General features: G+C 71.9%; 172 protein-coding genes, 1 tRNA gene and 1 other RNA gene. 63 read left to right on the forward strand and 111 right to left on the reverse strand.

Annotation, left to right across the window (positions count from 1 at the left end; translation table 11 throughout):
* The first annotated feature begins 84 nt into the window (after nucleotides 1-84).
* Nucleotides 85-714: a LysE family translocator gene (locus tag TR42_RS08535; RefSeq protein WP_042214931.1), complete on the forward strand. Its 630-nt coding sequence runs from the start codon at nucleotides 85-87 to the stop codon at nucleotides 712-714.
* Nucleotides 715-792: 78 nt separating this feature from the next.
* On the opposite strand, the gene trxA is transcribed toward TR42_RS08535, so the two are convergent.
* Nucleotides 793-1,164 carry a thioredoxin gene (gene trxA / locus TR42_RS08540; protein WP_042214933.1) on the reverse strand — a complete coding sequence of 124 codons (372 nt, stop codon included), beginning with the start codon at nucleotides 1,162-1,164 and terminating at the stop codon, nucleotides 793-795.
* A 133-nt stretch (nucleotides 1,165-1,297) separates the two neighbouring features.
* On the opposite strand from trxA, the gene TR42_RS08545 reads away from it, so the two are divergent.
* A complete protein-coding gene (locus TR42_RS08545) occupies nucleotides 1,298-1,840 on the forward strand; it encodes a DUF4916 domain-containing protein (RefSeq protein ID WP_143058924.1) in 543 nt (180 codons plus the stop codon).
* Here TR42_RS08545 and TR42_RS08550 read toward each other — a convergent pair.
* From TR42_RS08550 to TR42_RS08595, 10 genes are all read right to left on the reverse strand, one after another.
* Nucleotides 1,833-2,408, reverse strand: a complete 576-nt coding sequence (locus TR42_RS08550; protein ID WP_042214935.1) for a mismatch-specific DNA-glycosylase — start codon at nucleotides 2,406-2,408, stop codon at nucleotides 1,833-1,835. The two genes, TR42_RS08545 and TR42_RS08550, sit on opposite strands and share 8 nt — an antisense overlap.
* 34 nt (nucleotides 2,409-2,442) lie before the next feature.
* A complete protein-coding gene (rdgB, locus tag TR42_RS08555; RefSeq protein WP_042214936.1) occupies nucleotides 2,443-3,054 on the reverse strand; it encodes an RdgB/HAM1 family non-canonical purine NTP pyrophosphatase in 612 nt (203 codons plus the stop codon).
* 2 nt (nucleotides 3,055-3,056) lie between these two features.
* A complete protein-coding gene (gene rph, locus TR42_RS08560; protein ID WP_074789286.1) occupies nucleotides 3,057-3,788 on the reverse strand; it encodes a ribonuclease PH in 732 nt (243 codons plus the stop codon).
* Between the two features lie 20 nt (nucleotides 3,789-3,808).
* A complete protein-coding gene (locus tag TR42_RS08565) occupies nucleotides 3,809-4,594 on the reverse strand; it encodes an MBL fold metallo-hydrolase (RefSeq protein WP_042214938.1) in 786 nt (261 codons plus the stop codon).
* Nucleotides 4,591-5,412: a glutamate racemase gene (gene murI, locus TR42_RS08570; RefSeq protein ID WP_042214940.1), complete on the reverse strand. Its 822-nt coding sequence runs from the start codon at nucleotides 5,410-5,412 to the stop codon at nucleotides 4,591-4,593. The genes TR42_RS08565 and murI overlap by 4 nt, the downstream gene beginning before the upstream one ends.
* Nucleotides 5,409-6,008 carry a DUF2017 family protein gene (locus tag TR42_RS08575; RefSeq protein ID WP_236623411.1) on the reverse strand — a complete coding sequence of 200 codons (600 nt, stop codon included), beginning with the start codon at nucleotides 6,006-6,008 and terminating at the stop codon, nucleotides 5,409-5,411. Before TR42_RS08575 ends, murI begins: the two co-directional genes overlap by 4 nt.
* Before the next feature lie 29 nt (nucleotides 6,009-6,037).
* On the reverse strand, nucleotides 6,038-6,325 hold the full coding sequence (clpS, locus tag TR42_RS08580; RefSeq protein WP_042214944.1) for an ATP-dependent Clp protease adapter ClpS: 288 nt from the start codon (nucleotides 6,323-6,325) through the stop codon (nucleotides 6,038-6,040).
* A gap of 36 nt (nucleotides 6,326-6,361) precedes the next feature.
* Nucleotides 6,362-6,616, reverse strand: coding sequence for a DUF3039 domain-containing protein (locus tag TR42_RS08585; RefSeq protein WP_425305729.1), 255 nt, complete (start codon nucleotides 6,614-6,616; stop codon nucleotides 6,362-6,364).
* Between the two features lie 76 nt (nucleotides 6,617-6,692).
* The gene (locus TR42_RS08590) at nucleotides 6,693-8,282 is read right to left on the reverse strand and encodes a hypothetical protein (RefSeq protein ID WP_042214947.1); all 1,590 of its coding nucleotides are present in this window, start codon (nucleotides 8,280-8,282) and stop codon (nucleotides 6,693-6,695) included.
* Nucleotides 8,264-9,034: an ABC transporter ATP-binding protein gene (locus tag TR42_RS08595; RefSeq protein WP_042214949.1), complete on the reverse strand. Its 771-nt coding sequence runs from the start codon at nucleotides 9,032-9,034 to the stop codon at nucleotides 8,264-8,266. The genes TR42_RS08590 and TR42_RS08595 overlap by 19 nt, the downstream gene beginning before the upstream one ends.
* A 126-nt stretch (nucleotides 9,035-9,160) precedes the next feature.
* On the opposite strand from TR42_RS08595, the gene TR42_RS08600 reads away from it, so the two are divergent.
* Both TR42_RS08600 and TR42_RS08605 read left to right on the forward strand, forming a co-directional pair.
* A complete protein-coding gene (locus TR42_RS08600) occupies nucleotides 9,161-10,024 on the forward strand; it encodes a VOC family protein (RefSeq protein WP_042214950.1) in 864 nt (287 codons plus the stop codon).
* Between the two features lie 138 nt (nucleotides 10,025-10,162).
* Entirely contained in the window at nucleotides 10,163-11,233 is a 1,071-nt protein-coding gene (locus tag TR42_RS08605) for a fatty acid desaturase family protein (protein ID WP_042214952.1), read from the forward strand.
* On the opposite strand, the gene TR42_RS08610 is transcribed toward TR42_RS08605, so the two are convergent.
* The 4 genes from TR42_RS08610 to TR42_RS08620 all read right to left on the reverse strand — a co-directional run bounded on the left by TR42_RS08610 (nucleotide 11,230) and on the right by TR42_RS08620 (nucleotide 14,376).
* A complete protein-coding gene (locus TR42_RS08610) occupies nucleotides 11,230-12,093 on the reverse strand; it encodes a formate/nitrite transporter family protein (RefSeq protein WP_074789289.1) in 864 nt (287 codons plus the stop codon). The genes TR42_RS08605 and TR42_RS08610 overlap by 4 nt on opposite strands.
* 90 nt (nucleotides 12,094-12,183) lie before the next feature.
* Nucleotides 12,184-13,167 (reverse strand): calcium/sodium antiporter, encoded by a 984-nt coding sequence (locus TR42_RS08615; RefSeq protein WP_042214953.1) that lies wholly within the window; start codon nucleotides 13,165-13,167, stop codon nucleotides 12,184-12,186.
* Between the two features lie 213 nt (nucleotides 13,168-13,380).
* Nucleotides 13,381-13,748, reverse strand: a transfer-messenger RNA (tmRNA) gene (gene ssrA / locus TR42_RS14620).
* A gap of 61 nt (nucleotides 13,749-13,809) precedes the next feature.
* Nucleotides 13,810-14,376 carry a TetR/AcrR family transcriptional regulator gene (locus TR42_RS08620; RefSeq protein WP_042214954.1) on the reverse strand — a complete coding sequence of 189 codons (567 nt, stop codon included), beginning with the start codon at nucleotides 14,374-14,376 and terminating at the stop codon, nucleotides 13,810-13,812.
* A 180-nt stretch (nucleotides 14,377-14,556) separates the two neighbouring features.
* Between TR42_RS08620 and TR42_RS08625 the strand changes: the two genes are divergently transcribed.
* On the forward strand, nucleotides 14,557-17,166 hold the full coding sequence (locus TR42_RS08625) for an MMPL family transporter (protein WP_042214957.1): 2,610 nt from the start codon (nucleotides 14,557-14,559) through the stop codon (nucleotides 17,164-17,166).
* Between the two features lie 93 nt (nucleotides 17,167-17,259).
* Here the strand turns inward: TR42_RS08625 and TR42_RS08630 are convergent, their stop codons facing one another.
* The 5 genes from TR42_RS08630 to ftsE all read right to left on the reverse strand — a co-directional run bounded on the left by TR42_RS08630 (nucleotide 17,260) and on the right by ftsE (nucleotide 22,758).
* On the reverse strand, nucleotides 17,260-19,074 hold the full coding sequence (locus TR42_RS08630) for a DUF2207 domain-containing protein (protein WP_042214958.1): 1,815 nt from the start codon (nucleotides 19,072-19,074) through the stop codon (nucleotides 17,260-17,262).
* Nucleotides 19,075-19,134: 60 nt separating this feature from the next.
* Nucleotides 19,135-19,605, reverse strand: a complete 471-nt coding sequence (smpB, locus tag TR42_RS08635) for an SsrA-binding protein SmpB (protein WP_042214960.1) — start codon at nucleotides 19,603-19,605, stop codon at nucleotides 19,135-19,137.
* A gap of 74 nt (nucleotides 19,606-19,679) precedes the next feature.
* Nucleotides 19,680-21,161 (reverse strand): M23 family metallopeptidase, encoded by a 1,482-nt coding sequence (locus tag TR42_RS08640; protein ID WP_052405869.1) that lies wholly within the window; start codon nucleotides 21,159-21,161, stop codon nucleotides 19,680-19,682.
* Entirely contained in the window at nucleotides 21,158-22,069 is a 912-nt protein-coding gene (ftsX, locus tag TR42_RS08645) for a permease-like cell division protein FtsX (protein WP_042214962.1), read from the reverse strand. The genes TR42_RS08640 and ftsX overlap by 4 nt, the downstream gene beginning before the upstream one ends.
* A complete protein-coding gene (gene ftsE / locus TR42_RS08650; RefSeq protein ID WP_042214963.1) occupies nucleotides 22,066-22,758 on the reverse strand; it encodes a cell division ATP-binding protein FtsE in 693 nt (230 codons plus the stop codon). Before ftsE ends, ftsX begins: the two co-directional genes overlap by 4 nt.
* A 187-nt stretch (nucleotides 22,759-22,945) precedes the next feature.
* On the opposite strand from ftsE, the gene TR42_RS08655 reads away from it, so the two are divergent.
* On the forward strand, nucleotides 22,946-23,371 hold the full coding sequence (locus tag TR42_RS08655) for a DUF1801 domain-containing protein (RefSeq protein WP_042214965.1): 426 nt from the start codon (nucleotides 22,946-22,948) through the stop codon (nucleotides 23,369-23,371).
* Here the strand turns inward: TR42_RS08655 and prfB are convergent.
* The 3 genes from prfB to adhE all read right to left on the reverse strand — a co-directional run bounded on the left by prfB (nucleotide 23,368) and on the right by adhE (nucleotide 27,747).
* Nucleotides 23,368-24,486: a peptide chain release factor 2 gene (gene prfB / locus TR42_RS08660; RefSeq protein WP_042214967.1), complete on the reverse strand. Its 1,119-nt coding sequence runs from the start codon at nucleotides 24,484-24,486 to the stop codon at nucleotides 23,368-23,370. The genes TR42_RS08655 and prfB overlap by 4 nt on opposite strands.
* 56 nt (nucleotides 24,487-24,542) lie before the next feature.
* On the reverse strand, nucleotides 24,543-24,800 hold the full coding sequence (locus tag TR42_RS15325) for a hypothetical protein (protein WP_042214968.1): 258 nt from the start codon (nucleotides 24,798-24,800) through the stop codon (nucleotides 24,543-24,545).
* A gap of 229 nt (nucleotides 24,801-25,029) precedes the next feature.
* Complete coding sequence (adhE, locus tag TR42_RS08670) at nucleotides 25,030-27,747, reverse strand: bifunctional acetaldehyde-CoA/alcohol dehydrogenase (protein ID WP_042214970.1); 2,718 nt, start codon at nucleotides 27,745-27,747, stop codon at nucleotides 25,030-25,032.
* A gap of 319 nt (nucleotides 27,748-28,066) precedes the next feature.
* Between adhE and TR42_RS08675 the strand changes: the two genes are divergently transcribed.
* The gene (locus tag TR42_RS08675) at nucleotides 28,067-29,062 is read left to right on the forward strand and encodes an SLAC1 anion channel family protein (RefSeq protein WP_042214972.1); all 996 of its coding nucleotides are present in this window, start codon (nucleotides 28,067-28,069) and stop codon (nucleotides 29,060-29,062) included.
* A 288-nt stretch (nucleotides 29,063-29,350) separates the two neighbouring features.
* On the opposite strand, the gene TR42_RS08680 is transcribed toward TR42_RS08675, so the two are convergent.
* The 4 genes from TR42_RS08680 to gabT all read right to left on the reverse strand — a co-directional run bounded on the left by TR42_RS08680 (nucleotide 29,351) and on the right by gabT (nucleotide 34,174).
* On the reverse strand, nucleotides 29,351-29,770 hold the full coding sequence (locus TR42_RS08680; protein WP_042214974.1) for a rhodanese-like domain-containing protein: 420 nt from the start codon (nucleotides 29,768-29,770) through the stop codon (nucleotides 29,351-29,353).
* Between the two features lie 168 nt (nucleotides 29,771-29,938).
* Nucleotides 29,939-31,303, reverse strand: a complete 1,365-nt coding sequence (locus TR42_RS08685; protein ID WP_042214976.1) for an NAD-dependent succinate-semialdehyde dehydrogenase — start codon at nucleotides 31,301-31,303, stop codon at nucleotides 29,939-29,941.
* A gap of 43 nt (nucleotides 31,304-31,346) precedes the next feature.
* The gene (locus TR42_RS08690; RefSeq protein WP_042214978.1) at nucleotides 31,347-32,813 is read right to left on the reverse strand and encodes an NAD-dependent succinate-semialdehyde dehydrogenase; all 1,467 of its coding nucleotides are present in this window, start codon (nucleotides 32,811-32,813) and stop codon (nucleotides 31,347-31,349) included.
* Nucleotides 32,810-34,174, reverse strand: coding sequence for a 4-aminobutyrate--2-oxoglutarate transaminase (gene gabT / locus TR42_RS08695; protein ID WP_042214981.1), 1,365 nt, complete (start codon nucleotides 34,172-34,174; stop codon nucleotides 32,810-32,812). The genes TR42_RS08690 and gabT overlap by 4 nt, the downstream gene beginning before the upstream one ends.
* A 91-nt stretch (nucleotides 34,175-34,265) precedes the next feature.
* On the opposite strand from gabT, the gene TR42_RS08700 reads away from it, so the two are divergent.
* Entirely contained in the window at nucleotides 34,266-35,789 is a 1,524-nt protein-coding gene (locus TR42_RS08700; protein WP_042214983.1) for a PucR family transcriptional regulator, read from the forward strand.
* Between the two features lie 164 nt (nucleotides 35,790-35,953).
* Here TR42_RS08700 and TR42_RS08705 read toward each other — a convergent pair whose 3' ends face one another.
* Both TR42_RS08705 and TR42_RS08710 read right to left on the reverse strand, forming a co-directional pair.
* Nucleotides 35,954-37,315 carry an aspartate aminotransferase family protein gene (locus TR42_RS08705; RefSeq protein WP_042214985.1) on the reverse strand — a complete coding sequence of 454 codons (1,362 nt, stop codon included), beginning with the start codon at nucleotides 37,313-37,315 and terminating at the stop codon, nucleotides 35,954-35,956.
* Between the two features lie 41 nt (nucleotides 37,316-37,356).
* Complete coding sequence (locus TR42_RS08710; protein ID WP_042214986.1) at nucleotides 37,357-38,844, reverse strand: CoA-acylating methylmalonate-semialdehyde dehydrogenase; 1,488 nt, start codon at nucleotides 38,842-38,844, stop codon at nucleotides 37,357-37,359.
* 85 nt (nucleotides 38,845-38,929) lie between these two features.
* Between TR42_RS08710 and TR42_RS08715 the strand changes: the two genes are divergently transcribed.
* Nucleotides 38,930-40,525 carry a PucR family transcriptional regulator gene (locus TR42_RS08715; RefSeq protein ID WP_074789292.1) on the forward strand — a complete coding sequence of 532 codons (1,596 nt, stop codon included), beginning with the start codon at nucleotides 38,930-38,932 and terminating at the stop codon, nucleotides 40,523-40,525.
* A gap of 23 nt (nucleotides 40,526-40,548) precedes the next feature.
* Here the strand turns inward: TR42_RS08715 and TR42_RS08720 are convergent, their stop codons facing one another.
* Nucleotides 40,549-40,899, reverse strand: a complete 351-nt coding sequence (locus tag TR42_RS08720; RefSeq protein WP_042214988.1) for a cupin domain-containing protein — start codon at nucleotides 40,897-40,899, stop codon at nucleotides 40,549-40,551.
* Nucleotides 40,896-42,281 carry an NAD(P)/FAD-dependent oxidoreductase gene (locus tag TR42_RS08725; RefSeq protein WP_042214990.1) on the reverse strand — a complete coding sequence of 462 codons (1,386 nt, stop codon included), beginning with the start codon at nucleotides 42,279-42,281 and terminating at the stop codon, nucleotides 40,896-40,898. Before TR42_RS08725 ends, TR42_RS08720 begins: the two co-directional genes overlap by 4 nt.
* 280 nt (nucleotides 42,282-42,561) lie before the next feature.
* Between TR42_RS08725 and TR42_RS08730 the strand changes: the two genes are divergently transcribed.
* Entirely contained in the window at nucleotides 42,562-43,935 is a 1,374-nt protein-coding gene (locus TR42_RS08730; protein WP_042214992.1) for an aspartate aminotransferase family protein, read from the forward strand.
* Nucleotides 43,936-43,983: 48 nt separating this feature from the next.
* Here TR42_RS08730 and TR42_RS08735 read toward each other — a convergent pair whose 3' ends face one another.
* The 10 genes from TR42_RS08735 to TR42_RS08775 all read right to left on the reverse strand — a co-directional run bounded on the left by TR42_RS08735 (nucleotide 43,984) and on the right by TR42_RS08775 (nucleotide 53,225).
* A complete protein-coding gene (locus tag TR42_RS08735; protein ID WP_342341831.1) occupies nucleotides 43,984-45,348 on the reverse strand; it encodes an aldehyde dehydrogenase family protein in 1,365 nt (454 codons plus the stop codon).
* 119 nt (nucleotides 45,349-45,467) lie between these two features.
* Nucleotides 45,468-46,289: a pyruvate formate-lyase-activating protein gene (gene pflA, locus TR42_RS08740; protein WP_052405871.1), complete on the reverse strand. Its 822-nt coding sequence runs from the start codon at nucleotides 46,287-46,289 to the stop codon at nucleotides 45,468-45,470.
* Nucleotides 46,290-46,390: 101 nt separating this feature from the next.
* Entirely contained in the window at nucleotides 46,391-48,673 is a 2,283-nt protein-coding gene (gene pflB / locus TR42_RS08745) for a formate C-acetyltransferase (protein ID WP_042214994.1), read from the reverse strand.
* 155 nt (nucleotides 48,674-48,828) lie between these two features.
* The gene (locus tag TR42_RS14310; RefSeq protein ID WP_052405873.1) at nucleotides 48,829-49,251 is read right to left on the reverse strand and encodes a pilus assembly protein TadG-related protein; all 423 of its coding nucleotides are present in this window, start codon (nucleotides 49,249-49,251) and stop codon (nucleotides 48,829-48,831) included.
* The gene (locus TR42_RS08755; protein ID WP_042214996.1) at nucleotides 49,248-49,712 is read right to left on the reverse strand and encodes a hypothetical protein; all 465 of its coding nucleotides are present in this window, start codon (nucleotides 49,710-49,712) and stop codon (nucleotides 49,248-49,250) included. The genes TR42_RS14310 and TR42_RS08755 overlap by 4 nt, the downstream gene beginning before the upstream one ends.
* Nucleotides 49,702-50,088 (reverse strand): TadE/TadG family type IV pilus assembly protein, encoded by a 387-nt coding sequence (locus TR42_RS08760; RefSeq protein ID WP_042214997.1) that lies wholly within the window; start codon nucleotides 50,086-50,088, stop codon nucleotides 49,702-49,704. Before TR42_RS08760 ends, TR42_RS08755 begins: the two co-directional genes overlap by 11 nt.
* Nucleotides 50,066-50,230, reverse strand: a complete 165-nt coding sequence (locus tag TR42_RS15130; RefSeq protein WP_169742209.1) for a hypothetical protein — start codon at nucleotides 50,228-50,230, stop codon at nucleotides 50,066-50,068. The genes TR42_RS08760 and TR42_RS15130 overlap by 23 nt, the downstream gene beginning before the upstream one ends.
* Before the next feature lie 22 nt (nucleotides 50,231-50,252).
* Complete coding sequence (locus TR42_RS08765; RefSeq protein ID WP_042214999.1) at nucleotides 50,253-51,143, reverse strand: type II secretion system F family protein; 891 nt, start codon at nucleotides 51,141-51,143, stop codon at nucleotides 50,253-50,255.
* Nucleotides 51,140-51,997: a type II secretion system F family protein gene (locus tag TR42_RS08770; RefSeq protein WP_042215000.1), complete on the reverse strand. Its 858-nt coding sequence runs from the start codon at nucleotides 51,995-51,997 to the stop codon at nucleotides 51,140-51,142. Before TR42_RS08770 ends, TR42_RS08765 begins: the two co-directional genes overlap by 4 nt.
* A 1-nt stretch (nucleotide 51,998) precedes the next feature.
* On the reverse strand, nucleotides 51,999-53,225 hold the full coding sequence (locus TR42_RS08775; protein WP_042215002.1) for a TadA family conjugal transfer-associated ATPase: 1,227 nt from the start codon (nucleotides 53,223-53,225) through the stop codon (nucleotides 51,999-52,001).
* 113 nt (nucleotides 53,226-53,338) lie between these two features.
* Here TR42_RS08775 and TR42_RS08780 point away from each other — a divergent pair, with 113 nt between their 5' ends.
* On the forward strand, nucleotides 53,339-54,019 hold the full coding sequence (locus TR42_RS08780) for an SOS response-associated peptidase (RefSeq protein WP_042215004.1): 681 nt from the start codon (nucleotides 53,339-53,341) through the stop codon (nucleotides 54,017-54,019).
* Nucleotides 54,020-54,164: 145 nt separating this feature from the next.
* Here the strand turns inward: TR42_RS08780 and TR42_RS08785 are convergent, their stop codons facing one another.
* A complete protein-coding gene (locus tag TR42_RS08785; RefSeq protein ID WP_042215005.1) occupies nucleotides 54,165-55,010 on the reverse strand; it encodes a biotin--[acetyl-CoA-carboxylase] ligase in 846 nt (281 codons plus the stop codon).
* Nucleotides 55,011-55,059: 49 nt separating this feature from the next.
* On the opposite strand from TR42_RS08785, the gene TR42_RS08790 reads away from it, so the two are divergent.
* Genes TR42_RS08790 through TR42_RS08825 form a run of 8 tightly spaced genes read left to right on the forward strand, consistent with a single transcriptional unit; the run spans nucleotide 55,060 to nucleotide 60,867 of the window.
* The gene (locus tag TR42_RS08790; protein WP_042215007.1) at nucleotides 55,060-56,640 is read left to right on the forward strand and encodes an acyl-CoA carboxylase subunit beta; all 1,581 of its coding nucleotides are present in this window, start codon (nucleotides 55,060-55,062) and stop codon (nucleotides 56,638-56,640) included.
* Nucleotides 56,637-56,879, forward strand: coding sequence for an acyl-CoA carboxylase epsilon subunit (locus TR42_RS08795; protein WP_042215009.1), 243 nt, complete (start codon nucleotides 56,637-56,639; stop codon nucleotides 56,877-56,879). The genes TR42_RS08790 and TR42_RS08795 overlap by 4 nt, the downstream gene beginning before the upstream one ends.
* Nucleotides 56,876-57,508 (forward strand): SanA/YdcF family protein, encoded by a 633-nt coding sequence (locus TR42_RS08800; RefSeq protein WP_052405877.1) that lies wholly within the window; start codon nucleotides 56,876-56,878, stop codon nucleotides 57,506-57,508. Before TR42_RS08795 ends, TR42_RS08800 begins: the two co-directional genes overlap by 4 nt.
* A 7-nt stretch (nucleotides 57,509-57,515) precedes the next feature.
* Nucleotides 57,516-58,127, forward strand: a complete 612-nt coding sequence (locus tag TR42_RS08805; RefSeq protein WP_042215010.1) for a SanA/YdcF family protein — start codon at nucleotides 57,516-57,518, stop codon at nucleotides 58,125-58,127.
* A 45-nt stretch (nucleotides 58,128-58,172) separates the two neighbouring features.
* The gene (locus TR42_RS14625) at nucleotides 58,173-58,523 is read left to right on the forward strand and encodes a hypothetical protein (protein ID WP_042215012.1); all 351 of its coding nucleotides are present in this window, start codon (nucleotides 58,173-58,175) and stop codon (nucleotides 58,521-58,523) included.
* 33 nt (nucleotides 58,524-58,556) lie between these two features.
* Nucleotides 58,557-58,778 carry a FeoA family protein gene (locus TR42_RS08815; RefSeq protein WP_042215014.1) on the forward strand — a complete coding sequence of 74 codons (222 nt, stop codon included), beginning with the start codon at nucleotides 58,557-58,559 and terminating at the stop codon, nucleotides 58,776-58,778.
* A complete protein-coding gene (feoB, locus tag TR42_RS08820) occupies nucleotides 58,775-60,658 on the forward strand; it encodes a ferrous iron transporter B (protein WP_042215016.1) in 1,884 nt (627 codons plus the stop codon). Before TR42_RS08815 ends, feoB begins: the two co-directional genes overlap by 4 nt.
* Nucleotides 60,655-60,867 (forward strand): hypothetical protein, encoded by a 213-nt coding sequence (locus tag TR42_RS08825; protein WP_042215018.1) that lies wholly within the window; start codon nucleotides 60,655-60,657, stop codon nucleotides 60,865-60,867. The genes feoB and TR42_RS08825 overlap by 4 nt, the downstream gene beginning before the upstream one ends.
* A 4-nt stretch (nucleotides 60,868-60,871) precedes the next feature.
* On the opposite strand, the gene TR42_RS08830 is transcribed toward TR42_RS08825, so the two are convergent.
* A complete protein-coding gene (locus TR42_RS08830; protein WP_081953271.1) occupies nucleotides 60,872-61,321 on the reverse strand; it encodes a MarR family winged helix-turn-helix transcriptional regulator in 450 nt (149 codons plus the stop codon).
* Nucleotides 61,322-61,621: 300 nt separating this feature from the next.
* Between TR42_RS08830 and TR42_RS08835 the strand changes: the two genes are divergently transcribed.
* From TR42_RS08835 to efeB, 7 genes are all read left to right on the forward strand, one after another.
* Nucleotides 61,622-62,260 carry a Maf family protein gene (locus tag TR42_RS08835; RefSeq protein ID WP_042215020.1) on the forward strand — a complete coding sequence of 213 codons (639 nt, stop codon included), beginning with the start codon at nucleotides 61,622-61,624 and terminating at the stop codon, nucleotides 62,258-62,260.
* A 117-nt stretch (nucleotides 62,261-62,377) separates the two neighbouring features.
* On the forward strand, nucleotides 62,378-64,243 hold the full coding sequence (locus tag TR42_RS08840; RefSeq protein WP_143058926.1) for an ABC transporter ATP-binding protein: 1,866 nt from the start codon (nucleotides 62,378-62,380) through the stop codon (nucleotides 64,241-64,243).
* Complete coding sequence (locus TR42_RS08845) at nucleotides 64,240-66,027, forward strand: ABC transporter ATP-binding protein (protein WP_042215023.1); 1,788 nt, start codon at nucleotides 64,240-64,242, stop codon at nucleotides 66,025-66,027. The genes TR42_RS08840 and TR42_RS08845 overlap by 4 nt, the downstream gene beginning before the upstream one ends.
* A 188-nt stretch (nucleotides 66,028-66,215) precedes the next feature.
* On the forward strand, nucleotides 66,216-68,003 hold the full coding sequence (locus TR42_RS08850) for an acetyl/propionyl/methylcrotonyl-CoA carboxylase subunit alpha (RefSeq protein ID WP_042215024.1): 1,788 nt from the start codon (nucleotides 66,216-66,218) through the stop codon (nucleotides 68,001-68,003).
* Nucleotides 68,004-68,180: 177 nt separating this feature from the next.
* Nucleotides 68,181-69,044: an iron uptake transporter permease EfeU gene (gene efeU, locus TR42_RS08855; protein WP_042215026.1), complete on the forward strand. Its 864-nt coding sequence runs from the start codon at nucleotides 68,181-68,183 to the stop codon at nucleotides 69,042-69,044.
* Nucleotides 69,045-69,089: 45 nt separating this feature from the next.
* Nucleotides 69,090-70,253 (forward strand): iron uptake system protein EfeO, encoded by a 1,164-nt coding sequence (gene efeO / locus TR42_RS08860; protein ID WP_042215027.1) that lies wholly within the window; start codon nucleotides 69,090-69,092, stop codon nucleotides 70,251-70,253.
* 10 nt (nucleotides 70,254-70,263) lie between these two features.
* Nucleotides 70,264-71,607, forward strand: coding sequence for an iron uptake transporter deferrochelatase/peroxidase subunit (gene efeB / locus TR42_RS08865; protein WP_042215029.1), 1,344 nt, complete (start codon nucleotides 70,264-70,266; stop codon nucleotides 71,605-71,607).
* Nucleotides 71,608-71,726: 119 nt separating this feature from the next.
* Here the strand turns inward: efeB and TR42_RS08870 are convergent, their stop codons facing one another.
* Nucleotides 71,727-73,112 carry an NAD(P)H-quinone dehydrogenase gene (locus TR42_RS08870; protein WP_042215031.1) on the reverse strand — a complete coding sequence of 462 codons (1,386 nt, stop codon included), beginning with the start codon at nucleotides 73,110-73,112 and terminating at the stop codon, nucleotides 71,727-71,729.
* A gap of 71 nt (nucleotides 73,113-73,183) precedes the next feature.
* Here TR42_RS08870 and TR42_RS08875 point away from each other — a divergent pair, with 71 nt between their 5' ends.
* Nucleotides 73,184-73,981 (forward strand): purine-nucleoside phosphorylase, encoded by a 798-nt coding sequence (locus tag TR42_RS08875; RefSeq protein WP_042215032.1) that lies wholly within the window; start codon nucleotides 73,184-73,186, stop codon nucleotides 73,979-73,981.
* Nucleotides 73,981-75,687 carry a phospho-sugar mutase gene (locus TR42_RS08880; protein WP_042215034.1) on the forward strand — a complete coding sequence of 569 codons (1,707 nt, stop codon included), beginning with the start codon at nucleotides 73,981-73,983 and terminating at the stop codon, nucleotides 75,685-75,687. The genes TR42_RS08875 and TR42_RS08880 overlap by 1 nt, the downstream gene beginning before the upstream one ends.
* A 222-nt stretch (nucleotides 75,688-75,909) precedes the next feature.
* Here the strand turns inward: TR42_RS08880 and deoC are convergent, their stop codons facing one another.
* The 10 genes from deoC to TR42_RS08930 all read right to left on the reverse strand — a co-directional run bounded on the left by deoC (nucleotide 75,910) and on the right by TR42_RS08930 (nucleotide 86,795).
* Nucleotides 75,910-76,581: a deoxyribose-phosphate aldolase gene (gene deoC / locus TR42_RS08885; RefSeq protein ID WP_042215035.1), complete on the reverse strand. Its 672-nt coding sequence runs from the start codon at nucleotides 76,579-76,581 to the stop codon at nucleotides 75,910-75,912.
* 17 nt (nucleotides 76,582-76,598) lie between these two features.
* Nucleotides 76,599-77,669, reverse strand: a complete 1,071-nt coding sequence (locus TR42_RS08890) for an adenosine deaminase (RefSeq protein ID WP_042215037.1) — start codon at nucleotides 77,667-77,669, stop codon at nucleotides 76,599-76,601.
* A gap of 34 nt (nucleotides 77,670-77,703) precedes the next feature.
* Nucleotides 77,704-78,678 carry a hypothetical protein gene (locus TR42_RS08895; RefSeq protein WP_042215038.1) on the reverse strand — a complete coding sequence of 325 codons (975 nt, stop codon included), beginning with the start codon at nucleotides 78,676-78,678 and terminating at the stop codon, nucleotides 77,704-77,706.
* Nucleotides 78,678-79,991 (reverse strand): thymidine phosphorylase, encoded by a 1,314-nt coding sequence (locus TR42_RS08900; RefSeq protein WP_042215040.1) that lies wholly within the window; start codon nucleotides 79,989-79,991, stop codon nucleotides 78,678-78,680. The genes TR42_RS08895 and TR42_RS08900 overlap by 1 nt, the downstream gene beginning before the upstream one ends.
* Nucleotides 79,992-80,387 (reverse strand): cytidine deaminase, encoded by a 396-nt coding sequence (locus TR42_RS08905; RefSeq protein ID WP_042215042.1) that lies wholly within the window; start codon nucleotides 80,385-80,387, stop codon nucleotides 79,992-79,994. It lies immediately after the preceding gene.
* Between the two features lie 4 nt (nucleotides 80,388-80,391).
* On the reverse strand, nucleotides 80,392-81,705 hold the full coding sequence (locus TR42_RS08910) for an ABC transporter permease (protein ID WP_042215044.1): 1,314 nt from the start codon (nucleotides 81,703-81,705) through the stop codon (nucleotides 80,392-80,394).
* Complete coding sequence (locus TR42_RS08915; RefSeq protein ID WP_042215046.1) at nucleotides 81,702-82,907, reverse strand: ABC transporter permease; 1,206 nt, start codon at nucleotides 82,905-82,907, stop codon at nucleotides 81,702-81,704. Before TR42_RS08915 ends, TR42_RS08910 begins: the two co-directional genes overlap by 4 nt.
* Nucleotides 82,904-84,421, reverse strand: coding sequence for an ABC transporter ATP-binding protein (locus tag TR42_RS08920; protein ID WP_042215049.1), 1,518 nt, complete (start codon nucleotides 84,419-84,421; stop codon nucleotides 82,904-82,906). Before TR42_RS08920 ends, TR42_RS08915 begins: the two co-directional genes overlap by 4 nt.
* Before the next feature lie 112 nt (nucleotides 84,422-84,533).
* Complete coding sequence (locus TR42_RS08925; RefSeq protein ID WP_042215051.1) at nucleotides 84,534-85,598, reverse strand: BMP family lipoprotein; 1,065 nt, start codon at nucleotides 85,596-85,598, stop codon at nucleotides 84,534-84,536.
* 126 nt (nucleotides 85,599-85,724) lie between these two features.
* On the reverse strand, nucleotides 85,725-86,795 hold the full coding sequence (locus tag TR42_RS08930; RefSeq protein ID WP_042215052.1) for a mannose-1-phosphate guanylyltransferase: 1,071 nt from the start codon (nucleotides 86,793-86,795) through the stop codon (nucleotides 85,725-85,727).
* 80 nt (nucleotides 86,796-86,875) lie between these two features.
* Here TR42_RS08930 and sdhC point away from each other — a divergent pair, with 80 nt between their 5' ends.
* The 4 genes from sdhC to TR42_RS08950 are packed head-to-tail and all read left to right on the forward strand — an operon-like array spanning nucleotide 86,876 to nucleotide 90,247.
* Nucleotides 86,876-87,247 carry a succinate dehydrogenase, cytochrome b556 subunit gene (gene sdhC, locus TR42_RS08935; protein ID WP_268871165.1) on the forward strand — a complete coding sequence of 124 codons (372 nt, stop codon included), beginning with the start codon at nucleotides 86,876-86,878 and terminating at the stop codon, nucleotides 87,245-87,247.
* The gene (locus tag TR42_RS08940; RefSeq protein ID WP_042215055.1) at nucleotides 87,247-87,717 is read left to right on the forward strand and encodes a succinate dehydrogenase hydrophobic membrane anchor subunit; all 471 of its coding nucleotides are present in this window, start codon (nucleotides 87,247-87,249) and stop codon (nucleotides 87,715-87,717) included. Before sdhC ends, TR42_RS08940 begins: the two co-directional genes overlap by 1 nt.
* Complete coding sequence (sdhA, locus tag TR42_RS08945; RefSeq protein WP_042215059.1) at nucleotides 87,714-89,483, forward strand: succinate dehydrogenase flavoprotein subunit; 1,770 nt, start codon at nucleotides 87,714-87,716, stop codon at nucleotides 89,481-89,483. Before TR42_RS08940 ends, sdhA begins: the two co-directional genes overlap by 4 nt.
* Nucleotides 89,483-90,247, forward strand: coding sequence for a succinate dehydrogenase iron-sulfur subunit (locus TR42_RS08950; protein ID WP_042215060.1), 765 nt, complete (start codon nucleotides 89,483-89,485; stop codon nucleotides 90,245-90,247). Before sdhA ends, TR42_RS08950 begins: the two co-directional genes overlap by 1 nt.
* A gap of 282 nt (nucleotides 90,248-90,529) precedes the next feature.
* Here TR42_RS08950 and TR42_RS08955 read toward each other — a convergent pair whose 3' ends face one another.
* From TR42_RS08955 to sigE, 6 genes are all read right to left on the reverse strand, one after another.
* Nucleotides 90,530-91,552 (reverse strand): YihY/virulence factor BrkB family protein, encoded by a 1,023-nt coding sequence (locus tag TR42_RS08955; protein ID WP_042215062.1) that lies wholly within the window; start codon nucleotides 91,550-91,552, stop codon nucleotides 90,530-90,532.
* Nucleotides 91,553-91,568: 16 nt separating this feature from the next.
* On the reverse strand, nucleotides 91,569-92,576 hold the full coding sequence (trpS, locus tag TR42_RS08960) for a tryptophan--tRNA ligase (RefSeq protein WP_042215063.1): 1,008 nt from the start codon (nucleotides 92,574-92,576) through the stop codon (nucleotides 91,569-91,571).
* Between the two features lie 66 nt (nucleotides 92,577-92,642).
* The gene (locus TR42_RS08965) at nucleotides 92,643-92,969 is read right to left on the reverse strand and encodes a twin-arginine translocase TatA/TatE family subunit (RefSeq protein ID WP_042215065.1); all 327 of its coding nucleotides are present in this window, start codon (nucleotides 92,967-92,969) and stop codon (nucleotides 92,643-92,645) included.
* Between the two features lie 4 nt (nucleotides 92,970-92,973).
* Nucleotides 92,974-94,509, reverse strand: coding sequence for a S1C family serine protease (locus tag TR42_RS15330; RefSeq protein ID WP_052405880.1), 1,536 nt, complete (start codon nucleotides 94,507-94,509; stop codon nucleotides 92,974-92,976).
* Between the two features lie 20 nt (nucleotides 94,510-94,529).
* Nucleotides 94,530-95,372 (reverse strand): anti-sigma factor family protein, encoded by an 843-nt coding sequence (locus tag TR42_RS14830; RefSeq protein WP_042215067.1) that lies wholly within the window; start codon nucleotides 95,370-95,372, stop codon nucleotides 94,530-94,532.
* Complete coding sequence (gene sigE, locus TR42_RS08980; RefSeq protein WP_042215226.1) at nucleotides 95,369-95,956, reverse strand: RNA polymerase sigma factor SigE; 588 nt, start codon at nucleotides 95,954-95,956, stop codon at nucleotides 95,369-95,371. Before sigE ends, TR42_RS14830 begins: the two co-directional genes overlap by 4 nt.
* 116 nt (nucleotides 95,957-96,072) lie before the next feature.
* Here sigE and TR42_RS08985 point away from each other — a divergent pair, with 116 nt between their 5' ends.
* Nucleotides 96,073-96,702, forward strand: a complete 630-nt coding sequence (locus TR42_RS08985; protein WP_042215070.1) for an O-methyltransferase — start codon at nucleotides 96,073-96,075, stop codon at nucleotides 96,700-96,702.
* A gap of 66 nt (nucleotides 96,703-96,768) precedes the next feature.
* Here the strand turns inward: TR42_RS08985 and TR42_RS08990 are convergent, their stop codons facing one another.
* The 4 genes from TR42_RS08990 to dapE form a co-directional block, all read right to left on the reverse strand.
* Nucleotides 96,769-96,936: a DUF3117 domain-containing protein gene (locus TR42_RS08990; RefSeq protein WP_074789343.1), complete on the reverse strand. Its 168-nt coding sequence runs from the start codon at nucleotides 96,934-96,936 to the stop codon at nucleotides 96,769-96,771.
* A 118-nt stretch (nucleotides 96,937-97,054) separates the two neighbouring features.
* Entirely contained in the window at nucleotides 97,055-97,333 is a 279-nt protein-coding gene (locus TR42_RS08995) for a DUF4242 domain-containing protein (protein ID WP_042215072.1), read from the reverse strand.
* 157 nt (nucleotides 97,334-97,490) lie between these two features.
* Nucleotides 97,491-98,216, reverse strand: a complete 726-nt coding sequence (locus tag TR42_RS09000) for an LOG family protein (protein WP_042215073.1) — start codon at nucleotides 98,214-98,216, stop codon at nucleotides 97,491-97,493.
* A gap of 9 nt (nucleotides 98,217-98,225) precedes the next feature.
* Nucleotides 98,226-99,317: a succinyl-diaminopimelate desuccinylase gene (gene dapE, locus TR42_RS09005; RefSeq protein ID WP_042215074.1), complete on the reverse strand. Its 1,092-nt coding sequence runs from the start codon at nucleotides 99,315-99,317 to the stop codon at nucleotides 98,226-98,228.
* A 144-nt stretch (nucleotides 99,318-99,461) separates the two neighbouring features.
* Here dapE and dapD point away from each other — a divergent pair, with 144 nt between their 5' ends.
* The gene (gene dapD / locus TR42_RS09010) at nucleotides 99,462-100,409 is read left to right on the forward strand and encodes a 2,3,4,5-tetrahydropyridine-2,6-dicarboxylate N-succinyltransferase (RefSeq protein ID WP_042215076.1); all 948 of its coding nucleotides are present in this window, start codon (nucleotides 99,462-99,464) and stop codon (nucleotides 100,407-100,409) included.
* 1 nt (nucleotide 100,410) lies between these two features.
* Nucleotides 100,411-101,280, forward strand: a complete 870-nt coding sequence (locus TR42_RS09015) for a hypothetical protein (protein WP_052405882.1) — start codon at nucleotides 100,411-100,413, stop codon at nucleotides 101,278-101,280.
* On the opposite strand, the gene TR42_RS09020 is transcribed toward TR42_RS09015, so the two are convergent.
* From TR42_RS09020 to TR42_RS09055, 8 genes are all read right to left on the reverse strand, one after another.
* On the reverse strand, nucleotides 101,277-101,573 hold the full coding sequence (locus TR42_RS09020; protein ID WP_042215080.1) for a 2TM domain-containing protein: 297 nt from the start codon (nucleotides 101,571-101,573) through the stop codon (nucleotides 101,277-101,279). The genes TR42_RS09015 and TR42_RS09020 overlap by 4 nt on opposite strands.
* Nucleotides 101,574-101,659: 86 nt before the next feature.
* On the reverse strand, nucleotides 101,660-102,958 hold the full coding sequence (locus TR42_RS09025; protein WP_042215082.1) for a citrate synthase: 1,299 nt from the start codon (nucleotides 102,956-102,958) through the stop codon (nucleotides 101,660-101,662).
* Nucleotides 102,959-103,007: 49 nt separating this feature from the next.
* On the reverse strand, nucleotides 103,008-104,117 hold the full coding sequence (gene dapC, locus TR42_RS09030; RefSeq protein ID WP_042215083.1) for a succinyldiaminopimelate transaminase: 1,110 nt from the start codon (nucleotides 104,115-104,117) through the stop codon (nucleotides 103,008-103,010).
* 9 nt (nucleotides 104,118-104,126) lie between these two features.
* Nucleotides 104,127-104,447, reverse strand: coding sequence for a ferredoxin (gene fdxA, locus TR42_RS09035; RefSeq protein ID WP_042215085.1), 321 nt, complete (start codon nucleotides 104,445-104,447; stop codon nucleotides 104,127-104,129).
* 106 nt (nucleotides 104,448-104,553) lie between these two features.
* Nucleotides 104,554-106,716 (reverse strand): VanW family protein, encoded by a 2,163-nt coding sequence (locus TR42_RS09040; RefSeq protein WP_042215087.1) that lies wholly within the window; start codon nucleotides 106,714-106,716, stop codon nucleotides 104,554-104,556.
* Nucleotides 106,713-107,072 (reverse strand): hypothetical protein, encoded by a 360-nt coding sequence (locus tag TR42_RS09045; RefSeq protein ID WP_042215089.1) that lies wholly within the window; start codon nucleotides 107,070-107,072, stop codon nucleotides 106,713-106,715. The genes TR42_RS09040 and TR42_RS09045 overlap by 4 nt, the downstream gene beginning before the upstream one ends.
* A gap of 101 nt (nucleotides 107,073-107,173) precedes the next feature.
* Nucleotides 107,174-109,075 (reverse strand): translational GTPase TypA, encoded by a 1,902-nt coding sequence (gene typA, locus TR42_RS09050; protein WP_042215091.1) that lies wholly within the window; start codon nucleotides 109,073-109,075, stop codon nucleotides 107,174-107,176.
* 139 nt (nucleotides 109,076-109,214) lie between these two features.
* A complete protein-coding gene (locus tag TR42_RS09055) occupies nucleotides 109,215-110,285 on the reverse strand; it encodes an EamA family transporter (protein WP_042215093.1) in 1,071 nt (356 codons plus the stop codon).
* 39 nt (nucleotides 110,286-110,324) lie between these two features.
* Between TR42_RS09055 and TR42_RS09060 the strand changes: the two genes are divergently transcribed.
* Both TR42_RS09060 and TR42_RS09065 read left to right on the forward strand, forming a co-directional pair.
* Complete coding sequence (locus tag TR42_RS09060) at nucleotides 110,325-110,858, forward strand: CGNR zinc finger domain-containing protein (RefSeq protein ID WP_042215094.1); 534 nt, start codon at nucleotides 110,325-110,327, stop codon at nucleotides 110,856-110,858.
* A gap of 40 nt (nucleotides 110,859-110,898) precedes the next feature.
* A complete protein-coding gene (locus TR42_RS09065; RefSeq protein ID WP_042215096.1) occupies nucleotides 110,899-111,492 on the forward strand; it encodes a hypothetical protein in 594 nt (197 codons plus the stop codon).
* A 3-nt stretch (nucleotides 111,493-111,495) separates the two neighbouring features.
* On the opposite strand, the gene TR42_RS09070 is transcribed toward TR42_RS09065, so the two are convergent.
* Entirely contained in the window at nucleotides 111,496-112,932 is a 1,437-nt protein-coding gene (locus TR42_RS09070; protein ID WP_042215098.1) for a helix-turn-helix transcriptional regulator, read from the reverse strand.
* A gap of 136 nt (nucleotides 112,933-113,068) precedes the next feature.
* On the opposite strand from TR42_RS09070, the gene TR42_RS09075 reads away from it, so the two are divergent.
* On the forward strand, nucleotides 113,069-114,922 hold the full coding sequence (locus TR42_RS09075; protein WP_052405884.1) for a phosphoenolpyruvate carboxykinase (GTP): 1,854 nt from the start codon (nucleotides 113,069-113,071) through the stop codon (nucleotides 114,920-114,922).
* 69 nt (nucleotides 114,923-114,991) lie between these two features.
* Here the strand turns inward: TR42_RS09075 and TR42_RS09080 are convergent, their stop codons facing one another.
* The 9 genes from TR42_RS09080 to TR42_RS09120 form a co-directional block, all read right to left on the reverse strand.
* On the reverse strand, nucleotides 114,992-116,698 hold the full coding sequence (locus tag TR42_RS09080; protein WP_042215100.1) for an amidase: 1,707 nt from the start codon (nucleotides 116,696-116,698) through the stop codon (nucleotides 114,992-114,994).
* Nucleotides 116,699-116,748: 50 nt separating this feature from the next.
* A complete protein-coding gene (locus TR42_RS09085) occupies nucleotides 116,749-117,114 on the reverse strand; it encodes a RidA family protein (RefSeq protein ID WP_042215102.1) in 366 nt (121 codons plus the stop codon).
* Complete coding sequence (locus TR42_RS09090; protein ID WP_042215104.1) at nucleotides 117,111-117,851, reverse strand: class I SAM-dependent methyltransferase; 741 nt, start codon at nucleotides 117,849-117,851, stop codon at nucleotides 117,111-117,113. The genes TR42_RS09085 and TR42_RS09090 overlap by 4 nt, the downstream gene beginning before the upstream one ends.
* 60 nt (nucleotides 117,852-117,911) lie before the next feature.
* Nucleotides 117,912-118,265: a zinc ribbon domain-containing protein YjdM gene (locus TR42_RS09095; protein WP_042215106.1), complete on the reverse strand. Its 354-nt coding sequence runs from the start codon at nucleotides 118,263-118,265 to the stop codon at nucleotides 117,912-117,914.
* Between the two features lie 74 nt (nucleotides 118,266-118,339).
* Entirely contained in the window at nucleotides 118,340-122,476 is a 4,137-nt protein-coding gene (locus tag TR42_RS09100; RefSeq protein WP_042215107.1) for a CshA/CshB family fibrillar adhesin-related protein, read from the reverse strand.
* Between the two features lie 449 nt (nucleotides 122,477-122,925).
* The gene (locus TR42_RS14325) at nucleotides 122,926-123,540 is read right to left on the reverse strand and encodes a hypothetical protein (protein ID WP_052405886.1); all 615 of its coding nucleotides are present in this window, start codon (nucleotides 123,538-123,540) and stop codon (nucleotides 122,926-122,928) included.
* A gap of 138 nt (nucleotides 123,541-123,678) precedes the next feature.
* Nucleotides 123,679-124,032, reverse strand: coding sequence for a HepT-like ribonuclease domain-containing protein (locus TR42_RS09110; RefSeq protein WP_042215109.1), 354 nt, complete (start codon nucleotides 124,030-124,032; stop codon nucleotides 123,679-123,681).
* Nucleotides 124,029-124,358 (reverse strand): nucleotidyltransferase family protein, encoded by a 330-nt coding sequence (locus TR42_RS09115; RefSeq protein ID WP_042215111.1) that lies wholly within the window; start codon nucleotides 124,356-124,358, stop codon nucleotides 124,029-124,031. The genes TR42_RS09110 and TR42_RS09115 overlap by 4 nt, the downstream gene beginning before the upstream one ends.
* Before the next feature lie 199 nt (nucleotides 124,359-124,557).
* Nucleotides 124,558-125,493 carry an aldo/keto reductase gene (locus tag TR42_RS09120; protein WP_042215114.1) on the reverse strand — a complete coding sequence of 312 codons (936 nt, stop codon included), beginning with the start codon at nucleotides 125,491-125,493 and terminating at the stop codon, nucleotides 124,558-124,560.
* Nucleotides 125,494-125,577: 84 nt separating this feature from the next.
* On the opposite strand from TR42_RS09120, the gene TR42_RS09125 reads away from it, so the two are divergent.
* A complete protein-coding gene (locus TR42_RS09125) occupies nucleotides 125,578-126,174 on the forward strand; it encodes a TetR family transcriptional regulator (RefSeq protein ID WP_042215116.1) in 597 nt (198 codons plus the stop codon).
* Nucleotides 126,175-126,406: 232 nt separating this feature from the next.
* Here TR42_RS09125 and TR42_RS09130 read toward each other — a convergent pair whose 3' ends face one another.
* A complete protein-coding gene (locus tag TR42_RS09130; RefSeq protein WP_042215118.1) occupies nucleotides 126,407-126,802 on the reverse strand; it encodes a VOC family protein in 396 nt (131 codons plus the stop codon).
* Between the two features lie 126 nt (nucleotides 126,803-126,928).
* Complete coding sequence (gene ychF, locus TR42_RS09135) at nucleotides 126,929-128,014, reverse strand: redox-regulated ATPase YchF (RefSeq protein WP_042215119.1); 1,086 nt, start codon at nucleotides 128,012-128,014, stop codon at nucleotides 126,929-126,931.
* 92 nt (nucleotides 128,015-128,106) lie between these two features.
* Here ychF and TR42_RS09140 point away from each other — a divergent pair, with 92 nt between their 5' ends.
* Nucleotides 128,107-128,301, forward strand: coding sequence for a hypothetical protein (locus TR42_RS09140; protein WP_042215120.1), 195 nt, complete (start codon nucleotides 128,107-128,109; stop codon nucleotides 128,299-128,301).
* A gap of 207 nt (nucleotides 128,302-128,508) precedes the next feature.
* Here the strand turns inward: TR42_RS09140 and TR42_RS09145 are convergent, their stop codons facing one another.
* The 4 genes from TR42_RS09145 to TR42_RS09160 form a co-directional block, all read right to left on the reverse strand.
* Nucleotides 128,509-130,263 (reverse strand): dipeptide ABC transporter ATP-binding protein, encoded by a 1,755-nt coding sequence (locus TR42_RS09145; protein ID WP_042215122.1) that lies wholly within the window; start codon nucleotides 130,261-130,263, stop codon nucleotides 128,509-128,511.
* Nucleotides 130,260-131,195, reverse strand: coding sequence for an ABC transporter permease (locus TR42_RS09150; RefSeq protein ID WP_042215124.1), 936 nt, complete (start codon nucleotides 131,193-131,195; stop codon nucleotides 130,260-130,262). Before TR42_RS09150 ends, TR42_RS09145 begins: the two co-directional genes overlap by 4 nt.
* Nucleotides 131,188-132,114: an ABC transporter permease gene (locus TR42_RS09155; RefSeq protein ID WP_042215126.1), complete on the reverse strand. Its 927-nt coding sequence runs from the start codon at nucleotides 132,112-132,114 to the stop codon at nucleotides 131,188-131,190. The genes TR42_RS09150 and TR42_RS09155 overlap by 8 nt, the downstream gene beginning before the upstream one ends.
* A gap of 193 nt (nucleotides 132,115-132,307) precedes the next feature.
* Nucleotides 132,308-133,957 carry a peptide ABC transporter substrate-binding protein gene (locus tag TR42_RS09160; protein ID WP_042215128.1) on the reverse strand — a complete coding sequence of 550 codons (1,650 nt, stop codon included), beginning with the start codon at nucleotides 133,955-133,957 and terminating at the stop codon, nucleotides 132,308-132,310.
* 299 nt (nucleotides 133,958-134,256) lie between these two features.
* Here TR42_RS09160 and TR42_RS09165 point away from each other — a divergent pair, with 299 nt between their 5' ends.
* Complete coding sequence (locus tag TR42_RS09165) at nucleotides 134,257-135,540, forward strand: DNA recombination protein RmuC (protein WP_042215130.1); 1,284 nt, start codon at nucleotides 134,257-134,259, stop codon at nucleotides 135,538-135,540.
* Between the two features lie 22 nt (nucleotides 135,541-135,562).
* On the opposite strand, the gene TR42_RS09170 is transcribed toward TR42_RS09165, so the two are convergent.
* Nucleotides 135,563-136,546 (reverse strand): 4-hydroxy-3-methylbut-2-enyl diphosphate reductase, encoded by a 984-nt coding sequence (locus TR42_RS09170; RefSeq protein ID WP_236623412.1) that lies wholly within the window; start codon nucleotides 136,544-136,546, stop codon nucleotides 135,563-135,565.
* Between the two features lie 31 nt (nucleotides 136,547-136,577).
* On the opposite strand from TR42_RS09170, the gene xseA reads away from it, so the two are divergent.
* Nucleotides 136,578-137,840, forward strand: coding sequence for an exodeoxyribonuclease VII large subunit (gene xseA, locus TR42_RS09175; protein ID WP_042215134.1), 1,263 nt, complete (start codon nucleotides 136,578-136,580; stop codon nucleotides 137,838-137,840).
* 15 nt (nucleotides 137,841-137,855) lie between these two features.
* On the opposite strand, the gene TR42_RS15170 is transcribed toward xseA, so the two are convergent.
* Complete coding sequence (locus TR42_RS15170; protein WP_042215136.1) at nucleotides 137,856-138,434, reverse strand: hypothetical protein; 579 nt, start codon at nucleotides 138,432-138,434, stop codon at nucleotides 137,856-137,858.
* 121 nt (nucleotides 138,435-138,555) lie between these two features.
* On the opposite strand from TR42_RS15170, the gene TR42_RS09185 reads away from it, so the two are divergent.
* The 4 genes from TR42_RS09185 (at nucleotide 138,556) to TR42_RS09200 (ending at nucleotide 142,686) form a co-directional block, all read left to right on the forward strand.
* Nucleotides 138,556-138,834, forward strand: coding sequence for an exodeoxyribonuclease VII small subunit (locus TR42_RS09185; RefSeq protein ID WP_042215137.1), 279 nt, complete (start codon nucleotides 138,556-138,558; stop codon nucleotides 138,832-138,834).
* Entirely contained in the window at nucleotides 138,831-139,748 is a 918-nt protein-coding gene (locus TR42_RS09190; protein WP_042215139.1) for a carbohydrate kinase family protein, read from the forward strand. Before TR42_RS09185 ends, TR42_RS09190 begins: the two co-directional genes overlap by 4 nt.
* A gap of 66 nt (nucleotides 139,749-139,814) precedes the next feature.
* Nucleotides 139,815-141,203, forward strand: coding sequence for a class II fumarate hydratase (locus TR42_RS09195; RefSeq protein WP_042215141.1), 1,389 nt, complete (start codon nucleotides 139,815-139,817; stop codon nucleotides 141,201-141,203).
* A 169-nt stretch (nucleotides 141,204-141,372) separates the two neighbouring features.
* A complete protein-coding gene (locus tag TR42_RS09200; RefSeq protein WP_042215143.1) occupies nucleotides 141,373-142,686 on the forward strand; it encodes an NAD(P)/FAD-dependent oxidoreductase in 1,314 nt (437 codons plus the stop codon).
* A 96-nt stretch (nucleotides 142,687-142,782) separates the two neighbouring features.
* Here the strand turns inward: TR42_RS09200 and TR42_RS09205 are convergent, their stop codons facing one another.
* The 5 genes from TR42_RS09205 to hemE all read right to left on the reverse strand — a co-directional run bounded on the left by TR42_RS09205 (nucleotide 142,783) and on the right by hemE (nucleotide 147,698).
* A complete protein-coding gene (locus TR42_RS09205; RefSeq protein WP_042215145.1) occupies nucleotides 142,783-143,262 on the reverse strand; it encodes a hypothetical protein in 480 nt (159 codons plus the stop codon).
* 167 nt (nucleotides 143,263-143,429) lie between these two features.
* Entirely contained in the window at nucleotides 143,430-144,605 is a 1,176-nt protein-coding gene (locus tag TR42_RS09210; protein WP_042215146.1) for a ferrochelatase, read from the reverse strand.
* Complete coding sequence (gene hemQ, locus TR42_RS09215) at nucleotides 144,602-145,276, reverse strand: hydrogen peroxide-dependent heme synthase (RefSeq protein WP_081953288.1); 675 nt, start codon at nucleotides 145,274-145,276, stop codon at nucleotides 144,602-144,604. Before hemQ ends, TR42_RS09210 begins: the two co-directional genes overlap by 4 nt.
* Before the next feature lie 48 nt (nucleotides 145,277-145,324).
* The gene (locus TR42_RS09220) at nucleotides 145,325-146,605 is read right to left on the reverse strand and encodes a protoporphyrinogen/coproporphyrinogen oxidase (RefSeq protein ID WP_042215149.1); all 1,281 of its coding nucleotides are present in this window, start codon (nucleotides 146,603-146,605) and stop codon (nucleotides 145,325-145,327) included.
* Nucleotides 146,598-147,698: a uroporphyrinogen decarboxylase gene (gene hemE / locus TR42_RS09225; protein ID WP_236623413.1), complete on the reverse strand. Its 1,101-nt coding sequence runs from the start codon at nucleotides 147,696-147,698 to the stop codon at nucleotides 146,598-146,600. The genes TR42_RS09220 and hemE overlap by 8 nt, the downstream gene beginning before the upstream one ends.
* 54 nt (nucleotides 147,699-147,752) lie before the next feature.
* Here hemE and TR42_RS09230 point away from each other — a divergent pair, with 54 nt between their 5' ends.
* From TR42_RS09230 to TR42_RS09255, 6 genes are all read left to right on the forward strand, one after another.
* Nucleotides 147,753-149,042, forward strand: a complete 1,290-nt coding sequence (locus TR42_RS09230; RefSeq protein WP_042215150.1) for a glutamyl-tRNA reductase — start codon at nucleotides 147,753-147,755, stop codon at nucleotides 149,040-149,042.
* Nucleotides 149,043-149,267: 225 nt separating this feature from the next.
* On the forward strand, nucleotides 149,268-150,263 hold the full coding sequence (locus TR42_RS09235) for a FecCD family ABC transporter permease (RefSeq protein WP_042215152.1): 996 nt from the start codon (nucleotides 149,268-149,270) through the stop codon (nucleotides 150,261-150,263).
* Nucleotides 150,260-151,291 (forward strand): FecCD family ABC transporter permease, encoded by a 1,032-nt coding sequence (locus tag TR42_RS09240; RefSeq protein ID WP_042215154.1) that lies wholly within the window; start codon nucleotides 150,260-150,262, stop codon nucleotides 151,289-151,291. Before TR42_RS09235 ends, TR42_RS09240 begins: the two co-directional genes overlap by 4 nt.
* Nucleotides 151,288-152,082 carry an ABC transporter ATP-binding protein gene (locus tag TR42_RS09245; protein WP_042215156.1) on the forward strand — a complete coding sequence of 265 codons (795 nt, stop codon included), beginning with the start codon at nucleotides 151,288-151,290 and terminating at the stop codon, nucleotides 152,080-152,082. Before TR42_RS09240 ends, TR42_RS09245 begins: the two co-directional genes overlap by 4 nt.
* An 86-nt stretch (nucleotides 152,083-152,168) precedes the next feature.
* Nucleotides 152,169-153,281 (forward strand): ABC transporter substrate-binding protein, encoded by a 1,113-nt coding sequence (locus TR42_RS09250; RefSeq protein WP_042215158.1) that lies wholly within the window; start codon nucleotides 152,169-152,171, stop codon nucleotides 153,279-153,281.
* Between the two features lie 109 nt (nucleotides 153,282-153,390).
* Nucleotides 153,391-153,795, forward strand: a complete 405-nt coding sequence (locus TR42_RS09255; RefSeq protein WP_042215160.1) for a nitroreductase family deazaflavin-dependent oxidoreductase — start codon at nucleotides 153,391-153,393, stop codon at nucleotides 153,793-153,795.
* A 207-nt stretch (nucleotides 153,796-154,002) separates the two neighbouring features.
* On the opposite strand, the gene phoH2 is transcribed toward TR42_RS09255, so the two are convergent.
* Both phoH2 and TR42_RS09265 read right to left on the reverse strand, forming a co-directional pair.
* Complete coding sequence (gene phoH2, locus TR42_RS09260) at nucleotides 154,003-155,259, reverse strand: RNA 5'-3' helicase PhoH2 (RefSeq protein WP_236623416.1); 1,257 nt, start codon at nucleotides 155,257-155,259, stop codon at nucleotides 154,003-154,005.
* Between the two features lie 484 nt (nucleotides 155,260-155,743).
* Nucleotides 155,744-156,508 carry an isoprenyl transferase gene (locus TR42_RS09265; RefSeq protein ID WP_042215234.1) on the reverse strand — a complete coding sequence of 255 codons (765 nt, stop codon included), beginning with the start codon at nucleotides 156,506-156,508 and terminating at the stop codon, nucleotides 155,744-155,746.
* A gap of 76 nt (nucleotides 156,509-156,584) precedes the next feature.
* Here TR42_RS09265 and trhA point away from each other — a divergent pair, with 76 nt between their 5' ends.
* Nucleotides 156,585-157,241 carry a PAQR family membrane homeostasis protein TrhA gene (gene trhA, locus TR42_RS09270; RefSeq protein ID WP_042215163.1) on the forward strand — a complete coding sequence of 219 codons (657 nt, stop codon included), beginning with the start codon at nucleotides 156,585-156,587 and terminating at the stop codon, nucleotides 157,239-157,241.
* Here trhA and TR42_RS09275 read toward each other — a convergent pair.
* Nucleotides 157,173-157,430, reverse strand: a complete 258-nt coding sequence (locus TR42_RS09275; RefSeq protein ID WP_052405888.1) for a hypothetical protein — start codon at nucleotides 157,428-157,430, stop codon at nucleotides 157,173-157,175. The genes trhA and TR42_RS09275 overlap by 69 nt on opposite strands.
* Nucleotides 157,431-157,464: 34 nt before the next feature.
* Here TR42_RS09275 and TR42_RS09280 point away from each other — a divergent pair, with 34 nt between their 5' ends.
* Entirely contained in the window at nucleotides 157,465-157,854 is a 390-nt protein-coding gene (locus TR42_RS09280; protein WP_052405889.1) for a DUF4307 domain-containing protein, read from the forward strand.
* A gap of 109 nt (nucleotides 157,855-157,963) precedes the next feature.
* A complete protein-coding gene (greA, locus tag TR42_RS09285; protein WP_042215168.1) occupies nucleotides 157,964-158,446 on the forward strand; it encodes a transcription elongation factor GreA in 483 nt (160 codons plus the stop codon).
* A 61-nt stretch (nucleotides 158,447-158,507) separates the two neighbouring features.
* On the opposite strand, the gene rlmC is transcribed toward greA, so the two are convergent.
* Entirely contained in the window at nucleotides 158,508-159,665 is a 1,158-nt protein-coding gene (rlmC, locus tag TR42_RS09290) for a 23S rRNA (uracil(747)-C(5))-methyltransferase RlmC (RefSeq protein WP_042215171.1), read from the reverse strand.
* A 43-nt stretch (nucleotides 159,666-159,708) separates the two neighbouring features.
* Nucleotides 159,709-160,965, reverse strand: a complete 1,257-nt coding sequence (locus TR42_RS09295; protein ID WP_042215174.1) for an AI-2E family transporter — start codon at nucleotides 160,963-160,965, stop codon at nucleotides 159,709-159,711.
* Between the two features lie 94 nt (nucleotides 160,966-161,059).
* Here TR42_RS09295 and msrA point away from each other — a divergent pair, with 94 nt between their 5' ends.
* Nucleotides 161,060-161,704, forward strand: coding sequence for a peptide-methionine (S)-S-oxide reductase MsrA (msrA, locus tag TR42_RS09300; protein ID WP_042215177.1), 645 nt, complete (start codon nucleotides 161,060-161,062; stop codon nucleotides 161,702-161,704).
* A gap of 16 nt (nucleotides 161,705-161,720) precedes the next feature.
* On the opposite strand, the gene TR42_RS09305 is transcribed toward msrA, so the two are convergent.
* A complete protein-coding gene (locus tag TR42_RS09305) occupies nucleotides 161,721-162,032 on the reverse strand; it encodes a winged helix-turn-helix transcriptional regulator (protein ID WP_042215178.1) in 312 nt (103 codons plus the stop codon).
* 124 nt (nucleotides 162,033-162,156) lie between these two features.
* Between TR42_RS09305 and TR42_RS09310 the strand changes: the two genes are divergently transcribed.
* Entirely contained in the window at nucleotides 162,157-162,582 is a 426-nt protein-coding gene (locus tag TR42_RS09310) for a hypothetical protein (protein ID WP_042215180.1), read from the forward strand.
* 72 nt (nucleotides 162,583-162,654) lie between these two features.
* Here the strand turns inward: TR42_RS09310 and TR42_RS09315 are convergent, their stop codons facing one another.
* Nucleotides 162,655-163,494, reverse strand: coding sequence for a Bax inhibitor-1/YccA family protein (locus TR42_RS09315; RefSeq protein ID WP_143058927.1), 840 nt, complete (start codon nucleotides 163,492-163,494; stop codon nucleotides 162,655-162,657).
* Between the two features lie 225 nt (nucleotides 163,495-163,719).
* Between TR42_RS09315 and TR42_RS09320 the strand changes: the two genes are divergently transcribed.
* From TR42_RS09320 to TR42_RS09345, 6 genes are all read left to right on the forward strand, one after another.
* A complete protein-coding gene (locus TR42_RS09320) occupies nucleotides 163,720-164,481 on the forward strand; it encodes a DeoR/GlpR family DNA-binding transcription regulator (RefSeq protein ID WP_042215184.1) in 762 nt (253 codons plus the stop codon).
* Nucleotides 164,478-165,428, forward strand: coding sequence for a 1-phosphofructokinase (pfkB, locus tag TR42_RS09325; RefSeq protein ID WP_042215186.1), 951 nt, complete (start codon nucleotides 164,478-164,480; stop codon nucleotides 165,426-165,428). Before TR42_RS09320 ends, pfkB begins: the two co-directional genes overlap by 4 nt.
* A gap of 19 nt (nucleotides 165,429-165,447) precedes the next feature.
* Nucleotides 165,448-167,520: a PTS fructose transporter subunit IIABC gene (locus TR42_RS09330; RefSeq protein WP_042215188.1), complete on the forward strand. Its 2,073-nt coding sequence runs from the start codon at nucleotides 165,448-165,450 to the stop codon at nucleotides 167,518-167,520.
* 26 nt (nucleotides 167,521-167,546) lie between these two features.
* Entirely contained in the window at nucleotides 167,547-167,822 is a 276-nt protein-coding gene (locus TR42_RS09335) for an HPr family phosphocarrier protein (protein WP_042215190.1), read from the forward strand.
* Nucleotide 167,823: 1 nt separating this feature from the next.
* Nucleotides 167,824-169,500: a phosphoenolpyruvate--protein phosphotransferase gene (gene ptsP, locus TR42_RS09340; protein ID WP_042215192.1), complete on the forward strand. Its 1,677-nt coding sequence runs from the start codon at nucleotides 167,824-167,826 to the stop codon at nucleotides 169,498-169,500.
* 153 nt (nucleotides 169,501-169,653) lie between these two features.
* Nucleotides 169,654-170,511 carry a methylenetetrahydrofolate reductase gene (locus tag TR42_RS09345; protein ID WP_042215194.1) on the forward strand — a complete coding sequence of 286 codons (858 nt, stop codon included), beginning with the start codon at nucleotides 169,654-169,656 and terminating at the stop codon, nucleotides 170,509-170,511.
* Here TR42_RS09345 and TR42_RS09350 read toward each other — a convergent pair.
* From TR42_RS09350 to TR42_RS09390, 9 genes are all read right to left on the reverse strand, one after another.
* Nucleotides 170,508-171,263 (reverse strand): ABC transporter permease, encoded by a 756-nt coding sequence (locus tag TR42_RS09350; RefSeq protein ID WP_042215196.1) that lies wholly within the window; start codon nucleotides 171,261-171,263, stop codon nucleotides 170,508-170,510. The genes TR42_RS09345 and TR42_RS09350 overlap by 4 nt on opposite strands.
* The gene (locus TR42_RS09355) at nucleotides 171,260-172,018 is read right to left on the reverse strand and encodes an ABC transporter ATP-binding protein (RefSeq protein ID WP_042215198.1); all 759 of its coding nucleotides are present in this window, start codon (nucleotides 172,016-172,018) and stop codon (nucleotides 171,260-171,262) included. The genes TR42_RS09350 and TR42_RS09355 overlap by 4 nt, the downstream gene beginning before the upstream one ends.
* On the reverse strand, nucleotides 172,015-172,374 hold the full coding sequence (locus TR42_RS09360; protein WP_042215200.1) for a DUF1048 domain-containing protein: 360 nt from the start codon (nucleotides 172,372-172,374) through the stop codon (nucleotides 172,015-172,017). Before TR42_RS09360 ends, TR42_RS09355 begins: the two co-directional genes overlap by 4 nt.
* Nucleotides 172,371-172,703, reverse strand: a complete 333-nt coding sequence (locus tag TR42_RS09365) for a PadR family transcriptional regulator (protein WP_042215202.1) — start codon at nucleotides 172,701-172,703, stop codon at nucleotides 172,371-172,373. The genes TR42_RS09360 and TR42_RS09365 overlap by 4 nt, the downstream gene beginning before the upstream one ends.
* A gap of 179 nt (nucleotides 172,704-172,882) precedes the next feature.
* Nucleotides 172,883-173,422 (reverse strand): YaeQ family protein, encoded by a 540-nt coding sequence (locus TR42_RS09370; protein WP_042215204.1) that lies wholly within the window; start codon nucleotides 173,420-173,422, stop codon nucleotides 172,883-172,885.
* A 127-nt stretch (nucleotides 173,423-173,549) separates the two neighbouring features.
* Nucleotides 173,550-173,623 (reverse strand) — tRNA-Leu (locus TR42_RS09375).
* 53 nt (nucleotides 173,624-173,676) lie between these two features.
* The gene (locus TR42_RS09380) at nucleotides 173,677-174,630 is read right to left on the reverse strand and encodes a Ppx/GppA phosphatase family protein (protein WP_042215206.1); all 954 of its coding nucleotides are present in this window, start codon (nucleotides 174,628-174,630) and stop codon (nucleotides 173,677-173,679) included.
* 9 nt (nucleotides 174,631-174,639) lie between these two features.
* Nucleotides 174,640-175,158, reverse strand: coding sequence for a DUF501 domain-containing protein (locus TR42_RS09385; protein WP_042215208.1), 519 nt, complete (start codon nucleotides 175,156-175,158; stop codon nucleotides 174,640-174,642).
* A gap of 9 nt (nucleotides 175,159-175,167) precedes the next feature.
* Nucleotides 175,168-175,847 (reverse strand): FtsB family cell division protein (locus tag TR42_RS09390; protein WP_236623414.1); only part of this gene is annotated, 680 nt, incomplete at its 5' end.

Below are 175,847 nucleotides of genomic sequence, written 5' to 3' on the forward strand. Positions count from 1 at the left end.
CCCCTCGCGCACGCATCGACCCCGCACCGGCCCGCCCGGCGCGGGGTCTTCCGCGTCCGGGCAGGTGCGCCCCACAATGGCGCCGTGACCCACGACCTCCTCACGCTCGCCGCGGCGGGCTACGTCGCGGGCCTCGCGGTCGCGATGCCGCTCGGCGCGATCGGCGTGCTCATCCTGCGCGAGTCGATGGTGGGAGGGCTGCGCACCGGGCTCGGCGCTGCCGGCGGGGTCGCCACCGTGGACCTGGTCTACTGCGCGGTCGCGGTGGCCTTCGGCGCCGCCGCGGCGGAGGCGCTCGCGCCGTGGAGCAAGATGATCGCGTTCGTGTCGGGCCTCGTCATCATCGGCATCGGGCTCATGCTGCTTCGCGGCGCGCGCCGGCCGCCCCCCGCCGCCGGCGAGGTGGTCCCGGGCCGCCCGTTCCGGGTCTACGCGCGCTTCGTGGCGCTGACGGCCCTCAACCCCGCCACCGTGGTGTACTTCCTCGCCCTCGCGGGGGTGGTCACCACCGTGACGACGGCCTCGGCGGGTCCCGCCGTCTTCGTGGTCGCGGCAGGCCTCGGCTCGCTGCTGTGGCAGGCCGGCCTCGCGATCGCGGGCACCGTCATCGGCGCGCGCGTGTCGCCGCGCACGGTCCGGACCCTGGGCATCGTCGCCGCTGCCGCGGTGATCACGCTCGGCATCGTCGCCCTCGTCGCGTCGCGAACCGTCTGACGCGCCCGCCCTGCCGGCGCCGGGCACGCGAAAGGCCCGGCCCTCCCCGGAGGGAAGGACCGGGCCCTGCGAAGACGACTAGCCCTGCGCGGACTCGTGCTCGGCGATCTTGGCGCGGACCTCGTCCATGTCGAGGCCCTCGACGGCGCCGATCAGCTGCTCGAGCGCCGGGCCGGGCAGCGCGCCCGCCTGGTTGAAGACCATGATGCCGTCACGGAAGGCCATGAGCGTCGGGATGGCGGTGATGCCGTACTTGACGCTGAGCTCCTGGTGCTCCTCGGTGTCGACCTTGGCGTGCACGATCTCGGGCTTCACGGTCGAGGACTGCTCGAAGATGGGCGCGAAGCGCTTGCACGGGCCGCACCACTCCGCCCAGAAGTCCACGAGGACGATGCCGTCCTTGCTCACGGTCTCGTCGAAGGTGTCGGTGGTCAGCTCGATCGTTGCCATTGCTTCCTCTCTTGGGTGCGTATACCCCGGGGGGTATCCTAGCATGCCCGCCTGAACGGGGCTTCCGGTATCCAGGTTGTCATGGGTCGGCGCGGATGACGGCTCACGCGCGGCCACACGGTAGAAAAGACTCATGACCGACATGGCCGAGCTCCCCGACGAACCCACCGGATGGCTGTCCGACCGAGAGCTCGAGCACGTGCGCTCCGAGCTTCCGCTGGTCTACGTCAACGTGGTGCCCGTCCGGATTAATCCCATGGGCGAGGTCACCGAGGTGGGCCTGCTCCTGCGCGCCTTCGACGGCGGCATATCGCGGGCCATCGTCGCTGGTCGCGTGCTGTATCACGAGCGGATCCGCGACGCGATCGTGCGCAACATGGAGAAGGACCTCGGCCTCGCGGCGATGCCTCAGGTCCCCATGTCCCCCACGCCGCTCGCCGTGGCCGAGTACTTCCCGACCAAGGGCGTGACCCCGTTCCACGACTCGCGCCAGCACGCGGTCGCGCTCGTCTACGTCGTGGCCGTCGAGGGCCACTGCGAGCCCCAGCAGGGGGCGCTGGACCTCACCTGGCTCACGCCGGAGGAGGCCGCGAGCGACGAGATCGCCTCGGAGATGGCCGGCGGCCAGCATGTGCTGCTGCGCCAGGCGCTCGCGCACTGCGGCGCGCTCACCTGATCTCGCGCCCGGCGTCGCGCCTGACCTCGCGCAGCAGCGCGCCCACCTCCGCCCACCACTCGAGCCTGGTCGGACGCCCGTCATACGAGGCGCGCCCCTGGTTGCGCCCGCTCGGGCTCGGCAGCACGAACACCCGCGCGCCCTCGAACGTCCACCCCTGCGCGCCCAGGCCCGGCCGAGGCCGCCCGAGCCAGCGCGCCGCCTGGGTGCCGGCCTCCTTGGACGTGAAGGCCACCCACGCCGGACGATGCTCGGCCACCTTCGCGGCGAGCGCAGGGACGTCGTAGGGCAGCCCGCGGTCATGGCTCTGCGCCATGGTCTTCACCAGGTCGGTGAGGCCGATGCCGTGCTCGAGCACGCGCGCATCGTCCTCGGGGCCCAGCGGGACGGGCACGATGCCCGCCTCGCCCAGGTAGTCCCAGAACCGGTTCCCGGGTCCCGCGTAGTAGTGCCCGCGCGCGGCCGAGGCCAGCCCGGGCGCGGTGCCGCAGAAGACGGCACGCAGGCCCGGAGCCAGGTGGTCCGGGAGGACATCGGACCTGGGCGTCCCGGGAGGGCCGTCAGGCACCTCCCGACCGATGCTCACTGTCCCGACCGGGGGGTCAGGCCTCGAGCACCTCGGCGACCCGAGGAGCGAGCGCGCGGAACGCCGCGCCTCGGTGGCTGATGGCGTTCTTGCGCTCGGCGGTGAGCTCGGCGTTCGACACCGTCTCGCCGTGCGCGCGGAAGATGGGGTCGTAACCGAAGCCGCCCTCCCCCGCGGGCTCGCGCAGGAGCTCGCCCTCGACCACGCCCTCGCAGACCACCTCGCGGCCGTCCGGGGTCACGAGCACCGCGGCGCACACGAAGGCGGCCCCGCGGTGGGCGTCGGGGATGTCGGCCATCTGGGCGAGCAGCAGGTCGAGGTTCTCGCGGTCGGCGCCGTGGCGGCCGCTCCAGAGCGCGGAGAAGATGCCGGGCGCGCCGCCCATGACGGCGACCGCGATGCCCGAGTCGTCGGCGATCGCGGGCAGCCCGGTCGCGGTCGCGAGCGCGCGCGCCTTGATGAGCGCGTTCTCGGAGAAGGTGGTCCCGTCCTCGACCGGGCTCGGGGCGCCGAGCTCCTTGGCGGACGCGACATCGTCCCTGGTGAGGCCCGGCAGCGCCGGGGCGAGGATCGCCCAGATCTCGTCGACCTTGTGGGCGTTGTGGGTCGCGATGGCGAGGCGCGCCATGGTCAGCCCTCGAGCGCCGCGGCCTGAAGCGTCGCGATCTCGGCGTTGCCGGCCGTCGCGAGCGCGAGCAGCGCGTCGAGCTCGTCCTTGGAGAACGGGGCGCCCTCGGCGGTGCCCTGGACCTCCACGAAGCCGCCGGTGCCGGTCATCACCACGTTCATGTCGGTCTCGGCGCGCACGTCCTCGACGTAGGGCAGGTCGAGCATGGGCACGCCGTCGATGATGCCGACCGAGATCGCCGAGACGGATCCGGTGAGCGGCTTCGCGCCGGGCTTGATCGCGCCGTTGGCCTTGCCCCACGCGATCGCGTCCGCGAGCGCCACGTAGGCGCCCGTGATCGCGGCGGTGCGGGTGCCGCCGTCGGCGTCGAGCACGTCGCAGTCGAGCACGATGGTGTTCTCACCGAGCGCCTTGACGTCGATGATCGCGCGCAGCGAGCGGCCGATGAGGCGGCTGATCTCCATGGTGCGGCCGCCGATCTTGCCGCGCACCGACTCGCGGTCGTTGCGGGTGTTGGTGGCGCGCGGGAGCATCGCGTACTCCGCGGTGACCCAGCCCTCGCCGGAGCCCTTCTTCCAGCGCGGCACGCCCTCGGTGAAGGAGGCCGAGCACAGCACGCGGGTCCCGCCGAACGTCACGAGGCACGAGCCCTCGGCGCTGCGCTGGAAGCCTCGCTCGAAGGTGATGGGGCGGAGCTGGTCGGGGGTGCGGCCGTCGGCACGAGTCACAGTCATGGTGACGAGCCTATCCGCGCTCAGAGGACGTGGGTCTCGCCCGGGACCGCGTGCGTGACAGGGGCGCCGTACGCGACCGAGGCGAGCTCGAGCGTGCCGCCCGGGTCCACCCACGAGGCGATGTGGGTGACGATGAGCTCCGCGGCGCCCGCATCGCGTGCGAGCGTGCCCGCCTGCGTGCCGTTCATGTGGATGCCCTCCGCGTTGACGCGCGAATGGCCCCAGCCGGCCTCGGCGAGGAGCACGTCGCAGCCCCGCGCGAGGCCGAGCACCTCGTCGCACCGGTCGGTGTCACCGGTGAACACCAGCGTCGCGGCGCCCTCGGCGATCGCGGAGGGGCCGGAGATGCGCATCGCGACCGCGGGGACGGGGTGCCAGGCGCGGCCGAACGTGAGCGAGAACGGCCCGATCGCGGCGGTGTCGCCGTCCCCGACCGCCGTGAAGTCGTACGTCGCGACCGCGGTGAGGTCCTCGGAGCCGGCGATCTGGACGATGCGCTGGTCGAGCCCCTCGGGCCCGTACAGGGGCAGCGGCGGGAGGTCGTCGTCGGCCGCCGGGCCGTAGCGCCGGAGCACCGACAGCGCGGCGAGGTCGGCGCAGTGGTCGGGATGCCCGTGCGACACCACGACCGCATCGACGCGCGCCGGGTCGCAGTAGCGCTGCAGCGGGCCGATCGCCCCGGAGCCGAGATCGAGGACGATGCGCCACGTGCGCCCGTCAGCATCGTCCGCCTCGACCAGGTAGCAGGACGCGGGGGTGTCGGGGCCGGCGGTCGAGCCGGCGCAGCCCACGATCGTCAGCCTCACTGCGCCGCCTCCACCGTGGGAAGCGGCTCGACCTGCGTGACCACGGGGCCGAGGAAGCGCTGCGCGAGCGCCTCGAAGCGATCCCGCGGACCGGTCGCGTAGAACTTGTGGACCGGCGGCGCATGCGTGCCCCGCTCGAGCCCGTTGGCCGCGAGCACGCGGTAGACGTCGCGCGCGGTCTCGGACGCGGAGTCGACGAGCGTGACCTCCGGGCCCATCACGTAGGACAGCGCGCCTGCGAGCAGCGGATAGTGCGTGCAGCCGAGGATCAGCGTGTCGACACCGGCCTCCTGCAGCGGCGCGAGGTACTCGCGCGCCACGCGGACCACCTCCTGCCCCGATGTCTCGCCCGCCTCGACCAGCTCGACGAAGCGCGGGCACGCCTGGCTGGTGATGGTGAGGTCGGGAGCGCCCGCGAGGGCGTCCTCGTACGCTCCCGAGGTCACCGTCGCGACCGTGCCGATCACGCCCACGTGTCGCGAGCGCGAGAGCGCGGCGGCGCGCCGTGCGGCCGGCAGGATCACCTCGACCACCGGGATGCCCCGCTCGCGTGAGAAGCGCTCGCGCGCGTCGCGCAGCACCGCCGCAGAGGCCGTGTTGCACGCGATCACCAGGGTCTTCACCCCGTCCGCGACCAGCGCGTCCATGATGTCGAGCGCGTGCCTGCGGACCTCGGCGATCCCGAGCGGGCCGTACGGCCCGTGCGCGGTGTCGCCGACGTAGTGCACCGACTCGTGCGGCATCGTGTCCATGATGGCGCGGGCGACGGTGAGCCCGCCCACCCCGGAGTCGAACACGCCGATGGGCGCGTCGTTCATGCGTGTCCTCCTAGCGTCACGGAGACCAGGGACTCCTGGAGCCACGTGAGGGCGTCGTAGAGCATCCCGAGCCACATGCGCTCGGGATCGATGTCGGCGTCGACGGGCACGCCGCGGTCGGCGGCCTCCGCCGCGCGGGAGAGCTCGGCGTGAAGCGCCTCGGCGTCCTGGTCGCTCTCGAGCCCCAGCCTCGAGGCGACGACCAGCCGGACGTCGGTGAGCGCGGCCGCGGTCGCCATGACGTGCTCCGCGGGGATCACCCACTCCGTGCCGTCCGCGCTGAGCTCGTCCCACATGCGGCGCAGGCGCGCGATCTTGGTGCTCCGGAGCTCCTCCTCGGTGAGCCGGCGGAACTCGTCGGAGACGTCGCGGTCCCGCGGCGAGGCGTTGGGGAGCAGGCGCAGGAGCGCGGGGTCGTCCGGCTCGACCGGAGCATCGTCGAGGTCCTCGAGGAAGCGCAGGCTCTCGGCGAGGTCCTCGCGATGCGGAAGCGTCGAGTGGTGCTCCGCGCCGAAGGACTCGGCCCCCAGGAGCAGCCCGACGTCGGCGACGATGCGCGCGATCACCAGGCGCTCCTCCTCGTCGAGCGTGGCCACGGCGGCACCGTCGCGCGCGACGAACGCCCTCACCCGTCGCCCCGCTCGAGCGTCGCCCACAGCCCGTAGGAGTGCATCGCCTGCACGTGCACCTCCATCTGCTCGCGGCTCCCGCTGGACAGGACCGACCGGCCGTTCTCGTGCACCTCGCGCATGCGCGCCTCCGCATCGGCGCGAGCGAGGCCGAAGTACTCCTGGAACACGCGGGTGACGTAGCTCATGAGGTTGACCGGATCGTTCCACACGACGGTCACCCAGGGCTCGCGCACGCGCGCGGCGGTCCCGGTGCGGGGATCGAGACGCTCCTGGGTGCTCACCGCTCCAGCGTACGGCGCGGGGACGCGTATGGGCCGCTACTCGTCGTCGTCGGAGCCGAAGGCCGCGTCGAGGATCTCCTTGCACGCGGGGCACACCGGGAAGCGGTTCGGGTCGCGGCCGGGCACCCACACCTTGCCGCACAGCGCGATGACGGGCTCGCCGGACATCGCGGACTCGAGGATCTTCTCCTTCTTGACGTAGTGCGCGAAGCGCTCCGCATCACCGGGCTCGACCAGCTCCTGCGTGTCGGTCCGCTCGATGGTCGAGGTGCCGCCCTGGGGCTGCGTCATCGGCTCAAGGGTCTCGCTCATGCCGCCCATCGTACGCGCGCCCGCGGCGCGCAGCGGCGAGGTTCGGCGCGCGGCATCAGGCGACCGCGGCGAGCAGGGCGCCGGCGCGACGGTCGTAGATCGCCCCCGCTCCCCTCACCCCTCCCGCGTATCCCGCGACGCCGGCGACCGCTCCCACGACGCACGCGACCCAGCCCCACGCCGGGGCCACGGTGAGCGACAGCACGAACGGCAGCAGCACCAGCGGGACGAGCACGGCGAGCACCGCGGAGGACGCGAGCTGCGCGACCAGCCCGGCGCCCACGGCGCCGACCTCCGAGCCGAACGGGCTCGCCCCGGGCGCCGGGGCCCGGTACGGGATGACCACGCCGCTCACGGCGGCGACCCCGAGGCTCACGCCCAGCACGCCGATGCATGCGCCGAGCAGCCCCGGCGCGTGGTCCCAGCGCCCGGCCCAGGCGATCACCGCGAGCGCGGTGACGAGGATGAGCGGCAGGGCCCACGACGCCGAGGCCGCGAGCCGGCCGCGCATCACCGCCTGCCCGAGGCGACCGGACACCAGGTCGAGCCACAGCGCGGTCGAGTCGAAGGCGACGTCGTTGTGACGCCCCCAGCCGATGGTGGCCGCGAGCACCACCGGCACCACGTAGGCCCAGCGGCGGTCGAGATCGAAGACGGGGACCACGAGCGCGAAGAAGGTCACGGGAAGCAGCAGCACGCCCGCGAGCGACGCGAGGTAGCGGGGGTCGCTCACCCACGCGCGGATCAGGCGTGCGTGGACCGCGGCGGTCGCGGGGTCGCGCGGGTGGATCAGCGTGCGGACGGGCTCGAGGATCCGGTCGTGGCGGCGCTGCGCGCCGCCCCCGCGCCCCAGCGGCGACACGAGCTGATGGGCGACGGTGTCGCGCCAGGCCGCGTGGAGGAGCACGAGCCATCCGGCCTGGAGCCCGAGCCTCCATGCGGCGCCCCACCAGTCGCCGGCCGCCGCGCGCTCGGGCGCCGCGACCCCGGCGCCGAGCGGCGTGCCGCCGAGCCGCGCGAGGAGCGGATCGAGGTCCGCCTCGATGACCGCGGTCAGGCCGTCGCGGAACAGCACGTAGGCGACCGGCGCGGCCGCGGCGAGCGCGCAGGCGAGCGCCGTGAACGTCGCGAGCTTGGCCCGCCGCGACGACAGCACGCGCGCGCCCCAGGCGGCGCTCACCCGCGCGGCGAGCACGAGGCAGCCGTGAGCGAGCGCGAGCCCCGCGATGGCGACGGCGAGCACCGCTCCTCCGCTCGCGCGCCACGACAGGCCGAGGATGCCGAGCGCTCCCCCGACGAACAGCGCGGGCAGCGTGAGGAACGCCGCGACCGTGATCCCCGGCATGATGGTCCGCGCGGACACGCCGAGCGCGCGGAAGCGCGACGGGTCGAGCGTGTCGTCCAGCCCCGACAGGACCAGCGGGACCACCACCCAGCCGAGCGTGAGGATCGCGACCGCCGCGACCAGCAGGTCGCCGCGCACCGATGCGCCCTGGTCGGCGAGCACCGCCTGGCCCCAGATGAGCCAGGGCAGCATCACGAGCATCCACAGCAGGCCCAGCCCCGCCACGACGCCGCGCCACCACTCGCGCCGCACGAGGTGCCACGCGGTGCGCAGCCGGACGCCTACGACAGCCGCAACCACGTGAGGTCCCGCTGCTCGCGGCCGTCGCCGACCAGCTCGACGAACCTGCCCTCGAGGTCGTCCGCGCCGCCGCGGACCTCGTCGAGCGTCCCTGCGGCGAGCACGCGCCCGCCGCCGACCACCGCGACGTGATCGCACAGCCGCTCGACCAGCGCCATCACATGCGACGACAGCACGACCGTCCCGCCGGTACCCACGAAGGACTCGAGGATGCCGCGGATCGCGCCGGCCGAGACGGGGTCGACCGCCTCGAAAGGCTCGTCGAGCACCAGCACGCGCGGAGCGTGCACGAGCGCGCACGCGAGCCCGATCTTCTTGGTCATGCCCGCCGAGTAGTCCATGACGAGCGTGCGCCCCGCGTCCTCGAGGTCGAGGGCCGCGAGGAGGTCGTCGCGGCGCCTCCGGACGGTCTCCTTGTCGAGGCCCCGCAAGCGGCCCGCGTAGGAGATCAGCTCTCCGCCGGTGAGCCGGTCGAACGTGTGGAGCCCGTCGGGCAGCACGCCGAGCAGCGGCTTGGCGACCTCCGGGGAGGACCACAGGTCGACGCCGAGCACCGCGACGCCGCCCGCATCAGGCTGCAGCAGGCCGGTCGCCATCGACAGCGTGGTGGTCTTGCCCGCGCCGTTCGGCCCCACGACGCCGTAGAAGGACCCGGCGGGGATGTCGAGGTCGATCCGATCAACCGCGAGCGTGCGGCCGAAGCGCTTGGTGAGTCCGCGCAACGACAGCGCCGGGGCCTGGACGTTGGTCACGCCTCAGCGTATCGCCACGCTTCCAGGCATGTCGCTCGTACGCGGGGCGGAGGGGTGGCATGCACCGCCCTCCCTCCCATATAGTTAACGCTACAACCATTTGCGATTCGAAGGAACGGAGTCACGATGTCGGAGCAGAACCGCATCGCCGCCGGGACCACCATGGGGCCCGTCGAGCTGCACGTCGAGGACCTCGACCGGATGCTCGCGTACTACCGCGACGTGCTCGCGCTCGAGCAGATCCGCGTCGACGGCGCGCGTCACGTGCTCGGCCGCGGCGACGTCGAGACGGTGGTGCTCACCCCGACCCGAGGCCTCCCCCGCTTCGACCGCCGCGGCGCCGGCCTGTTCCACACCGCCGTGCTCTTCGACTCCCGCGAGGGCCTCGCCGCGGCGGTGCTGCGCGTGGCGCAGGCCGCCCCCGGCTCGTACACCGGAGCCGCCGACCACCTGGTGAGCGAGGCCTTCTACTTCGACGACCCGGAGGGCAACGGCGTCGAGCTCTACTTCGACCGCCCCCGCGAGGCCTGGCGACGCGACGCCGCCGGGCGCCCCCTCATGGGCACCGAGCACATCGACGTCGACGGCTTCCTCACCACCCACCTCGTCGAGTCCGAGGTCGCCGTGCCCGCGGCCGCCGCGAGCGTGGGCCACGTGCACCTCCAGGTGGGCGACATCCCGACGGCGAAGGACTTCTACGTCGGCACCCTGGGCTTCGACGAGGTGCTCGACATGGGCAGCGCGCTGTTCGTGTCCGCCGGCGGCTACCACCACCACATCGGCCTCAACACCTGGAACTCGCGCGGCGCGGGACCGCGCGCCGCCTCGCTGGGGCTGGGCACCATGGACATCGTGCTGCCGACCGCGGAGGACCTCGGCGCGCTGCGCGAGCGGCTCGCCCACCGCCGCGCCGCCGTCGCGGACGACGGCCGCACCGTCACGGTGGACGACCCGTGGGGTTCGAAGATCCGCATCACGGTCGGCGGCTGACCCGCGCACGCTCACGGAGCGACATTCGTCACGAACCCCTCGCGCCCTAACCTACGGTCGCGTAGGGTGGCGTCATCCGCATCACGGGCGCACGCCCTCGACTCGGCTGGGAAGTCGTCCCCCACCCCTCGGAGAGGCATGTCCGCACCGCAGCAGCCCGCATCGTTCCCCCTCAACAACATGACGTCGACCTTCGCGGAGCTGTCCGCGACGGTGCGCGAGACGGGCCTCATGCGGCGCGCGTACGTGTTCTACGGCGTCTACGCCGGTGTCCTCGCGCTCGCGCTGGGCGGAGTCGTCACCGGCTTCGTGCTGCTCGGCGACTCGTGGTTCCAGCTGCTCATCGCGGCGGCGCTCGGCGTGGTCCTCACGCAGGTGGCGTTCCTCGGACACGAGGCCTCGCACCGCACCGTGCTCGCCTCGGGCCCCGCCAACGACCGCCTGGGGAGGATCCTCAGCACCGTGATCGTGGGCATCAGCCACCAGTGGTGGATGAGCAAGCACACGCGGCACCACGGCAACCCCAACAAGGTCGGCAAGGACCCCGACATCGAGAAGGACACGATCTCGTTCCTCGAGGAGGACGCCGCTCAGGCCCGAGGCCCGCTGCGCTGGATCACCCGGCACCAGGGGTGGCTGTTCTTCCCGCTCCTCACGCTCGAGGGGCTCAACCTCCACTACCGCTCGGTGGCGGACCTGGTGCGCTCCGGGACGCGCCGCCAGCGCTGGATCGAGCTGCCGGCGATCGCGCTGCACTTCGGGCTCGTGCTGGTGCCGGTGTTCTGGATGCTGCCGCTCGGCATGGCCTTCGCCTTCATGGGCGTCCAGATGGCCGTCTTCGGCGTGTACATGGGAGCGTCGTTCGCACCCAACCACAAGGGCATGATGATCGTGCCCGCGGACGCCAGGATGGACTTCCTGTCCAAGCAGGTCCTCACCAGCCGCAACATCCGCGGCGGCTGGGCGATGTCGATCCTCATGGGCGGGCTCAACTTCCAGATCGAGCACCACCTGTTCCCGTCGATGGCGCGGCCGCATCTGGCGCGTGCCAGGGAGATCGTGCGCGAGCACTGCGCGACGCTGGGCGTGCCGTACACGGAGACGTCGCTGGTCGAGTCCTACGCGATCGTGGTGCGCTACCTCAACCGCGTGGGCCTCGCGGCGCGCGACCCGTTCGACTGCCCCGAGCGCGTCGCTATGGGACGCTAGCGGGCGGAGGACGCCGCGAAGTCCGCCTCGGCGTTCGCGATCACAGGCTCGGGCTCCTCGTCGGGCTCGGACGCGAGCGTCGCATCGTCCGCGCGGGCCTTGCCCGCCACGAAGGCGTACGCGAGCCCGATGACGATCGCGCCGCCCACCAGGTTGCCCAGTCCGACGAAGGCCATGTTGGTGCCGAAGTCCGCCCAGGTGACGTCGCCTCCGCTCAGCAGGCCGAGCCCGAAGGTGGTCATGTTGGCGACCACGTGCTCGAAGCCCGAGGCGATGAAGGCGAGCACGCCCCAGAAGATGATGACGGCCTTCGCGACCTCGTTCTTGAGCCGGGCGGCGGCCCAGATCGCGACGCACACGAGCACGTTGCACATGACGCCCCGCCAGAAGAGCTCGGACGGGGTGTGCGAGATCTTGCCCGCGAGGGTGTCCGCGGCGAACTCCCCGGCCGCGCCGTGGCCGAGCACCCCGGTCTGGATGATCACCCACGAGAACGCGAACGCGCCCAGCATGTTCGAGAAGAAGATCCCGAGGAGCACGCCCGCCGCCTTGAACCAGGAGATGGTCCGGCGGACCGCGCCGAGCGGGAGGATCATCATCGCGCTGGTCGCGAGCTCGGAGCCGGCGAAGACAACGATGGTGAGCGCGGCCGCGAACACGCTTCCCGCGACGAGCTTCTCCATGGGGTCGCCGGCGACGTGCAGCGGCCCCGCGGCCGACCACATGAGGACGTCTCCCACGCCGATCCACATGCCCGCGAGCATCGCGGAGACGATGAGCCGCAGCGGGGTGCGCGCGAGCTGCGCCTTGGCGTGCGCGGCCTTCGCATGGACGTCGACGGTTTCGGGGAGAGTCAGCACGTCTCGAAGGTACGGGGCGATCCGGCCTCCGAGCAGGTACGGAGGTCCCGGCGGGGACCTTGCTCGGGCCGTCCGGGGGATGCAGGGCGCTCAGCCGCCCGCGGTCGCGAGCAGCAGGGCGGTGTACGCGATCCACGCGGCGAGCAGCGCACCCCCCTCGTAGCGGTTGATGCGTCCGTGTCCGCCCGGCCGGAATCCCATGACGAGCATCGCGAGCGTCATGGCGAGCAGCACGGGCAGATCGCGGGACAGCGCCTGGGGCTCGACCGCGGACGGGGCGATGAGGCCCGCGAGGCCCACGACGGCGAGCGTGTTGAACAGGTTGGAGCCGATGACGTTGCCCAGCACCAGCTCGGTCGCGCGCCGCCGTGCGGCGGCGATCGCGGCAGCGAGCTCGGGTGCCGACGTGCCGATCGCGACGACCGTGAGGCCGATCACCAGGTCGGACCAGCCCAGCCGGTCCGCGATCTGGACCGCGCCCCAGACCAGCACGCGCGACGCCGCCACCAGGAGCACGATGCCGCCGACGGTCCATGCCCACGCCGCGCGGCGGGACATGCCGGCCGCGCGCTCGCGCTCCTCGACCTCGATCGCGAGCTCGTCCTCGGGCTCCCCCGGCGCACGGCGCCGGGTCCCCGCGCGGATCGACCAGAGGAGCTGCGCGCCGAGCGCCGCGACGAGCACGGCGGCGTCGATCCGGGAGATGCGCCCGTCGAGCATGACCGCCGCGAGCAGCACGGTGGCGCCCACGAGGATCGGCAGCTCGCGGCTCAGCACGCCGCGATGGACCACCACCGGCACGAGGATCGCGGTGGTGCCGAGGATGAGCCCGATGTTCGCGATGTTGGAGCCGAGCGCGTTGCCGAGCGCGATCTCGGGGTTGCCGTCGGCCGAGGCGAAGGCCGAGACCACGAGCTCGGGCGCGGACGTGCCGAAGCCCACCACGACCATGCCGACCAGCAGGGGCGCCATCCCGAGGTGGGTGGCGACGGCGGAGGCGCCGGAGACGAACCGGTCCGCGCTCCATCCCAGCGCGACGAGCCCGAGCAGGGTCGCGAGGATCGCCGCCGTCATGCTCCGAGCCTAGTGAGACGGGGCAAGAGCCAGCCCTTGCGTACCGCGGGACGAGTCTCGTCCGCGCTCGATGCTCGCTGCGAGGTGCTCAGTGCCCGGAATCACGGTTTTCGGGCACTGAGCACCTCCGAGGGCGGCCAGCGGCAGAGACGCCGACGCGGAGCGGGCGCGCGAAAGCCCCCGGCGCCGCACGGGCGTCGAGGGCTTTCGCAGAAGTGGAGATGCCGGGAATCGAACCCGGGTCCGCATGTCCAAACCGAAGTCTTCTCCGGGCGCAGCCTGAAGAAGGTTTTCTCGGCCCCTCACCCACCATCAGGCAGGTGGTGAGCGGGCCCAGTCATCTAAGAGTCCCGCAGCCCCCGATGACGAAGGGCTGAAGCAAGTTCCCTAGTCGACGCCAGGATCCAGGTCGGGAACGCCCCTGGGCTGACGGACTTCATGGCGCTCGCTTAGGCAGCGAGGGCGAAGTCGGTGCGCTTGGAATCGGCACCTATAGGTTGCAGAGGTCGTTTACGAGATAACTCTGCGTTCTCGGCCCGCTTCCCTCCGGAAGTAAACACACGTCGAAACCGATCATCCCCTGTGCAGTTGTACGTCCATTCTACCGGGAGGTCCGACACCGCCCAAGCCGCCGTTCCGGCCTCAAGCCTCGGCGCGCTCACCCAGCCCCGGGAGACCGAGCACGATGCTCCAGATCCAGGCCGCGGCGACCGCCGCGGGCGGGCGGTCCTCCATCGCGAGCCACTCGCCCATGACGCCGAGCACCAGGCCGGTCATCCCGGCCGCGACCACGTCGACGGGGAGCTCCTTGCGCACGAGCTCGTCGACCTCGGGCGCGAGCCCGCGGATGGCCTGCCGGCTGCGCGCCCTGAGGCGCGTGAGCACCGCGCCGTAGCCGGGTTCGGTGAAGACGCGGTGGTAGAGGTCCGCGTGGACCTCGACGTGCTCGAGGAAGGTGACGAGCGGCGCGGGCGGCGCGTCGCCGAGCACCAGCCCGTCGAGGCCCGCCTCCGCGTCCCCGGCGACCACGTCGAGCGCGTCCGCGAGCAGCGTCTCCTTGTCGGAGTAGTGCTGGTAGAACGTGCTGCGGTTGACGCCGGCCCGTGCGGCGATGTCGCTCACCGACACCTCGTCGACGCCGCGCTCGCGCGCGAGCTCGACCAGCGCCTCCTGGAGGCGCCGACGGGTCCTGGCGATGCGTGCGTCCACGCCGCGATTGTGGCACCTCGACACGCCGTTCACCAACAGATAACCAACAGTTGTCGAAAAACAGTCCGATGTGTCCTACACTGACCGCAGGCGCGACACCGGCCCGGGACCCCTCCCGCGCGGCCGCAGCGCCGGGCATCGTCGCCCTTCCCCGGTAACCCGATGAGAAAGGCTCCCCCTGTGGCGCACCTCCTCTACCGCATCGGCCGCGCGTCGGCGATGCGGCCGATCGTGGCGATCCTGGCGTGGATCGTCACGCTCGCCGTCGCCGCCGGCGGCTTCCTCGCCTTCGGCGGCACCCTGACCGACAGCTTCTCCATCCCTGGGCTCGAGACCGAGAAGGTCACCGACCAGCTCACAGAGGAGATCCCTGAGCTCGCCGGCGGGTCCTCGCGCGCGGTCTTCCAGACCGAGAGCGGCGAGCCCTTCACCGACGAGCAGAAGCAGCAGGTGAGCGACGCGCTCGCCGCCGCCGCCGAGCAGACCGGCTCCGTCACCGGCGTGATCGACCCGTTCGCCACGCAGCAGCAGCTCGAGGAGCAGACCGCTCAGCTCGAGGCCGCGCCGCAGCAGATCGCCGACGGTCGTGCGCAGCTCGAGGAGGCCCAGGCCCAGCTCGACGCCGGCCAGGCGCAGATCGACGCCGCCCTCCCCGAGCTCGAGGCCGCGCAGGAGCAGCTCGACGCCGGGCAGGCCCAGCTCGACGCCGAGATCCAGCAGGCGAAGGACGCGGGAGCCTACGAGCTCGCCGCGGCGCAGTTCGAGGCCGCCCAGGCGGAGATCGACGCGAACCAGCAGATGCTCGACGAGAGCCTCGCCGAGCTCGAGTCGAGCCAGGCGGAGATCGAGGCCGGCCAGGAGCAGATCACCGCCGGCCTCGCGGAGCTCGAGGCGCAGGAGGCGCAGCTCGCGACCGGCGCCGAGGTCGCGGAGGCCGCGGCGAACATCCGGTCGGTCTCGGAGGACGGCACGACCGCGCTCGGCCTCATCCAGTTCGACACGAACGTCTACGAGGTGGTCCAGGAGGACAAGGACGCGGTCATCGCGGACGTCCGTGCCGCGACCCCCGAGGGTCTCACGGTGAACTTCTCCGCCGACATCGCGACCTCGGTCGAGGGCGTCATGGGTGCGGGCGAGGTCATCGGCGTGCTGCTCGCGTTCGTGGTCCTCATGGTGATGATGCGCGCGATCTGGCCCGCCCTCATGCCGATCGTCACGTCGGTGCTCGGCGTCGGCGTCGGCGTCGCCACCGCGCTCGCCTTCTCCGGTGTGGTCGAGATGTCCTCGGTCACCCCCGTGCTGGGCGTGATGCTCGCCCTCGCGGTCGGCATCGACTACTCGCTGTTCATCGTCAACCGCCACCGCCAGCAGTACACGCGCGGGATGGACCTCCACGAGTCCATCGGCCTCGCGAACGGCACGTCCGGCAACGCGGTGGTCTTCGCGGGCTCGACCGTCATCGTGGCGCTGCTCGCGCTCAACATCACGGGCATCCCGTTCCTCGGGATCATGGGCACCGTCGGCGCGTTCGGCGTCGGCATCGCGGTGCTGGTCGCCGTGACCCTGACCCCCGCGGTGCTGGGCCTCATCGGCCACCGCGTCCTCGGCAGGAAGGCCCGCGAGACCCGCGGCGCCGCCGAGCACGCCGAGGCGCCCATCGAGCCGATGCGCACCGGCTTCGCGCTGCTGCGCTTCTTCGGCGCCGTGGTCGCGCTGCTCATCATCGCGATCCCCGCGCTGTCGATGCGCCTGGGCCTTCCCGACGGCACCCAGGAGCCCACCGACTCCACGCAGTACATCGCGTACAAGACCGTGGACGAGAAGTTCGGCGAAGGCGTCAACGGCACGCTGCTCGTCACGGCGGAGCTGCCCGAGGCCGTCGCCGACGAGGAGCTGCTCGCGGCCCAGGCCGACGTCGTCACCGTCCTCATGGAGAACGACGACGTCTCGGCCGTGGCCCCTGCGGGAGCCTCCGAGGACAACGGCTTCCTCGCGTTCCAGGTCATCCCCAAGGAGGGCCCGGGCAGCGAGTCGACCGTGCAGCTGGTCGAGGACCTCCGCGAGCTCTCCCCGCTCGAGGACGGCACCGTCATCGGCGTCGCCGGCGAGGCATCCGGCAACATCGACGTCTCGCAGAAGCTGGACGAGGCGCTGCCGCTCTACCTCGCGATCGTGGTCGGCCTGTCGATCATCATCCTGGTGGTGGTGTTCCGCTCGCTGATCGTGCCGCTCATCGCGACGCTCGGCTTCGTGCTGTCGCTGTTCGCGGCCTTCGGCGTGGTGACCGCGGTGTTCCAGTGGGGCTGGCTCGGCTCGCTCTTCGGCGTGCACGACCCGGGTCCGATCCTCAGCTTCCTGCCGATCATCCTCACGGGCGTCCTGTTCGGCCTCGCGATGGACTACCAGCTGTTCCTCACCACCGGCATGCGCGAGGCCTACGTCCACGGCATGGACGCGCGCCGCTCCGTGGTCGCAGGCCTGCGCCACGGCCGCGCGGTCGTCACGGCCGCCGCGATCATCATGGTCTCGGTGTTCGGCGGCTTCGTGTTCTCGCACATCGCGCTGATCCGCCCGATGGGCTTCGGCCTCGCGATGGGCGTGCTGTTCGACGCCTTCGTGGTCCGCATGGTCATCGTGCCGTCGCTCATGCACCTCGTGGGCGAGAAGGCCTGGTGGCTGCCCGGCTGGCTCGACAAGATCCTGCCCAACGTGGACGTCGAGGGCTCCGCGCTCGAGCGCGAGCACCCCGTGCCGCACGCGGAGGACGAGGCGGAGGCCGCCAAGGCCTGACGCCCTCGGACGCGCAGAAGGCCCGCATCCCCTCGGGGGTGCGGGCCTTCTCGTCTTCCCGGGGAGCCGGGCGCCCCGGGAACGATGCGCGGGTCACCAGCCCCCGCCGCCGCCTCCCCCGCCGCCACCGCCGGAGAAGCCCCCGCCGCTCGAGAAGCCGGACCCGCCCGAGCTGCCGGGAGTGGGCGCGCTGATCGCCGCATCGGCCATCGCCGTGAACTCGCTCATGCGGTGCCCGAAGCCTGCCGCATGCGCCCAGAACAGCCCGTAGCCGAAGCCGTAGCCGCGATACCAGGTGGGCTCCGCGAGCCTCACGCCCTGGGCCGCGAGCTGCTCGAACTTCTTGGACCACTGCTCCGCGTCCCCGAAGGCGATCGCGTAGGGCAGGTAACGGCTGAAGAGGTCGTGGCCCTCCTCGAAGCGCAGCTGCTCCGCCTCCGCGGTGCGCAGGTAGAGCTCGAAGCCGCGCGTCTGCGCGAGCACGCGGCTGCCCTCGGGCGTGCGCGCCGGTGCGACGGCGGTGGTCGCGAGCACCACCAGGCCCACCAGCACCAGGGCGACGGGGATGAGCGCGATCGAGGTGCCGAGCACCGCCGCCGCGATCGTCGCGAACACCCCGGCGACCACCAGCGCGATCCCCGCGCCGGCCCACGCGCCGCGCGCGTGAGTCGGGTTCGAGCGGAACCAACCGGCGTTGGTGACGTTCCGGTAGAGCTGCGCCTGGACCTTCGCGAGGTCCGCGTGGAACGTGGTCTTGAGGTCGCCGAGCGTGACGCGGTCGCGCCCCTCGAACATCGCGTCGAAGAGCATCTGCTCGTAGGGGTACAGCGCATCGTCCGCGTCGCGCTGCTTCACCAGCGCGTAGTCGTCACCCTCGAGCGCCTCGATCACCAGGTAGCCGCGCACCGCGAGGTCGACCATCGTCGCCGTGACGTCGCGGACGTCGGCCTTCTCGTCGACGAGCGTGCCCAGCTGCCCGGGTCGCAACCCGTCCGGCGGGGCGAAGGCCACCGCGACGGGTGCGCGCTTGTCGCGCTTGCGCACCGCGGCGGCCTCTCCCCCGGCCGGGCCCACGCCCGGCGTGAAGTCGGCGTACTCGAGGTCGGCGCCCGCGTTGCGGATCCGGCGCACCACCAGCGCAAGGCCGCTCAGGAGGATGAGGAGGAAGCCGCCGACCGTCCAGCCGTTGATGCTGAACGCGTGCGCGAGCTCGTTGCTCTCCCGCAGCACCGGCTCCGTCGCATGCGTCCCCGCGGGGTAGGCGACCGCGACGGACATGGGCTCTCCCGGCTCCAGCGCGGACTGCGTGAACTCCGCCTGGCCGCCGGAGGACGTCGCCGAGTCGCAGGCCGCCGTGCCGCCCACGGGCCCCGCGAAGCACCTCGTGTCGGTGACATCCGCATCGTCCGTCACCGTCACAGAGATGTCGGAGATGGGCGTCCCCCACGAGTCGCCGATCGCGTTCCAGTAGAACTCGTCGCCGGCGTCGGTCGAGTTCATGACGTCGTGGACGGTGTACGTCAGCACGTAGGTCTGGACGCCGGCGACGTCGTCGATGCCCTCGTCGCCCACGCGGACCACCAGCCAGTCGTCGCCCTCCTCGAGGTAGACGTTCGCCGGGGCGCCGCTCGGCGACGAGGCGTCGACGTCGGTGACGTCGTAGACACGGTCGTAGGTGTCGTCGTAGCCCTGGCGGACGGGCAGCGTCCAGTACGGCCCGTGGCCCGGGTCGTTCCCGAAGTCGAAGTCGATCTCGACGGTCACGTCGGCGGAGCCGTCCGGCTGCACCGCGTAGATCGCGTCCCACCGCTGGACGCTGCGGCCGCCGTCGGGCGCGGCCGCGTGCGCCGTCGCGGGCACCAGGGCGGCTAGCAGGGCGGACAGCAGGATGCGGACGATGCGGGCCATGGGCCCATCATGCCGAAGCCGCAGGCGCCCCGGAGACCGGACGCGCGCATCGTCCCCGCGTCAGCGGTTGATGCCGCGCTGGGTGCCGAAGGTCCGCTCGGCCTCCCGCTTGTCCTGCTTCTCGCGCAGGGCCTGGCGCTTGTCGTGCTGCTTCTTGCCTCGCGCGACGCCGATCTCGAGCTTGGCGCGGCCGTCCAGGAAGTACAGGCGCAGCGGGATGATCGTGTGACCCTTCTCGCGGGTGCGCTGCTGGAGATCCTCGATCTCGTGCGTGTGCAGGAGGAGCTTGCGCTTGCGCTTGGGCGCGTGGTTGGTCCACGTGCCCTGCGAGTACTCGGGGATGTGGATGTTCTCCGCCCAGGCCTCGCCGCCGTCGATGTAGATGTAACCGTCGCCGATCACGGCGCGGCCCTGACGGAGCGACTTCACCTCGGTGCCGGTGAGCACGATGCCCGCCTCGAGGACGTCGTCGATGAAGAAGTCGTGGCGCGCGGCGCGGTTGGTCGCGATCACCTTGATGGCGTCAGCCATCGCTCACCTCCTCATCGGCTCGGACAGCCCGGGACCGGGCACGGCCCACCAGTCTACCGGCCCGCTCGGACGGCTCAGCCGATGTACTTCATCGGGTCGGTGGTGTCGCCGTTGATGTACACCTCGAAGTGGAGGTGGCACGCGGCCGAGGTGCCCGTGTTGCCCGAGTAGCCGAGCAGCTGGCCCTTGGTGACGTACTGGCCGTAGCTCACGGCGTAGCTCGACAGGTGGTTGTAGCTGCTCATGAGCGACTTGCCGTTGTAGTAGCCGTGGTCGACGAGCACCGAGTTGCCGAGCCCGCCCTGCCAGGTGGCCCACTGGACCTGCCCGGCGCGCGCGGCGTAGATCGGGGTGCCGCAGTAGGCGCGGATGTCGGTGCCGGCGTGAAGGCGCCAGTAGTGAAGGATCGGGTGGAAGCGCATCCCGTAGCTCGACGTCACGACGTGGTACGGCGAGGGCCAGCCGAGGACGCCCTTGGTCGAGGTCGAGGTCGACCCGCCGGAGCTCGACCCGCCTGAGCTCGACGAGCCTCCCGAGCTGGAGGAGCCGCCCGAGCTGGACGAGCCGCCTCCCGACGCGGCCTCCTCGGCGGCCTTCCGAGCCGCCTCCTCCTCGGCCGCCTTCCTCGCCGCCTCCTCTGCCGCCTTGCGCGCGGCCTCCTCGGCGGCCTTGCGCGCGGCCTCCTCCTCGGCGAGCTTCTTCTTGACGAGGTTCTTGATCTGGTCGCGGACGGCCTCCTGCTTGGCCTCGAGCTTGCGCTGCTTCTCGAGCTCCTCGGCCTTCTTCTCCTCGAGCTCCGCCTTGATGGCCTCCTGCTCAGCGATGAGCTCCTCGAGCGCGGCCTTCTTCTCCTCGGCCTTCTTCTGCAGGCGCTCCGTCTCGACGACGAGGGCGTCGGCCTCCGCCTTGAGCTCGACGATGTACTCGCGGACGGCCTCCTGCCGCGCACCGCGGTTGCGGTTGACCGCCGCGATCTCCTCGACGTCGGCGAGCGCGTTGGTCTGGACCCGCGACGCGTTGTGCTCGGCCGCGAACTTGTCGATGAACTCCTGCGATGTGCTGGCGCCGAAGACCAGGCCGAGCGCCTCGTCGTCGCCCACACCCTGGTACTGCGCCCGTGCGAGGGCGGCGACGATCTCCTCGAGCTCGAGGATGCGCTCCTCGTCCGCCTCGATCTGGTCGCTGATGGCCTGGTCCTGCGCCTCCGCCGCCGCGAGCTTGTCGGCGGTGAGCTTCTGCTGCAGCAGCGCCTCGTCGACCTTCTCGTTGGCCTCGTCGAGAGCCTCCTGGGCCGCGGGGAGCTTGGCCTGGGACGCCTTGAGCCGCTTCGCAGCCTCGACGATCTCGGCGCTCGTGTCCTCGAGCGCGGCCTCGAGGTCCTCGAGCTCCTGGTCGTAGTCCGCCTGCTGGTCCTTGGCCCGCTCGATGTCGTCGTCGTAGCTCGACGCGTAGCGGACGCCGGACTCGGCGCCCGCGCCGGACACGACGGTGCCCGTGACGAGCGCGACCAGCATCGTGGCCGTCGCGGCGATGAGCGGTGCGCGAAGACGTCTCATGCGCGGGTGTACCTCCCGAGCGTCACGAGCGAGGCCACGGCGGCCAGCCCGACGGCGATGACCAGCAGCCACGGCGCGACGTTCCACACGTCCGAGGTGCCGATGTACTGGACCCAGGTGACCGAGCTCTTCAGCCAGTCGTCGATCATGTAGCGCACGCCGAAGAACAGCCCGCCGATCGCGAGCAGCGCGCCGGCGGTCGCGGCGACGGCCCCCTCGAGCATGAACGGCATCTGGATGAGCGAACGCGACGAGCCGACCATCCTCATGATCTGGGTCTCGCGGCGCCTGCTGAGCGCGCTGAGCCGGATGGTCGTGGTGATGAGCAGCATGGCCGCGACGAGCATGACGGCCGCGAGCGCCGCCGCGATGATGGTCGCGGCGTTGAGGAAGCGGAACAGCTCGGAGAAGATCTCACGCTGGTCGCGGACCACGTCGACGCCGGGGAGTCCCTCCGTGGCATCGGCCACCACCTGGTACTTCTCGGGGTCGGCGAGCTTGACGCGGAAGCTGGGCTGCATCTGCTCGGGCGTGAGCGAGGACCAGATCCCCTGGTCGTCGTTCGCGACGAACTTCTCGTACGCCTCGTCGCGCGACTCGTAGTAGACCTTCTGGACGAGGTCCTGGAGCGCGCCGTCCTCGAGCACCGCGCGGATGTCCTCCTCCTGGGCGACCGTGACGGACCCCTCGGCGCACTGCTCGTTCCGGGAGCTCTCGGGGCACAGGAAGATCGAGATCTCGACCTTGCCGTACCAGTCGTCCTTGAGCTGGTCGATCTGCATCTGCGTGAGCGCGGCCGCGCCGACGAACATGAGCGACACGAAGGTCACGAGCACCACGGACAGCGCCATGGTCGTGTTGCGGCGGAGGCCGTTGAAGACCTCGCCGAAGATGAACCGGAGCCTCACACGCGCTCCAGCCCGTAGACGCCGCGGTCCTGGTCACGGACCAGCTCGCCGCCGCGCAGCTCGATCACGCGCTTGCGCATCTGGTCGACGATCTCGTCGTCGTGCGTCGCCATGAGCACCGTGGTGCCCGTGCGGTTGATGCGGTCCAGGAGCCGCATGATTCCGACGGACGTGCCCGGGTCGAGGTTTCCGGTGGGCTCGTCGCACAGCAGGATCGGCGGGTGGTTGACGAAGGCGCGCGCGATCGCGACGCGCTGCTGCTCGCCGCCCGAGAGCTCGTGCGGCATGCGCCGCTCCTTGCCCGACAGGCCCACCAGCTCGAGCATCTCGGGCACGGTCGACTGGATGTGATGGCGGTTCTTGCCGATCACCTGAAGCGCGAAGGCCACGTTCTGGTAGACGGTCTTGTTCGGCAGCAGGCGGAAGTCCTGGAAGACGGCGCCGATCTCGCGGCGCAGGTGCGGCACGCGCCAGGCGGAGAGCTTGTTGAGGTGACGGCCGGCGACGTAGATGTCGCCGCCGGTGGGGCGCTCCTCGCGCAGGATCAGCTTGAGGAACGTCGACTTGCCGGAGCCCGAGGAGCCGACGAGGAACACGAAGTCGCCGCGCTCGATCTCCACGGAGACGGAGTCGAGCGCGGGACGGGCGCCCCGCTTGTAGACCTTGGTGGCGTTGTCGAGTCGAATCATGAGTGCTGCGCGCGCGAGGGGTAGGACCCGCGCCACCTCAGCATGGTAGGAACGGCCGGAGGGGGTCCTGGGGAGGCGCGCCGCGTCCGGCGTGTCCGGTTAGTCACCCGGTGACAGTTGACGATGCGCCAAGGTCCTCGCGCGCGCCGGGCGTAGCCTGGTCGGGCCGTCTCCGGGGAGGTGCGCCATGACGGACGATGACGAGGTCCCGGCGGTCACCGCGGCCGCGCTGCTCGACCATCCCGCGCCCGTCCGCGAGCGCCTGCTCGCGCTCCGCAGGCTGGTGCTCGACGTCGCCGCCTCCACCGGCGAGGCTGGTCCCGCGGTCGAGACCCTCAAGTGGGGACAGGCGAGCTTCCTGCCCTCGGGTCCGCGCGTCGGCACCCCCGTGCGCCTCGACCGAGTGCGCGGCACCGACGACGTCGCGGTGCTCGTCCACTGTCGGACCACGCTGGTCGACGAGTTCCGCCACCGGCACGGAGCCAGGTTCCGCTACGACGGCACCCGCGCCATCGTGCTCTCCGCCTCCGAGCCGATCCCTGAGGACGAGCTGCGCGGCTTCGTGCGCGAGGCGTTCTCATACCGCCGCCGTGAGCGGCGGGCGTCGACCTAGGCCTGCTCGGCGGCCTTCTGCTCGGCGCGGCGCCAGCGGATGCCCGCGTCGATGAAGCCGTCGAGGTCGCCGTCGAAGACGATCTGCGGGTTGCCCACCTCGTAGCCGGTCCGCAGGTCCTTGACCAGCTGCTGGCCGTAGAGGAAGTACGAGCGCATCTGGTCGCCCCAGCTCGCCTTGATGTCGCCGGCGAGCTCCTTCTTCTGCGCGGCCTCCTCCTCCTTCTTGAGGAGCAGCAGGCGCGACTGGAGCACGCGCATCGCGGCCGCGCGGTTCTGGATCTGCGACTTCTCGTCCTGCATCGAGACGACGATGCCGGTCGGGAGGTGGGTGAGGCGCACCGCGGAGTCGGTGGTGTTGACCGACTGTCCGCCGGGGCCCGACGAACGGAACACGTCGACCTTGATCTCCGACTCGGGGACCTCGATGTGGTCGGTCGACTCGATCTGAGGGATCACCTCGACCGCGGCGAAGGACGTCTGGCGCTTGTCCGCCGAGCCGAACGGGCTGATGCGCGCGAGGCGGTGCGTGCCCGCCTCGACCGACAGCGTGCCGAAGGCGTAGGGCGCGTTGAGCTCGAAGGTCGCGGACTTGATGCCCGCGCCCTCGGCGTACGAGGTGTCGAGCACCTTGGTGCCGTAGCCGTGACGCTCGGCCCAGCGCAGGTACATGCGCAGCAGCATCTCGGCGAAGTCGGTGGCGTCGTCGCCTCCGGCGCCCGAGCGGATGGTGACGACGGCGTTGCGCTCGTCCCACTCCCCCGTCATCAGGGTGCGGACCTCCATCGCGGCGAGGTCGGTCTTGAGCTTCGCGAGCTCCGCATCGGCCTCGGCGAGGGTGTCCTCGTCCTCGCCCTCGGTGCCCAGCTCGACCAGCACCTCGAGGTCGTCGATGCGCGAGCCCATGCGGCTCACGCGCTCGAGCTCGGAGTTCGCCTGGCTCAGCTGGCTGGTGACCGCCTGCGCGTTCTCCTGGTCGTCCCAGAGGTCGGGCGCCGCGGCCTGCTCCTCCAGCTCGGCGATGCGCGCCTTGAGCCTGGTCGGGTCCGTCACCGCCTCGATCTGGGAGAAGGTCGAGCGGAGCTCCTGGATCTCGGTCGCGAAGTCGGTGGCCACGAGGGTCAAGTCTAGTGGCGCGCGGCCGGGACCTCGCGCGGGGCCGGCGTCGCGGGTCAGCCGCCGGTGACGGCGTCCTTGACGTCCTCGGCCTTCTGCTTGAGCTCGTCGGCCTTCTCCTGGGCGTCCTCGACCTTCTGCTGGACCTCGTCGGCCTTCTGCTCGAGGTCGTCCCTGAGGTCCTCCGCCTTCTCGATCGCGTCGCGCGCGCCGGCGGTGGCGTCCGTGATCGCGCCCTTCGCGTCGTCGCAGCCCGAGAGCAGGGCCGCGAGCACGGCGGCGGAGACGGCGGTGGCGGCGAGGCGTGCGTTCATGGCGCCCATCATGGCAAAGCCCTCGACCGATTCCCAATGACACATGTGACGCGAGTGCTCTCACGTGATCGCTGTGGCTGGCGCCGCCTTCACACCGGACTCGACCTGTCACATCGGTCATCGGGATTCCCCCGCACCGGGGACGACACAGGGCCCCGACACCGGGTGGGTGTCGGGGCCCTGAGGGAGGGACCCTGAGGCGGATCGCCTCGGGAGCCAGCTTTTCGGGTCAGGCCTTCTTCGCAGCGGCCTTCTTGGCGGGAGCCTTCTTCGCCTCGGCGACGATGGCCTCGGCCTTGCGGTTGGCCTTCACCTCGTCCCAGGTGATGCCGTAGTACGCGGCCTCCATCATCACCTTCATGTCCTCGAGGATCGGAAGGCGCGGGTTGGCCGGCGCGCACTGGTCGGCGTAGGCGTTCATCGCGAGGGTGTCGAGCGAGGCCATGAACTCCGCCTCGTCGACGCCGAGCTCCTTGAACGACTTCTCGACGCCGCACGCGGTGCGCAGGTCCTCGACGGCCTTCGCGTAGGACTCGACGCCCTCCTCGGGGGTCGAGGCCGGGAGACCGAGGTGCTTCGCGATCTCCTGGTAGCGCTCCGGCGCGACGTAGGACTCGGCCTTGGGCCACGACGCGGGCTTGGTCGGAACCTTGCCGTTGTAGCGGATCACGTGGGGCAGGTACACCGAGTTGGTGCGGCCGTGCGCGATGTGGAAGGTCGAGCCGGTCACGTGCGACATGGCGTGGACCAGGCCCAGGAAGGCGTTGGCGAAGGCCATGCCGGCGATGGTCGCGGCGTTGTGCATCTTCTCGCGGGCCTTGACCGCCTGGCCGCCCTCCTGCACCGACTGGGGCAGGTACTCGAAGACCATCTTGATGGCCTGGAGGCACAGGCCGTCGGTGTAGTCGTTCGCGTAGACCGAGACGAAGGCCTCGGTGGCGTGGGTCAGGGCGTCGAGACCGGAGTCCGCGGCGACGCGCGCCGGGAGGTTCGCGGTGAGGACCGGGTCCACGATCGCGACGGTCGGCGTGAGCGCGTAGTCGGCGAGCGGGTACTTGCGGCCGGTCTCCGGGTCGGAGATCACGGCGAAGGGCGTCACCTCGGAGCCGGTGCCCGACGTGGTCGGGATGCAGACCAGCTTGGCGAGCTCGCCCAGCTTCGGGAACTGGAAGGCGCGCTTGCGGACGTCGAAGAACTTCTCCTTGAGGTCCGCGAAGTCGATCTGCGGGTGCTCGTAGAGCAGCCACATGACCTTCGCGGCGTCCATCGGCGAGCCGCCGCCGACCGCGATGATGGTGTCCGGCTTGAAGGCGCGGAGGGTCTCGGCGCCCTTGCGGACGGTCGCGACGCTCGGCTCGGGCTCGACGTTGTCGATGATCTGCACGGAGACCGGGTTCTCGCGACGGTTGAGGACGTCGAGGACCTTGTCGACGATGCCGATGCGGGTCATGGTCGCGTCGGTGACGATGGTGACGCGGTTGACGCCGTTCATGTCGTGCAGGTACTGGATCGCGTTCGGCTCGAAGTACGTCTTCGCCGGAACCTTGAACCACTGCATGTTGTTGTTCCTCCGGCCGATGCGCTTGACGTTGATCAGGTTCACCGCGGTGACGTTGTTCGACACCGAGTTGTGGCCGTAGGAGCCGCAGCCGAGGGTGAGCGAGGGCATGAAGGCGTTGTAGATGTCGCCGATGCCGCCGTGTGACGAGGGCGAGTTCACGATGATGCGGATCGCCTTGCAGCGCTTGCCGAAGTCCTTGATCAGGGCGTCGTCGGTCGCGTGGATCGCGGCCGAGTGGCCGAGGCCGTGGAACTCGACCATGCGCTCGGCGTAGTCCAGGCCCTGCTCGGTCGACTCGGCGCGGAGGACCGCGAGCACCGGGCACAGCTTCTCGCGGGTGAGGGGCTCGCTCTCGCCGACGGTCGAGACCTCGGCGAGGATGATCGAGGTCTCGTCCGGCACGGAGAAGCCGGCCTGCTCGGCGATCCACTGCGGCGACTTGCCCACCACGTTCGGGTTGAGCTTCGCACCGGCGCAGTTCTGGCCGTCCGCGGTGACGCCGAAGATGAACTCCTCGAGCATCTTCTTCTCGGCCGGGGTGACCTTGTAGGCGTGGAGGCGGTCGAACAGCGACATCGCCTTGTCGTAGATCTCGGCGTCGAGGATGACGGCCTGCTCCGAGGCGCACACCATGCCGTTGTCGAAGGCCTTCGAGATCACGAGGTCGTTGATCGAGCGCTCGAGCACCGCCGACTTGTGCACGTAGGCGGGGACGTTGCCCGCGCCGACGCCGAGGGCCGGCTTGCCGCACGAGTACGCGGCCTTGACCATCGCGTTGCCGCCGGTCGCGAGGATCAGCGCGACGCCGTCGTGGTTCATGAGCAGGTTGGTCGCCTCGAGCGAGGGGGTCTCGACCCACTGGATGCAGTTCTCGGGCGCGCCGGCCTTGATGGCGGCGTCGCGCACGATCTTGGCGGCGGCGACCGACGACTGCTGCGCGCTCGGGTGGAACGCGAAGATGATCGGGTTGCGGGTCTTCAGCGCGATGAGCGACTTGAAGATCGCGGTCGAGGTGGGGTTGGTGACCGGGGTCACGCCGGCGACGACGCCGACGGGCTCCGCGATCTCGGTGATGCCCTTGATCGGGTCCTCGTTGATGATGCCCACGGTCTTCATCGGGCCCATCGAGTGGGTCACGTGCTCGCACGCGAAGATGTTCTTGACGGCCTTGTCCTCGAACACGCCGCGGCCGGTCTCCTGGACCGCGAGGACGGCGAGCTCGCCGTGCTGGTTGAGGGCGGCCACGGAGGCCTTCTTGACGAGGAGGTTGACGTCGTCCTGCGTGAACACGCTGTACGCGTCGAGCGCCTCCTGAGCGTTGGCGACGAGCTTGTCGATGGCGGTCGCGACGTCGGTGGTCGCGCTCTCCGAGACGGTGGTAGTCATCTTTGTCTGGCTCCTAGTGACGGGTGCCGGCCCCCTCCGGGCCTCGATCCCCATGACCATCACGCTAGGTGCCGCCTCGGCGCGTTGCTCGGGGCAGAGGTCCCGGGGACCATAGGCCCACTACCAGGCATTTTATACCCTGCGGGGTATCCCGAACAGGTATTTCAGGCGCGCCGAGAACGGCCGATGCAGCGTCGCACCGGCCCGCGAAACGGTGCGGATCGGTGCTGACACGGCGGCGTGGGATGGACCTGCATGCGTCGAGTGCCAGACTGGGCGCATGCACCCCGGGGCATCCCGACGCGCACGAGGAGGATCCATGACCGCCGGCACCCCCGCATCGTCCGCCACCACCGACGCGGACCGCAGCCTCGCCCATCTCCCCGTGGGCGTCTTCGCGATCGCGATGGGCGCGGGCGGCACGTCGGCCGCGTGGTACCGGTTCGAGGAGGCCTTCGGCCTCTCGCTGCCGGTCAACGACATCCTCGCGGGGCTCGGTCTCGTCATCGTGGCCGCAGCGACGATCGCCTACGGGCTCAAGGCGGTGCGCCATCCGCGCGCGACGGTCGCGGAGTGGTCGCACCCGGTCAAGGCGGCGTTCGTGGCGACCCTCCCGGTCGCTCTCATGGTGCTGTCGACGGCCTTCCTGCCGATCTCCGAGGGCGTCTCGGCGGTGCTGTGGTGGCCGGGCGCCGTCATCCAGTTCCTGGTGACCGTGCTCATCATGCGGACCTGGATCGCGGACGCACGGATCCAGCCGGTCCACGTGCATCCGGCATGGTTCATCCCGATCGTGGGCAACCTGGTCGCGCCGCTCGCGGGCGTCGCGCACGCGCCGGCGGAGATCTGCTGGTACTTCTTCGGCGTCGGCGCCGTCTTCTGGCTCGGGCTGCTGCCCGTGGTGCTCGGACGCCTGTTCCTCGAGGGCATCATGCCGTGGCGCCTCGCGCCGACGCTCGCGATCCTCGCCGCCCCGCCCGCGGTCGCCTCGCTGTCCTGGGTGCGCCTGGGCGGCGCGTGGACGGACCCCATCGCGATGATGCTGCTCGGCGTCGTGGTCTTCCAGCTCGCGCTGCTGGCCTCGCAGGCGAACTTCCTGCTCAAGGTGCCCTTCGCGGTGAGCGCGTGGGCCTACACGTTCCCGCTCGCCGCCTCGGCCTCAGCGCTGCTCGGCGCGTACGAGGCGGGCGCGACGGCCTTCGCGGCCTGGATCGGCGTCGCCACGCTCGCTGTGGTCTCCGCCATCGCGATCGGTCTCGGCTGGCGCACCGTGGTCGCGATCGCACGCGGCGAGCTGCTCACCGCCGAGGGCTGACCGGGCGGGACAGTCACCACGCTTCTTCGCGCGCGGCTGCATCGTGCGGGACCGTCATCTGCGCTGCGCCCGGCGCGGGTCAGATGAGCGTCCCGCCCGACGCACGGGCGGCGACAGAAGCATGGTGAGCGTCCCGGTCACGACGGTCACGACGGTCACGACGGTCACGACGGTCACGACGGTCACGACGGTCACGACGGTCACGACGGTCACGGCGAGGCCGCCGGCCGCGGTGACCGCAGGGGCTGCCGGCCACCCCGAGTCGCCAAGGCGGCCGGCAGGAACGGGTCAGCCGGTGACGACCTCGCCGCCCCAGGCGCCGATGCCGCCCTCGAGGCCCACGGTGCCCTCGACGCCGTCGGCCGCCATCTGGTCGATCGCGGCGCGCGAGCGGTTGCCCGAGCGGCAGTAGACCGCGTAGTCGCCCTCGGGGTCGAGGGTCGCGACCTCCGAGTCGAAGGCCGAGCCGGAGACGTCGATGTTGACGGCGTCGGGCAGGTGGCCCTGCGCGAACTCCTCGGGCGTGCGGACGTCGATCACCACGACGCCGTCGGTCGCGACGGCCTCGGCGAAGCGGTCGGCGGAGACGTGCGAGCCGTCGAAGGCGACGGGGCCGGACTCCTCGGCGGCGCCGGTCGAGCAGGCGGCGAGGGTCGAGGCGAGGACGATGGCGGTGGCGGCGATCGCGCCGCGTCGGATGCTGATCATGCGCGACAGCATACCCCAGGGGGTATATGTCTCGACAGCCCCGCGCCCCGCCGCTGCATGAGTGCCGGGAACACCACGATCCTGGCATCCATGCAGCACCGGGAGTCCGTACATGACGAAGCCCGGCGGCCGCCCTGGAGAGAGTGGGGGCAGCCGCCGGGCCACGGGTCAGGCGATGCGGATGAGCTTCTTGTTGACGAACTCGTCCGCGGCGAGCAGGCCCATCTCGCGCGAGGTGCCGGAGCGCTTCACGCCGCCGAAGGGCAGCTCGGGGCTGTCCGCGAGCACGCAGTTGACGTAGACCATGCCGGCCTCGATCGCATTCGCGATGCGCTCAGCCTGCTCGGGGTCGGTCGTGTAGACGTACGAGCCCAGGCCGAAGGCGGTGTCGTTCGCGAGCGCGATCGCCTCCTCCTCGGAGGTCACCTTGTACACGGCGGCCGCGGGCCCGAAGAGCTCCTCGCGGTACACGTCCATGTCCTTGGTGACACCCGTGAGGACGGTCGGCTCGTAGAACGCGCCGTCGCGCGTGCCGCCGGCCACGAGCGTCGCGCCCTGCTCGACCGCCTTGGACACCTGCGCGTCGAGGCGCTCCGCCGCCGCGAGCGACGAGAGCGGGCCGATGACGCTCTCCTCCGCGAACGGATCGCCCGCGGTGCAGGCCACCATCGCGGCGGTGAACTTCTCGAGGAACTCGTCGTAGAGCGAGTCGATGATGATGAAGCGCTTGGGCGCGTTGCAGGACTGACCCGAGTTGTCCATGCGGGCCTCGACCGCGCCCTCGACCACGGCGTCCAGGTCATCGGTCGACAGCACGATGAACGGGTCCGAGCCTCCCAGCTCGAGCGCGACCTTCTTGAGGTGCTGACCCGCGAGCGACGCGACGGCGGAGCCGGCGCGCTCCGAACCCGTGACCGAGACGCCCGCGATGCGCGGGTCGGCGATCATCGTCGCCGCTTGCTCGTTCGAGGCGTAGACGTTGACGTAGACGCCCTCGGGGAAGCCCGCGTCGCGGTAGATCGCCTCGATCGCCGCGGCCGACTCGGGGCACTGCGGCGCGTGCTTGAGCACGATCGCGTTGCCCACCACGATGTTCGGCGCCGCGAAGCGTGCGACCTGGTAGTAGGGGAAGTTCCACGGCATGATGCCGAGCAGCGCGCCGAGCGGGCTGCGGCGGATCACCGCGGTGCCCTCGCCCAGGATGTCGATCGGGGTGTCGCCCGTGACCTTCTCGGCGTTGTCCGCGTAGTACTCGGTGATGTCGGCGGCGAAGTCAACCTCGCCCAGCGCGTGCGAGAGCGGCTTGCCCATCTCGCGCACGATGATCGCGGCGAGCTCCTCGCGGCGCTCACGGTGCAGCTCGGCGACGCGGCGCACCAGCGCGGCACGCTCCTCAACCGTGGACGAGCGCAACCACCCCCGGTACGCGCCGTCGGCCGCGGCGAGCGCGGTCTCGACGTCCGCCTCGGACATCGTCGGGTAGTCGGCCAGGCGCTCGCCGGTGGCCGGGTTCACTACTGCGTAGCCGGACATGAATCTCCTTGCGTTGCGGGTGGTGGATGGACGATGCGGCGGGTCAGCCCGCCGGGATCAGGGTGTACTTGGTCGACAGGTACTCGTGGATGCCCTCGAGTCCGCCCTCGCGGCCGAGCCCGGACTGCTTGACCCCGCCGAAGGGCGCGGCCGCGTTCGAGACCACACCCGCGTTGAGCCCCATCATGCCGGTGTCGAGGCGGTCGATGAGGCGGTGGCCGCGGGCGAGGTCCTGCGTGAAGGCGTACGAGACCAGGCCGTACTCCGTCGCGTTCGCGAGCGCGATCGCCTCCTCCTCGGTCTCGAAGGTCGCGATCGCGAGGACCGGCCCGAAGATCTCGGTGGAGAGGATGTCCGAGCCCGGCTGGACCCCCGTGAGGACGGTCGGCTGCACGAAGGAGCCGGCGCCGTCGAGCGCCGCGCCGCCGGTGGCGACGGACGCACCCTTCGCCACCGCATCGTCCACGAGCGCGAGCGACGTCGCGACCGCGCGGTCGTCGATGAGCGGGCCGATCTGCACGCCGTCCTCGGTGCCGCGGCCCACCGTCATGGCGGCGACGCGCTCGGTCACGCGCCGCGCGAACTCGTCCGCGACGGAGGCGTGGACGATGAACCGGTTGGCGGCCGTGCACGCCTGGCCGATGTTGCGGAACTTCGCGAGCAGCGCGCCCTCGACGGCCTTGTCGAGGTCCGCGTCCTCGAAGACCAGGAACGGCGCGTTGCCGCCGAGCTCCATCGACACGCGCAGCACGCCGTCGGCGGCCTGCTTGAGCAGCGCGCGCCCCACCTCGGTCGAGCCGGTGAAGGACAGCTTGCGCAGGCGCGGGTCGGTGAGGATCGGCTCGGAGACGGCCCCCGACCGCGACGTGGTGATGACGTTGACCACGCCCGCGGGCACGCCGGCCTCCTCGAGCACCGACGCGAGCAGCAGCGTGGTGAGCGGGGTCAGCGCCGCAGGCTTGACCACCACGGTGCAGCCGGCCGCGAGAGCCGGCGCGATCTTGCGGGTCGCCATCGCGAGCGGGAAGTTCCAGGGGGTGATGAGGTAGCAGGGACCCACGGGCCGCTGCGAGACCACCATCGTGCCGGTGCCCTCGGGGTTGGGGCCGAAGCGCCCCGTGACGCGCACGGCCTCCTCGGAGAACCAGCGCAGGAACTCGTTGCCGTACGCGACCTCGCCGCGCGCCTCGGCGAGCGGCTTGCCCATCTCGAGCGTCATGAGCAGCGCGAAGTCCTCGGCGCGCTCGCGCACCAGCTCGAAGGCCTTGCGGAGGATCTCCCCGCGCACGCGCGGAGCGGTCGCCGCCCACGCGTCCTGCGCGGCGACGGCGGCGTCGAGGGCGCGCCGCGCATCGTCCGGCGTCGCGTCGGCGATGCTCGCGAGCACCTCGCCGGTCGAGGGGTCGGTGACGTCGAGCGTCCCGCCGGACGATGCGGCGGTCCACTCCCCCGCGAGGAACAGCCCGGTAGGGACGGAGTCGAGCAGCGCCCTCTCGGCCGCGGCCGTCATGCCGCGACCTCCGCCGCGAGCGCGGCCGCGACCACGTCGAGCCCCTCGGACAGCAGCGCGTCGCCGATGGTGAGCGGCGGCAGGAAGCGCAGCACGTTGCCGTACGTGCCGCACGTGAGCACGATGACCCCGTCCGCGATGCAGCGCTGCGCGATGGCCCCGGCGAGCGCGGCGGCGGGCGCCTTGGTCGCGGGGTCGACCAGCTCGATCGCGATCATCGCGCCGAGCCCGCGGATGTCGCCGATGCGCGGATCCGAGGCCTGCATGGTCTCGAGGCGGGCGAGCATGAGCGCCTCGATCTCGCGGGCGCGGTCGGACAGGTCCTCGGTCTCGAAGACCTCGATGCTGGCGAGCGCGGCCGCGCATGCGATCGGGTTGCCACCGTAGGTGCCGCCCAGTCCGCCGACGTGGGCGGCGTCCATGATCTCGGCGCGTCCGGTGACCGCGGCCAGCGGCAGCCCGCCGGCGATGCCCTTGGCGGTGGTGACCATGTCGGGGACGATCCCGAAGTGCTCGGAGGCGAACATCGCCCCGGTGCGCGCGAAGCCGCTCTGGACCTCGTCCGCGATGAGGATCACGCCGTTGGCGGTGCACCATGCCGAGATGGCGGGGAGGAAGCCCTCGGCGGGGACGATGAAGCCGCCCTCGCCCTGGATCGGCTCGATGATGACGGCCGCGAGGTTGTCGGCTCCCACCTGCTTCTCGATCACCGAGATCGCCTTGGCCGCCGCCTCGGGGCCGGTGAGGCCGTCGCGGTACGGGTAGGACATGGGCGCGCGGTAGACCTCGGAGGCGAACGGTCCGAAGCCGCTCTTGTAGGGCATCGACTTCGCGGTGAGCGCCATCGTGAGGTTGGTACGGCCGTGATACGCGTGGTCGAACGCGACGACGGCCTGGCGCTCGGTCGCCTTGCGAGCGATCTTGACCGCGTTCTCGACGGCCTCGGCGCCCGAGTTGAAGAGCGCGGACTTCTTCTCGAAGTCTCCGGGGGTGAGGCGGTTGAGCGCCTCGGCGACCGCGACGTAGCCCTCGTAGGGCGAGACCATGAAGCACGTGTGGGTGAAGGCGGCCGCCTGGCGCTGGACCGCCTCGACCACCTTGGGGTGGGCGTTGCCCACGGAGGTCACGGCGATGCCGGAGCCCAGGTCGATGAGCGAGTTGCCGTCCGCGTCGGTCACCACGCCCCCGCCGGCGGCGACCGCCGCGATCGGGGCGGTGTGGCCCACGCCTGCCGCGACCGCGGCGGCCTTGCGCGCCAGCAGCTCCTGCGAACGGGGTCCGGGGATGGCGGTGACGAGCCGGCGCTCCTGCGGGAGGGCCGGGCCGCCGGCCACGCCGGCGTCGATGTCGAGGGAGGTCATGAGGGCGACGCTAGACCTCCGCCCTCGCCCACGCACTCGCCGCCATGTACAGGCTGTTGCCTTGCGCTATCCGCGGTGGCAGGCTCATGCCATGGCGTCACCGACCATCCGCGCGCTGCTCGCGCGACCCGAGCTCCACCTCCGCCTCACGGCCCCCGAGGACGACGTCGCCCCTGGTGCGCTCGACGCCACGGTCCGCTGGGTGCACAGCTCGGACCTCGCGGATCCGACGCCGTTCCTCGCGGGCGGCATGGTGCTCCTCACCACGGGGACGCAGTTCCGGGACGCGGGCGACGATCCGAAGCCGTACGCGGCGTACGTCCGCCGGCTCGCACGCTCGGGGATGCTCGGCCTGGGCTTCGGGACCGAGGTGGTGCGGAACGGCGTGCCCGAGGCGCTGATCGACGCGTGCCGCGAGGCGCGGCTGCCGCTGTGGGAGGTGCCGTACGACACCCCGTTCATCGCGCTCGCGCGCGCCAACGCCGAGGCGCTCGCCGCCGTCGCGTACGAGCGCCGCACCTGGGCGCTCGACGCTCAGCGGGCCGTCGCGGTCGCGGCCCTGCGTCCCGACGGGCTGCGGTCGATGCTCGCCGAGCTGTCGCGTCGGCTGGGCGCGTGGGTCGGCCTGCTCGACGGCGACGCGTTGCTCCACGAGCACCCGGGCGGCGGGATCGACGCCGCGAGCGTCGAGGCGTTGCGGCAGCATGCGGCGGGGATGCTCGTCCGCGGGGTCCAGTCGACGTCGGGTCTCGAGGTCGAGGGGCACGGGTACCACCTGCAGACCCTGGGTCAGCGGGGCCGCCTGCGCGCCGTGCTCGCGATCGCCCAGGCGGACCTCGACGAGCAGCACCGCGCCGTGGTCACCACGGTGGTGGCGATGGCCGCGCTCGCGCTCGAGCAGCGTCAGGACCTCGAGCAGGCCCGCGACGCCCTCGGGGCGGGGGTGCTCGCGGCGCTGGTGCGCGGGGACGTCGCGCTCGCCGCGGACGTCGCCCGCGCCTCGGGCTCTCCCCTGCCCGCCGCCCCGGTCGTGGTCGCCGTCGCGGACCAGCGGCTCGCGGAGGCGGGCGGCGTGGGGCGGTGGCTCGACGCGCGCGGCGTGCCGCTGCTGCACGCGACCGACCACGGCGACCTGGTGATGGTGCTCGCGGAGGAGGACGCCGCGGTGGTCGACGAGCTGGTGCTCCGTCACGGCGGCGCGGCGGGGCTGTCGGGACCGGTGGGGCTCGAGGGCGTCGCCGACGCGCTGGGCCAGGCGCGCACCGCGCGAGAGCGGCGACTCGCCCCCGTGACGCGGTTCGCCGACCTCTCGGGCGCCGGCGTCCTCGCGCTGCTCGACTCGACCGAGGCGCGCGTGGTGGCGCAGGCGGCGCTCGACCCGCTGGTGGCGCACGACGCGCGGCACGGCACCGACCTGGTCGCCACCGTCGCGGCGTGGTTCGACGCCGACTGCGCGCACGACGCGGCGGCGCGGACGCTCGGCGTGCATCGTCACACCGTGCGCGCCCGGCTCACGGCCGCGCAGGAGCTGCTGGGCCAGGACCTCGCCACCGTCGCCGGGCGGGCCCAGGTGTGGGCGGCGCTGCGCGCAGCGGGCCTGCTCACCGGGGCCTGATCCCCCACGCACCCGGAGCCACGAGCCACCCTCCACACAGCGCGCCGCATGTGAACGCTCGCGCGCTGCAACTCGCGGCGTGAAGCGCGGCCAGCGGTGCGGAAGTTGCAGATCTTGTGTGGAGGGCGGCTCGGGGGGCAAATGGCCCGACGTCGGGCGGCGGATCAGCCGATGAGCGCGTCGATCTCGGTGAGCGCCTGGTCGACGATCGCGAGGCCGCGCACCAGCTCCTCCTCGGTGATGACCAGCGGCGGCGCGATGTGCGTGCGGTTGAAGTGCACGAACGGCCACAGCCCGCCGTCCTTGCACGCCTTCGCGAACACGCCCATCGGCGCGGCGGCCGCGCCCGACGCGTTGAACGGCACCAGCGGCTCGCGCGTCTCGCGGTCGCGGACCAGCTCGACGGCCCAGAACAGCCCGGTGCCGCGCACCTCGCCCACGCACGGGTGGCTCTCGAGCCAGCCCTCGAGCGTGGGACGCACGATGCGCTCGCCCAGGTCCTTGACCCGCTCGAGGATGCCGTCGCGGCGGAACACCTCGAACGTCGCGACGCCCGGGGCGCACGCGAGCGGGTGGCCCGAGTAGGTGAGACCGCCGGGGAACGCCCGCTCGTCGAAGGCCGCCGCGATCTCCTTCGAGATCACCACGCCGCCCAGCGGGACGTAGCCCGAGTTGACGCCCTTGGCGAAGGTGACGAGGTCCGGCTCGACGCCGTGCGCCTGGTACGCGAACCAGTCGCCGGTGCGCCCGAAGCCGACCATGACCTCGTCCGCGATGTAGACGATGCCGTGCTTGTCGCACAACGCGCGCACGCCGGCGAGGTAGCCCGGCGGCGGGACCAGGACGCCGTTGGTGCCCACGATGGTCTCGATGACGATCGCGCCGATGGTCGAGGCGCCCTCGAGGACGATGGTCTGCTCGAGGTGCTCGAGCGCGCGGCGCGTCTCCTCCTCCTCGGTCTCCGCGTGGAAGGCCGAGCGGTAGAGGTACGGCCCGAAGAAGTGCACCACCGAGCCGTCGGCGGGCTCGTTGGGCCAGCGCCTCGGGTCGCCCGTGAGCGAGATGGCCGTGGACGTGTTGCCGTGGTAGCTGCGGTACATCGCCAGCACCTTGCGCTTGCCCGTGACCAGGCGCGCCATGCGCACCGCGTTCTCGTTGGCGTCGGCGCCGCCGTTGGTGAAGAACACGCTGGAGAAGCGCTCCCCCGCCACGTCCGTGATGAGACGCGCGAGCTCGCCGCGGACGTCGTTGGCGAACGACGGCTGGATGGTCGCGAGGCTGCGCGCCTGCCGCTCGATGGCCGCGATGAGATCGGGGTGCTGGTGGCCGAGGTTGAGGTTGACCAGCTGCGACCCGAAGTCGAGGTAGCGGTTGCCCTCGTAGTCCCAGAACTCGCTGCCCTCGCCTCCCTCGACGGGAAGCGGGTCGACGAGCGCCTGCGCGCTCCACGAGTGGAAGACGTGGGCACGGTCGTCGGCGCGGACCCGCGCCTCGGCGCCGGTGATGGCGTCCTGCTCGGTGGTCATCTCTCCCCCTTGATGGTTGGACGGCTCGGTGGTGGGACGGCTCAGTGGTTCGACGGGAAGCCGAGGTCGATCTGCGACTCGCTGGGCTCCGGCCACCGGGTGGTGACCACCTTGGACCGCGTGTAGAAGTGGATGGACTCGGGTCCGTAGATGTGCGAGTCGCCGAACAGAGACTGCTTCCAGCCGCCGAACGAGTACGCGCCGATGGGCACCGGCAGCGGGACGTTGACGCCCACCATGCCGACCTCGATGTCGACCTCGAACGCGCGGGCGGTGCCGCCGTCGCGCGTGAAGATCGCGGTGCCGTTGGCGAAGCCGTTCGCGTTGACCAGCGCGACGGCCTCGTCGTAGGACGCGGCGCGGGCCACCGAGAGCACGGGGCCGAAGATCTCGTCGTCGTAGACCTTCATACCGGGCTTCACGTGGTCGACCAGCGACGTGCCGATGAAGAATCCGTCGCCTGCGAACTCCTGCGCGGTGCCGTCGACCACCACGGTCGCGCCCTCCGCGGCGGCGCCCGTGACGTACGACGCGACACGGTCGCGGTGCTCGCGGGTGATGAGCGGGCCCATCTCCGAGGCGGGGTCGGTGCCGTCGCCGATGGTGAGTCCCGCCATGCGCTCGGCGACCTTGGCCACCAGCGCGTCCGCGGTCGCGTCGCCCACGGGCACGAGGACGGAGATCGCCATGCAACGCTCTCCCGCCGAGCCGTACGCGGCCGACACGGCGGCATCAGCCGCGGCGTCGAGGTCCGCGTCTGGCATGACGATCATGTGGTTCTTTGCGCCGCCGAGCGCCTGGACGCGCTTGCCCTGCGCGGTGCCGCGCTCGTAGATCGTGCGGGCGACCGGGGTCGAGCCCACGAAGCTCACCGCCTTGACGTCGGGCGAGTCGAGGATGGCGTCGACGGCGACCTTGTCGCCGTGGACCACGTTGAGGACGCCCGCGGGCAGGCCGGCCTCCTCGAACAGGCGCGCGAGGAAGATCGACGCCGAGGGGTCCTTCTCGCTGGGCTTGAGGACCACCGTGTTGCCGCACGCGATGGCGGAAGCCGCCATCCACAGCGGCACCATCACGGGGAAGTTGAACGGGGTGATGCAGCCGACCACGCCCACGGGCTGCTTGACCGAGTGCACGTCGACACCGCGCGCCACCTGCTCCGAGTGCTCGCCCTTGAGGTGGTGCACCAGCCCGGCCGCGAACTCGATGTTCTCGATGCCGCGGCTGATCTCACCCTTGGCATCGGCGAGGACCTTGCCGTGCTCGCGCGTGATGATCGCGGCGAGCTCGTCCTGGCGCTCGACCAGCAGGTGACGCATCCGGAAGAAGACGTCCGCCCGCTTGATGAGCCCGGTGGCGCGCCAGCCGGGAAGCGCGGCCGCCGCGGCGGCGATCGCCTGCTCGGCCTCGGCGGCGGAAGCGTAGGCGACCTGCCCCGCCACCTCGCCCGTCGCGGGGTTGCGCACCTCGCCGGTGCGCTCCCCCGCACCCGTCTCGGCTCCCGCGATGTGATGACGGATCAGGCTCACAGCTCTCCTCTCGACCGGGCGTCGGACACTCTGCACGATGCCGGCGTGTGCGTTAGACGGCCAGATTCACACATACGATGGGCAGATGGATCCCGCCGAACGTCGCGAATCTCCTGCCTCTGCGACACATCGTCCGGACCGCGCCGCGCTCGCCGCGCTGCCCTCCGTCGCGGACATGCTCGACGAGCCCGCGTTCCGCGCGGGGCGTCCCGAGGTGCTCGTCGGCGGCGAGGCGCTCGAGGCGCCGGTGCGGTGGATCCACACGTCCGAGCGCAGCGACATCGCGCGGATGCTCGACGGCCGCGAGCTCCTGCTCTCCATGGGCACGGCATGGCCCGCGGACGATGCGGAGCTCGCCGAGTTCGTGACGTCGCTGGCCGAGGCCGGCGTCTCCGCCCTGGTCCTCGAGCTCGGGACCCGCTACTCCACGCCGCCGCCGGTGATGATCGCGACCGCGCAGCGGCTCGGGCTCGCGCTCGCCGTGCTCCACCGCGAGGTGCGCTTCGTCACCCTCACCGAGGCGGGGCACAGCCGGATCATCGCCGGCCAGATGACGGCGCTGCGCGCCCGCGACGAGGTCCGCGAGACGTTCACCTCCCTCGCGCTGCGCGGCGCCCCCGCAGACCATGTGGTGCGCGAGCTCGCGCGCACGCTCGGCGCGCCCGTGGTCCTCGAGAGCCTCGCGCACGAGGTGCTCCTCACGGACGTCCCCACCGGTTCCGAGTCGACCGTGCTCCGCGACTGGGAGCGTCGCTCTCGCTCGGCGCACCGCGACGGCGACGGCTGGCTCGTGGTGCCCGTCGACGCACGCGGGAAGCGGTGGGGCTCGCTCGTCGCCCTCCCCGGCCCCGAGCACCCGGCTGGACGCCGCAACGTGCTGATCCAGGGCGCGATCGCGCTCGCGCTCGGACGCCTCTCGGACGGCGGCAGGGACGAGTGGGCGACGCTCGCCCGGCGCCACATCCTCGACCCGCTGCTCGCGGGACGCTTCGCGACGCCCGAGGCGATGGCCGCGCGGCTCGAGGCGGCCGGCGTGCCGGTCGCCGACCGGCTGCTCTACGGGATCGCGCTGCGCGGCGGCGAGCCCACCGCGGCCGAGATCGAGGCGTGGGCGCTCGGCGTGAGCGCACGCGCCCGCGCGCTCGCGGTCGAGGAGCGCTCCGGCACCGCCGTGACCATCGTGCTGCTGTCGCTCCCGCAGCATCGTCCGCTCGACGATGCGACGGTCGGGTCGCTGCAGCGCTCGCTGCGCGACGGCGCGCGGGTGGCCGTGACCGTCGGTCGCGAGGCCGCGGACGTCGACGCGGCGACCCTGTCCCTGCACGAGGCGCTCGACAACGCGCGCGAGCCCGCGGCGGGCACGGTCCTGTGGGTCGAGCGCCGCCCGCTCGCGCGGCTGCTGTCCAGCCTGCGCGACGACCACCGGCTGCTCGACCATGGCGAGCGCGTGCTGTCGCCCATCGTCGAGCACGACCAGCGCACCGGCGGCGACCTCCAGCAGGTCCTGCGCGCGGCGCTCGCGCACCCGGGCAACCGCACCGCCGCCGCACGGGCGGCGCATCTGTCCCGCTCGGTGTTCTACCAGCGGCTCGAGCTCATCTCCTCGCTCCTGGGGGTCGACCTCGAGGACGGCGAGACGCAGACGGCGCTGCACATCGCGCTGCTGTCGCGGCACGACTGACGCGCCACGACCGGCGCGGCGGCTCAGCCCGCGATGTAGACCTTGCGGAGCGTCTCGGTGACGGTCCAGCGCGTGCTCATGCCCTCGGTCAGCCACACGAGCGAGCCGGGTCCGACCTCCGCCGTCGGCAGCGCCGGGTCGAGATACTCGATGGTCGCGCGACCGGAGAGCACCACGAAGACCTCGTCGGCCTCGATGTCGGTCGCGACGCCCGGGGTCATCTCCCACACCCCGACCTCGACCTCGCCGATCTCCGCGAGCGCGGCCGCTCCGGCGACCGGCGACCCCGTCTCGACCATGTCCGCGGGCACGGGCTCCGTCTCGAGCGCGAGCGCATGGAGGTCGACGGGACGGCCGGGCTCGATGTCTGTCATGAGTCGAACCCTAGGCCCACGGCGTCGAGACCGCGCAGCAGCAGGTTGCGGCGACCCTCGCGGTGATCGGCGCGATCCAGGCTCCAGCGCGTCGCGTTGATGCCGAGGCTCGCGAGCGGCTCGGGCGGGAACGGCAGCGGACGCTCACGGACCATCCGCAGCCGCGTGCGCTCGGTCTCCTCGCCCGCGAGCAGGTCGAGCATGACGTTCGCTCCGAAGCGCGTCGCTCCCACCCCGAGCCCGGTGAAGCCCAGCGAGTACGCGACGTCGCCGTCGCGCGCGGTGCCGAAGAAGGCGCAGAAGCGCGTGCTCGTGTCGATCGCCCCGGCCCAGCGGTGCGTCGCCTGGATCCCGTCAAGCTGCGGGAACGTGGTGAGCAGGTGGCTCGCGAGCTTCTCGTAGGACTCGCGTCGATCCTGGTACCTCCCCCGCACCCGGCCGCCTGCGTGGTAGATCGCGTCGTAGCCGCCGAACAGCAGGCGGTCATCCGCGGTGAGCCGGTAGTAGTGGAACTGGTTCGCCAGGTCCGCGACGCCCTGGCGGCCCTCCCAGCCGATCTCCGCGAGCTGGGCGGCGCTGAGCGGCTCGGTCATGAGCGAGTAGTCGTAGACCGGCACCGTCATGAGGCGGTTGCGCTTGAGCAGCGACGGGAACACGTTGGTCGCGAGCGCGACCTTGCCGCCGCGCACCACACCGTCGGCCGTGCGGACCACGGGCCCGTCCTCGAGCGCCGTGACCGGCGAGCCCTCGAAGATCTGCACGCCCAGCTCCTCGGCCACGCGGGCGAGCTCGCGCGCGAGCTTCGCGGGGTGCACCAGCGCCGTGTCGTCAGGGCTGAGCTCGCCGGCGAGGTACGTCGGCGAGTTCACGAGCGCGCGCACGCCGTCGGCGTCGAGCGCGTCCTCGCCCAGCCACTCGACCTGGTGCGGCTCGACCGCGACGGCCAACGCACCGGTGCGCTGCCAGTCGACATCCATCCCGTAGCGGGCGACCGTCTCCCCGATCTGGTCGAGGTTCTCCATCCCGAGCCGGTCGAGCGCGTCGATCTCCTCGGGCCACCTGCTCTCGCCGTTCTCGCGGCCGTGCGTGAGGCTCGCCTCGCAGAAGCCGCCGTTGCGCCCCGACGCCGCCCATCCGACGCGCCGCGCCTCGAGCAGGATCACCGACAGCCCGGGGTCGCGTTCCTTCGCCATGACAGCGGTCCACAGGCCGCTGTAGCCGCCGCCCACGATCACGAGGTCGGCGCGATGGCTGCCGCGCAGGCTCGGCCGCGACGGGCCGGGCGCATCGTCCGTCCAGAAGGGGCTGAGGGCGGAGCCCTCGAGCATGGTGGCGATGGACGATGCGCTGGCCGGGTGGCGCTCGAAGACCGTGGTGCCCACGGATATCACTCCTGACGGTGGCGGGTGTGAGCGGCATGCAACCGCATCGTGCGCCCTCTCGGCAAGGGCCGAGGTCCCGGCCAAGATCCTTCCGGACACCGCGCCCGGGCGCCACGAGGCGCGCGACGCATCGTCCGACGGCGCGTCATGGACCGGAAACACGGCATCGGCTAGCGTCGGAGATGCACTCCCCGGGTGTGCGACCCCAGCGCCAGGCCGGCGGTGGTCGCGAACCGAACCTCACAGTTGCCCGTCGCCAGGCCGGTCGGGTGGAGGAGTCATGCCTGTCACGCTCGACCGCGCCCGTATCGCGCAGCTCATCGAGGAGCAGACCGCGCTGCTCAACGAGCGCACCACCAAGTCCAAGGCCATGTACGCCCACGCGTCGGAGCACCTCTCCGGCGGCGTCGCGTCCAGCTACCAGGGACGCGACCCGTGGCCCATCTACATCGAGTCGGGTGCGGGCGACCGCATCACGGATGTCGACGGCAACGAGTTCTACGACTTCCACAACGGCTTCGGCTCGATGGTCCAGGGCCACGCGCACCCCGCGATCGGTGAGGCGCTCGCCAAGCGCTACCCGCTCGGCACGCACTTCGCCGCCGCGACCGAGGACGTCATCGACGTCGCCGACGAGCTCGCGCGCCGCTGGGGCCTGCCCAAGTGGCGCTTCACCAACTCGGGCTCCGAGTCGACCATGGACGCGATCCGCATCGCGCGCGCCTACACCGGCCGCGACACCGTGATGAAGATCTTCGGCTCGTACCACGGCCACCACGACACGGTCATGGTGTCGATCGGCGTCGAGTACGACAAGATCGGCGACCGCGAGAACTACGCCTCGCTGGCGTACGGCGCCGGCATCCCGCAGGCGACCGTCGACATGACCATCGCGGTGCCGTTCAACGACGCGGGCGCGATGGAGCGCCGCATCGAGCGCCTGGCCGAGGAGGGCCGCCTCCCCGCGTGCGTGATCATGGAGGCCGCCATGATGAACCTCGGCGTGGTGCTCCCCGAGCCCGGCTACCTCGAGGCCGTGCGCGAGATCACGTCCAAGCACGGCATCGTGCTGATCTTCGACGAGGTCAAGACGGGCCTCGCGATCGCCGCGGGCGGCGCCACCGAGAAGTTCGGCGTGACGCCGGACCTCGTGACGCTCGCCAAGGTCCTCGGCGGAGGCCTGCCGTCGGGCGCCATCGGCGGCTCCGAGGAGGTCATGTCGGTGGTCGAGAGCGGCAAGGTCTACCAGGTGGGCACGTACAACGGGAACCCGCTGTCGATGGCCGCCGCGAAGGCCTCGCTGCTCGAGGTGCTCACCCCCGAGGCCTACGTGCGCCTGGGCGAGCTCAACGACCGCATCGTCGCCGGCTGCCAGGCCGTCATCGAGAAGTACGACCTCCCGGGCTACGCCGTCGGCATCGGCTCGAAGGGCTGCGTGACGTTCTCGACCGAGAAGATCACGGACTACGAGGGCTTCAAGAACGCTCAGGACGCCGAGCTGTGCGACCTCGCGTGGCTGTGGAACATGAACCACGGCATCTTCATGACGCCGGGCCGCGAGGAGGAGTGGACGCTCTCGGTGGTCCACTCGGACGCCGCGATCGACGCCTACGTCGACACGTTCGACAAGCTCGCGGCGGCGCTCACCGCGTAACCGCCGTCCAGAAGGCCGGGGCCCTGCGGGGTCCCGGCCTTCTGCGCGTCACGATGCGATGGTGAGGACCTTGAGGTTGACGAACTCATGCGTGCCGACCACTCCGCCGATCCGGCCCGCGCCCGACTCCTTGATCCCGCCGAACGGGATGTACGGACCGCCGCCGACATTCGCGTTGACCGCGACCATGCCGGCCTCGAGCAGATCCGCGACGCGCTCGCCCTGCGCGGGGTCGGTGGTGAAGACCCGCGCCCCGAGGCCGTACGGGGTGTCGTTGGCCAGCGCGATCGCCGCCTCCTCGTCGCCCACCCGATGCACCACCGCGACCGGACCGAAGAGCTCCTCCTCGTAGGCCTCGGTGCCGGGCGCGACGTCGACGAGCACGGTCGGCTCGTAGAAGGTCCCGTCACGACGCCCGCCGCACAGCACCCGGGCGCCCTGCTCGACGGCGCGGTCGACCTGCGCCTCCAGCCGCTCCGCCGCGACCTGGGAGGACAGCCCGCAGACCTCGACGCCCTCGGCGTCCGGCACACCCGTGACGCACGCGCGCATCCTGGCGACCAGCCCCGCGAGGAATTCGTCGTAGAGGTCGTCCATCACGATGAACCGCTTGGCCGCGGAGCACACCTGGCCGGAGTTGAAGTTCCGCATCCAGAAGGCCTGCTCGACGAGCCCGACCATGTCATGCGTCGACAGCGCGAGGAACGGGTCCGAGCCGCCGAGCTCGAGCGACACCCGGGTGAGGTGACGGCCGGCGGTCTCGGCGACGGATCTGCCGGCGCGCCGCGAGCCCGTGACCGACACCCCGACCACCCGGCGGTCCGCGATCACCGCCGGAATCTGGTCGACCTCGGCGTAGAGGGTGGTGCAGGCGCCGTCGGGCAGACCCGCCTCGTGCAGGAGCCGCTCGACCGCGGCGGCCGACTCGGGGCACTGCGGCGCCGGCTTGACCATGATCGTGTTCCCGACGGCGATGTTCGGGGCGACGATGCGGGCCACGTTCAGGTACGGGAAGTTCCAGGGGATGATCGCCAGGACCGCACCGAGCGGAGCAGGACGGAGCACCAGACGCAGCCCCGGCTCCGACTGCAGGGGCAGGTCCGCCGTGAGCATGTCCACGTTCTCGGCGGCCCACGCGAAGTGGCCGACTGCCCAGTCGACCTCCATCGCCGCCTCGTCACGCCGCTTGCCCATCTCGCGAACGGCGATATCCGCGAGCTCGTCGCGATGCTCGCGGAGCAGCTCCGCCGCGCGCGCGAGCGGCGCAGCCCGTTCGCCTGGCGACGCGCCGCGCGACCAGGAGCGGAACGCGAGATCCGCTCTCTCGACCACAGCGGCGACCTCGTCCGCCGTCATCGTCGGATACTCCGCCAGCCTGGTCCCGGCGACCGGGTCCACCACTGTGAAGGCCATCATCGGCTCCCCCCGTCGGGCGCCGCCCCGTCACGGCCGCGCGCGATCGCCTCAGGATAGGCACGGCACCGCCGCGCGGCGCAAGGTCCGATCCGACGGGCGCGGCGATGTGAGTGCTGCTACATCACGGTGATGCCGCGCAGCGCGAACTGCTCCTTCACGCGCTCGATGAGCTCCTTGTCCGGCGGCTGCGTGTCCCCGAGCAGGTACGGCTCGCCCGAGAGCTCCCACTTGTCGCGGCCCAACTGGTGGAACGGCAGCACCTCGAGCCGCTCGACCCCGTCGAGGGTCTTGACGAAGTCCGCGATCGCGTCGACGTTCTCGGGCGCATCGGTGAGCCCGGGCACCAGCACGAAGCGGATCCACATCTTCTTGCCCAGGCGCGAGAGGCGCTCCGCGAAGTCGAGCGTCGGCTGCAGCGGGCGGCCGGTGACGCGCTTGTAGACGTCGGGCAGGCCCGCCTTGATGTCGAGGAGGACGAGGTCGACGTAGTTGAGGTCGTCGTCGCTGAGGCGCGCGCCCAGCAGGCCCGCGGTGTCGAGCGCGGTGTCGATGTCGAGGTCCTTGCAGCGGCGGAAGATGTTCATCACGAACTTCGACTGCAGCAGCGGCTCGCCGCCGGAGATGGTGAGACCTCCCCCGGTGACCTTCATGATGCGCGCGTAGCGGGTGACGCGCTCCATCACCTCGTCGACCGTGTGGCGCTTGCCGTCGCGCATGCGCCACGTGTCGGGGTTCTGGCAGAACTGGCAGCGCATCCCGCAGCCGGCCAGGAACAGCGTCATGCGGGTGCCGGGGCCGTCGGCGCCGGTGACCAGGTCCCACGAGTGGACCGAGCCCTCCTGGTGGTCGCGGATCAGCTCCGCCGCAGCCATCTCCTCGTCCGCGACCTCCATCGGGGGCGCGGCGAGCAGGGGCACGGGTACGGCTTCGTCTGACATGGGGACCTCCTGGTACCGAGCATAGGAGCGCGGGAGAAAGGAGCGGCGCCCCGCCCGGTGGGGCGAGGCGCCGCTGGGTGTCCAGTCTGTGGAGAGGGAGGTTACAGCCCGGCGTGGAACGTGCGGGAGAGCACGTCGAGCTGCTGCTCACGGGTCAGACGGACGAAGTTCACGGCGTACCCGGAGACGCGGATCGTGAGCTGGGGGTAGTTCTCGGGGTGCTCCATGGCGTCCTCGAGGACCTCGCGGTTGAGGACGTTCACGTTGACGTGGAAGCCCTGCGAGACGTTGTAGGCGTCGAGGATGCCCACGAGGTTCTTCACCTGGTCGTCACGGGTGCGGCCCAGGCCCGACGGAACGATGGACGTGGTCAGCGAGATGCCGTCCTGCGCGTCCGAGTAGGGCAGCTTCGCCACGGAGAGGGCCGAGGCCATCACGCCGTGCACGTCGCGGCCGTTCATCGGGTTGGCGCCCGGCGCGAAGGGCTCGCCGGTGCGGCGGCCGTCCGGGGTGTTGCCGGTGTGCTTGCCGTAGACCACGTTCGAGGTGATCGTCAGGACCGACTGCGTGTGCTGGGCGTTGCGGTAAGTCGGCTGCTTCCGGATCTTCTCCATGAAGCGGCCCACCAGGTCCACCGCGATGTCGTCGGCACGGTCGTCGTCGTTGCCGTAGGTCGGGTACTCGCCCTCGACCTCGTAGTCGACCGCGAGGCCGGACTCGTCACGGACGGGACGCACCTTGGCGTACTTGATCGCGGACAGCGAGTCCGTCGCGACCGAGAGGCCGGCGATGCCGCACGCCATGGTGCGCAGGATGGTGCGGTCGTGCAGCGCCATCTCGATGCGCTCGTAGGCGTACTTGTCGTGCATGTAGTGGATGCAGTTGAGCGCGTCCACGTAGGTCTCAGCGAGCCAGTCGAGCAGCTTGTCGTAGGCCTCCATCACCTGGTCGAAGTCGAGGACCTCGTCCGCGAGCGGGGCGGAGACGGGAGCGATCTGCTTGCCGGAGATCTCGTCGCGGCCGCCGTTGATCGCGTACAGGAGCGACTTGGCGAGGTTGACGCGGGCGCCGAAGAACTGCATCTGCTTGCCCACGGCCATCGCCGAGACGCAGCACGCGATCGCGGTGTCGTCGCCGTAGCAGGGGCGGATGAGCTCGTCCGACTCGTACTGGATCGCCGACGTGTCGATCGACACCTTGGAGCAGTACTCCTTGAAGCCCTGCGGGAGCTTGTCCGACCAGAAGACGGTGAGGTTCGGCTCGGGGGCCGGGCCGAGGTTGTACAGCGTCTGGAGGTAGCGGAACGAGGTGCGGGTCACCAGCGGGCGACCGTCCTCACCCATGCCGCCGATGGTCTCGGTGACCCAGGTCGGGTCGCCGGAGAACAGGGCGTCGTACTCGGGGGTGCGGAGGAAGCGCACGATGCGCAGCTTGATGACGAAGTCGTCGATGATCTCCTGCGCGGACTCCTCGGTGAGGACGCCGGCGGCGATGTCGCGCTCGATGAAGACGTCGATGAAGGTCGAGGTGCGGCCCAGCGACATGGCGGCGCCGTTCTGCTCCTTCACCGCGGCGAGGTACGCGAAGTACAGCCACTGGACGGCCTCGCGGGCGTTGGTGGCCGGGCCCGAGATGTCGAAGCCGTACTTGGCCGCCATCTGCTTGAGCTCGTTCAGAGCCTTGATCTGCTCCGAGTTCTCCTCGCGGTCGCGGATGACGTCCTCGGTCGAGCGCTCCATGTCGAGCTCGATGCGCTCGAGCTTCTTGCCCTGGATGAGGGCGTCGACGCCGTAGAGGGCCACGCGGCGGTAGTCGCCGATGATGCGACCGCGGCCGTAGGCGTCGGGCAGGCCGGTGACGATGTGCGAGGAGCGGGCCGCGCGGACGTTCGGCGGGTACGCGTCGAAGACGCCGTCGTTGTGGGTCTTGCGGTACTTGGTGAAGGTCTCCTCGAGCTCCGGCTTCACGGGGTAGCCGTAGGTCTCGAGCTCCTTCACCACCATGCGCCAGCCGCCGAACGGCATGATCGCGCGCTTGAGCGGGGCGTCGGTCTGGAGGCCGACGATGACCTCGTTGTCCTTGTCGATGTAGCCGGCGTCGTGCGCGGTGATCGAGGCGGGGGTCTCCCAGTCGACGTCGTAGACGCCCTTCTCGCGCTCCTCCGGGAACATCGCGGAGAGCTTGTCCCAGACGCCGGTGGTGCGGGCGGTCGGGCCGGCGAGGAAGCTGTCGTCACCCTCGTACGGGGTGTAGTTCAGCTGGATGAAGTCGCGGACGTCGATGCCATCGCACCAGGCGCCGGAGGTGAAGCCACGCCACGCGTGGGAGCGGGGGTCGCCCGCATCGTCCTGGATCGTGTCGTTGTTGACGGCTTCAGCGGTCATGGCGGGGTACTCCCTCTCCCTGAGGTGAACGCCCTTGTGGGGCCTGGTGATGGGCTCCGCTGCCGTCTCCCGGCGGCCTGCGGACCATGTGGTTCACGGTATGCCTCGGGTGGTTCCTTCGCATGGGACCAAGTTCCCCCGGCCGAAGGACCTGGTCAGGGCACGGCCCGCGCCGACGCCGTCGCGGTGAGGTCCACCCGCCCGGGCAGCCACGGCGCGCCGAGCAGCATCGGGGTGCGCAGCGCGAGCTCGATCTCGACGGTGCTGCCGTCGGCGGACGATGCGTCGACAAGCACGGCGTCCGCGACGCCCTGCCGGCGTGACGAGTAGGCCAGCTGCGCGGCGGCCGCCTCGGAGACCGCGGCGACCTCGAGCGTGACGACGCCGCTGCGGTAGTACGCGTCGAGGTCGACGGTGTCGGCGGCCGCGAGCGCGGTCTCGTCGGCGACGTGCGCGAGCCGCGACCGCTGAAGCTGCACGTGGGTCGTCGACACCACGGTCACCAGCGCCGCGAGCAGCACGGCGAGCAGCCCGATGGTGAGGACCGTGACCGAGCCCGCCTCATCGCCGAGGCTCATGGCACGTACCCGTCGACCGGGCTCGATGCGAGCGACTCGACCGTCACCGTCGACGGCACGACGGCGCGGAGCACCGCCGGCACCCCCGGCAACGGCACCTCGACCGTGACGCGCGCCGTCACCACGGTGCCCGGAGCGAGGCACGCGCCCTCGCAGGCGAGCGCGAGCGCCTCCTGCCCTGCGAAGCCGAAGTCCTCCGCGACCCACGCGGCCGCGAGCGCCGCATCGGCCTCGCCCAACGCGAGCGCGTGCGCCGGATCCGCGCCGTCACCCGCGGCGTCGAGGCCGGTGACGACGGCCGCGCGGGCCGCCGCATGCGCGGCGGCCTCGGCCGCATAGGCGCCCGCCTGGACGCTGGTCACCGCCACGACGATCGCGACGATGGGCAGGAGGAGCACGAGCGTCAGCGCGACGAACTCCACGGTGGCGGAGCCGTCGGCCGCGCGCGGGTCACCGCTCATGGTCGCCCTCGACCAGCGCGCGCCCGGCCGCCTCGACGGCACCGCCGCGCCAAAGCGACAGGGCGGGCATCCGGCCGGAGACGGTGACGCGCACCGTGTCGCGCCCCGCGGTCTCGACGTGCGCGACGTCGACGGCGAGGTCCGCCCCGAGGGACGCCTCGGCGCAGGCGAACGCACGGCTCGCGCCGGCATCGTCCCCCTGCCGGGACACCGCGGCCACTCGTGCGCCCTCCGCCGCGCAGGCCGCCATGGTGCTGCGCAGGTGTGCGGCGAGCACGAGGTGCAGCACGCCGAGGGCGACGGCGACCACGAGCGCGGCGACGAGCACGAACTCGACCACCGCGCTGCCGCGGTCATCCGCCCGTGACCGAGTCAAGCGCCGAGAGGAACAGGTCGCCCAGCGCCGGACCGGCGAGCGCCCACACGGTCGCGACGAGCCCTGCCGTCATCAAGGTGATGAGCACCCAGCCGGGCACGTCGCCGCGCTCGTCCCGCCATCCCTCCACCATGTCCTCCATCGGTCCCCCCTCTTCTCGATGCCTAGCCGCCGAGCCTCAGCGCGACGAGCCCCGGATACAGCGCGAACAGCACGGTCACCGGCAGGATCAGCAGCACCACCGGTACGAGCATCGCGATCTCACGCCGGCCGCCCTCGGCGAGCAGCGCCTGGCGATCGCGGTCGCGGACGTCGGCCGCCTGGGCGTGCAGCACCTCGGCGAGCGGCGATCCGCGCTCGAGCGCGGTGATGATCGCCGCGCAGAAGGACGCCAGCACCGGCTCGTCGGAGCGGGTCGCCGCGGCGTCGAGCGCGTCGCTCACGCTACGACCCGCGCGCACCTCGGCGAGCGCGGTCCCGAGCTCGTCGGCCAGGGGCCCCTGCGACGTCGTCGCCGCCCTCGCGAGCGACGCCTGCACCGACTCGCCCGCGACGACGGCGAGTGCGAGCATCTCGGCGATCGCGGGCAGCTCGGCGCGGATGCGGGCGGCGCGCGCGTGCCCGCGGCGGACGAGGAGGAGGTCCGGGGCGGCGGCGCCCGCGGCGGTCACCGCGGCGGCGATCAGGAGGGCCGCAAGCGGCCCCGCGTCGCGCGCGACGGCGAGCGCGGTGCCGAGCAGGAGGCCGATGGCGAGCCCCGCCGCCGCGGCGACGGCGGTGCGGGTGCGGTGGCCCGCGGCGGTGGCCGTGCTGCCCGCCCGCGCCAGCCTGCGGTCGAGCTCCGCCGCAGAGGGACCCCACCGTTCGACCATGCGGATCGCATCGCCCGCGAGGGGCGCGACGATGCGTGACGCGGCGCTGCGGGTGCGACGACCGCCGGCTCCTCCGGCGAGCCGCGGCGCGATCCGGCGCTCGAGGGAGAACCGTCGCGCGTGGACCCAGGACTGCACGAGCCCCATCCCGGCCGCCAGCGCGAGCGCGATCGCGACGGTCATCGGAGCGCCCTCGCCTCGGACGGGAGGCGGCCGAGCGCATGCATGAGGCGGTACGCGCCGAGGCACGCGACGGCGCCGCCGACGAGCAGCGCGACGCCGCCGGGCGAGTCGAAGGCGGCGAGCCCTTCGGGCCGCGTCGCCAGCAGCGCGAGCAGCAGCCACGGTGCCGCGGCGGCGAGCCGCGCTGCGCTCACCGTCCACCCCTGGCGGGCCTCGAGCTCGCCGCGGACCCGCGCATCGTCCCGGAGGAACTGCGCGAGCGACCTCAGCACCGCGCCCACCTCAGTGCCGCCGACGTCGCGCGCGAGCCGGACCGCCTCGACCAGACGGTCCGCGACCGGGTCCGCGAGCGCGGCCTTGAGCGCATCCAGCGACGGCCCGAACGCGCCCGTCGCCCGATAGTCCTCGCCGAAGGCGGCGAAGGCCGGCCTGAGAGGCTCGGGCCCGCGCTCCCCGAGCGCCGCGAGAGCGTCCGGCAGCCCGAGCCCCGCACGGATCCCCGACACGAGCGCGTCGACCGCCTCCGGCCACGCGACTCTGAGCCGCGCGCGGCGTGCCCGCGCGCGCGAGGCGACCAGGGCGAACGGCGCGTAGAGCGCCGCGGCGCCCGCGAGCGCCGCGACCACCGCGGATCCGGCCACGGACCAGGTCAGGACAGCAGCCACCAGCCCGATGCCCACCGCGGACGCCCCGAATGCGCCCGCGGTCACCCCCGGGAGGCCTGCCTGGACCAGACGGTCCTCGAGCGCGGCGCGGCGGACCCGTGGTCGGGAGCGCCGGACCGGCTCGTCCCAGCACGCGAGCCACACCAGCAGCAGCCCGATGCCGAGCACGAGACCCAGGACGGCGTCCATGTCAGGCCGCCAGGATCTCGTGGAGCGGAGCGCCGACCCGCGCGAAGCGGTCGGCATGGGGAGGGAAGCCCGTCCCTCGTGCGAGGCCGTCGCCGCGCGAGGAGAAGACCTCCGCGGTCTCGATCACGCCGGCCTCGACCCGCCCGGACACACCGAGGATCTCGCGCACGCGGCGGGTGCCGTCGGCGTCGAGGCCGACGTGCACCACGAGATCCACCGCCGAGGCGACGGCGGGCACCACGAACCGGTCGGAGACGTTGTCCCCCGCGAGCAGCGGCAGCGTGCACATCTTCGCGAGCGCGTCGCGCGCCGAGTTCGCGTGGACGGTCGACAGACCAGGAAGGCCCGCGTTGAGGGCGATGAGCAGGTCGAGCGCCTCGGCCTCGCGCACCTCGCCGACGACGATGCGGTCGGGGCGCATCCGTAGCGCCTCCTTGACCAGCCGCCTCAGGGTGATCTCCCCCGTGCCCTCGAGCGACGGCTGCCGGCACTGCAGCGCAACCACATCGCGCAGCGGCAGCGCGAGCTCGAAGACCTCCTCGCACGTGATGACCCGCTCGCGGGCGGGGATCGCGCCCGCGAGCGCGCTCAGCGTGGTGGTCTTGCCCGCCTGCGTGCCGCCCGACACGAGCACCGTGAGGCCCGCGCGGACCGCCGCCGCGAGGAAGCGCGCCGCCGCCGGGGTGAGCGTGCCGAGCGCGACGAGGTCGTCGACGTCGGTGGCCGCCGCGATGTACTTGCGGATGTTGACGGCCCAATGGCGGCGGGTGACGTCGGGGATCGCCACGTGCAGGCGCTCGCCGCCGGGCAGGGCCGCATCCACGAACGGCGAGCTGAGGTCGAGCCGCCGTCCCGCGAGCGCGAGCATGCGCTCGACGAGGCCACGGACCTCGTCCGCGCTCAGCAGGACGCTGGTGAGCTCGCTCCTGCCGCCGCGCGCGACGTAGACCTCATGAGGCGAGTTGATCCAGACCTCCTCGACGGTCGGATCGTCGAGGAGCGGCTGCAGCGGGCCCAGCCCCGCGACCGCGTCCGTGACCGACCGGGCGAGCGCATCGCGGTCCATCACGGGGGCGTCTCCGCCGAGCAGCGCGCGCTCGTCCCACGCGTCGATCGCCTGGAGCACCATCGCCTCGACGGCGCGGGGCTCACGCGCGGGATCGAGGCCCGAGGTCCGGATCCGCGCGCGCACATCCTCCTCGATGCGCGTGCGGACCTCGCCTCCCATGGCGGCGACGCTACAGCGAAACGGACAAATGGGATAGACCTGTGGAGAGAGAAACCGCTGGCAGGCGATGCATTGGGCCCTCTCCGGCCACCCGGCATGCCTACGCTGGCCCCATGTGCGGACGCTACGCGAACTTCCTCACCGAGCAGGAGCTGGTCGACGCCTTCGAGATCGCCGTGATCGCGGACGAGGCGCGGATCGCGCCGCGCTACAACATCGGGCCGATGCAGGACACGAGCATCATCGTGGCGCGCAAGGAGGCGGGGCGGTCTCTCGAGACCGCCCGCTGGGGGCTGGTGCCCTCCTGGGCGAAGGACCCCGCGATCGGCTCGCGGATGTTCAACGCGCGGTCCGAGACCGTGGCCGAGAAGCCGTCCTTCCGGGCCGCCTTCGCGAAGCGCCGCTGCATCGTCCCCGCCTCGGGCTACTACGAGTGGAAGGCCGGCGAGGACGGCAAGACGCCGTACTTCATCCACACCGAGGACGGCACGCCGCTCGCCTTCGCGGGGCTGTTCGAGTTCTGGCGCGACAAGGCGCTGGGCGACGAGGCGCCGTGGCTCGCGACCTGCTCGGTGGTCACCACCGCCGCCCGCGCCGCGATGCAGGAGATCCACGACCGTCAACCGGTGATGCTCATGCCGGACGAGGCGGCCGCGTGGCTCGACGCGGGCACCAGCAAGGACGACCTGTTCGCCGCGATCGCCGCGCCCGCGCCCGAGCTCACGTGGCATGCGGTGGACAAGGCCGTGGGGAACATCCGCAACCAGGGCGAGCAGCTGGTCCTGCCGATCTGAGGCGACGCTCAGCGCCCCATGGCGCGCATCCAGACAACTAGAGCCACCGTGAGCGCCCCATTCGCGTGGGGGGCGGTGGCGCGGGCGCGTGGGGTGGGCTTGCGCGAGCGGTGTGGGGTGGCGCGCGGGGCCCGGCGGGGCAGGGTCAGCCGCGGCGGACTCGGACGTCGCCCGCCATCACCACGCGCTCGTCGCCGGAGACGGTGCGCACCACGAGCGCCCCGGCCTCGGTCAACGCGACCGCGCGGCCCGCCACGGGCGCCGCGCCGGGCACGTCGACCGCGACGTCCCAACCGAGGGTCGCGGTGACCTTCTCGACCTCCGCACGGGGATGTGCGCCTGCGTCCCACAGCGCCACCGCGCCGCGCAGCTCGCCCGCGAGCGCCCGCATGAGCGCGACGCGGTCCAGCCCGGTCGCACCCAGGGATGCGAGCGATGCCGCATGCGGCACGGGGAGCTCGCCCGTGGACTGCGAGACGTTGATGCCGATCCCGGCGACGATCGCCTCCTGACCCGGCACCGTCTCGCACAGGATGCCGACGGCCTTGCGCCAGCGCCCCCAGCCGGGGATCTCGCGCGCGCCGGCCTCGACGACCACGTCGTTGGGCCACTTGAGCCATGCGCCCACGCCCAGGCCGCGCAGCGCACGGACCGTCGCGAGGCCCACCACCAGGGGCGCCCAGCCGTAGTCCTCGCGGGCCACGTGCGTGGGACGCAGCACGAACGACACCGTGAGCGCCGCGCCGCGCGGCGTCACCCACTCGCGCCCCGCCCGCCCGCGGCCCGCCGTCTGGTGGTCCGCGACCAGGGCGGACAGATGCGGCCAGCCCTCGGGATCGCCCGCAGCGAGCGAGAGCAGCCGCGTGTTGGTCGACGGCGACGAGGGCACCACCATGAGGCGCGAGAGCGTGCCCGGCAGGAGCGAGGACAGGGACGCCTCGGTGAGCGGACGGCGCGACGATGCGACGGCGTCGGCTCCTGGCGTGGTCACCGGGCTAGGCTATCGGCCAGTCCTACCCCCGAGGAGAACAGTGTCACCCATGAGGCCCGCGAAGACCACGGCGTCCGCGCTCGAGGACCTGCGCAAGAAGGTCGACGCCGCCGTCACCGCTCCCGAGGCGACCGCCCAGGAGAAGCAGCACGCGCGCGGCAAGAAGACCGCCCGCGAGCGCGTCGAGCAGCTGCTCGACGAGGGCTCGTTCACCGAGCTCGACCGGCTCTCGCGGCACCGCAGCCGCAACTTCGGCCTGGACCGCAACCGCCCGTACGGCGACGGCGTCGTCACCGGCTACGGCACCATCGACGGCCGCCAGGTGGCCGTCTACAGCCAGGACTTCACGGTCTTCGGCGGCTCGCTCGGCGAGGTGCACGGACAGAAGATCGCCAAGATCCAGGACTTCGCGCTGCGCACGGGCGTGCCGCTCATCGGCATCTCGGACGGCGGCGGCGCGCGCATCCAGGAGGGCGTCGCGGCGCTCACGCAGTTCGCCGAGATCTTCCGCCGCAACGTCGCGGCCTCGGGCGTGATCCCGCAGATCTCGATCATCCTCGGCCCCTCGGCCGGCGGCGCGGTCTACTCCCCCGCCCTCACCGACTTCATCGTGATGGCCGACGGCACCTCGCAGATGTTCATCACCGGCCCGGACGTCATCAAGTCCGTCACGGGCGAGCAGGTGACGTTCGAGGAGCTCGGCGGCGGCCAGGCGCACAACGCCAAGTCGGGCGTCGCGCACTACCTCGCCCAGGACGAGGACGATGCGCTCGAGTACGTCCAGCACCTCCTCCAGTTCCTGCCGCAGAACAACCTCACCGACGCGCCCACGTGGGACGCCGAGGCGGACCTCGAGCCCACCGACTCGGATCTCGCGCTCGACACGCTGGTTCCCGACAGCGACAACCAGCCCTACGACATGAACGCGCTCATCGAGGCGATCGTCGACGACGGCGAGTTCCTCGAGATCCAGCCGCTGTTCGCGCCCAACGTCGTGGTCGGCTTCGGCCACGTCGAGGGCCACTCGGTGGGCATCGTCGCCAACCAGCCGATGCAGATGGCGGGCACGCTCGACATCAACGCTTCCGAGAAGGCCGCGCGTTTCGTGCGCACCTGCGACGCGTTCAACATCCCGATCATCACGCTCGTCGACGTCCCCGGCTTCCTTCCGGGCGTGGCACAGGAGCACCAGGGCATCATCCGCCGCGGCGCGAAGCTCATCTACGCGTACGCCGAGGCGACCGTCCCGCTCGTCACGGTCATCACGCGCAAGGCCTACGGCGGCGCCTACATCGTCATGGCCTCGAAGCAGCTCGGCGCGGACGTCAACCTCGCCTGGCCCACCGCGCAGATCGCGGTCATGGGCGCCGGCGGCGCGGTCAACATCCTCCACCGCCGCACGCTCGCGGACGTCGAGGCCAAGGGCGGCGACGTCGAGGGCGAGCGCCAGGCGCTGGTCGAGGACTACGAGGACCGCATCGTCAACCCGTACGACGCGGCCGACCGCGGCTACGTCGACGCGGTGATCGAGCCGTCGGAGACCCGCGCACAGATCGTCAAGGCGCTGCGGGCGCTGCGCACCAAGCGCTCCGCCCTGCCGCCCAAGAAGCACGGGAACATCCCGCTGTGACCCCCGACGAGCCCGTCGACGCGACGGCCGGCCTCCGCGTGGTCCGCGGCACGCCGGACGATGCGGAGCTCGCCGCGCTCGTCGCGGCGGCCACGGCGGTGGCCGCGGCGGGCGACGGCGCGGAGGACCCTGCGAGCCCGCGCTCCGCATGGATGGACCGCTCGCGCACGCTGCGCGGCGACCACGGACCGCTCCCGCTGGGCCGCGGCGACGCGGCCTGGCGCCACTCCCTGCGGTGACGCGCGGACGGGCGCGCATCGACGCGCGGCACCGGTGGAAGGTCGCGGCGCTCGTGGCCGTGCCGGTGCTGGTCGCGCTGCCGTGGACCGTGGTGACGGCGCAGACCTCGGAGGCGGTGCGTCCCGCAGCCTCGGAGGGCTTCGCGCACGCCGAGGCGGCGCTGGTGCTGGGCGCGGGCGTGCGCGCCGACGGCTCGCCGTCGCCCTACCTCCTCGACCGTGTCTCGGTCGCGGTCGACCTGTACGAGCAGGGCCTGGTGGACGCCTTGCTCATGAGCGGCGACGGCGAGGACTCGTCGGGATTCGGCGAGACGACGGTGATGCGAGGCCTCGCCGAGTCCATGGGCGTCCCCGCCGAGGCGATCATCGAGGACCCGCAGGGGCTCGACACCTACTCGTCGTGCGTGCGGGCGCGCGAGGTCTACGGACTGGCCTCCGTCATCGTCTCCACGCAGCAGTTCCATCAGGCGCGCGCGGTGTGGCTGTGCGCGCAGATCGGTCTCGACGCGCAGGGGGCGTACCCGGCCCCGACCGCGACCCGCCATACCTTCCTCGGACACGTGCGCGAGGTGCCCGCGGTCGCGAAGGCGATGGTCGACCTCGCACGCGGCCGGACGCCCGCGGGATGATCGGACGATGACCCGCCTCCTTCCGCTCGCCGGCGCGGCCCTCGCGGGCCTCGTCGCGCCGCAGGCCTACGCGCGGCTCGCGGCCGCGGGCCGCATGCACCGCGTGGACGCGGAGGGCTTCCGCCCCGCGGACGCGGCCCTGGTGCTGGGCGCCCGCGTGTGGCCCGACGGCCGCCCGTCGCGCGCGTTGCGGCAGCGGGTCGAGACGGGGGCGGCGCTCTACCACCGCGGCCTGGTCCCCCGGCTGGTGCTCACGGGCGCCGCCGACAACAGGGAGGGGCTCGACGAGACCGAGGCCATGGAACGCACCGCGCTCGCGCTCGGCGTACCCGCCGAGGCGCTGGTGCGCGACGGCTCGGGGCATGACACGCGGGCGTCCGCCCGCAACGCGCGCGACGCGCTCGGACTCTCGAGCGTGATCGTGTGCACGCAGGAGTTCCACGTGCCCCGCGCGATGTGGCTGTGCCGCAGCGTCGGGCTCGACACGCAGGGGGCGTTCCCGCCGATCCTCTCGCATCCCGACACCCGCTTCGGCTACGTCCGTGAGATCCCCGCCACCTGGAAGGCGGCGCTCGAGATCGCCCGCGACGCGATCGCGCCGCACGACGCGCCGCGCTGACCCGCTCGCCTCGCGGCCGCCGCCCTCGCGCGCGACCATGGAGGCATGCCTTCGCGATGGTCCCTCGCCTCGGAGGACTCGTTCCTGTCGATCGCCAGCCGCGGCTCGACGCTGTCGATCCTGTCCGTCGGGAGCTTCGCCTCGATCGGCTCGATCGGCTCCGCGTTCTCGGCCTTCAGCATCGCGAGCACGGCGAGCCTCGGATCCGCCATGTCCTTCGCGTCCCGCGGATCCGTGATGGCCTCGCGCGCCGCTGGCGAGGTCCAGGGCAAGGCGCGCCCGGGCTCGTCGGGCCGCTGGGTGCTCGCGCAGGCGGTGCTCGTGGGCACGCTCGCGGCGGTCGCGGTGGTGGGCGTCGCCTCCGCCGGACGCGCGAACCCAGGCCCTAGGACTTAGGCAAGCCTTCCCTCACGCAAATACGATCGAGGGGTGCTGCTCGACTCGCTCGCCCCCGGCGCCATCGTCCGTATCCGCTCCGTCAGCGCGGAGGCGTCGATCGCGCTCCGCCTGCGCGAGATGGGCCTGCGGCCCGGCACCCTCATCCGGCTCGCGGGACGGGCCGCCTCGGGCGCGCGCGTCGTCGCGGTCGGCGCCGCGCGCATCGCCGTCGACCGGGAGACCTCGGGACTGATCGAGGTGGAGCCGGCGTGACCGCGCCCACGCGCACCGCCTCCGTCCTGCTGGTCGGCAACCCCAACGTCGGCAAGTCGACGCTCTTCAACCACCTCACGGGCGCCCGTCAGCGCGTGGTCAACGCCCCCGGCACCACGATCGGGCTCGCCGAGGGGACCTGGCGCGCGGGAGCGGTGGACGTCACGCTCATCGACCTGCCGGGCACGTACTCGCTCATCGCCCGCTCCCCCGACGAGCAGGTCGCCGCGGATGCGATCGCCGCCGAGGAGCACGACCTCGCCGTCGTGGTGCTCGACGCCACCGCGCTGAGCCGCTCGCTCTACATCCTCGGGCAGGTGGCGCGCGCGGGACGGCCCGTGGTCGCAGCGCTCACCATGACCGACCTCGCCGCCGCACGCGGCCTCTGTCCGGATGCCGAGGCGCTCGCCGAGGCGCTGGGCGTGCCCGTGGTCGAGCTCAACGGCCGTACCGGCGCGGGTGCGGCGACGCTCTCCGGCGCCGTCGAGGAGGCGCTGCGCACCTGCCCGCGCGTCGACGGCATCGTGCCCCGTCCGCCGGACCACCAGCTGGGCGACGAGCTCGCCCATGCGCAGCAGCTGTTCGACTGGATCGAGTCCGTCGCCGACCGCACGCTCGCCGCCGAGGAGCCCCGCGAGACCCTGTCCGACCGCCTCGACCGCGTGCTGCTCAACCCCTGGGCGGGCGTTCCCGCGTTCCTCGCCGTCGTCTGGACGGTCTTCCAGCTCACGACGTCCGTGGCGGCGCCGCTCATGGACGCCGCAGCCGCGCTCGTCGACGGACCCGTCACCGGCGGCGTCACCGCAGTGCTCGGCTCGGTGGGCGCCCCGGCGTGGCTCGAGTCCTTCGCGATCGGCGGGCTCGTCGCGGGCGTGGGCGCGGTGGTGTCCTTCATCCCGCTCATGGCGATCATGTTCGCGTGCGTCACGGTGCTGGAGTCGAGCGGCTACCTCGCCCGCGTCGCGATCGTCGCGGACCGGGCGATGCGCGCGATCGGCCTGGACGGGCGCGCGATGCTTCCGCTGATCGTGGGCTTCGGCTGCAACGTGCCCGCCCTGTCGGCCACCGCGGTGCTCCCCCACGCGCGCCAGCGCCTGCTCACCGGGCTCATGGTGCCGCTCACCTCGTGCACCGCCCGCCTCACGGTGTACCTGCTGCTCGCGCAGACGTTCTTCCCCGCGCACGCCGGCACCGTGGTGTTCGCGATGTACCTCGTGTCGATCGCGCTCGTGGTGCTGTTCGGACTGCTCGCGCGGCGCACCGCGCTGCGCGACGTGCGGCCCGAGCCGCTCGTCATCGCGCTGCCGGACTATCAGCTGCCGCACCTGCGCACGCTCGCGCTGGGGGTGTGGGCGCGCGTGGTCTCCTTCGTCCGCAAGGCGGGCACCGTCATCATGATCGCGGTCGCGCTGCTGTGGGTCCTGCAGGCGATCCCGGTGCGCGGCGGTCACGATCTCGCGGATGTCCCGGTCGAGGACTCCGTGTACGGCGTCACCGCCTCCGCGCTCGCCCCGACCCTCGCGCCGATGGGCCTCGACGACTGGCACATCGCCGCGTCGCTGGTGTCGGGCGTCGCGGCCAAGGAGGTCACGGTCGGCGCGCTCGCGCAGTCGTACGCGCTCGAGGATCCGGGCGACGGCTCGACCGCGACGCTCGCCGCTCAGGTGCGCGCGACCGTCGAGCAGACCTCCGGCGGCTCTCCCGGTGCCGCCGGCCTCGCCTTCATGGTCTTCGTCCTGGGATACCTCCCGTGCATGGCCACCCTCGCGGAGCAGCGCCGCCTCTACGGCTGGCGCTGGACCGCCGGCGCGGCCGGAGCGCAGCTCGCGCTCACGTACGCCCTCGCGACGCTGGTCTTCCAGGTGGGGCGGCTGCTGTGAGCGGGGTCTTCGGCGCGGTGATGGAGCGCCTCGCGGCGGGCGAGAGCCCCCGCGCGGCGGCGCGCACGCTCGGCATCCCCGCCGACCTCGCCGAGACCGTCGCCGCCGAGGCGGAACGGTTCGGGCTCGTCATCCGCGCGGGCGCGGCGTGCGGGACGTGCACGCCCGGCGCCGCCTCCGCATGCGCGGGGTGCCCGTTCGCGCGGTGACGGATCAGACGGCGGCGCGGGCAGGCACGAGGCCCGCGGTCATGGTGTCGAGCGCGCCGCGGATCTGCGCGAGCTGCGCGTCGTCGAGCGCCTCGAGCTGCGAGCGGCGCTGAACCCGCGCGGTACCCACCACCTCCGCCGCGAGCTCGCGGCCCGCGGGCGTGAGCGACAGGCGCCGGATGCGACGGTCGTCGGGGTCCTCGTGGCGGTCGAAGATGCCGCGCTGCACCATGCGCTGGACGATCCCGGTCGCGACGGACGGGTGGACGCCCACAGCCTCGGCGAGGTCCGTCGTGGTGCATGCGTCCTCGGCGTAGAGGATCACGAGCGCGCGGAACTGATGCAGCGTCAGGCCCATGTGCGCGACGGTCTCCGCGAGCGACGGCACCGACTTCCTCAAGAACACGACCAACGAATCACATGCCGCTTCGAGCAGCTCCTCACGCTCGCTCATGACACGACCCCCCTCTGCTTGCCCCCCGGAGCACCCACTATAGCCGCGTTATACAGGCGCTTCGCGTCACCGCTTCACGGGTCTCCGATATTCCGATATCGCCAACTATCCATGTGTACAGCAGGAACGATGCGCCCGCATCTCCAAGCCCTCGGCACGCCGTCTCCCGGCTCGCCCTCGCCCTCGCCCTCGCCCTCGCCCTCGCCCTGGCCCTCGGGGACATGGGTGCAGGATCCGCGAGCGATCCGGCACCCAGGTCCCGCTGGGGCGCTGCCGCGCGGGACGGATAGGCTCGCAGCCATGCCTGTCCCCCTCCTGCTCGCCTCGCAGTCCCCCGCCCGCCTCGCCACGCTCCGCTCGGCGGGTGTCGAACCCGACGTGATCGTGAGCGACGTCGACGAGGACGCCGCGCTCGACGCGGCCCGCGCGGCGGCGACAGCCGCAGGCGCCACCCTCACCCCGGCCGATGCCGTCCTTGCGCTCGCGCGCGCCAAGGCCGAGCACGTGGTCGCGGAGTACGAGTGCGAGGCGCTCGTGCTCGGCTGCGACTCGATGCTCGAGCTCGACGGCGAGATCCTCGGCAAGCCCGCGGACGCGCCGACCGCGATCGAGCGGTGGCGCGCGATGCGCGGCCGCACCGGGGTGCTGCACACCGGCCACTGGCTCGTTGACGACCGCGACGGCGGCACCGGCGGCACCCTGGGCGCGACCTCCTCGACCGTGGTGCGCTTCGCGGACCTCACCGACGCCGAGATCGAGGCGTACGTCGCCACCGGTGAACCCCTCAAGGTCGCCGGCGCCTTCACCGTCGACGGCCTGGGCGGCCCGTACGTCGAGGCGATCGAGGGCGACTACCACGGCGTGGTCGGCGTGAGCCTGCCCCTGCTGCGTCATCTGCTCGCGGATCTCGAGATCGCCTTCCACGAGCTGCGCGCCTGAACTTTCCACCTGGAACCCCCTGACAGCCAGGGGCATCCGGGTTAGCGTCGAGGGATGGGCGCGGGGGTGGGCCCGGAACTCTCCCGGGTGCGCTGGATTCAGGCGTGGCGTCGGCTCGTGACGGCACGCTGGCGGGTCGCGCGCTTCACGCGGCACGGCAACCGCCCCGCCGCGGCGGCAATGCTCGCCCTCAACGTGGTCCTGGGTCTGCTTCCCGCGGTCTTCATCGTCGCCACCTCCGTGCTGATCGGCCGGGTCCCGGCGGCCGTCCGCGACGGGCTGGACTCCGCCGCGTGGGACTCGCTCGTCACCGCCTTCGCGGTCGCCGGCGCCGCCCTGCTGACGATGCAGGCGCTCTCCCCCGTCGAGCAGGCGCTGTTCTCCGTGGTGAGGCAGAGCGTCGACGCGACGATGCGCGACCGCCTGATGGAGCGGACGCTCGCCGCGTCGGGCATGGCGGCCATGGAGGACCAACGCGTGCTCGACGCGCTCGCGCGGGCCACGTCCGACCTCGACAAGGAGGACGAGGGCCCGGGCGCCGGAGCGGCCGCGTCGATCGCGGTGGTGCGCAACTGGACCGCGCTGCTGTCGATGGCGACGCTCGCCGGCGTGGCAGCCGGCTGGTGGGCGGGCGCGGGCGTGGCCCTCGTCGCCGGCGCGCTGCGCTGGCGGCAGCGACGCCAGATGCGGGTCGCGGAGGCCGCGTTCACGGCGGCCGCGCGCGACCTGCGCGGCTGGGAGTACTTCCGGGACCTCTCCACGGGGGCGGCGGTCGCCAAGGAGACGCGCGTGTTCGGGCTCACCTCGTGGCTGGCCGACCGCACGAGCGCGTTCTACGCCGCCTACACGGTCCCCCTGCAGCGCATCTACGAGGACACGCAGCGACGCGAGGCGTTCGCGGCGCTGGCCTCCGGCATCGCGATCCTCGGCACGGTCGCGGCCGTCGTCGGCGCGCAGGCCGCCGCGGGCGCGCTCAGCCTGACCGCGTTCGCGCTGTTCCTCCAGGCCGCCGCGGCCGCCATCCCGCTCGGCGACTTCTGGGGCCGCCCGGACATCGGCTCCCAGTCGGGCCTGCGGCACCACCGGGCGATCACCGATCTCGACAACGCCCTCGCCTCGCACCGGGCACCCGCCGCAACGGAGCCCACGACGGCGCTCGCGCCCGACGCGCCCTCGCGCTCGCTCGACCTGGTGGGCCTCCGCTTCCGCTACCCGGGGTCCGAGGAACTGGTCCTCGACGGCCTCGACCTCACCCTGCAGGCCGGACGGACCACGGCGATCGTCGGCGTCAACGGGGCGGGCAAGACCACCCTCGTCAAGCTCCTCGGACGACTCTACGAGCCTACGGCCGGCCGCATCGAGGTCGACGGGGTCGACGTCTCGACCGTGGACATCGCGGCGTGGCGCCGGCACCTGTCCGTCGTGTTCCAGGACTTCCTGCGCTACGAGCTGAGCGTGCGCGAGAACATCGCCGCCGGCTTCCCGAAGGCGCCTGTGGACGATGCGGTGGTCGCGCAGGTGGCGCACGAGGCGGGCGTCCTCGACGCCCTGCGGGAGCGCGGGCTCGGCCTCGACACGCCGCTCGCGCGCGTCTACACCGGCGGGACCGACCTCTCGGGCGGGCAATGGCAGCGGATCGCGATCGCCCGGTCGCTGTACGCGCTGCACCACGGCGCCCGGGTGCTGGTGCTCGACGAACCCACCTCGGCGCTCGACGTCCGGGCCGAGGCACAGTTCTTCGACCGCTTCGTCGACCTCACCCGCGGTGCCACCACGGTGCTGATCTCGCACCGCTTCTCCTCGGTGCGGCGCGCCGACGACATCGTGGTGCTGGACCGCGGGCGCGTCCGGGAGCGCGGCTCGCACGGGGCGCTCATGGCGGCCGGCGGAGAGTACGCCCGGCTCTTCGGCCTCCAGGCCGCGCGCTTCCGCGCCGGGCTCGACGCCGAGGGCGCGCCGCGGCCGACGGAGGAGGACCGATGAGGGAGCTCGTGACCGGCATCGCGCGGCTCGCGGCGGTCGCATACCGCGCGCGCCCCGCGCGATTCGTGCTGGTCATCACCCTCGCGATCGTCCGCGCGATCTCGGGACCGGGCGCCGCGATCGCCGCGGGTGCGGCGACCGACGCCGCCGTCGCTGGCGACGGGACGCGCGCCGCCTGGGCGGGGGCCCTGCTCGTCGCCTCCGGGGTCACCTATGCGGTGCTCGGCCAGATCAACTTCCTCATGGGGCTCGACCTGTCGCGGAGCGTCTTCGAGCGGCTGCAGCGCGACGTCATCGAGGCGACGAACGGCTCGGACGGGATCGCGCACCACGAGCGCCCCGACTACGCGGACCGGCTGCGCGTGCTCACCACCGACCTGGAGTTCTTCCAGTACTTCGCCATGGAGCACGTGTTCTCCTCGGTGCGGGTCGTCGTCGGCGGCGCCGTGGCGCTCGCCGCGCTGACAGCCGTGTCGCCGTGGCTGCTGCTGCTTCCCCTCGCAGGGGCACTGCCCGTGTGGGCGGGCCGGCGAGCCGAGAGCGTCATGGGGCGCGCCCGCGAGCGGGCCGCGCAGGACGCCAGGCGCGCCACCCACCTGCTCGGCCTCGCCACGGCCCCCGGACCGGCGAAGGAGATCCGCCTCACCCGGATGGGGGCGCGGATCCGCGAGCTCCACGCGAGCTCGTACCGCCGCGCGAGCTCCACCGTGGTGCGCGGCGAGCTCGCCTCGGGCACGCTGCAGGGCCTGGCGCTGCTGCTCTTCGGCGCCGCGTTCATCGGCTCGGCCCTGTTCGTGGTGCGCAGCGCGGTCGCGGGCGACGCGAGCGTCGGCGACGTGGTCCTGGTCATCACGCTGGCCTCGCAGATCGTGGCGCAGCTCGCGGAGGCGCAGTTCCTCGCGAACTCGCTGCAGCGGATCGCCGCCTTCATGGAGCGCCTCGAGTGGGCGCGCTCGCTCGTCGCCTCGCGTGCGATCGAAGCACCGCTGGCGGCGCCCGAGTCGCTCGCCGACGGCATCAGGTTCACCGACGTGCGGTTCACCTACCCCGGGACGGACGCGCCGGTGCTCGACGGCGTCGACCTCCACCTGCCCGCCGGCGGCGTGGTCGCGATCGTCGGCGAGAACGGCGCGGGCAAGAGCACGCTCGTCAAGCTCCTGTGCCGTTTCTACGAGCCCACGCACGGCGTGGTGCGGGTCGACGGGACGGATCTCGCGCGCATCCCGGTCCCCGAGTGGCGCTCACGGCTCACCGCCGGATTCCAGGACTTCTGCCGCCTGGAGACGACCGCACGCCACACGGTGGGGCTCGGGGATCTCGACCGCCGCGACGACGACGACGCTGTGCTCGCGGCGCTCGAGCGCGCCGCGTCGACGGTGATCCTCGATCGCCTGCCCGACGGCCTCGACACCCACGTGGGCAAGTCCTACACCGAGGGCACCGAGCTGTCGGGCGGCCAGTGGCAGAAGCTCGCGCTCGGGCGGGCGATGATGCGCGACGCGCCCCTGGTGATGCTGCTCGACGAGCCCACCTCCGCGCTCGACGCCGAGGCCGAGCATCGGCTGTTCGAGCGCTACGCGGCCTCCGCCTCGAGGGTCGCGCGCACCACCGGGGCGATCACGGTGCTCGTCTCCCACCGCTTCTCCACGGTCCGGATGGCGGACCTGATCCTGGTGGTCGACGACGGTCGGATCCGCGAGGCCGGTTCCCATGAGGAGCTGATGGAGGTGCCCGGCGGGCTGTACGCGGAGCTGTTCGCACTGCAGGCCGCGCAGTACTCGTGAGCAGGTCCGTCGCTCCCCCGCCTTTGTAGGCCCGGCACAACCTACGGCGCCGTAATCACGCATCGACCCACGAAGCGTTGTCGGAATCCGACAAAGCCGCGCGGGCACGGTTATCGCGCGGCACAGACTTAGGTCCCGGCCCCGCCGCGTGCACCGGGACCCCGACACCCCCGCGCTACGGTTTCGGGGTGACCGCCTTCTCCTCCGTCCTCATCGCGAACCGCGGCGAGATCGCCGTCCGCATCATCCGCGCCTGCGCGGATGCCGGACTGCGCTCGATCGCCGTCTACGCGGACCCCGACCGCGACGCCCCGCACGTCGCCCTCGCGGACGAGGCGTACGCGCTCGGCGGCTCGACCGCCCGCGAGACGTACCTCGACATCGAGAAGATCATCGATGCGGCCCGCCGCTCGGGCGCGGAGTCGGTGCACCCCGGCTACGGCTTCCTCGCGGAGAACTCCGACTTCGCCCGCGCGGTCATCGACGCGGGCCTCACCTGGATCGGCCCGTCGCCCGAGGCGATCGACGGCCTCGGCGACAAGGTCAGCGCGCGCCACATCGCGCAGCGCGCCGGCGCGCCCCTGGTGCCCGGCACGCCGGACCCCGTCGAGACGGCCGACGAGGTGGTCGCCTTCGCACAGGAGCACGGCCTCCCGGTGGCGATCAAGGCGGCCTTCGGCGGCGGCGGTCGCGGACTCAAGGTCGCGCGCACCCTCGAGGAGATCCCCGAGCTCTTCGACTCCGCGACCCGCGAGGCCGTCGCGGCCTTCGGCCGCGGCGAGTGCTTCGTCGAGCGGTTCCTCGACCGGCCGCGCCACGTCGAGACGCAGTGCCTCGCGGATGCGCACGGCAACGTCCGCGTGGTGTCCACGCGCGACTGCTCGCTGCAGCGTCGCCACCAGAAGCTGGTCGAGGAGGCGCCCGCGCCCTTCCTCACCGACGCCCAGAACGCGCGCCTCGTCGAGGCCTCCGAGGCGATCCTCACGGAGGCCGGCTACCAGGGCGCCGGCACGTGCGAGTTCCTTGTCGGCGTCGACGGCACCATCAGCTTCCTCGAGGTCAACACGCGTCTCCAGGTCGAGCACCCCGTGACCGAGGAGGTCACCGGCGTCGACCTGGTGCTCGAGCAGTTCCGGATCGCGGCGGGCGGGTCCATCGCGGACCTGGCACCCGAGACCCGCGGCCACTCGATCGAGTTCCGCATCAACGGCGAGGATCCCGCGAACGGCTTCATGCCCGCACCGGGCCGCCTCACCACGCTGCGCTTCCCGTCCGGTCCGGGCGTGAGGATCGACGCCGGCGTCGCGCAGGGCGACACCGTGTCGGGCAACTTCGACTCGATGATCGCCAAGGTCATCGTCACCGGAGCGACGCGCGATCAGGCGCTCGCCCGCGCCCGCCGCGCGCTCGCCGAGATGGCGGTCGAGGGGATCCCGACCGTGCTGCCCTTCCACCGCGCCGTGCTCGACTCGCCCGCGTACACGGCGGTCGACGGCTTCGGCGTCTACACCACCTGGATCGAGTCCGAGTTCGCGGAGACCCTCGCGACGCTCGCGCCGGCGCCCACCGCGGCACCGGCGCCGCACGAGGACGACGAGCCCGAGCACGTCGAGCGCGTCGTGGTCGAGGTGGGCGGCAAGCGCCTCGAGGTGGTCCTGCCCGCCTCGCTCGCGCAGGCCGGGCGCGCCAACGCACGCAAGGCGGGCAGGCGGCCGATGCGGCGGTCCACCAACGGGGCCGCGCGCGGCTCCAGCAACGGCACCACGCTGAGCTCGCCCATGCAGGGCACCATCGTCAAGGTCGCCGTCGAGGACGGCGCCGAGGTGGCCGAGGGCGACCTCGTGGTGGTGCTCGAGGCGATGAAGATGGAGCAGCCGCTCATCGCGCACCGCACCGGCGTGGTGCGCTCGCTCGCGGCAACCGTGGGCGCGGGCGTGTCCGCCGGCACCGCGATCTGCGACATCGTCGACGCCTGAGCCTTTTCTTACGGCTCCGCGGCGGCACGCCGGGGTCTTGACCAGGGGTTTCGCTGCGCCAGCGGGGAATTACGCAACAGCCGCGTTCTCTATATTTGACACCGCTCGCGGGGTGCCAATACGCTCACGTCAGCACGGGTAAGGCGCGCCTTACCGTCCCCCAACGGAAGGCACGCGATGCTCGCCAACTACCTCATCGGCCTGCGTGAGGGCCTCGAGGCCGCGCTCGTCGTGAGCATCCTGGTCGCCTACCTGGTCCGCACCGACCGCCGCGCGCTGCTGCGCCAGGTCTGGTTCGGCGTCGGGATCGCCGCGGGCCTGTCGATCGGCTTCGGCGCGCTCCTCACGCTCGGCCCGCAGGGCCTGAGCTTCGAGGCCCAGGAGGCCATCGGGGGCGGGCTCAGCATCGTCGCCGTGGGCCTCATCACCTGGATGATCTTCTGGATGGGTCGCAACGCCCGTCACCTCAAGGGCCACCTCGAGGGCGCGCTTGAGAACGCGATCGCCGTGGGCAAGGGCGCCATCATCGCGATGGCGCTGCTCGCCGTCGGACGCGAGGGCCTCGAGACCGCGCTGTTCCTGTGGGCGGGCATCACCGCCGCCGGGTCGACCTGGGTGCCGATCGTGGGCGCCTCGCTCGGCATCGCCACCGCGATCGGCCTCGGCTTCCTCATGTACCGCGGAGCGGTCAGGCTCAACCTCCGCGTGTTCTTCCAGTGGACGGGCGTGTTCCTCATCCTCGTCGCGGGCGGCGTGCTCGCATACGGCGTCCACGACCTCCAGGAGGCCGGCATCCTTCCGGGCCTCCACACCCTCGCGTTCGACATCTCGGGCGCGGTACCGGCCGGCTCGGTGCACGGCACGCTCCTCAAGGGCATCTTCAACATCTCTCCGCAGACCACGGTGCTCGAGGCCGTGGCGTGGGTCGCCTACGTGGTGCCCGTCATGTGGATCTTCGTGCAGATGGCGTTCCGCTCCGGACCGCCGCGCACCCGGCCCGCCGCCGCGACGTCCCGCGACCTCGCCGCCGCCGGCGCCTGACACCCGTCCCAGTACCCCGTTCCCCGACCCGCTGAAGGATCACCTATGCCCCGCCCTGCCCTCGCACGCCCCGCCGCCGCCTCCGGCGCCGTCCTCGCGGCGCTCGCGCTGACCGCGTGCGTCCCGAACGCCAGCGCCGACGATGCGACCATCGCGGTCGAGTCGACCGCCGACGAGTGCGCCGTCGCCACGACCGAGGCGCCCTCCGGCACCGTGGTGTTCGACGTCACCAACGCCGGCGACGACGTCACCGAGTTCTACCTGCTCGCCTCGGACGGCCTGCGCATCATCTCCGAGGTCGAGAACGTCGGACCGGGCATCACGCGCCAGCTGGTGGTCCAGGTGCCCGCGGGCGACTACATCACGGCCTGCAAGCCCGGCATGACCGGCGACGGCATCCAGGCGGCCTTCACCGTCACCGACTCGGGCGAGGACGTCTTCTCGGGCGACAACGCCGAGCGCCTCGCGGCCGCCGGCGAGCAGTACCTGCTCTACGTGCGCGACCAGATCCAGACGCTCGAGGACAAGACCGACGCGTTCCTCGCGGCCTACACCGCGGGCGACGACGACGAGGCCCGCGCGCTGTACGCCGACGCCCGCGTCCACTGGGAGCGCATCGAGCCCGTCGCGGAGTCCTTCGGCGACCTCGACCCGATGATGGACGCCCGCGAGGCGGACCTCGCCGAGGACGAGGAGTGGACCGGCTGGCACCGCATCGAGAAGAACCTGTGGCCGCCGGCGGAGGGCTACGACCTCACCGACGCCGAGAAGCAGGAGCTCGCGGACAAGCTCGCCGCCGACACCGCGGAGCTCGCCTCGCGCGTCAACGCCGAGGACTTCGTCATCGACGCCTTCCAGGTGGGCAACGGCGCGAAGGAGCTGCTCGACGAGGTCGCCGCCGGCAAGATCACCGGCGAGGAGGAGATCTGGTCGCACACCGACCTGTGGGACTTCCAGGCGAACGTCGACGGCGCCGCCGTGGCCTTCGGCGTCCTGCGCGACATCGTCGCCGAGTCCGACGCAGACCTGGTCGAGGAGCTCGACTCCCGCTTCTCCGAGCTGAACGAGCTCCTTGCGCAGTACGGCTCGATCGACGAGGGCTTCGTGCTCTACACGGAGCTGACCGAGGACCAGATCGTCGAGCTCGCACGCGCCGTCGACGCGCTCGGCGAGCCCCTGTCGCGCCTCACCGCGGCGGCCATCGCCTAGGGTTCACCGCATGACCGAGCAGGACCGCACGGACGCCCCCGCCACCTCGACCGAGGATGGCGGGGTCGCTCCCGCGCCCGCGGACGATGCGGCGGCCCGCTCGGGCCTGTCGCGCCGCGCGGCGCTGGGCACCGCGGGCGCGGTCGCGGGTGCGGCCGCCCTCACCGCCGGGGGCTTCGCCGCGGGACGCGCCACCGCGAGCCCGCTCCAGCAGAACGCGTACGACTTCTTCGGCGCCCACCAGTCGGGCATCGTCACGCCGCAGCAGGACCGCCTGCACTTCGCGGCCTTCGACATCACCACGGACTCCCGCGCGCGCGTGATCTCGCTGCTGCGCCGGTGGACCGAGGCCGCCGCGCGGCTCATGACCGGCTCCGAGCTCGGCTCGGGCGCCGCGGGCGGCGCCTACGCCGCTCCCCCGGACGACACCGGCGAGGCCCTCGGCCTGCCCGCCTCCGGGCTCACCATCACCTTCGGCTTCGGCCCCGGGCTCTTCGACGAGCGCTTCGGGCTCGCGTCCAAGCGCCCCGCGCAGCTCATCGACATGCCGAAGTTCTCCGGCGACACGCTCGACGAGCAATTCGTGGGCGGCGACCTCTGCATCCAGGCCTGCGCGGACGACCCGCAGGTCGCTGTCCACGCGATCCGCAACCTCTCGCGCCTCGCGTTCGGCGACGCCGCGATCCGCTGGGCGCAGCTCGGCTTCGGACGCACGTCCTCGACCACGCGCGCGCAGGACACGCCCCGCAACTTCATGGGCTTCAAGGACGGCACCGCGAACCTTCGCGCCGAGGACACCGACCTGGTCGACCGGTGGGTGTGGGCCGATGCGGCCGACGGCCAGGCGTGGATGGCAGGCGGCTCGTACCTGGTCGCGCGCCGCATCCGCATCCTCGCGGAGATCTGGGACCGCACGTCTCTCCAGCAGCAGGAGCAGGACGTGGGCCGCACCAAGGGCTCGGGCGCGCCGCTGTCCGGCGGCTCGGAGTTCACCGAGCCGGACTTCACCGTGACCGGCCGCGACGGGGAGCCGCTCATCCGCCCCACGTCGCACGTGGCCCTCGCGCACCCGTCGGCCAACGGCGGCGCGATGATGCTGCGGCGCGGCTACAACTTCACCGACGGCGCCGACGCGCTCGGCCGCCTCGACGCTGGGCTGTTCTTCCTCGCGTACGTGCGCGATCCCGCGACGCAGTTCGTGCCGGTCCAGAACGCGCTCTCGAGCGCCGACGTCATGACCATCGAGTACCTGCGCACCACCGGCTCCGCGCTGTTCGCGGTCCCGCCGGGCCTCCCCGCGGGCTCGGTGCTTGGCCCCGACGGTGCGTACATCGGCCAGGAGCTCTTCGCCTAGCCCTCTCCCCCGACTCCCAATGGCCGATGTGACGGGTGTGACCAACGGGACGGTTCGACCGTTCCCACGCATCGCATGAGCCACATGGCTCACCTCCACCATTGGGAATCGACGGGGGGCTACGCCTCGTCGGTGATGCGGTGCAGGCGTCGCGCGGCCTCCGAGATGGTGCCGGACAGCGACGGGTAGACGGTGAAGGCCGCAGCGACGTCGTCGACCGTGAGGTGGTGCGCGACCGCGAGCGACAGCGGGTAGATGTGCTCGCTCGCCCGCGGACCCACCACCACGGCCCCGAACACCTGGCCGGTGACGGTGTGGCCGAAGACCTTGACGAAGCCCTCGTCGATGCCCAGCATCTTCGCGCGCGGGTTGCCTGCGAGATCCAGCCGGGACACCTCGTAGAAGAGCCCGCGCTCCTTGAGCTCGGCCTCCGAGGCACCCACGGACGCGATCTCGGGCACGGTGAACACGTTCGACGCGACGGTGCGCAGGTCGATGGGGGTGACAGCGTCGCCCAGCGCGTGCGCCATCGCGATGCGGCCCTGGGTCGCGGCGACGCTCGCGAGCGGCAGCACGCCCGTGCAGTCGCCGGCCGCGTACACGCCGCGCGCCGTGGTGCGCGAGACCCGGTCCACGCGGATGAGGCCGCGCTCGTCGAGCTCGACGCCCGCCTCCTCGAGCCCGAGGTCCTCGGTGTTGGGCACCGAGCCGACCGCCATGAGCACGTGGCTGCCCTCGAGCACCCGCCCGTCCTCGAGGGTCACCCGGACCCCCGCATCGTCCCGCGCCACCGTAGCGGCGCGCCCGCCCACGAGGGACATGCCGCGGGAACGGAAGACCTCGGTGAGGTGCGCCGAGGCGTCGGGGTCCTCGCGGGAGAGCACCCGGTCGCCCGAGGCGACCAGCGTGACCTCGCTGCCGAGGAGCCGGTAGGCGCCGGCGAACTCCGCGCCGGTGACGCCGCTGCCGACCACGATGAGGTGCTCGGGGAGGTCCGTGAGGTCGTAGAGCTGCGTCCACGTGAGGATGCGCTCGCCGTCGGGCTCGCAGCCGGGGACGATGCGCGGGCGGGCGCCCACGGCGAGGAGCACGGCGTCGGCCTCGAGCACCTCCCCGTCCACCTCGACGCGCTGCGGTCCGGCGAGCCGGGCCCGGCCGTCGACCACGCGCACGCCGCTCGCCTCGAGGCGCGTGGCGATGTCGTCCGACTGCTTCCGCACGAGCCCCTTGATGCGCGCGTTGACCTGCGCCATGTCGATGGTGAGCGAGGACGTGAGCTCCGCGCCGTCGGGGCGCCGGATACCGAGCTCGGGGGCGCGGTGCGCGATGGTGAGCCACTCCGCTGTGGCGATGACGGTCTTGGAGGGGACGACGTCGGTGAGGACGGCGTTGCCGCCGAGGCCCTGACGCTCGACGAGCGTCACCTGGGCCCCGGCCTTGGCGGCCACCAGCGCCGCCTCATAGCCGCCCGGACCGCCGCCGACGATGACGACGCGTGGGGACATGACCCCATTCAACCGCACGGACGCCCGTGGTCGGCCGCGCCTCTCCGCCCGCCCGCGACTAGGCTCGACGCATGACTTCTGCCACCGAGTTCGCCGCCGAGGCGGCCGCCACCCTTGCCGCCGCGACGGGCGTCGAGAAGCACGACATCGCCCTGGTCCTGGGCTCCGGATGGGGCGGCGCCGCCGACCTCATCGGCGAGGAGACGGCACGCGTCGATGCCGCCGACATCCCCGGCTTCGACGCCCACGTGGTGCCGGGCCACCATCCCGTCTTCCGATCGCTCGTCGCCCCGACGGGCAAGCGCGTCCTGGTGCTGGGCGCACGCCAGCACTACTACCAGGTCCGCGACGCGGGCAAGGTCGCGCACGCGATCCGCATGGCCGCCGCAGCGGGCTGCACGCAGCTGGTGCTCACCAACGGCTGCGGGTCCACCCGCCCCGAGGTGGGCCCCGGCTCGGTGGTGCTGCTCGAGGACCACCTCAACCTCACCGGCCAGACCCCGCTCGAGGGCGCGACCTTCGTCGACATGAGCCAGGTGTACTCGAAGCGCCTGCGCGACCTCGCGCACACCATCGACCCCGAGCTGCCGGACGGCATCTACGCGCAGTTCACCGGCCCGCAGTACGAGACGCCCGCCGAGGTGCGCATGGCGGCGATCCTCGGGGCGAACCTCGTGGGCATGTCCACCGTGCTCGAGGCGATCGCGGCGCGCGAGGCGGGCCTCGAGGTGCTCGGGCTGTCGCTCGTCACCAACCTCGCGGCGGGCATCGGCGGCGACACGCTCGACCACCAGGAGGTGCTCGACGCGGGCGCCGCCGCCGGGCCGCGGATCTCCGCGCTGCTCGCCTCGATCGTCAGGGAGATGTGATGGAGGAGCTGCTCGCCAAGGCCGAGGCCTGGATCGAGGACGATCCCGACGGCGTCACCCGCGAGGAGCTCGCGGGCGTCCTCGAGGCGGCCGTCGGAGGGTCCGCCGACGCGCTCGCCGACCTGGAGGACCGTTTCCGCGGCTTCCTCGAGTTCGGCACCGCCGGGCTGCGCGGGCGCATCGGCGCCGGCCCGAACCGCATGAACCGCGCCGTGGTGATCCGCGCCGCCGCCGGCCTCGCGCGCTTCATGACCGACGCGCTCGCCGAGCTCGGCGCGCCCGGCCCCGGCCGCGTGGTCATCGGCTACGACGCGCGCCACGGCAGCCACGACTTCGCTCTCGACACCGCGGCGGTCATGACCGCGGCCGGTCACGAGGCGCTGCTCCTCCCCCGCACGCTCCCCACCCCGGTGCTCGCCTTCGCGACGCGCCTGCTCGATGCCGATGCGGGGGTCATGGTGACCGCCTCGCACAACCCGCCCCAGGACAACGGCTACAAGGTCTACCTGGGCGGACGCATCGTCACGGACGAGGGTCAGGGCGCGCAGATCGTGCCGCCGTACGACGCGGAGATCGCTGCGCGTATCGCGGCGATCAGGTCCGTCGAGTCGGTGCCGCGCGCCGCCGACGGCTGGCAGGTGCTCGGCGAGGGCGTGATCGACGACTACGTCGCGCGCGTCGCGACGCTCGGCGGCGACCTCGCGCCGGTCGCGGCGCGGCGCGCCGCCACGCGCATCGTCCTCACCCCGCTGCACGGCGTGGGCGGGGAGACCATCGAGCGCGTGCTGCGCTCCGCGGGCTTCACCGATCTCCACACGGTCGTCGAGCAGGCCGAGCCCGACCCCGACTTCCCCACCGTCGACTTCCCCAACCCCGAGGAGAAGGGCGCGATCGACCTCGCTCTCGCGCTCGCGTCCTCGGTCGAGGCGGACCTGGTGATCGCGAACGACCCGGACGCGGACCGCTGCGCGGTCGCGACGATGGTCGACGGCCGGTGGACGATGCTCCACGGCGACGTCGTCGGCTCGCTCCTGGGCGAGCGGGTCGCGTCGATGACCCCGGCAGGCTCGCACGTGCTCGCGAACTCGATCGTGTCCTCGCAGCAGCTGGGCGCGATCGCCTCCGCTCACGGCCTGGGCCATGCCAACACCCTCACGGGCTTCAAGTGGATCGGGCGCACCCCGCGCATGGTCTTCGGCTACGAGGAGGCGCTCGGCTACTGCGTCGCGCCCGAACTGGTGCGCGACAAGGACGGCATCTCGGCGGCGCTGCTCATGGCGGACTTCGTCTCGGAGCTCAAGGAGGCCGGGCGCTCGCTGTCCGACGCGATCGACGACCTCGCGCGCGCCTACGGCGTCTACCTGACGTCCCAGGTCTCGGCGCGCTACGCCGACCTCGCCGAGATCCCGGCCACCATGGCGCGGCTGATGGCCTCTCCCCCGGCGACGCTCGCGGGCTCGCCCGTGGTGGCGACCGACGACATGTCGCAGGGCTTCCGGGGCCTGCCTGGCACCACCGGGCTGCACCTCGCGGCGGAGTCCGGCGCGCGGGTCATCGTCCGGCCGTCAGGGACCGAGCCGAAGGTGAAGGCGTACCTGGAGGTCGTCGTGCCCGTGTCCGGCGACGATGTGGCGGGCGCGAAGGCCGCCGCCGCGGAGACCATGGAGGCGCTGCGCGCCGACGTGACGACGGCGCTCGGCATCTGAGCTCCACCGCTCCCGCCTGCCCCGCCTCCACGCCAAGTGGTAGGTGAGGGTCGCTTCTGCGAGGTTCCTCCATCGCAGCGGTAGGCCGTGTTCGGTCGCCGAGCCTGGGCGGTCCGGCCAGGGTCACCCGGCCTGGACGTCCCTGGCCTACCGCTGCGGAGCAGAGATCGCCAAGATCCGACACTCACCTACCACTTCGGGGAGAGGCCGGCGTCGGAAGCCTCAGTAGGAGCCGGCGGCCTCGCCGCCGTCGAGCACGGCGCGCGTGCCCGACAGGCCGAGGCGCGTGGCGCCCGCCTCGATCATCGCGACCGCGTCGTCCCAGGTGCGAATGCCGCCCGAGGCCTTGACCCCGAGGCGTCCGCCCACGGTCTCGGCCATGAGCTTCACCGCGTGGACCGAGGCGCCGCCGGCGGGGTGGAAGCCGGTCGAGGTCTTGACGAAGTCGGCGCCCGCGGACTCCGCGGCGAGGCATGCGCCCACGATCGCCTCGTCGGTCAGCGCGGCCGACTCGATGATCACCTTGAGGATCTTGGGGGCCGGGACGGCGGCGCGCACGGCCGCGATGTCGTCCTCGACCGCGGCGAAGTCGCCCGCGAGCGCGGCGGCGACGTCGATCACCATGTCGACCTCGTCGGCGCCCTGCTCGCAGCTCAGCGCGGCCTCGGCGGCCTTGATCGACGAGTGGTGCTTGCCCGACGGGAAGCCGCACACCGTGGCGACGGCGACGCCCTCGGGCGTGGACACCGGCAGCATCGACGGCGAGACGCACACGGAGAAGACGCCCAGCTCGGCGCCCTCCTCGATGAGGGCCTCGACGTCCGCCGGGGAGGACTCGGGCTTGAGGAGGGTGTGGTCGACGTAGCGGGCCAGCTCGGCACGGGTGAGGGTCATGTCAGTCTCCTTGAATCTCAGAGCTCGAGGCCGTAGCCCTCGATGACGAGCTCGGCGAGGTCCGCCTTCTCGTCGTACGGCAGGAACGCGCCCCACGCGGCGGCGAGGGTCGCCTCGAACAGGTCCTCCTTGTCCCAGCCGGTCTCGACCAGCGCGGCGAACTCGGAGGACATGGAGACACCCGAGACCAGGCGGTTGTCGGTGTTGACCGTGACGGCGAAGCCGAGGTTGCGCAGCTCGTGCATGGGGTGCGCCTCGATCGACGGCGCGGCGGCGGTCTGGACGTTCGAGGTCGGGCACACCTCGAGCGGGATCTGCATGTCGAGCGCGTGCTGCGCGATCGGGCCGAGCACCAGCTCCTCGCCGCCGAAGCCCTCGATGTCCTCGTGGATGCGGACGCCGTGACCGATGCGGCGGGCCGAGCCCAGGCCGAGCGCCTCGCCCACCGAGCCGGCGCCGTCGGCCTCGCCCGCGTGGATGGTGACGGGCATGTGCGCCTCGCGGAGCAGCTGGAAGGCCTCGCGGTGGTTCGAGGCGGGGAAGCCGAGCTCGGGGCCGGCGATGTCGAACGCGACGCAGCAGCGGCCGCGGTTCGCGAGCGCGAGCTCGGCGATCTCCACCGAGCGGTCGAGGTGACGCATCGCGTCGAGGATCGCGGCGGCGCGAATCGCGAAGCCCGCCTCGAGCGCCTCGGAGACGCCCTCCTCGATGCCCTCCTGGACGGCCTCGACGACCTCCTGGAGCGAGAGGCCGCCGTCGACGTGCTGCTCGGGCGCGTACCGCAGCTCCGCGTAGATGACGCCGTCCGCCGCGAGGTCGAGGACGGCCTCGCGCGCGACGCGGCGCAGGTTGACGGCGGTCTGCATCACGGCGGTGGTGTGCGCGAAGGCCTCGAGGTAGCGGACCAGGTCGCCCGAGTTCGCGTTCTCGGCGAAGATGCGCGCGAGCTCGTCGGGCTCGGTCGACGGGAGCTCGTGCCCGATCTCCGCGGCGAGCTCGATGAGGGTGGCGGGGCGGAGTCCTCCGTCGAGGTGGTCGTGCAGCACGACCTTGGGCAGGGCGAGGATCTCGTCAGAGGTGAGGGTCATGAGGCCAGGCTAGTCGCGGGATGCGGGGCGCGCGTCACGAGCGGCGCGGGACCGGCAGCACCACCCACGATGCGCGCGACCAGTTCCCCAGCGCGGGCAGCCGTCCCGAGTCCGGGCGCAGGTCCGCGTCCGCGAGGGGGAGGATGCGCGCCGATCCCGGCTCGTAGACCAGGAACCCGTCTCCGGTGTCGCCGACGAGCAGCACCACGTGGCGCGGGATGACCGAGTCGATCCCGAGCGCGGAGTCCCCCGACGAGTAGAGCGGCACGGGGATGCCGTCCCCGAGCGCGCGGCGTGCGTGCGCGAGGACGGGGGCGAGCGCCTCGGGCGAGGAGTCGTCGACCAGCGCGCCGCGGAACCGCAGGCCCGCGTACCGGGTGTTGTCGTCCACCTTCCACGGCGGCGTGCCGAGCGAGCGCGGCCACGCGACCGGGCCCAGCGCCGAGGTGGTGGTCTGTGCGTGGAGAGCGCGCTGGAGCGCGTACCAGCGCTCGTCGAGACCACGGACCGGCCGGTCCTCCGCCATGACGGCGAGCACCTCCGGCGGGATGTAGTCGGCGAGCGTGCGTCCCGTGACGACCCACAGCGCCACGAAGGGATCGCCCTGCATGAGCATCGCGCTCATGGTCGCCGCGCCGCACGTGGTCTGGTCGACCTGACGGGCCTCGACATGCACCCATCTGAGGTGGCTCTGCGGGCGCATCACGGGGTTGCCCACCGCGTCCCGCGCCTCGGGGTCGAGCCCGTCCCAGGCCGCGGCGAGCGCCGCGACCGCCGAGATCGGCGCTCCCGACGCGACCGCGCGGTACAGGACCGGCGCATCGTCCCCCATCTGGTCACGCGCGACCCCGAGCGCCTTGGCATCGGCCGCGGAGGCGCGGTCGACGGCGCGCTGGAAGGCGCGCGCGAACAGCGGCTCGCTCGTCGCGGGCTCCTCGGCGGGGCGCCGCTCCGACACCCCGACGAGGCCCGCGATGCGGGCCACGGCGGAGGTGAGCGTCCAGGGCATCAGACGGTCTTCGCTCCCACGGAGTCGAGGATGATCCGCCGCTCGACCGAGCCGCCGGGCGTGATGTCGAGCGTGCCCGCGCCGTCGCAGGCCTCGGCGAGCGCCGCGACGCCGCGCGGCATCCGGTCCTCGGTCTCGGTGTGGAGCGTCATGATGACGTCCCCCTCGCGCACCTCGTCGCCGACCACCTTGTGCAGCAGGACGCCCGCGGAGACCTGCACCGGGTCCTCCTTGCGCGCGCGCCCCGCGCCCAGGCGCCAGGCCGCGACGCCCACGCCGAGCGCGTCCATCCGCGTGATGACGCCGTCGCGGTCCGCGCGGACCTCCTCGACGTGAGGTGCCGCGGGCATGGGCGCGTCGACGTCGCCGCCCTGCGCGGCGATCATGCGGCGCCACGCGTCCATCGCGCGGCCGTCCCTGAGCGCCTCGGCGGGGTCGACGTCGGTGACCCCGGCGCCGGCGAGCATCTCGCGTGCGAGGGCGACCGTGAGCTCGACGACGTCCGCGGGGCCGCCGCCGGCGAGCACCTCGAGCGACTCGGTCACCTCGAGGCCGTTGCCGATGCCGCGTCCCAGCGGGGTCGACATGTCGGTGAGGAGCGCGGAGGTCACCACGCCCGCGTCGGTGCCGAGGTCGACCATCGTCCGCGCGAGCTCGCGCGCCTGGTCGATGTCCTTCATGAACGCGCCCGTGCCGACCTTGACGTCGAGCACCAGCACGCCCGTGCCCTCGGCGATCTTCTTGGACATGATGGACGAGGCGATGAGCGGGATGGTCTCGACCGTGCCGGTGACGTCACGCAGCGCGTAGAGCTTCTTGTCCGCCGGGGCGAGACCTGCGCCCGCGGCGCAGATGACGGCGCCCACGTCCTCGAGCTGACGCAGCATCTCCGCGTTGGAGACGTCGGCGCGCCAGCCGGGGATCGACTCGAGCTTGTCGAGCGTGCCGCCCGTGTGGCCCAGGCCGCGGCCCGAGAGCTGCGGGACGGCGACGCCGCACGCGGCGACCAGCGGCGCGAGCGGCAGCGTGATCTTGTCCCCGACCCCGCCGGTGGAGTGCTTGTCGGCGGTCGGGCGAGAGAGCGACGAGAAGTCGAGACGCTCGCCGGTCGCGATCATCGCCGCGGTCCACCGCGCGATCTCGGCGCGCGACATCCCGCGCTGGAGGATCGCCATCGCGAGCGAGCTCATCTGCTCGTCGGCGACGACGCCGCGCGTGTAGGCGTCGACCACCCAGTCGATCTGGTCGTCGGACAGGGTGCCGCCGTCACGCTTGGTGCGGATGACGTCGACGGCGTCGTGGCGCTCGGCCATTCAGCCCTCCTCGAGGTGCTGGGGCCCGAAGGCCCACGGAAGAAGATCGTCCAGGGTGAGGGTGCCCGCGGGGCCATCGATGAGCAGCCCCGGTCCCCCGAACTCGTACAGCAGCTGGCGGCAGCGGCCGCACGGCTGCAGCGGCGCACCCGCCGCGTCGACGCACGCGAAGGCGACGAGCCGCTTCCCCAGCGCGTCGGTGTGGAGCTTCGACACGAGCGCGCACTCGGCGCACAGCGTGAGCCCGTAGCTCGCGTTCTCGACGTTCGCGCCGGTCACCACCTCACCGGTGTCGGTGATCGCGGCGGCACCCACGCGGTACTTCGAGTAGGGCACGTACGCACGCTCGCTCGCCCGCCGCGCCCGCGCGCGGAGCATCTCCCAGTCGACGTCCATGCTCCTACTTCTTGTAAGGGATGCCCTCGGCGGCCGGCGGGCGCACGTGGCCCACCAGCCCGGCGACGGCGAAGATCGTGGCGAGGTACGGCAGCATCGCGAGGAACTGCGACGGGATCGACGAGCCGACGATGCCGAACTGCTCGCGCAGCGCGTCCGCGAAGCCGAACAGCAGTCCCGCCGCGAGCGCGCCCTTGGGGCTCCAGCGTCCGAGGATCATCGCGGCGAGCGCGATGAAGCCCTTGCCTCCGGTCATCTCCTTGCCGAAGGCGAGACCGTTGGCGACCGTGAAGAACGCGCCGCCCAGGCCCGCGATCGCACCGCCGAGGATGGTGTTGCGCACGCGGGTGCGGTTGACCTTGATGCCCACGGTGTCCGCGGCGCGCGGGTGCTCGCCGACCGCGCGGACCCGCAGGCCCCAGCGCGACTTGAACAGCATGATGTTCATGACGATCACGATGATGTACATGAGGTACACCACCATGTTCGAGTTGAACAGCACGGGTCCGATGATCGGGATCTGGTGCAGCAGCGGGATCGGCAGGCGCGGGAGACCGATGGCCTGGTTGAGGTCCGGGTTCTCCTTGAGGAGCGTGCCGAACAGGAAGTTGGTCACGCCGACCACGAGCACGTTGAGCACCACGCCGACCACGATCTGGTTGACCCAGTACTTCACCGCGAACAGCGCCAGCGCGGCGCCCACGAGCGCACCCGCGATCGGGGCCGCGATGAGACCCATGTAGGCGCCGAGCGCGCGGGAGCCCGAGGCGCTGGCGACGCCGCCCGCGACCACGGCCGCGAGGAAGGCGCCGGCGAGCAGCTGGCCCTCGATCGCGATGTTGATGATGCCGGAGCGCTCGCAGAGCGTGCCGGCGAGCGCGCCGAAGACGAGCGGCACCGCGAGGAACACCGAGCCGATGAGCAGGCCGGTGATCTGCATCGACGTGCTGCCCTTGCCGGCGCCGACCCACGTGAGCATCGCGAAGATCACCGCGAGCGCGAAAGCGGAGTACAGCCACAGCGGCACGGGACGATGCGCCCACGCGAACCAGAACGACAGCCCGGCGAGCCCGAGCGCCACGAGCGACAGGATGATCGCGGTCGCCTGCGACGGGACCGCGAAGTCGGGGATGTCGACGAAGTCGGTGGGACGGGCGATCGCGAACGTCGTCTCGAGCCCGCCCTGGGTGCCGAAGCCGAAGACGATCAGCGACAGCAGGCCGATCGCGCCGAGCGCGATCGGGGCCACGAGCCGGCGGTGCCGGACGATCCCGGCGGGCGCCTCGGCGGCGGGGGCGTCCATCGTCGCGGTCGTCATGCCGCCACCTCCTTCTCGTGGGTCGGGGCAGGCAGGCGGAACAGGAACCTCACGAGCGGCGGCGCCGCGATGAAGAGCACGATGAGGGACTGGATCACCAGCACGATGTCGACCGGCAGCTGCGCCTGGACCTGCAGCGCCGGACCGGCGGCGCGGAGGCCTCCGAAGAGGATCGCCGCGAGCACGATGCCGAGCGGACGCGAGCGTCCGAGCAGCGCGACCGTGATGGCGTCGAATCCGAACGAGGCGGCGATGCCGGAGGTCAGCGACTTCTCCGTGCCGAGCACCTGCGCCGAGCCCGCGAGACCGGCGAGCGCACCCGCGATCACCATGACGAGCACGATCGCGCGCTTGACGTTCATGCCCGCGGTGCGCGCCGCCGAGGGGTTCGCGCCCACGGCGCGGAACTGGAAGCCGAGCGTCGAGCGCTCCATGAGCCACCACGCTCCCCACGCGCACAGCAGCGCGAGCACGAAGCCGAGATGGAGCGGGAACTGGTCGCCGAGGACCAGCGGGTACTCCGCCGTGTCGGCGACCTGCGGCGACTGCGGGTTGTCGGAGCCGGGGCGCTGGAACGCCTCGAGCGTGAGCAGCCAGGACAGCAGGTTGAGCGCGATGTAGTTGAGCATGATCGTGACGATCACCTCGTGCGCGCCCGTGGTGGCCTTGAGGATGCCGGGGATGAAGCCCCAGATCGCGCCGCCGAGCGCGCAGCCGAGCACCGCCAGGAGCAGGTGCAGACCGACCGGCAGGTCCCAGGCGAAGCCGACGTAGCCGCCGAGCGTCGCGCCCATGATGATCTGGCCCTGCGCACCGATGTTGAACAGGCCCGCACGGAAGCCGATGCCGAGCCCGAGACCCGCGAACAGCAGCGGGGTCGCGACCGTGAGCGTCTGCATGAAGGGTCTGATCTGCGCCGCGAACGTGCCGCCGTTGGGGTTGTAGATCGCGCCCTGGAACATCGCGATGTACGCGCTCGAGACCGCGTGCCACATGGCCGAGAACGTGTCGCTCGGGCGCGAGAAGAAGTACGTGGCGGCCTCGCGCACGTCCTCGGACGCGGCGATGATGAGGAGCGATCCGAGGATCATCGACGCGATGATCGCGAAGACCACGACCGCGGTCTGGCTCTCCGCGATCTCCCGGAGCAGTCCGCGCCCGTCGCGCTTCTCGTCCGTCGCGGTGGCGGTCTGGTCGCTCACGCGGCCTCCTCCTCGTCGTGGGCGCCGGCCATCATGAGGCCGAGCGTGTCGCGATCGGTGTCCGGCGGGACGATGCCGACGATGCGGCCGTGGTACATCACGGCGATGCGGTCGGCGAGCGCCACGACCTCGTCGAGCTCGGCGCTCACGATGATGACGGCCGCGCCGCCGTCGCGCTCCGCGACGATCCGCTTGTGCACGAACTCGATCGAGCCGACGTCGAGGCCGCGCGTCGGGTTCGACGCGATGAGCAGCTTGAGCGGGCGCGACAGCTCGCGGGCGAGCACCACCTTCTGCTGGTTGCCGCCCGACAGCGAGCCGGTGGTCTGCTCGATGGAGGTCGCGCGGACGTCGAACTGCTCGACGTGCTTGCGCGCCTCCTCGGCGATCACCTTGGGCTGGAGCACGCCGCCGCGCGAGTAGGGCTTGCGGTCGTGGATGTCGAGGATGAGGTTGTTCGCGATGGTCATCGGCGCGACGATGCCGTCCTCGGTGCGGTCCTCGGGGACGAAGCCGAGCCCGGACATGAGGATGTCCTTGATCGCCTTGCCGGTGATGACCTCGCCGTCGAGCGTCGCGCTGCCGGCGTCCGAGGGGACGATGCCGAGCAGCGCCTCCGTCAGCTCGGTCTGGCCGTTGCCCTGGACGCCCGCGATCGCGAGGATCTCACCCGCCTTGACGTCGAAGCTGACGCCGTCGAGCTGCACGATCCCGGCCTCGTCGACGACCGTGAGGCCGTCGACGGAGAGCATCGTCTCGCCGGGCTTCGCCTCGTCCTTGTCGACGCGCATGGTGACCGCGCGCCCGACCATGAGCGAGGCGAGCTCCTCCTGCGACGCGGTGGGCTCGGCGGTGCCGACCACCTTGCCGCGGCGGATGACGGTGATGGTGTCCGCGACGGCCTTGACCTCACGGAGCTTGTGGGTGATGAGCACCACGGCCGTGCCGGCGTCGCGGAGGTCGCGGACGATGCCGAGCAGCTCGTCGGTCTCCTGCGGCGTCAGGACCGCGGTGGGCTCGTCGAGGATGAGCACCGAGGCGTCGCGCGAGAGCGCCTTGATGATCTCGACGCGCTGCTGCGCGCCCACCGGAAGGTCCTCGATGACCGCGTCCGGGTCGACGTTGAAGTTGAAGCGCTCGGAGATCTCCCGCACCTTGGCGCGCGCCGCCTCGAGGTCGAGGAGCTTGGCCGGGCCGGTGACGTCCTCGTGGCCGAGCATGACGTTCTCCGCGACGGTGAACGGGTGCACGAGCATGAAGTGCTGGTGCACCATGCCGATGCCCGCGGCCATCGCGTCGCCGGGACCGGCGAAGACGACCGGCTCGTCGTTGAGCAGGACCTCGCCCTCGTCCGCGTCGTACAGACCGAAGAGCACGTTCATCAGCGTCGACTTGCCGGCGCCGTTCTCGCCGAGGAGCGCATGCACCGTCCCGGACTCGACCAGCAGGTCGATCCTGTCGTTCGCGGTGAAGTCGCCGAAGCGCTTGGTGATGCCGCGGAGCTCGAGTTTCACCGGTGTCCTTCCACCATGATTCAGGGCCTTCCCTGAGACTACTAGCGGAGACGCGAAGGGGCGCGCCGCAGAACGAGCCTGCGACGCGCCCCTGGTGCGTGACCGTTGCTGCTTAGGAGACGGCCACCGAGATCGAGCCGTCGATGATGCCGGCCTTGATGGTCTCGAGCTCCTCGACCACCGAGGCGTCCACCGCGTCCGCGACGTCGGCCAGGCCGACGCCCTCGTTCTCGAGCGTGCCGAGGTAGTTCTCGTTCGAGAAGGCGCCGTCGACGTCCTCCGCGATGGCCTCCTCGACCGCGACGTCGATCTTCTTGAGGACCGAGGTCAGGATGATGTCCGCGTACTCCTCGTACTTGGCCGCGAAGTCGGAGTCGACGCCGATGACCCAGGTGTCGCCGGCCTCGGAGGCGGCCTGGAGCGAGCCCTCGCCCACGGGTCCCGCGACCGGGAGGATGATGTCGACGCCCTGGTCGATCATGCCCTGGGTGAGCGACTTGCCCGCGGGGATGTCGTCGAAGGACTCGGTGAAGGAGCCGGTCGAGCCGTCCCAGCCGATGACCTCGACCGAGCCGCCGGTCTCCTCGTTGAAGTAGTTGACGCCCGCGAGGTAACCGTCCATGAAGGCGGTGACCGACGGGATGTTCATGCCGCCGTAGGTGCCGACCTTGCCGGTCTGCGTGGCGGAGGCGGCGACGTAGCCCGCGAGGAACGAGGGCTGCTCGGCCGCGAAGGTGAGGCCCTTGACGTTGTCGATCGCCGGGTCGTACGCGAAGTCGATGATCGAGAAGTGCGTGTCGGGGTTCGCCTCAGCCGCGGCCGCGGTGGCGTCGCCGAGCAGGAAGCCTGCGGAGACGATGTGGTCGCAGCCGTCCGCGACGAGCGCGTCGAGGTTCGGGCCGTACTCGTTGCCGTCGGCCGACTGAGCGGTGTTGATCTCGATGCCGAGGTCGGCCTCGGCGGCGAGGAGACCCTCGTAGCCGGTCTGGTTGAACGACTTGTCGTCGAAGCCGCCGGCGTCGGAGACCATGCAGGCCTTGAAGTCGACGGTCTCCGCGGGCATGGCGTCCATCGTGGAGTCGGCCGAGGACTCGGTCTCCTCCGGGGCCGACGAGCACGCGGCAAGGGCCAGCGCCGACACGGCGGCGACCGCACCCACACGGATGATGTTCTTCATCAGGTGATTCCCTCTGTTCTGATTCCCGCCCGGCTGCCACCGGGAGGTGTCGTACGGGTCATCGTACGGCCGCAATGTTACGGAACGTGAAGACTTCGTTGCGCCGCGGCTACGATTGCGCAACGTTCACGCCTCGGCGAGCGCCCCGGCCGCATCCTTCACGCGCTGCGCAGCCGACCTCACGGTCACCAGGATCGCCTCGTCGGACTCGACGACCACCGCATCGTCCACGCCGACCACGACCACGGGCTTGGTCCCGCCGACCACGAGCGGCGCGCTCGCGCCGACCGTCGCGACGGCCGCCTCGCGTCCGATCGACACGGCCCCTCCGGTGGGCTCCGAGAGCTCCGCGAGCGAGTCGAAGTCACCGACGTCGTGCCACTCGAAGCTCGCGGGCACCACCGCGACGCCGCCCTCGGCGGCGACCGGCTCCGCGATCGCGTGGTCGATCGCGATCTTGGTGAGCGTGGGCCACACGCGGGCGAGGACCTCCTCGCGCGACGGCCCGTCCCAGGCCGCGGCGATCTCCCGCGCTCCCGCGGCGAGCGTCGGCTGCAGCCGGTCGAGGTGGCCCAGGAGCACATCGGTGCGCATGACGAACATGCCCGCGTTCCATGCGAACCCGCCCCGCGCGAGCATCCCGGCGGCGGTCTCCGCGTCGGGCTTCTCGGTGAAGGCGACCACGTGGCGCGCGTCGCCGTCGATGGGCTCGCCCATCTCGATGTAGCCGAAGGCCGTGGACGGCTCGGTGGGCTCGATGCCGATGACCACCACCTTGCCGCCCTGCGCCGCGCGCGCGGCCTCGCGGACGGTCGCGCGGAACGCCTCCGCGTCGGGGATGAGGTGGTCCGCCGCGAAGGACGCCATCACCTGCGATCCCCAGCGCTCCTCGATCAGCGCGGCCGCGAGCGCGATGGCGGCCATCGAGTCGCGCGGGCTCGGCTCGGTCACCAGGTTCGCGGCCGGCACCTCGGGCACCTGCGACGCCACGGCGGGCGCATGCCGCTCTCCGGTGACGATGACGACGCGCTCCGACAGCGGGCTCACGCGCGCCACGGTGTCCTGGATCAGCGTCGCCCCGGTACCCAGGAGATCCAGCAGGAACTTGGGACGATGCGGCTGGGACAGCGGCCACAGACGCGATCCGACACCTCCGGCCGGGATGACGGTCACGAGACCGTCGACGACTTCCGACATGCGCTCCCCCTCAGTCGAGTTGCTGTTGGCGACCACACTAGGATGCGAGGCAAGCCCGGAGAAGTGCTGTGAGGAGTCCTGTGTCACCGACGACGTTGTACCGAGGCCACGAAGGCATGTGGATGTGGGTGGTCCACCGTGTCACCGGTGTGGCCATCTTCTTCTTCCTGCTCGTCCACGTGCTCGACACCGCGCTGGTGCGCGTGTCGCCCGAGGCCTACAACGAGGTGATCGGGAGCTACAAGACCCCGATCTACGGCCTCATCGAGGCCGGCCTGGTCGCCGCGATCCTGCTGCACGCGTTCAACGGCCTGCGCATCATCGCCGTCGACCACTCCACCTGGGCGCTGCGCCACCAGCGTCAGCTGGTGTGGGGGGTCTGGGGCCTGTTCGGGGTGCTCATGGTGCCGTTCCTCATCCGCCACCTCGGCCACGTCTTCGGGGGTGCCTGATGACCGCATCGTCCGCGCCCTTCACCCCCGGCCCCAAGATCAAGGAGCCGCGCATCCGCTCGGGACGCCTCCGTCCCGGCGCCGAGCAGTGGTCGTGGCGCTTCATGCGCATCTCCGGCCCGCTCCTCGTGGTGCTGATCCTCACCCACCTCTTCATCAACCTCCTCACCGGCGACGGCGTGAACCAGATCGACTTCGCCTTCGTCGCAGGCAAGTGGGCGTCCCCGCTGTGGCAGGTCTGGGACATCCTCATGCTGGTGCTCGCGATGCTGCACGGCGGCAACGGCATGCGCCTGCTCATCAACGACTATGCGCACCACGCGACGCTCCGGAAGGTGCTCCACAGCGCGCTCGGCGTCGCGGTGATCGGCATCATCGTGCTCGGCGCGCTGGTGATCTTCACCTTCGACCCGTGCCCGCTCGACGCCGACCCGTCCCTGCTCCCCAGCTTCTGCGAGGATGTCCGATGACCCACCACGAGTACGACGTCGTCATCGTCGGCGCCGGCGGCGCCGGCATGCGCGCAGCCCTCGAGAGCTCGCAGCGCGCCCGCACCGCGGTGCTCACCAAGCTCTACCCCACCCGCTCGCACACGGGCGCGGCGCAGGGCGGCATGGCCGCGGCGCTCGCCAACGTCGAGGACGACAACGCCGAGTGGCACGTCTTCGACACCATCAAGGGCGGCGACTACCTGGTCGACCAGGACGCCGCCGAGATCCTGTGCAACGAGGCCATCGACGCGGTCCTCGACCTCGAGAAGATGGGGCTGCCGTTCAACCGCACGCCCGAGGGCAAGGTGGACCAGCGCCGCTTCGGCGGCCACACCCGCAACCACGGCGAGGCCGCGGTGCGTCGCGCCTGCTACTCCGCCGACCGTACGGGCCACATGATCCTGCAGACGCTGTACCAGCAGTGCATCAAGCAGGAGGTCGAGTTCTTCAACGAGTACTACGTGCTCGACCTCATCCTCGACTCCGACCCGCAGGCCGCCGCCGAGGGCGAGGACGTGTCCGTGGCCGGCGTGGTCGCCCTCGAGCTGTCGACGGGCGAGATCCACACCTTCAGCGCGAAGTCGGTGGTCTTCGCGACCGGCGGCGCGGGCAAGGTCTTCAAGACCACGTCGAACGCGCACACGCTGACCGGCGACGGCATGGGCATCGCGCTCAACGCGGGTCTGCCGCTCGAGGACATGGAGTTCTTCCAGTTCCACCCGACGGGCCTCGCGGGCCTCGGCATCCTCCTGTCGGAGGCGGCACGCGGCGAGGGCGGAATCCTGCGCAACTCCGAGGGCGAGCGCTTCATGGAGCGCTACGCCCCCACCATCAAGGATCTCGCGCCGCGCGACATGGTCGCCCGCGCGATGGCCAACGAGGTGCGCGAGGGCCGCGGCGCCGGTCCCCACAAGGACTACGTGCTGCTCGACCTCACCCACCTCGAGCCGGCCCACATCGATGAGAAGCTCCCGGACATCACCGAGTTCGCGCGCACCTACCTGGGCGTCGAGCCGTACACCGAGCCTGTGCCCGTCTACCCGACCGCGCACTACGCGATGGGCGGCATCCCCACGACGGTCCAGGGCGAGGTGCTGCGCAACAACCTCGACACCGTCAAGGGCCTCTACGCCGCCGGCGAGTGCGCATGCGTGTCGGTGCACGGCGCCAACCGCCTGGGCACCAACTCGCTGCTCGACATCAACGTCTTCGGACGCCGCGCGGGCATCGCCGCCGCCGAGCACGCCGTCGCCACCGCGGAGGCCGCAGCCTTCCCTGACGATGCGGCGGCGCGGGTCGAGGGCATCGTCACCCGCTTGCTGGGCACGGTGGGCGGCTCGGGCACGGAGCGCGTCGCGGAGGTCCGCAAGGTGCTCCAGGAGACGATGGACCGCAACGTCCAGGTGTTCCGCGACGCCTCGTCCCTCGAGGAGGCGACCCGGGTGATCGCCGAGCTCAAGGAGCGCTACCAGGACGTCGCGATCCACGACCGCGGCAAGCGCTTCAACACCGACCTCCTCGAGGCGATCGAGCTGGGCTTCCTGCTCGAGATCGCGGAGGTGGTGGTCGCGGGCGCGCTGGCGCGTCAGGAGTCGCGCGGCGGGCACTACCGCGAGGACTTCCCCACGCGTGATGATGAGAAGTTCATGCACCACACGATGGCGTACGCGACCGGCGACGGCGTCCGGCTGGACACCAAGCCCGTGATCGTGACGAGGTACCAGCCGATGGAGAGGAAGTACTGATGACGGCGACCGCCGAGTCCCCCGCTGTCGGCGAGGTCAAGGCCATGACGGTGACGCTGCGCATCCTGCGCTCGAAGCCCGAGGGCACGGACGAGCACAAGCCCGGCGAGCAGTACTGGCAGGAGTTCCAGGTCGAGGCGCACGCGACCGACCGTGTGCTCGACGCGCTCCACAAGATCAAGTGGGAGCAGGACGGCTCCCTCGCGTTCCGACGCTCGTGCGCGCACGGCGTGTGCGGCTCCGACGCGATGCGCATCAACGCGCGCAACCGCCTCGCGTGCAAGACGCTGCTCAAGGACCTCAACCCGGCCAAGCCGATCATCGTCGAGCCCATCAAGGGCCTGCCGGTCGAGAAGGACCTCATCGTGGACATGGAGCCGTTCTTCGCCTCCTACCGCGAGATCATGCCGTTCCTCATGACCACCGGGAACGCGCCGGCGCGCGAGCGCCTGCAGTCCTCCGAGCAGCGCGACCGCTTCGACGACACGACCAAGTGCATCCTCTGCGCGGCGTGCACCACCAGCTGCCCGGTGTTCTGGACCGACGGCCAGTACTTCGGCCCGCAGGCGATCGTGGGCGCGCACCGGTTCATCTTCGACTCGCGCGACGAGGGCCAGTGGGACCGCCTCGAGATCCTCAACGACAAGGCCGGCGTCTGGAAGTGCCGCACGGCCTTCAACTGCACCGAGGCCTGCCCGCGCGGCATCGAGGTGACCAAGGCGATCTCCGAGGTCAAGCACGCGCTCACCACGGGCGAGTTCTAGCCTCTCCCCCGTCCCTCGTCGCCTCGCATGCGCGAAGTGGTAGGAGAGGGTCGCTTTCGGGAGATCTCCGCGCCGCAGCGGTAGCCCACGGTCGCTCCGTCGACCGGATGGCCGCATGGGCCGGCAGCCGGAGGCGCCCGAGCGACGGCGGGGCTGCGGCACCGCGGCGGAGCCCGGCCTCCGCACCACCGACACTCACCTACCGCTGCAAAGCGAGAACCTGCGAGAAGCGACACTCACCTACCACTTCGGGTGCAGCGGCGGGTCGGCCGATGCGGCGGGTCAGTCCTCTGGCGCCTCGGGGTTCCTCACCATCGCCCTGGCCGTGGTGACCGGCGTGCCGTGGCGGCGGCGCCCCTCGACCACCACGGTGGGCGGCTCGAGGCTGTCGAGGTGGATCTGCCCCTCGTGATGCTCGCGCTCATGCGCGCCCAGCCACGCGGCGCAGATGAGGATGATCCGGTTGACGTAGTCGACGAAGACCATGAGCGTGATGATCGCGGCGAACGGCGCGAGCACAGGGCTGTCCACGGCTCCCTGCACCACGAACGACACGCCGAGCCGCAGGATCCCGATCGCCAGGGCCGCGAGCAGGATCACCCACAGCACGCGCCACGACATCCGCGCGCCGCCGAGCAGCATGAGCACGAGAGCGACGTAGAGCATGTCCGCGATCACGCCTGCCCCGTAGCCGATGAGGCGGATCTGCCAGGCCGGCACCGTGATGCCGACCGCGTCGGCGATCGCCCGCGCGGCGCCCGAGGCGACCACCTGGATGGTCACCCCGACCACCGCGATGAGCGCGAGAGCGACGAGCCCGCCGATGTCGCGGACCTTGCCCAGCACCGGGGACGCGACCTCGTTGCCGAGCATCGTCCGGGTCGAGGTGCGCAATCCGCGGATGAAGCGCGTCGCCGAGTTGATGAGGATGAGGAACGAGACCACGCCGATGATCCCCGCGACGGACGTCGCCGAACCCGATCCGAGGTCGTCAGGCTGGATGATGCCGTTGGTGTCATCGGTCTTGATGAGACCGGGCACCGCCTCCGCGAGGTAGTCGACGAGCTCCCCGCGGAGCTCGTCGTTGCCGGCGAGGAACACGGTCGCCAGCGTGGTCGCCACGACCAGTCCCGCCGCCACGGACGCCAAGGTGAGGTACGCGATCCCCGAGGCGAGCACCGCGCCGTTCTGGACGCTGAAGCGCTTGATGCCGCGACCCCAGGAGGAGTTGTCCCACCACTCCTTGAGCCTCTTGCCACGGGTCACGGCCTCGGTGGCCTTGGCCTTGACGTCCTCCGTGGTCATGAGGCTCCTCGACTGGTCAGCGGTGCATCGGGGGCAGCAGTCCCAGTCTGTCGTAAATGCGGTCGAGCGTCGCCTGGGCGAGCGTGGACGCCTTGGCGGCGCCCTGCGCCAGCACGGCGTCGAGCTTCTCGGGCGACTCGATCCAGTCCATCGCGGAATCGTGGAACGGCGTGAGGTAGTTCACCACCACCTCGGCGAGGTCGACCTTGAGGTGGCCGTACATCTTCCCCTCGTAGTCCGCGACGAGCGACTCGACCGACCGGCCCGTGAGCGCCGAGTAGATCGTCAGCAGGTTCGACACGCCGGCCTTAGCCTCGCGGTCGAAGCGGATCACGGTGTCCGAGTCCGTGGTCGCGGACTTGAGGTGCTTCGCGACCTTCTTCGGGTCGTCGAGCATCTCGATGATGCCCTTGGGGTTGCCCGTGGACTTCGACATCTTCTTGGTCGGGTCGACGAGGTCGTAGATCTTCGCCGTCTCCTTGACGATGTGCGGCTCCGGCACCACCACGGTGCCCTCTCCCAGGCGCGTGTTGAGACGCTCGGCGAGGTTGCGCGACAGCTCGAGGTGCTGGCGCTGGTCCTCGCCCACCGGCACCACGTCGGTGTCGTACAGCAGGATGTCCGCCGCCATGAGGATCGGGTAGGTGAAGAGGCCGACGTTCGCGCCGGACTCGCCCGTCTTCTGGGCCTTGTCCTTGAACTGCGTCATGCGCGAGGCCTCGCCCATGCCCGTGAAGGTCGACAGCACCCACGCGAGCTCGGCGTGCTGCGGCACGTGCGACTGCACGAAGCACAGCGAGCGCTCGGGGTCGACGCCCGCCGCGAGGTACTGCGCCGCGGTGCGACGCGTGCGCGCGCGCAGCAGCTCCGCGTCCGGGGCCTGCGTGAGCGCGTGCAGGTCGACCACCGAGTAGATGGCGTCGTGGGTGTCCTGGAGCTTCACCCACTCGACCAGGGCGCCCAGGTAGTTGCCGAGGTGCAGGGAGTCGGAGGTGGGCTGCATGCCCGAGAACACACGAGTCATGGGGCCATTGTTCCAAACAATGCAGGCATCGCCGCACGCATCGGTCCTGCGTCGGGGGACGATGCGTCAGGTGGCCTCGGTGTCGAAGGGCGCCTCGCCCGGCGTCGCCTGGGTGACGCGACGAGCCGTCGCCGCCCCTGCGGGCGACGACGGCTCGTTGAGCGCATCACGGACGATGCGGCGCGGGTCGTACTGACGGGGGTCGAGCTGCGACCAGTCGACCTGGTCGCCCACCTCCGCCTTGAGCGAGGCCTTGCTCGATTGGAACATGTCGCGACCGCGCACGACGAGGTCGCGCAGCTGCTTCGCGTACTCCGGCATCCTCTCCGGTCCGATCACCACGATGGCGACCAGCACGAGGACGAGGAGCTCCCCGCCGTTGATGTCGAACATGGACCTATTCTGACGGCTCCGGGAAGAGTCGTTCGCCAAGCCCGCCGCGATCCTCGTCCTGCTGCTGCTCGAGCTCCTGATCCGAGGTGTCCTCGAACGTGACCTCCTTGTTCGACACGAGGGTCACGTCGATCTCCTGCTCGTCGTCGCCGCGCTGCACCGTGAGCGTCACGGTGTCGCCCGCGGCCTTGGCGCGGATCGCGACGATGAGCTCGTCGGAGCGGGTGATGGGACGACCGTCGATCGCGGTGATGATGTCGCCGCGCTCGATGCCCGCCACGTCCGCCGGTCCGCCCGAGACCACGGCGCCGCTGGCGTCCGCGACCTCCACGCCCTCGCCGGTGTACGAGGCGTCGAGGCTCACGCCGATCATCGGGTAGGTGGCCTCACCGGTCTCGATGATCTCCTCGGCGGTGCGCCTCGCCTGGTTCGAGGTGATGGCGAAGCCGAGCCCCACGGAGCCCGACGCCGAGCTGGTGGTGCCGAGCGTCGCGATCGCGGAGTTGATGCCGATGACCTCGCCGTCGGAGTTGATGAGCGGGCCGCCCGAGTTGCCGGGGTTGATCGCGGCGTCCGTCTGGATCGCGTCGATGAAGGCCGTCGAGGAGGTGTCGCCTGCGGTCACCGGGCGGTGGAGCGCGGAGACGATGCCCGTGGTGACGGTGGACTCGAGGCCGAGCGGCGAGCCGACCGCGATGACGTCGTCGCCGACCACCAGCTCGTCGGAGTCGCCGAGCACCAGCGGGGTGAGGCCGTCCATGTCGATCTTCACGACCGCGAGGTCGTAGTCGGCGGTCGCGCCGACCACGGCGCCGTCGTGCTCGGTGCCGTCGCTCATCACGATGGTGACGGTGTCGTCGTCCGTCCCCTCGACCACGTGGTTGTTGGTGAGGATGTAGCCGTCCTCGCGGATGATGAAGCCCGAGCCCTCGGCGGCCTCCTCGCCGTTCTGGATGTTCTCGATCGAGACGACCGAGGGCATGACGGCGGAGGCGATCGCGGCGACGGTGTTCTCGTCGGTCCGCGCGATGGTCGAGCTGCTCGAGTCGGGAAGCGTCGACGTGCTCGACCCGGACGAGCCGCCGCTCGCGGTCGCGTCGTCGGCCACGAAGGAGTCGTAGGCCCAGGCGCCGCCGAAGCCCGCGCCGGCGGCGAGCACCAGCGACGCGGCGACGAGCGCGGCGATCGCGCCGCGGCTGCGACGGCGGGGCTCAGGCGCGGCGCCGATGGTCGTGGTGCCGGCCGGCGGCTCGGCGGGGGGCGCGAAGGCGTCGGTCTCGGGGGAGGCTCCCGGCAGCGGCGCCGATGCTGCGACCGGGGCCGCGGGAGCCGCGGCGGGGGTCGAGGCGGCAGGCACGTAGGCCGGGGTGATCTCGATGGTGTCGTTGGTGACGTCCTCGCGCTGCGCGGCGACGGTGGTCGTGTCCGGGTCCGGAGCGGAGTCGTGCACCTGCACGGTCGCGGCCTCGTCGTGGTTGGCAGTCGGCTCGTCGCCCGAGCCGGAGGGGTCGCGCGGAGGCGCGAACGGGTTGTCGTTCATCAGGTCTCTCACCTATCGGGCTAGCGACCGGTGAGGGCGTCTCCGAAGACGCCCAGGCCGGCCATGACTTGGTCGACGAAGCCGGGCTCGTCGTCCTGCGGGAACTCGGCAGCGACCTCCTCGAGGGTCCCCACCGTGCAGTCGCACGTGAGGATCACCACGATGTCCCCCGCCTGCCAGGCGATGCTCGTGGGGTCGGTGCCGATCACATAACCGTCGAGGCCGTCGACCGCGATCGGGAGGAGGGTCGCCTCCGGATCCACGATCATCCGTCCGTGCCACTCCGTGACGAGCACGGGCTCGGCGTCGGTCAGCAGCGAGTATGCGAGCACACGCGCTCCGTTCGACGCCTCGCGCACGGTGCCCTCGACGGGATCGAATCCACTCGACTGCCAATCCGGGTGGATCCACTCGCCCGTGGACGCCCAGTCACGCATGGTGCTGGAGTCCATCCGGGCGACGCTCAGCATCCCGGTCTCGGACGAGGCCACGAGTCCGGGGTCGATGTCGTCGGGCTCGCCGGCGACGTAGGCCGCGCCCACCACCGCGATCAGCAGCAGCGTCAGCGACAGCGTGAGGACCGCCGGGCGGCGGTCGCGCCCGCGTGCCGCGCGCGCGTCGCGTCGCGTCTCGTGCTGCGCCATCTCCGCGATGTGCTCGCGGTCGAGCAGGCGCTGCGCGAACGACACGTCGATGCCGCACTCCGACGAGTTCAGCGCCTCGCGGGCGGTGCGCAGCTCGTCCCAGCGTCGACGGCACTCGTCGCACCTGTCGAGATGCGCCATCGCCTCGGCCGCGGCCTCGCGCGGCATGCGGTTGTCGAGGAGGTCGTGGATGCGTTCGCCGAGGTGACGTCCGGTCACGCGTCCCCCCGCAGGGGCGCTCGATGGGAGAGGGACTCGCGGAGCCGCGCTCGCGCACGGGACAGGCGTGAGCGGACCGTGCCCATCTTGATGCCGAGCGTCGCGGCGATCTCCTCGTAGGACAGGCCCTCGATGTCGCTCAGCACCACCGCGGCCCGGTACTCGGGCGGCAGGTCGGCGAGCGCCTCGATGATGTCGTCGCCGAGGTGCGACATGTCGAACGCGTCCTCCGGCTGGCCGGAGCGCTCGTGCCGGTCGAAGCTGTCGGCCGTCGCGACCGCCGCGTCGTCGTCCGCCATGAAGTCGAAGCGGATGCGCTTCTTGCGACGCATGCGGTCGAGGAAGAGGTTGGTGGTGATGCGGTGCAGCCAGCCCTCGAAGGTGCCGGGCTTGTACTGCGACAGCGAGTTGAACACGCGGACGAAGACGTCCTGCGTGAGGTCCTCGGCGTCGTGCTGGTTGCCGGTCAGGTGGTAGGCCAGCCGGTACACGCGGGCGGAGTGGTTCGCGACGATGCTCTCCCACGTCAGCTCCGGTGCGTCGGCAGGGGTGATCGTCTCGGCCGGGACGGCGGTCTCGGTCATCGTGCTCCCCTCCTCGGTCACATCGCTTCAACGGGTCCTGACCTCCTCATGTTCCCATGCCTGCCTGAGAGTTCGCTGGGACCGAGCGGATAGGCTGACCCCGAGAGGGAGGCGAGATGACAATCGAGGCAGCGAACTGGGCGTATGCCGAGGACTTCGTCGAGGAGGATCGCGTGATCCTCGAGGCTCGCGACGTCGCCGACGAGCTGGGCTGCGTGCCCGTGCTGCCGGGCGCGTCGAGGGCGATCGAGGTGCTGGCGAAGGCCATGCGCGCCACCACGGCGGTGGAGATCGGCACCGGTGCCGGGATCTCCCTCACCTATCTGCTGCGCGGGATGGCGCCCACGGGAGTGGTCACCACGATCGACGTCGAGCCCGAGCACCACAAGGCGGCGCGGCGCACCATCGCGGCGGCGGGCTTCGCGCCCGAGCGCGCGCGCATGATCACGGGCCGTGCGCTCGACGTGCTGCCCCGGCTCACCGACGGCGGCTACGACATCGTCCTCATCGACGCCCGCAAGTCCGAGTACCCCGCGTACCTCGAGCACGCGATGCGGCTCCTGCGCTCGGGCGGCCTGCTGCTCATCGACAACGCGCTATGGCACGGGCGGGTGCCGGACCCGGCGCAGCGCGACAAGGACACCACCGCGGTGCGCGAGACGCTCAAGGCCGTACGCGAGGACGAGCGCCTCACCGTCGCGCTGCTCGACGCCGGCGACGGCCTGCTCACCGCCGTCAAGGCGTAGGAGACGACGAACCCCGGCACGGTCCGAGGACCATGCCGGGGTCGGGAAACCTGTGTCGGGCCGCGCCTACTGGATCGCGGCGTGGAGCGCGTCGCCGAGCTCCTTGACCTCGTCCGCGGTGATCTCCACCACGAGGCGGCCGCCGCCCTCGAGCGGGACCCGCATCACGTAGCTGCGACCCTCCTTCACGACCTCCATGGGGCCGTCGCCGGTGCGGGGCTTCATTGCAGCCATCGTGTGCTTCTCCTCAGGTGGGTCACGGTCCGCGTGACGCGGCATTGCACCTGATTCTACTGCGGGGGCGGGAGCGTTCCCAAATCCCTCCCCCCGTACGGCGCGTCCGGTCGACCCCTCAGGCCCCGTGGTAGAAGTACGGGTCCAGGACCCGCACCTCGGTGATGGTGTCGACCGGCAGCCCGGTGAGCGAGGCGGCGGAGCGGACCGCGTCGGGGCTCGGCCCGTCGTAGATGCAGTACGTGAGGGACTTGTCGTCGGTCACGTAGGAATGCACCCAGGTCACGCCCTGGGTGGCGTTGGCGTCGACGACGCCGAGGCACCCGCGGGCGCCCTCCGACGTGGTGGGGATCTCGAGGCCGTCCGGGAACGTCCGCTGGACGAGGTAGCGAGGCATGGCGGTGTCCTTTCCGTGTGCGCCGGTCCGTCCGGCGTCACCGGGAGCCTCGCGGGCAAGCCGTCCCGTCCGCATCGGGCACATGCCCTAGTCGCGCGCCGCTCCGGGCGCGGACCTGTGCGCGCTCCCGGCCCGCGTCATCGGCCGGGACGAGGCGTCAGCCCTCGGCCTGCGGCGTGGTGGCGAGCCGGACCGCCTCCTCCGGGGAGTCCGTGATGTGGAGCAGGTCGAGGTCGTGCGCGGCGATCTTGCCCTCCCCCGCCACGGTGTCGCGCAGCCAGCCCACGAGGCCACCCCAGTACTCGCTGCCGAGCAGCACGAGCGGGAAGCGGCGGACCGTGCGGGTCTGCACCAGCGTGAGGCACTCGAACAGCTCGTCGAGGGTGCCGAAGCCGCCCGGCAGGGCGATGAAGCCCTGCGCGTACTTCACGAACATCGTCTTGCGCACGAAGAAGTAGCGGAAGTGGATGCCCAGGTTGATGTGCTCGTTCATGCCCTGTTCGAAGGGCAGCTCGATGCCGAGCCCCACGGAGGTCCCGCCCGCCTCCGCCGCGCCCTTGTTGGCCGCCTCCATGCAGCCGGGCCCGCCGCCCGTGATGACGGCGTAGCCGGCCTCGACCAGCAGCCGTCCCACCTCGACGCCGGCCGCGTACTCGGCGGAGTCGACCGCGGAGCGCGCGGACCCGTAGACGGTGATCGCGGGACCGAGCTCCGCGAGGGCGCCGAAGCCCTCGACGAACTCGGACTGGATCCGGAGCACCCGCCACGGGTCGCCGTGGACCCAGTCCGCATGGTCGCGCTCATCGAGCAGGCGCTCGGCTGTCGAGGACGTGGGGACGTTGACCCCGCGCAGCAGCACGGGACCCTTGCGGTACTCCTTCATGAGTCCTCCTCAGGACGTGAGCCAGGCCTCCAGGCCCGCACGGCAGTTGCGGATGTCCTCGACGGGGCAGCGCTCGTCGTCGGCGTGCGCGAGCTCGGGGTCGCCCGGGCCGTAGTTGACGGCGGGGATCCCCAGCTCGCCGAAGCGCGCGACGTCGGTCCAGCCCTGCTTCGCCCGCGGCGCGTCGACACCGGTGGCGGCGACCGATGCGGCGAACGAGGCGGCGAGCGGGGCGTCGAGGCCGGGCCGCGCGGCGCCCGAGAGGTCCGTGTACACGACGACGTACGCGTCGAGCCCGGCCGACGCGATGAGGCCCTCGAGGCGCTCCTGCGCCTGCTCGAGGGTCCAGCACGGCGCGAAGCGGTAGTTGACGGTGACGATGCACTCGTCGGGGATGACGTTGCCGGCGATGCCGCCCGAGATCCCGACCGCGTTGATGCCCTCGCGGTACTCGAGCCCGTCGACGGCGATGGTCTCGGCCTCGTAGGCCGCGAGCGCGGCGAGCAGCGGCGCGGCGCGGTGGACCGCGTTGACGCCCTTCCACGCGCGGGCGCTGTGCGCGGCCCTGCCCGGGATCCGCACCTCCGCGCGCATCGTCCCGTTGCACCCTCCCTCGATGACGCCGGACGTCGGCTCGCACAGGACCGCGAAGTCCCCCTCGACCAGGTCGGGGCGCTCGCGCGCGACCCGGCCGAGGCCGTTGCGCACCGCCTCGACCTCCTCCTGGTCGTAGAACACCCAGGTGACGTCCCGCGTGGGCGCGTCGAGCGCCGCGGCGAGCGAGAGCTGCACCGCGACGCCGGCCTTCATGTCGACGGAGCCGCGCCCCACGAGGTCGCCCTCGGGCGACCACTCGCCCGGGACGTTTCCCTTGATCGGCACGGTGTCGAGGTGGCCCGCGATCACCACCCGCTCGGCGCGCCCCAGCGCGGTGCGCGCGACGATCGCGTTGCCGAGCCGGATCACCTCGAGATGCTCGAGCGGCGCCAGGGCCGCCTCGACCGCGTCCGCGATCCGGTCCTCGTTGCCCGACACCGAGGGGATGTCGACCAGGGCCTTCGCCAGGTCTTCGACGGATGCGGCCAGGTCGAGGTGGGTCATGACGTCAGCCTATCCGCGCGCCCCGGGCGCCCTGGCGGGACATGCAGGCACGATCGGGCCCGGATCCGGCCCTCATGTCCCGCCGAAGCCCTCGGGAGCCCGAGGCGCGCGAGGGGTGCGCCGCGCCTGAACTACCCTGGATCCATGACTCGACCCGCCTTCGGATTCGGCCTCGCGACCATCGACAACAACGGCACCGTGCTCGACACCTGGTACCCCTCCCCCGCGCTCGGCGAGCCGAAGGCCCGCGACGACGCGCCCGCGCAGCTCAAGGCCGCGGAGCGCACCGACGATCTGCGCGACGTCGTGATCAAGGTCGTGAAGACGGTGATCGACCTGGACGAGGCGCCCGCCTCCGTCGAGGACGCGTACCTGCGCCTCCACCTCCTCAGCCATCGCATCGTGCAGCCGCACGGCCTCAACCTCGACGGGGTCTTCGGCGCGCTCACCAACGCCGTGTGGACCTCCGACGGTCCCTGCGCGATCGAGGGCTTCGAGCAGGTGCGCCTGCGCTACCGCGCCTTCGGCCGCCAGCTCACGGTGTACGGCATCGACAAGTTCCCGCGCATGGTCGACTACGTGGTCCCCTCCGGCGTCCGCGTCGCCGATGCCGACCGCGTGCGCCTGGGCGCGCACCTGGCCGAGGGCACCACCGTGATGCACGAGGGCTTCGTGAACTTCAACGCCGGCACGCTGGGCCACTCGATGGTCGAGGGCCGCATCTCCGCGGGCGTCGTGGTGCACGACGGCGCGGACATCGGCGGCGGCGCGTCGATCATGGGCACCCTCTCGGGCGGCGGCAAGGAGGTCGTGTCGATCGGCGCGCGCTCGCTGCTCGGCGCCAACGCGGGCGTCGGCATCGCGCTCGGCGAGGACTGCGTGGTCGAGGCGGGCCTCTACATCACGGCGGGCACCAAGGTCACCCTCAAGGGCCGCACCGACGAGGCCGGCGACCCGGTCGTGGTGAAGGCGCGCGAGCTCTCGGGCCAGGACGGCATCATGTTCTGGCGCAACTCGGTCACGGGCGTCATCGAGGCCGTGGCGCGCGAGGGCAAGGGCATCGAGCTCAACTCCGCGCTCCACGCGAACTGACGTGAGCGCGCGGCGGCGCTCCGTCGCCGCGCTCGCGATCCTCACGCTCGCGGGCGGCGCCGCGGTCTACGGCACCTACCTGCTCGCGGTGCAGCCGCGCGAGGGCGAGCCGAGCGGACGATGCACGGCGTCGCTCGACGAGGCATCGGCGAGCCTGTCGGCGGAGCAGGCGGGCAACGCGGCGCTCATCGCGGCGTCCTCGTCGCGCCTGGGGCTGCCCGCGCGCGGCGCGACCATCGGGATCGCGACCGCGATGCAGGAGTCGAGCCTCATCAACATCGACTACGGCGACCGCGACTCGATCGGGCTGTTCCAGCAGCGCCCGTCGCAGGGCTGGGGGTCGATCGAGCAGATCATGGACCCGTACTACTCGGCGGACACGTTCTACACGGCGCTGGCGAAGGTGAGCGGCTGGCAGGACATGGCCGTGACCGTGGCGGCGCAGACCGTCCAGCGCTCGGCCTTCCCGGACGCCTACGCGAAGCACGAGGGAATGGCGCGGCTGTGGGCGTCGGCGCTGCGCGGGCACTCCGGCTCGCTCGCCGTCGACTGCGACGTCTCCGCGGGGCCCGGCACCACCGCGGCCGCCTTCGTCGACCGCATCGACCACGACCTGGGCGCCGGGGCATACGAGGTACGCGCGCTCGCCTCGACCGAGGACGGGCTCTGGCTCGACGTGGTGCCCGCCGGCGCGGAGCGCTGGCGCCGCGACGCCTTCGCGGCGTGGGCCGTCGCCGTCGCCGCGACCGAGTCCGTCGAGGCGGTGGTCGACGGGACCACCGGGTGGGAGCGCGCCACCGGCCTGGGCGCGGTGGACGCCCCCGGCGCGCCCCTCGGCGTGGCCGTGCGGCTGCTGCCGGTCGAACCCTAGGAGCTCTCGCCCCCGTCGCCCATGCTGCCCTTGAGCTTGCGGTACTCGCGCTCGATCCGGTCCTCGCTCGGGCGTCCGGCGCCCGGAAGGAAGGCCGCGGCCGCCGTGAAGGCGAGCCCGATGCCCATGCCGAGCATCGGCCACGCGGGCCAGAAGTAGCCGCCGCCGTTCGACCACCAGATGAACGTGAACATGCTCCACAGGATCAGGCAGACGACCAGGAACCAGTAGAAGCCGTTGCGTGCCTCCACGCGTCGCTTCGCCTCGCGCCGCAGCGCGTCGTCGCTCGTCATGACGTGCCCCCTTGCCTCGTCGAGCGGGTCCGGGGCATCCCGCCGGGCCGGTCGGCCCTCACCGCACGAGTCTACGCCGCGGAGGTCTACTCGTCGCCGCGCTGCGCGAGCGGCACGTAGTCGCGCTCGACCTCACCGGTGTAGATCTGGCGCGGACGGCCGATCTTGGTGCGGGGGTCGTTGAGCATCTCGCGGTAGTGCGCGATCCAGCCGGGCATGCGGCCGAGCGCGAACAGCGGCGTGAACATCGTGGTCGGGAAGCCCATCGCCGAGTAGAGAAGGCCCGTGTAGAAGTCGACGTTGGGATAGAGCTTGCGCTCGACGAAGTAGTCGTCGGACAGCGCGATCTCCTCGAGGCGCTGCGCCATCTGGAAGGTCTCGTCCGAGCCGCCCAGCGACGTGAGGAGCTCGTCCGCGAGCTTCTTCACCACGGCGCCACGCGGGTCGTACGACTTGTAGACGCGGTGGCCGAATCCCATGAGACGCGCGCCCTCGGCCTTGTCCTTGACCTTCGCCACGAACTGCTCGACGGTGTCGCCGGACTCCTTGATCTGGTCGAACATGCGCAGCGCGGCCTCGTTGGCGCCGCCGTGCAGCGGCCCGGACAGCGCGCTCACGCCCGCGGCGACCGAGGCGTAGATGTTCGCGTGCGACGAGCCGACGATGCGGACGGTCGAGGTCGAGCAGTTCTGCTCATGGTCCGCGTGGAGGATGAGAAGGACGTCGACCGCGCGCTTGACCGCCGGGTCGATGTCGATGTCGCCCGACGCGGGCGAGAACGCGATCCGGAGGAACTCGTCCACGTAATGGCCGCCGCGGCGCGGCTCGATGAGGTCGCCGCCACCGGCGCGACGCTGCAGGTACGCGATCACGGTCGCGGTCTTCGCGAGCAGCAGCACGGTCGCGAGCTCGATCTCCTCGGGAGAGCGGCCCACGGACTCGGGGTAGAACGTGCTGAGCGCGGAGATGGCCCCGGAGAGCACCGCCATGGGGTGCGCGTCGCGCGGGAAGGCGCCGAGGAAGGACTTGATCCCCTCGTGCACGTGCAGGTGGCGCGACACGCGGTTGTTGAGCGCGGTGAGCTGGTCCTCGGTGGGGAGCTCGCCGTGGATCAGCAGGTAGGCGACCTCGAGGAACGTCGAGTTCTCCGCGAGCTGCTCGATCGGGTAGCCGCGGTAGCGCAGGATCCCGTTGTCGCCGTCGATGTAGGTGATCGAGCTCTCGCACGAGGCGGTGTTCATGAATCCCGGGTCGACGGTCACCAGGCTGGTGTCGCGCATGAGCGTGGCGACGGACATGCCGTCGTTGCCGATGGTCGACCGCTCGAGCGGGAGCTCCCGAGTGCTGCCGTCGACCGTCAGCCTTGCGTCCACCACTTGCGCCATGTTCTCCCCTTCGAAATCATGAACCCTCGCCCAAAACTTGAGCGCTGGTTTACTCGCGTTTTGCGAGCCTACTAGATGCCCGAGAGATCCCGGAATCGCTCGCGGTGAGGGCGATGCGCACATGCCGCCGCGCAGCCTCGCCGTAGAACGCTCCCGGTGCGGCCAGTATGCCCCGATCTGCCAGGTAATCGAGAGTGTCCCAGCAATCCTCGTCGCGGGTGGCCCACAGGTACAGGCCTGCCTCGGAGTGCTCGACACGGAAGCCCGCGGCCCGCACGGCCGGCAGCAGCAGCTCCCGGCGCGCCCGGTAGCGCTCCTTCTGCTCGGCGACGTGCGCATCGTCCGCCAGCGCGACCGTCATCGCGGCCTGCACCGGGGCGGGGACGATGAGCCCCGCGTGCTTGCGCACCTCGAGCAGCGGTGCGATCACCGCGGGGTCGCCCGCGACGAAGGCCGCGCGGTAGCCCGCGAGGTTGGACTGCTTCGAAAGCGAGTACACCGCGAGGACCCCCTCGTGGGACCCGCCGCACACGCGCGGATCGAGCACGGACGGCACCTCGGCGCCCGTCCACGAGAGCTCGGCGTAGCACTCGTCCGATGCGACCAGCGCGCCGATCTCGCGCGCCGCGGCGACCACCTCAGCGAGCTGCTCGACGGTGGCGACCCGGCCGGTGGGGTTCGACGGCGAGTTGACCCAGACGAGGCGCACCGCGGGGTTGCCGCGCCACGCCTCGACGTCGTCGCTCGCGAGCGGGGTCGCGCCGGCGAGCCGCGCACCGACGTCGTACGTCGGGTACGCCGCCTCGGGGTGCACCACCACGTCGCCCGGACCGAGACCGAGGTAGGCCGGCAGCGTGGCCACGAGCTCCTTGGACCCGACCGTGGGCAGCACGGCCGCCGGATCGAGACCCGGGGCGCCGCGGCGGCGCGCGAACCACCCCGCGACGGCCTCGCGGAGCGCCGCGGTGCCGTGCGTGGTCGGGTAGCCCGGCGCGTCCGCCGCGGCCGCGAGAGCCTCGCGGACCACGGCGGGCGTCGGATCGACGGGCGTGCCGACGGAGAGGTCGACGAGGCCGTCAGGGTGCGACGCCGCGCGCGCCTTGTACGGCGCGAGCGAGTCCCACGGGAAGTCCGGCAGCGAGCGAGGGCTCAGCCCCATGCGCGCGCGTCAGCCGTTCTGGGGCGCGAGCGACTTGATGAGGTCGTGATCGTGCTCGATCAGCCCCATCTTCGCGGCGCCGCCCGGCGACCCGATCTCCGAGAAGAACTCGACGTTCGCGTTGTAGTACTCGGCCCACTTGTCCGGGACGTCGTCCTCGTAGTAGATCGCCTCGACGGGGCACACCGGCTCGCAGGCGCCGCAGTCGACGCACTCGTCCGGGTGGATGTAGAGCATGCGCTCGCCCTCGTAGATGCAGTCCACCGGACACTCGTCGATGCACGCCTTGTCCTTGACGTCGACACACGGCAGAGCGATGACGTAGGTCACTGCGCCTCCTCCAAGCTGGGATCTACGGGGGTGCGGCCATCATACCGCCGCCGGGCGACGCTCCTACCGGGGCCGTCCACCGCCCCCGGCGTGCGCATCGTGCCCGCTATTCGGCGGTGCAGGTGACGCCGTCGTTGGGCTGGTACCTCCACGTGTACGACGACTCGTCGACCAGCGCGCCGTCGAGGTACACCTCGCGCGTGTTGGTGATGGTGAAGCCCGGGTTGCCGGGGGCCGTGTTGATGCAGCCCTCGCGGTCGGACTCCACGCGCTCGGGCTGGACGAAGTCGGTCTTCTCGGACGCGTAGGTCTTCACCTCGTAGTACGGCGTCGACCAGATGTCGACGTGCAGGGTGTCGTCCTCCACGTACGAGCTGAGCACCAGCGCGTACGGCGTGTTGTTCTTGAAGCGCAGGTCGAGCGCACCCGAGTAGATCGTCGCCTCGCGGCCCGCCGGGTAGCGGTCGAACCACTTGGTGTGCGGACGATGCTCGACGTCCTCGAGCCCCGCGAAGTACGCGGCGTTGTAGACCGTGGTCGCCATCTGCGACAGGCCGCCGCCGATGCCGTCGGCGAGGAACCCGTCGACGATGACGTGAGCGGCCTGGTAGCCGCCCTCGACGGTGATGGGCGCGAGCGTGTCGAGGAGCGAGAACGTCTCATCGGGCTGCAGCACGGTTCCGGTGACCTTCTTCGCACCGACCACGAGGTTCTGCGTGCGGATGGGCTCCGGGGTCAGCGGCGTGTCGAACGACGCGACCTTCTCCTTGAAGTCGCTCACGCCCAGGTCGTCGCTCGTGACCGAGGCCTCGGTCTCGTGGTACGGCATCTCGCCGGCGCGGTCGACGGTCATCGCCGCGGCCACGACGGCCTCGCCGAGCGCGGCGCCGTCGATCGCCTGCCCCGCCGTCGACTCCTTGACCTTGATGTCGTGCTTCTTGTCGAAGGAGAACGAGGCGGACGTGGGCGCGCTCACCAGGGACGGGTCGGCCGACTCGAGCTCGGCCGCGAGGGTGAGACCGTCGACCTCGAGCACGAAGCCGTCGCCCTCGGTCGCGACCGAGCCCAGGCGCGTGAGCTGCTCGGACGTGACCGTCGCGCTGCCGTTCGGCCCCGTCATCTCGACGTCGCCCGCGAGGATCTCCGAGTTGAGCTCCGTCATGAACGCGTCCGCGGTCTCGGTGGTGATCGCCGCCGGCTTCGAGACCGTGACGGCCTCGTAGGTGTCGACGGGCCAGGCGTCGCCCAGCCCGGACGCCGTGGTCTCGGAGTCGACCGCGATCCCGTCGATCGCGGGCTCGGACGTGGCACCGGTCGAGGTGACCTCGACCGACGCGTCCTGCCCGTCGACCTCGAGCGGGCCGGCGGCGTCCTCGATCGAGGCGGCCAGCGCCTCCTCGTCGACCACGGTGACGACCGGGACCTCGACGCCGCGCCCCGTGAAGGCGCGGAGGATGTCGTAGGGCGAGAGGCTGAACGAGATGAGGTCGTCGACGGTGGCGCCGGCGCCCGCGACGAGCCCGGAGTCCAGCGGGTCGATGCTGGTCTCGCGGTCGTCCGCGGTGAGGGTCACCGGCGTCGAGTTGAGCTCGTCGACCGCGGGCTTGAGCGCGTCCACGGCCTCGTCGCGGTCCATCCCGCCGAGGTCGACGCCCAGCACGGTCGTCCCCGCGGGGATCCTGTCCGCCGCGTACACGGCGGCCGCGCCGTAGCCGCCGACCAGCAGCACGAGCACGAGTGCCAGCGCCCAGCGGCCCCAACGGACCCCTCGGCGCGCCTCGGCAGCGTGGTCCGCATCGTCCTGCGCGGCCTCGTCCTCCGGGAGGGTCTCGACGATCTCCGCCTCGACCGGCTCGGGCTCCGCCGCCGTCGCCACGGCCGCCGGCACCGCGGGCAGCACCGCGGTGGGCTGGTCGTCGGGGTCGGCGGGCGGCTCGGCGAGGAAGGCGGGAACCGTCTCGGTCTCCTCCTCGTCGCCGTCGAGGTCGGCGTCGATCTCGGCCTGGGCCTCGTCGTCATCGAAGCCGTCTGGCTCCTGATCCGCCGCGGGCTCGTCGGACTCGATGGGCTCGTCGGACTCGATGGGCTCGTCGGACTCGACGGGCTCCTCAGGAGTGACAGCCTCGTCGGGCTTGACGGCCTCGTCGGGCTCGACCGTCTCCTCAGTCTCGACGGACTCCTCGGGGGCCGCGGCCTCGTCCTCGGGGCGCGGCTGCTCCTCGACCGCGTCGAGGCTCTCGGTCAGATCGTCGTCGTGCCGGTCGCTCATGCCGCGACCTCCTTCACGTCACCGAGGAGCCTTCGCGGCAGGAGCCCGACCACGACGACCACGATCGCGCCGCCGTAGACCCAGGTGAGCCCGCGCGCGTCCGACAGGATCAGCGGCGCGGATCCGCCGGGTCCGGCGGTAGCGAGCAGCGAGGTGAGGATCACCCACGCTGCGGCGAAGATCGACAGCCCGGCGTACGCGCGCCAGGCGCGCGAGAAGGTGCTCGCCGCGGCGACCAGCAGCAGGCCTGCCGTCACCCCGAACCAGCCGTAGGCACGGTGCGATCCGGCGCCGACGAGCGCGACGAGCGCGCCGAGGACCGCGATCGCGAGGTACGAGGAGAGGATGCGAGCCATGCCGACCATGGTAGGTGCGCCGCGGACCGGTGAGACGACGCCCCTGCGTCGGCGGGTCGCCCGGCCCGCGCCCCGGAGGGGTCGCGAGCCGGGCGGTGCCGCTACGCGTTCTGGCGCTTGAGGCGCGACGCCGCGCGGGCGCGCTCCGTGCCGTCCAGGATCACCTTGCGGATGCGCACCTTCTCGGGCGTGACCTCGACGCACTCGTCCTCACGCGCGAACTCGAGGGACTCCTCGAGGGTGAGGCGGCGCGGCGGCGCCAGACGCTCGAGCTCCTCCGCCGTCGACGAGCGGATGTTGTTGAGCTTCTTCTCCTTGGTGATGTTGACGTCCATGTCCTCGTTGCGCGAGTTCTCGCCGATCACCATGCCCTCGTAGGCGTCCTCGGTGGGGCCCACGAAGAAGGTGCCGCGGTCCTGCAGCGCCATGAGCGCGTTGGACGTGACCGCACCCGCGCGGTCCGCGACCAGCGAGCCGTTGGTGCGGTACTCGATCGCGCCGGCCCACGGCTCGTAGCCGTGACCGATCGACGAGGCGATGCCGGTGCCGCGGGTGTCGGTGAGGAACTGGCTGCGGAAGCCGATGAGGCCGCGCGCCGGGACGATGAACTCCATGCGGACCCAGCCGGTGCCGTGGTTCGACATCGACTCCATGCGACCCTTGCGCGACGCGAGGAGCTGCGTCACGGCGCCGAGGTGCTCCTCCGGGACGTCGATGGTCATGTGCTCCATCGGCTCGTGGAGCTTGCCGTCGATCTCCTTGGTGACCACCTGGGGCTTGCCGACCGTGAGCTCGTAGCCCTCGCGGCGCATCTGCTCGACGAGGATCGCGAGCGCGAGCTCGCCACGGCCCTGGACCTCCCACGAGTCGGGACGCTCGGTGGGGAGCACGCGGATCGACACGTTGCCGATGAGCTCCTTGTCGAGGCGGTCCTTGACCTGGCGCGCGGTGACCTTGGCGCCCTTGACGCGGCCGGCCAGCGGCGAGGTGTTGATGCCGATGGTCATCGAGATCGCCGGGTCGTCGACCGTGATCTGCGGCAGCGGACGTGGGTCCTCGATGTCGGTGAGGGTCTCGCCGATGGTGATCTCCTCGATGCCCGCGACGGCGACGATGTCGCCGGCCTTGGCGGACTCCGCGGGGACGCGCTCGAGGCCCTTGGTCTCGAGCAGCTCGGTGATCTTCACGGTCTTGAGCGAGCCGTCCTTGCGGGCCCACGCGACCTGCTGACCCTTGCGGATCTCGCCGTTGAAGACGCGCAGCAGCGCGAGGCGGCCGAGGAACGGCGAGGCGTCGAGGTTGGTGACGTGCGCCTGGAGCGGGTGGCCGTCCTCGTAGGACGGCGCGGGGATGCGCTCCATGATGACCTTGAACAGCGGCTCGACCGAGTCGCCGTCGGGCAGCGTGCCGTCGGCGGGCTGGGTGAGCGACGCGATGCCGGCCTTGGCCGACGCGTAGACCACGGGCACCTCGAGCAGCGCGTCGACGTCGAGGTCCGGGACCTCGTCCTCGAGGTCGGAGGCGAGGCCCAGGAGCAGGTCGTGGGTCTCCTCGACGACCTCCTCGATGCGCGAGTCGGGGCGGTCGACCTTGTTGACGACGATGATGACGGGGAGCTTCGCCGCGAGCGCCTTGCGCAGCACGAAGCGCGTCTGCGGGAGCGGGCCCTCGGACGCGTCGACCAGGAGCACGACCCCGTCGACCATCGACAGGCCGCGCTCGACCTCGCCGCCGAAGTCCGCGTGACCCGGGGTGTCGATGACGTTGATGGTGGCACCCTCGGCGCCCGCCGCCTCACCGGTGTACCGGATCGCGGTGTTCTTCGCGAGGATGGTGATGCCCTTCTCGCGCTCGAGGTCGCCGGAGTCCATGGCGCGGTCCTCGACGTGGGCGTGGTCGCCGTAGGCGCCTCCCTGCACCAGCATGGCGTCGACGAGGGTGGTCTTGCCGTGGTCGACGTGGGCGACGATGGCGACGTTGCGCAGATCAGAGCGCAGGGGCATGCGGGAACTCGATTCCGTTGTCAGGGGGAGAACGGTCCGACATGGACCGCCGGGCCATTCTACCGGCGCTCGCGCTCCGATACCCAATGACGAAGGTGAAGCGTGATGCGGACGTGACGCGGGACGCGCCGCATCGTCCTCAGGAACGCTCGAGAGTCACATCCGTCATGGGGAGTCCACTGTCCGCAAGGTCGACCTCGTCGACGATGCCGGCGGGCAGCGCATCGGGCACCACGTCGGTGCCCGGCAGCGCGGGCTCCGGGGCGCCGGCGAGCCCGTCGTCCGGCTCGCCCAGCTTGACCAGGACGACGCCGGCCAGCACCAGGGCCGCACCCGCGACCTGGACGGGCGCGGGCTGCTGGCCCACGAGGGCCCAGGCGAAGAGCGCCGCGGCGAGCACCTCGATGAGCGCGATGAAGGAGCCGAGGCGCGCGCCGAGGCGGCGCGTCGCGGCGATGCCGACCACGTAGGCGACCGCGGAGGTGATGACGCCGAGCAGCGCGACCGCGACCCACCACGGCATGTCGACCGGGACGAGGTGCACGGTGTTCGTCGCGAACACGACGGGCAGCACGCCGGTCGCCGCGGCCGCGCCCAGGATGGCGGCGGCGACCACGAGGCCGCCCCACGCCAGGGTCACGGGCGGCAGCCCGGTCGAGGTCGAGCCGGAGATGACGAAGTAGACGGAGGCGCCCACCATCGCGCCGAGCGCCCAGCCGATGCCGACGAGGCTGACGTCCGCCGCGCCGCCGATGAGGTCGAGCAGCAGCACGAGGCCGGACATGGCCACCACGGCGCCGAGCAGCGTGAGGCGCCCGGGCCGGTGCCCGCGCGTCGCCCACAGGTAGCCCACCACCACGATGGGCGACAGGTACTCGATGAGGAGCGCGACGCCTACGTCGAGGTGCCCGACGGCGAAGAAGTAGAAGAGCTGCGCACCGGCGACGGCGAACGCGCCGTACGCGATGACGGTGCCGGCCGCGCGGCGCAGCAGCACCCACCGCCCGCGCAGCGCGAGGAGCGCGGGAACGGTGAGGACCACGGCGGCGATCGCGACACGGACGAGCGTCGCGGCGCCCGCGGTCCAGCCCGCATCCATGAGCCCGCGCGCGAGGCTTCCCGAGAGGCCGAAGGAGGCGGCCGAGAGCAGGGCGAAACCGAGGCCCTGGGCACGGTTGACGCGCGCAGCGTCATGAGTCAAAGCGGTCATGGCTCATGAGCCTAAGACCGGCTTTGGTAATGTGTCAAAATGACTTTCGCCGATGACACCGCAGAGGCGCTCGAGTCAGGCGTCTTCCTGTCGAACTCCGAGCTCGAGCCCGACACGCTCACCACGTTCGACGAGCTCGTCGAGTTCTTCGACCGCTTCGGCTACACCGGCGACCGGCCCACGGCGGCCGACCTCGAGCCCGTCCGCGCGATCCGCACCCCGCTGCGCGACCTCTTCCTCGCCTCGCGCGACGATGCGGTGCCGCTGGTCAACGCGATCCTTGCGGAGCAGCACGCGCTCCCCCAGCTGGTGCGCCACGGCGACGTCGACTGGCACATCCACGCGACCTCGGACGACCAGCCGCTGCACGTGCGCATCCTGGTCGAGACCGCGATGGCGATGATCGACGTCATCCGCGACCACGAGCTCCAGCGCTTCTCGCGCTGCGCGATGGACGACTGCGAGGGCGTGGTGCTCGACCTCAGCCGCAACCGCTCGCGCAAGTACTGCACCGTGACCTGCACCAACAGGGCCGCGCAGGCGGCCTACCGCGCCCGCCAGTCCGAGGACTGACGCGCGCCGGAGCGGGACCCTCGCATGGGACGATGAGCGCATGCAGACATATCGGGCGCGCTCCTCCGTCGTCTGGGGCTGGGTCGCCATCGGGCTCGGCGTGGTGGTCGCCGTGATCCATGTGTCGACCGTGGGCTTCGAGTACGCGACGGGCGGCCTCGGGCTCGGCGCCGCGGCGGCGCTCTTCGGCTACGGCGCCTTCCTGCGCCCCCACGTCGCCACGTACGAGGACCGTGTCGAGCTCCACAACGTCACCCAGACGGCGACGATGCCGTTCTCGCGCCTCGCGGACCTCGACACGCGGTGGTCGCTCGAGGTGATCGGCGACGACGGGCTCAAGGTCGGCGCCTTCGCCGCCCCGGCGCCCGGCGGCGTGAGCGCACGCCGCCAGCACGTCGAGGACAAGCGCAACGACGTCGTCGACGGCGGCGTCCCGGGCCGCATGGGCGACAAGCTCGGCACCCCCTCGGGCGACGCCGCCGCGCTGGTCCACCGCGCATCGTCCGCGTGGCACGAGGCTCACCCGACCGCGCCCGCGAGCGAGGGGCCGTCCGTCACGCGCAGCCCCGACTGGCTCGGGATCGTGGTGATGGCGGCCGCGCTCGCCGCGACGCTGTGGGGCCTGTTCGGCTGACGCTCAGTCCGAGTCCTGCGCGTGGGACTCGAGGAACTCGTACAGCTCGCGGTCGTCGACGCCGGGGTACGTGCCCTGCGGCAGCGGCGAGAAGATGTGGGCGTGCACGCGGGCGCTCGCCCACGCGCGTCCGGACCAGCGCTCGGCGCTCTCGGTGTCGGGACGCCGGCAGCAGCTGAGGTCCGGGCAGTGCGACACCGCGCGGTTCTGGGTCTCCCGGCCGCGGAACCATCGCGACTCCTCGTACGGGACCCCGAGGGTGATGGAGAACTCCTCGGCCTCGGTCGCGCCGGTCTGCGTCGCCTCGAAGAAGGTCCCCACCGGGGTGTCGGTGTACTGGAAGTACTCGGTGGTGCGCGTGGTCCGCGCGAACGCGCGCCGCGCGCTCCAGTGGCGGCACAGGACCTGACCCTCGGCTGCGCCGGTGACGTCGACGGGCAGCGGCAGTCCGTCGTTCTCGTACGCGCGCACGAGCGCGCCGTCGCCGCCCGCGCGCAGGAAGTGCAGACGGATGCCCAGGTGCACCGTCGCGAGGTTGGTGAAGCGCAGCGCGGCGGCCTCGTGCGTGACGCCGAACGCGTCGCGGAAGTCCTCGATCGCGATGTCGCGCGCCTTCTTCGCACTCTCGAGGAACGGCACCGCGGCCGCCTCGGGCATGAGGCATGCCGCGGCGTAGTAGCTCGCGTCCTGACGCTGGCGCAGGAAGTCCGCGTAATCCTTCGGCTCGCCGTGGCCGAGCCGGATGTGCGCCATCGCCTGCAGCGCGAGCGAGCGCAGCCCGTGCCCGCCCGGGATCGAGGCCGGCGGGATGTAGATGCGCCCGCTCTCGAGGTCGAGCACGCAGCGGGCCGAGTGCGGGAGGTCGTCGGCGTGGACGATGCTGAGCCCCAGGCGGTCCGCCATGAGGCTCACCGTGCGGTGCGTGAGCGCGCCGCCCAGGTGTCCGACCGAGGCGACGTCCTCGGAGGCGAGCGCCTCGATCGCGGGCACGTGGTTGTCGACCGCCTCCATGCGCAGGCGCTGGCGGGTGTTGGCGCGGCGCGCCTCCTCCGGGGTCGCGATCGCCTGCCGGGCGCGCCGGTCGAGCTCGCGGTGCAGGCCCACGAGGGTGCGGAGCACGTCGTCGGGCATGGTGCGCGTCGGTCGCAGCGCCGGCAGCCCGAGCTCGCGGTAGGTCGACCCCTCCTGGGCCCGTTCGAGCGCGATCTCGAGGGCGGCGCGCGGGCTCGGCGGCGCCTCGTCCAGCAGGTCGCCGACGCTCACCCCGAGCCGGCTCGCGAGCGCCGTCAGCAGCGTGACGCGCGGCTCGCGCCGGCCGTTCTCGATGAGCGACAGCTGGCTCGGCGCGACGTCGACGTCGCGTCCGAGCTGCTCGAGCGTGAGGCCCGCGTCGGTCCGGAAATGGCGCACGCGGCGCCCCAAGGTCGAAAGATCCGCCATGGAATTCACGTTATCGAAAGAACAGCGAAATTTCATGCATGAATTGTCGACAAACGACGCCCGGTTGCTCGTAGCGTCGAGAACAGCACGCAAGTTTCACACCGATCCCATCCCCGAGTCCAACGAAGGAACCACCATGGCGATCATCGACCAGCCGCTCCGCGAGTCCGCAGCGACCCGCGCCGCCTCCGCACCCGAGTCCGCCGACCCGCGCATCGTCGCGTGGGTCGAGCGCCTCGCGCTTCACGCGACGCCCGACGAGGTGGTGTGGTGCGACGGCTCGCAGCCCGAACGCGCCCGGCTGATCCGCGACATGGTCGACACGGGGACCATCGTGCCCCTCGACTCCGAGCGCCGCCCCGGCAGCTACCTCGCGCGCTCGAACCCCGACGACGTCGCCCGCGTCGAGTCGCGCACCTTCATCTGCTCCGAGAAGGAGGAGGACGCCGGCCCCACGAACAACTGGGTGCCGCCGGCGGCGATGCGCGAGACGCTCCACGGCCTGTTCCGCGGCGCGATGCGCGGTCGCACCATGTACGTGGTCCCGTTCGCGATGGGACCGGTGGGCGGCGCCCTCACGCGCTACGGCGTCGAGGTGACCGACTCGCCCTACGTGGTCGTGTCGATGGGGACCATGACCCGGATGGGGGCCGAGGCGCTCGCGCAGATCGGCCCCGACACCGAGTGGGTCAAGTGCGCGCACACCGTGGGCGCGCCCCTCTCACCGGGCGAGGCCGACGTCGCGTGGCCGTGCAGCACCACCAAGTACATCTCGCACTTCCCCGAGAGCCGCGAGGTCTGGTCCTACGGCAGCGCGTACGGCGGCAACGCGATCCTCGCGAAGAAGGCCTTCGCGCTGCGGATCGCGAGCGCGATCGGCCAGGACGAGGGCTGGCTCGCGGCGCACATGCTGCTGCTCAAGGTCACCAACCCCCGCGGCAGGGTCTTCCACGTCGCGGCGGCCTTCCCCAGCGCCTGCGGCAAGACCAACTTCGCGATGCTCCAGCCCACCATCCCCGGGTGGACCGTCGAGACGCTCGGCGACGACATCGCGTGGATCGCCCCCGGACCGGACGGGCGCCTGCGGGCGATCAACCCCGAGGCCGGGTTCTTCGGGGTCGCGCCCGGCACGGGCCGCTCGACCAACCCGGTCGCGATGGACACGCTCGAGCACGACGTGGTCTTCACCAACGTCGCCCTCACGGACGACGGCGACGTGTGGTGGGAGGGCGTGACCGACGAGCCGCCGACGCACCTCATCGACTGGACCGGGCAGGACTGGACGCCCGATGCGGACCGCCCCGCCGCGCACCCCAACTCGCGCTTCACGGTCTCCGCCGCGCAGTGCCCCACCATCTCCGACGACTGGGACGACCCGGCGGGCGTCACGCTCGACGCGATCATCTTCGGCGGTCGCCGCGCGACCAACGTGCCGCTGGTGTCCGAGGCCCGCAGCTGGGAGCACGGCGTGTTCATGGGCGCGACCCTCGCGTCCGAGCGCACCGCGGCCGCCGAGGGGACCGTCGGCGAGCTGCGCCGCGACCCCTTCGCGATGCTCCCCTTCTGCGGCGTGCACATGGCCGACCACTGGCGGCTGTGGCTCGAGGTCGGCGCGAAGGCCGAGGCGGCGGGCGGCGCTCCCGCGATCTTCCAGGTCAACTGGTTCCGCAAGGGCGCCGACGGGAAGTTCCTGTGGCCCGGGTTCGGCGAGAACATCCACGCGCTCGCCTGGATGCTCGATCGGATCGAAGGACGCGCCGAGGGCGTCGACAGCCCGTTCGGCCGCGTCCCCGCCGCGGGCGAGATCGACTACGCCGCGGCCGACGTGAGCGACGCGCAGTGGGCCGCGCTGTTCGGGCTCGACCAGGCGGCGCTCACCGCCGAGGCGGACGATGCGGCGCGCTTCCTCGACTCGTACGGCGCCAAGGTGCCGGACGAGGTCCGCGAGCAGCTCGCGGTGATGCGCGAGGCCATCGACGAGCTCGGCTGAGACGTCCCGGCGGGCGCCCGGCCCCGGGAGGGGGGAGCCGGCGTCGCGCGTCCGTCGGGCACCCCGAGGCTAGAGCCGCGGGGTGCGCGAGGGCTCGTCGCGCCGGTCGCCCGTGGCCTCGAAGCCGGCGGCCATGCGCAGCAGGCGCACGTCGTCCCAGCCGCGGCCCGCGAACGTGAGGCCCAGGGGCATCCCGATGTCGCGCATCGTCCCCATGGGGACGGTGACCGTCGGCACCCCCAGGTGCCGGATGGCGAGGTTGCCGTTCGCGACCCACACGCCGTTGCGCCAGCCCGCGTCGGCGCTGTCGGGGTTCACGTCCATGTCCGCGGGGCCCACGTCCGCGACCGCGGGGAAGACGATCGCGTCGAGCGCGAGGGAGTCCATCCACTCCTCGAGGTCGAGGCGGCGGGTCTCCTCGAGGCCGCGCAGACCGCTCTCGATCTCGGGGATGTCCTCGAAGCGCTCCGGCAGGCCCGCGCGAGCGACGTCGGGGTAGTCGGCGATGTCGTCGTCGAAGCCCGTGTAGCGATCGGGCAGCGCTCCGGGGGGCTGCGGGAAGATCCGGGCGCCGTCGACATGCGTGAGGTCCGGCAGCCCCGGGTCGCCGTTGGCACGCAGGAAGTCGTCCCATGCCCACGTGGACAGGTCGACGATCTCGCGCTTGAGGTACTCCGGCGACACCAGGCCGCGGGTCGCGATGGTGGGCGCGCCGGGGCGGTCGCCCTCGTAGTTCTCGATCATCGGCAGGTCGACCTCGACCACGGTCGCACCGGCCGCCTCGAGGTCGCGACGCGCGGCCTCCCACAGCTCGAGCCCGCTCGGCCGGGGCACGATGCGCGTGCCGGTCGGGCCGCCGATGCCGCCGTCGGGACGGGTCCCCGCGTCGGGATCCGTGCCGAGGTAGAGGCGCGGCACGCCGATGCGCGCTCCGTGCAGCGCGCGGCCGGCGCCCTCCGCGAGCGCGACGTACGAGTCGGGACGATGCGCGTCGACGCTCGGCAGGTCGATCCACGGCTGGGTGCGCCACAGGTCGCCGCGGGTCTCGACGTCCTCGGCGACGATGACGTCGAGCACCTCGAGCAGATCCGCCATGGTGCGCGTCTGCGGGACCACCACGTCCATGGTCGGGACGAGCGGCCAGTTGCCGCGCACCGAGATCACGCCGCGGCTGGGCGTGTACGCGCACAGCGCGTTGTTCGAGGCCGGGCCACGGCCGCTCGACCACGTCTCCTCGCCGAGGCCGAAGGCCGCGAACGAGGCCGCGGTCGCCGTGCCGGAGCCGTTGGACGAGCCCGAGCCGAACGGCGCGGTGAGGAAGTCGGCGTTGTAGGGGCTCTCAGCGCGGCCGTACACGCCGCGCTGCATACCCCCGTTGGCCATCGGCGGCATGTTGGTGAGGCCGAGGCAGATGGCGCCCGCGTCGCGCAGCCGCGCGATGGTGAAGGCGTCGCGCTGCGCGACGAGATGCTCGAAGGCGGGGCTGCCGGCGGCGCAGGTGAGCCCGCGCACCAGGTACGAGTCCTTGGCTGTGTAGGGGATGCCGTCGAGCGGGCCGAGGGACTCTCCCCTGGCGCGGCGTGCGTCGGCGGCCTGCGCCTCCGCGCGCGCGTCGGGGTTGTCGACCACGAGCGCGTTGAGGGCGGTCGCGGTGCCGGGACGGTCGTAGGCGCCGATGCGGGCGCGGTACGCCTCGACCAGCTCGACGCTGGTGGTCGCTCCCGACTCGAGAGCATCGCGCAGCTGCGCGATGCTCGCCTCGACGACGTCGATCATGGTGACTCCTCCGGATGCCGTGGGATGACGAGGCTAGCGCGACGCGCGCCTCATCCCCGGTAGGCCGTCGCCTCGATCTCGATCCGCATGGCCGGATCGATGAGGCCGCACTGCTGCATCGTGGCCGCAGGACGCACGTCGCCGAACCAGCGGCGCAGCACCGGCCAGCACTCCTCGAAGTCCGAGGCGTCGGGCAGGAGGTAGCGCACGCGCACCACGTCGGCCATCGTGAAGCCGCCTTCGTCGAGCGCGGCCGCGATGATGCCGAGCGCCGCATCGGCCTGCGCGGCAGGCTCGGGGCTCGCGGTGCTGGTGGTCCCGGACACGAAGCACCAGTCGCCCTGGACCACTGCGCGCGAGTACGCGACCTGCTCCTCCCAGGGACCGCCGGAGGAGATGAGCCTCCGCTCGCTCATGCGGCCGGGGCCACGCGGGTCCGGTACCCGTGGGTGACGTACGGCATGGGGAACTCGCCGCCGCCGGCCAGCTCGGGGGTGCGCGCGATGAGGTGCTCGAGCGCGACGTCGAGGTCGACGCGGAAGGCCTCGGGGGCGGTGATGTAGTTGCTGCGCGAGTGCACGAGCGCGCGGAGCCCGTCCGCGGTGATCGGCCGCTTCCAGGTGAGCTCCTCGATCTCGAGGGGGCCGAAGGGCGCGGGGACGCGAGGCGGTCCCGCCGCGAGCATCGTCTCCGCCGACGAGTGCCCGATCACGCGGGTGAGCGCGGTCACCCAGTCGCTGCGCTCGTTGCGGATGTTCCATACGAGGCCGAGCACGCCGCCGGGCGCGAGCACGCGGGCGATCTCCGTCGCGGCAGCCTCCGGGTCGACCCAGTGCCACGCCTGCCCCATGACGACGGCGTCGACGCTGCCGTCCTCGAGGGGGATCTCCTCCGCCGTGCCGCGCATGGTCGGCACGCGAGGCACGTGCGCCTCGAGCGTCGCGAGCATCACCGGGTCGGGATCCACCGCGACGACCTCGGCGTGCCGGCAGCGGTGGATCGCCTCGGTGAGCTTCCCGGTGCCGGCGCCCAGGTCGAGCACGCGTCCGGTGACGCCCTCGAGGAGCCAGTCGACCATCTGGAGCGGGTAGCCCGGGCGGCCCTTCGCGTAGTCCGACGCGGCCTTGCCGAAGCTGAGCGATCTCTCGTTCACGGGACCACCGTAACCGCGCGCGGGCACGGTCCACGAGGGCCATCGGCCCGTGCCGGGCGCTCAGGCCTTCTTCACCACGGAGGACTTCAGCTGCATCGACCCGAATCCGGGCACCGTGCAGTCGATGTCATGGTCCCCCACGCCGTCGACGAGGCGGATGCCGCGCACCTTGGTGCCCACCTTGATGGACTGCGACGAGCCCTTGACCTTGAGGTCCTTGATCACGGTCACGGTGTCGCCGTCGGCGAGGACGTTGCCCACCGCGTCCTTGATCACGCGCGGGGCGTCCGATGGCGCATCGTCCACCGCCGCGGGGGACCATTCGTGCCCGCACATCGGGCACACGAGCAGCGCGCCGTCCTCGTACGCGTACTCGCTCGCGCACTCGGGGCACGGTGGGAGGGTGTCGCTCATGCCTCGAGCGTAGGCCTCCCGGGTCCGTCGGGCCTGTCGGGTGGGCCGGCCGCGGGGCCGGCCCACCCGGGGGGTCAGGCCGCGGTGCGGCGACGCGCGGCGAGCAGCGCCGTCGCGCCGGCGCCGAGCAGGAGCGCCATCCACGCGAGCGCGGATGCGACGTCGGCGCCGGTCGCGGAGAGGAGCGGCTCCTCGTCGACGTCGTCCACGGGGTCGCCCTCGGTCGCGGCGTCTGCCGCGTCCGCCTCGTCCGCGGAGCCGTCGACCCCGGCCACGGCGGGCGCGGCCACCACGACGACGACGGTCGCGGTGGTGGTCCCGCCCTCGTGGTCCTCGACCGTGTAGGTGAAGGAGTCCTCGCCGAAGAAGCCGTCGTCGGGTGTGTACGTCACGGAGCCGTCGGCGCCGATGGTCACGGTGCCGTGCGCGCCGTCCGTGACGGCGACGATCCTGAGCGCGGTGCCCTCGTCGTCACCCGTGAGGTCGCCGACGGTGAAGGTGACGGGCACCCCGGACTCGGTCGCGGCCTCATCGTCGGCCGCGACAGGCGTCACCACGACGGTGAGCACGGCGGTGGTGCGCTGACCCGCCGCGTCCTCGACCGTGTACTGCGCGCTCGCCGTGCCGCTGAAGCCGGCGGCCGGGACGAAGGTGTACGCGCCGTCCGCGGCGATGGAGAGCTCTCCGACGCCGACCGCGAGGCCGTCGTGCGCGACGACGTCGAGGTCGGTGCCGGAGTCGTTGAGCAGGACGCCCGCGTCGGCGCCGCGCGAGACGGCGGTACCGGCGGAGGTGCGGTCCGCATCGTCGGCCGCGACGGGCGTGACGTCGATGGTGAGCGTCGCGGTGGCGCGACGCCCCTCGGCGTCCTCGATCGTGTAGTCGGCGGCGACGATGCCGGAGAAGCCGGCTGCCGGCGCGAACGTGTACGAGCCGTCGCTCGCGATGGCGAGCGTGCCCGCCTCGGCGGCGAGCGCCTCGTGATCGACGACCGTGAGCGCGGTGCCGAGGTCGTTGCGGAGCACGCCGCCCAGCGCCGACCGGGTCAGCGCCGTGCCCGCGGTGGTGGCATCGGCATCGTCCACCGCCGCGACGTCGACCGCGATGGTGAGGGTCGCGCTCGTGCGCTGGCCTGCGCCGTCCTCGACCGTGTAGGTGGTGACCACGGTGCCGGAGAAGGCGGCCGGCGGGACGTAGTCGTACGAGCCGTCGGCGTGCAGGGTGAGCGTGCCCTCGTCCGCGGGGATCGGGGTGCTGCCGACGACGGTGAGCGCCGTGCCCTCGTCGTTGGCGAGCACGCCGCCGCCGGCGCCGCGCGACAGCGGGGTCGAGGCCGGGGTGCCCGCGACATCGTCCACCGCGGACGGCGTGACGGTCACCGTGACGGTCGCGGCGACGCGCTGGCCCGCGGCGTCCTCGACCGTGTAGGTGAAGGAGTCGGTCCCCGAGAAGCCCGCGTCCGGCGTATAGGTCGCCGCGCCGGCGGAGTCGACGACGACGGTTCCGTGCGTGCCGTGCGTGGCCGTCACGACCTCGAGAGCGGAGCCCTCGTCGTCGTCGATCAGCTGCGCCTGCGTCAGGACGAGCGGCGTGCCGGCGACGGTGGTGCCCGCATCGGGTCCGGCGACCGGCGTGACCGTGACCGTGAGCGTCGACGTCGCGGTCTGGCCCGAGGCGTCGACGGCGGTGTACGTGGTGCTCGCCGTGCCGGAGAAACCGGCCGCGGGCGTGTAGGTGTAGCCGCCGTCGGTCGCGATCGCGAGCGTGCCCTGGGCGGGCGGCAGCGCGACGGAGCCGGAGACGGTGAGGCCGGTGCCCGCATCGTCCGCGAGGACGCCCTCGGCCGCGGCGCGCGTGATCGGCGTGCCCGCCTCGGTCGCGTCGCTGTCCGCGACCGCCACCGGGGTGACGTCGACGCTCACCGTCGCGGTCGCGGTCTGACCCGCGGAGTCGGTGACGGTGTAGGTGAACGCATCGGGACCGGAGTAGCCCGCGGCGGGCGCGTAGACCACGTCCCCGCTGGAGAGCGCGACGGTGCCGCGCGTCGGATCGGTCACGGACGTGACGCCGAGGCTCGAGCCGCGGTCGCCGTCGAGGAGGTCCGCGGCGCTCCAGCGCAGCGGGGTGTCCACGGGGGTGGTGCCGGAGTCCGCGTCCGCCGTGGGCGTCACCGTGATGGTGAGCGTCGCGGTGTCCGTGGCGCCGTCCGCGTCCTGGATCGAGTAGTCAGCCGACACGATGCCCGAGAAGCCGGGCGCCGGGGTGTAGGCGTAGCCGCCGTCGGCCGCGATGGCGAGCGCGCCGCCGCCCGAGACCGGGAGGTGCCCGGTGACCTCGAGGTCGCCTCCGATGTCGTTGATCAGGACGCCCTCGGCCGCGCCGCGCGTGAGGGCGATGTCGACGGAGGTCACGTCCGCATCATCGGCCGCCGAGGCCGGCGCGTGGACGGTCACGGTGCTGGTCACGGGGGTGAGCGGCGACGAGTCCTCGTCGTCCGCCTCCGCGGTCGCGGTGTTGAGCACGTAGCCACGCGCCGCATCGGCCGAGGTGACCACGTGCGACGCGGTGCAGTGCACGGTGGAGTGCGCGGCGACGCTCGCCCACGAGCAGCCCGCCGTGACCGCGGTCGGGTCCGAGACCACCACGTCGTTGAGGGGCACGTTGCCCGTGTTGGCGAAGGCGAGATCGAAGGTGAGGGTGTCGCCGACGGCCACCTCTCCCCCGGTGTGGCTCTTCGTCAGGGACATGCCCGGCGTGGCCGGCCACTCCATGGTGATCGCGTAGTCCTCGACCTCGCCAGCGGAGGAGAAGCCCTCCGGCGTCAGCTCCGCGACGGTCGGCGCGATGCGGAAGCGGGCGAAGGTCTCTTGGGTGGCGAGGCCCGGCGCGGTCGCCGGGGCGGTGAAGGTGAGGTCGACCATGCCGCCGCCCGCGGGGCACTCGACCACGGTCGAGCGCTCGGAGGCGTCGAACGCGCCGTCGCCGTCGAGGTCGATCCAGCCGGCGACGTGGCCCTCGTCGGCCGCGGTCGCGTGGCACGCGACGTCGGTGACGGTGAAGGTGCCGTCGGGCTCGACGTCGTACCCGGCGGCGAGCGTCACGCCGTCCTCGTCGTCGGAGCCCTTCGCATCGTCCGCTGCTGCGTCCGCGCTGGGCTGCGCGACGCCGTCGAAGTCGACGGTCGCGCCGAGGCGGAGCGTCGGCGCGAGCTGCTCGGCGAGGGTCATGGTGAAGATGCCCTGTCCAGTGCCGCTGGTGTACGGCTCGGGCTCGCCGCCGGTGAAGGAGGCCTGGCTCAGCGCGGCCGCGGCGCCGTATGTCGAGGGCGCGTCGCCGAAGTCGACGTCGATGACTACGCCGAGCGCGATGGCCTCCTTGCCGCGGCCCTCGAGGGTGACGTCCGTCGCGGCGGAGACGCCGTCCATGAACGCGACCGCCATGGGGTTGGGCGCCATGCCGGCGGTGGACGACTCGCACGTGGTGTCGGCCGCGCCGCGCAGCGAGAGCGTCTGGTTGCCGCCCGCGCTGGTGAGCTGCGCGTAGGTGTCGTTGGTGCAGTCGACGCCGCGGGTGCGGTCGAGGATGCGCCACGTGCCCGCGCTCGAGATGGTCGCTCCGACGTTCTCGGTGAAGCCGCTGGCGGAGACCGAGGACTCGGCGCTGGCGAGCACCAGGCCCGCGAGCTCGATCGGCGTCGTGCCTGCAGCGGTCACGAGCGCGGCGTCGCACGCGAAGTCGAAGTTCACGGTGTTCGCGTTGTGGATGGCCGCGAGGCCGGCGACCAGCGTGTTGGAGGTGCCGGTGCCACCCGAGTGGTAGAGCTCGTCGAGGCCGTCGCCGCGCCACGTGCCGCTGGCGTAGGCCTCGATCAGCCTGCCGCCGGAGCCGGACACGGAGTCCGAACCGCGCGTGCGGACGAGGTCGTCGATGGTGCAGGACACCACGATCTCCTCGTCGCCGATCTCGATGGTCTCGGTCGTGGAGATGCGCCCGGATCCGTCGGGGACCAGGTCCTCGCCGGACGCGCCCCAGGTGATCCACTGGACCGACGGGAAGCGGGCGTCGCCGTCGGTGGCGACGGCGGCCCCGGCGGCGGGTGCGGTGAGCACCGCGGGCACGACGGTGACGACCGTCAGCGCGGTGACGACGGCGGCCGCCGGAAGGCGGCGCCGGGGCGCGCGGGCGCGCGAAAGCCTGATGGCTCGGTTCACAGGAGTTCCTCAGCTCGTGCCTTGTTCGCCCGGGCAGGAGCCCGCGCACACTCCCTCAGCGGCGCGGGACCTCGATCCGGGACGTCAAGGTCTGTCAACAACCCATGAAATATAGCCATTCTGCGTATCAAATGTGAGGTACGCCACGCCGGTGACGTGGGTCACACGCCTGGTGCCCTTCTTGGGACTTCAGTTCGCACTGTCCCGTCGCCTGCCTCGTGCGCCCCCGCGCACCCCGCGCACCCCAGCGGGACATGAGTGCCGGATCCGGCTCAGATCCGGCACTCATGTCCCGCCAGCGCGCAGGCCGGCGCACTCGCTGAAGCCGAGCACCGGTGCGTGCCATGGCACCAGCGACATCGCCGTCCGCTGAGACACCGGCGCCCGCACACGTGCGTGTGCGGGCACTCCCGTGTCAGCCACACGCCAGGCCGAATGGTGCTTCGTACCTAGTGCTCCGCGCGCTCGCCTGCCTGGAAGAGCATGAAACGTGCGTGGGCCCGGTTCATCTCATCCGGGTCGTCCACGAGCGCCCGCGCGAAGCGGAGGTCTCCATCCCTCATCGTGAGCAGCGACCACCTGACCACCGCAGACCGGTCCGCCAACAGCTCAAGTGCGAGGTCGTCGGGGATCGTGGTCGATGCGGCCACCGCGGCACGCACCTCTGCACGGCGGTCTCGCGCGAGCAGCCTCATGAGGTCAGCGGGGCGATGATCAGGCTGCGCTACTGCGGCGCGAACCTTGGGATCCGGGTCGGCCACGAGCCGGTCGAGAGTGGTGCGATCGTTTGCGGTGAGCGCCAACCCCTCCCGCCCCTCACGACGAGGGTGCGCGCAGACCGCGTCCCGCACCTCGAGGGACAACGTGTCGCCAAGCTGTCCGACCGCCGAGGCCAGATGCTTGTCACCCGTCGCAAGGGCGGCCAGCCTGACGGCATCGCCAGCGCCAGGGTTCTGCGCCGCGCTCCACCGAACATGCCAATCGCGGTGCGACAGGCGACCGAACAGGACCTCGTCCGAGGTTGTCGGATCCTCGGCCAGCGCTTGATCTGCGGCGATGCTCACGGGGAGAACCTAGCCGCACGACCACGGCCGAGAAAGACCGGCAAGGTGCTCACCGCAGAACTTCAGAGGTTGAACCGGAACTACACGTTGAACCTGAACTCGACCACGTTCCGCAGCCGAGCAACCTCACAACAGCGCTCAGGCCCCTGACGCACGGCCGCCCTCGACGTGCTGCCGCAGCGCCTCGGCCAGCGGCGGGAGATGGTGCTCCACCACGTCCCGGATCACTTCGAGGTCGACCCCGAAGTACCGATGGACGAGGATGTTCCGGAAGCCGCGGATCTGGGGCCAGGCGATCTCGGGGTGTGCGTCGACTACGTCAGGGGTCAGGTGGTTTGCAGCCTCGCCGATGACCTGGAGGTTGCGCTCGATCGCATCCTCGACCATGTCGACGAGGTCGACAACTCCCGCGTCGAGCAGGGCGACGTAGCGACGGCACCGCTCGATCGACTCGAGGATGTCCGCGATCCGCTGCTCGACGCTTCGCGTCACAGGGCGACCGAATCCTCGACGGCCGACTTCGAGATGGGCCTCCTGAGCAGCTGCTCCGGGAACACATCGATGTCGTCACGGCCGAACAGCGCCCGAACCTCCTCAAGGAGACCGGAGGCCCGCATGAAGACGTTGCCGTCCGCGGGGTCCATGTCCACGAGGATGTCGACATCGCTGCCCGCGTGCGCCGTTCCGCGCGCGACCGAGCCGAACAATCGCGGACGAGTCGCTCCGTAGCGCGCCAGTACTGCGTCGAACTCCTCGCGACGCGCGTCGATGAGCCCGCGCAGCGCGAGCGTCTCGGGCGTCACGTCGACCTCGGACATAGGCCCAGGATAACGAGGCCCACCCAGACCGGCGAGGATGCTATCTCGAGGGGCCAGAGGTTGAACCGGAACTACACGTTGAACCGGAACTCGACCGCATTCCGTAGCCGACCAACCTGTGACGACTCGCGAACGAAGGAAGCGGGCACCTCGAACGTCGCACCGCTCGAGGTACCCGCCCGTCACGTCGGAGCCAGGATCAGCGTCCCGCGACCACTCCTCCGTTGGGTGCAATCTCAGCGATGCGCGCGAGGTCAGCATCGGTCAGGAAGATGCTTGCGGAGGCGATGTTCTGCGCGACGCGTGCCGGGTTGCGCGAGCCGGGGATGGGGACGATGTAGTCCCGCTGCGCGAGCAGCCAGGCGATGGCGAGCTGCGCGAGGGTCGCACCCTTCTCATCGGCGAGCGCGGTGAGCGCCTCGACGATGGCGACGTTGGCGTCGTAGTGCTCGGGGGCCCAGTACGGGATGCGCTGGCGGAAGTCGGTCGCGTCGTAGGCGGAGCGGGGCTGGACCGCGCCGGAGAGGAAGCCGCGCGCGAGCGGCGAGTAGGCGACGAGGCCGATGCCGAGCTCCTCGAGCACGGGCAGGAACGCCTCGGACTGGCGGGCGAAGATCGAGTACTCGGTCTGGAGCACCGAGATCGGGTGGACGGCGTGTGCGCGCCGCACATTGTCGGGCGTCGTGTTGGACAGGCCGAGGTACCTCACCTTGCCGGCGTCGACGTACTCCTTCATCACGCCCACGACGTCCTCGACGGGCACGGCCGGGTCGTGGACGTGCTGGTAGAGCACGTCGATGTGGTCGACGCCGAGGTTGCGCAGGCTGTTGTCGATCACGTTGCGGACGTGGTCAGGGTGCGAGTTGGGGGCATACGTGGGCGTGAAGCCGAACTTGGTGGCGATGGTGACCTGCTCGCGGATGGGCGCGAGCGCAGTGCCGAGCAGCTGCTCGCCGACGCCCCACCCGTACATCTCGGCGGTGTCGAAGTGCGTGACGCCGAGGTCGTGCGCGCCGCGGATCGCGGCGATGGACTCGGTGTCGTCGCTCGGGCCGTAGCCGACCGCGGTACCCATCGCGCCGTAGCCGATGGCGGAGACGGCGAGGCCCTGACGGCCGAGGATGCGCTGTTCCATGGGGTGTCCCTTCTCGTGTGACTTCACGACAGAATACGCCCAATCTGTCAGTGTCTGCCACTTATGGCGCGCTATGATCGATCTATGAGCGATCTTGTGAACCCCGTCGGGACGCGCGCCATCGCGCGCGACGCCGTGCGTGCACGCATCTCCGAGGTCGCGGTGGACCTCTTCGATGAGCACGGGTTCGACAACGTCACCGTCGAGCAGATCGCCGCCGCCGTCGGCGTCTCCGCGCGGAGCGTGCACCGGTACTTCCCCGCGAAAGAAGACACTGTGATCGGCGATCCTGCCGGCTGGGGCGAGCACGTTCGAGATCAGCTCGCGTCCCGTCCCTCCGAGGAACCCCTCTGGGATGCGCTCCTCGCGTCCTACGAGGCGCTGCTCCTGACCCCGAGCCGGAACGAGGCACAGGGCAGGAAGGCGATGCGGGTCCTCGGCAGCACCCCGGCGCTGCGAGCCAGGAACCTAGAGAAGCACCTGCTGTGGGCCCGCCTGCTCACGCCCATCGTTGCCGAACGCCTCGAAGGCAACCACCGGGAACTGCGCGCCGAGACCATCGTCCAGGCCTCCCTCGCCTGCTTCGACATCGCCCTCACCGCGTGGGCGGAGGCCGATGCCGTCGAGAGCTCGGTGGAACTCCTCCGCCGAAGCTTCGGCGCGCTCCAACCCACCGCGTAGAGGCCCATCGCAGGGCCCCACTCTGCATCTGGGTGTCGCGCGAAACCAGCGCGCTCGGCGACTGCCCGGAGAGTCGACCCGAGCACCTGCCTCGGATCAGCGGCCAGAGGTTGAACGGGAACTACACATTGAACCTGAACTCGACCACGTTCCGTAGCCGAACAACGTCTGGATGCCTCGAAGCCGCGCCCTGCCAGTGTTCAGAGGCTGAAGCAGGTCTCAGCCGACAGCCTCACGACCAGTCGCGCGTCGAGAGGACGAGCCGGTACCCGTCGGGATCTTCGACCGTGACGCCGTGTTCGTTCCAGTACGGGTTGCGCGCCTCGACAGCAGCACCGCCGGCGGCTTTGATCCGACCGATGAGAGCTTCGTCGATGGGGCCGGCCAGGTAAAGCACCAGGAGATCCTCTTCCGTGGGGTTCGGCGAGACCACCGCATCCTTGACAATCTCAAGATGCCAGGCCGCTTCGGGCCATCCCACGAAGGCCAGCTCCGCATACGGCGCGCCGTCCTCGAGCTTGCGCCCCTGGAGCGTCATGCCCAAGCCGTCCACCCAGAATCGAACTGCTGCATCCATGTCGCGCGTCGGGCGCGCCAGGCGCATATGAGCACCGTCGAGATTCCGCATCTTGCCTCCCCTGGCGACGATGGAGTGGCAAGGCTAGCGCAACCGCTGGACGGGCAGTCTCGCACGAAGGCGGAACTGACAGAAGCGCTCGGCATTCACCGCATGGCGGCGACTCGAGAGTGACTTCTACAAGTTGAACCTGAACTCGACGACGTCGCCGTCCTGCATGACGTAGTCCTTGCCCTCCATGCGGACCTTGCCGCGCGACTTGGCCTCGGCCATCGTCCCGGCGTCGATGAGGTCGTGGAAGTGGACCACCTCGGCCTTGATGAAGCCGCGCTCGAAGTCGGTGTGGATCACACCGGCCGCCTGAGGCGCCGTCCAGCCCTTGTGGATGGTCCACGCGCGGGCCTCCTTGGGCCCGGCGGTGAGGTAGGTCTGCAGGCCGAGCGTGTCGAAGCCGATGCGCGCGAGCTGGTCCAGGCCGGACTCCTCCTGGCCGTTGGCCTCGAGCATCTCGCGGGCCTCCTCCTCGGAGAGGTCGACCAGCTCGGACTCGAACTTCGCGTCGAGGAAGATCGCCTTCGCGGGCGCCACGGACGCCTCGAGGTTCGCGCGGAGGTCCTCGTCGGCGAGGCCGTCGTCGTCGAGGTTGAAGACGTAGATGAACGGCTTGGTCGTGAGCAGGTTGAGATCGCGGATCTCCGCGAGGTCGAGGCCCGCGACCGGCGCGCCCGAGCTCAGCGTCTGGCCGGCCTCGAGGATCTCCTTCGCCTCCTGCACCGCGGTGAGGTACGAGGCGGGCGCCTTCTTGGCGCGCACCTCCTTCTCCAGGCGCGGGATGACCTTCTCGACCGTCTGGAGATCCGCGAGGATCAGCTCGGTGGTGATGGTCTCGATGTCGGAGGCGGCGTCGACCTTGCCGTCGACGTGGATGACGTCGGGGTCCTCGAACGCACGCGTCACCTGGCAGATCGCGTCCGCCTCGCGGATGTTCGCGAGGAACGCGTTGCCCAGGCCCTCGCCCTCGGACGCGCCCTTGACGATGCCCGCGATGTCGACGAACGACACCGTCGCGGGGACCTCGCGCTCCGAGCCGAAGACCTCGGCGAGCTTGCCGAGACGCTCGTCCGGCAACGGGACGACGCCGACGTTGGGCTCGATCGTCGCGAACGGGTAGTTCGCGGCGAGAACCTCGGCGCGGGTGAGGGCGTTGAAGAGCGTCGACTTGCCGACGTTGGGGAGACCGACGATTCCGATAGTGAGTGCCACGGGCGACCAGTCTACCGGCGGACGGTCCCGGTGCCTGCCGGGACGATGCGCGGGCCGGTGACAGCCGCTTCGTCCCGCCGTAGGCTGGCCGGGTGAGCTTCGAGGAGCTGTTCAACCAGGGCGCCGCGCATCTGCGCGAGCAGAAGGACCTGGACAAGATCCGGCCCGCGACCGAGGTGGTGGGCGAGGCTCCCGCGCGCGATGAGGACGATGCGACCTCGGGGCTCATCATCCCCGCACCGGATGCGCTGCCGGCCTTCGAGCCGCGGCGCCGGCGCCAGGTCTGACCTGCCCCGACCGACCACCAGTGCCCCAAGGCGCGCACGGCGACGCCGAAAGCGACCGCCGGTGCCCCATTCAGGCGTCGAGAGCCTGGTATGAGCGGTGCCGAGACTGGCTGACGGGAGCGGCGCGCGAGGCGAGACGCGCGCCCGGATGCACGAGGGCCCCGGGCCTCCCATGCGGGAGATCCGGGGCCCTCGTGGCGTGGAGGCTTACGCCCCGAACTCGATGCCCGCGCCGGGGATCGCGTCCAGGAGGCGCTGCGTGTACTCCTGCTGCGCGTTCTCGAAGATCTCGTCGGTCGCGCCGGTCTCGACGATCTTGCCCTTCTCCATCACGGCCACCGCATCGGCGACCACGCGCACGACCGCGAGGTCGTGCGTGATGAAGAGGTACGTGAGATCGAGCTCGGCCTGCAGGTCCGCGAGGAGCTGCAGCACCTGGGCCTGGACCAGCACGTCGAGGGCGGAGACCGCCTCGTCGAGCACGACGACCTCGGGCTTGAGCGCGAGCGCACGCGCGATCGCGATGCGCTGGCGCTGGCCGCCGGAGAGCTCGTTCGGGTAGCGGTCCGCCATGGCCGAGGGCAGCGCGACCTGGTCGAGCAGCTCGGCCACGCGGGCGTCACGGCTCTTGCGGTTGCCGACCTTGTGCACCTTGAGCGGCTCCGCGATGATCGCGCCGATCGAGCGCTGCGGGTCGAGCGAGGCGTACGGGTCCTGGAACACCACCTGCATGCGACGACGCAGGTCGAAGAGCTGCTTCGAGGACGCATCGGCCATGCCGACACCGCCGACGGTGATCTGACCGTCCGTGGGCTTCTCGAGGCCGAGCACCAGGCGCGCCGCGGTGGACTTGCCGGAGCCCGACTCGCCCACGAGGGCGAGGGTGGTGCCCTTGTGGATGTCGAACGAGATCCCGTCGACCGCGTGCAGCGGGTCGGACTTGAAGCTGCCGCGACGGATCATGTACGTCTTGCGCAGGTCCTCGACCTTGACGACGACCGGAGCGGCCTCGACGGCCGCCTCGGAGTCCTCGTGGCGCTCGGCCAGGGTCAGCATGTCCGGACCCTCGACGCCGTCCGTCAGGTGCTCGCCCACGGTCGAGTGGATGCGACGCGAGGCCAGCGACGGCGCAGCCGCGATGAGCTGCTTGGTGTACGGGTGCTGCGGGTTCTGCAGCAGCTCGAGGCTCGGGCCGGCCTCGACGATCTTGCCCTGGCTCATCACGATGACCTTGGACGCACGCTCGGCGGCGAGGCCCAGGTCGTGGGTGATGAAGAGCATCGCGGTGTTCTTCTCGCGGGTGAGCGACTCCAGGTGGTCGAGGATGACCTTCTGGACGGTCACGTCGAGCGCCGAGGTGGGCTCGTCCGCGATGAGCAGCTTCGGGTCCGCGCCCAGGCCGATGCCGATGAGCACGCGCTGGCGCATGCCGCCCGAGAACTGGTGCGGGAACTGCTTGAGGCGACGCTCGGCGTCCGCGAGGCCCGCCTGGTGCAGGACCTCGATGGCCTTGGCCTCGATGTCCTTCTTGCCCTTGGCGACGCCGTTGGCACGGATCGCCTCGCGGACCTGGAAGCCGATGTTCCACACCGGGTTGAGGTTGGACATCGGGTCCTGCGGCACGTAGCCGATGATCCCGCCGCGGACGGCGGCCATCTGCTGCTCGTTGTAGCCGGTGATGTCCTTGCCCTCGACCTTGATCGAGCCGCCCGAGATGCGGCCGTTGCCGGCCAGCAGCTTGATGAGCGCGGTGGCGCTGGTCGACTTGCCCGAGCCGGACTCGCCGACGATCGCGACGGTCTCGCCCGGGTAGATGTCGAAGGACACGCCACGGACCGCGTGGACGTCGCCGTTCGCGGTGGTGAACGTCACCTGGAGGTCGTCGACCTCCACGAGCGGCGTGGTCGGGTCCGCCGGCGCGGCGCCGGTGGAAAGGGTCTGCACGGTGTTCTCCTCGGTCATCGGCGAGCCCTCGCCTTCGGGTCCAGCGCGTCACGGAGCAGCTCACCGAGGACGATGAACGCGAGAACCGTGAGCGTCAGCGCGAGCGACGGCCAGAACAGCGACATCGGCGCGACTCGGATGGAGCTCTGCGCATCGGCGATGTCGTTACCCCAGGACATGACGTTGCCGAGGCCGACGCCGAGGAAGGACAGGGTCGCCTCCGCGGTGATGGCCGCGCCAAGCGCGATGGTCAGGTAGACGATCACGGGCGTGAGCGCGTTGGGCAGCACGTGGCGCATCAGGGTGCTGAACTTGCCGCGCCCGACGGCCTCCGACGCCATCACGTACTCGAGGTTCTTCACCTGGAGCACCTCGGCGCGCAGGATGCGCGCGAGCGAGGCCCACGCGAATCCACCGATCGCGAGCGAGATGGTGAGGACGTTCTTCGACGGCATCACCGACATCACGACCACGGCCGCGAGGAAGTAGGGGATGGAGAAGAAGATGTCGCCGACGCGGGACAGGATCGAGTCGACCTTGCCGCCGTAGAAGCCGGCGAGCGCGCCCATGGGGATGCCGATCGCGCCGGTGATGAGCATCACCAGCACGCCGACGGAGAGCGAGGTGCCCGCGCCGTAGATGATGCGCGAGTAGACGTCGGCGCCCTGGAAAGTGAAGCCGAGCGGGTGGCCGGCCTCCGGGCCGGCGTTCGACTTGCTGAGATCCGAGTACGTCGGGTCGACGTCCGTGAACCACGACGGGAACAGCGCGGCGACGGTGACCAGGACGACCATGGCCGCCGCGATGTAGAACAGCGGGCGACGGCGGAGGTCGCGCCACGCGTCGGACCAGAGGTTCGAGCGACGCTCGGACAGCTTGACCTTGTCGACCTCGACGGCCGCGTTCTCGTCGATCGGTGCGACGTAGTGCTCGACAGTGCGGTCAGACATAACGGATCCTTGGGTCGAGCACGGCGTACAGCAGGTCCACGAGGATGTTCACGATGATGTAGAGGATCGTGAGGATCGTGACGAACGACACGACGGTCGCCGTCTCGCCGCGGATGATCGCGTCGAAGAGGACCTTGCCGACGCCGGGGATGTTGAAGATTCCCTCGGTCACCGTCGTGCCCGCGATCAGCGCGCCGAAGCTCGCGGCGGTGTTGGTGATGACGGGGATGAGCGAGTTGCGCGCGACGTGCACCGGGATGATGCGGCGGCGCGTGAGGCCCTTGGCGGACGCGGTGCGGACGTAGTCCGCCGACTGCGCCTCGATGACCGAGCCGCGCATGAGTCTCATACCGGTGACGTAGATGGTGAGCGCGATCACGGTGGCGGGCAGCAGCATGGCCCCCCACGTGGCGTTCGCTCCGACGGTCACCGGGGCCCAGCCGAGCTTGATGCCGATGAAGTACTGCGCGAGGAACAGCGCCACGAACGGCGGCACCGAGCTCAGCACCAGCGCGATCACCAGGTTGGCGTTGTCGATGATGCCGCCCTTGCGCAGACCCGAGACGAGGCCGATGACCACGGCGAGCACGAACTCGATGACGACGGCCATCGTGACGAGCTTGAGCGTCACCGGGAAGGCGCGCTTGAGCACCTCCGTGACCTCCTGGCCCGAGAACGTCGTACCGAGGTTCCCGGTGAGGAGGTCCTTGAGGTACAGCAGGTACTGCACGATGAACGGCTGGTCCAGGTTGTACTGGGCGCGGACCGCCTCGAGCACCGCCGGGTTGGGCGTCTTGTCTCCGAAGAGCGCGAGCACGGGGTCGCCCGGCATGGAGAAGACCATGAAGTAGATGAGGAAGGTCGTCCCCAGGAACACGGGGATCGCCTGCAGGAGGCGGCGCACCACGTACATCAGCATGGGCGCACCTCGCGGCTGTGAGATGTGTTGAGCATGAGAGTGCCGATTCTACCGGGCCGAGGCGGCGCGCCTCGACGCTCCTGCGCAGACTATCGTGCGGCGCAGCGGAGCGGAGGGGCCAGAGGACGCTCGGCGGGAGGCGGACAGGCGACGGCCCGCCCCGCGCGAAGCGGAGCGGGCCGTCGGTCCTGACTTACTTGGTGATCTCGTTGAAGATCGGCACGGAGTGCCAGTCGATGACCACGTTCTCGACGCCCTCGGCGTAGCCGCCGGTGACGTTCGAGTACCACAGCGGGATGGCCGGCAGGTCCTGGAACAGGACCTCCTGGGCCTCCTGGAACTTGGCCGTCCGCTCCTCGGGGGTCGCGGCCGACTTGCCCTCGTCGATCAGCGTGTCGAACGCCTCGGACGAGTAGTCACCGTCGTTCGAGCCGGCACCGGTGTAGTAGATCGGGCCGAGGAAGTTCTCGAGCGACGGGTAGTCCGCCTGCCAGCCCGAGCGCGAGGCCGCCTCGATGGTGCGGTTGGTCACGTCGGTGCGGAGCTCCGCGAACGTCGCGTAGGGCAGGCCCACCGCGTCGATGCCGAGGTTCTGACCGACCTGGTTCATGACCGCGTCGACCCACACGTCGTGGCCGCCGTCGGCGTTGTAGGCCAGCTCGAAGGTGCCGGTCCAGGGGCTGATCGCGTCGGCCTCGGCCCACAGCTCCTGCGCCTTCTCGACGTCGAAGTCGAGGACCTCGGCGCCCGCGAGCGAGTCCGACCAGCCGGCGATGACCGGCGAGGTGAAGTCCGAGGCAGGCGTGCGCGTGCCCTGGAAGACCACGTCGGTGATCTGCTCGCGGTCGAAGGCCATCGAGATGGCCTGGCGGCGGAGCTTGCCCTCCTCGCCGGAGAAGTGCTCGAGGCGCTCCGGGATGGTGAAGGACTGGAAGATGGCGGCGGGCTGGTTGATCGCGCGCTCGCCCAGGTCGTCCTCGTAGGTGGCCATCGCCGAGGAGGGGATGCCGTCGATCACGTCGACGTTGCCCGCGAGCAGGTCGGCGTAGGCCGCGTCCTGGGTCGCGTAGAAGACGATCGAGAGGCCGTCGTTGGCGACCTCGCGCTCACCGGCGTACGACTCGTTGACGGCGAGGTCGATCTGCACGTCGTGCTGCCAGTCGGCGGCGTCCGCGAGCGTGTAGAGGCCGTTGCCGACGGGAGCCTTGCCGAAGGCCTCCGGGTCCTCGAAGAACGAGTCCGGGAGCGGGTAGAAGGCCGAGTAGCCCAGCGAGGTGGGGAAGTCGGCGTTCGGCGCGTTCAGCGTGATGGTGAACGTCAGGTCGTCGACGACCTTGAGGCCCGACATCTCCGGGTTGGAGGCGCCCTCCTCGGCGTTGTAGCCGTCGAAGCCCTCGATGACCTCGAGGAAGTAGCTGTTGAGCGCGGTCGCGGCGTTGGCCGGGTCGGCGCCCCAGTTCCACGCGTCGACGAAGTTGTGCGCCTGGACGGGGGTGCCGTCCGAGAAGGTCCAACCGTCCTTGAGGGTGACCGTGAAGGTCTGGTTGTCCTCGGTGGTGACCGACTCGGCAACCTCGAGCTGCGGCGCGCCGGTGGCGTCGTAGTAGTACAGACCCGCGAAGATCGAGTCGATGATCTTGCCGCCACCGGTCTCGTTGGTCGCGACCGGGATCAGCGGGTTCTGCGGCTCGGAGCCGTTGGTCGTGATGATCATGTCACCGGTGGGGGTCTCAGCCGACGACGACGCCTCGGTGTCGGTGTCGCTGGACGAGCAGCCGACCAGCACGAGCGCCGACGCCGAGGCGAGGGTCACACCGCCGATCACAGACTTGCTGAACTTCACTATTCCTCCTACATGCGCCCGCCGGGCGGCGGACTTGGATAGGCGCCGTCCCGGGGTGTCGGGCGACGACTCGGATGCACGCTGATGACGTGCAACCCAGCAAGGCTAAACACTCTCCGGTTACCGGATTGTTTCTCTGCCTGTTTTCGTGTCCTTTTGTGACCAAACAGTAACCGCGCATCTCACGATGCGAGACTGATGTGAGGTGCATCACGCCGGTTTTCGTGACGATTCGGACACCGGCGTCTCATCCGTCGGCGCGGACCTCCGCTGTCAGTGGCCTCTGGGACGCTGTGGGCATGGTCGAGACAGTCATCGCACTCGTGTCCCTGCTCCTCGGCGCCGCGCTGGGCGCCGCGCTCATGGTCGCCAGGGGCGCCGGCATCCGCGCCGAGCTCGCCGACGCCCGCGCCCGCCTCTCGGCCGCAGGCGAGAGAGAGGCCCAGGCCGCCGCGGAGCTCGCCCGCCAGCAGGAGCGGATCGCGGCCGAGCAGGAGCTGCTGCGCGACCAGTTCCGCGCGTTCACGGCCGATGCCGCGCGCACCCTCGCCGAGACGCAGGAGCGGCGCCTGGCCGCCGAGCGCACCACGCAGCACGCCGAGGCGCAGCGGCGGGAGGAGACGATGCGCCGCCTGGTCGATCCCATGGCGCGCGCGCTCGACGAGGTGCGCCGGTCGACCACAGACGCGGACAAGGCCCGCACCGAGTCCGAGGCGCGCCTCACGGCTCAGGTCCGCGCCCTCATGGACGCCTCGGAGAAGGTCGGGCGCGAGACCGCCGGGCTCAAGGCCGCGCTGCGCCGCCCCGAGGTCCGGGGACGATGGGGCGAGCTGCACCTGCGGCGCGTGGTCGAGGTCGCCGGGCTGGTCCACCACGTCGACTTCGTGGAGCAGGCCACGGACACCGACGAGGAAGGCAGGCGGCTGCGGCCCGACATGCTCGTCCACCTCGCGGGCGGCCGCACCGTCGTCGTCGACGCCAAGACCCCGTTCGACGCGATCCTCGACCTCGAGGACCAGGACGTCGACCGGGACGAGACGCTCGACCGCCACGTCGACGCCGTGCGCAAGCGCGTGCTCGAGCTCAAGGGCAAGGCCTACACGAGCCAGGTCGACTCGCGCCTCGAGTTCGTGGTGCTCTTCATGCCCGCGGAATCCTTCCTCCAGCTCGCGCTCGAGCGCGACCCGCGCCTGCAGGAGTGGGCGTGGGACCACGGCGTCGTGATCGCGACCCCGACCATCCTCGTCGCCCTGCTGCGCACCATCGCGCATGCGTGGCGCGAGACCGCGCTCGCCGAGAACGCGCAGCAGGTGCTGAGCACCGGCCGCGAGCTGTACGAGCGCCTCACCACGATGGGCGGGCATCTCGCGAGGCTCGGCAAGCAGATCGACTCCGCGAGCAAGGCCTACAACGACACCATCGGCGCCTTCGAGCGCCGCGTGCTGCCGTCCGCGCGGCGGATGGGCACGCTGCAGCAGCTCGACTCCGAGTTCGCCGCCGGCCCCATCGACACCGAGATCCGGGAGATCACGGCGGCGGACGTACCGGTCGAGGCGGAGGCCGAGGCGCTCGGGCGCGGCTGATCCCACCCGAGCGGGCGCGCCGTCAGGCGCGCATCGCCCGCTCGGCCTCCTTGGCCTTGAGGTCCGCGCGGATCTCGCGCGGCAGCGAGAACATGAGGTCCTCGGTCGCGGTGCGGACCTCCTCGACGGTCTCGTACCCGCGGCCCGCGAGGTCGCCCAGCACGTCGCGCACGAGGATCTCGGGCACCGAGGCGCCGGAGGTGACGCCCACGGTCGTGACGCCCTCGAACCACTCGTCGCGCAGCTCGGTCGCCCGGTCGACGCGGTACGAGGACCTCGCGCCGGCCTGGAGCGCGACCTCGACGAGCCTCACCGAGTTCGACGAGTTGGCGGAGCCCACCACGATCACCAGGTCGCAGTCCGGCGCGAGCTTCTTCACCGCCACCTGGCGGTTCTGCGTGGCGTAGCAGATGTCGTCGCTCGGCGGGTCCTCGAGCGAGGGGAAGCGCTCCCGCAGACGGCGGACGGTCTCCATCGTCTCGTCGACGGACAGCGTGGTCTGCGACAGCCACACCACGTTCTCGGGGTCGGGGACCTCGAGCCCCGCGACATCGTCCGGCGAGTTCACCACGATGGTGTGCTCGGGCGCCTCGCCGGCGGTCCCCTCGACCTCCTCGTGGCCGGTGTGGCCGATGAGCAGGATGGTGCGCTCGTCGCGCGCGAAGCGGATCGCCTCCTTGTGCACCTTGGTCACCAGCGGGCACGTCGCGTCGATGGTGAGGAGGTTGCGCGCCTCCGCGGCCTCGCGCACCGCGGGCGAGACGCCGTGCGCGGAGAACACCACGCGCGCCCCCTCGGGCACCTGGTCGGTCTCGTCGACGAAGACGGCCCCGCGCTCGGACAGCGTCTCCACCACGTACTTGTTGTGGACGATCTCCTTGCGCACGTACACGGGCGCTCCGTGGAGCTCCAGGGCCTTCTCGACCGCGATGACGGCGCGGTCGACGCCCGCGCAGTAGCCTCGCGGCGCGGCGAGCAGGACGCGCTTGGTGGGGGTGTCAGGCATGCGATCCATCCTATGTGCCAGGCTGGGCCGCGTGACCGAGCCCTCCGACTCCTCGCCCGATCCCGCATCGTCACCCCACACGCTTCCCGCCACGGCCGGGGAGACGTCGGCGGAGCGGCCGTGGCCGGTCCGCCACCTCTCCCCCAAGATCGGCGACTTCGTCTCCCGGCTGCCCGCCGTCTGGGTCGAGGGCCAGGTGCTCAACGTCAAGCGATGGCGGCACCTCGTCTTCCTCACGCTGCGCGACACCGACGAGAACATGTCGCTCAGCGCGACCCTTCCGGCACGCGAGGCGGACGCGCTCGGCGTCGACCTGGTCGACGGCACGCGCGTGGTCATCCACGCCAAGCCCGAATGGTGGACCCGCTCGGGGTCCCTCCAGCTCGGCGGGCGCGAGGTGCGGCAGGTGGGCCTCGGCGATCTGCTCGCACGCCTCGAGGCGCTCAAGGAGGCGCTGGCGCGCGAGGGCCTGTTCGACCTCGACCGCAAGGTCCCGCTGCCCTTCATCCCCCGGGTCGTGGGCCTGGTGTGCGCGACTCAGGGCGACGCGGAGCACGACGTCGTGGAGAACGCCACCCGGCGCTGGCCGGGGGTGCGCTTCACCATCCGCCGCGTCACCGTCCAGGGGCCCCGCGCCGTGCCGGAGACCACCGCGGCGATCCGCGAGCTCGACGAGATCGCCGACGTCGACGTCATCGTGGTCGCGCGCGGCGGAGGCTCCTTCGAGGACCTGCTGCCGTTCAGCGACGAGGCGCTCGTCCGCACCGCGGCCGCGTGCCGGACCCCGCTGGTGAGCGCGATCGGGCACGAGAAGGACTCTCCCCTGCTCGACCTCGTCGCCGACTACCGCGCCTCCACCCCCACCGACGCGGGCAAGCGCATCGTCCCCGACGCGGAGGCCGAGGCGCAGGGCGTGGCGCGCGCCCGCCGGTCGATGGCCGCCGCGGTGGAGCGCCACGTCATGCGCGAGTCCACGGGGCTGGCGACCATCCGGTCGCGCCCGGTGCTCGCGCGCCCCGACGCGATGCTGGCGCCCTACGCGGAGGTGATCGCCGTCGGCCGCGAGCGCTCGCACCGTGCGATGACGGGCGTGATCGACAGGGCCGGCGCCGCCACGCGCGAGCTGACCGCCACCCTGCGCGCGCTCAGCCCCCTGAGCACGCTCGAGCGCGGCTTCGCGGTGGTGCGGGCCCCCGACGGCACCGTGCTGCGCGACGCCGCCGACGTGACGCCGGGCGAGGCGCTGCGGATCAGGCTCGCCCGCGGCGAGGTCGAGGCCGTCGCGCAGGGCTGAGCGCCCCGCGCCTGCTCAGCGCTTGCTGTCGCCGAGCAGGATGTCGAGCGCGTCCGCACGCGCCGAGTTGTTGTGGGGCGCGGCGGGCGCGGCCGGAGCGGCGGGCGCCTGCACGGTCGGCGGGAAGGCGGGGACCTCCGGGAGCGCGGCTGCCGGGGCCGCGGCGGGAGCCTCCGCGTCCGGAGCGCTCCAGGTCCCGGCCTTCATCGCGGCGAGGCGCGCCCGGGCGGCCTTCGCGTACTCCTTGTGGATCTGACGGCCGAGCTTGGCGATGAGCTGCTCGGGCACCGCGGGGTTCTCGATGAGCGCGTAGACCACGTCGACGTTCTTGTCCTTCGCGAGGTCCTCGCGCACCTCGATCGGGATCGCCACGCGGCGGTTGCGCGCGAGGCCGATGCGGACGTCGGTCGACCGGTCCTCCGCGAGCCTCAGCAGGGTCATCAGCGGGGTGCCGGCATGCGCGGCGACCGCGGCACGCACCTTGGCCTCGGGAGAGCGCGAGAGCGTCGCGAGCTCGCCGTCCGAGATCCCGTCGGGGATCGCCTTCTGGGCGCTCTGCCTGGCCGTCTGCTGTGCGTTGCTGTCGCTGAACATGTCCACCTCGTCGTGTCGTCCCTGGAACGTACCCCTTGAGAGGGACCAGAGTCCTAGGTATGACGTTGTTCTCGACAGGATTCCGCAGAACCTTGAGGGCGTCGCCGGTAGCGTGGTCGGCATGAGCGACGCAGCCACCCCTCCCGACCGCCCCGTGGACTCCCTCTCTTACGAGGAGGCGCGCGACGAGCTCGTCGCGATCGTCGCCCGCCTCGAGGCGGGCAGCGCGACCCTCGAGGACTCGCTGGGCCTGTGGGAGCGAGGCGAGGCCCTCGCGGCGCGCTGCCAGTCGCTTCTCGACGGCGCGTACGCCCGCATCGCGGCCAAGGACGCCGGGGAGGACGATGCGGACGCCGGCGTGGTCGGCATCGTCCCCGAGGAAGGCGAGGACGAGCGATGAGCGGTCACGTGCTCGTCGTCGGCGAGGCCCTCGTCGACATCGTGGTCCGGCCCGACGGCACCGAGGAGCACCCGGGCGGATCGCCCGCCAACGTCGCGCTCGGCCTCGCGCGGCTGGGCCGTGAGGCGGACCTGCTCACCCGGCTCGGGCTCGACCCGCATGGCGCGCTCATCGCGACGCACCTGCAGGACAGCGGCGTCACCATCGCCCCCGGCTCGGGCGGCCCGGGCTCGACCTCGGTCGCCACGGCGACGCTCGACGCCGCCGGCGCCGCGAGCTACGAGTTCGACATCGACTGGCGCATCAACCCGGGCATCCGCATGCGCAACATGCCGCTCGCGGTGCACACGGGCTCGATCGCCGCGGTCCTCGAGCCCGGCGCGACGGACGTCAAGCGCCTCGTCCAGGCGCTCCGCGCCGGCGCGACCATCACGTACGACCCGAACGCGCGCCCGTCCCTCATGGGCGACCCGGCCGAGGCGCGGGTCTCGATCGAGCGCTTCGTGCGGCTCTCGGACGTGGTGAAGGCCTCGGACGAGGACCTCGCCTGGCTCGCTCCCGAGGAGGACGTCGCCGACGTCGCCCGCGCATGGGCGGCGACGGGCCCCGCGATGGTCGTGGTGACGCGCGGCGGCGAGGGCGCGACGGCGTACCTGCACGACGGTCGCGAGATCACCATCCCGAGCATCGACGTCGACGTCGCGGACACCGTGGGCGCGGGCGACTCCTTCATGGCGGGGATCATCGACGGGCTCTGGAGCGCCGGCCTGCTCGGCGCCAAGAACCGCGACGCGCTGCGGGAGATCACCGATGCGACCGTCACCCGTGTCCTCACGCGGTGCGCACGCATCGCCGGGATCACCTGCTCCCGGCCGGGCGCGAACCCGCCGACCGCGGACGAGCTCGCCGGCTGACGCGCCGCCCGGCGGCCGTGCCGGGGGTTGACGGAGCTGTCGGGACGCCGTGCCACACTGGGCGCCATGACAACGGAGTTCCGCATCGAGCACGACACCATGGGCGAGGTCCGGGTCCCCGCCGACGCCCTCTACCGCGCGCAGACCCAGCGCGCCGTCGAGAACTTCCCCCTCTCGGGGATCACCCTCGAGCGGCGCCACATCGAGGCGCTCGCGCGGGTGAAGAAGGCCGCGGCCCGCGCCAACGCGGAGCTGGGCGTCCTCGAGCAGGACGTGGCCGATGCGATCGTCGCCGCCGCCGACGCCGTCGCGTCGGGGGCGCACGACGGGGACTTCCCCGTCGACGTGTTCCAGACCGGCTCGGGCACGTCCTCGAACATGAACACCAACGAGGTCATCGCGACGCTCGCGACGCGCACCCTGGGCCGCGACGTGCACCCGAACGACCACGTCAACGCCTCGCAGTCCTCGAACGACGTGTTCCCCACCTCGGTCCACGTCGCGGCGACGTCCTCCCTGGTGGGCGACCTCATCCCCGCGCTCGAGCACCTCGCACGCTCGCTCGAGGCCAAGGCCGAGGAGTTCGCGGACGTCTTCAAGTCGGGCCGCACCCACCTCATGGACGCGACCCCGGTGACGCTGGGCCAGGAGTTCTCGGGCTACGCCGCAGCGGTCCGCTACGGCGTCGAGCGCCTCATGGTCGCGCTCCCCCGCGTCGCCGAGGTCCCGCTCGGCGGCACCGCGGTCGGCACCGGCATCAACACGCCCGAAGGCTTCCCGCAGCGCGTGATCGCGCTGCTCGCGGAGGACACCGGGCTGCCCATCACCGAGGCGCGCAACCACTTCGAGGCGCAGTCCGCGCGTGACGGCCTGGTCGAGGTCTCGGGCGCGCTGCGCACCATCGCGGTGTCCCTCACCAAGCTCTGCAACGACCTGCGCTGGATGGGCTCCGGCCCCAACACCGGCCTGGGCGAGATCCAGCTGCCCGACCTCCAGCCCGGCTCGTCGATCATGCCCGGCAAGGTCAACCCCGTGGTCCCCGAGGCCGTGCTCATGATCTGCTCCCGCGTGGTCGGCAACGATGCGACGGTGGCCTGGGCCGGCGCGTCCGGCGCCTTCGAGCTCAACGTGCAGATCCCGGTGATGGCGCTCGGCACGCTCGAGTCCACCCGCCTGCTCGCGAATGCCGCCCGCGTCCTCGCCGACCGCACCGTGGACGGCATCGTCGCTAACGTCGACAGGGCGCGTCGCCTCGCGGAGGCCAGCCCGAGCATCGTCACCCCGCTCAACCGGGTGATCGGCTACGAGAACGCCGCGAAGATCGCCAAGCACTCCGTCAAGGCCGGCCTCACGGTGCGCGAGGCGACCATCGACCTCGGCTTCGTCGAGCGCGGCGAGATCACCGAGAAGCAGCTCGACGAGCTGCTCGACGTCACCACGATGGTGGGACGCTGACGCCGCGCCGCGTCGGTCGCCCACCAGGCATTCTGCACGCAGTGACATACAGGTTCCCGGGCGGGGTCCGCGTCGCCTAGAATCATCGGGTTCTTGATCGCATCGCCGCGGGACGGCGAGCGTGGAACACCGTGCCGCCCTCCCGGGTTCCCTCCCTGGAGGTGTCCCTATGTCACGCACCCGAATCGCCATCCTCGGCGGAGGCTACGTCGGCCTCTACACCGCCCTCACGCTCATGCGGAAGGCCAAGGACAAGGTCGACATCACGGTGATCGACCGCCGCCCGTACATGACCTATGCGCCGTTCCTGCCCGAGGTCGGCGCAGCGTCGATCGCCCCTCGCAACGCCGTGGTCCCGCTGCGCCGCGAGCTCGAGGGCGCGCGCATCCTCCAGGGCAAGATCGAGCGCATCGACCACGCGTCCCGCATCGTCGAGGCGACCACCGACCTCGGCGAGGTCATGGAGGTCGAGTACGACGAGGTGGTCGTCGCCCTCGGCGCAGTCTCGCGCACCCTGCCGATCCCGGGCCTCGCCGAGTTCGGCATCGGCTTCAAGTACGTCGAGGAGGCCATCGCGCTGCGCAACCGCGTGCTGGGCCGCATCGCCCGCGCGGCGACCACCGACGACACGGAGCTGCGCCGCAAGCTGCTCACGTTCGTCTTCGTGGGCGGCGGCTTCGCCGGCGTCGAAGCCTTCTCCGAGACCGAGGACATGGCGAAGGCGTCGCTGCGCTACTACCCCGAGCTCACCGCCGACGACTTCAACTTCGTCATGGTCGAGGCCGCGCCGCGCATCCTTCCCGAGATGGGCCCCGAGATGGGCGCGTACACGGTCGAGGAGCTCGAGCGCCGCGGCATGCGCGTGCTGCTCGAGACCCGCCTCGAGAGCTGCATCGACGGCGCCATCGCGCTCTCGAACGGCGAGCGCTTCGAGGCCGACACGGTCGTGTGGACCGCCGGCGTGAAGCCCTCCCCCGTCATCCAGTCCTCGGACCTCCCGCTGGGCCCGCGCGGCCACGTCAACACCGCGGCGACGCTGCAGGTCATCGGCGAGGACGGCCAGCCCATCGGCGGCGCGTGGGCCGCGGGCGACTGCGCCCAGGTCCCCAACCTCGTCGAGGGCGAGGGCGACTGGTGCGCCCCGTCCGCGCAGCACGCGGTGCGTCAGGCCAAGCACCTGGGCGCGAACATCGCGCGCTCGCTCGACGGTCGGCCGCTCGAGCAGTACAAGCACAAGCACCTGGGCGTCGTGGCGTCGCTGGGCCTGGGCAAGGGCGTCGCGACCACCATGGGCTTCAAGCTCCGCGGCTGGCCGGCGTGGCTCATGCACCGCACGTACCACCTGCTCGCGATCCCGACCTTCAACCGCAAGGCGCGCGTGGCTCTCGACTGGACCGCCGCGGCGTTCTTCCGCCGCGACCTCGTGTCGCTGGGTCGTCTCCACGACCCGCGTCGCGCCTTCGAGGAGGCCGCGCGCTCGTAGCGGCGTCCGCCACGCATGGCGAAGGGCCCCCGGGGATCACCCCGGGGGCCCTTCGCGTGTCCCGCTCCGGTCGTCCCGGATCCGGAAGGGCGGCTTCTAGGCCGCGGAGACCTCGCGGCACAGCTCCTCGACCAGGCAGGCGGCCTGCGCGTCGCGCGCGGCGGCGTCGAGGGCGTCGTCGTCGAGCTCCGAGGACAGCACCTGGACCACGCTCACGTCGAGCAGCAGGTCCTCGCGCACCACGGCGTGGGCCTCCTCGGGCCAGTCGCCGCGCTCCCGCAGGCAGGCCGCCGTCTCCTGAGCGCTCAGGCGCGTCGCGAAGAAGCGCATCCCGCCGCACGTGAGCAGGCCGCCCACGTAGCTCGCGCCGACGAAGTCGACGGTCTCGACGCGCGGCTCGTGGCCCTCGACCCATGCCGCGAGCAGCTCGCGGAAGCCGTCGACGCACATCGCGCCGTGCGGGTGCTCGCCGACCACGACGGACGCGCCGTGCGCGGTCCCGAGCCGCAGCTGCATGCGCGGGGCGGCCGCGGCGATCGCGGCGACGTCGGTGAGGACCTCTCGGGTCAGCGTCATGGCGCCTCCAGCGGGCGACGGTGGCGGCCGGCGGCCGCGCGTTGGCGCCACTGTAGACGGACGCACGCCATTAACGCAACATGCCTGTTGCGTTATCCATCCGCGGGACGCCCTGGACGCGCAGGAGGCCCCGCATCAGACGATGCGGGGCCTCCTGGGCGGAAGGGTCAGGCGTTCGCGATGGTCGCCTTCGCGGCGCGGCCGAGGCAGCAGTCCGTGGGGCACACGTCCTGCCACGGGCCGAGGTCGGTGAGCGCCTCGCGCTCGCGCGGGGTGTCCCCCGGCGTCGCGACGTGGCGCTCCTCGACCAGGTCGATCAGGCCGGCGACGTACTGGGGGTCGACGCCCACGGTGGGCACGCGCACCGGCACGATGCCGCGCTCCTCGCAGGTCTCGACGGCCTCGTTGTCGAGGTCCCAGGCGACCTCCATGTGGTCCGACACGAAGCCGATCGGCGAGATCACCAGGCCCTTGACCGCATCGTCCAGCTTCTCGATGGCGTCGTTGATGTCGGGCTCGAGCCACGGGATCTCAGGCGAGCCCGAGCGCGACTGGAACACGAGGCTCCACGGCACGTCGGGGAACTCGTCGGCGACCTTGTCCATGATGAGCGCCGCGACCGCGCGCTGCTGCTCGACGTACCAGCCGCCGCCGGCGTACCACTCGTTCTCGCCGCCGGTGGCGACGGGCTCGCCCGAGGGCAGCGCCTCGCGCGGACCCGACACGTCGGCCGCGGCCGTCGGGATCGAGTGCGTCGCGAACATCACGTGCGCGCCCTCGAGCAGGCCCTGCTCCTTGAGCGACGCGAGGCCGCCGCGGACGGCGTCGATGTTGGGGTTCACGAAGCCGGGGTGGTCGAAGTACTGGCGCACCTTGTCGAGCTCGAGCTCGCCCTCGAGGCCCGTCTCCGCGAGCGCGGTCGCGAGGTCCTCGCGGTACGCGCGGCAGCCGGAGTAGCTCGAGAAGGACGTGGTGACGAGCACGAGCACCTTGCGGTGGCCGTCGGCGTGCAGCTCCTTCAGCGCATCGGCGAAGTACGGCGCCCAGAAGCGGTTGCCCCAGTAGACCGGCAGACCCAGGCCGCGCTTGGCGATCTCCGCCTCGAGCGCGGCCTTGAGGTCGCGGTTCTGGTCGTTGATGGGGCTGATGCCGCCGAAGTGGCGGTAGTGGTGGGCGACCTCCTCGAGGCGCTCGTCGGGGATCCCGCGGCCACGGGTGACGTTGCGCAGGTACGGGATGACGTCGTCCTGACCCTCGGGACCGCCGAAGCCGGCGAGGAGGATCGCGTCGTACGTGGTGGCCGGCAGCGTGCGGGACGATGCGGCGAGCGGGGGAAGCGTCATGAGGCGAGGACCTCCACGGCCTCGGCGGTCGTCACGCGGCGACCGGTGTAGAACGGCAGCTCCTCGCGCACGTGGCGACGAGCCTCGGTGTAGCGGAGCTCGCGCATCATGTCGACGAGGTCCGTGACCTCGTCGGCCTCCATGGGGAGCAGCCACTCGTAGTCGCCGAGCGCGAAGGCGGCGACTGTGTTCGCGACGACGCCCTTGAAGGCGGCGCCCTTGATGCCGTGGTCGCGCAGCATCGCCGAGCGCTCCTCCTCGGGCAGGAGGTACCACTCGTACGAGCGCACGAACGGGTAGACGGTGAGCCAGTCGCGGGGGCGCTCGCCGCGCAGGAAGCCCGGGACATGACGCTTGTTGAACTCGGCGTCGCGGTGCACACCCGCGGCGGACCACGTGAGGGTGGTCTCGGCGAGCAGCTCGGTGGCGCGGAGCTCACGCAGCGCGAGCTGGAGGTTCTCCAGCACGGGGCCGTGCAGCCAGAGCATCACGGTGCCGTCGGCGCGCAGCCCGGACACGTCGTAGATGCCGCGCAGGGTGACGTCGTGGTCGGCCATCTCGGCGACGGCGGCGTCGAAGTGCTCGACCACCTCCGCGAGCTCCTCGTCGGGGGCGTGGAGCATGCCGTCGAGGACGGCGAACAGGGTGAAGCCTGAGGGGTTCTCGGTCATGCGCACCATCTTCCGATGGATTCGTCCCTGGTGCGAAATCGCTAGGACCTAGGTCCTGGGCGCCTCGGCCCCCACGATCGCCGCCAGCCCGGACAGCCCGGCCGCGGAGCCGACCAGTTCCACCCCAGGCAGCGGCCGCCGGTCGGGGACCGCGGCGGGCGAGGCGTCCGGCCACTCGACCAGGGCGGTCTCGCGCACGCGGGACTCGGGCACGTCCGTGCCGAGCAGGCGGTTGGCGTCCGCGAGCGCGTGCGCGAGCAGGTCCTCGTCGGGGTCCGTCACCGCATAGGACAGCCGCACCACGTGGCGCCCCCCCGCCGCGTCGCGAAGCCAGGACCACTTCGCGGTAGCGTGCGTGAGCGCCTTGGCGCGGGTGACGCCGCCGATCGCGAGCACCCCGGTGCCGCGCGGCGCCGCGTCGAGCTCGGGCGCGTCGAGGACCAGCGTCGCGAGCGCCACGCGGCGCTCGGCGGGGGCGTCCGGCAGCGCGGGCACCAGCCTGCGCGCCTCGGGCCGCGGCACGGCGAGCACGAGGGTGTCCGCGACGAGCGTCCCGCCGCCGGCGCGCACGTGCCAGGCGCCGTCACGATGCTCGGCGGTCTCCGCGGCGGTCCGCACCACCAGCCGCGCACCGGCCTCGCGGGCGGCGTCCGCGAGCGCCGCGGTGATCCTCCAGATCCCGCCGCGGAGCCCCAGCACCGCGGAGCCCGCGGGGGCCAGCCGGCGCCGGCGCTCGGCGAGCGCGAGCAGGCTGCCCGCCTCGCGCAGCTGCTGCGGAAGCGTGGGGTCGATCGCCGCGAGCGGCAGCTCGTCGAGGGGACGCGAGTACACGCCCTGGAGCACGGGGGCGACGAGCATGTCGGCGACCCGCTCGCCGAGGCGCGAGCGCACGAGCGACCCGACCGTCGCATCGTCCGGCACGTCCCCCAGCGGTCGGGAGCGCTCGAGGGCGGCCTCGGCTGCGGCGCCCCAGCCGATGATGCGGCGCACCTCATGGTGCAGCGGCCGCGTGGGGATGCCGAGCCAGCCCGTCGTCGGCAGCGCGTAGGAGCGCTCGGGCGACACCACCCACGCCGGCGCGCGCGTGGGCGCGACAAGGTCTGCGCCGAGCCCGAGCTCGCGCACCAGCGCCTCGACGTGCGGGGTGCGCGTCGCGAAGGACTCGGCTCCCGCGTCGAGCGTCATCCCCGAGACGCTGATCGGGCTGACGCGACCGCCCCAGCCCGGGCCCGCCTCGAGGACGGTCACCACCGCGCCGCGGCGGGCGTGGCGACGGGCCGCGAGCAGGCCCGCGACCCCCCCGCCGACGACGAGGACGCGTTCAGCCACGCGCGTGGACCAGGTCGACGATGCGCTGGAGCATGTCGGGGTCCGTCTCCGGGGGCACGCCGTGGCCGAGGTTGACCACATGGCCGGGCGCCTCGGCGCCGCGGGCGAGCACGTCGAGCACATGCGCCTCGAGGACCTCCACGGGGGCGGTCAGGCGCGCGGGATCGATGTTGCCCTGCAGCGGGAGGTCCCCGCCGAGGATGCGCGAGGCCTCGTCGAGCGGCAGGCGATAGTCGACGCCCATCGCGGTCGCGCCCGCGTCGGCCATGGGACGCAGCAGGTGCGAGCCGTGCGCGGCGAAGTGGATGCGCGGCACGGGGAGGTCCGCGACCGCGGAGAGCGCCGCCGCGGAGCCCGGCTGGCAGTGCGCGACGTAGTCGGCGGGGGCGAGCGAGCCGGCCCACGAGTCGAAGAGCTGCACGGCCGAGGCGCCGGCGAGCACCTGCGCGCGCAGGAACAGGCCCGCGGCGGCCGACGTCCACGCGGTGAGCGCGTCCCAGACGTCCGGCGCCTCGATCATGAGGCGGCGCGCGCCGAGGTGGTCGCGCGACGGGCGTCCCTCGACCATGTAAGCGGCGAGCGTGAAGGGTGCGCCGGCGAAGCCGATGAGCGGCGTGGAGCCGAGCTGCGCGACGGTGAGGCGCACCGCCTCGCGGATCGCGTCGAGCCCCGCGTCGAACGTGCCGCGGTCGCCGGGCTCGCCCAGCGCGGGCAGCGCCTCGACGTCCGCCATGGTCCGGATCGGGCGGTCGAAGACCGGGCCCACGCCCGGGGCGATCTCCACCCCGACGCCCGCCACCTTCATCGGCACCACGATGTCGGAGAAGAAGATGCCCGCGTCGACCCCGTAACGGCGCACCGGCTGGAGCGTGATCTCGGCCGCGAGCGCGGGGTCGAGGCACGACTCGAGCATCGTGGTGCCCTTACGGGCCTCGAGGTACTCCGGCAGCGAGCGGCCGGCCTGGCGCATGAACCACACGGGACGATGCGCGGGGTTCTCGCCGCGCAGCGCGGCGAGCAGCGGGGCGTCGGCGACGGCGCCGGTGCGGAGCGGGTGGGTCTCGGGGAGCTGCATGAGCGAGGGGCCGGACATGTTCACGATTCTGCCTTGTCACGGTCCCGTGTCAGAATTGAGGCCGTGTCTTTCATGTCCCTCGTCGCCTCGCACCGCAATCGTGAGCTCGCCGTGCTCGAGCAGCTCCAGGTGGGCGCCGACACGCTCGCGGCCGAGCTGGTCGCGGGCGGCGGCGCGGTCGCCGGAGCCGTGGTCCTCCCCACGTGCAACCGCTTCGAGGTGTACGTCGAGACCGAGGACCCCGAGGCCGCGCGCGACGCGGTGATCGACGCGATCACCCGTGCGAGCGCACTCGACCGCGAGACCGTCGCCCAGGCGCTCGTGCCCTACGAGGACGACGACGCCATCCAGCACCTCCTCTCCGTGACCTCCGGCCTCGAGTCGATGGTGGTCGGCGAGCGCGAGATCAGCGGGCAGGTGCGCCGCGCCCACCTCGAGGCGCAGAAGCGTCACGAGATCAGCCCGCGGCTCGACCGCCTGTTCCAGTCCGCGCTGCGCACCTCGCGCGTGGTCGCCGCCTCGACCGGCCTCGGCACGTCGGGGCGCTCGGTCGTGTCCGTCGCGCTCGACCTCGCCGATGCGACGGTCGACTGGCACGGCGCGCGCGTGCTGCTCATCGGCACCGGCGCCCTGGCCGAGACCGCCGTGGGCACGCTGCACGGTCGCGGCGCCCAGGTCGACGGCGTCTTCTCCCCCTCGGGCCGCGCGGACGAGTTCGCGCTGCGCCACCGCATCGACGCGATCGACCTCGACGGGCTCGAGCTCGCGATCCGCGAGGCCGACGTGGTGTTCGCCTGCTCGGGCGGCGAGTCCGTGGTCGTCACCCCGGCGCTCGTCGCCTCGGCGCGCCAGGGCCTCGACGCCCCCCTCACGCTCATCGACCTCGCGCTGCACCGCGACATCGCCCCCGGCGTCGGCGAGCTCCGCGGCGTCACCGTCATCGGCCTCGACGACGTCGGCGCCTCCGCCCCCGGCGAGTCCGTGGGAGCGATCGAGGCCGCCCGGTCCATCGTCGCGCACGCCGTCGCCCGCTTCGGGGACGGGGAGACCGCCCGCTCGCTCGACCCCGCCGTCGTCGCGCTGCGCGAGCACGTTTTCGGGCTGCTCGAGCGCGAGGTCGCGAGGATCCGTCCCGCCGCGGGCGCGCCGCAGGAGGCGGTCGACCGGGCCGACGAGACCGAGGCCGCGCTGCGCCGCTTCGCGAAGACCCTGCTGCACACCCCGACCGTCCGGGCGCGCGAGCACGCGCAGGCCGGCGAGGCCACGCAGTACCTCGAGGCGATCCGCGCCCTCTACGGCATCGACGTCGCGGTCCCCGACGACGCGTGCCCCGTGACGGAGATCGACTCCTCGCACGGCTGAGCCCCTCGACGATTCCCAATGACACATGTGCCCCGTGGGGCGCATGAGGACGCCGGTGCCCTCGCATCGTGCCCGCCCGCCCCAGGCGTCACTCGTGTCATTGGGAATCGCAGGTGAGGCGTCATTTAGGGAACCCGCGCGTTTCCTAATCTCCCTCGCATGCGTTAGGTTAGGCGGGCCTTACCGTGCGCCCGTGCGCGCGCCACCCCCAGCCTGAGGAGAACGATGCGGACGCGTGCCCTCGTCGCGATCGGCGCCGTCGCGGCGCTGCTCGTCGCGGTCGCGCTCTCGCTCGCGATCGGCTCCCGCGCGATCGACCTCGGGACCGTGTGGCAGGCCCTCACGGACCTCGACCCCACCGACCCCGAGCAGCTCATCGTGAGCGACCTGCGCGTCTCGCGCACCGTGATCGGGATCCTCGCGGGCGCCGCGCTCGCCGTCGCCGGCGCGCTCATGCAGGCGCTCACGCGCAACCCCTTCGCGGACCCGGGCCTGCTCGGCATCAACGCCGGCGCGTCGCTCGCGGTGGTGATCGCGCTCAGCACCGGCGTCGCGACCGGCTACGCGGCGCAGGTGCCGCTCGCCTTCGTGGGCGCGGGCGTCGCCGCGCTCATCGTCTACGCGATCGGCGCGCGCGGGGCCGCGGCGGGAGCGCCCGTCCGCCTCGCGCTCGCCGGCGTCGCCTTCACCGCGCTCGTCTCGTCGATCACGTACGCGATCCTGCTCCTCAACAACGAGACGATGGAGCAGTACCGGCTGTGGGTCACGGGCTCGCTCACGGGCCGCCAGAACTACGACGTCACGGCCCTTGCGTGGATCGTCCTCATCGCGATCGCGGCGGGCCTGCTCGCCTCGCGCCAGCTCCAGGCGATCGCGCTGGGCGAGGACGCCGCCCGCGCCCTCGGCGTCAGGATCGGCGCCGTCCGCACCGTCATCATCGTCATCGTCACCCTGCTGGCAGGCGCCGCGACCGCCGCCGCGGGACCCATCGTCTTCGTCGGCCTCGCGGTGCCGCACCTCGCGCGCGCGCTCGTCGGCGCGTCGCTCCCCTGGCTGCTCGTGGTGAGCGCGTTCGGCGGCGCCGCCCTGGTGCTCGTGTGCGACGTCATCGGCCGCGTGGTCGCGCCTCCCGGCGAGATCGGCGTCGGCATCACGACCGCCTTCATCGGCGGCCTCATCTTCGCGCTCATGGCACGCCGCATGAAGGTGGTGGAGCTGTGAGGATCCTCCGCATCGGCCCCCTGGGCATCACCACCCACCGCCGCACGTTCGCGGTCGGCCTCGCGATGGCGGCCGCGCTCGCCGCGCTCCTCGTCTTCGCGCTCGCGCAGGGCCAGGCGAACATCACGGTGCTCGACTCTCTCAAGGCCGCCGTCGGCATCCCCGTCGGCGCCCCCGCCGACTTCATCGTGGGTCAGGTCCGCGCCCCGCGCGCCCTCACCGCTGTCGTCATCGGCGCGATGCTCGGCCTGTCGGGCGCGATCCTCCAGTCGCTCACGCGGAACCCGCTCGCGTCGCCCGACTTCATCGGCATCTCCGCGGGCGCGGGCACGGGGGCCGTCCTCACCCTGTGGCTCGTGGGCGCGAGCTCGCTGTGGGTCACCGCCGCGGGAGCCGTGGTCGGCGCCCTCGTGACCGCGGGGCTGATCCTCGCGCTGTCGTGGCGCCGTGGCATCGTGCCGCTGCGGCTCATCCTCGCGGGCATCGGCATGGGCTTCGTCGCGCAGGCCGCGACGCAGTACGTGCTCACGCGCATGGAGATGCACGAGGCCGGCAACGCCCTCGGGTGGCTGGTCGGATCGGTCACCGGCCGCACCTGGACGCACGTCACGGTCGCGGCGCTCGCGCTGGGCGTCCTCGCGCCCGTGGTCCTGTGGCACGCCCGCGCGCTGCGCACCATGGAGATGGGGGACGATGCGGCGCGCGCGCTCGGGATCCACGTCGGTCGCTCGCGCACGGTGCTCGCGCTGTGCTCGGTGCTGCTCGCGGCGGCCGCCGTCGCCGTCACCGGCCCCATCGGCTTCATCGCGCTGGTGGCGCCCGCGATCGCGCTGCGGCTCACCCGCAACGCCGGCGTCACGCTGATCCCATCGGCGCTCATGGGCGCCCTGCTCCTGCTCGCGGCCGACCAGGTCGCGCAGCTCATGCCCACCACCGTCCAGCTTCCCGTCGGCATCTTCACCGCCGCCGTGGGCGCCCCGTACCTCCTGTGGCTCGTGTGGCGCGCATCCCGAGGAGGTCCCGCATGACCAGGCTCCAGACCCAGGGCGCCGTGATCGGCTACGGCGGCACGCCCATCGTCCACGGCGTCGACGTCGAGGTGCCGGACGGCCGCATCACCGCGGTCGTGGGCCCGAACGGCTGCGGCAAGTCCACGCTCCTGCGGGCGCTCGTGCGCCTGCTCCCGGTGTCCGAGGGCGCCGTGCTGCTCGACGGCGAGGACATCCACAAGGTCCCGACGAGGGAAGTCGCACGCCGCGTGGGCCTGCTCCCGCAGTCGCCGATCGCACCCGCCGGCATCACCGTCAAGGAGCTCGTCGCGCGCGGGCGCACCCCGCACCAGAAGGTGCTGCGTCCGTGGAGCGCCGCGGACGAGATGGCGGTGACGTCCGCGCTGCACTCGACGCAGCTCACGAGCATCCAGGACGCCGTGGTCGACGAGCTGTCCGGCGGCCAGCGCCAGCGCGCCTGGATCGCGATGACCCTCGCGCAGGACACGCCGCTCATGATCCTCGACGAGCCGACCACCTACCTCGACATCGCGCACCAGTACGACGTGATGGACCTGCTCCACCACCTCAACACGCGCCAGGAGCGCACCATCGTCATGGTGGTCCACGACCTTCACCAGGCGGCCCGCTACGCACACCACGTCATCGCGATGCGCGACGGCGTGGTGGCCGCCGCCGGCTCGCCGTCCGAGGTGTTCACCGAGGAGCTCATCCGCGAGGTCTTCGCGCTCGAGGCCCGCGTGCTCACCGACCCCGTCACCGGCACCCCCATGGTGGTGCCGGCCCACGGACCGGGAGGCGCCCGATGAGCGCCCGCCCCGCACAGACGTCCCACCCGGCCCCGCGTCCCGCGGCGGCCACCCTCCCCAGCACTGATCCCCACGAAAGGACCAGCATGTTCACCACCACCACGAAGCGCCGCGCCGGCGCCCTCGGCCTCGCGGCCGCCGCGACGCTCGCGCTCGCGGCGTGCTCCTCGGGCACCACCGAGACCGAGGCCACCGCCGGCTCGTCCGCGGAGCCCACCGCGGCTGCCGCCGCCGGCGAGGGCGCCTCGGCGTTCCCCGTGACCCTCGACACCGTCATGGGCGAGGTCACCGTCGAGTCCGAGCCGCAGCGCGTCGTCACGCTCGGCTCGCACGAGCACGAGTACCTCTACGCGCTCGGCGTCGCGCCGGTCGCGGTGCCCGAGTCGTGGCAGGGCTACGCCAACGGCACCGGCCCGTGGGCCGAGGAGGACCGTCTCGCGGCCGGCGCCGAGCCCGAGACCTTCACCCCGGGCACCGAGGTGTACGACGCCGAGCTCATCGCGTCGTTCGAGCCCGACCTCATCGTCGCCACGTACCCCAACCACACGATGACCCAGGAGGAGTACGACCTCCTCTCCGGCATCGCGCCCGTGGTGACCCGCACCGCGACCGACGCCGAGGGCAACGAGACCGCCGAGTGGAACGTCTCCCTCGCCGACGAGCTCACCCTCCTCGCCGAGGCGACCGGCACCACCGACGAGGCCGAGGCGATCATCGCCGAGATCGACGCCGCCTTCGCCGAGGTCCGCGACGCGCACCCCGAGTGGGAGGGCAAGACCTCGCAGGTCGGCGGGTTCTACGCGGGCCAGGCCTTCGTCTACAGCGCGAACGACACCCGCAACCAGTTCCTCGCGAACGTGGGCCTCGACGTCGCGTCGATCGAGGGCACCTCCGAGGCCTGGATGCAGATCAGCGCCGAGCAGCTCGACATCCTCGGCGACCTCGACTCGATCGTGTGGCAGGTGGCGACCACGCCCGAGGCCCGCGACGAGCTCCAGTCGCTGTCGCTGTTCGACTCGCTGAACATCTCCGAGGTCGGCGGCAGCATCTGGCTGTCCGACCCGATCCTCGAGGGCGCGTTCTTCGCGAACTCCCCCTCGTCGGTCACGTACTCGATCGAGGCCTTCGTGCCGATGCTCGAGGCCGCGCTCGACGGCGATGCCTCCACCGAGGTCGTGGAGTTCTCCTCGGAGAGCTGATCCCCGACCCCGGAGCCCCCGTCGCCCTCGTGGCGGCGGGGGCTCCGTCGCGTCCGGGGAATGCCAGGCCGATGCCGCGGTTGTCCCCTGAGGGTGGAAGGAGGCCACGATGGCCGACGACTGGAACCAGCGGGTGATCGACTCGTTCCGCGCGCACGAGGGCTACGTCGAGGGATTCGGACGCAGGCTGGTGCTCCTGCACCATCGCGGGGCCCGGTCGGGGACGATGCGGATCTCCCCGGTGATGACCTTCGCCGCGGACGACGGGGGCTGGCTCGTCGCGGCCTCCAAGGGCGGCGCCCCCGAGAACCCCGCGTGGTTCCACAATCTCAAGGCGCACCCGGACATCGTCATCGAGGTCCCGGGCGAGGGCGAGGTCGCCGTCCACGTCGAGGAGCTCACGGGAGAGGCGCGCGACGCCGCGTGGGCCCGCTTCGCCGCGCACCAGGGCTTCGCGAGCTATCAGGAGCGCACCGCGCGGACCATCCCGGTGCTCCACCTCACCCGGCGCTGAGCCGCGGGCCCACCCGGCGTCCGGCCGACCCGCGTGTCGGGCCGCGACGCGATCGGTCCGACATGCGTGCGCGCACCGACACGCATGTCGGAACATCGCGGGATGGATCCGATGTCCGGCGCCGGGGCGGGGCGGAGCCCCCGGAACGTGGACGGTGGACGATGCTCACGCATCGTCCACCGTCCACGTTCTCGGTTGCGGGTCGGGTCAGAGGTCGAGCCGCTCCAGCATGTCGGTCACCAGCGCCGCCACCGCGGAGCGCTCGGAGCGCTCGAGCGTGACGTGCGCGAACAGCGGGTGGCCCTTGAGCGCCTCGATCACCGCGGCGATGCCGTCGTGGCGGCCGACGCGCAGGTTGTCGCGCTGAGCGACGTCGTGCGTGAGGACCACGCGCGAGTCCTGGCCGATGCGGCTGAGCATGGTGAGGAGCACGTTGCGCTCGAGCGACTGCGCCTCGTCGACGATCACGAAGGCGTCGTGGAGCGAGCGCCCTCGGATGTGCGTGAGGGGCAGCACCTCGAGCATGCCGCGCGCCATGACCTCCTCGACCACCTCGGAGCTCACCATCGCGCCGAGCGTGTCGAAGACCGCCTGGGCCCACGGGTTCATCTTCTCGCCCGCATCGCCGGGCAGGTAGCCGAGGTCCTGGCCGCCGACCGCGTAGAGCGGACGGAACACCATGATCTTCTTGTGCTGACGGCGCTCCATGACCGCCTCGAGGCCCGCGCAGAGCGCGAGGGCGCTCTTGCCGGTGCCGGCGCGGCCGCCCATGGAGACGATGCCCACGGAGTCGTCGAGCAGCAGGTCGATCGCGATGCGCTGCTCCGCGGAGCGGCCGTGGACGCCGAAGACCTCCTGATCGCCGCGGACCAGGCGGACCGAGCCGTCCTCGGTCACGCGCCCGAGGGCGGACCCGCGGGCGCCGTGGATCACCAGGCCGGTGTGGACCGGAAGAGAGGCGAGGTCCTCGCCGCACAGCGCCGCGTCGGGCGCGGGAAGCGACTCGTGCTCCCACAGCGACGCCATCTGCTCGTCGGCGATCTGGATCTCGCGCATGCCGGTCCAGCCGGACTCGACCGCGAGCTCGGCGCGGTACTCCTCCGCCTCGATGCCCAGCGCCGAGGCCTTGACGCGCATCGGCAGGTCCTTCGACACCACGACCACCGACTCGCCCTCGGCGGCGAGGTTGGCGGCCACCGCGAGGATGCGGGTGTCGTTGTCGCCCAGACGGAAGCCGGACGGGAGGACCTCCTGGTCGGTGTGGTTGAGCTCGACGCGCAGGGTGCCGCCGACCTCGTTCACCTCGACGGGCTCGTCGAGCTTGCCGTGCAGGACACGGAGGTCGTCGAGCGTGCGCAGCGCGGACCGCGCGAAGTAGCCGAGCTCCGGGTGATGCCGTTTCGCCTCGAGCTCCGTGATGACGACCACGGGCAGGACCACCGCGTGCTCCGCGAAGCGCCTCATGGCTCGCGGATCGGAGAGGAGGACCGACGTGTCCAGCACGAACGTGCGGACCTCCGTCGACTCGGCGCTCTCGTGGGCGGTGGCGGGGACGGAGCTAGGCAAGGCGGTCAACAGGGCTCCCAGCGTTAGGGCCGCAGGGCGCCGATCGCCCTGACGGCGATTGGTTACGTCCGCATCTCTTGGATGTGACGGTGTTGTGCTACCACGCTCACGACGCTACGCCTGTTCCCGGCGTTCTCGGGAGACACGCCGCCGAAAGTTCACACAGATGTAACTCGCTCCCCGCGCTCGGGCGTGTCCGATTCGAGAGTTCGCATGGGTCTGCCAGCACGAAGATTCCAGCACCGCCTGACCGCCCTCCACACGTCCGACACCGCGCCGCGCCGGACCGTCGGCGTGTCCTGCGCGACACGCCGATAAGGGCGTCGCGCGCACGCATCGGCGTGTGGAGGGCGGCCCCGGCCAGCGGCCCAGCCAGCCTCGGTCAGCGGCCGAGACGGCGCTCGCGCTGCGAGAAGTCGCGCAGCGCGCGGAGGAAGTCGATGCGCCGGAAGTCGGGCCAGTACGCCTCGCAGAAGTAGAACTCCGAGTGCGCGCTCTGCCACAGGAGGAAGCCGCCCAGGCGCTGCTCGCCGGACGTGCGGATCACCAGATCGGGATCCGGCTGACCCTTGGTGTAGAGGTGGTCGGCGATGTGCTCGACGGAGAAGCTCTCCGCGACCTCCTCGAGGGAGTGGCCGGCCTCGACACCGGCCTTGAGGAAGCTCCGCACGGCCTCCGCGATCTCGTGACGCCCGCCGTAGCCGACCGCGACGTTGACGTGGAGCCCCTCCGCCCCGGCGGAGCGCTCGACGGCGGCGGAGAGCCGCGCCGCCGTCGCCGGAGGCAGCAGCGACGCGTCGCCCACGTGGCGGAGGCGCCAGCGGCCGTCGTCAGCGAGCCGCTCGACGGCGGTCGCGATGATCTCGAGCAGCGGCGCGAGCTCCTGCGGGTCGCGCGCGAGGTTGTCGGTCGACAGCATCCACAGCGTCACCACCTCGACGCCCGCGTCCTGCGACCACTCGAGCACCTCGGTGATCTTGTCGGCGCCGCGCTGGTGTCCGTGCGAGGCCGATGCGCCGGACTGGCGCGCCCATCGGCGGTTGCCGTCGAGGATCACGCCGATGTGGCGCGGCGACGCGCCGGTGCGCTTGAGCTCGCGCGCCAGGCGCTTCTCATACGTCCCGTACAGGAGCGCGCTCAGGCCCATCGACATCCGTTCTCGATCACCGGCAGAGAGTGGGTCAACCGTACCCCGGCCCTCTAACCTACGGTAGCGTAGGGTCATGGTCGAGAACCTCCCCGTCCCTGGTAAGCCGCTCATGCGCGGCTGGCTCCACCTGGGGGCCGCGCCGCTCGCTCTCGTCGCAGGGCTGATCCTCACCGCGATCGCGCCGACGCTGGCCGGACGCATCTCCTTCGCCATCTTCACGTTGACCGCGGTGATGCTGTTCGGGACGTCGGCGATCTACCACCGCGGCGACTGGGGACCGCGCACCGCGGGCGTCCTGCGGCGCATGGACCACGCGAACATCTTCCTCATCATCGCGGGCACCTACACCCCGCTCACGGTGCTGCTCCTCGAGCCGCCGACGAGCGTGTGGGTGCTCGGCGTGGTGTGGGGCGGCGCGCTGCTCGGGCTGCTGTTCCGCGTGCTCTGGCTGGGCGCGCCGCGCTGGATGTACGTGCCCATCTACATCGCGCTCGGCTGGGTCGCGATCGGCTTCATCAAGCCGTTCTACGAGGCGGGCGGGATGGCGGTGGTCGTCCTCATCATCGTCGGCGGCCTCTGCTACACCGTGGGCGCCATCATCTACGGCACCAAGTGGCCTCGCGGATCCCAGCGGTACTTCGGGTTCCACGAGATCTTCCACTCACTGACGATCGCCGGGTTCGCCTGTCACTTCGTCGCCGCCTCGCTCGCCGCCTTCAGCGTCGCCTGAGCCGGGCTCGGGGCCCTCGGCCTCGCCCGTGACGGCCGCATCGGCCTCTCGCGCCTCGCGCGCGTCCTTGGCACGCACCTTGCGCAGGTGCTTGCTGAGCGATCGGAACAGCAGGACGCCTGCGGCGACCAGCGCGAACGTGACGACGAACGCGAGGAAGCCCGGGCCGCCGGTGAAGTCGGAGTCCATGTCCACCTTTCTGACCGGACTATCCTGCCTCATCATGAGCACCCCTGAGCCCGACGAGGGCACCGGCGCCGTGCCGCGCCTCAGCCCCCGCACGTGGGCGCTGGTGATCGCGGGCATCGTCGCCCTGGTCGGCGTCACCGCCTGGTACGCGTTCGTCGCGTCCCACGAGGCCGTCCGCTGGAAGGACGTCGGCTTCTCCGTGGTCTCCCCCACCGAGATCACGGTGACGTACGACGTCTACCTCTACGACGACGTCGACGCCGACTGCACGCTCCGCGCGCTCAACACCCGTTTCACCGAGGTGGGCGTTGCCACGCAGCGCGTCTCGCTCGAGGACGGCCGCCAGCAGCGCCTCGAGGCGACCCTCACGACCACCGAGGAGGCCACCACGGCGCAGGTCAACTACTGCGTCCCGGTGGACTGACGGAGGGACGATGCGCGGCGCCATGCTGTGGCGCGCGCCACCCGGGCTTGGGCCTCCTTGCAGGGGCTTGGTAAGGTGGCTCACCTTGTCACACGAGGAGGCAACCACCGTGACCGAGACCACCGGAACCTGGCTCACCCAGGAGGCGTTCGACCGCCTCCAGGCGGAGTACGACCACCTGGTGAACGTCAAGCGCGCCGAGATCGTCAAGGAGATCGACGAGCGTCGCCAGGAGGGCGACCTCAAGGAGAACGGCGGCTACCACGCCGCGCGCGACGAGCAGGCGAAGATGGAGGCCCGCATCGAGGAGCTCCGTCACAAGCTCACGAACGCGCACGTCGGCGAGGTCGAGTTCTCCGGCGTGATCGCGGCGGGCACCGTCGTGAGCGCCGAGGTGATGGGCCGCGCGATGAAGTTCCTCGTCGGCTCCCGCGAGATCGCCGACGGCACCGACCTCGACGTCTTCAGCCCCGAGTCGCCGCTGGGCGCCGCGCTCATCGGCTGCAAGGCCGGCGACGAGACGTCCTACGTCGCCCCCAACGGCAAGGAGATCGCCGTCACGGTGGTCGCCGCCGAGCAGTTCAACGGCTGACGCCGCACCGATTCACGCGAAAGGCCCCCGGGAGATCCCGGGGGCCTTTCGCGTGCACGCGTCAGATGCGCTCGAGCAGGACCACCGCCTCGTAGTGCGCGGTGTGGGGGAACATGTCGAGCAGCCGCCCCCGGACGGGACGCAGCGACGGCATGGCGGCCAGGTCCTTCGCCAGCGTGACGGCGTTGCAGGACGAGTAGACGACCGTGCCGACGCCCGAGGACTCGAGCCAGCCGGCCAGCTCCGCCCCGATCCCGCGCCGGGGCGGGTTGACGATGACCGCGTCCGGCACCAGCTCCTGCTCGCGCGCCCACACCGTCGCATCCGCCGCGACGAACAGCGCCTCGTCCGCGCCGGGGCGGCCCGCGCGGACCAGCTCCTCGGCGCTGGTCCGCGCGCTCTCGATCGCCTGCTCGCTGACCTCGACGCCGACCACGGCGCGATCCTCGGCCAGGCAGTGCAGCGCGAAGCCGCCCACGCCGCAGTAGAGGTCCCAGACCACGGCGGGCGCGGCATCGTCCACCCAGCCGGCGACCTGCGCGTAGAGCTCGCGCGCGATCGCGGTGTTGGTCTGGAAGAAGCTCTGCGGGCGCAGGTGGAGGACCACGTCGCCCATGCCCATCGCGAGCGAGCCGCGCTCCGTGAGCACGATCTCCCTCTCCCCCTCGAGCACCGCCTTGTGCTCGGGCAGCACGTTCACCGAGAGCACCGCGAGCGACGGGAGCCGCTCGAGCAGCCAGGGCAGGTGCTTCTCGATCCGCGCGAGCGCCTCGGTCGAGCGCATCACCAGCCGGACCATGAGGGCGCCGTCAGGGGCGAGCGTGACGATGAGGTGCTTGAGCTCGCCGCGACGGCCGGGGACGTCGTAGGGCTCGAGCCGTGCGACGTGGACGAACTCGGCGAGCACGGGGAACGCTGCGGCGAGCGGCGCCGGGTACAGCGGGCAGTCGCGCAGGTCGACGCCCCGTCCCTGCGCGTCGAGGATGCCGACGGTGGGGGCGTCCATCGTGCCGCCGACCACCATCTTGGCCTTGGTGCGGAAGCCCTGCTCGGCGCTCAGCATCGGCGCGAGCCAGCCGATGCCGGCGGCGCGCTCGCCGATCGCCTCGGCGAGCAGCGACTCGAGCGCCGCCTGCTTGTCGGCGACCTGCCGCTCGTGCGGGACGGGGATGAGGGTGCACGAGCGGCACCGTTCCGAGTCGTAGTAGGCGCACTGCACGGTGCAAGTCTAGGAGCGGCACGCTCCCGGACGCGGCGGGACGTCAGGCCCGCGGGTCGTCCTCGTCGTCCTCGTGGGATCCCTCGGGGTGGCGGCGGCGCACGCGGATCTCGCCGGTCTTGGCGATGACCTCGCGAGCCTTCTTGAGCGCCTCTCGCGGATGCTCGGTGAGCACCGCCCCGGTGTCCGGCGGCGCCTCGGGCTCGGCCGTCATCTGCGCATGGAGCGAGCGCCCGAACGCGTAGACGAAGGAGACGATCGGCACCGCGATCACCGCGCCGATGAGGCCCAGCAGCAGGGTGCCGATCGACACCGTGAGCAGGATGACCAGCGGGTGCAGCGAAGCCGCCTTGCCGAACAGCCACGGGTAGAGCACGTTGCCCTCGATCTGCTGCACCAGCAGCACGATCGCGAGCATCCACAGCGCCGTGGGCCAGCCGCCGTCGAACAGCGCGACGAGGACCGCGATCGCACCCGACAGCGTCGCGCCGAAGAGCGGGATGAACGAGAGCAGGAACACGAAGATGGCGATCGGGAACGCGAGCGGGAGGCCCAGCACCCACGCGCCCGTGCCGATGCCGACCGCGTCGATGAACGCGACGAACACGCTCGTCTCGGTGTACCGACGGAGCGTCAGCCACGCGGTCATGCCCGCGTTGTCGACGCGGTCGCCGCGGCTCTTCGGCACCAGCCGCACGAAGAACAGCCAGAGGCGGCGACCGTCCTTCATGAAGAAGAACAGCGAGAACAGGGCGACGATCGAGCCGGCGAAGAGCGAGCCGATGGTGCCGGTGACGGAGAACGCGCCGGTCGCGACGCCCCACGCGTTGTCCTGGACCGTCTTGGTGACGTTGCCGAGCATGTCGTCGATCTGCTCGCGGGACAGGTGGATGGGGCCGTCGACCAGCCAGTCGAGGAACTGGTCGAAGCCCTTGACCGCGGCCTCCTGGAGGTCGCCGAAGCCCGCGACGATCGAGCTGCCCGCCGCGACCGCGAGCCCGAGCACCACGGTGACGAGCGCAAGGATCGCGAGCGCTGCGCCGAGCGCTCGGGGGACGCCCCACTTGTGGAGGCGTGCCACCGCCTGCTCGAGCGGCGCCGCGATGAGCATCGCGATCGCGAGCGGGAGGAGGATCGAGGCGAAGTTGGTGAAGCCCGCGAACATCACGTACGCGATGATGCCGACGATGATGAGCCGCCACGACCACGCGGCGGTGATGCGCAGCCACAGCGGCACGTACTCCGCAGCGATGTCGCCCGGCGGGCTCTCGTGCTCCGCGGGGCCGGGCTGATCTGCCATGCTTCGGAGCCTAGTCGTCGCCGCCACGCGCGCCGGGGACGCGAGGAACACGGCGAGGCGCATCGACGTTCGTCTCAGGGGAAGGGAGCAACGGATGCTCGGAATCGACAAGACCGTCATGGTGAACGCGGACAAGGCCCTCACCGGCCGCGACGCCGAGATGCAGATCGCGGAGCGCCACGTGGTGCTCGGCACGTCCCTCAAGGGCCCCTGGCCCGAGGGCTCGGAGGTGCTCTACGTGGGCATGGGCTGCTTCTGGGGAGCGGAGCGCATCTTCTGGCAGCTGCCCGGGGTGCACGTCACCGCCGTCGGCTACATGGGCGGCTGGACGCGCAACCCCAACTACCAGGAGACGTGCACGTCCCTCACGGGTCACACGGAGACCGTGCAGGTGGTCTACGACCCCGCCGCCGTCGACCTCGCCACGCTGCTCGCGGCGTTCTGGGAGAACCACGACCCGACCACGCCGAACCGCCAGGGCGGCGACATCGGCACGCAGTACCGCAGCGCGATCTTCGCGACCACGGACGCGCAGCTCGCGGCGGCGGAGGCCTCGCGCGAGCGCTACCAGGCGCGCCTCACGGAGCAGGGCTACGGCGCCATCACCACGCAGATCGCGCGTGCGGACGAGGCCGGCGACGGCACGTTCTACTACGCCGAGGACTACCACCAGGGCTACCTGCACAAGAACCCCGACGGCTACTGCAACCACGGGTTCTGCCAGGTCAGCTTCGCGTAGCGCCTGCCGCGACGCCTCAGACGGGCTCGGGATGCGCCTCGCCCCACGCGCGCAGCGCGTGCATCACCGGCTCGAAGGCGCGCCCGTCCGGTGTGAGGCTGTACTCGACGCGGGGCGGCACCTCCGGGTAGACCTCCCGGGAGACGATGCCCGCGGACTCGAGCGCGCGCAGGCGGTCGGTGAGGGTCTTGGGGCTCGCCCCGGGCAGCTCCCTGAGGATCTCCCCGAAGCGGCGCGTGCCGCCGAACAGCTCGCGCAGGATCAGCACGGTCCACTTGCCGTCGAGCACGCCGACCGCGCGCGCGATCGGGCATCCGGGGTCGCCCATGGCGTCCTCACTTCATTTCAGGTCACTACTTTCACTTATAGTGCCTACTTCACAAGATGAAGTCCAGACCTCACAGTGGCAGGTGTCGCGGCTCCGCGGCATCCCCGCCAACGGAAGGTCTCTCATGCGTCTCCGTCTTCTCCGCCTCACGCTCGCCGTCGTCATCGCGTTCCAGCTGTTCTTCGCGGTGGCGCTGCTCGTCTCCCCCGCCGGCTTCGCCGCCGCGCTCGGACTGCCCGCGGCGCCCGGGTGGACGGCGTTCCTCTTCGCGCTGTTCAGCGCCCGTGCCCTGGGCTTCGCCTACGGCCTCGGCCTCGCCATGCGCGAGCCTCACCGTCACCGCTCGTGGATCACCGCGATGATCGGCGTGCAGGCCGTCGACTGGATCGCGGCGATGGCGACGGTCGCCAGCGGCGTGGTCGCGCTGTCGCAGGTCGCGACCGCGTCCTTCATGCCGCTCGTGTTCATCGCAGGGATGCTCGCGTTCTACCCGCGCGGCGCCGCGACCGACCCGGTCCCCGCCGCATCGTCCCTCGCGCGCACGGCCTGAGCCGCGACCCGCGCATCGTCCGGGAACGACGAAGGCCCCGACCGTCCGGTCGGGGCCTTCGTGCGCGAGACGTCAGTCGCGGCTCGACGCGAAGATCGCGATGAGGCGCAGGAACTCGATGTAGAGCCACACGAGGGTGACGATGAGGCCGAAGGCCGCCGTCCACTCGAGGCGCTTGGGCTGACCGCTCTTGACGCCGTTCTCGATGAAGTCGAAGTCGCCGATGAGCGAGATGCACGCGAGCAGGATCGCGATCGCGCCGATCGCGAGGCCCAGCGGGAACGTGATGCCCGCGATGGTGACCTCGTTGCTGTAGAGGCCGAAGCCCTGGGCGCCGTCGCTGAAGATCATGTAGCCGATGTTGACCAGGCCGAAGACCAGGTACGAGACCGCGCCGACCATGAAGATCTTGCGGAGCTTGTTGGTGTAGCGCACCTTGCCGGAGCGGAACAGCGCGAGGCACACGAGGAACGTGATCGCGGTCGCGACGAGGGCCTGCAGGCCGGCGCCGGGGACGTTGAACGAGGTCTCGATGCCCACCGTGATCGCACCGAGGAAGAAGCCCTCCGCGACGGCGTACGCGCCGACGACGGCCGGGTTCGCGCCCTGGCGCTGGAAGGTCGCGACCATCGCGAGCACGAAGGCGACGAGGCCGGAGCCCAGCGCGAGCATGTACGCGACGGCGGACTGGCCGGCGATGACGTAGCCGACGCCGCCCATCGCGATGGTGATGATCCCGAGGAACGAGGTCTTGTTGATGACGCCCTGGTAGCTCATCCGCTCGGTGGCGACGTAGCCGGGCATGCCCGACGGCGCCTGGTACTGGCGCTCCAGGTCGGCTGCGGTCGGCTGGTCCGCGAGAAGCGGGTCGGCCTTGAACTCCTTGGCGTTGCTGAACACCGGACTTGCCACGTTTCCTCCTCGATGGGTGACCGCCCCCAGTCTAGACGGAGGCCCGCGAGCCCCCGGAGAGCAGTCCTCGTGTCAACGTCCCAGCATCGCCGGACGTTGCATCGCATGCCACATCTCGGCCCCGCGCGCGGCGCGCGCCGGTCCGAAAGTCCGTTTTTGCCCGTTCCTGTTGCTTTGGTTTTGAATGCGTGCTTTTATGTGACTATTCGGACAGAGGAGTCACCGATGTACGCAACGGAGCGACAGCAGCGCATCCTGGCGGAGGCCCGCGCCGCCGGCAGGGTCGAGGTCGCCGCGCTCGCCGAGATCCTCGAGGTCACCCCCGAGACCATCCGGCGCGACCTCACCGCGCTGGAGCAGCGCGGCTCGCTGCGCCGGGTCCACGGCGGCGCGATCCCGGTCGAGCGGCTCGAGACCGAGCCGACCCTGGCCGCGCGCACCGCACGCCGCGTCGACGTCAAGCGCCGCATCGCCGCACGGATCGTCGAGGAGATCCCCCGCGGGGGCACCGTGCTGCTCGACGCCGGCTCGACCACGCAGGCGCTCGTCGAGCTGCTCCCCATCGACATGGACCTCACGGTCGTCACCAACTCGATCCCCGTGGCGGCCTCCCTCGCGGGACGCCCCGGCATCGCGCTCTACGTCCTCGGCGGCCGGGTGCGCGGCGTCACGGCGGCGGCCGTCGGCGAGTGGACCGCCCGCGAGCTCGACGGGGTCGTGGTCGACCTCGCGGTCATGGGCACCAACGGCATCTCCGCGGCGCGCGGCCTCACCACCCCGGACCAGGCGGAGGCCGATGCGAAGCGCGCGATGATCGCCGCGGCACGCCGCGTCGTGGTCGCCACGGACTCGTCCAAGGCCGGGGACGATCACCTCCACCGCTTCGCCCGCCTGGACCAGGTGGACCTGGTGGTCACCGACGGGGATCTCACCGAGGAGGCCGCCGAGGAGCTGCGCGCGGCCGGGCCCGAGGTCGTGACCGCATGATCGTCACGCTCACGCCGAACCCGAGCGTCGACCGCGCCATCACGGTGGACGCGCTCCTCCGCGGCGAGGTGCACCGCGCCTCGGACGTGCGCGTCGACGCCGGCGGCAAGGGGGTCAACGTCGCCCGCGCCGTCACCGCGCAGGGCGGGGACGCGATCGCGGTCCTCCCGGTCGGAGGCCCGGAGGGCCGCCTGCTCGAGGAGCTGCTCGACGCCGCGGGCGTGCCGCGGCGCTCCGTGCCGATCGCCGGCGCCGCGCGGATGAACATCTCGGTGCTCGAGCCCGACGGCACCACCACCAAGCTCAACGAGCCCGGCCCCGTGCTGGCCGCCGCGGAGGTCGAGGCGCTCCTGGCCGAGACGGTCGCGAGCGCGACGGACGCCGCCTGGATCGTCGGCTGCGGGAGCCTCCCGCCCGGAGCGCCCGAGGACCTTTACGCGCAGCTGGTCGCCCGCGCCCGCGCCGCCGGGGCCCGCGTCGCGATCGACAGCTCCGGCGCCCCCTTCGCCGCCGCGGTCGCCGCCTCCCCCGACCTCGTCAAGCCCAACCACGAGGAGCTCGCCGAGCTCGTGGGCCACGACCTCCCCACCTTGGGCGACGTCCGCGCCGCCGCCACGGAGCTGGTCTCCGGCGGCATCGCGACCGTCGCCGTCAGCCTCGGCGGCGACGGAGCCCTGCTCGTCACCGCCGACGAGGCGGTGCACGCACGCGCCACCATCACCGCCGCCGTCTCCACCGTCGGAGCCGGCGACTGCATGCTCGCGGGACTGCTCCACGGGCTCTCCCGCTCCCTCACCGCCTCCGACTCCCTCGCCGAGGGGGTCGCCTGGGGCGCCGCGGCCGTCACCCTTCCCGGCAGCCGCGTCCCCACCCGCGCGGATCTCCACGGCATCCCCGTGGACCTCACGCACACCCCGCCCGCCGCACTGGCGCTGGGTCAGCGCTGACCCCGAAAGGAACACCCCCATGTCACTGATCACTGAGCAGCAGGTCGTGCTCGAGCTGGGCGCGACCGACCGCCACGACGCCACGCGCGCGTTGGCGGAGACCCTGGTCGCGACCGGCCGCTGCACGGACCTCGAGGTGTTCCTCGGCGACGTGCGCAAGCGCGAGGAGACGATGGCGACCGGGCTTCCCGGCGGCATCGCGATCCCCCACGCGCGCAGCGCCGGCATCGCGGAGCCGACCCTCGCCTTCGGCCGCAGCGCCGACGGCATCGACTGGGGCGCCAAGGACGGCCCCGCCGACATCGTCTTCCTCATCGCCGCCCCCGAGGGCGCGTCCGAGGCGCACATGAAGGTGCTGCCCAGGCTCGCGAAGGCGCTCATGAAGAAGGAGTTCACCGGAGCCCTCCGTGCCGCGACCACCGAGGCCGAGGTGGTCGCGATCGTCGAGGGCGAGGTCGGGGACGTTGTCGTCTCCCCGCCGCCGATGCCCGCCGCGGCCCCCGCGGAGGAGGCGCCCGCACCCGAGCCCGTCGCACCGGCACCGGCCCCGGCACCCGCCGCATCGTCCGGCCTCACCCTCGTGGGTGTGACCTCGTGCCCCACCGGCATCGCCCACACCTACATGGCCGCCGAGGCGCTCGAGCGCGCCGCCAAGGAGGCGGGCCACACCATGAAGGTCGAGACGCAGGGCTCGGCCGGGGCGACGCCGCTCAGCGCCGAGGAGATCGCCGCCGCCGACGCGGTGATCTTCGCCCACGACGTCGAGGTCCGCAGCCCCGAGCGCTTCGCGGGCAAGCCGATCGTCGACGTCGGCGTGAAGAAGGCGATCTCGGACGGACCGGCGCTCGTCTCTCAGGCGGCCGCGAAGGCCTCCGAATGGCGCACCAACCCCGATGCGGCCGTCGCCGCCGCGCCCGCGGCCGCATCGTCCGGCCTCGCCACCAAGGTCGACAAGAAGGCCGGGATCGGCACGCAGATCCGCCAGTGGCTGATGACCGGCGTGAGCTACATGATCCCCTTCGTCGCGGCGGGCGGCATCCTCATCGCGCTGTCCTTCATGCTCGCGCAGATCGCGCTGGGCGAGAACGGCGCGATCGAGATCGTCAACTACAACCTCACCTCGGGTGACGAGTACAACATCGCGCAGCACTTCGACGTGCTCTCCCTCACGAGCTGGGCCGCGCTGCTGTTCGTCATCGGAGGCGCCGCGTTCGGCTTCCTCGTGCCGATCCTGTCCGGCTTCATCGCCTTCGCGATCGCCGACCGTCCCGGCCTGGTGCCCGGCATCGTGGGCGGCTCGATCGCCGCGACCATGGGCGCCGGCTTCCTCGGCGGCATCGTCACCGGCATCATCGGCGGACTCTCCGCCCGGTGGATCGCGAGCTGGAAGGTCCACAAGGGCGTCCGCGGCGTGATGCCGGTGGTGGTCATCCCGCTGCTGTCGAGCCTCATCACCATGGGCCTGTTCATCACGCTGCTCGGCCTGCCCATCAAGGCGCTGTCCGACGGCCTCAACGACTGGCTCACCAGCCTCCAGGGCGGCAGCGCGTTCATCCTCGGCGTCGTGCTCGGCGCGATGATGGGCTTCGACCTCGGCGGACCGGTGAACAAGGTCGCGTACTTCTTCGGCACGGCGGGGCTCGCCGCCGCCGGCACCGCGACGGACGCTCCCGCGCTCACCATCATGGCCGCGGTCATGGCGGCCGGCATGGTCGCCCCGCTCGCGATGGCGCTCGCCACCACCGTCCGCCCGAAGCTGTTCTCGGAGCCCGAGCGCGAGAACGGCAAGGCCGCGTGGCTGCTCGGCGCCTCGTTCATCTCCGAGGGCGCGATCCCGTTCGCCGCGGCCGACCCGGTCCGCGTCATCGCCTCGTCGGTGGTCGGCTCGGCGCTCACCGGCGGCCTGGTGATGGTGTTCGGCGTCACGCTGCGCGCGCCGCACGGCGGGATCTGGGTGCTGCCTCTCATGGGCGGGTTCCTGTGGTTCCTCGTCGCGCTCGCCGCCGGCGTGCTGCTCATGACCGCGATCGTGGTCACGCTCAAGTCCCGCGACAAGAAGCTCGAGACCGTCGACGCGGTCGCGACCGTCTGACCCCTACCGTTCGAAGGAGAACCGTCATGCCTCAGCGCACCGTCACCATCGCCTCGTCCGTCGGCCTGCACGCCCGCCCCGCCGCCCTCTTCGTCGAGGCGGCCCAGGGCACCGGGCTCGACGTCGAGATCGGCCGAGCCGGCGAGGAGGCCGTCGACGCCACCAGCATCCTGGGCGTCATGGCCCTCGGCGCCAAGCACGGCGAGGAGGTGATCCTCACCGCCGACGGCGACGGTGCGGACGCCGCCCTCGAGTCCCTGGTCGCGCTTCTCTCCCGCGACCTGGACGCCGAGGAGGGCTGACATGTCCGGCGACACCCGTCACGGCGTCGGCGTCAGCCCCGGCACGGCGGTCGGGCCGGTGGTGCAGGTCGCACCGCCGGTCCGGCCCCCCGACGACGAGCCCGCGCCGGCCGATGCGGAGGCGGCCACCGCGCAGATCCAGGCCGCCCTCGCCACGGTGGCCGGGGACCTGGACGCGCAGGCCGCCGCCAACGCGCACGCCGCGCCGATCCTCAAGGCGACCGCGATGATCGCGCGGGACAAGGGCCTCGCGAAGGCCGCGGCGAAGCACGTGGGCGCGGGGCTCGGCCCGGCCCACGCGATCGAGGCGGCGGTCGCGGAGTACGCCGCGCAGTTCGAGGCGCTCGGAGGCTACTTCGCGGAGCGCGTCACCGACCTCAAGGACGTGGGCGACCGGGCGATCGCCGAGGTGCTCGGCGTCCCGGCCCCCGGCGTGCCGTCCCTGTCCGGCCCGTCGGTCGTGGTCGCCCATGACCTCGCGCCCGCGCAGACGGCGGCGCTCGACCGTGCGCACGTGGTGGCGATCGTCACCGAGGCGGGCGGACGCACCTCGCACACCGCGATCCTCGCGGCGCAGATGGGGATCCCGGCGGTGGTCCAGCTCCATGGCGCGACGTCCCTCGAGCCCGGCACCACCGTGGCCGTCGACGGCGAGGCGGGCGAGGTCACGCTCGACCCCGACATGGCGCTCCTCGAGGCGCAGCGCGAGCGCCGCGAACGGCGCGCCGCCGCGCTCGCCGGGGTGTCCGGACCGGGCGCCACGCGCGACGGCCATGCCGTCGCCCTGCTCGCGAACATCGGCGGGGTGGACGATGCGGTCGCCGCGGGCGCCCAGGACGTCGAGGGCGTCGGGCTGTTCCGCACGGAGTTCCTCTACCTCTCCGCGACCGCGCTGCCGAGCGTCGAGGAGCAGGCGGACGTGTACCGCAAGGTGCTGGAGCCGTTCGGGAGCCGCCGCGTGGTGGTCCGCACGCTCGACGCGGGTGCCGACAAGCCGCTCGCCTTCGCGAACCTGGGCGAGGAGGAGAACCCCGCGCTCGGCCGGCGCGGCCTGCGGCTGTGCCAGGCGAAGCCGGAGCTCATCGACTCGCAGCTCGCCGCGTTGGCGCTGGCCGCACGCGACACCGGCGCCGACGTGCGCGTCATGGCGCCGATGGTCGCGACCGCCGAGGAGGCCGCCTGGTTCGCCTCGCGGGTCGCGGCGGCGGGGCTGCCGAAGTCCGGCGTGATGATCGAGGTGCCCGCGGCCGCGCTCCGCTCGCGCCACGTGCTCGCCGAGGTGGACTTCGGGTCGCTGGGCACCAACGATCTCGCGCAGTACACGATGGCCGCGGACCGCATGGAGGGCGAGCTGTCCGATCTGCTCGACCCGTGGCAGCCGGCGGTGCTCGATGTGGTGGCCGCGGCGTGCGCCGGCGGTTCCGAGACCGGCAGGCCCGTGGGCGTGTGCGGCGAGTCCGCGGGCGATCCCTTCCTCGCGCTGGTGCTCGCAGGCCTCGGGGTGTCGAGCCTGTCGATGGCGCCCAAGAAGGTCGCGGCGGTGCGCTTCGCGCTGTCGCTCCACTCGCTCGAGGAGTGCCGCGCCCTCGCAGACACGGCGCGCGCGGCGCGCTCGGCCGCCGATGCGCGCGAGGCCGTGCGGGCCGCGGCCAGCCCGGAGCTCACCGCCGTCCTCTAGGCGGCCCCCGACCCTCCGCCCCGGCGCGACCTCCCCGCCGGGGCGGAGCCGCGTCCGAGGCGCGCCAGGACCCTCCGTCCCTGGCACCGCGTGTCGGACGCCCGTACAATAGGGGTCGCTTCTCTGCTTCAACGGACCGAAGGGGGCCCGCTGTTGCACCGGACCGCCACGCTTCTCGAGGACCTCTCCGTCGAGATCACCGCCCGCGACACCGCGACGCTCGTCGCGCACGCGGGCGACCTGCCCGCCGGCACGCGGGTGAGCGTCACGCATCTGGGCACCGAGGGCGCCCCGGAGCGCCGCGAGGCCGCTGCCGCCGCCGCGCGCGCGGAGCTGGTCCCGGTCCCCCACCTCGCCGCGCGCCGCCTCGGCTCGGAGTCCGAGCTCCGTGACGCGCTCGACGGTCTGCGCGCCCACGATGCGCATGAGCGCCTGTTCGTCGTCGGAGGCGACCCCCGCACGCCCGCCGGGCCCTACGCCTCCGCGCTCGACGTGATCCGTTCGGGGCTGCTCGCGGAAGCCGGCGTCGCCGAGGTCGGCATCACCGGCTACCCCGAGGGCCACCCCGCGATCGCGGACGAGGCGCTGTGGGCGGCGCTGCGCGACAAGACGGCGGCAATCGCCGACCAGGGCCTGACCGCCTCCGTCACTACGCAGTTCTCGTTCGACGCCGACGCGGTGGTCGCGTGGATCGAGCGCGCCCGCGCGCTCGGGATCGCCGCGCCGATCCGCGTGGGCGTGCCCGGTCCCGCCGGGGTGCGCCGCCTCGTCGCCTTCGCCCGCCGCTGCGGCGTCGGAACGTCCGCGGGCATCGCACGGAAGTACGGCTTCTCGCTCACGTCGCTGGTCGGCACCGCCGGTCCCGACCGGTTCGTGGAGGAGCTCACCTCGCGCCTCGAGGACGCCCACGGCGAGGTGCGGCTCCACCTCTACACGTTCGGGACGCTCGCCGCGACGATCGACTGGGCGCGCGCCGCGCGCGAGGCCGCGGTCCCCGCGGAGCGGCCCTAGCCGATCCGGCGCCGGTACGCCGCGGTCGCAAGGATGTACGCGACCGCGAGGATCGCGCCCACCCAGGCGAGAGCGATCCACAGATCCGCGCCGGGCGCCTGCCCCGCGAGCAGCGCCCGCACCGCGTCGACGATCGACGTCACCGGCTGATGCTCCGCGAACCAGCGCACGGGTCCCGGCATCGTCTCCGTGGGCACGAAGGCCGAGCTCACGAAGGGCAGCAGAATCAGCGGGTAGGCGAAGCCCGTCGCACCGTCGGGCGAGGTCGCCGTGAGGCCCGGGATCACCGCGAGCCACGTCAGCGCGAGCGTGAGCGAGCCGAGGATCCCGGCGACCGCGAGCCACCCGAGCACGCCCGCGTCCGAGCGGAAACCCATCACCAGCGCCGCCGCGATCACGGCCGCGAGCGCCACCGACGTCGCGACCAGCGAGGTCAGCACATGCGACCACAGCACCGACGGCCGCGCGATGGGCATGGTCTGGAATCTCTCGAGGATGCCGGCCTGTAGATCGAGGTAGAGCCTGAAGGCCGTGTACGAGATGCTCGAGGCGATGGTGATGACCAGGATCCCGGGGAGCAGATAGTCGACGTACGAGGCGGCGCCCGCATCGATCGCGCCGCCGAGGACGTAGACGAAGAGCAGCAGGAACGCGATCGGCATGAGCGCGGTGGTGATGATGGTGTCGGGGCTGCGGGTGATGTGCCGCAGCGAGCGGCCGGTGAGGACGGCGGTGTCGGTCAGGGCGGTCATGGCGTTCCCTTCGCACCGACGACCGCGAGGAAGACCTCCTCGAGCGTCGGCTGCTTCTCGACGTGCTCGACGGTGGGCGCAGGGATGAGAGCCCTGAGCTCGGCGAGCGTGCCGTCCACGATGATGCGCCCCTCGTGGAGGATCGCGATGCGGTCGGCGAGGTGCTCGGCCTCGTCGAGCGTCTGCGTGGTGAGGAGCACCGTGGTACCACCGTCCGCGAGCGCGCGCACGGCCGCCCACACCTCGCGGCGCGCCTGCGGGTCGAGCCCCGTGGTCGGCTCGTCGAGGAACACCACCGGCGGGTCGCCGACGAGGCTCATCGCGATGTCGAGCCTCCGGCGCATGCCGCCCGAGTAGGTGCCGACCCTCCGCGCTCCCGCCTCCGCGAGACCGAAGCGGGCGAGCTGCGCATCGGCCACGCCACCCGGGTCGGGCACGCGGCGCAGCCGTGCCACGAGGACGAGGTTCTCGCGACCGGTGAGGATCTCGTCGACCGCCGCGAACTGACCCGTGAGGCTGATGGACATGCGCACCTCGGCAGGAGCGCTGGCGACGTCGTGGCCCGCGACGGAGGCCTCCCCGGCATCGGCCTTCAGCAGCGTGCTGAGGATGCGGACCAGCGTCGTCTTGCCGGCGCCGTTCGAGCCGAGCAGCGCGACGATGCTGCCGCGGGCGACCTCGAGATCCACACCCGTGAGGACGTGCAGGTCGCCGTAGGACTTCTCGATCCCGCGGACCGCGACGGCCGCGGTCATGTCGACTCGCCCGCCGCGCGATCCATCGCCTCGACCAGCCGCGCGCGCTCCTTGTCGATCCAGCGCCGTCCGGTGTACGCGGCGGCGAAGGTCTCGGCGAAGTCGACGGGGTCGGCCCCGACGATGTCCCGCACCGGCGTCCCGTCCGCGGCGGCGCGCTCCCACAGGTCAGCGAGGTCGCCGATCATCGTGAGCATGGTGTCGCCGTCGGTGACTCCGCCGTAGTACATGAAGTACCGATGCATCGCCATCGCGGCATCCGCGTACGGAGCGGGCAGGCCCTCCATGCGTCGGCGATCGGCCTTGTACCGCTTCTTCTGCTCCAGCGAGCCCGTGAGCTTCTCGATCCAGGTCATGACCGGGGTCCTTCCTTGAGGTGAGCGAGCCGGTCCGCGAGGAAGCCCCAGCTGCTCCAGAACTCGTCCAGCGCCTCGCGGCCCTGGGCGTTGAGGGTGAAGACCTTGCGCGGCGGGCCCTTCTCCGACGGCACCTTCTCGACGTCGACCAGGCCCCGCTGCTCGATCCGGACGAGCAGCGCGTACACGGTGCCCTCCGCGATGTCGGCGAAGCCCTGGTCGCGCAGCCGCGCGGTGATCTCGTACCCGTAGGCCGGGCCGAGGGCGAGGAGCGCCAGGACGATGCCCTCGAGCGTGCCCTTGAGCATCTCCGTCATCTGCTTGCCCACCGCGGGTCTCCCGTTGCTACTCAGTGATGTTGACTACCACTAGATAGTAACACTGAGTACTGGATCCGCAAGGCGTAGCCACGGCACGGGCCCCGCAACTGGGCGATCCAGCAGCGCGATTGCGCCGAATCCCACCGCTCAAGCGCCCAACCGGCGAGAGTGGGGGGGCGGGGCGGGCCTCAGCCGAGCGCGACGGTGTGGATCGCCGAGTCGAGCGAGGTGCCGTTGAGCTCGAGGTAGAGGTGCCGCTCGGTCACCGAGACCGTGAGCGCGTTGCGGCGCTCGACCAGCGCCGCCGCGGCCTCCACGAAGCCCGGGTCGAAGCTGTGGAGCAGGATCCGCTCGCGTTCGTGGATCTTCTTGCCGTCCCAACGGGCGAGCACCTTCGCGGGATCGTGCTGCGTGTAGACCGCGGTGCGGTCCGCGAGACGGGAGCCCCGGTGGAGCCGCTCGGCCTCCGGCTGCCCGATCTCGATCCACGCGGTGATCGCGCCGGTGAGGTCGCGCACCAGCACCGCCGGCTCCTCGGCGGTCGAGATGCCCTCGGAGAAGGTGATGCCCTCCTCGTGCTCGAGGCAGTACGCGAGCACGCGCGTCACCAGGAACAGGCCGGTCTCGGACGGGTGCCGGGCCGCGCGCAGCGAGAGGTCCTCGTAGACGCTGCGGTCGACGTCCGCGAGCGTGATGTCGAAGGTGTGAACAGTCGCGCCGGCAGCCATGGCGCACCAGCCTACGGTGCGCCCTGCGGCACGGTGGTGCATGAGCGCCGGAAACGGACCCGTTCCGGCACTCATGCAGCAGCGGGACGCACGCGGGCGCAGGTGCAGACGGGCGCCGGATGTGACGTGCCCCCGGCGGGGTTCGAACCCGCACTGGGCCGGGTTTAAGCCGGCTGCCTCTGCCAGTTGGGCTACGGGGGCGGGTAGGGACGATGCGGCGCTCGGCGGACCGGCCGGCGCATCGTCCTCGGGCGTCAGCCCCGTTCGGCCGCCGAGAACGCGATGCCGTCGAGGATGTCGTGCTCGCTGGTCACCACGTGCGGTAACGCGCCGCCCGCGGCCACCACGGCGTCGCGCACGCGCGTCATCACGGTCCGCCACACGAGCGCGCCCGCGCCGATGACGTCGACGCGGCCCGGGTGCATGAACCCGAGCGCCGACTTCTCGACCCGCGAGGCGGCGAGCAGCTCGTCGCAGGCCCGGATCGCGTCGTCGATGTCGATGATCGCGCCGTTGATGGAGTCGCGGTCGTACTCGGGCAGGCCGAGGGCGTGCGCGGTCACGGTGGTGATGGTGCCGGCGAGGCCCACGAGCGTGCGCGTCTGCTCGACGGGCACCCCGGCGAACGCCATGTCGATCGCCTCGTGCACGTCCGCCTCGGCCGCGGCCACCTGCTCCTGCGACGGCGGGTCGCCCACGAGGTGACGCTCGGTCATCCGCACGCAGCCCACGTCCATCGAGTGCGCGGCCTCGGGCTGCTCGACGCCGAGGACCACCTCGGTCGAGCCGCCGCCCAGGTCGACCACGAGGAAGGGCGCATCGTGCGCGGCGTCGAGAGCGCCGGTGGCGCCGCGGAAGGACAGCGCGGCCTCCTCGGCGCCCGAGATGACCTCGGGCACCACGCCGAGCCGCGCCTCGATGCCCTCGAGGAACACGTCGCGGTTGCGCGCGTCGCGCGTCGCGGAGGTGGCGACGAAGCGGATGGCCTCGACGCCGTGCTCGCGGCACTGCGCGGCGTAGACGTCGGTCGCGGCGAAGGTGCGCTCGAGCGCCTCGGCGGCGAACTCCCCCGTCCGGTCGACGCCCTGGCCCAGGCGCACCACGGTCATGGTGCGGACCACGTCGGTGAGGGTGCCGGCGGCGAGGTCGACGTCGGCGATGAGCAGGCGGATCGAGTTGGTCCCGCAGTCGATGGCGGCTACACGCATGGCTTGAGACTACTCAGCGATCTCGACCGCGCACGTGCAACGGTCGGGGCGGAACGAGTCGGCGATCATCGCGAGCGCCTCGTCGCCGAGGGGGTTGACGCCCGGGCCGGCCGCGAGCGCGTGGCCCACGAGCACGTGGAGGCACTTGACACGGTCCGGCATGCCCCCGGCGGAGATGCCGTGGATCTCAGGCGCGTCGCCGAGCGCGTAGCGCTCCTCGAGGTAGCGCTCATGGGCGGCGCGGTACGCCTCGACCAGCTCCGGCTCCTCGCCGGACTGGAGGCGCGCCTGCATGTCCTTCATCACGCCGTTCGCCTCAAGCGTCGAGACGGCGGCCACCGCGTCGGGATGCGTGAGGTAGTACTGCGTGGGGAACGGCGTGCCGTCCGGGAGTCGGGGCGCGGTGTGCACCACGGTCGGGTTGCCGCACACGCAGCGGGCGGCGATGGCGACGATGCCGCGCGGCTCCCGTCCCAGCTGGGCCGCGAGCACGGCGACGTCACGTTCGGTGGCGGGGGTGTCGGTCACCCTGAGATTCTAGTCGGCGTCCTTCGTGGACGATGCGGCGGTACCGCCGTCGCCGGCGTCCACCTGCGCGCCGCCCGCCTCCTCGACGGATCCCCACAACCGCGTGTACCACGTGCCAGTCTCCTCGATCGAGGTGCCGGTCTCGGCCGCGACCGACCCCTCGGCCGCGCCCTCGACCGTCTCGGGGTCGATCACGCGGTACGGCGTCTCGCCCGGGTAGACGAAGGCGAGCCGCTCGCGCGCCTGGGCCTCGACGTAGGCAGGGTCGTTCCAGCGCGCGAGGTCCGCCGTGAGGTCGTCCACCGACTCCTGCGCGGCGATCGCGTCGGCCCGCAGGTCCGCGAGCTCCTCCTGCTGACGGAAGTACGCGCGCAGCGACGGCAGCACCACGGCAGCGGCGAGCACGATCACGCCGGCGAGCACGAAGAGCCGCCAGGACATCGACGCGAGCCACGAGCCGCGCAGCTGCACCGGCTCGATCCGGTTGCCGCCGGGCGCCTGGCGCATCGGCCGGCCGGGCCCGCCGGGACGGCTCGAGGCGCGCCCCTTGGGGATCCGCACCCCGCCCGTGGACGGCGCGGTGCGACGTCGCGACGCGGTCCGGGTCCGCGGCGCCGCCCCGGTGGCATGGGACGCGGCCGACGGCGAGGCGGGCGTCTGAGACGCCTTCGACGCGGAGCCCGCGGCGC

Origin of the sequence: Demequina mangrovi (genome assembly GCF_000759715.1) — a bacterium.
Taxonomy (GTDB): Bacteria; Actinomycetota; Actinomycetes; order Actinomycetales; family Demequinaceae; genus Demequina; species Demequina mangrovi.

What these genes read in the sequence shown, in the direction of transcription:
- TR42_RS09195 (WP_042215141.1), top strand. Translation starts at nt 139,815, where the DNA reads ATGACAACGGAGTTCCGCATCGAGCACGACACCATGGGCGAGGTCCGG.
- TR42_RS09070 (WP_042215098.1), bottom strand. Translation starts at nt 112,932, where the DNA reads ATGGCGGATCTTTCGACCTTGGGGCGCCGCGTGCGCCATTTCCGGACC.
- TR42_RS09080 (WP_042215100.1), bottom strand. Translation starts at nt 116,698, where the DNA reads ATGATCGACGTCGTCGAGGCGAGCATCGCGCAGCTGCGCGATGCTCTC.
- TR42_RS09085 (WP_042215102.1), bottom strand. Translation starts at nt 117,114, where the DNA reads ATGAGCGAGCGGAGGCTCATCTCCTCCGGCGGTCCCTGGGAGGAGCAG.
- typA (WP_042215091.1), bottom strand. Translation starts at nt 109,075, where the DNA reads ATGCCCCTGCGCTCTGATCTGCGCAACGTCGCCATCGTCGCCCACGTC.
- efeO (WP_042215027.1), top strand. Translation starts at nt 69,090, where the DNA reads ATGCCCCGCCCTGCCCTCGCACGCCCCGCCGCCGCCTCCGGCGCCGTC.
- TR42_RS09360 (WP_042215200.1), bottom strand. Translation starts at nt 172,374, where the DNA reads ATGACCTGGATCGAGAAGCTCACGGGCTCGCTGGAGCAGAAGAAGCGG.
- TR42_RS08615 (WP_042214953.1), bottom strand. Translation starts at nt 13,167, where the DNA reads ATGACGGCGGCGATCCTCGCGACCCTGCTCGGGCTCGTCGCGCTGGGA.
- TR42_RS09065 (WP_042215096.1), top strand. Translation starts at nt 110,899, where the DNA reads ATGCAGACATATCGGGCGCGCTCCTCCGTCGTCTGGGGCTGGGTCGCC.
- trxA (WP_042214933.1), bottom strand. Translation starts at nt 1,164, where the DNA reads ATGGCAACGATCGAGCTGACCACCGACACCTTCGACGAGACCGTGAGC.
- TR42_RS09115 (WP_042215111.1), bottom strand. Translation starts at nt 124,358, where the DNA reads ATGTCCGAGGTCGACGTGACGCCCGAGACGCTCGCGCTGCGCGGGCTC.
- gabT (WP_042214981.1), bottom strand. Translation starts at nt 34,174, where the DNA reads ATGACCTCCCTCGACATCGACGCCGGCGTGGCCGGCGGCCCGGCCCTC.
- TR42_RS08765 (WP_042214999.1), bottom strand. Translation starts at nt 51,143, where the DNA reads ATGACCGTCGCGATCGCGCTCGCGCTGGCGGCCGGGATGGGGCTCGTG.
- dapC (WP_042215083.1), bottom strand. Translation starts at nt 104,117, where the DNA reads ATGGGGCTGAGCCCTCGCTCGCTGCCGGACTTCCCGTGGGACTCGCTC.
- ftsE (WP_042214963.1), bottom strand. Translation starts at nt 22,758, where the DNA reads ATGATTCGACTCGACAACGCCACCAAGGTCTACAAGCGGGGCGCCCGT.
- TR42_RS08870 (WP_042215031.1), bottom strand. Translation starts at nt 73,112, where the DNA reads ATGTCCCCACGCGTCGTCATCGTCGGCGGCGGTCCGGGCGGCTATGAG.
- TR42_RS08730 (WP_042214992.1), top strand. Translation starts at nt 42,562, where the DNA reads ATGCCTGTCACGCTCGACCGCGCCCGTATCGCGCAGCTCATCGAGGAG.
- TR42_RS08835 (WP_042215020.1), top strand. Translation starts at nt 61,622, where the DNA reads ATGCCTGTCCCCCTCCTGCTCGCCTCGCAGTCCCCCGCCCGCCTCGCC.
- ptsP (WP_042215192.1), top strand. Translation starts at nt 167,824, where the DNA reads ATGTCCGGCGACACCCGTCACGGCGTCGGCGTCAGCCCCGGCACGGCG.
- TR42_RS08775 (WP_042215002.1), bottom strand. Translation starts at nt 53,225, where the DNA reads ATGGGAGGCGAGGTCCGCACGCGCATCGAGGAGGATGTGCGCGCGCGG.
- TR42_RS08705 (WP_042214985.1), bottom strand. Translation starts at nt 37,315, where the DNA reads ATGACCACCGAGCAGGACGCCATCACCGGCGCCGAGGCGCGGGTCCGC.
- efeB (WP_042215029.1), top strand. Translation starts at nt 70,264, where the DNA reads ATGACCGAGCAGGACCGCACGGACGCCCCCGCCACCTCGACCGAGGAT.
- TR42_RS09245 (WP_042215156.1), top strand. Translation starts at nt 151,288, where the DNA reads ATGACCAGGCTCCAGACCCAGGGCGCCGTGATCGGCTACGGCGGCACG.
- TR42_RS08910 (WP_042215044.1), bottom strand. Translation starts at nt 81,705, where the DNA reads ATGACGACCGCGACGATGGACGCCCCCGCCGCCGAGGCGCCCGCCGGG.
- TR42_RS08995 (WP_042215072.1), bottom strand. Translation starts at nt 97,333, where the DNA reads ATGCCTCGCTACCTCGTCCAGCGGACGTTCCCGGACGGCCTCGAGATC.
- murI (WP_042214940.1), bottom strand. Translation starts at nt 5,412, where the DNA reads ATGAACGACGCGCCCATCGGCGTGTTCGACTCCGGGGTGGGCGGGCTC.
- TR42_RS08770 (WP_042215000.1), bottom strand. Translation starts at nt 51,997, where the DNA reads ATGGACGCCGTCCTGGGTCTCGTGCTCGGCATCGGGCTGCTGCTGGTG.
- TR42_RS15170 (WP_042215136.1), bottom strand. Translation starts at nt 138,434, where the DNA reads ATGTTCAGCGACAGCAACGCACAGCAGACGGCCAGGCAGAGCGCCCAG.
- TR42_RS09310 (WP_042215180.1), top strand. Translation starts at nt 162,157, where the DNA reads ATGCGTCTCCGTCTTCTCCGCCTCACGCTCGCCGTCGTCATCGCGTTC.
- TR42_RS08925 (WP_042215051.1), bottom strand. Translation starts at nt 85,598, where the DNA reads ATGAAGAACATCATCCGTGTGGGTGCGGTCGCCGCCGTGTCGGCGCTG.
- TR42_RS09265 (WP_042215234.1), bottom strand. Translation starts at nt 156,508, where the DNA reads ATGGGCCTGAGCGCGCTCCTGTACGGGACGTATGAGAAGCGCCTGGCG.
- TR42_RS09230 (WP_042215150.1), top strand. Translation starts at nt 147,753, where the DNA reads ATGTCCCTCGTCGCCTCGCACCGCAATCGTGAGCTCGCCGTGCTCGAG.
- TR42_RS08755 (WP_042214996.1), bottom strand. Translation starts at nt 49,712, where the DNA reads ATGAGCGGTGACCCGCGCGCGGCCGACGGCTCCGCCACCGTGGAGTTC.
- TR42_RS09190 (WP_042215139.1), top strand. Translation starts at nt 138,831, where the DNA reads ATGAGCGGTCACGTGCTCGTCGTCGGCGAGGCCCTCGTCGACATCGTG.
- pfkB (WP_042215186.1), top strand. Translation starts at nt 164,478, where the DNA reads ATGATCGTCACGCTCACGCCGAACCCGAGCGTCGACCGCGCCATCACG.
- efeU (WP_042215026.1), top strand. Translation starts at nt 68,181, where the DNA reads ATGCTCGCCAACTACCTCATCGGCCTGCGTGAGGGCCTCGAGGCCGCG.
- TR42_RS09305 (WP_042215178.1), bottom strand. Translation starts at nt 162,032, where the DNA reads ATGGGCGACCCCGGATGCCCGATCGCGCGCGCGGTCGGCGTGCTCGAC.
- TR42_RS08950 (WP_042215060.1), top strand. Translation starts at nt 89,483, where the DNA reads ATGACGGCGACCGCCGAGTCCCCCGCTGTCGGCGAGGTCAAGGCCATG.
- TR42_RS08675 (WP_042214972.1), top strand. Translation starts at nt 28,067, where the DNA reads ATGACCGCCGGCACCCCCGCATCGTCCGCCACCACCGACGCGGACCGC.
- rdgB (WP_042214936.1), bottom strand. Translation starts at nt 3,054, where the DNA reads ATGGCGCGCCTCGCCATCGCGACCCACAACGCCCACAAGGTCGACGAG.
- sigE (WP_042215226.1), bottom strand. Translation starts at nt 95,956, where the DNA reads ATGACCGAGACCGCCGTCCCGGCCGAGACGATCACCCCTGCCGACGCA.
- TR42_RS14310 (WP_052405873.1), bottom strand. Translation starts at nt 49,251, where the DNA reads ATGAGCCTCGGCGATGAGGCGGGCTCGGTCACGGTCCTCACCATCGGG.
- TR42_RS14625 (WP_042215012.1), top strand. Translation starts at nt 58,173, where the DNA reads ATGCCTTCGCGATGGTCCCTCGCCTCGGAGGACTCGTTCCTGTCGATC.
- TR42_RS08720 (WP_042214988.1), bottom strand. Translation starts at nt 40,899, where the DNA reads ATGACAGACATCGAGCCCGGCCGTCCCGTCGACCTCCATGCGCTCGCG.
- TR42_RS08805 (WP_042215010.1), top strand. Translation starts at nt 57,516, where the DNA reads ATGACCCGCCTCCTTCCGCTCGCCGGCGCGGCCCTCGCGGGCCTCGTC.
- TR42_RS08630 (WP_042214958.1), bottom strand. Translation starts at nt 19,074, where the DNA reads ATGGCCCGCATCGTCCGCATCCTGCTGTCCGCCCTGCTAGCCGCCCTG.
- TR42_RS09280 (WP_052405889.1), top strand. Translation starts at nt 157,465, where the DNA reads ATGAGCACCCCTGAGCCCGACGAGGGCACCGGCGCCGTGCCGCGCCTC.
- hemE (WP_236623413.1), bottom strand. Translation starts at nt 147,698, where the DNA reads ATGTCCGGCCCCTCGCTCATGCAGCTCCCCGAGACCCACCCGCTCCGC.
- adhE (WP_042214970.1), bottom strand. Translation starts at nt 27,747, where the DNA reads ATGACTACCACCGTCTCGGAGAGCGCGACCACCGACGTCGCGACCGCC.
- trpS (WP_042215063.1), bottom strand. Translation starts at nt 92,576, where the DNA reads ATGACTCGTGTGTTCTCGGGCATGCAGCCCACCTCCGACTCCCTGCAC.
- TR42_RS08895 (WP_042215038.1), bottom strand. Translation starts at nt 78,678, where the DNA reads ATGCCCTGGACGCTCACCTCCGCCGTGGCCCGCATCGCGGGCCTCGTC.
- hemQ (WP_081953288.1), bottom strand. Translation starts at nt 145,276, where the DNA reads ATGACCGAGAACCCCTCAGGCTTCACCCTGTTCGCCGTCCTCGACGGC.
- msrA (WP_042215177.1), top strand. Translation starts at nt 161,060, where the DNA reads ATGCTCGGAATCGACAAGACCGTCATGGTGAACGCGGACAAGGCCCTC.
- TR42_RS09185 (WP_042215137.1), top strand. Translation starts at nt 138,556, where the DNA reads ATGAGCGACGCAGCCACCCCTCCCGACCGCCCCGTGGACTCCCTCTCT.
- TR42_RS08990 (WP_074789343.1), bottom strand. Translation starts at nt 96,936, where the DNA reads ATGGCTGCAATGAAGCCCCGCACCGGCGACGGCCCCATGGAGGTCGTG.
- TR42_RS09335 (WP_042215190.1), top strand. Translation starts at nt 167,547, where the DNA reads ATGCCTCAGCGCACCGTCACCATCGCCTCGTCCGTCGGCCTGCACGCC.
- TR42_RS09045 (WP_042215089.1), bottom strand. Translation starts at nt 107,072, where the DNA reads ATGGCTCGCATCCTCTCCTCGTACCTCGCGATCGCGGTCCTCGGCGCG.
- TR42_RS08955 (WP_042215062.1), bottom strand. Translation starts at nt 91,552, where the DNA reads ATGACCACGGAGGACGTCAAGGCCAAGGCCACCGAGGCCGTGACCCGT.
- TR42_RS08930 (WP_042215052.1), bottom strand. Translation starts at nt 86,795, where the DNA reads ATGTCGGAAGTCGTCGACGGTCTCGTGACCGTCATCCCGGCCGGAGGT.
- TR42_RS08780 (WP_042215004.1), top strand. Translation starts at nt 53,339, where the DNA reads ATGTGCGGACGCTACGCGAACTTCCTCACCGAGCAGGAGCTGGTCGAC.
- TR42_RS15130 (WP_169742209.1), bottom strand. Translation starts at nt 50,230, where the DNA reads ATGGAGGACATGGTGGAGGGATGGCGGGACGAGCGCGGCGACGTGCCC.
- TR42_RS09350 (WP_042215196.1), bottom strand. Translation starts at nt 171,263, where the DNA reads ATGACCGCCCTGACCGACACCGCCGTCCTCACCGGCCGCTCGCTGCGG.
- TR42_RS08655 (WP_042214965.1), top strand. Translation starts at nt 22,946, where the DNA reads ATGACGGACGATGACGAGGTCCCGGCGGTCACCGCGGCCGCGCTGCTC.
- phoH2 (WP_236623416.1), bottom strand. Translation starts at nt 155,259, where the DNA reads ATGAGGCGCTTCGCGGAGCACGCGGTGGTCCTGCCCGTGGTCGTCATC.
- TR42_RS08605 (WP_042214952.1), top strand. Translation starts at nt 10,163, where the DNA reads ATGTCCGCACCGCAGCAGCCCGCATCGTTCCCCCTCAACAACATGACG.
- TR42_RS08600 (WP_042214950.1), top strand. Translation starts at nt 9,161, where the DNA reads ATGTCGGAGCAGAACCGCATCGCCGCCGGGACCACCATGGGGCCCGTC.
- TR42_RS08900 (WP_042215040.1), bottom strand. Translation starts at nt 79,991, where the DNA reads ATGGCCGAGCGCCACGACGCCGTCGACGTCATCCGCACCAAGCGTGAC.
- TR42_RS09025 (WP_042215082.1), bottom strand. Translation starts at nt 102,958, where the DNA reads ATGGCGCAAGTGGTGGACGCAAGGCTGACGGTCGACGGCAGCACTCGG.
- TR42_RS08715 (WP_074789292.1), top strand. Translation starts at nt 38,930, where the DNA reads ATGGATCCCGCCGAACGTCGCGAATCTCCTGCCTCTGCGACACATCGT.
- TR42_RS09205 (WP_042215145.1), bottom strand. Translation starts at nt 143,262, where the DNA reads ATGACGCTGACCCGAGAGGTCCTCACCGACGTCGCCGCGATCGCCGCG.
- TR42_RS09330 (WP_042215188.1), top strand. Translation starts at nt 165,448, where the DNA reads ATGTCACTGATCACTGAGCAGCAGGTCGTGCTCGAGCTGGGCGCGACC.
- TR42_RS08790 (WP_042215007.1), top strand. Translation starts at nt 55,060, where the DNA reads ATGAGGCCCGCGAAGACCACGGCGTCCGCGCTCGAGGACCTGCGCAAG.
- rph (WP_074789286.1), bottom strand. Translation starts at nt 3,788, where the DNA reads ATGACTGTGACTCGTGCCGACGGCCGCACCCCCGACCAGCTCCGCCCC.
- TR42_RS08640 (WP_052405869.1), bottom strand. Translation starts at nt 21,161, where the DNA reads ATGAGACGTCTTCGCGCACCGCTCATCGCCGCGACGGCCACGATGCTG.
- TR42_RS09355 (WP_042215198.1), bottom strand. Translation starts at nt 172,018, where the DNA reads ATGACCGCGGCCGTCGCGGTCCGCGGGATCGAGAAGTCCTACGGCGAC.
- TR42_RS08545 (WP_143058924.1), top strand. Translation starts at nt 1,298, where the DNA reads ATGACCGACATGGCCGAGCTCCCCGACGAACCCACCGGATGGCTGTCC.
- sdhA (WP_042215059.1), top strand. Translation starts at nt 87,714, where the DNA reads ATGACCCACCACGAGTACGACGTCGTCATCGTCGGCGCCGGCGGCGCC.
- TR42_RS08890 (WP_042215037.1), bottom strand. Translation starts at nt 77,669, where the DNA reads ATGACCCTCACCTCTGACGAGATCCTCGCCCTGCCCAAGGTCGTGCTG.
- TR42_RS09075 (WP_052405884.1), top strand. Translation starts at nt 113,069, where the DNA reads ATGGCGATCATCGACCAGCCGCTCCGCGAGTCCGCAGCGACCCGCGCC.
- TR42_RS08880 (WP_042215034.1), top strand. Translation starts at nt 73,981, where the DNA reads ATGGAGGAGCTGCTCGCCAAGGCCGAGGCCTGGATCGAGGACGATCCC.
- TR42_RS08875 (WP_042215032.1), top strand. Translation starts at nt 73,184, where the DNA reads ATGACTTCTGCCACCGAGTTCGCCGCCGAGGCGGCCGCCACCCTTGCC.
- TR42_RS08830 (WP_081953271.1), bottom strand. Translation starts at nt 61,321, where the DNA reads ATGAGCGAGCGTGAGGAGCTGCTCGAAGCGGCATGTGATTCGTTGGTC.
- TR42_RS09055 (WP_042215093.1), bottom strand. Translation starts at nt 110,285, where the DNA reads ATGACCGCTTTGACTCATGACGCTGCGCGCGTCAACCGTGCCCAGGGC.
- TR42_RS08845 (WP_042215023.1), top strand. Translation starts at nt 64,240, where the DNA reads ATGAGGGAGCTCGTGACCGGCATCGCGCGGCTCGCGGCGGTCGCATAC.
- TR42_RS09145 (WP_042215122.1), bottom strand. Translation starts at nt 130,263, where the DNA reads ATGACCGAGGAGAACACCGTGCAGACCCTTTCCACCGGCGCCGCGCCG.
- TR42_RS08735 (WP_342341831.1), bottom strand. Translation starts at nt 45,348, where the DNA reads ATGGCCTTCACAGTGGTGGACCCGGTCGCCGGGACCAGGCTGGCGGAG.
- TR42_RS08690 (WP_042214978.1), bottom strand. Translation starts at nt 32,813, where the DNA reads ATGACGGCCGCGGCCGAGAGGGCGCTGCTCGACTCCGTCCCTACCGGG.
- pflB (WP_042214994.1), bottom strand. Translation starts at nt 48,673, where the DNA reads ATGACCGCTGAAGCCGTCAACAACGACACGATCCAGGACGATGCGGGC.
- TR42_RS09040 (WP_042215087.1), bottom strand. Translation starts at nt 106,716, where the DNA reads ATGAGCGACCGGCACGACGACGATCTGACCGAGAGCCTCGACGCGGTC.
- TR42_RS09095 (WP_042215106.1), bottom strand. Translation starts at nt 118,265, where the DNA reads ATGAGCGACACCCTCCCACCGTGCCCCGAGTGCGCGAGCGAGTACGCG.
- smpB (WP_042214960.1), bottom strand. Translation starts at nt 19,605, where the DNA reads ATGGCTGACGCCATCAAGGTGATCGCGACCAACCGCGCCGCGCGCCAC.
- pflA (WP_052405871.1), bottom strand. Translation starts at nt 46,289, where the DNA reads ATGTCAGACGAAGCCGTACCCGTGCCCCTGCTCGCCGCGCCCCCGATG.
- TR42_RS09000 (WP_042215073.1), bottom strand. Translation starts at nt 98,216, where the DNA reads ATGAAGGAGTACCGCAAGGGTCCCGTGCTGCTGCGCGGGGTCAACGTC.
- TR42_RS08700 (WP_042214983.1), top strand. Translation starts at nt 34,266, where the DNA reads ATGGCGTCACCGACCATCCGCGCGCTGCTCGCGCGACCCGAGCTCCAC.
- TR42_RS09210 (WP_042215146.1), bottom strand. Translation starts at nt 144,605, where the DNA reads ATGACGCTTCCCCCGCTCGCCGCATCGTCCCGCACGCTGCCGGCCACC.
- dapD (WP_042215076.1), top strand. Translation starts at nt 99,462, where the DNA reads ATGACTCGACCCGCCTTCGGATTCGGCCTCGCGACCATCGACAACAAC.
- TR42_RS09020 (WP_042215080.1), bottom strand. Translation starts at nt 101,573, where the DNA reads ATGACGAGCGACGACGCGCTGCGGCGCGAGGCGAAGCGACGCGTGGAG.
- TR42_RS09320 (WP_042215184.1), top strand. Translation starts at nt 163,720, where the DNA reads ATGTACGCAACGGAGCGACAGCAGCGCATCCTGGCGGAGGCCCGCGCC.
- dapE (WP_042215074.1), bottom strand. Translation starts at nt 99,317, where the DNA reads ATGACCCACCTCGACCTGGCCGCATCCGTCGAAGACCTGGCGAAGGCC.
- TR42_RS09125 (WP_042215116.1), top strand. Translation starts at nt 125,578, where the DNA reads ATGAGCGATCTTGTGAACCCCGTCGGGACGCGCGCCATCGCGCGCGAC.
- TR42_RS08905 (WP_042215042.1), bottom strand. Translation starts at nt 80,387, where the DNA reads ATGGACGTCGACTGGGAGATGCTCCGCGCGCGGGCGCGGCGGGCGAGC.
- TR42_RS09150 (WP_042215124.1), bottom strand. Translation starts at nt 131,195, where the DNA reads ATGTCTGACCGCACTGTCGAGCACTACGTCGCACCGATCGACGAGAAC.
- deoC (WP_042215035.1), bottom strand. Translation starts at nt 76,581, where the DNA reads ATGACCCTCACCCGTGCCGAGCTGGCCCGCTACGTCGACCACACCCTC.
- TR42_RS08680 (WP_042214974.1), bottom strand. Translation starts at nt 29,770, where the DNA reads ATGATCAGCATCCGACGCGGCGCGATCGCCGCCACCGCCATCGTCCTC.
- TR42_RS09275 (WP_052405888.1), bottom strand. Translation starts at nt 157,430, where the DNA reads ATGGACTCCGACTTCACCGGCGGCCCGGGCTTCCTCGCGTTCGTCGTC.
- TR42_RS09250 (WP_042215158.1), top strand. Translation starts at nt 152,169, where the DNA reads ATGTTCACCACCACCACGAAGCGCCGCGCCGGCGCCCTCGGCCTCGCG.
- TR42_RS15325 (WP_042214968.1), bottom strand. Translation starts at nt 24,800, where the DNA reads ATGAACGCACGCCTCGCCGCCACCGCCGTCTCCGCCGCCGTGCTCGCG.
- TR42_RS09200 (WP_042215143.1), top strand. Translation starts at nt 141,373, where the DNA reads ATGTCACGCACCCGAATCGCCATCCTCGGCGGAGGCTACGTCGGCCTC.
- TR42_RS09120 (WP_042215114.1), bottom strand. Translation starts at nt 125,493, where the DNA reads ATGGAACAGCGCATCCTCGGCCGTCAGGGCCTCGCCGTCTCCGCCATC.
- TR42_RS09170 (WP_236623412.1), bottom strand. Translation starts at nt 136,546, where the DNA reads ATGCCTGACACCCCCACCAAGCGCGTCCTGCTCGCCGCGCCGCGAGGC.
- TR42_RS09165 (WP_042215130.1), top strand. Translation starts at nt 134,257, where the DNA reads ATGGTCGAGACAGTCATCGCACTCGTGTCCCTGCTCCTCGGCGCCGCG.
- TR42_RS09370 (WP_042215204.1), bottom strand. Translation starts at nt 173,422, where the DNA reads ATGGCTGCCGGCGCGACTGTTCACACCTTCGACATCACGCTCGCGGAC.
- TR42_RS09255 (WP_042215160.1), top strand. Translation starts at nt 153,391, where the DNA reads ATGGCCGACGACTGGAACCAGCGGGTGATCGACTCGTTCCGCGCGCAC.
- TR42_RS08585 (WP_425305729.1), bottom strand. Translation starts at nt 6,616, where the DNA reads ATGACGCAGCCCCAGGGCGGCACCTCGACCATCGAGCGGACCGACACG.
- TR42_RS09235 (WP_042215152.1), top strand. Translation starts at nt 149,268, where the DNA reads ATGCGGACGCGTGCCCTCGTCGCGATCGGCGCCGTCGCGGCGCTGCTC.
- TR42_RS09155 (WP_042215126.1), bottom strand. Translation starts at nt 132,114, where the DNA reads ATGCTGATGTACGTGGTGCGCCGCCTCCTGCAGGCGATCCCCGTGTTC.
- trhA (WP_042215163.1), top strand. Translation starts at nt 156,585, where the DNA reads ATGGTCGAGAACCTCCCCGTCCCTGGTAAGCCGCTCATGCGCGGCTGG.
- TR42_RS08965 (WP_042215065.1), bottom strand. Translation starts at nt 92,969, where the DNA reads ATGTTCGACATCAACGGCGGGGAGCTCCTCGTCCTCGTGCTGGTCGCC.
- TR42_RS15330 (WP_052405880.1), bottom strand. Translation starts at nt 94,509, where the DNA reads ATGAACGACAACCCGTTCGCGCCTCCGCGCGACCCCTCCGGCTCGGGC.
- TR42_RS09130 (WP_042215118.1), bottom strand. Translation starts at nt 126,802, where the DNA reads ATGCGGAATCTCGACGGTGCTCATATGCGCCTGGCGCGCCCGACGCGC.
- TR42_RS09295 (WP_042215174.1), bottom strand. Translation starts at nt 160,965, where the DNA reads ATGGCAGATCAGCCCGGCCCCGCGGAGCACGAGAGCCCGCCGGGCGAC.
- TR42_RS08940 (WP_042215055.1), top strand. Translation starts at nt 87,247, where the DNA reads ATGACCGCATCGTCCGCGCCCTTCACCCCCGGCCCCAAGATCAAGGAG.
- TR42_RS09060 (WP_042215094.1), top strand. Translation starts at nt 110,325, where the DNA reads ATGACTTTCGCCGATGACACCGCAGAGGCGCTCGAGTCAGGCGTCTTC.
- TR42_RS08985 (WP_042215070.1), top strand. Translation starts at nt 96,073, where the DNA reads ATGACAATCGAGGCAGCGAACTGGGCGTATGCCGAGGACTTCGTCGAG.
- TR42_RS09380 (WP_042215206.1), bottom strand. Translation starts at nt 174,630, where the DNA reads ATGCGTGTAGCCGCCATCGACTGCGGGACCAACTCGATCCGCCTGCTC.
- TR42_RS08685 (WP_042214976.1), bottom strand. Translation starts at nt 31,303, where the DNA reads ATGTCCGGCTACGCAGTAGTGAACCCGGCCACCGGCGAGCGCCTGGCC.